Origin of the sequence: Sulfuricurvum sp. (genome assembly GCF_028710345.1) — a bacterium.
GTDB lineage: Bacteria > Campylobacterota > Campylobacteria > Campylobacterales > Sulfurimonadaceae > Sulfuricurvum.
In genome coordinates this window covers 115,344-346,029 of record NZ_JAQTUH010000003.1, presented here as the reverse complement: position 1 = coordinate 346,029, position 230,686 = coordinate 115,344, and the positions used below count along the sequence as shown (strand labels likewise).

General features: G+C 40.7%; 233 protein-coding genes and 3 tRNA genes (2 of these 236 only partly in view). 163 read left to right on the top strand and 73 right to left on the bottom strand.

Annotated elements, in window-relative coordinates:
- The 5 genes in view from PHC76_RS06350 to PHC76_RS06330 are tightly spaced (at most 36 nt apart) and all read left to right on the top strand, a layout consistent with a single transcriptional unit that may run on beyond the window.
- Positions 1–650: the 3' portion of an MBL fold metallo-hydrolase gene (locus PHC76_RS06350; protein WP_299973535.1), read on the top strand. Its footprint begins 118 nt before the window's first position; 650 of the gene's 768 nt are visible here — the last part of the coding sequence; the start codon falls outside the window, past its left edge; the stop codon is at positions 648–650.
- Entirely contained in the window at positions 647–2,197 is a 1,551-nt protein-coding gene (locus PHC76_RS06345) for an HD domain-containing phosphohydrolase (RefSeq protein WP_299973537.1), read from the top strand. The genes PHC76_RS06350 and PHC76_RS06345 overlap by 4 nt, the downstream gene beginning before the upstream one ends.
- The gene (locus tag PHC76_RS06340; RefSeq protein WP_299973540.1) at positions 2,166–4,520 is read left to right on the top strand and encodes a PAS domain S-box protein; all 2,355 of its coding nucleotides are present in this window, start codon (positions 2,166–2,168) and stop codon (positions 4,518–4,520) included. The genes PHC76_RS06345 and PHC76_RS06340 overlap by 32 nt, the downstream gene beginning before the upstream one ends.
- 36 nt (positions 4,521–4,556) lie before the next feature.
- Positions 4,557–4,856, top strand: coding sequence for a c-type cytochrome (locus PHC76_RS06335; protein WP_299973543.1), 300 nt, complete (start codon positions 4,557–4,559; stop codon positions 4,854–4,856).
- A gap of 30 nt (positions 4,857–4,886) precedes the next feature.
- Complete coding sequence (locus tag PHC76_RS06330) at positions 4,887–7,412, top strand: GAF domain-containing protein (RefSeq protein WP_299973546.1); 2,526 nt, start codon at positions 4,887–4,889, stop codon at positions 7,410–7,412.
- Here PHC76_RS06330 and PHC76_RS06325 read toward each other — a convergent pair.
- Both PHC76_RS06325 and PHC76_RS06320 read right to left on the bottom strand, forming a co-directional pair.
- Positions 7,363–9,399, bottom strand: coding sequence for a CHASE domain-containing protein (locus PHC76_RS06325; protein WP_299973548.1), 2,037 nt, complete (start codon positions 9,397–9,399; stop codon positions 7,363–7,365). The two genes, PHC76_RS06330 and PHC76_RS06325, sit on opposite strands and share 50 nt — an antisense overlap.
- A 118-nt stretch (positions 9,400–9,517) precedes the next feature.
- Positions 9,518–11,020 (bottom strand): response regulator, encoded by a 1,503-nt coding sequence (locus PHC76_RS06320; protein WP_299973551.1) that lies wholly within the window; start codon positions 11,018–11,020, stop codon positions 9,518–9,520.
- A gap of 198 nt (positions 11,021–11,218) precedes the next feature.
- Between PHC76_RS06320 and PHC76_RS06315 the strand changes: the two genes are divergently transcribed.
- The 15 genes from PHC76_RS06315 (at position 11,219) to PHC76_RS06245 (ending at position 28,949) form a co-directional block, all read left to right on the top strand.
- A complete protein-coding gene (locus PHC76_RS06315) occupies positions 11,219–11,605 on the top strand; it encodes a response regulator (RefSeq protein ID WP_299973554.1) in 387 nt (128 codons plus the stop codon).
- A 4-nt stretch (positions 11,606–11,609) separates the two neighbouring features.
- A complete protein-coding gene (locus PHC76_RS06310; protein ID WP_299973557.1) occupies positions 11,610–12,107 on the top strand; it encodes a chemotaxis protein CheW in 498 nt (165 codons plus the stop codon).
- Between the two features lies 1 nt (position 12,108).
- Positions 12,109–13,752 (top strand): methyl-accepting chemotaxis protein, encoded by a 1,644-nt coding sequence (locus tag PHC76_RS06305; protein ID WP_299973560.1) that lies wholly within the window; start codon positions 12,109–12,111, stop codon positions 13,750–13,752.
- Complete coding sequence (locus tag PHC76_RS06300) at positions 13,753–14,016, top strand: hypothetical protein (protein WP_299973563.1); 264 nt, start codon at positions 13,753–13,755, stop codon at positions 14,014–14,016. It abuts the gene before it with no gap.
- Entirely contained in the window at positions 14,009–16,114 is a 2,106-nt protein-coding gene (locus PHC76_RS06295; RefSeq protein ID WP_299973565.1) for a chemotaxis protein CheA, read from the top strand. Before PHC76_RS06300 ends, PHC76_RS06295 begins: the two co-directional genes overlap by 8 nt.
- Positions 16,104–16,925, top strand: coding sequence for a protein-glutamate O-methyltransferase CheR (locus tag PHC76_RS06290; protein ID WP_299973567.1), 822 nt, complete (start codon positions 16,104–16,106; stop codon positions 16,923–16,925). Before PHC76_RS06295 ends, PHC76_RS06290 begins: the two co-directional genes overlap by 11 nt.
- A gap of 10 nt (positions 16,926–16,935) precedes the next feature.
- Positions 16,936–18,309, top strand: coding sequence for a PAS domain-containing methyl-accepting chemotaxis protein (locus PHC76_RS06285; RefSeq protein ID WP_300209870.1), 1,374 nt, complete (start codon positions 16,936–16,938; stop codon positions 18,307–18,309).
- Positions 18,310–18,312: 3 nt separating this feature from the next.
- A complete protein-coding gene (locus PHC76_RS06280; protein WP_299973573.1) occupies positions 18,313–19,122 on the top strand; it encodes a HAMP domain-containing sensor histidine kinase in 810 nt (269 codons plus the stop codon).
- Complete coding sequence (locus tag PHC76_RS06275) at positions 19,122–19,607, top strand: chemotaxis protein CheD (protein ID WP_300209868.1); 486 nt, start codon at positions 19,122–19,124, stop codon at positions 19,605–19,607. Before PHC76_RS06280 ends, PHC76_RS06275 begins: the two co-directional genes overlap by 1 nt.
- 1 nt (position 19,608) lies before the next feature.
- The gene (locus tag PHC76_RS06270) at positions 19,609–20,631 is read left to right on the top strand and encodes a chemotaxis response regulator protein-glutamate methylesterase (RefSeq protein ID WP_299973180.1); all 1,023 of its coding nucleotides are present in this window, start codon (positions 19,609–19,611) and stop codon (positions 20,629–20,631) included.
- Between the two features lie 66 nt (positions 20,632–20,697).
- On the top strand, positions 20,698–21,747 hold the full coding sequence (locus PHC76_RS06265; protein ID WP_299973177.1) for a response regulator: 1,050 nt from the start codon (positions 20,698–20,700) through the stop codon (positions 21,745–21,747).
- Between the two features lie 64 nt (positions 21,748–21,811).
- A complete protein-coding gene (locus PHC76_RS06260; RefSeq protein WP_299973174.1) occupies positions 21,812–24,268 on the top strand; it encodes a CHASE domain-containing protein in 2,457 nt (818 codons plus the stop codon).
- On the top strand, positions 24,261–26,831 hold the full coding sequence (locus PHC76_RS06255; RefSeq protein ID WP_299973171.1) for an MASE3 domain-containing protein: 2,571 nt from the start codon (positions 24,261–24,263) through the stop codon (positions 26,829–26,831). Before PHC76_RS06260 ends, PHC76_RS06255 begins: the two co-directional genes overlap by 8 nt.
- Positions 26,828–28,261 (top strand): HD domain-containing phosphohydrolase, encoded by a 1,434-nt coding sequence (locus tag PHC76_RS06250; protein WP_299973168.1) that lies wholly within the window; start codon positions 26,828–26,830, stop codon positions 28,259–28,261. The genes PHC76_RS06255 and PHC76_RS06250 overlap by 4 nt, the downstream gene beginning before the upstream one ends.
- A 7-nt stretch (positions 28,262–28,268) precedes the next feature.
- Complete coding sequence (locus PHC76_RS06245; RefSeq protein ID WP_299973165.1) at positions 28,269–28,949, top strand: response regulator; 681 nt, start codon at positions 28,269–28,271, stop codon at positions 28,947–28,949.
- A gap of 84 nt (positions 28,950–29,033) precedes the next feature.
- Here the strand turns inward: PHC76_RS06245 and PHC76_RS06240 are convergent, their stop codons facing one another.
- A complete protein-coding gene (locus PHC76_RS06240) occupies positions 29,034–29,462 on the bottom strand; it encodes a glycine zipper 2TM domain-containing protein (protein ID WP_299973162.1) in 429 nt (142 codons plus the stop codon).
- A gap of 199 nt (positions 29,463–29,661) precedes the next feature.
- Here PHC76_RS06240 and PHC76_RS06235 point away from each other — a divergent pair, with 199 nt between their 5' ends.
- Together PHC76_RS06235 and PHC76_RS06230 are read left to right on the top strand one after the other, a co-directional pair.
- Positions 29,662–32,979, top strand: a complete 3,318-nt coding sequence (locus tag PHC76_RS06235) for a response regulator (protein ID WP_299973159.1) — start codon at positions 29,662–29,664, stop codon at positions 32,977–32,979.
- Positions 32,972–34,225, top strand: coding sequence for a diguanylate cyclase (locus PHC76_RS06230; protein WP_299973156.1), 1,254 nt, complete (start codon positions 32,972–32,974; stop codon positions 34,223–34,225). Before PHC76_RS06235 ends, PHC76_RS06230 begins: the two co-directional genes overlap by 8 nt.
- A gap of 329 nt (positions 34,226–34,554) precedes the next feature.
- On the opposite strand, the gene PHC76_RS06225 is transcribed toward PHC76_RS06230, so the two are convergent.
- From PHC76_RS06225 to mraY, 4 genes are all read right to left on the bottom strand, one after another.
- Positions 34,555–35,628, bottom strand: a complete 1,074-nt coding sequence (locus PHC76_RS06225) for a Fic family protein (RefSeq protein ID WP_299973153.1) — start codon at positions 35,626–35,628, stop codon at positions 34,555–34,557.
- Positions 35,629–35,767: 139 nt separating this feature from the next.
- A tRNA-Phe gene (locus PHC76_RS06220) sits at positions 35,768–35,843 on the bottom strand.
- A 122-nt stretch (positions 35,844–35,965) separates the two neighbouring features.
- Positions 35,966–37,189, bottom strand: a complete 1,224-nt coding sequence (murD, locus tag PHC76_RS06215) for a UDP-N-acetylmuramoyl-L-alanine--D-glutamate ligase (protein ID WP_299973150.1) — start codon at positions 37,187–37,189, stop codon at positions 35,966–35,968.
- Positions 37,190–38,248: a phospho-N-acetylmuramoyl-pentapeptide-transferase gene (mraY, locus tag PHC76_RS06210; RefSeq protein ID WP_299973147.1), complete on the bottom strand. Its 1,059-nt coding sequence runs from the start codon at positions 38,246–38,248 to the stop codon at positions 37,190–37,192.
- A gap of 85 nt (positions 38,249–38,333) precedes the next feature.
- On the opposite strand from mraY, the gene gpmI reads away from it, so the two are divergent.
- The 5 genes from gpmI to accA all read left to right on the top strand — a co-directional run bounded on the left by gpmI (position 38,334) and on the right by accA (position 43,216).
- Entirely contained in the window at positions 38,334–39,809 is a 1,476-nt protein-coding gene (gene gpmI, locus PHC76_RS06205; RefSeq protein ID WP_299973144.1) for a 2,3-bisphosphoglycerate-independent phosphoglycerate mutase, read from the top strand.
- Positions 39,810–39,910: 101 nt separating this feature from the next.
- On the top strand, positions 39,911–40,654 hold the full coding sequence (gene fabG, locus PHC76_RS06200) for a 3-oxoacyl-ACP reductase FabG (protein WP_299973141.1): 744 nt from the start codon (positions 39,911–39,913) through the stop codon (positions 40,652–40,654).
- Between the two features lie 71 nt (positions 40,655–40,725).
- Positions 40,726–40,956 (top strand): acyl carrier protein, encoded by a 231-nt coding sequence (acpP, locus tag PHC76_RS06195; protein WP_299973138.1) that lies wholly within the window; start codon positions 40,726–40,728, stop codon positions 40,954–40,956.
- A gap of 97 nt (positions 40,957–41,053) precedes the next feature.
- Positions 41,054–42,271, top strand: coding sequence for a beta-ketoacyl-ACP synthase II (locus PHC76_RS06190; RefSeq protein WP_299973135.1), 1,218 nt, complete (start codon positions 41,054–41,056; stop codon positions 42,269–42,271).
- Positions 42,272–42,280: 9 nt separating this feature from the next.
- A complete protein-coding gene (gene accA / locus PHC76_RS06185) occupies positions 42,281–43,216 on the top strand; it encodes an acetyl-CoA carboxylase carboxyl transferase subunit alpha (RefSeq protein ID WP_299973133.1) in 936 nt (311 codons plus the stop codon).
- A gap of 2 nt (positions 43,217–43,218) precedes the next feature.
- On the opposite strand, the gene PHC76_RS06180 is transcribed toward accA, so the two are convergent.
- From PHC76_RS06180 to PHC76_RS06160, 5 genes are read right to left on the bottom strand one after another with little or no spacing between them, the layout of a single operon-like run.
- Positions 43,219–43,992, bottom strand: a complete 774-nt coding sequence (locus PHC76_RS06180; RefSeq protein WP_299973131.1) for a 3'-5' exonuclease — start codon at positions 43,990–43,992, stop codon at positions 43,219–43,221.
- Complete coding sequence (locus PHC76_RS06175) at positions 43,992–44,579, bottom strand: phosphoribosylanthranilate isomerase (RefSeq protein WP_299973128.1); 588 nt, start codon at positions 44,577–44,579, stop codon at positions 43,992–43,994. Before PHC76_RS06175 ends, PHC76_RS06180 begins: the two co-directional genes overlap by 1 nt.
- A gap of 1 nt (position 44,580) precedes the next feature.
- The gene (gene rpe, locus PHC76_RS06170; RefSeq protein ID WP_299973125.1) at positions 44,581–45,222 is read right to left on the bottom strand and encodes a ribulose-phosphate 3-epimerase; all 642 of its coding nucleotides are present in this window, start codon (positions 45,220–45,222) and stop codon (positions 44,581–44,583) included.
- 29 nt (positions 45,223–45,251) lie between these two features.
- Entirely contained in the window at positions 45,252–46,646 is a 1,395-nt protein-coding gene (locus tag PHC76_RS06165; protein WP_299973122.1) for a chemotaxis protein CheX, read from the bottom strand.
- Positions 46,634–47,458, bottom strand: a complete 825-nt coding sequence (locus tag PHC76_RS06160) for a histidine kinase (RefSeq protein ID WP_299973119.1) — start codon at positions 47,456–47,458, stop codon at positions 46,634–46,636. Before PHC76_RS06160 ends, PHC76_RS06165 begins: the two co-directional genes overlap by 13 nt.
- Positions 47,459–47,586: 128 nt before the next feature.
- Between PHC76_RS06160 and rpmB the strand changes: the two genes are divergently transcribed.
- The 3 genes from rpmB (at position 47,587) to PHC76_RS06145 (ending at position 50,230) form a co-directional block, all read left to right on the top strand.
- On the top strand, positions 47,587–47,775 hold the full coding sequence (gene rpmB, locus PHC76_RS06155) for a 50S ribosomal protein L28 (RefSeq protein WP_015652778.1): 189 nt from the start codon (positions 47,587–47,589) through the stop codon (positions 47,773–47,775).
- 112 nt (positions 47,776–47,887) lie between these two features.
- Positions 47,888–49,075 carry a bifunctional glutamate N-acetyltransferase/amino-acid acetyltransferase ArgJ gene (argJ, locus tag PHC76_RS06150; RefSeq protein ID WP_299973115.1) on the top strand — a complete coding sequence of 396 codons (1,188 nt, stop codon included), beginning with the start codon at positions 47,888–47,890 and terminating at the stop codon, positions 49,073–49,075.
- A 225-nt stretch (positions 49,076–49,300) separates the two neighbouring features.
- Positions 49,301–50,230, top strand: a complete 930-nt coding sequence (locus tag PHC76_RS06145) for a ribose-phosphate pyrophosphokinase (protein WP_300209867.1) — start codon at positions 49,301–49,303, stop codon at positions 50,228–50,230.
- Here PHC76_RS06145 and PHC76_RS06140 read toward each other — a convergent pair.
- Positions 50,223–50,456 carry a hypothetical protein gene (locus PHC76_RS06140; RefSeq protein ID WP_300209865.1) on the bottom strand — a complete coding sequence of 78 codons (234 nt, stop codon included), beginning with the start codon at positions 50,454–50,456 and terminating at the stop codon, positions 50,223–50,225. The genes PHC76_RS06145 and PHC76_RS06140 overlap by 8 nt on opposite strands.
- A 226-nt stretch (positions 50,457–50,682) precedes the next feature.
- Here PHC76_RS06140 and PHC76_RS06135 point away from each other — a divergent pair, with 226 nt between their 5' ends.
- The 4 genes from PHC76_RS06135 (at position 50,683) to PHC76_RS06120 (ending at position 55,114) form a co-directional block, all read left to right on the top strand.
- Positions 50,683–51,393, top strand: coding sequence for a DUF1566 domain-containing protein (locus PHC76_RS06135; protein WP_299974761.1), 711 nt, complete (start codon positions 50,683–50,685; stop codon positions 51,391–51,393).
- A gap of 184 nt (positions 51,394–51,577) precedes the next feature.
- Positions 51,578–52,477, top strand: coding sequence for a hypothetical protein (locus PHC76_RS06130; RefSeq protein WP_299974758.1), 900 nt, complete (start codon positions 51,578–51,580; stop codon positions 52,475–52,477).
- Between the two features lie 264 nt (positions 52,478–52,741).
- Entirely contained in the window at positions 52,742–54,532 is a 1,791-nt protein-coding gene (gene lepA, locus PHC76_RS06125) for a translation elongation factor 4 (RefSeq protein WP_299974755.1), read from the top strand.
- Positions 54,533–54,538: 6 nt separating this feature from the next.
- A complete protein-coding gene (locus PHC76_RS06120; protein WP_299974752.1) occupies positions 54,539–55,114 on the top strand; it encodes a ComF family protein in 576 nt (191 codons plus the stop codon).
- Here the strand turns inward: PHC76_RS06120 and PHC76_RS06115 are convergent, their stop codons facing one another.
- The 3 genes from PHC76_RS06115 to PHC76_RS06105 all read right to left on the bottom strand — a co-directional run bounded on the left by PHC76_RS06115 (position 55,115) and on the right by PHC76_RS06105 (position 59,243).
- Positions 55,115–56,500: an ATP-binding protein gene (locus tag PHC76_RS06115; protein ID WP_299974748.1), complete on the bottom strand. Its 1,386-nt coding sequence runs from the start codon at positions 56,498–56,500 to the stop codon at positions 55,115–55,117.
- Between the two features lie 80 nt (positions 56,501–56,580).
- Complete coding sequence (locus PHC76_RS06110) at positions 56,581–57,861, bottom strand: hypothetical protein (protein ID WP_299974745.1); 1,281 nt, start codon at positions 57,859–57,861, stop codon at positions 56,581–56,583.
- Positions 57,840–59,243 (bottom strand): DASS family sodium-coupled anion symporter, encoded by a 1,404-nt coding sequence (locus PHC76_RS06105; RefSeq protein WP_299974743.1) that lies wholly within the window; start codon positions 59,241–59,243, stop codon positions 57,840–57,842. The genes PHC76_RS06110 and PHC76_RS06105 overlap by 22 nt, the downstream gene beginning before the upstream one ends.
- A 161-nt stretch (positions 59,244–59,404) precedes the next feature.
- On the opposite strand from PHC76_RS06105, the gene PHC76_RS06100 reads away from it, so the two are divergent.
- The 15 genes from PHC76_RS06100 (at position 59,405) to PHC76_RS06030 (ending at position 77,540) form a co-directional block, all read left to right on the top strand.
- Positions 59,405–59,944 (top strand): nucleotide exchange factor GrpE, encoded by a 540-nt coding sequence (locus PHC76_RS06100; RefSeq protein ID WP_299974740.1) that lies wholly within the window; start codon positions 59,405–59,407, stop codon positions 59,942–59,944.
- 100 nt (positions 59,945–60,044) lie between these two features.
- On the top strand, positions 60,045–61,922 hold the full coding sequence (gene dnaK, locus PHC76_RS06095) for a molecular chaperone DnaK (protein ID WP_300209862.1): 1,878 nt from the start codon (positions 60,045–60,047) through the stop codon (positions 61,920–61,922).
- A 169-nt stretch (positions 61,923–62,091) separates the two neighbouring features.
- Positions 62,092–62,304 carry a hypothetical protein gene (locus PHC76_RS06090; RefSeq protein ID WP_299974734.1) on the top strand — a complete coding sequence of 71 codons (213 nt, stop codon included), beginning with the start codon at positions 62,092–62,094 and terminating at the stop codon, positions 62,302–62,304.
- Positions 62,305–62,627: 323 nt separating this feature from the next.
- A complete protein-coding gene (locus tag PHC76_RS06085; RefSeq protein ID WP_299974731.1) occupies positions 62,628–63,401 on the top strand; it encodes a DUF3883 domain-containing protein in 774 nt (257 codons plus the stop codon).
- Complete coding sequence (locus tag PHC76_RS06080) at positions 63,395–63,634, top strand: hypothetical protein (RefSeq protein WP_299974729.1); 240 nt, start codon at positions 63,395–63,397, stop codon at positions 63,632–63,634. Before PHC76_RS06085 ends, PHC76_RS06080 begins: the two co-directional genes overlap by 7 nt.
- 157 nt (positions 63,635–63,791) lie before the next feature.
- A complete protein-coding gene (locus PHC76_RS06075) occupies positions 63,792–63,989 on the top strand; it encodes a hypothetical protein (protein WP_299974727.1) in 198 nt (65 codons plus the stop codon).
- A gap of 195 nt (positions 63,990–64,184) precedes the next feature.
- A complete protein-coding gene (locus tag PHC76_RS06070) occupies positions 64,185–65,393 on the top strand; it encodes a response regulator (protein WP_299972379.1) in 1,209 nt (402 codons plus the stop codon).
- Positions 65,394–65,510: 117 nt separating this feature from the next.
- Positions 65,511–66,617: a response regulator gene (locus PHC76_RS06065; protein WP_299972381.1), complete on the top strand. Its 1,107-nt coding sequence runs from the start codon at positions 65,511–65,513 to the stop codon at positions 66,615–66,617.
- A gap of 103 nt (positions 66,618–66,720) precedes the next feature.
- Positions 66,721–68,007, top strand: a complete 1,287-nt coding sequence (locus PHC76_RS06060) for a DNA polymerase IV (RefSeq protein ID WP_299972382.1) — start codon at positions 66,721–66,723, stop codon at positions 68,005–68,007.
- A gap of 65 nt (positions 68,008–68,072) precedes the next feature.
- Entirely contained in the window at positions 68,073–69,299 is a 1,227-nt protein-coding gene (locus tag PHC76_RS06055; protein WP_299972384.1) for an EAL and HDOD domain-containing protein, read from the top strand.
- The gene (locus PHC76_RS06050) at positions 69,296–70,255 is read left to right on the top strand and encodes a hypothetical protein (RefSeq protein WP_299972385.1); all 960 of its coding nucleotides are present in this window, start codon (positions 69,296–69,298) and stop codon (positions 70,253–70,255) included. Before PHC76_RS06055 ends, PHC76_RS06050 begins: the two co-directional genes overlap by 4 nt.
- Positions 70,256–70,268: 13 nt before the next feature.
- On the top strand, positions 70,269–71,501 hold the full coding sequence (locus tag PHC76_RS06045; RefSeq protein ID WP_299972386.1) for a glutamate-5-semialdehyde dehydrogenase: 1,233 nt from the start codon (positions 70,269–70,271) through the stop codon (positions 71,499–71,501).
- Between the two features lie 47 nt (positions 71,502–71,548).
- Positions 71,549–72,067, top strand: a complete 519-nt coding sequence (locus tag PHC76_RS06040; RefSeq protein ID WP_299972465.1) for an ATP-binding cassette domain-containing protein — start codon at positions 71,549–71,551, stop codon at positions 72,065–72,067.
- Between the two features lie 12 nt (positions 72,068–72,079).
- On the top strand, positions 72,080–72,556 hold the full coding sequence (locus PHC76_RS06035) for a hypothetical protein (protein WP_299972388.1): 477 nt from the start codon (positions 72,080–72,082) through the stop codon (positions 72,554–72,556).
- Between the two features lie 133 nt (positions 72,557–72,689).
- A complete protein-coding gene (locus tag PHC76_RS06030; protein ID WP_299972389.1) occupies positions 72,690–77,540 on the top strand; it encodes a metallophosphoesterase in 4,851 nt (1,616 codons plus the stop codon).
- Between the two features lie 29 nt (positions 77,541–77,569).
- On the opposite strand, the gene crcB is transcribed toward PHC76_RS06030, so the two are convergent.
- The 9 genes from crcB to PHC76_RS05985 all read right to left on the bottom strand — a co-directional run bounded on the left by crcB (position 77,570) and on the right by PHC76_RS05985 (position 83,356).
- The gene (gene crcB / locus PHC76_RS06025) at positions 77,570–77,956 is read right to left on the bottom strand and encodes a fluoride efflux transporter CrcB (RefSeq protein ID WP_299972391.1); all 387 of its coding nucleotides are present in this window, start codon (positions 77,954–77,956) and stop codon (positions 77,570–77,572) included.
- Entirely contained in the window at positions 77,925–78,626 is a 702-nt protein-coding gene (locus PHC76_RS06020) for a 1-acyl-sn-glycerol-3-phosphate acyltransferase (RefSeq protein WP_299972393.1), read from the bottom strand. Before PHC76_RS06020 ends, crcB begins: the two co-directional genes overlap by 32 nt.
- On the bottom strand, positions 78,601–79,761 hold the full coding sequence (locus PHC76_RS06015; RefSeq protein WP_299972394.1) for a hypothetical protein: 1,161 nt from the start codon (positions 79,759–79,761) through the stop codon (positions 78,601–78,603). The genes PHC76_RS06020 and PHC76_RS06015 overlap by 26 nt, the downstream gene beginning before the upstream one ends.
- Positions 79,758–80,432: a phosphoribosylformylglycinamidine synthase subunit PurQ gene (purQ, locus tag PHC76_RS06010; RefSeq protein WP_299972467.1), complete on the bottom strand. Its 675-nt coding sequence runs from the start codon at positions 80,430–80,432 to the stop codon at positions 79,758–79,760. Before purQ ends, PHC76_RS06015 begins: the two co-directional genes overlap by 4 nt.
- A gap of 8 nt (positions 80,433–80,440) precedes the next feature.
- Complete coding sequence (gene purS, locus PHC76_RS06005) at positions 80,441–80,683, bottom strand: phosphoribosylformylglycinamidine synthase subunit PurS (RefSeq protein WP_300209860.1); 243 nt, start codon at positions 80,681–80,683, stop codon at positions 80,441–80,443.
- A 4-nt stretch (positions 80,684–80,687) separates the two neighbouring features.
- Entirely contained in the window at positions 80,688–81,398 is a 711-nt protein-coding gene (gene purC, locus PHC76_RS06000) for a phosphoribosylaminoimidazolesuccinocarboxamide synthase (RefSeq protein WP_299972398.1), read from the bottom strand.
- Positions 81,399–81,400: 2 nt separating this feature from the next.
- Entirely contained in the window at positions 81,401–82,726 is a 1,326-nt protein-coding gene (locus PHC76_RS05995) for a S41 family peptidase (RefSeq protein WP_299972400.1), read from the bottom strand.
- Between the two features lie 57 nt (positions 82,727–82,783).
- The gene (locus PHC76_RS05990) at positions 82,784–82,987 is read right to left on the bottom strand and encodes an RNA-binding S4 domain-containing protein (protein ID WP_299972402.1); all 204 of its coding nucleotides are present in this window, start codon (positions 82,985–82,987) and stop codon (positions 82,784–82,786) included.
- Positions 82,988–83,080: 93 nt separating this feature from the next.
- Positions 83,081–83,356: an RNA-binding protein gene (locus PHC76_RS05985; RefSeq protein ID WP_299972404.1), complete on the bottom strand. Its 276-nt coding sequence runs from the start codon at positions 83,354–83,356 to the stop codon at positions 83,081–83,083.
- A gap of 219 nt (positions 83,357–83,575) precedes the next feature.
- Here PHC76_RS05985 and PHC76_RS05980 point away from each other — a divergent pair, with 219 nt between their 5' ends.
- From PHC76_RS05980 to PHC76_RS05910, 15 genes are all read left to right on the top strand, one after another.
- Positions 83,576–85,180 carry an ATP-binding cassette domain-containing protein gene (locus PHC76_RS05980; protein ID WP_299972406.1) on the top strand — a complete coding sequence of 535 codons (1,605 nt, stop codon included), beginning with the start codon at positions 83,576–83,578 and terminating at the stop codon, positions 85,178–85,180.
- Positions 85,181–85,327: 147 nt separating this feature from the next.
- A complete protein-coding gene (locus tag PHC76_RS05975) occupies positions 85,328–86,161 on the top strand; it encodes a DUF5718 family protein (RefSeq protein WP_299972408.1) in 834 nt (277 codons plus the stop codon).
- Complete coding sequence (locus tag PHC76_RS05970) at positions 86,154–86,369, top strand: DUF1653 domain-containing protein (RefSeq protein WP_299972410.1); 216 nt, start codon at positions 86,154–86,156, stop codon at positions 86,367–86,369. Before PHC76_RS05975 ends, PHC76_RS05970 begins: the two co-directional genes overlap by 8 nt.
- Positions 86,356–86,688 carry a translation initiation factor gene (locus PHC76_RS05965; RefSeq protein WP_299972412.1) on the top strand — a complete coding sequence of 111 codons (333 nt, stop codon included), beginning with the start codon at positions 86,356–86,358 and terminating at the stop codon, positions 86,686–86,688. Before PHC76_RS05970 ends, PHC76_RS05965 begins: the two co-directional genes overlap by 14 nt.
- Before the next feature lie 230 nt (positions 86,689–86,918).
- A complete protein-coding gene (locus tag PHC76_RS05960) occupies positions 86,919–88,226 on the top strand; it encodes an IPT/TIG domain-containing protein (RefSeq protein ID WP_299972414.1) in 1,308 nt (435 codons plus the stop codon).
- A gap of 31 nt (positions 88,227–88,257) precedes the next feature.
- Positions 88,258–90,537, top strand: coding sequence for a hypothetical protein (locus tag PHC76_RS05955; RefSeq protein WP_299972416.1), 2,280 nt, complete (start codon positions 88,258–88,260; stop codon positions 90,535–90,537).
- Positions 90,538–90,618: 81 nt separating this feature from the next.
- A complete protein-coding gene (locus tag PHC76_RS05950; protein WP_299972418.1) occupies positions 90,619–91,515 on the top strand; it encodes a tetratricopeptide repeat protein in 897 nt (298 codons plus the stop codon).
- Positions 91,512–93,239 (top strand): hypothetical protein, encoded by a 1,728-nt coding sequence (locus PHC76_RS05945; RefSeq protein WP_299972420.1) that lies wholly within the window; start codon positions 91,512–91,514, stop codon positions 93,237–93,239. Before PHC76_RS05950 ends, PHC76_RS05945 begins: the two co-directional genes overlap by 4 nt.
- Before the next feature lie 9 nt (positions 93,240–93,248).
- Positions 93,249–94,979 (top strand): SEL1-like repeat protein, encoded by a 1,731-nt coding sequence (locus PHC76_RS05940; RefSeq protein WP_299972421.1) that lies wholly within the window; start codon positions 93,249–93,251, stop codon positions 94,977–94,979.
- Between the two features lie 6 nt (positions 94,980–94,985).
- Positions 94,986–95,552 (top strand): DUF5050 domain-containing protein, encoded by a 567-nt coding sequence (locus PHC76_RS05935; RefSeq protein ID WP_299972422.1) that lies wholly within the window; start codon positions 94,986–94,988, stop codon positions 95,550–95,552.
- Between the two features lie 18 nt (positions 95,553–95,570).
- Positions 95,571–96,761 carry an ankyrin repeat domain-containing protein gene (locus PHC76_RS05930; RefSeq protein WP_299972423.1) on the top strand — a complete coding sequence of 397 codons (1,191 nt, stop codon included), beginning with the start codon at positions 95,571–95,573 and terminating at the stop codon, positions 96,759–96,761.
- Between the two features lie 100 nt (positions 96,762–96,861).
- A complete protein-coding gene (locus tag PHC76_RS05925) occupies positions 96,862–97,596 on the top strand; it encodes a leucine-rich repeat domain-containing protein (RefSeq protein WP_300209858.1) in 735 nt (244 codons plus the stop codon).
- 48 nt (positions 97,597–97,644) lie between these two features.
- Positions 97,645–98,145, top strand: a complete 501-nt coding sequence (locus PHC76_RS05920) for a CAP domain-containing protein (protein WP_299972428.1) — start codon at positions 97,645–97,647, stop codon at positions 98,143–98,145.
- Positions 98,146–98,169: 24 nt separating this feature from the next.
- Positions 98,170–99,048 (top strand): tetratricopeptide repeat protein, encoded by an 879-nt coding sequence (locus PHC76_RS05915; protein ID WP_299972430.1) that lies wholly within the window; start codon positions 98,170–98,172, stop codon positions 99,046–99,048.
- Positions 99,049–99,063: 15 nt separating this feature from the next.
- Positions 99,064–99,843, top strand: coding sequence for a hypothetical protein (locus tag PHC76_RS05910; protein WP_299972432.1), 780 nt, complete (start codon positions 99,064–99,066; stop codon positions 99,841–99,843).
- Positions 99,844–99,884: 41 nt separating this feature from the next.
- On the opposite strand, the gene PHC76_RS05905 is transcribed toward PHC76_RS05910, so the two are convergent.
- On the bottom strand, positions 99,885–101,096 hold the full coding sequence (locus PHC76_RS05905; RefSeq protein WP_299972434.1) for a diguanylate cyclase: 1,212 nt from the start codon (positions 101,094–101,096) through the stop codon (positions 99,885–99,887).
- Between the two features lie 97 nt (positions 101,097–101,193).
- On the opposite strand from PHC76_RS05905, the gene PHC76_RS05900 reads away from it, so the two are divergent.
- Positions 101,194–101,508 (top strand): hypothetical protein, encoded by a 315-nt coding sequence (locus PHC76_RS05900; RefSeq protein WP_299972436.1) that lies wholly within the window; start codon positions 101,194–101,196, stop codon positions 101,506–101,508.
- Between the two features lie 38 nt (positions 101,509–101,546).
- On the opposite strand, the gene PHC76_RS05895 is transcribed toward PHC76_RS05900, so the two are convergent.
- Positions 101,547–101,942, bottom strand: a complete 396-nt coding sequence (locus PHC76_RS05895) for a rhodanese-like domain-containing protein (RefSeq protein ID WP_299972438.1) — start codon at positions 101,940–101,942, stop codon at positions 101,547–101,549.
- Between the two features lie 65 nt (positions 101,943–102,007).
- Between PHC76_RS05895 and PHC76_RS05890 the strand changes: the two genes are divergently transcribed.
- Entirely contained in the window at positions 102,008–102,370 is a 363-nt protein-coding gene (locus PHC76_RS05890; protein ID WP_299972440.1) for a hypothetical protein, read from the top strand.
- Here the strand turns inward: PHC76_RS05890 and PHC76_RS05885 are convergent, their stop codons facing one another.
- The 6 genes from PHC76_RS05885 to PHC76_RS05860 form a co-directional block, all read right to left on the bottom strand.
- Positions 102,371–103,120 (bottom strand): polysaccharide deacetylase family protein, encoded by a 750-nt coding sequence (locus PHC76_RS05885; RefSeq protein ID WP_299972442.1) that lies wholly within the window; start codon positions 103,118–103,120, stop codon positions 102,371–102,373.
- Positions 103,117–103,272: a hypothetical protein gene (locus PHC76_RS05880; protein WP_299972444.1), complete on the bottom strand. Its 156-nt coding sequence runs from the start codon at positions 103,270–103,272 to the stop codon at positions 103,117–103,119. The genes PHC76_RS05885 and PHC76_RS05880 overlap by 4 nt, the downstream gene beginning before the upstream one ends.
- A 98-nt stretch (positions 103,273–103,370) precedes the next feature.
- Complete coding sequence (locus tag PHC76_RS05875; protein WP_300209856.1) at positions 103,371–104,018, bottom strand: TrkA family potassium uptake protein; 648 nt, start codon at positions 104,016–104,018, stop codon at positions 103,371–103,373.
- Entirely contained in the window at positions 104,015–105,358 is a 1,344-nt protein-coding gene (locus tag PHC76_RS05870) for a TrkH family potassium uptake protein (protein ID WP_299972469.1), read from the bottom strand. The genes PHC76_RS05875 and PHC76_RS05870 overlap by 4 nt, the downstream gene beginning before the upstream one ends.
- Positions 105,359–105,487: 129 nt before the next feature.
- A tRNA-Glu gene (locus PHC76_RS05865) sits at positions 105,488–105,562 on the bottom strand.
- A 16-nt stretch (positions 105,563–105,578) separates the two neighbouring features.
- Positions 105,579–105,654 (bottom strand) — tRNA-Lys (locus tag PHC76_RS05860).
- A gap of 152 nt (positions 105,655–105,806) precedes the next feature.
- Here PHC76_RS05860 and PHC76_RS05855 point away from each other — a divergent pair.
- The gene (locus PHC76_RS05855; RefSeq protein WP_299972448.1) at positions 105,807–106,196 is read left to right on the top strand and encodes a thioredoxin fold domain-containing protein; all 390 of its coding nucleotides are present in this window, start codon (positions 105,807–105,809) and stop codon (positions 106,194–106,196) included.
- Positions 106,193–106,789: a pentapeptide repeat-containing protein gene (locus PHC76_RS05850; RefSeq protein ID WP_299972450.1), complete on the top strand. Its 597-nt coding sequence runs from the start codon at positions 106,193–106,195 to the stop codon at positions 106,787–106,789. The genes PHC76_RS05855 and PHC76_RS05850 overlap by 4 nt, the downstream gene beginning before the upstream one ends.
- On the opposite strand, the gene PHC76_RS05845 is transcribed toward PHC76_RS05850, so the two are convergent.
- Complete coding sequence (locus PHC76_RS05845) at positions 106,786–108,036, bottom strand: OprD family outer membrane porin (protein ID WP_299972451.1); 1,251 nt, start codon at positions 108,034–108,036, stop codon at positions 106,786–106,788. The genes PHC76_RS05850 and PHC76_RS05845 overlap by 4 nt on opposite strands.
- Before the next feature lie 157 nt (positions 108,037–108,193).
- Between PHC76_RS05845 and PHC76_RS05840 the strand changes: the two genes are divergently transcribed.
- The 13 genes from PHC76_RS05840 to PHC76_RS05780 all read left to right on the top strand — a co-directional run bounded on the left by PHC76_RS05840 (position 108,194) and on the right by PHC76_RS05780 (position 120,249).
- On the top strand, positions 108,194–108,544 hold the full coding sequence (locus PHC76_RS05840; protein WP_299972454.1) for a DUF3147 family protein: 351 nt from the start codon (positions 108,194–108,196) through the stop codon (positions 108,542–108,544).
- 1 nt (position 108,545) lies between these two features.
- Positions 108,546–109,457: a VWA domain-containing protein gene (locus PHC76_RS05835; protein ID WP_299972456.1), complete on the top strand. Its 912-nt coding sequence runs from the start codon at positions 108,546–108,548 to the stop codon at positions 109,455–109,457.
- Positions 109,454–110,980 (top strand): VWA domain-containing protein, encoded by a 1,527-nt coding sequence (locus PHC76_RS05830; RefSeq protein ID WP_299972458.1) that lies wholly within the window; start codon positions 109,454–109,456, stop codon positions 110,978–110,980. Before PHC76_RS05835 ends, PHC76_RS05830 begins: the two co-directional genes overlap by 4 nt.
- Positions 110,961–112,052: a hypothetical protein gene (locus PHC76_RS05825; RefSeq protein WP_299972459.1), complete on the top strand. Its 1,092-nt coding sequence runs from the start codon at positions 110,961–110,963 to the stop codon at positions 112,050–112,052. Before PHC76_RS05830 ends, PHC76_RS05825 begins: the two co-directional genes overlap by 20 nt.
- A gap of 58 nt (positions 112,053–112,110) precedes the next feature.
- Complete coding sequence (locus PHC76_RS05820) at positions 112,111–112,353, top strand: helix-turn-helix transcriptional regulator (protein ID WP_299972461.1); 243 nt, start codon at positions 112,111–112,113, stop codon at positions 112,351–112,353.
- Positions 112,343–113,491, top strand: a complete 1,149-nt coding sequence (locus PHC76_RS05815; protein ID WP_300209853.1) for a type II toxin-antitoxin system HipA family toxin — start codon at positions 112,343–112,345, stop codon at positions 113,489–113,491. The genes PHC76_RS05820 and PHC76_RS05815 overlap by 11 nt, the downstream gene beginning before the upstream one ends.
- 250 nt (positions 113,492–113,741) lie before the next feature.
- Complete coding sequence (locus PHC76_RS05810; RefSeq protein WP_299973438.1) at positions 113,742–114,935, top strand: AAA family ATPase; 1,194 nt, start codon at positions 113,742–113,744, stop codon at positions 114,933–114,935.
- A complete protein-coding gene (locus PHC76_RS05805; protein WP_299973441.1) occupies positions 114,928–116,031 on the top strand; it encodes a hypothetical protein in 1,104 nt (367 codons plus the stop codon). Before PHC76_RS05810 ends, PHC76_RS05805 begins: the two co-directional genes overlap by 8 nt.
- A 124-nt stretch (positions 116,032–116,155) precedes the next feature.
- Positions 116,156–117,103, top strand: a complete 948-nt coding sequence (locus tag PHC76_RS05800; protein ID WP_299973444.1) for a MoxR family ATPase — start codon at positions 116,156–116,158, stop codon at positions 117,101–117,103.
- Positions 117,104–117,235: 132 nt separating this feature from the next.
- Positions 117,236–118,069, top strand: coding sequence for a DUF58 domain-containing protein (locus tag PHC76_RS05795; protein ID WP_299973447.1), 834 nt, complete (start codon positions 117,236–117,238; stop codon positions 118,067–118,069).
- A complete protein-coding gene (locus PHC76_RS05790; RefSeq protein ID WP_299973450.1) occupies positions 118,066–118,464 on the top strand; it encodes a hypothetical protein in 399 nt (132 codons plus the stop codon). Before PHC76_RS05795 ends, PHC76_RS05790 begins: the two co-directional genes overlap by 4 nt.
- On the top strand, positions 118,457–119,185 hold the full coding sequence (locus PHC76_RS05785; protein WP_299973453.1) for a hypothetical protein: 729 nt from the start codon (positions 118,457–118,459) through the stop codon (positions 119,183–119,185). The genes PHC76_RS05790 and PHC76_RS05785 overlap by 8 nt, the downstream gene beginning before the upstream one ends.
- Positions 119,182–120,249 carry a tetratricopeptide repeat protein gene (locus PHC76_RS05780; protein ID WP_299973456.1) on the top strand — a complete coding sequence of 356 codons (1,068 nt, stop codon included), beginning with the start codon at positions 119,182–119,184 and terminating at the stop codon, positions 120,247–120,249. The genes PHC76_RS05785 and PHC76_RS05780 overlap by 4 nt, the downstream gene beginning before the upstream one ends.
- 142 nt (positions 120,250–120,391) lie before the next feature.
- Here the strand turns inward: PHC76_RS05780 and PHC76_RS05775 are convergent, their stop codons facing one another.
- A complete protein-coding gene (locus PHC76_RS05775; RefSeq protein WP_299973459.1) occupies positions 120,392–121,228 on the bottom strand; it encodes a prephenate dehydrogenase in 837 nt (278 codons plus the stop codon).
- A gap of 99 nt (positions 121,229–121,327) precedes the next feature.
- Between PHC76_RS05775 and bamA the strand changes: the two genes are divergently transcribed.
- Positions 121,328–123,583 (top strand): outer membrane protein assembly factor BamA, encoded by a 2,256-nt coding sequence (gene bamA / locus PHC76_RS05770; protein ID WP_299973462.1) that lies wholly within the window; start codon positions 121,328–121,330, stop codon positions 123,581–123,583.
- A gap of 79 nt (positions 123,584–123,662) precedes the next feature.
- Here the strand turns inward: bamA and PHC76_RS05765 are convergent, their stop codons facing one another.
- The 7 genes from PHC76_RS05765 to plsY form a co-directional block, all read right to left on the bottom strand.
- Positions 123,663–125,123: a Ppx/GppA phosphatase family protein gene (locus tag PHC76_RS05765; RefSeq protein ID WP_299973465.1), complete on the bottom strand. Its 1,461-nt coding sequence runs from the start codon at positions 125,121–125,123 to the stop codon at positions 123,663–123,665.
- The gene (locus PHC76_RS05760; RefSeq protein ID WP_299973467.1) at positions 125,124–125,381 is read right to left on the bottom strand and encodes a YfhL family 4Fe-4S dicluster ferredoxin; all 258 of its coding nucleotides are present in this window, start codon (positions 125,379–125,381) and stop codon (positions 125,124–125,126) included.
- A 57-nt stretch (positions 125,382–125,438) separates the two neighbouring features.
- A complete protein-coding gene (locus PHC76_RS05755) occupies positions 125,439–126,740 on the bottom strand; it encodes a HAMP domain-containing sensor histidine kinase (protein WP_299973469.1) in 1,302 nt (433 codons plus the stop codon).
- A 27-nt stretch (positions 126,741–126,767) separates the two neighbouring features.
- On the bottom strand, positions 126,768–127,442 hold the full coding sequence (gene hsrA / locus PHC76_RS05750; protein ID WP_299973471.1) for a homeostatic response regulator transcription factor HsrA: 675 nt from the start codon (positions 127,440–127,442) through the stop codon (positions 126,768–126,770).
- A 156-nt stretch (positions 127,443–127,598) separates the two neighbouring features.
- Complete coding sequence (locus PHC76_RS05745; RefSeq protein ID WP_299973474.1) at positions 127,599–128,231, bottom strand: OmpA family protein; 633 nt, start codon at positions 128,229–128,231, stop codon at positions 127,599–127,601.
- Between the two features lie 25 nt (positions 128,232–128,256).
- Positions 128,257–128,601 carry a dihydroneopterin aldolase gene (locus PHC76_RS05740; RefSeq protein WP_299973477.1) on the bottom strand — a complete coding sequence of 115 codons (345 nt, stop codon included), beginning with the start codon at positions 128,599–128,601 and terminating at the stop codon, positions 128,257–128,259.
- Complete coding sequence (gene plsY / locus PHC76_RS05735) at positions 128,598–129,212, bottom strand: glycerol-3-phosphate 1-O-acyltransferase PlsY (RefSeq protein ID WP_299973480.1); 615 nt, start codon at positions 129,210–129,212, stop codon at positions 128,598–128,600. Before plsY ends, PHC76_RS05740 begins: the two co-directional genes overlap by 4 nt.
- A 109-nt stretch (positions 129,213–129,321) precedes the next feature.
- Between plsY and nadA the strand changes: the two genes are divergently transcribed.
- The 32 genes from nadA to xseA all read left to right on the top strand — a co-directional run bounded on the left by nadA (position 129,322) and on the right by xseA (position 158,912).
- Positions 129,322–130,320, top strand: coding sequence for a quinolinate synthase NadA (gene nadA / locus PHC76_RS05730; RefSeq protein ID WP_299973482.1), 999 nt, complete (start codon positions 129,322–129,324; stop codon positions 130,318–130,320).
- A gap of 104 nt (positions 130,321–130,424) precedes the next feature.
- Positions 130,425–131,021, top strand: coding sequence for a hypothetical protein (locus PHC76_RS05725; protein ID WP_299973485.1), 597 nt, complete (start codon positions 130,425–130,427; stop codon positions 131,019–131,021).
- Positions 131,022–131,071: 50 nt separating this feature from the next.
- On the top strand, positions 131,072–131,332 hold the full coding sequence (locus tag PHC76_RS05720; RefSeq protein WP_294871052.1) for a DUF4160 domain-containing protein: 261 nt from the start codon (positions 131,072–131,074) through the stop codon (positions 131,330–131,332).
- A 10-nt stretch (positions 131,333–131,342) separates the two neighbouring features.
- Positions 131,343–131,588 carry a DUF2442 domain-containing protein gene (locus PHC76_RS05715; RefSeq protein WP_299973488.1) on the top strand — a complete coding sequence of 82 codons (246 nt, stop codon included), beginning with the start codon at positions 131,343–131,345 and terminating at the stop codon, positions 131,586–131,588.
- Positions 131,589–131,598: 10 nt separating this feature from the next.
- The gene (locus PHC76_RS05710; protein ID WP_300209851.1) at positions 131,599–132,813 is read left to right on the top strand and encodes a polynucleotide adenylyltransferase; all 1,215 of its coding nucleotides are present in this window, start codon (positions 131,599–131,601) and stop codon (positions 132,811–132,813) included.
- 107 nt (positions 132,814–132,920) lie between these two features.
- The gene (gene nadC / locus PHC76_RS05705; RefSeq protein WP_299973494.1) at positions 132,921–133,736 is read left to right on the top strand and encodes a carboxylating nicotinate-nucleotide diphosphorylase; all 816 of its coding nucleotides are present in this window, start codon (positions 132,921–132,923) and stop codon (positions 133,734–133,736) included.
- A gap of 3 nt (positions 133,737–133,739) precedes the next feature.
- Positions 133,740–134,807, top strand: coding sequence for a flagellar biosynthesis protein FlhB (flhB, locus tag PHC76_RS05700; protein ID WP_299973497.1), 1,068 nt, complete (start codon positions 133,740–133,742; stop codon positions 134,805–134,807).
- Positions 134,807–135,934 carry a cache domain-containing protein gene (locus PHC76_RS05695; RefSeq protein WP_299973517.1) on the top strand — a complete coding sequence of 376 codons (1,128 nt, stop codon included), beginning with the start codon at positions 134,807–134,809 and terminating at the stop codon, positions 135,932–135,934. The genes flhB and PHC76_RS05695 overlap by 1 nt, the downstream gene beginning before the upstream one ends.
- The gene (locus PHC76_RS05690) at positions 135,931–136,584 is read left to right on the top strand and encodes a response regulator transcription factor (RefSeq protein WP_299973500.1); all 654 of its coding nucleotides are present in this window, start codon (positions 135,931–135,933) and stop codon (positions 136,582–136,584) included. Before PHC76_RS05695 ends, PHC76_RS05690 begins: the two co-directional genes overlap by 4 nt.
- Positions 136,574–137,740 carry a HAMP domain-containing sensor histidine kinase gene (locus tag PHC76_RS05685; protein WP_299973503.1) on the top strand — a complete coding sequence of 389 codons (1,167 nt, stop codon included), beginning with the start codon at positions 136,574–136,576 and terminating at the stop codon, positions 137,738–137,740. Before PHC76_RS05690 ends, PHC76_RS05685 begins: the two co-directional genes overlap by 11 nt.
- A 75-nt stretch (positions 137,741–137,815) precedes the next feature.
- Entirely contained in the window at positions 137,816–138,337 is a 522-nt protein-coding gene (soxX, locus tag PHC76_RS05680; protein WP_299973505.1) for a sulfur oxidation c-type cytochrome SoxX, read from the top strand.
- A gap of 15 nt (positions 138,338–138,352) precedes the next feature.
- The gene (soxY, locus tag PHC76_RS05675) at positions 138,353–138,823 is read left to right on the top strand and encodes a thiosulfate oxidation carrier protein SoxY (RefSeq protein WP_299973508.1); all 471 of its coding nucleotides are present in this window, start codon (positions 138,353–138,355) and stop codon (positions 138,821–138,823) included.
- Positions 138,824–138,870: 47 nt separating this feature from the next.
- Entirely contained in the window at positions 138,871–139,206 is a 336-nt protein-coding gene (gene soxZ, locus PHC76_RS05670) for a thiosulfate oxidation carrier complex protein SoxZ (protein ID WP_299973511.1), read from the top strand.
- A 3-nt stretch (positions 139,207–139,209) separates the two neighbouring features.
- On the top strand, positions 139,210–139,983 hold the full coding sequence (gene soxA / locus PHC76_RS05665) for a sulfur oxidation c-type cytochrome SoxA (protein ID WP_300209849.1): 774 nt from the start codon (positions 139,210–139,212) through the stop codon (positions 139,981–139,983).
- A gap of 10 nt (positions 139,984–139,993) precedes the next feature.
- Entirely contained in the window at positions 139,994–141,760 is a 1,767-nt protein-coding gene (gene soxB / locus PHC76_RS05660) for a thiosulfohydrolase SoxB (RefSeq protein ID WP_299973861.1), read from the top strand.
- 41 nt (positions 141,761–141,801) lie between these two features.
- Positions 141,802–143,316, top strand: coding sequence for an OprD family outer membrane porin (locus PHC76_RS05655; RefSeq protein ID WP_299973856.1), 1,515 nt, complete (start codon positions 141,802–141,804; stop codon positions 143,314–143,316).
- A 10-nt stretch (positions 143,317–143,326) separates the two neighbouring features.
- Complete coding sequence (locus tag PHC76_RS05650; RefSeq protein WP_299973854.1) at positions 143,327–144,238, top strand: MBL fold metallo-hydrolase; 912 nt, start codon at positions 143,327–143,329, stop codon at positions 144,236–144,238.
- Positions 144,238–144,672, top strand: a complete 435-nt coding sequence (locus tag PHC76_RS05645) for a DsrE family protein (protein WP_299973851.1) — start codon at positions 144,238–144,240, stop codon at positions 144,670–144,672. The genes PHC76_RS05650 and PHC76_RS05645 overlap by 1 nt, the downstream gene beginning before the upstream one ends.
- 8 nt (positions 144,673–144,680) lie before the next feature.
- The gene (locus PHC76_RS05640) at positions 144,681–145,589 is read left to right on the top strand and encodes a DUF302 domain-containing protein (RefSeq protein ID WP_299973848.1); all 909 of its coding nucleotides are present in this window, start codon (positions 144,681–144,683) and stop codon (positions 145,587–145,589) included.
- 64 nt (positions 145,590–145,653) lie between these two features.
- Positions 145,654–147,642, top strand: a complete 1,989-nt coding sequence (locus PHC76_RS05635; RefSeq protein WP_299973845.1) for a diguanylate cyclase — start codon at positions 145,654–145,656, stop codon at positions 147,640–147,642.
- 43 nt (positions 147,643–147,685) lie between these two features.
- Positions 147,686–148,630, top strand: a complete 945-nt coding sequence (locus PHC76_RS05630) for a DHH family phosphoesterase (protein WP_299973842.1) — start codon at positions 147,686–147,688, stop codon at positions 148,628–148,630.
- Positions 148,614–149,984, top strand: coding sequence for a M23 family metallopeptidase (locus PHC76_RS05625; RefSeq protein WP_299973839.1), 1,371 nt, complete (start codon positions 148,614–148,616; stop codon positions 149,982–149,984). Before PHC76_RS05630 ends, PHC76_RS05625 begins: the two co-directional genes overlap by 17 nt.
- Positions 149,985–150,029: 45 nt before the next feature.
- Positions 150,030–150,917 carry a UDP-3-O-acyl-N-acetylglucosamine deacetylase gene (lpxC, locus tag PHC76_RS05620; protein ID WP_299973836.1) on the top strand — a complete coding sequence of 296 codons (888 nt, stop codon included), beginning with the start codon at positions 150,030–150,032 and terminating at the stop codon, positions 150,915–150,917.
- The gene (locus PHC76_RS05615; RefSeq protein WP_299973834.1) at positions 150,910–151,362 is read left to right on the top strand and encodes a hypothetical protein; all 453 of its coding nucleotides are present in this window, start codon (positions 150,910–150,912) and stop codon (positions 151,360–151,362) included. Before lpxC ends, PHC76_RS05615 begins: the two co-directional genes overlap by 8 nt.
- Positions 151,363–151,487: 125 nt before the next feature.
- Positions 151,488–152,369 (top strand): homoserine kinase, encoded by an 882-nt coding sequence (gene thrB, locus PHC76_RS05610; RefSeq protein WP_299973832.1) that lies wholly within the window; start codon positions 151,488–151,490, stop codon positions 152,367–152,369.
- A gap of 21 nt (positions 152,370–152,390) precedes the next feature.
- Entirely contained in the window at positions 152,391–152,645 is a 255-nt protein-coding gene (locus PHC76_RS05605; protein WP_366519972.1) for a DUF448 domain-containing protein, read from the top strand.
- Positions 152,635–155,148 carry a translation initiation factor IF-2 gene (gene infB / locus PHC76_RS05600; RefSeq protein WP_299973829.1) on the top strand — a complete coding sequence of 838 codons (2,514 nt, stop codon included), beginning with the start codon at positions 152,635–152,637 and terminating at the stop codon, positions 155,146–155,148. Before PHC76_RS05605 ends, infB begins: the two co-directional genes overlap by 11 nt.
- The gene (gene rbfA, locus PHC76_RS05595) at positions 155,145–155,510 is read left to right on the top strand and encodes a 30S ribosome-binding factor RbfA (RefSeq protein ID WP_299973826.1); all 366 of its coding nucleotides are present in this window, start codon (positions 155,145–155,147) and stop codon (positions 155,508–155,510) included. Before infB ends, rbfA begins: the two co-directional genes overlap by 4 nt.
- Positions 155,500–155,931: a ribosome maturation factor RimP gene (locus PHC76_RS05590; RefSeq protein WP_299973821.1), complete on the top strand. Its 432-nt coding sequence runs from the start codon at positions 155,500–155,502 to the stop codon at positions 155,929–155,931. Before rbfA ends, PHC76_RS05590 begins: the two co-directional genes overlap by 11 nt.
- Positions 155,931–156,935, top strand: coding sequence for a bifunctional diaminohydroxyphosphoribosylaminopyrimidine deaminase/5-amino-6-(5-phosphoribosylamino)uracil reductase RibD (gene ribD, locus PHC76_RS05585; RefSeq protein WP_299973818.1), 1,005 nt, complete (start codon positions 155,931–155,933; stop codon positions 156,933–156,935). Before PHC76_RS05590 ends, ribD begins: the two co-directional genes overlap by 1 nt.
- An 8-nt stretch (positions 156,936–156,943) precedes the next feature.
- Positions 156,944–157,654 (top strand): bifunctional demethylmenaquinone methyltransferase/2-methoxy-6-polyprenyl-1,4-benzoquinol methylase UbiE, encoded by a 711-nt coding sequence (gene ubiE, locus PHC76_RS05580; RefSeq protein ID WP_299973815.1) that lies wholly within the window; start codon positions 156,944–156,946, stop codon positions 157,652–157,654.
- A gap of 4 nt (positions 157,655–157,658) precedes the next feature.
- Positions 157,659–158,912 carry an exodeoxyribonuclease VII large subunit gene (xseA, locus tag PHC76_RS05575; RefSeq protein WP_299973813.1) on the top strand — a complete coding sequence of 418 codons (1,254 nt, stop codon included), beginning with the start codon at positions 157,659–157,661 and terminating at the stop codon, positions 158,910–158,912.
- On the opposite strand, the gene sppA is transcribed toward xseA, so the two are convergent.
- Positions 158,899–159,771: a signal peptide peptidase SppA gene (gene sppA / locus PHC76_RS05570; RefSeq protein WP_299973810.1), complete on the bottom strand. Its 873-nt coding sequence runs from the start codon at positions 159,769–159,771 to the stop codon at positions 158,899–158,901. The two genes, xseA and sppA, sit on opposite strands and share 14 nt — an antisense overlap.
- Complete coding sequence (locus tag PHC76_RS05565) at positions 159,768–161,006, bottom strand: metal-dependent hydrolase (protein WP_299973808.1); 1,239 nt, start codon at positions 161,004–161,006, stop codon at positions 159,768–159,770. The genes sppA and PHC76_RS05565 overlap by 4 nt, the downstream gene beginning before the upstream one ends.
- 69 nt (positions 161,007–161,075) lie before the next feature.
- On the opposite strand from PHC76_RS05565, the gene PHC76_RS05560 reads away from it, so the two are divergent.
- From PHC76_RS05560 to PHC76_RS05550, 3 genes are read left to right on the top strand one after another with little or no spacing between them, the layout of a single operon-like run.
- On the top strand, positions 161,076–161,435 hold the full coding sequence (locus PHC76_RS05560) for a response regulator (RefSeq protein WP_299973805.1): 360 nt from the start codon (positions 161,076–161,078) through the stop codon (positions 161,433–161,435).
- Positions 161,436–161,451: 16 nt separating this feature from the next.
- Positions 161,452–162,072, top strand: coding sequence for a chemotaxis protein CheC (locus PHC76_RS05555; protein ID WP_299973803.1), 621 nt, complete (start codon positions 161,452–161,454; stop codon positions 162,070–162,072).
- Positions 162,065–163,366 carry a diguanylate cyclase gene (locus PHC76_RS05550; protein WP_299973800.1) on the top strand — a complete coding sequence of 434 codons (1,302 nt, stop codon included), beginning with the start codon at positions 162,065–162,067 and terminating at the stop codon, positions 163,364–163,366. The genes PHC76_RS05555 and PHC76_RS05550 overlap by 8 nt, the downstream gene beginning before the upstream one ends.
- A 6-nt stretch (positions 163,367–163,372) precedes the next feature.
- Here the strand turns inward: PHC76_RS05550 and PHC76_RS05545 are convergent, their stop codons facing one another.
- From PHC76_RS05545 to PHC76_RS05535, 3 genes are read right to left on the bottom strand one after another with little or no spacing between them, the layout of a single operon-like run.
- A complete protein-coding gene (locus PHC76_RS05545; RefSeq protein ID WP_300209847.1) occupies positions 163,373–164,041 on the bottom strand; it encodes a response regulator in 669 nt (222 codons plus the stop codon).
- Positions 164,038–165,834 (bottom strand): 7TM diverse intracellular signaling domain-containing protein, encoded by a 1,797-nt coding sequence (locus tag PHC76_RS05540; RefSeq protein WP_299972178.1) that lies wholly within the window; start codon positions 165,832–165,834, stop codon positions 164,038–164,040. The genes PHC76_RS05545 and PHC76_RS05540 overlap by 4 nt, the downstream gene beginning before the upstream one ends.
- A 27-nt stretch (positions 165,835–165,861) precedes the next feature.
- Positions 165,862–166,743, bottom strand: a complete 882-nt coding sequence (locus PHC76_RS05535; RefSeq protein WP_299972176.1) for a transporter — start codon at positions 166,741–166,743, stop codon at positions 165,862–165,864.
- Between the two features lie 89 nt (positions 166,744–166,832).
- On the opposite strand from PHC76_RS05535, the gene PHC76_RS05530 reads away from it, so the two are divergent.
- The 13 genes from PHC76_RS05530 (at position 166,833) to PHC76_RS05470 (ending at position 177,376) form a co-directional block, all read left to right on the top strand.
- On the top strand, positions 166,833–167,177 hold the full coding sequence (locus PHC76_RS05530) for a hypothetical protein (protein ID WP_299972174.1): 345 nt from the start codon (positions 166,833–166,835) through the stop codon (positions 167,175–167,177).
- A gap of 389 nt (positions 167,178–167,566) precedes the next feature.
- Complete coding sequence (locus PHC76_RS05525; RefSeq protein ID WP_299972172.1) at positions 167,567–168,064, top strand: delta-60 repeat domain-containing protein; 498 nt, start codon at positions 167,567–167,569, stop codon at positions 168,062–168,064.
- 99 nt (positions 168,065–168,163) lie between these two features.
- Positions 168,164–168,640 carry a type II 3-dehydroquinate dehydratase gene (gene aroQ, locus PHC76_RS05520; RefSeq protein ID WP_299972170.1) on the top strand — a complete coding sequence of 159 codons (477 nt, stop codon included), beginning with the start codon at positions 168,164–168,166 and terminating at the stop codon, positions 168,638–168,640.
- Between the two features lie 6 nt (positions 168,641–168,646).
- Positions 168,647–169,171: a 2-amino-4-hydroxy-6-hydroxymethyldihydropteridine diphosphokinase gene (gene folK, locus PHC76_RS05515; RefSeq protein WP_299972168.1), complete on the top strand. Its 525-nt coding sequence runs from the start codon at positions 168,647–168,649 to the stop codon at positions 169,169–169,171.
- Positions 169,152–170,414 (top strand): flagellar biosynthesis protein FlhF, encoded by a 1,263-nt coding sequence (gene flhF / locus PHC76_RS05510; RefSeq protein WP_299972166.1) that lies wholly within the window; start codon positions 169,152–169,154, stop codon positions 170,412–170,414. The genes folK and flhF overlap by 20 nt, the downstream gene beginning before the upstream one ends.
- Entirely contained in the window at positions 170,411–171,283 is an 873-nt protein-coding gene (locus tag PHC76_RS05505) for a P-loop NTPase (protein WP_299972164.1), read from the top strand. The genes flhF and PHC76_RS05505 overlap by 4 nt, the downstream gene beginning before the upstream one ends.
- Positions 171,284–171,374: 91 nt before the next feature.
- Positions 171,375–171,698 carry a hypothetical protein gene (locus PHC76_RS05500; RefSeq protein WP_299972162.1) on the top strand — a complete coding sequence of 108 codons (324 nt, stop codon included), beginning with the start codon at positions 171,375–171,377 and terminating at the stop codon, positions 171,696–171,698.
- The gene (locus tag PHC76_RS05495) at positions 171,695–172,384 is read left to right on the top strand and encodes an RNA polymerase sigma factor FliA (protein WP_299972161.1); all 690 of its coding nucleotides are present in this window, start codon (positions 171,695–171,697) and stop codon (positions 172,382–172,384) included. The genes PHC76_RS05500 and PHC76_RS05495 overlap by 4 nt, the downstream gene beginning before the upstream one ends.
- A 3-nt stretch (positions 172,385–172,387) precedes the next feature.
- Entirely contained in the window at positions 172,388–173,482 is a 1,095-nt protein-coding gene (gene fliM / locus PHC76_RS05490) for a flagellar motor switch protein FliM (RefSeq protein WP_299972159.1), read from the top strand.
- Positions 173,479–174,348: a flagellar motor switch protein FliY gene (gene fliY / locus PHC76_RS05485; protein ID WP_299972157.1), complete on the top strand. Its 870-nt coding sequence runs from the start codon at positions 173,479–173,481 to the stop codon at positions 174,346–174,348. Before fliM ends, fliY begins: the two co-directional genes overlap by 4 nt.
- A gap of 3 nt (positions 174,349–174,351) precedes the next feature.
- Positions 174,352–175,137, top strand: coding sequence for a TIGR00730 family Rossman fold protein (locus PHC76_RS05480; protein WP_299972154.1), 786 nt, complete (start codon positions 174,352–174,354; stop codon positions 175,135–175,137).
- Entirely contained in the window at positions 175,134–176,150 is a 1,017-nt protein-coding gene (gene mnmA, locus PHC76_RS05475; protein WP_299972153.1) for a tRNA 2-thiouridine(34) synthase MnmA, read from the top strand. Before PHC76_RS05480 ends, mnmA begins: the two co-directional genes overlap by 4 nt.
- Positions 176,147–177,376, top strand: a complete 1,230-nt coding sequence (locus PHC76_RS05470; RefSeq protein ID WP_299972152.1) for an MFS transporter — start codon at positions 176,147–176,149, stop codon at positions 177,374–177,376. The genes mnmA and PHC76_RS05470 overlap by 4 nt, the downstream gene beginning before the upstream one ends.
- Positions 177,377–177,379: 3 nt before the next feature.
- Here the strand turns inward: PHC76_RS05470 and PHC76_RS05465 are convergent, their stop codons facing one another.
- From PHC76_RS05465 to PHC76_RS05445, 5 genes are all read right to left on the bottom strand, one after another.
- The gene (locus PHC76_RS05465; RefSeq protein WP_299972151.1) at positions 177,380–180,388 is read right to left on the bottom strand and encodes an EAL domain-containing protein; all 3,009 of its coding nucleotides are present in this window, start codon (positions 180,386–180,388) and stop codon (positions 177,380–177,382) included.
- A gap of 134 nt (positions 180,389–180,522) precedes the next feature.
- Entirely contained in the window at positions 180,523–181,392 is an 870-nt protein-coding gene (mtgA, locus tag PHC76_RS05460; RefSeq protein WP_299972150.1) for a monofunctional biosynthetic peptidoglycan transglycosylase, read from the bottom strand.
- Positions 181,389–182,012 carry a trimeric intracellular cation channel family protein gene (locus PHC76_RS05455; RefSeq protein ID WP_299972149.1) on the bottom strand — a complete coding sequence of 208 codons (624 nt, stop codon included), beginning with the start codon at positions 182,010–182,012 and terminating at the stop codon, positions 181,389–181,391. The genes mtgA and PHC76_RS05455 overlap by 4 nt, the downstream gene beginning before the upstream one ends.
- Positions 182,005–182,541: a gamma carbonic anhydrase family protein gene (locus PHC76_RS05450; RefSeq protein ID WP_299972148.1), complete on the bottom strand. Its 537-nt coding sequence runs from the start codon at positions 182,539–182,541 to the stop codon at positions 182,005–182,007. Before PHC76_RS05450 ends, PHC76_RS05455 begins: the two co-directional genes overlap by 8 nt.
- A 13-nt stretch (positions 182,542–182,554) precedes the next feature.
- Entirely contained in the window at positions 182,555–184,675 is a 2,121-nt protein-coding gene (locus PHC76_RS05445; protein ID WP_300209845.1) for an RNA degradosome polyphosphate kinase, read from the bottom strand.
- 47 nt (positions 184,676–184,722) lie between these two features.
- Here PHC76_RS05445 and PHC76_RS05440 point away from each other — a divergent pair, with 47 nt between their 5' ends.
- The 5 genes from PHC76_RS05440 to waaA are packed head-to-tail and all read left to right on the top strand — an operon-like array spanning position 184,723 to position 188,678.
- Positions 184,723–185,319, top strand: a complete 597-nt coding sequence (locus PHC76_RS05440; protein ID WP_299972146.1) for a tetratricopeptide repeat protein — start codon at positions 184,723–184,725, stop codon at positions 185,317–185,319.
- Positions 185,316–186,053, top strand: coding sequence for an NYN domain-containing protein (locus tag PHC76_RS05435; RefSeq protein WP_299972144.1), 738 nt, complete (start codon positions 185,316–185,318; stop codon positions 186,051–186,053). Before PHC76_RS05440 ends, PHC76_RS05435 begins: the two co-directional genes overlap by 4 nt.
- On the top strand, positions 186,050–186,772 hold the full coding sequence (locus PHC76_RS05430) for a Nif3-like dinuclear metal center hexameric protein (RefSeq protein WP_299972142.1): 723 nt from the start codon (positions 186,050–186,052) through the stop codon (positions 186,770–186,772). The genes PHC76_RS05435 and PHC76_RS05430 overlap by 4 nt, the downstream gene beginning before the upstream one ends.
- Positions 186,773–186,798: 26 nt before the next feature.
- Positions 186,799–187,518 carry a zinc ribbon domain-containing protein gene (locus tag PHC76_RS05425; RefSeq protein ID WP_299972140.1) on the top strand — a complete coding sequence of 240 codons (720 nt, stop codon included), beginning with the start codon at positions 186,799–186,801 and terminating at the stop codon, positions 187,516–187,518.
- An 8-nt stretch (positions 187,519–187,526) separates the two neighbouring features.
- Positions 187,527–188,678, top strand: coding sequence for a lipid IV(A) 3-deoxy-D-manno-octulosonic acid transferase (waaA, locus tag PHC76_RS05420; RefSeq protein WP_299972139.1), 1,152 nt, complete (start codon positions 187,527–187,529; stop codon positions 188,676–188,678).
- Here the strand turns inward: waaA and PHC76_RS05415 are convergent.
- From PHC76_RS05415 to PHC76_RS05405, 3 genes are all read right to left on the bottom strand, one after another.
- On the bottom strand, positions 188,653–189,321 hold the full coding sequence (locus PHC76_RS05415; protein WP_299972137.1) for a tRNA-uridine aminocarboxypropyltransferase: 669 nt from the start codon (positions 189,319–189,321) through the stop codon (positions 188,653–188,655). The two genes, waaA and PHC76_RS05415, sit on opposite strands and share 26 nt — an antisense overlap.
- A gap of 3 nt (positions 189,322–189,324) precedes the next feature.
- Positions 189,325–190,569, bottom strand: coding sequence for a DEAD/DEAH box helicase (locus PHC76_RS05410; protein ID WP_299972136.1), 1,245 nt, complete (start codon positions 190,567–190,569; stop codon positions 189,325–189,327).
- A gap of 277 nt (positions 190,570–190,846) precedes the next feature.
- Positions 190,847–191,452, bottom strand: coding sequence for a DUF2238 domain-containing protein (locus tag PHC76_RS05405; protein WP_299972135.1), 606 nt, complete (start codon positions 191,450–191,452; stop codon positions 190,847–190,849).
- A gap of 103 nt (positions 191,453–191,555) precedes the next feature.
- Between PHC76_RS05405 and PHC76_RS05400 the strand changes: the two genes are divergently transcribed.
- The 7 genes from PHC76_RS05400 (at position 191,556) to rplS (ending at position 196,039) form a co-directional block, all read left to right on the top strand.
- Entirely contained in the window at positions 191,556–192,293 is a 738-nt protein-coding gene (locus PHC76_RS05400; protein WP_299972134.1) for an RNA pseudouridine synthase, read from the top strand.
- Between the two features lie 212 nt (positions 192,294–192,505).
- Positions 192,506–193,852 carry a signal recognition particle protein gene (gene ffh, locus PHC76_RS05395; protein WP_299972132.1) on the top strand — a complete coding sequence of 449 codons (1,347 nt, stop codon included), beginning with the start codon at positions 192,506–192,508 and terminating at the stop codon, positions 193,850–193,852.
- A gap of 133 nt (positions 193,853–193,985) precedes the next feature.
- Positions 193,986–194,216, top strand: coding sequence for a 30S ribosomal protein S16 (gene rpsP, locus PHC76_RS05390; RefSeq protein WP_013459360.1), 231 nt, complete (start codon positions 193,986–193,988; stop codon positions 194,214–194,216).
- A gap of 3 nt (positions 194,217–194,219) precedes the next feature.
- Positions 194,220–194,459 (top strand): KH domain-containing protein, encoded by a 240-nt coding sequence (locus tag PHC76_RS05385; RefSeq protein ID WP_299972130.1) that lies wholly within the window; start codon positions 194,220–194,222, stop codon positions 194,457–194,459.
- The gene (rimM, locus tag PHC76_RS05380; protein ID WP_299972128.1) at positions 194,419–194,994 is read left to right on the top strand and encodes a ribosome maturation factor RimM; all 576 of its coding nucleotides are present in this window, start codon (positions 194,419–194,421) and stop codon (positions 194,992–194,994) included. The genes PHC76_RS05385 and rimM overlap by 41 nt, the downstream gene beginning before the upstream one ends.
- A complete protein-coding gene (gene trmD, locus PHC76_RS05375) occupies positions 194,995–195,690 on the top strand; it encodes a tRNA (guanosine(37)-N1)-methyltransferase TrmD (protein ID WP_299972127.1) in 696 nt (231 codons plus the stop codon).
- A complete protein-coding gene (gene rplS / locus PHC76_RS05370; protein ID WP_299972125.1) occupies positions 195,680–196,039 on the top strand; it encodes a 50S ribosomal protein L19 in 360 nt (119 codons plus the stop codon). The genes trmD and rplS overlap by 11 nt, the downstream gene beginning before the upstream one ends.
- 49 nt (positions 196,040–196,088) lie before the next feature.
- On the opposite strand, the gene PHC76_RS05365 is transcribed toward rplS, so the two are convergent.
- Together PHC76_RS05365 and smpB are read right to left on the bottom strand one after the other, a co-directional pair.
- Positions 196,089–196,859 (bottom strand): magnesium transporter CorA family protein, encoded by a 771-nt coding sequence (locus tag PHC76_RS05365; protein WP_299972123.1) that lies wholly within the window; start codon positions 196,857–196,859, stop codon positions 196,089–196,091.
- Between the two features lie 2 nt (positions 196,860–196,861).
- Positions 196,862–197,314 carry an SsrA-binding protein SmpB gene (smpB, locus tag PHC76_RS05360; RefSeq protein ID WP_299972121.1) on the bottom strand — a complete coding sequence of 151 codons (453 nt, stop codon included), beginning with the start codon at positions 197,312–197,314 and terminating at the stop codon, positions 196,862–196,864.
- Positions 197,315–197,486: 172 nt separating this feature from the next.
- Between smpB and PHC76_RS05355 the strand changes: the two genes are divergently transcribed.
- Complete coding sequence (locus tag PHC76_RS05355; protein ID WP_299972119.1) at positions 197,487–198,128, top strand: hypothetical protein; 642 nt, start codon at positions 197,487–197,489, stop codon at positions 198,126–198,128.
- A gap of 35 nt (positions 198,129–198,163) precedes the next feature.
- Here PHC76_RS05355 and PHC76_RS05350 read toward each other — a convergent pair whose 3' ends face one another.
- The 4 genes from PHC76_RS05350 to PHC76_RS05335 are packed head-to-tail and all read right to left on the bottom strand — an operon-like array spanning position 198,164 to position 202,016.
- Positions 198,164–198,925, bottom strand: coding sequence for a 4-(cytidine 5'-diphospho)-2-C-methyl-D-erythritol kinase (locus PHC76_RS05350; protein ID WP_299972117.1), 762 nt, complete (start codon positions 198,923–198,925; stop codon positions 198,164–198,166).
- Positions 198,922–199,152 (bottom strand): carbon storage regulator CsrA, encoded by a 231-nt coding sequence (gene csrA / locus PHC76_RS05345; protein ID WP_299972116.1) that lies wholly within the window; start codon positions 199,150–199,152, stop codon positions 198,922–198,924. Before csrA ends, PHC76_RS05350 begins: the two co-directional genes overlap by 4 nt.
- Positions 199,146–199,967 (bottom strand): tRNA pseudouridine(55) synthase TruB, encoded by an 822-nt coding sequence (truB, locus tag PHC76_RS05340; RefSeq protein WP_299972114.1) that lies wholly within the window; start codon positions 199,965–199,967, stop codon positions 199,146–199,148. The genes csrA and truB overlap by 7 nt, the downstream gene beginning before the upstream one ends.
- A complete protein-coding gene (locus PHC76_RS05335) occupies positions 199,968–202,016 on the bottom strand; it encodes an ATP-dependent helicase (protein ID WP_299972112.1) in 2,049 nt (682 codons plus the stop codon).
- A gap of 136 nt (positions 202,017–202,152) precedes the next feature.
- On the opposite strand from PHC76_RS05335, the gene PHC76_RS05330 reads away from it, so the two are divergent.
- A complete protein-coding gene (locus tag PHC76_RS05330; RefSeq protein ID WP_299972110.1) occupies positions 202,153–203,052 on the top strand; it encodes a LysR family transcriptional regulator in 900 nt (299 codons plus the stop codon).
- Between the two features lie 93 nt (positions 203,053–203,145).
- On the opposite strand, the gene PHC76_RS05325 is transcribed toward PHC76_RS05330, so the two are convergent.
- The 3 genes from PHC76_RS05325 to cysK are packed head-to-tail and all read right to left on the bottom strand — an operon-like array spanning position 203,146 to position 205,121.
- Positions 203,146–203,604, bottom strand: coding sequence for a hypothetical protein (locus PHC76_RS05325; RefSeq protein WP_299972109.1), 459 nt, complete (start codon positions 203,602–203,604; stop codon positions 203,146–203,148).
- Between the two features lie 22 nt (positions 203,605–203,626).
- Positions 203,627–204,208: an aminotransferase class IV family protein gene (locus PHC76_RS05320; protein WP_299972107.1), complete on the bottom strand. Its 582-nt coding sequence runs from the start codon at positions 204,206–204,208 to the stop codon at positions 203,627–203,629.
- Complete coding sequence (cysK, locus tag PHC76_RS05315) at positions 204,198–205,121, bottom strand: cysteine synthase A (protein WP_299972106.1); 924 nt, start codon at positions 205,119–205,121, stop codon at positions 204,198–204,200. The genes PHC76_RS05320 and cysK overlap by 11 nt, the downstream gene beginning before the upstream one ends.
- 164 nt (positions 205,122–205,285) lie before the next feature.
- Between cysK and PHC76_RS05310 the strand changes: the two genes are divergently transcribed.
- From PHC76_RS05310 to PHC76_RS05300, 3 genes are all read left to right on the top strand, one after another.
- A complete protein-coding gene (locus PHC76_RS05310; RefSeq protein ID WP_299972104.1) occupies positions 205,286–206,746 on the top strand; it encodes an acetyl-CoA carboxylase biotin carboxylase subunit in 1,461 nt (486 codons plus the stop codon).
- Positions 206,747–206,942: 196 nt separating this feature from the next.
- Complete coding sequence (locus PHC76_RS05305) at positions 206,943–207,512, top strand: hypothetical protein (protein WP_299972102.1); 570 nt, start codon at positions 206,943–206,945, stop codon at positions 207,510–207,512.
- 39 nt (positions 207,513–207,551) lie between these two features.
- A complete protein-coding gene (locus PHC76_RS05300; RefSeq protein ID WP_299972101.1) occupies positions 207,552–208,319 on the top strand; it encodes an ion transporter in 768 nt (255 codons plus the stop codon).
- A 272-nt stretch (positions 208,320–208,591) separates the two neighbouring features.
- Here the strand turns inward: PHC76_RS05300 and PHC76_RS05295 are convergent, their stop codons facing one another.
- The gene (locus tag PHC76_RS05295; protein ID WP_299972099.1) at positions 208,592–209,809 is read right to left on the bottom strand and encodes an apolipoprotein N-acyltransferase; all 1,218 of its coding nucleotides are present in this window, start codon (positions 209,807–209,809) and stop codon (positions 208,592–208,594) included.
- A gap of 71 nt (positions 209,810–209,880) precedes the next feature.
- On the opposite strand from PHC76_RS05295, the gene yajC reads away from it, so the two are divergent.
- The 10 genes from yajC to rlmC all read left to right on the top strand — a co-directional run bounded on the left by yajC (position 209,881) and on the right by rlmC (position 223,017).
- Complete coding sequence (gene yajC, locus PHC76_RS05290; protein WP_299972097.1) at positions 209,881–210,147, top strand: preprotein translocase subunit YajC; 267 nt, start codon at positions 209,881–209,883, stop codon at positions 210,145–210,147.
- Complete coding sequence (gene secD, locus PHC76_RS05285; protein ID WP_299972096.1) at positions 210,137–211,714, top strand: protein translocase subunit SecD; 1,578 nt, start codon at positions 210,137–210,139, stop codon at positions 211,712–211,714. The genes yajC and secD overlap by 11 nt, the downstream gene beginning before the upstream one ends.
- Before the next feature lie 3 nt (positions 211,715–211,717).
- Entirely contained in the window at positions 211,718–212,689 is a 972-nt protein-coding gene (gene secF, locus PHC76_RS05280; protein WP_299972095.1) for a protein translocase subunit SecF, read from the top strand.
- 13 nt (positions 212,690–212,702) lie between these two features.
- Positions 212,703–215,153 carry a leucine--tRNA ligase gene (gene leuS / locus PHC76_RS05275; RefSeq protein ID WP_299972093.1) on the top strand — a complete coding sequence of 817 codons (2,451 nt, stop codon included), beginning with the start codon at positions 212,703–212,705 and terminating at the stop codon, positions 215,151–215,153.
- Between the two features lie 2 nt (positions 215,154–215,155).
- The gene (lptE, locus tag PHC76_RS05270) at positions 215,156–215,662 is read left to right on the top strand and encodes an LPS assembly lipoprotein LptE (RefSeq protein WP_299972091.1); all 507 of its coding nucleotides are present in this window, start codon (positions 215,156–215,158) and stop codon (positions 215,660–215,662) included.
- Complete coding sequence (locus tag PHC76_RS05265) at positions 215,659–217,194, top strand: GGDEF domain-containing protein (protein WP_299972089.1); 1,536 nt, start codon at positions 215,659–215,661, stop codon at positions 217,192–217,194. Before lptE ends, PHC76_RS05265 begins: the two co-directional genes overlap by 4 nt.
- Positions 217,191–218,354: a bifunctional folylpolyglutamate synthase/dihydrofolate synthase gene (locus tag PHC76_RS05260; RefSeq protein ID WP_300209843.1), complete on the top strand. Its 1,164-nt coding sequence runs from the start codon at positions 217,191–217,193 to the stop codon at positions 218,352–218,354. Before PHC76_RS05265 ends, PHC76_RS05260 begins: the two co-directional genes overlap by 4 nt.
- Positions 218,332–221,319: a DEAD/DEAH box helicase gene (locus PHC76_RS05255; RefSeq protein ID WP_299970309.1), complete on the top strand. Its 2,988-nt coding sequence runs from the start codon at positions 218,332–218,334 to the stop codon at positions 221,317–221,319. The genes PHC76_RS05260 and PHC76_RS05255 overlap by 23 nt, the downstream gene beginning before the upstream one ends.
- 102 nt (positions 221,320–221,421) lie before the next feature.
- A complete protein-coding gene (locus PHC76_RS05250; protein ID WP_299970311.1) occupies positions 221,422–221,889 on the top strand; it encodes a CZB domain-containing protein in 468 nt (155 codons plus the stop codon).
- A 9-nt stretch (positions 221,890–221,898) separates the two neighbouring features.
- Positions 221,899–223,017 (top strand): 23S rRNA (uracil(747)-C(5))-methyltransferase RlmC, encoded by a 1,119-nt coding sequence (gene rlmC, locus PHC76_RS05245; protein ID WP_299970314.1) that lies wholly within the window; start codon positions 221,899–221,901, stop codon positions 223,015–223,017.
- Between the two features lie 11 nt (positions 223,018–223,028).
- Here the strand turns inward: rlmC and PHC76_RS05240 are convergent, their stop codons facing one another.
- The 3 genes from PHC76_RS05240 to PHC76_RS05230 all read right to left on the bottom strand — a co-directional run bounded on the left by PHC76_RS05240 (position 223,029) and on the right by PHC76_RS05230 (position 224,967).
- A complete protein-coding gene (locus tag PHC76_RS05240) occupies positions 223,029–223,853 on the bottom strand; it encodes an FAD:protein FMN transferase (RefSeq protein ID WP_299970316.1) in 825 nt (274 codons plus the stop codon).
- 16 nt (positions 223,854–223,869) lie between these two features.
- Positions 223,870–224,385 (bottom strand): EF-hand domain-containing protein, encoded by a 516-nt coding sequence (locus PHC76_RS05235; RefSeq protein WP_299970319.1) that lies wholly within the window; start codon positions 224,383–224,385, stop codon positions 223,870–223,872.
- Between the two features lie 84 nt (positions 224,386–224,469).
- The gene (locus PHC76_RS05230; RefSeq protein ID WP_299970324.1) at positions 224,470–224,967 is read right to left on the bottom strand and encodes a YgjP-like metallopeptidase domain-containing protein; all 498 of its coding nucleotides are present in this window, start codon (positions 224,965–224,967) and stop codon (positions 224,470–224,472) included.
- 43 nt (positions 224,968–225,010) lie between these two features.
- On the opposite strand from PHC76_RS05230, the gene PHC76_RS05225 reads away from it, so the two are divergent.
- Both PHC76_RS05225 and PHC76_RS05220 read left to right on the top strand, forming a co-directional pair.
- Positions 225,011–225,820, top strand: coding sequence for a TIGR00282 family metallophosphoesterase (locus tag PHC76_RS05225; RefSeq protein ID WP_299970327.1), 810 nt, complete (start codon positions 225,011–225,013; stop codon positions 225,818–225,820).
- 146 nt (positions 225,821–225,966) lie between these two features.
- Positions 225,967–226,617 (top strand): 3-methyladenine DNA glycosylase, encoded by a 651-nt coding sequence (locus PHC76_RS05220; RefSeq protein ID WP_299970330.1) that lies wholly within the window; start codon positions 225,967–225,969, stop codon positions 226,615–226,617.
- Here the strand turns inward: PHC76_RS05220 and PHC76_RS05215 are convergent.
- Positions 226,601–226,813 carry a BrnA antitoxin family protein gene (locus tag PHC76_RS05215; protein WP_299970333.1) on the bottom strand — a complete coding sequence of 71 codons (213 nt, stop codon included), beginning with the start codon at positions 226,811–226,813 and terminating at the stop codon, positions 226,601–226,603. The two genes, PHC76_RS05220 and PHC76_RS05215, sit on opposite strands and share 17 nt — an antisense overlap.
- On the bottom strand, positions 226,810–227,103 hold the full coding sequence (locus PHC76_RS05210) for a BrnT family toxin (RefSeq protein WP_299970335.1): 294 nt from the start codon (positions 227,101–227,103) through the stop codon (positions 226,810–226,812). The genes PHC76_RS05215 and PHC76_RS05210 overlap by 4 nt, the downstream gene beginning before the upstream one ends.
- Before the next feature lie 192 nt (positions 227,104–227,295).
- Between PHC76_RS05210 and PHC76_RS05205 the strand changes: the two genes are divergently transcribed.
- Both PHC76_RS05205 and PHC76_RS05200 read left to right on the top strand, forming a co-directional pair.
- Positions 227,296–227,661, top strand: a complete 366-nt coding sequence (locus tag PHC76_RS05205) for a hypothetical protein (RefSeq protein WP_299970338.1) — start codon at positions 227,296–227,298, stop codon at positions 227,659–227,661.
- Positions 227,639–228,040: a hypothetical protein gene (locus tag PHC76_RS05200; protein WP_299970341.1), complete on the top strand. Its 402-nt coding sequence runs from the start codon at positions 227,639–227,641 to the stop codon at positions 228,038–228,040. The genes PHC76_RS05205 and PHC76_RS05200 overlap by 23 nt, the downstream gene beginning before the upstream one ends.
- A 6-nt stretch (positions 228,041–228,046) precedes the next feature.
- On the opposite strand, the gene PHC76_RS05195 is transcribed toward PHC76_RS05200, so the two are convergent.
- Entirely contained in the window at positions 228,047–228,238 is a 192-nt protein-coding gene (locus PHC76_RS05195; RefSeq protein WP_295012656.1) for a YwbE family protein, read from the bottom strand.
- An 11-nt stretch (positions 228,239–228,249) separates the two neighbouring features.
- Positions 228,250–228,882 carry an HAD family phosphatase gene (locus tag PHC76_RS05190; protein ID WP_299970344.1) on the bottom strand — a complete coding sequence of 211 codons (633 nt, stop codon included), beginning with the start codon at positions 228,880–228,882 and terminating at the stop codon, positions 228,250–228,252.
- 124 nt (positions 228,883–229,006) lie between these two features.
- Between PHC76_RS05190 and PHC76_RS05185 the strand changes: the two genes are divergently transcribed.
- Together PHC76_RS05185 and PHC76_RS05180 are read left to right on the top strand one after the other, a co-directional pair.
- Positions 229,007–229,603: a hypothetical protein gene (locus PHC76_RS05185; RefSeq protein WP_299970347.1), complete on the top strand. Its 597-nt coding sequence runs from the start codon at positions 229,007–229,009 to the stop codon at positions 229,601–229,603.
- A 35-nt stretch (positions 229,604–229,638) separates the two neighbouring features.
- Positions 229,639–229,983 carry a VanZ family protein gene (locus PHC76_RS05180; protein ID WP_300209841.1) on the top strand — a complete coding sequence of 115 codons (345 nt, stop codon included), beginning with the start codon at positions 229,639–229,641 and terminating at the stop codon, positions 229,981–229,983.
- Here PHC76_RS05180 and PHC76_RS05175 read toward each other — a convergent pair.
- Positions 229,972–230,686 carry the 3' portion of a GGDEF domain-containing protein gene (locus tag PHC76_RS05175; protein ID WP_299970353.1) on the bottom strand. Its footprint extends 455 nt past the window's final position, so 715 of the gene's 1,170 nt are visible here — the last part of the coding sequence; its start codon lies off the right edge, out of view; it ends in the stop codon at positions 229,972–229,974. The two genes, PHC76_RS05180 and PHC76_RS05175, sit on opposite strands and share 12 nt — an antisense overlap.

The window sequence follows — 230,686 nt, the reverse complement described above, 5'->3', positions numbered from 1 at the left end:
ACGATGCGGCTATCCTCATCGATCCGGGTAGTGCGGCTATTTTTGGAGAGTTGTATGATGCTATCTCTGCACATATTGACCCATCGCACCTCAAATATATTTTCTTCTCTCACCAAGATCCCGATGTGGCAGGAGCAATCGATCAATGGAGTGTCGCAACATCTGCTTCATTGGTAATATCAAACCTTTGGGTGCGGTTTATGGGTCACTATGGTTTGATGGATATGGGACGGATCATGGGATTGGAAGATCATGGTGCTATGATTAAATTCGGAAACGATTTCCTCCAGTTTATCCCTGCCCATTTTCTCCACTCTCCGGGTAACTTTTCTCTCTATGACAGCCGTTCTAAAATCCTCTTTTCGGGAGATATCGGTGCGGCGGTTGCGTCTCCTCAAAACCTTAACAAGCGGGTTGATGATTTTGAAGAACACCGTCCATATCTCGAAGGATTTCACAGCCGATATATGGCATCAAACATTTTTTGCCGTGCGTGGGTTGAGTGTGTCCGTCGCCATGAGGTAGAGATTATAGCACCGCAACATGGTTCAATCTTTAAGGGTGAAGTTGCCCAAAAATTTTTATCATGGTTTGAAGAGGTAGAAGGTGGAGAAGAACAAGTGGCTACCCTGTACGGATTGAAGCGATGAGTGTTGACTCAACTTCGGAACAGCTCAAATTTTTGCATGCGGAAGCATCAAATATTTCAGTATTGTACGTAGAAGATGACACACTTTTACGTACGGAAGTTGAGCACTATTTAAAAAAGATTTTCCCCAATGTAACACTCTCTTCGGATGGTAAAGAGGGGTTGGCAAACTATCATGCGAGACCATTTGATATTGTTATTACCGATATTCAAATGCCTCATATGAACGGATTGGAGATGTTGCATCGTATCAAAGAAATTAACCCGCTTCAAGAGATGATTATTATCTCTGCTTACACCGAAAGTGAATATTTTATGGAGGCTATTCGGTTGGGTATCGATGCGTATATTCTCAAACCGATTAATCACCCTCAAATCATTCAAGTTCTTTATAAAGTGGTCTCTAAAATTGTTCAACTACGTGAGAATAATGCGTATCGAACTCATCTTGAGGCATTGGTGGATCTTAAAGTCAAAGAGTACAAAGATCTTGAAAGTGAAAAGATAGTGTACTATGAAAAAACCTTAATCGGTCTAATCAAAATGATAGAACGACGCGATAGCTACACCGCAGGGCACTCCCATCGAGTGGCTGATTATTCTCGCCGTATAGCGCAAGAGATGGGGTATGATTCGAGTCAGTGTGATTTGCTCTACCGTGCAGGGATACTCCATGATATCGGGAAAATCGCTACACCCGATACGGTATTGTTAAAACCGGGAAAACTCGATGAAATTGAGCGTGAACTGATAAAAGAGCATGTGACTGTCGGTATTGAGATGCTTGGAGAGATTCCGATATTTGATTCTATGATTCCTATCATTCGTGATCACCATGAGAGCTATGACGGTAGTGGATATCCACGAGGGGTTGGGGGGGATCAAATTGATCCTTTTGCACGTATTATGATTATTGCCGATGCGTTTGATGCGATGACAACCAACCGCATTTATAAACCACGCAAAAGTGTTTTGGAAGCTATACAAGAGGTAGAATCTCTCAGTGGAATCCAGTTTGATCCTACTGTTGTCCCTTTTGCTCTCAGGGCACTGGCTCATATTGAGGTGGCGGAACAGATATCACAGCTTCCCCACTCTTCATTAGAAGAGGAGCGATTTGCCTATTTTTACAAAGATGCAATAACGGGACTGTACAATCATAACTATTTGGATGTTGTCCTTTTAAAGAACAGTTATACCTATACTTATCGTTGTATTCATGTGATTTCATTGCATCGATTTAGTGAATTTAATGATGAGTATGGTTGGGAGAGCGGGAATGCTCTTTTGCACAGTGTTGCAGAGATGTTACACGACCATTTTAACGGATTACTCCTTTTCCGTATTCATGCCAATGATTTTATTATTGTTTCACAAAACCATTTTGAATTTGAAGAAAAATTGTATGCTTCTTCAGAAATTTTACTGAAAAACCATCTAACCTGTACCCATTTTCATCTCGATATCTCTAAAAACCATAAGATCACCTTGGCAGAATTAGAACAAAGGATGCGTGATGAACGATATAAACGACATAATAACTCCTAAAAAAATTGACTCTAATGAAGCCTTTATTGATTGGTTACGTCTCCATGAAGTGTGGCTTATGGAGAAAATACTCGACTATGCTGCTCAACACGGCTACACCAGCTATACCTCAACACTGCTTGAAGCGTGGCGAATTTCGATAGAGGGGTTGACAAATTCGCTTGGGTTGTTGATGCAGGAATATCCGATTCCTCCCGCTTTGGGACCTAGTGAGAATTATAAGGATGATCCCGCTTCAGCATTTGGGCTTCTCGAGGCACAGCGTCATCGTGCACGCGGGGTTAATTTCGCGATGTTTATTTCTCTGTTTAAATACTATCGTCAAACTTACCACGATTTAATCGAACTTCATTCCTCTTTATTTGATGATCCGAAATTTTATTATGAATACGTCAAACAGTTTTTTGACCGCGTTGAGATAGCCTACTCCATCGAATGGCATGGACGGAGTTCAGAGGAGCAGATACATGATCTCTCCGAACACAATCGTACTTTAACCAATGAAAAAAATCTCTACCTTACCATTTTTGATTCCTTCTCTTCGGGGGCCATATTGCTTGATTCTTTTGGGATAATTCTCAACTATAATCAAGCGGCAAGTGAGATTTTATTTGACAAAAAATATCATGGCGGTACGTATTATTATGCACAAAACAAAACCGTTACTACCCCTGAATGGATAGCTGAAGCAATTAGTGATTTGGGAGATACCGATTCTTACCGATTTTTTTATGAGCAAATACGCTCACAAGAGCGCTATATTTACGATGTTTTTATTCGACCTGTCGATGATGTCAGTGGTAAGTTTAATGGATTTATTCTGATTATGAGTGATGTGACCAAACTTAAATCATCACAAGAGCAATTTGAGTTAGCAATGAGTGCAACCAAAGATGGATTATGGGATTGGAATTTGGTTGATAATAGCGTCTATTTCTCTCCACATTGGAAAGCGATGGTGGGATACAGAGACGATGAACTTCCCAATGCACTCCAAACATGGATAGACTTAGTCCATCCCGATGATTTGGCATCCGCCAATGAAGCGATTGAAAATAGTATCCATGATCCAACCATAAAATATGAAAATCTTCATCGTCTTCATCATAAGGACGGTCATTATATATGGAACCTAGATCGAGGCGTGGTTCAATTCAATGAATATGGCATTGCGGTGCGTATGATAGGATTTCATACCGATGTAAGTTATGTTAAATCGATTGAAGATAAGAATTATCATCTTGGGATGATTGTGGAAGAGGCAACGACAGAAATTTATATTTTTGATGCACAAACATTTTATTTTCACTACCTTAATAAAAGTGCCCTCAAAAATACCGGATATACTATGCCTGAGATGACTCGATTAACGCCGTTGGATATCAAACGGATGGATATTGAAGAGTTAAAAAATTACATGGATGAAGTTAAAACTCACGGGTGTGTTTCACTTCATACGTATCATTATCGAAAAGATGGAACAAGCTATCCGGTCAATGTTACGGTACAGTCTACCTACTATGATGATAAGCCTTGTTATGTCGCTATGGCAAGTGATATGAGTGAACATGAAAAGATGTCGAATGAAATTCGTGATACTCAAGATTTGATGATAGCCCAGTCCCGACATGCCGCGATGGGGGAGATGATCGGTATGATTGCCCATCAGTGGCGTCAACCGCTGAGTATTGTCTCGATGATGGTCAATAATATGTTAATCGATTTGGAGTTTGACGGTCTCAATATCGATGAATGCCGTACAAGCGGAGAGGGGATACTCTCTCAGGTGAATTTCCTCTCAAGCACCATCGATGTATTTCGGGACTTTTTTCGACCGGATAAAGAAAAAGAGTTAGTTTCCATCGCTGATATTATGGATGATGCGATATCGATGATCGATGCGAGTCTTCACAGTCATGATATTCTCTTGACACTAACGGATAATTCCCATGCGAAAGTGAGAGTCTATCCTCGCGAGTTATTACAGGTGTTTATTAATCTCTTGAAAAATTCTAAAGAGGCACTGATCAGTGATGGGGTTACTTCTCGTCGCATCACTATCGTGATTGAGGATATCGGTGATGAGGTTGTTACTACGATATGCGACAATGCAGGGGGGATTGACCCTGCTATTATGGGGCGTATCTATGATCCTTATTTTTCGACAAAAGATGAGAAAACGGGGACGGGATTAGGGCTTTATATGTCTAAAACGATTGTGGAAAAACATCTTGGCGGTACGATAAACGCGGAAAACAAAGAGGATGGTGTGTGCTTTAGTATCGCTTTTAATATCAATCAATCGCAAAGTGATGAAAAATAGATTATAATCGAGTTATTATAATCATAGGAGTAAACAATGAAAAAATTCGCGATCAGTGTATTAACGGTACTTTCTATAGCTTCGGTCTCATGTATGGCAGAAGATGGGACAGCTCTTTATAAAAAGTGTGAAGTGTGTCATGGAGCACAAGGGGAAAAAGCGGCTATGGGGAAAAGTAAAATAATCAAAGATATGAGTAAAGCAGAGTTTACTGCTGCACTCAAAGGGTATCAAGACGGCAGTTACGGCGGAGGGCAAAAAGCCCTTATGAAAGCTCAATCCGCTTCTCTCACAGATGGACAAATCAAGGCTATCGCAGATCGTATCGCTAAATAAAACATCAATAGGGTTACGGTAGCAAAGGAAGTGGCTTTACTCAGGAAACGGTCACTATTTCTACGAAATATTTGGCAAACACTCGTCTTAGTGGTTCTGTTTACGATAGTGTTTTTCACGTATGTCTATTCGGAAAAAGAGATTGATCGTGCGCATGAACTGAGGTTACGGTCGTTTCAGCTTGCAGATGAACTTCGTCAGTCATCTGATGATTTGACACGGATGGTGCGAACGTATGCTGTGAGTGGAGACCCTCTCTATAAAGAACATTATCAAGAGATATTGGATATCCGAAACGGAGTCAAGTCTCGACCTGTTGATTACCAAAATATCTATTGGGATTTAGTAGGATCAGATGATAGCCGTCCTCGAGCGCACGCTCCCACCCGTATCGCTTTGATAGAGATGATACGACTCGGTGGGTTTGCACCGGATGAACTTGCCAAACTCTCGGAAGCCAAAAAAAATTCTGATATCCTTACTCAGACCGAGTTTTCAGCGATAAGCCTTTTAGAAACTCCTGCTTCTTCTACAGAAAAAATATTAAATAAACAAGCCGCTATTGAACTCTTACATGATGAAAACTATCGAAATGCCAAAGCTTCTATTATGCGTCCTATTGATGAGTTTTATATGCTTATGGACAAACGAACGGCAAAGGCAGTAGAGAATGCTACCTATAATGCACTGTATCTTCGTATACTATTTATTTTATTAGGTTTCTCCCTTTTGATGAGCTTTTGGAAGCTCTATAAAATGTTAAATCGAATTTTGGGCGGTTCTGTAGATGAGGTGCATCATCATATTATTCGTATCGGACGAGGGGATTTTGCACACACCATCGATTTACAACAGGGGCAACGAAACAGCGTTTTAGGGTGGTTGAGTGAAACACAGGATAGATTAAAATCTTTGATTTACCATAATAAACGGCTTACGCAACTCTATGCTGCTCTTAGTCAATGTAACCAAGCTATTATCCATGCACGTGACGAAGAAGAGCTTTTCCAAATGATCTGCCATGATGCTGTAACTTTTGGCGGGATGAAAATGGTATGGATCGGTATTTTAAATGAAGAGGCAAATGCGATAGTCCCTGTCGCATCCTATGGCGATCAGATAGAATATTTAGCGGGGATATTTATCTCTACTGATTTACAACATCCTACGGGAAAAGGGCCTACTGGAATAGCATTCCATCACAACCGTCCATACTGGTGTCAAGATATAGCTAATGATCCCGTGACTCTACCATGGCGAGAACGTGCACAAGAGTATGGCTTTGCTTCTTCTGCTTCATTGCCGTTAGTATTGGATGATAAGGTAGTCGGTGTCCTGAATATTTACAGTGGCGATAGCAATGCATTTGATAAAGAGGGGCAAAAACTTCTCGAAGAGATGGCAATGGAAATCAGCTTTGCACTAAAAAGATTTGTCAAAGATGCGGAACATAAAGCCAGTGAACAAATGATAGAGATGCTTTCTCACGTGGTGAGCCAAACACCTCTTTCGACTATAATTACTGACAAGAACGGGGTGATTGAATACGCTAATCACTATGCTACACTTTTAAGCGGATATTCCAAAGAGGAGCTCGTAGGCTCTAAGATGAATATGTTTAACTCCGGAAAACATCCTCAATCTTTTTATAAAGATTTATGGGCAACTATTTTACTAGAGGGATCATTTTGGCGTGGAACAGTTATCAATAGGATGAAAAATGAAGAGTTACGTGATATGGCGTCGACGATTTTCCCTATATTTAATGAACACAATGAAATTATAAATTTTGTAACGATTCAAGACGATGTAACAGAACGTAATATTAAAGATAAACTCTTTTTGATGCAAACGAGACAAGCTCAGATGGGTGAAATGCTCAGTATGATTGCTCATCAATGGCGTCAACCTTTGGCGATTATTAGTGCATTGATGAATCGTCAAAAAGTGAGTATTTTGTTAGAACAAGCATCTTTTGATGATATGATGAAAAGTTTTGATGATATGGAGGTGCAGATTCAGCACCTTTCACGAACGATTACCGATTTTAAAGATTTTTTCAAACCCCAAAAACTTGCCAGTATGACAAACAGTTTGGTTATAGTAGACAAAACGCTTGAATTGATTGAGAATACGATTGTGAGCAAATCAATCATGTTAGAGGTGAGTCATAATAATAATGGTGATTATTTAACGTATGAAAATGAGTTGATTCAAGTGATACTCAATCTCATCAAAAATGCTATCGATGTTTTTGATGAAAAAAGAGTTGAAAAGCCTATGATAATGGTTCGATCGGATCAAACTGATAGTGAAGTCATATTGAGCGTTGAAGATAATGGAGGGGGAATTCCGCCAGAGATTATCGATACCATCTTTTTACCGTATGTCTCTACAAAAGGGGAAGAAAATGGGACGGGATTAGGTCTTTATATGACGAAAACAATTATTGAAGAGCATTGCAACGGTAATGTTTCGGTTATCAATACAGAGCATGGAGCACGATTTATTCTGCGATTCCCGATACATCGAGATAATCATCAGTTTGTAAAATAATCTGGAAGCATGCTCCATGATTCGTATTATAGGCATTTAGCTTGCCACCATTGTGGTGTTCAACGATCATTTTTGACATATATAATCCGATGCCTGTCCCCTCTTTTTCAAATTTTGTACTAAAATAAGGGTCAAAAATCTTATCAATGATCTCTGGAGGAATTCCCCCTCCATTGTCTTCAATTTCTAAGCACGGTTTTCCATCTTGATCTAAAACTCGGATCCAGATTTGTGGTATTTTTATTTCATTTTCAATTAAAACATCTTCTGCATTTTTAAGTATATTGAGAATAACTTGTCTTATTTCTCTAGGATACGTCATGAAGGAGCGTTCTCTAGTCTCGGAAATATGAAGCTCGATATTTTGATTTGTTAGGATTGGTTGAATGATCGCCAGACTCCCATTAATTAGTTGTTTCCATGTCGCCAATTCTTTGATTTTATCTTTTTTAGAAAAGTTTCGAAAATCATTGATTGTGTCCGATAAGTCTATTGCCAAATCACTGATTGAATTGAGTTTTTCTATAAAATGGTTTTGATCGTATTGATCGAGCATGGCTTCAACTTGTAAAGTCCCTGCGATAGCTGAAATCGAAGCGAGTGGTTGACGCCATTGATGGGCAATCATATTGATCATTTCTCCCATTGCAGCATGGCGTGATTGCATTATCAGCATATTATCTTTATTTTTAAGTTCAGTGACATCCATGGCAGAAGAGATAATCGTTTTTTGCCCATTAATAGTTCCAAACGGTGCTGAACTAAATTGCCATATGATAAGTGCACCTGATTTATTATAGAATGAAAATTCCCCTTCATCAACCTTTTGAGTAATATTTGAAAGATTTCGTATATATTGTTTTATCTCTTTTTGATGATCTTTGTAGACTTTATCTACCCATGTATCAATAGTCGGTGTTTCCTCATAGGAATAACCGCATATAGTGCTCCATGTTTGGTTCATTTTTAAAATTGTGCCATCTTCTGCATGAACGATGATCGGGTTTGGCGTTATGTTAATCATGTTTTCTAGCTCAGTGTTTAGCATTCTAATTTCGCTAGTCATTGATTGAGCTAGCAATCGAGCTCGCGCGGCAGTTTGGTAAAATGCGAGAAGGGTAAGTAATAATAAAAATGATATTGGTAAACCAGCCAATACAATCAAGTGCGGTTGAGCATTGTCAATTGTCTCTTTGAATGTAGGGAGTGTTTCAAATCTGATACTCCACGTATGTCCATACATTTTTAGAGGGATTGTTTCGACGAAGAGAGGTGAATGATTGCTTACGTGGTCACTCTCATACAATAGGTTTTGGGGTATGATCGTAGTGCCATCATAAATTTTGATAGAAATATGAGGATCTTTTTTTTGTAAAATTTCATCGATGAGGTCATGAGCACGAAAAGGGGCAAATGTAAATCCTTCAAGATGTTGTTCTCTTTGTCCTGATGAGAGTAATGTGCTATGAGTATTATAAAAAGGGACGTACATTAAAAAACCTGGTTGAACATCGTGATTTTGTTCTTGGACTAAGGTCACTTTACCTGAAAGTGTTGTTTCACCTGTATCTCTTGCCCTCGTCATAGCTTTTTGACGTATTGGATTGGTGAACATATCGTAGCCGATAGCTTTTATATTTCTTTGAGTTAATGGTTCTAAATAAATAATTGGGTGATATTCTAGGCGGTTGCCTAATGGATTTATCAAATAGTTTTTAAATCCATCTGCACGCATCTGTTCAATATGTTTAGGTAGTTGATTTTTTTGGATTATTTTTGAATAGCCTATTCCTTGAAATCCAGGATAGTGCTTTTCTATTTGCATACTTGAGACATATACAAACCATTTATGCTGGTTCATGTGCTCAACAGTACTTAATAGTGACATAGAACTTTGCAAAATAGTTTCATAAGCATGCATTCTGATTTCAATTTTATGGATGGTTTCAATGTTATTAGATTTAAAACGATTTTTAGCTTCATCCATGGCATTTTCTCGTGCATTTGACCATAAGAAAAAGGTTATTCCCAATGTGATAAAAAAGCTGAACCATACCAAAATAAAAGATTTAAAAAAGGTACTGATCGTATGAAATGAAAATACTTTAAATAGCTTTGAATTCACGTATAAGCTCCATTTGACGTTTTGCAATATAATCGAGCAATTTATCGTGATAGATAGATGAAAGTTCAAAAAGAAACACGATCTGAAAACTTTTGGAACGGTTGTCTATTCGATATACTTTGCTGGTGACCGATAAATTTAATGGCTGTTTTTCTGTTTCAAACACCATTACGATGTTAACGGTTTCACCGACGCTTAAGCCTGCTGGTAGAGCATCAAGCTCAAGCTTTACGGAACAAATAGATATATCAACAATACGTGTTTTACCAAAATATTTTATCTCATTTAGAAATAAGGTGACACTATGGCGTTCTGTATCGGGTTCAAGCCGAATATTTGCACGTTGGTTCGCGCTTTCATTGACAAATTGCATATCTGAAAAAGTTACGGTTTGCTTATCAAAATCAACAGAGCCAGTTGTATTGCAAAGAACGGTATTAGGAAAAATCTCTGATGTAATGGTAATATTTTTTGCAATTTTGATAGCTTTGAGCTGAGAATAGGATGTTTTAAGGACAACCTGTTGGTCATCCATGGAGATTAAAATGGCATTATTGACAATGGTCAAGCCTCGATAAAAATTATAGAGTTTGACTTCAGAGCCATTCTCTTTAATAACATTCATTAGTTTTCTGACAGCTGTAGAATCATGGTGCTTTTGATCACTTTTGGCGGCATTACCATCAAAGATCATCATTAAATTTAAATCGCTTATATCATCAAAAGACAATATCGAATATCCCTCTTTTTGAGGAATCAGTCTGAGTTTCATAATCAAATGGCAGGTCTTATTATTGTGATTATAGACTTTGGTGTGAAAAAGTTTCCCAGGATTTTTAAGTGCTTTTTCAAACCATCCAGATTCAGGAGTAGAATATAAAAAACCATTATGCTCTAAAAGTAACTCACCGATTTCATTATGCGTATTGGTGAATTCATTCAGAGTTTGTACACCAAAAAAATCAAGAAATTGGCGATTTACAACGATTGGCTCGGTATTCTTGAACATCATAATAAGGTTATTTTGATAGTTAAATATATCGGTTAGCTGATTTTCGAAAATACGATTATTTCGTTCTTTATGTATTGATAAAACGGCTTCATGGAGTGTTGTAATCAATAATGGGACTTTTGTAGGTTTTGATAGATATCGAAATGCTCCTATGTTAATCGCTTCATGTAGATACTCTTTATCATCAAAGGCAGAGAGAAAAATAACGCGTACATTATTATCATCATCTTTGACTTTTTTTGCGAATTCCAATCCACTGATACCAGGCATCTTAATATCGGTCAATACAATATCAGGGCTATATTTACAATAGTATTCGTAACCGCTATCTCCGGTTTCAGCATGGTATATGTTAGGTGAAAACTTTGTCAGAAGATTTAATATACTTTCTCTAAGTCCTTTATTGTCTTCGACATAGAGAATTTTGATATCCTGACCTAATGTTCTTAATTCTTCTATAATGGCAGTCATTGTGTATCACTCATAATTTTTAGATATTGGTATCATATAATTAGAAAATCTTAAAACAATCATAAGTCTAGATCCTTTCCTTTGTAATCTTGATGTAATGCTTCATGCTTATCTGTTAATTTTTTTATCTTGTGATTTTTTTGTGATTCTTTATGATTACTATTTTCCCAAGTAGAACATCATACTTGGAGGAATACCATGGCGAAGAGAGTGATTGTAGTAGATGATTCAAGGGCTGTTGTCGCAACAGCAGAGCTAGCTTTGGATCAAATGATAAGCAGTGGGGTTATCGAGTTTAAATCGTATTTAAATCCGGCAGAGCTTTTAAGTGCTTTGCAAGCAGGGAGTGAAAATTATGATCTTCTGATTAGTGATGTCAATATGCCTCAGATGAATGGTTTGGATTTGGCGAGAGCTCTTAAGGGGGATGATCGTTATAAAACCAAACCGATTATCATACTTACAACCGAGAGTTCTGAAGAGATGAAAATGGTGGGTAAAGAGATCGGAGTAACAGGGTGGATGGTGAAGCCTTTTAGCGATGAAAAGATGGTGAAATCTCTCAAAATGGTATTGGGAGTATAACGTCATGGAATTAAACAGTGCTCAATCACGACGGGAACGGTATCTCACTTTCTTTTTAGGAGAGGAACAATACGGTATCGCCATCGGTAGAATTAAAGAGATTATAGCAATGATGAAGGTAACTAATGTCCCGAAAACACCTGAATATATGCGCGGTGTTATCAATCTGCGTGGATCGATTATCCCAGTAGTCGATACACGGTTGCGTTTTGGAATGGAAGAGCGTGAGAGTGATATGCATACGACGATTATTATCGTCGAGGTAGAAAAAGTGAATATCGGCTTTATCGTTGATCGTGTAGAAGAAGTAGCATCGATTGATGCTGCCCATATGAGTGAACCTCCAAAGTTTGGTAATCAAATTGACACCGATTTTATCTGCTCAATGGCGCAAATGGAAGAGAACGTTGTGATGATTTTGGATGTTTTGAAACTCTTTGAAGCGGATGAACTTTTAACTCTTGAACAGATGCAAACACTTGAAACTCAAAAAGGAGAATAAAATGAATTGGTTGGAAAATATGGTACTACAAAGCAAGTTGGTGCTGCTCACGGCAGTGATGATGATCTCTTTAGCTATTCTCGGGTTTTTGGGATACAGTACAACGCAAAAATGGGAGAGCGGAATTACGGAAGTGGGGAGCGTGAAGCTCCCCTCTGTCGTGGGAATTATGGAGATGCGTATAGGGATTAATCAAGTAGTCATTCAGCAAAACCGAGTTCGTGGTCTTGCAGGAGACAATGGACTGCAAGGGAAACTACAAGATGCTATTGAGAGAATAGACAAAGGGTTTGAACGTTTTGAAAAAGGGGAAAAGATTTATGCTCCTCTGCCTCAAACTCCGGAAGAGGCTATTGAATGGAAAAATTTTGAAGAGAATTTTGGAAAATGGAAAGAGTTGAGTTTACAGTTTAAATCAAATACTCTAATACCGCTCTCACAAAACAGTGATCCTGCGAAAGTGGAGATCTATTTTGGACAAATGAAAGCATTTATCGAAGCGAGCCGTTCTTCTCGTACAATGGCACTAGAGAGTATGGACAAAATCGCCAAAATTAATATTGAGAGTGCTGATGCAACGGTAAAAAAAGCACAAGAAGATTCTATCAGTGCTGTTCGTATGACTATAATCATTGTATTGGTCGCATTTGCTGTTTCGATTGTATTGTCGATACTAATAATCCGTTCGATTACCCGTTCAATCACACAAAGCGTTACGTCGATTCGTGATGGGGCGATGCAGATCACTTCGGCATCGGATCAAGTAGCATCGTCTTCTAGCTCATTGGCACAAGGGGCGAGTGAACAAGCAAGCAGTGTTGAAGAGGTGAGTGCAACACTCGAAGAGTCTACTGCAATCAACACACAAAACACTGATAACGCCCGTCAAGCTGATATCTTGGCTAAAAATGCCAACGATTCTGCCCGTGCAGGGTATGAAAAAGGGGAACAGCTCTCTCACTCGATGCATGCCATTACTGAGTCTGCGGCTAAAATTTCTGGTATTATCAAAACAATTGACCAAATCGCATTTCAAACCAATTTGTTAGCATTAAATGCTGCGGTTGAAGCGGCGCGTGCGGGTGAACATGGTCTAGGATTTGCGGTAGTAGCTGATGAAGTTCGTAATTTGGCTCAACGTGCGGCATCGGCTGCAAAAGAGACCTCGGTAATCATCGAAGAGGTTGTTAGTCAGATTAAAGAGGGGAATCAAATCGCCCTTGCGACCCATACATCGTTTCAAGAGATCGTGGAACAATCAAAAAAAGTATCTGATTTAATCGGTGAAATTTCGATTGCCGGAAAAGAGCAGTCTGAGGGAATGGCACAGATTAATCAAGCGATGGGTCAAGTCGACCAAGTGACGCAGCAAGTTGCGGCAAACTCAGAAGAAGCTGCTGCGGCAGCGGAAGAACTCAATGCACAAGCAACGTCGATGATGGAAACGGTTCGTATTTTGGCAAAAATGGTAGGAATGGAAAGCAATGCACCGGTATCAAGTGCCACTCGGAAAATCAATCTTCATCATTTAGATCCTAATCCTGTGATTGCACATCGTAAGCCAGTTCAGCCTCAACGTAAATCGATTCCGACTAAGGCGGATGAAATTTTCCCGTTGCACGAAGATGATTTGAAAGAGTTTTAAATGCAATTTGATGGCGATGCACTGACGATTGATTTGAATATGTCTATGGAAGAGGTACGCGAATTTGAGCAATTCGTTCGCCCCCGTATTGAATATATCGAGACAATCGAAGTTGATGAGGGAAATAGTCTTAAAAATAGCGCACTATTGGCTCTTTTAGTGAGCCTCAAACGAACTCGTCCGGAATTGAAAATCCCTTTTTTAGAAAGAGGGGTTAACACTACGGGCGTATATGGAACATTGCATTGGATCTGTTATGACTAAACAAGAGCAAGTCAAAGCGATATTTATCGAAGAAGCGGGTGAAATCATCGAAAAACTCGATGTCGATATCCTCCGTTTTGAAGAAAATTCAGCTGATTTTGATTTATTGAACGAAATTTTTCGGGGTGTCCATACACTCAAAGGGAATGCTAATGCGTTTGGCTTTACCCGTTTAGGAGAGTTTGTTCACCATTTTGAAGATGTACTTGACCATTATCGCAGCACAAAAGAAGATGTCGAAGTTCATCATCTAGAGTTGTTTGTAGGAAGTGTCGATGTCATTAAAGAGGTGATGACGTGTGAGCTTGATGCTCTCCCGGATTTACCGACTGATTATGAGGAGTGTTTAGTCAAAATCAAAAATCTGATCTCTTCAAAACGTCATGGAAGCACACAGGTTGTAGAGGTAAAAATTCAAACAACGATGATGATGGACTTGGCATCTGAATTTGGATTTGATTGTAATGATCGTTTTGAATCGGAGATGAGAAACGGTATTCAAATATTTCAAATGTCTCAAGAAAAAGGGCAGAATCTCTATCGGATAGATTTGACCTTAGACAGTGATGCATACATACGCGGGTTTGATCATTTACTGTTTTTAGGGTTATTGAAAGAGAATGCGATAGCGTTAGAAAGTTTTTTTAACATGGAAAACGTTCAACCGCTAGAGTCATTTGTTGTTGATGAAAACAAAATTTCTCACGTGGGTATTCTCCTTTTAACATCGCAAGCTCTTGGAGATGTGAGTGAAAATTTTGAATTTTTATTTGATCATGAGTATGCGGTAAGGTTGATTAATCTCCCTAGTGTAGAGATTGTAGAGACGGATATCGAAGAGAATCATCATAGTGAGATAAAAGCCGAAGAAAGCCGAAAATCTCCAGAGCGTAAAGAAAACAGCAGTGTGACGACATCGAAATCAACGATTCGTATTGATACGTTTAAGCTTGATGAATTGTTTGACTCTGTCGGTGAACTGGTAATCGCTCAGAACTTTATTGCCCAAAACGAAAAAATCAGCGCTATCGAGGATGAATCGATCAGCCGTGCAATCGAAACATTATCAAAGATTACGAAACGGATCCAAGATCGGGTGATGAGTCTGCGAATGGTTGCTATTCGCGATACGTTTGATAAGATGAAAAGGGTTGTGAGAGATACGTCGAAAAAAACAGGAAAAGAGCTTCATTTAAATGTTCAAGGTGAGGAGACGGAGATCGATAAAACGATGATCGATAGCCTTTCTGATCCATTGATTCATATCATCCGTAACGCAATCGACCACGGTCTCGAAGCCGATGGGGCAGAACGTCTCAGTGTCGGTAAAAAAGCTGAAGGGGTTATCACCCTTCGTGCGTTTCATAAAAGTGGCAGTATTGTCATCAGTGTCAGTGATGATGGACGGGGAATCAACAAAGAAAAAGTGTACCGTAAAGCTATCGAGCGGGGGATTATTTCCGGCGATGAGAATCTTACTGATTCTCAGATTTTCGGTCTTATTATGCAACCTGGATTTTCGACCGCTGATACGATCAGTGATCTCTCCGGCCGCGGTGTTGGGCTCGATGTCGTCAAAACGTCGATCGAAAAACTGCGCGGTAAAATCGAGATTGATTCAAAAGAGGGTGAGGGGACGACTTTCTCTATGGTTCTTCCGCTGACGTTGGCAATCATTGACGGTATGTTGGTGCAAGCGGCAGGGGAGATATATATCTTACCAACGTTGAGCGTGGTTGAATCATTTCGTCCTGAACAAGAGATTGTTCATGCGTTAAAAGAGAGAGGAGAGTTTGTATCTCTACGCGGACAGCATCTCCCTATTATCCGTCTTAGTGATGTGTTTGATCTTCCGACTCATAGAATTGAGCCGTGGGAGGGGATACTCGTCTGTGTTGAAACGGAATCAGGTCGTATCGCTATTTTGGTGGATGAACTTGTAGGGCGTCAACAAGTTGTTATTAAGCCATTGGGTAAATCATTGGCTAAAGTGAAAGAGATTTCAGGCGGAGCGATTTTAGGTAGCGGGGATATTGCATTGATTTTGAATGTGGATGAATTACGCCCGCTGATTGAGGTTCAAAGTGGTGGAAATTGAGCTTCGAGCGGAAGAGTTTGCCCTTTTTCGTCGTTATATTTATGAAAAAGTAGGGATATCTCTTTCCGATCAAAAAAGTACTTTGGTCAAGGGTCGGCTGAATAAACGGCTAAACCAACTTGGATTGAAATCGTTTCGAGACTATTATGATTTTTTGATTCAGGATTTGAGTGGTGAAGAACTCTCATTTTTCGTGAGTGCTATATCGACCAACGTTACTTCGTTTTTTCGAGAGGGGGCGCAGTGGAAATGGTTGGAAAACTATTTGCCCGCACTGATAGCATCCAAAAGAGAGAAAAAAATCCGTATCTGGTCAGCTGGGTGTTCGAGCGGAGAAGAACCGTATACGATTTTAATGTTTTTACAACACCATTTGAATGATTTTGATCAATGGGATATCAAGATTTTGGCTACCGATATTTCATCCAAAGTATTGGCCCATGCGATTAGCGGAAGTTATGATGCAAAAAATGTTGAACCTTTGCCTAAAGAAATCGTGATCCGTTCTTTTGAAAAAGTGCAGATGGATGGACTTATCCGTTATCAGGTGAAGCCTCATCTAAAAAACAAAGTGATGTTTCGACTCTATAACCTTGTGACCGATCCGTTTTTTTTCAAAAACAGCTTTGACATGATTTTTTGCCGTAATGTTATGATCTATTTTGATGATATTACCCGTCACAATCTGATTGGGCGTTTTACAACGCTTTTACCGAAAGGGGCTCCTCTTTTCTTGGGGAGCTCAGAATCACTGACCACTCATCGTGAAACCTTAAAACTATTAGGTTCGTCGATTTATCAACGTTTATAAAAGGGTTCCTATGGAAAAAACAGAGCATGCATTGGCTCTGAAAGAGGCTAAGTTTGATAATAATGAGCTCTTTTTCTCGATCACAGACCACGCGAGTACGATTTTATCCGGCAATGAGGTGTTTGTCCGAATCAGTGGTTATTCGAAACAAGAATTGATTGGGCAGTTTCACAACATCATCCGTCATCCAGATATGCCACGTGTTATTTTTAAGACCTTTTGGGATTATTTGCAAGCAGGTAAACCGATAGTCGCATATGTTAAAAACAGAACAAAGGAGGGTGGCTATTATTGGGTACTAGCTGCCGTATATCCTCTCGATAATCGTTATATTTCGATCCGTATAAAACCCAATACTAAACTTTTTGCACTGGCAAAAGTGCTCTATCGTCAGTTGCTTATTGCCGAAGAACGTGGCAGTATGGAAGAGAGCGAAAATATTTTAGCGGAATTCCTAAAGACACACGGGTATGGAAATTATGATCAGTTTATGGATGATGCATTACTGATGGAACTTCGAGAGAGGCAAAGTAATGTTTCCAAACGTGTGATCAAAGAAGATGAAAATGAATCATCGGCATTATTGCAAAAGTTAAAAATGACGTATGGTTATAGTCGGGAGTTGATGAGTCAGTATGATGCATGGTTTGAAAAAATAGATCTATTTACGCAAGTAAAATCGCTATTTGAAGAAAAAGGGGAGAAATTACGTGAACTTGCACGTGATGTTGTTTTTCTTTCATTAAATGCTTCAGTATCCTCGTATAAAGTTCAAAGCGGTGGAGAAACATTTGGTGTATTAGCCAGTGATATCCGCTTTAATGCCAAAGAGAATGAAGCATTGATTACCCATATCGATCACATTGTACAGCATTTATCGGAAGGATTAAACAGTATTGTTTTTTCAGTTTCGAGTATGCGTCTCCAAATAGAGATGGTGACCTATTTTATCCAAGAAGTAACCTCTCAAAAGGGTGAAATTCAATTGAGTGAATTGATTGAAAATATCTCTGATTTGATGACTTTGGTGGCGCAGTATTCGGATAAATCCAAACAAGTCCAAACAGAGCTTGATCAGCAGATACATGAAGTGTTAAAAAATTTGGATCAGCTGGAACAGCAGATGATGTATTTAGGGTATATCCAGATTTATGGCATTATTGAAGCTGCCGCCTCACACGATGAATCGGTACGCTTTGGCGTGATCTTTTCTCAACTCAAAACTTTAGTACAAGAGACGAGTAGTGAACTAGAGAGCATGCAAAAAATGGGTCGGAACTTTTCAAATGAAAACCTTCGTATGATAGAAAAATCGAAAGTGATTGAAGTTCAATTGAATCATTTGCATGATGAGATATGTACGATAAAAAAAGAAGAAGAGTAATCCATGGAAAAAATACACAATGATGAAATCACATTTTTAAGCCGAAAGATTTTAGAGCTTAACAAGCAGCTTATCGAAAGTGAAAGAGCAAAATCACGATTTTTATCGTTGATAGCCAATGAGCTAAATAATCCAATGACGGCACTTTTGGGGATGATTCCCCATCTAGAACCTACCGTAGGTGATCTACGTAAGGAGATTTATGCGTTAGTTATGGAAGAGGCTCTTTTGTTGGACTCTCGTATCCAAAATTTAGTAGCAGCTTCTGAAATAGAGAGTGGAAATATTGACATTACGTCTGCATTGATTAGTCCGAAGAGTTTAGTGGATGAGGCAATCGAAGCGTTTAGATACCGTATACAAAGCAAAAATATCACTCTAAATATTACAGATAAATTGAGAGACAAAGTGGTTACTGATCCAAAAAAACTCTATCTCATCATCAAAAATATTTTGGGAAATGCCTGTGATTACGGTGATGATGATAGTATTGTAGCTGTTACTATTGAAGAGAAAGAGTCGGTACTAACCATTAGGATCAACAACCAAGGCAAAGGGCCGAATGTAGAGTACAAACCACAAGTGTTTACCCGTTTCGCTCAGGGACCTGAGGGGAATCATGGGCTTGGTTTGGGACTGAGTGTTGCGCGAGAGCTAAGTGAGAGACTGAGTGGGGGGATCGATTACAGCATAGATGATACGTCGGTGACTTTTGTCATTACGTTACCACTTCAGAAAAATCTTCCGGATTCTGATGCGTGCGGTTCAAATGAATTTTTATTTGAATCATTTGATGATGCAATTGAACTCTAATGATACAGGGAAGCTCGACGTTCATCCATGTGGGGCAAATACACGTGGACACGGCACCTCATGCTATTTCGACGGTTTTAGGCTCATGTGTTTCCGTCTGTTTATATGATAGTACACTGGGAATAGGGGGAATGAACCATTATCTATTGCCGTTTTGGAATGGAAATGGATTACAATCACCAAAATTTGGGAATATTGCTATCCCTAAATTGATCGAAAATATGATTTCCAAAGGGTCAAGCTCAAAAACATTGCAAGCCAAAATCTTTGGGGGTGCATCGATGAATATGGGGGGCTCGGATACAATGATGATTGGACAAAAAAACATATTAGTTGCCAAAGAAATTCTCAAAGAGTATAAAATCACTATAGTCGCCGAAGATATCGGTGGTCAAAATGGACGAAAAATACAGTTTAATTTAGAACAAGGAAAAGTGCTTTTAAAATATGCACAACGCAGCGACATACTAAGTGGAGGGCAATAAGATGGCAATTCGTGTATTGATTGTTGATGACAGTGCAACCGCTAGGGCAGTTTTAAAAGAGATTTTGGAATCTGATCCGATGATTGAAGTTGTCGCAACGGCATCTGATGCGTATGTAGCACGGGATAAAATCGTTGAACTGCGTCCTGATGTAGTGTGTTTGGATGTCGAGATGCCGAGGATGGATGGGATCACTTTTCTAAAGCGGCTTATGCACTATATGCCGCTGCCTGTTATTATGGTCTCATCCCTGACTCAAAATGGGGCGAAGACAACCCTCGAAGCACTCGAAGCGGGGGCAGTTGATTTTGTGGCCAAACCCCATTCACACATATATGATGGTAAAGATGAGATGCGTGATGAACTTCTCTCTAAAATTAAAATCGCTTCAAAAGTACGGGTACAAAAACGTATTATGAGTAATCCTCAGCAAGCGAATACTACCTCATTAGCTGAGACAACCAATAAAATTTTAGCTATCGGAGCATCGACTGGTGGGACTGAAGCGATCAAAGATGTATTAATGGGATTACCTAGAAATTCTCCGGGAACCGTTATCGTTCAGCATATGCCAGCGAACTTTACGGGTCCGTTTGCCGAGCGATTGAACGGTCTATGTGCGATGGAAGTACGAGAAGCTCGAAATGGGGATTCTATTACACCGGGAGTTGTGTTGATCGCTCCGGGAGATTATCATATGGTCGTGCGTCGCTCAGGTGCCCGGTACTATGTCGAAATCGGAAGCGGTGATAAGATTTCCGGTCATAGACCATCGGTGGATGTGTTATTTAACTCTGTTTCTAAAGTTGTCGGTGCCAATGCGATAGGTGTGATCCTCACCGGTATGGGAGGCGATGGTGCACGGGGACTCCTCTCCATGCGTAATGCAGGAGCAAGAACACTGGGACAAGATGAAGCATCATGTATTGTCTACGGTATGCCTAAAGTGGCGTATGAGCTAGGAGGCGTTGAGAGACAGCTTCCATTAGAGAAAATTTCCCAAGGTATTCTCGATTTGTTATGATTCTTTGTGATTGTTTTATGACTTTATATCGTTATATTTTTAGTATAGATTATACGAGGTATAAAAATGATTAGTGTCAAAGATGTTCAAAAATTTTCTAAAAATTTGAAAGTATTGTATGTTGAAGATAATGATGTGTTGCGAAAAGAGACGGCAGCATTGTTTCAACCTTTTTTTGCCAGTGTTGATTTAGCCTCTAATGGACAAGAGGGGTTGGAAAAATACAATCATGAACGTTACGATATAGTGATTAGCGACATTAATATGCCATTAATGAATGGGATAGAGATGATCGGGCGTATGCAAGAGATTAATCCTGAACAAAAAGTGATTGCTATCTCTGCACACGATGAGTCTGATTTCCTCCTCCAAATCATCCGAAGAGGGGTAAGCAGTTTTATCTTAAAACCGATCAATTTAGATGAGATGTTAAGAGTCCTCTATACGGTTAGTCGTGATGCTGATACTCAAAATATTAACTTAGAACTTTTTGAAACATTACGCCAAGAGAGACTTAAACTCAAAAAGATGGTTCATGCACTCACCTCTCATCACCATACTGTTGCAATAAAAAATGAACAGATAGAACAATTGTATTCTCTTAATCATACTGAAGAAAAATCTGCAATGCTCCAAGAATATTTTTCCAAAGATGTGGACGAAGGGGAAGAAAATGTCTTATTTATACACGATGATAGTGAAGAGTTACTTGAACTCCTGAATGACCTCCCAAATGATCTTTCACAGTATGTTTTTGATAAAGATATAGAACACATTAAAGTTGTTTATGGCTATATGTCAAAGATTTCACAGATTTTATACCGTTATACCCCATTTTTGGATCCGTTGGCACAAAATTTCGAGGCGCTTAGTGCCGTAGTTGCTAAAGATGATAAATTTAGTGTTTTACTTGCCACAAAATCCGATCATATTCTCAAACTATTTGATGCCGTTTGTATCGATTTACAGCTTTATGTCAAACGTTTTTCCAAAGAGAATATGGCAATGAAAAATATTCACCATATTCATCAACCTACAAGCATGAGTATTCAGCAGATCATAACCCTTATCGATCCACAAGAGGATGATGAGTGTGGTGATATAGAATTTTTCTGAGATATGTATGTTGAAAAATAGTAAATTAGTTACTTTGTCTGCATCGGATTTTATACACAGTCGATTGATTACGTTTATGGGGTTTGTCTTATCGGTAGTTGTTGTTATAGCCGTTTGGTATACAACTGATCGATTTTATTATAAGCGTGCGCAAAATCTTTTTGAAAATTATGTCAATGATAGTCTCGATATTACTGACGCGCAAATCCATAAATATGAAAATGCCCTCCGTAGTGGTGTTGGATTTATGCAGGGGAGTGATTATGTCTCGCGGAATGAGTGGCATCAGTTTGTAGAAACGTTGGATATTCAAAAATACTATTTTGGTATGCAGGGGATCGGGTATTCTATAATGCTTGCACCCGATCAGGTTGCTTCGACAGAAAAAAGAATGCGAGATGAGGGATATCCGTCATTTGTACTGAAACCATCAGGGATGCGAGATATTTACAGTTCTATTTTATATTTAGAACCAATGGATAAACGTAATCAGGCTGCAATCGGATACGATATGTACTCTGAGCCTGTCCGTCGCGAAGCGATGCAGAGGGCAATTGATACAGGAAGTGTATCCATTTCGGGTAAAGTCAAATTGGTACAGGAGATAGATCAAGCAGTCCAAGCAGGATATTTGATGTATCTCCCGTTTTATAAAACGGGAGAGGCTATTGATACACTCACAAAGCGTCGTCACGCATTAATTGGATTTGTTTACAGCCCGTTTCGAATGAATGATTTGATGAATACGGTTAAGGACCATCAAGAATCCATTCGTATAGAGATATATGACGGACCGCAGCGTACCAATGAAAATCTTCTTTATAGAGAAGCCTCTATAGGATATCGGTCTGTACATACTTCCCATCGTACTATTGATATTGGTGGACGAACATGGTACTTGTATTATTACAGTACGGAAAAATTTGACCGTTCAACCAATACATTTGTCCCATTATTGATTGCAATGATAGGATTGGGGCTCTATTTCATCCTCTTTTATATTATTTTAGAACTGTTGCGAAGTCGAAGAATGCTCCAGCAAAAGTCGGTTGAACTCGAATCACGTCGCTCTTGGTTTCAAGGAATGTTGGAATCTTCCGTTGATGGTATCCACATTCTCGATCTTGACGGAAAACTGATTGAATGCAGTCCGTCATTTCTCCAGATGCTCGGATATGATAAACATGATGTACCCGAATTAAGTGTATACGATTGGGATGCTAAATCGTCATATGAAGAGATGCAGTTTAGATTGCATAATGTCTCTACTATACCTATAACTTTTGAAACACTCTTTCGACACAGAAACGGTATCGTATTTGATGTTGAGATCACGGTATGCCGTATTGAGTTGGATGGCTTGCGATATGTTTATGCTTCAGCACGGGTAATTGTGGAGCGTAAAATTATCGAGCGGGTACTGAGGGATAGTGAAGAATTTTATCGAACGATGTTTACGTCGATCAACGAAGCAGTTTGTATTTTATCGGATGATATTATCATCGACTGTAACGACCAAGCAGCAGTTCTTTTTGAGACCTCAAAAGAGTATCTGGTAGGGAAAAATATTTTTAATATTGCTACTAATATAGAGTGTCGAGAGAATAGTTTTGCTTTTTATCTTGATGAAGCATATCTACGTAATTCTGCGAATATGGAGTGTTCTATCACTTTGACTTCTGAAAGCAATGAAGTGAAAATTGTTGAGATTATCCTTTCAGGATTTGGACACGATGATCGAAATAAACTAGTCATGCTTGCAAAAGATATTACCGAACGTATTGAAAAAGATAAATTATTCAAAATGCAAACCCGTCAAGCCCAGATGGGTGAGATGATCTCTATGATTGCTCATCAGTGGCGTCAACCTTTGGCGATTATCAATGCAATGACGGCACAAATGAGACTCAGAGGGTTAATGAATGGAGATGAAGGTTCGCCAGAGCAGGAAAATCTCCAAAAGATTGAGCAACAATGTATCCATCTTTCCCAAACCATTACAGATTATCGGGATTTCTTTCGACCGGATAAACCCAATGAGATGTTTAGTTTGAGTACGCTCATAAAACATGCCTTAGATCTGATCGATCATACTCTTAAAAATCAGGGTATTGAAACAGAAGTAATATCCTTACGTGAGCAAAGATTGGTTTCTTATCGAAATGAAGTGTTGCAAGTTTTAATCGCATTGCTCAAAAATTCGATTGATGCATTTGAAGAAAATGGTATTACGCATGGAAAAATAACAGTTACCATAGATCAAGAAGAAAATTACTCTACTGTAGCTATTCGCGATAATGCAGGAGGAATTATTCCTGAAGCGATAAAAAAAATATTTGTCCCTTATTTTACGACCAAAAATAAAGAATACGGTACAGGATTAGGTCTTTATATGAGTAAAGTTATTATTGAAGAGCATTGCAAAGGTTTGCTTCAAGTGATGAGTAAAGGGATGGAAACAACATTTAGTATTAAACTTCCCAACAGTAGTTATCTCAATGAGGATGTGAAAAATGTTTAAAAAACTTGATTTTTTTGAAACCCTCACTCCGTTTATTTTAGTAATGGTTCTATTAGCCATTCGATTGAGTGAGGGGTATCTTCTTTTTCATGTTCTCGTGGAATTATTTGCGGTCATTATCGGGATACTTATATCGCTTATAACCTATTATATGTACAAATTTACCCAAAATAAGTTTTTACGTTTTTTAGGAATCGGTTTTTTCTGGACAGCAATATTGGATTTATTCCATATGCTTAGTTACTATGGGATGAATCTTTATTCGGATCCTATTTCTCAAAATCCTTCGACGACTTTATGGATTTTAGCCCGAATATTTCAGATTATAACACTTCTGGCTGCCCCTTTCGTCCGTTTTAATACAATCTCGCCACGGATGGTATTCGGGCTATTCGCTTTTGCAGCAATCGGTGCTTATACAGGAGCGTTTATGGGATTATTCCCGGCAATGTATATTCCGGAAAAAGGGTTATCGATAACAAAAATCGCTCTCGAATATACCATTATGTTTGCTACGTTGATTGCTATAATGATTTATCGTTCTAAACGAGAAATTTTTCACCCATTTATGTACCAAATGATTTGCTTATCATTGCTGATCGGGATTGTTGCAGAGATGTGTTTTACCCTTTATGTAGATGTATACGGTGTTATGAATTTATTGGGGCATATTTTTAAATTTATTGCTTATTGGATGATTTTTAAGGGGGTAATCGTCACTGCACTCAAAGAGCCTTTTACTCTGATGGCAAAAGCGTCAAGTACGTATGATACGATTCCGGTTCCTGTAGTCGTTACCGATAATGAGGGGACTATACGTCAAATTAACCGTGCGACAACACAATGTGCCAGTTATACTTTCAATGAGTTTATCGGACAAGACAATCATACTCTTCTCCATCCACCAGGAGTTACTAAATCTGAATGCAAAATTTGTCAAGCAATAGATAAAGGGGAATATTGCACGTTAGAATTGGAATTTGAGAATAAATACAAACAATACACAATCAGTCCGATTAAAACAAATGATACAGTTGGTGGAATTCTTCAAATCTGTATTGATATGACGGCACAGCGTCAAGCAGAAAAACAGAGTATTAAAGAGGGGATACTATTAAAAACGATTGTTAATTCTATTCCGATGAGATTGTTTTGGAAAGATAAGGAATCGGTGTATATGGGGTGTAATAATTTATTTGCGCAAGATGCAGGATTTCAAGATGCATCTGAAATTATTGGAAAGCGCGATGATGAATTAGTTTGGCACAATCAAGCTCAATTGTACCGAGATGATGATCAAGAAGTCATTCAAAGCGGTATCGCAAAGGTCAATTTTGAAGAACCACAAGATAGTGGAGAACCGGAAACAAAGTGGTTGAGAACTTCAAAAGTCCCATTGAGAGAAGTAAAAAATGATGCTATTGTGGGTGTGGTTGGTACCTATAGTGATATTACAGAAATTCGTAAAACAGAGCAACAGCTTAAAGAGAATGAAAGATTTTATAAAACTATTTTTTCCTCGGTCAATAAAGCCATTTTTATTATCGAAAATGAAAAAATCATAGATTGTAATGAACGCGCAGGGACTCTTTTGGAGATAGACAAAGAGAGTCTAATAGGGAGTGATTTGAAAAATCACTATTTTGATATCAAGTGTACTAATCAGGAGTTTAAAGACTATTTTGAGAACACAGATTGTGAAACTCATACTAAGCTGATATGTTCATTATCTCTAGCTAATAAACAGCTTCAAAAAGTAGTTGAAATCGCTATTGCCCCTTTAGGAGATATAAACCAGAAGAAATTCATAGTGATTATGGATGATATTACTAAACAAATTGAAAATGATAAAATGGTTCGAATGCACATCAAACAAGCTCAAATGGGAGAGATGATTTCAATGATCGCTCATCAATGGCGTCAGCCTCTAGGAATTATCAATGCTATAACGTCGAATATGAAAGTGAAAATGATTATGGAGGAAACCGGTGATGATACGGTATTTATTAATAATTTAAATACCATAGAGGAACAAAGTATCTATTTGTCCCAAACGATTTCAGAGTACCGTGATTTTTTCAGAGTTGATAAACCGACGGAGCGTTTTCGACCTTCAACCCTTATTCATACAATGTTCCGATTAACTGACCATACTCTCAAAAATCATTCGATTGAAACCGATATCCAAATTATCAATGACCCTCTTTTGGTAACGTATCGAAATGAGATTCTTCAAGTTCTGATTGCTTTGCTCAAAAATTCGTTGGATGCATTTGAAGAAAAACAGACAAAAAATGAGAAGATAACTATCATTGTTGATACGGATGAAACGTACTGTTCTATCTCCATTTCGGATAATGCCGGTGGAATTTCCGATGATATTATAGAAAAAATATTCCTTCCAAATTTTACGACTAAGGAGAAAAATATTGGTACAGGATTGGGGCTTTATATGAGCAAAATGATTATTCAAGAGCATTGCAATGGAGTGATTGAGGCAATAAGCAATGCCCAAATAACAACGTTTACTATTAAACTACCCTACATAAAGGATCAACTATGAATTTGAAAGAAACGGTGAATCTTCTTACTGTTTATTCTGTGGGGATGCGTGTACTTTATGTAGAAGATGAGTCGCTTATCCGTGAAAATACAAAAATCTTACTCCAATCGATATTTAATGACGTAGAGACAGCTACTAATGGTCTTGAAGGATTACGTCTGTATCAAAACAATCGATTTGATATTGTCATTACCGATATTTTGATGCCTGAGATGAATGGTGTTATGATGATTAAAAGTATCAAAGAGATATACGCTGAACAACGTTTTATCGTTACATCCGCATGTGAAGATAGCGGATTCCTTTTAGAGCTTATCAATCTCGGTGTGGCTCAGTTTCTCCTAAAACCCATACAAACCGAGCAGTTTATAAAGATTATGTTTGAGTTGGTCTCTACTATTTATAATGAGCGAAAAGTGATGGAACTGACTGAGCAACTTAAACAAGAGGTGCTTCATCAAACCACTTTATTAGAACAATACAAAGAGATCGTCGATATCTCTACGATTGTGACAAAAACAGATTTAAATGGAAAAATTCTTTATGCAAACGACTCTTTCTGTGACGCTAGCGGTTATTCGTGCGATGAGATCATGTCCAAAGGGCATAATCTTATTCGTCATGAAGAGATGCCACGTGAATTTTATAAAAATCTATGGAATACGATTATGGACAAGCGAACGTGGAAAGGGATCATAAAAAATAGGAAAAAAAATGGGGATTACTATATTACCGATACAACGATTAAACCAATACTGGATGAATATGGAGAGATTATTGATTTTATCAGCACCAGTCACGATATAACTGAATTATCGGATATCAATAATGAGATATGGCAGACACAACATGAGATGCTTTCATTGCTAGGAGAAGTAGGTGAAACTCGGTCTCAAGAGACTGGAAATCATGTACGCCGTGTAGCTAAATATTCTAGATTACTGGGGGAATTGTATGGATTGGATGAGGAAAAAATACGGTTAATGTATTTTGCTGCACCGATGCATGATATCGGTAAAATCGGAATTCCGGATGCAATTTTACTCAAACCCGGTAAGCTGGACTACGACGAGTATGAGATTATGAAAACACACAGTATGCTAGGATATGATATTCTTAAAAATTCTAACCGTCCACTCTTACAAGCTGCTGCCATCATCGCGCATGAGCATCATGAAAAATGGGATGGCAGTGGGTATCCAAATGCCCTTGCGGGAGAAGAAATTCATATTTATGGACGGATAATCGCCCTTGCTGATGTATTTGATGCCCTGAGTTGTGAACGCATTTATAAAAAAGCGTGGCCAATGGAGCAAATCATCGAATTTATAACGCAAGAGAGGGGTAAACATTTTGATCCTAATCTGGTAGATATGTTTCTCGATAATCTTGATCTTTTTACATCAATAGCTGCTGAATTCAAGGACTGAGGATAGTATGGCAAAATACAACGAATTTAAAAACCTTTCTGTACTTTATGCTGAAGACGATCTAATGCTCCGTGAGATTACAGAGAAAACATTGCAGTTGATCGTTGGAAAAGTCTTTGCTGTTTGTGACGGTGCTGAAGCGATTGAGATTTATGAAAAAAATCCTATCGATATTGTCATCCTTGACATCCATATGGGATCTGTCAGTGGTATCGATGTTGCTAAAAGTATCCGCAAAACTAATGAAAAAGTCCCTATTGTTATTGTCTCTGGCTCTCTTGCAACCGATGACTTACTCGAAGCATGCAAGCTAAATCTTGTGGAATACATCCAAAAACCGATAGAGTTTAATGCTTTGATAAAAGTACTTTATTGTGCTGTCGATAGATTGCAGTCGCAAGGATTACTGGTGGCAAAAATAAATGACTCTCTATCGTATGATTTTTTTGCTAAAGCATTTATCTATCCAGATGGGACAAAGACAATATTGACTAAAAATGAGATACATGTCATAGAATTATTGTTGTCCAATCGATCACAAGTGATTAAATATGAGATGTTTTCGTATGATTTAGAGGAGTGTATGTCGGATGGGGCTCTCAAAAATTTAATTCTTCGCCTTAGAAAGAAGATGGGAGATGATAGTAATCTAAAAAATCTTGCCAAAGTAGGTTATTCATTAATCTAAATTTGGAGAGTTAGTTTTTGTATTGGATTGAATCACCACTCTTTACAACATACCTGTTTAAAACAGGTATGTTGTAAGCCATGATTACCGACGATCCCATCGTTCATGTTCATCATGTTCACGACGATCACGGTCCCAGTGATCATGATGTTCACGACGCCGTTCCTCGTAGCGATGATCGTCACGATCATATGAACTATAATAGATAACAGGTCGTGGATTAGCATAAACGATACGTTGTTGGGTATAAATAATCGGTGCAGGTTGCACTGTTGTATAGACTACACGATTTGTATTAGTGTATTCACCATTAGATATGTATCTCTCATTATTGCTACCGATAAGTGTTCCCATGGAAGCACCGATAATTGTTGCTGCAACTTTACCGTCTCCATGACCGAATTGATTACCTATAATCCCTCCGATTACCCCTCCAAAAATCCCACCAACGCTATCTTGTGCGAAAAGTGATGCAGAAGCAGTTAATGCCATTGCGATAAGAAGCTTTTTCATGATATCCACCTCGATTTTAAATTAGCGACAGTATAAATCATGGTTGTGAAGCTATTGTGAAATGCATATAGTCATATATAGGTCATTTTTTTTGTATTAAGATATGACCATTTTTAGACTAAATTCTATGTATAATTGAAACAAGATAAGGTTAAAGAGGTATAATCCAAATCTATAAAAATTATTAACAGAGACTACTATGAAATCGATGACTTCTATCCATTCTAATGCTCCATCCATCGATGAACATCATGCATTTTTGACTATTTTTGATAATATTAATTCCATTGTTGCTTTGATCGATGGAGAGGGACGGATGATACGTCTCAACCATTATGGGCAGAGTTTTGTAGGATATACCCAAGAAGAGGTCGCTTCTGTCCCCTATTTTTGGGAGCGATTTTTGCCTGTATCGATGCATGGCAAAGTAAAATCTATCATTGAAAATGCTCAAAAAGGGATAATCGTAGATCGATTTCAAAACTCTTGGATATCTCGTAGTGGAGAAGAACGGATTTTTGAGTGGTCCAATATGCTGGTTCAAAAAAGTGATGGATCAATGGAATATCTGGCGACCATAGGGATCGATATTACCGAGCAAGAGAAGCAAAAACTCGAAACACAACGGCAAAAAGAGGAGTTTGAAACTATCTTTAATATTTCGCGTGATGGAATAGCCGTTCTCGATCTACAAACCAATTTTTTGGAGTTCAATGACGCCTATTTGGAAATGACAGGATTTTCTCGTGAAGAGTTACGCACAAAATCATGTATTGAACTGAGTATGCCGGAAGATCATGATCGAGCAGTAACGGCATTAAATACAGTACTTGAAAAAGGGTCATTGGACTATTTTGAAAAGCGTTGCCGAGTAAAAGATGACAAAGTGATTACGATTAGTATGTCGTTGGCTTTGCTCCCTGATAAAAAACGGATTCTTATCAGTACAAAAAATATTACTGAACAAAATGCCAAAAATGAGCAAATAAAGTTGGATGCCATCAAGCTTGAAATAGCAGCCAAATCGGCAGAAATGGGTATATGGACGTGGAATTTTGCTTCAGATACCCTTGAATGGAACAAACAAATGTATTCCATTTATGGGATTGAAAGCCAAAGCCAAAATAATCCGTATGAAATGTGGCTAGGAGCCCTACACCCTGATGATCGAGCAAAAGCGCAGTCAGAGGTACAATATGCAGCAGCATTTGATGGAAAATTTGACACGGTATTTAGGATACTGAAACATAGCTCAAACGAAATTGCTTATATCAAAGCATCCGGTATTTGCCAGTTTGATAAACAGGGAAAAAAGATAGCTATGATTGGAACTAATATCGATATTACAGAACAAAAGCTGTACGAAGAAAAGTTAAATACTGCTATAAAAGCCTCTAGAGAAGCTAATAAAGCTAAAAGTGAGTTTCTCGCCAATATGAGTCATGAGATTCGTACACCGCTTAATGGGGTGATTGGATTAAATAATTTGATGCTTAATACGAATCTTACCTCCACTCAAAAAGAGTACATGACAAAAGCACAGCAATCGTCTAAAGCGCTTCTAAGTGTTATTAATGATATTCTCGATTACTCTAAAATTGAAGCGGGAAAACTCAATTTTGAGAATAGGAGTTTTTCGATTGAGGAGGTACTTCGAAGCTCTTCTGATTTGTTTGAATACTCTATTGCGCAAAAATCGTTGGAGTTTCATATCGATATTGATCCTAGCATCCCGCTAACGCTGGAGGGTGATCCCCTCCGTCTGGGGCAAATATTTAATAACCTTATCGGTAATGCGGTTAAGTTTACCGACCAAGGGGATATTATCGTGCGGGTAAAATCGCTCTCTAAAAGTACGAAAGAGATACTCTTGGAGTGTTCGGTATCTGATAGTGGTATCGGCATTAGTGAACAGGAGCAGTTACGATTATTTAGCCCATTTTCACAAAGTGATGCTTCCAATACACGAAAATATGGCGGTACAGGTTTAGGGCTGGCAATCTCCAAACAGCTTTCGGAGTTGATGGGTGGAAAGATTTGGCTTGAGAGCACCCCTGGTATTGGCTCAACGTTTTATTTTACGGTTAAATTGCGGATGCGTTATGGCTCAGAGGGGCGTCCACATCTCTCTTATTTAAACCATCTGCGCTTTTTGGTTGTTGATGATAATGAACTGGAGCGGGAACTAATCGGATCGATGCTTCAATCATGGGGTGCATTGGCGATAGTCTGTGCGAGCGGGAAAGAGGCTATTGAGCGGATGATGAGTGAAACATTTGACTATCTCATTATCGATTGGAAGATGCCGGAACTGGATGGACTTGATGTTATTAAAAAAGTTCAGCAGATGTCCAATGGTAGTTTTGTGAACATTATAATGGTTACTGCCCATGTTAAAGAAGAGTTGCACAAAGCAGCATTAGACAAACAGATTACCCTTGAAAAAGTTTTGTATAAGCCTGTTACCCCCTCGGTGCTTTTGGAATCTATTGGTGATTCGGGGAGATTGAAACCGGTTAAAGAGCCTATTCACCAAAGAGATTTTTTTGTCAAAGGGTCTGTGTTGGTGGTTGAAGATAATGAGATAAATCAACTTGTAATACGTGACTTATTAGAACTTTTTGGTGCAACCGTGGAAATTGCAGAGAATGGGCTTATAGGGATTCAAAAAGTTAAAGAGAATCAGTATGATCTTGTATTGATGGATTTGCAAATGCCGGTATTGGACGGCATTAGTGCTGCTCGAGGTATCCGAGAGTTTAACAAAACGGTTCCGATCATTGCTTTGAGCGCGGCAGTTATGGAACAGGATAAAAAATCGACAATAGAATCGGGAATGAACGGACATCTCTCTAAGCCGATTGATCTCGAAGAGCTAAAAGAGGTTTTGGAATCTTATTTGGTTATTGAAACAAGAGATAATGGCTTAATTGTTCCGGAACTATCCGTAGAAATCATTGCAGGGCTGGATTTAAGCTCTCTCTCCCAAATGCTTCAGCCTAAACAGATGGAACAGTTTTTACGAAAATTTGCAGAAAATTACAAAGATTTTTCGCTTCGCTTAATGGAGTGCGTTCCGGGTGATGAAGCGTTTAAACGCCTCATCCATACCCTTAAAGGGGTGAGTGGTAATATTGGCTCGAAAATGGTTTATGAGATTGCTATTTTAATAGATGAAAGCGATAATGTGGAGTTGCAATCTACGATGTGCGGTCCATTATGTGAGGAAGTGGATAGAGTAATAAGATCGATTGAAAACCATTTCAGCTCACAACAGCCGATATTGATCCAGAATAATGCAAGCATACCAGAGATTGGTTTTGCCATCGAGTCGATGATAAAACGGCTCGAAGAGAAATCTTTTGTGGATGATGATGAGATCGAGGCGTGTTTGTCTTATATGGTCTCTTATAGCTCTACGGAAATATTGGAAAAGATTCGAGAAGCAGTGGGGAAATTTGAGTACGAGAGTGCAGTAGAGCATTTAAAAACGATTTATGGAGAATTACATGGATAGTTTTTCAATCTTGGTAGTGGATGATGAACCCCTTAATCTAAAATTAGCGGCACAAACCTTAAAAGATAATTACACGGTTCTCGTTGCTCGCAGCGGCGAAGAGGCACTTGAGTACCTTAAAACCCATACCGTAGATCTCATCTTGCTTGATATTGTCATGAATGGCTTGTCCGGCTTTGAGGTTGCCGAGGTGTTGCGCTCCACTTCATCGACTTCCTATATTCCAATCATTTATCTTACGTCGGATACCAATCCTGAAACGATTGTCAAAGCATTTAAAACCGGTGCCGTTGACTATATTACCAAACCGTTTCGATCCGAAGAGATGTCAGTGCGTGTTGGCAATCGCGTCCAAACCTATCATCTCCAAAAAGAGTTGCGTAATGCGCTCCAAACCAACAGTATGCTCTTGGGGGTCGTTGATAAATATGTCGCGTATGTAAAAGTTGACCTCAAGGGGATGATACAAAATGTCAGTGAAAGCTTTTGTACCTTTTTACAATGCACAAAGGATGACTTAATTGGGAAAAATATCAATATTCTGAGCTCATCCAATACAGCCGCCGAAGTGTACAAAAACTTATGGGAAACCCTTGAAAGCGGACAAACATATGCAGGCGATATTGAGGATCGTAATTTTGTAGGTGGGACAAATTGGTTTCATGTAACCGCTTCCCCTGATTACGATAACAAGGGAGTGTTAAACGGATATATCGCTTTTTATCAAAATATCGATGTTCAGATGCGCTATAAACATGATGCCAATACCGATAGTTTGACAGCCCTTATGAACCGTGCCAGCTTGGACAAAATATTAGAAGCGGAGATACAGCGTGCACATCGTTACTCTTATCCATTATCCGCTATTTTGATTGATATTGACCATTTTAAAGAGGTTAATGATACTTATGGACACCAAGTCGGTGATGTGATTTTAAAAGAGTTTGCAAAAATTTTATCAACCAATATCCGTGAAGTTGATGTTATCGGTCGATGGGGAGGCGAAGAGTTTCTCATCATTTGCCCCCATACGGATGCTGAGGGGGCAATAGTAATTGCAGAAAATCTCCGTTCTTGTATTGAGGAATATAATTTTAATATCGTTGGGAAAAAAACAGCTAGTTTCGGGATTGCGCAGTACGACTCTGCTACCCTTGCAGAAAATCTGTTTCATCAACTCGATAGAGCACTGTATTGTGCAAAAGACAAAGGGCGTAACCAAGTGGTGCTTTATAAAGAGCAATAATACCGTCAATTCAAGTTTAAAAAATGGAGAAGGGAAGGGGTATAAACGAAAAAAGCCTCTTCAAATCTTCTCTGAGAGAAAGTTTGAAGAGGCAGTGGTAATCTCTCAACCACCTAGTCCCTATTTTGTTATATTTTAAAGGTTTTAAAATATAATAGGTACATTAAAAGGTACATTAGCAACAATGTAACTTGATATTTGTATGATACTGCTCTATGATCTTTTTCTATTTTTAGGATTATCTTTACTTAGATTAAAACTACCATATTTATTTTATATAGTAGAAATAATATAAAAAACTACCATATTTAAATTATATGGTAGTTTGACTACCATATCCCCTCACCCAACAGCGCATAGAGTTTAGGATTGATATAGAGAACAATTCGCGATCTTTTTTGCGAAGTCAGTATTCCAATTTTTTCGAGTTCTTTTAGATACTTAGCTGCTGCATGTCGTTCAACATCCAAAGCAATTTCAACATGAGCCGTTTTTGTATAGACTTCGGTAAAAATGGCATCAATGAGTTCACGTTTATAGATTTTTGGCAATTTAGTTTTGACCTCATTTGACGTTTCATCTACAAGTTCTTTAATTGCCTTAGCTTTCGTTAGTGTTCGAACGGCTGTCTCTTCAATACCTTTGAGCATATACAAAGTCCACTCTTCCCATGCATTGCTGACTCGCACCTCTTGTAATAAGCGGTAGTAATCATTTTTGTTTCGGATAATATAACCGCTCAAATAGAGTATCGGTGCATCTAACAAGCCCTCAAGGCAAAGATAGAGAATATTGAGGATACGCCCAGTTCGACCATTTCCATCGTAAAACGGGTGAATCGATTCAAACTGATAATGCAGTATCGCCATTTTAATCAAAGGGTCTAATTCATCGGGCTCGTTGATTTGTTTTTCTAAGTTAGCAAGCAGTTCATAAATCATCGCCTCATCTTGAGGAGGAGTGTAAACAACCTCACCTGTTTTAGCGTTGCGTAATACTGTGCCGGCTTGTTTTCGGATACCTGCATTATTACCGGAGAGTTCTTGTTGAATGGCAACAATATCGTTTGTCGTTAAAAGTTGGCGGTGTTGTAATTGAGTAAAACCAAAACGCAATGCTTTGCGGTAATTCAAAACCTCTTTGATATTATCAGGAATATGGTGGGATTCACTTGCTAAAGCTTCAAAAAGTTCATCTTGAGTGGTGATAATATTTTCAATCTCTGAACTGTCTTTTGCTTCTTGGAGCGTAAGAGAATTGATGAGTATCTCTTTATTTGGGATTTGATCGGCAAACCCTTTTAATTCGGCTAATGCCTTGTGTGCTTTAGAGAGTTGTTTGAGTATTGCAACCGTGTCAAAATCAAATTTTGGTGGCAAAGGAGGTAGAACAAATTCATCCATTAAAACATTCTCCCTCGCAAATCATGAATATTAAAAAGAATATTTTAGCCGAAATGATCAAAAATAGTGATTAAAGTGACTATTTAAGGGGTTGTTGTTTGTCTTTTTAGATTGTATTAGAGGGGATTATTTTATAAGGTGGTGGCTAATCTCGGAATCGAACCAAGGACACAATGATTTTCAGTCATTTGCTCTACCGACTGAGCTAATTAGCCACGTTTTGTGGAGTGCAATTATAGCGATACAAGCTTAAAAATAAGCTTAATCGTTATTTTGTTTCGAGTCACCCTTAAATTCATACTTTTGCACCGGGCTTCCTGCCGAAGGAAACTCAGCGTTAGCGTAGCGAATTGGGACTTGTTCCAATCGCGTATTCTTTAAATAGATTCCCACGTTCAGCGTATGAGCTAAATTGATCCAAGCTTGCCGCTGCAGGGGAGAGCATAGCGATGGTATGACGGGTATGATTTTTGTCGATTTGCTCTACTGCTTTATCGAGGGTATGACATAGGGTGCAGGGGATTGCGTAGTGCTCACAGAGGGTCTTGAGACGCTCTGCATTGCTTCCGATGGCATAGATGGTGACATCGTAGTTTTTGAGAGGGGTAAATAGCTCTTCGAGTTCCACCCCTTTGTCATCTCCGCCGAGGATGAGGTGGATTTTTTCCTCTTTGTAGGTGCGTAGTGCCGCGAGGGTGGCGTCAATATTGGTTGCTTTGGAATCGTTAATCCAAAGACGTCCTTGAGTGTCACGTAACTCTTCTTGACGGTGAGGGTCGAGAATAAAGGCGTTGATTTTATCATAATCACATCGATCATAGAGAATCTTATCAATCCCCATCGCGATGAGGGCATCCATCAAAAATGCCCCTTTGAACTTGATTTTCGACGTATCAAATCCAAAATACTTGGCGAGGTCATCTTCTGTTTCATAGAGGATTTTAAATCCGTTAGTGGGAACATCGGCGAACATCTTGGGCAAGATTATTGCTTCTCCTTCTCTCATTTGTGTGAGAGGTTTGAGTTTGGCTTTGTAATACTCTTCCATGCTCCCATGCCAGCTCACATGATCGGGGGTGATAGGGAGGAGGGCGTAGATGTTCGGGACGGCAGTACGGTTATAGTGCATACTAAACGAACTGGTCTCTAATATCCAGATAGGGGCTTCGCTCGACATATCGGCAAGCGGTGTACCGATATTGCCGCCGCTGATTGCACCTTTATCGCTGAGGAGATGTTCCACCATTTGAGTAGTGGTCGTTTTGCCGTTGGTTCCACTGATCCAAATACTAAAGGGAGTGGTAGGGGCAAAAAAATCGTATTCGCTGATGAGATGGGTTGCATTTTGGATTAGCGGGTGATAAGGTGGCATACCGGGTGAGGGGATTTCGTGGGTAAATTTTGTGGTGTCGAATTTCGAGACAGGATGGATGGTATTGCCATCCTCATCACTATACGATTCGATAGCTTTGTCATCGAAAAAGGTACACGGTCCGAAACGTTTGGCGATAGCACGGGTCGTTTTGCCGTAGCCGAAACAGGCGATAGTCATCTTTTCCATTTAGCGAATCTTTAGAGTGATGAGGGCGAGGATGTTGGAGAGCAAAGCGATAATCCAAAAACGGACGATGATTTTATTCTCCGCCCACTGCTTCATCTCGAAATGGTGGTGGATCGGTGCCATCAAAAAGACCCTTTTTTTACGGAGTTTGTAGCTTCCCACTTGTAAGATTACCGAAACCGTTTCGATGACGAAGATAAATCCGATGAGGATAAGCAAGATTTCGCTTTTACCGATGATTGCCATGTAGGCGATAAAAGCACCTATGGTGAGTGAACCGCTATCTCCCATAAACACTTGTGCAGGGTGGCAGTTAAACCATAAAAAGCCTACTAATGAGCCGATGAGGGCAGCTGCGATAACAACCACTTCCCCCCCAGGAATTTTTGGCATTAATAAATAGTGGGATAACGCGGCATTTCCGACAATATAAACGATGACGCTCAATGAGATAAGTGCAAAGACAGAGGGGACGGTAGCCAAACCATCGAGTCCATCGGTGAGGTTTACGGCATTTGAGGTGGCAATCATCACTAAAACCCAAAACGCAATACTAAAATATCCCATATCAAAAAGACTTGTTTTAACGAATGGAACGTAAAAGCCAGTTTCAAGTTTAGCAACATAGATGAGAAACAGTCCGATAGCCAATCCAAAAATGATTTGGAGGGTAAGTTTTGCACGAGCACTTAGCCCTGCGAGGTTGTCACCTCCGCGAATTTTTCCCCAGTCATCGGTAAATCCTATATAGGCGTAAAATACAAGAGTCAATAATCCGCCGATGGCAAAAGGGTTGAAGATATTTACGGTTAGGAACGAGGCAATAACGGTAGAGATAATAAAAACGATACCGCCCATGGTAGGTGTTTTGGCTTTCCCTTGGTGGGCACTGACATATTCGTTGATCGGTTGAACTTTCGCACCGCGTTGTGCCCATGCGATAAAACGGGGCATAATAAAAAGGGTAAGTAAAAGACCTATAAAAAAAGCTAATCCAGCTCGCACCGTAATGTATTGAAAAATATTAATACCGAGAGATTTGTGAAACCAATATAACATTATGAAGACTCTTTGAATAACAAAATTGTAAAGCAAGTGACATTTTAATATAATTACTCAAAAGTTTGATTAATCAGGAGGCAAAATGGGCAAAAAAACCGTTTTAGTCATTACCGACGGGATCGGATATTCGCCAAAAGAGAGTTTTAATGCTTTTCATGCGGCAAAAAAACCAACCTATGATGCCTTATTTGCCTCAACCCCTTATTCGTTGATCGATACGTTTGGATTGAGTGTAGGATTGCCCGAGGGGCAAATGGGGAACTCGGAAGTGGGGCACATGAGTATCGGAAGTGGTCGTGTGTTGTATCAAGATTTGGTAAAAATCTCGCTCTCATTAGAAGATGGAAGTTTTGAGCACAACGAAGTATTTAGTAATCTCATCAAAACAAGTAATCGTCTCCATCTGATTGCTCTCTTGAGTGATGGGGGAGTTCATTCTCATATCGATCATATTATCGGTGTCTCTGAGATCGCCGCTGATGCGGGTAAGGAGGTGTGGTTGCATCTTATTACTGATGGGCGTGATGTTTCACCGACATCGGCTATCCATTTTGTTCAAACGATAAAAGCGCATGGTCGCCGTAATATTAAAATTGCCTCTTTGGGTGGGCGATTTTATGGGATGGATCGGGATAACCGTTGGGAACGTGTCCAAAAAGGGTACGATGCTATAGTCAATGCTACCCCAAATACGGATCAAAGTGTTGTTGATTATATAGAAAATTCATACGCCAAAGGGGAAAATGATGAGTTTATCCTCCCCACGGCATTTGAGGGGTATGAGGGATTTAGTGAGGGGGATGCAGTCCTAACGCTTAATTTCCGAAGTGATCGGATGCGTCAGCTCTCATCCGCATTGGGAGATTCCGAATTTAGTGGGTTTGAACGCCGTTTTGTACCTATCCATTTTGCGACTATTACTCAGTACGATCAAAGTTTCCCTTATCCGGTGTTATTTCCTAAAGATGCACCGATAAATACCCTTAGTGAAGTGATTAGCCGTGCAGGATTACGTCAACTTCATACGGCAGAAACCGAAAAATATGCCCATGTAACCTTTTTCTTTAACGGCGGTGTCGAAGAGCCTTATGAAAATGAGACACGGGTATTGATCCCTAGTCCTCAGGTCAAAACCTATGATATGCAACCGCAAATGTCAGCTCCCGAAGTGGGTGATGCGGTTCTCAAAGCGATGGATGAAGGAGTTGATTTTGTCGTTGTTAATTTTGCTAACGGTGATATGGTCGGACATACCGGCAATTTTGAAGCAGCAACAGCTGCGGTTGAGGCGGTTGATGAACAGCTTGGTCGTATTATAGAGACTGCACGTCAACATGACTATGCGATGGTACTTACCTCCGATCATGGAAACTGTGAAGAGATGCGCGATGATGCGGGCAATACTCTGACCAACCATACGGTAGGGAAAGTGTGGTGTTTCGTCATGGCAGAGGGTGTTGATAACGTTCATTCGGGTGCACTGAACAATATCGCACCGACAGTTTTGAAGTTGATGGGGCTTGAAATTCCATCCGAAATGGATACACCATTGATTTGATGCTTTTGGAGGTGGGGTTTTAACCCCGCTTTTTTACCGACACTAAAGTGTCAGTTCCGATAGTGACAGAAAACAAAATTATAATAATAAGGAAATCGCGTATGAAATTCACAGGTAAAAATGTATTGGTAACAGGTTCAAGTAGAGGAATCGGTGCAGAAGTGGCGAAAGTTTTGGCAAGCTATGGTCTAAAAGTATGGATCAACTACCGAAGCGGTGCGGCAGCGGCAGACGCGGTAAAAGCGGAAATTGAGGCGGCTGGCGGAACAGCGGCGGTAATCGGGTTTGATGTGGCGGATGAAACGGCATTTGTCGATGCGATCAAAACCATTGTCGATGCAGATGGTGAACTCTCCTATCTCGTTAACAATGCAGGAATTACGAATGATAAATTAGCACTCCGTATGAAAGCAGAAGAGTTTACAAGTGTACTCGATGCAAATCTTACTTCGGCATTTATCGGATGCCGTGAAGCGATGAAAGCGATGCGTAAACAAAAATTTGGAAGTATCGTAAACATGGCATCCATTGTGGGTGAAACAGGTAATGCAGGGCAAACCAACTATGCGGCATCAAAAGGTGGGATGATTGCTATGACCAAAAGTTTTGCGATCGAAGCGGCAACCAGCGGTATCCGCTATAACTGTATCACTCCAGGTTTTATTGCAACTGATATGACGGATGAACTTAAAGAAGAGGTAAAAGCGGCATTCACTGCAAAAATCCCAATGGCACGCTTTGGTAATGCTGTAGAAGTGGCTGAAGCGACCGCATTTTTACTCAGTGATCACGCTAGTTATATCACTGGAGAAACCCTAAAAGTCAATGGCGGAATGTTTATGTAAAGCAAAAGCTTCCCCTCTTAAGTTAAATGTGTTATAATTCGACGATTTTATTCATATGAACAGGAGCTATTATGGCACTTTTGGAAGACATTAAAGAAGTAGTGGTTGAGCAATTAAGCGTTAACCCAGACGAAGTAAAAGCGGATTCAAAATTCGTAGAAGATCTCGGTGCAGACAGCCTTGACGTTGTTGAATTGGTAATGGCTCTTGAAGAGAAATTCGATATCGAAATTCCTGATGATGAAGCAGAAAAAATCCAAACAGTTCAAGATGTAATTAATTACATCGAAGGTAAAAAATAATCATAAAAATCTCCAAGGGGAATCCCTTGGTGCTTGTGATTTTAACGGTTGGCTTTTCGAAGCCTGCTATTAAGAACACCGATCAGCAGGAGAAAATGTGAAACGAATAGTAGTAACCGGTATGGGAATGATTAACGCAGTTGGTCATGATAAAGAGAGTGCATTTAAAGCAATCTGTGACGGTGAATGTGGTATCGACATCATTACAATTTTCGATGCATCGACTCAAAGTGCCCAAATAGCTGGTGAAGTAAAAGGGTTTAATCCAGAATCGGTTATGGATGCACGTGAAGTGAAAAAAGCGGACCGTTTCATCCATCTTGGAATCAAAGCGGCGCAAGAAGCAATGGCAGATGCCAATTTTCCGGAAGATTTTGATAAAGAGCGTTTTGGTATTAGTGCCGCATCGGGTATCGGCGGGCTCCCTTCAATCGAGAAAAATTCTATTATTTTGGCAGAAAAAGGACCTCGTCGTATCTCTCCATTTTTTATTCCGGGGGCATTGGTTAATATGCTTGGCGGATTCGTAACCATCGATCATGGTTTGCAAGGACCAAATCTTTCGTGTGTTACAGCGTGTGCGGCAGGAACGCATGGTATCAGCGAAGCAGCAAAAACCATTATGACCGGTGGAGCAGATCAAATGCTCGTCGTTGCGGCAGAATCAGCGATTAGCGGTGTGGGTGTCGGCGGGTTTGCCTCAATGAAAGCATTGAGTACCCGTAATGATGATCCAAAACACGCGTCACGCCCGTTTGATGCAGAGCGCGACGGATTTGTTATGGGTGAAGGGGCTGCGGCATTGGTGCTCGAAGAGTATGATGCGGCAGTGGCACGCGGTGCTCATATCTATGCAGAACTTATCGGTTTTGGAGAGAGCGGCGATGCAAATCATATCACTACTCCAAGTCTTGAAGGGCCTCTTCGTGCTATGAAAGCGGCACTTCGTATGGCAGGAAATCCAAAAGTCGATTACGTTAATGCCCATGGAACCAGTACACCTACGAATGATAAAAATGAGACAGCAGCCCTTAAAATTGCATTTGGAGGCAAAGAGAACTGTCCTCCGATCAGCTCGACCAAAGGGCAAACTGGACATTGTCTTGGAGCAGCCGGCGGTATCGAAGCGGTGGTGAGTATTATGGCAATGCGTGATGGTATTATCCCTCCAACCATCAACTTTGAGCATCCGGATGAAAACTGTGATTTGGATATTGTTCCAAATCAAGCGCGTAAAGCGGAGCTTAATATCGTTATGTCTAACTCCTTTGGATTTGGCGGCACCAATGGTGTTGTTATTTTCAAGAAAATCTAAGGGTCTGCTTTGGCTACCTATCTCGATTTTGAACAAAAAATTTGTCAAATCCAAGAGGATATTATTGCAGCAGAGGTTCGTTATGATCACCATGCCGTTAATATTCTCAAGCAAGATTTAGACAAAGAGGTTCTGCAAACCTACAGTAATCTCTCTCCCTATCAAGAGCTTCAGCTAGCACGTCATGCCGATCGCCCATATGCGCTTGATTATATAAATGCCCTGTTTGATACCAAATATGAGCTACATGGAGATCGCCATTTTCGTGATGATCTCTCTATTATCTGTTATCTTGGGATGATTGGTGATGAGCGTGTTATGATTATTGGTGAACAAAAAGGGCGCGGAACCAAAAATAAACTTAAGCGTAATTTTGGTATGCCAAATCCGGAAGGGTACCGTAAGGCATTGCGTATGGCAAAAATGGCTGAAAAGTTTAAAATCCCTCTTCTTATGTTAATCGACACTCCGGGCGCCTATCCTGGACTTGGTGCAGAAGAGCGTAATCAAAGTGAAGCGATTGCCCGTAATTTATTAGAACTCTCAAATCTTAATACCATTAGTATCTCGGTAGTTATTGGTGAGGGTGGAAGTGGTGGAGCATTGGCTATCGGTGTGGCTGATCGTCTAGCAATGATGCGTTACTCGGTGTTTAGTGTTATCTCTCCTGAGGGGTGCTCAGCTATTTTGTGGAATGATCCGGCAAAAGTAGAAGCAGCGACAAAAGCACTTAAGATTACGAGTGAAGATCTAAAATCATTGGACTTGATCGATGATGTTATAGATGAACCGTTAATCGGTGCGCACCGCGATAAAGCAGGTGCTGTTACAGCAGTTAAAGAGTACTTTTTATCCCAAGTGAAAGAGCTTCGTAAGCTTAGTGATGCAGAACGATTAGAAAAACGGTATAACCGTCTTGTCGGTGTTGGACAATTTAGCGAATAAAATTATCCTTTTTCCACCTCTTTTTGGGGTTTTATTCGCCCCATTCTTTTTCCCTCTTTTGAAAACGCAATCAACTCTTCGGTAGTATGAATCGTATCGGGTAGCATCAGTAACACCTGCTCTAAGAGTTTAGTGGTGGTAATCGCATCAGAGAGTGCTCGATGGTGAGTTGCATCGGTGTGAAGATCATAGAGCTCGTTGAGATATTTTAGCCCATAACGCTCCGATTCGAAGGTTCGTTCTGCTAAATCGATGGTGCAGAGTTGACGATTAAGTAATACTCCTAATCCTACCCTCTCCATCATTGCCGAGACAAACTTATAATCAAATTTTGCATCGTGGCCTACAAAAACTGCATCTCCTAAAAAGAGGCGAAACTCTTGCATTACGGTTTTAAGCTCTGGTGCTTCACACGTTTGCTCGACCGTTATCCCTGTAATATCAGAAATTTGTTCAGAGATGGAATCACAACGAACTAAGCTCTCATAAGTATCAAGTATTTCTCCATTTTTAAATTTGACGGCACCGATTTCGATGATTTGATGATGGGCTGTTTTGGAACCGTTGGTTTCGACGTCTACGATACAAAAGAGCGTATCTTTTATCGAGAGGAGGGATGTTTGAAACTTGTAAGCTTTCATATGAAGGATAATATTCATCCCTTGTGCTTTAAGCATCTCTATTGCGAGATCGTCACCAATTTTGGGCTCAAACTCATTTTTTTGGATACCTTGAGGCTTGGTGAGACGGTGAATGAGTTTGGAATCCAACGGCATTAGGAGTTCGCCTGTTTTATAAAATCAATCACTTTTTGAGGATCTTTTTTTCCTTTGGAGGCTTCCACACCGCTGCTGACATCGACCCCATAAAATCCATACGATATGAGAGATGCAACATTTGTAGGATCAAGCCCTCCGGCAAGGATGATTTTGGAACAATCAACCCCCTCAAACCACTCGATATTGAGCCGTTTACCACTTCCACCATACACTTCACAGTAGGCATCAATGAGACGGTATTCATCGGCATATTTCAGTATGTCCTCACGCTTTTGGGCACGCACGACACGCAATGTCGGGAAGTTGACGTGGCTAAAAAAATCATCATCAACATCAAAATGGACTTGGGCTAAAGTACAGCCACTCTCTAAACAGATTGAGCGGATATTTTCCGGTGTTTCATTGACGAAAAGGGCAACTTTTTCGACAAATGGAGGGAGTTTTGCGATGATTTCTTGGGCATTTTTAGGAGAAATATAGCGGGGTGATTCGGGATAAAATACAAATCCAAGGGCATGAGCCCCCGCATTAATAGCTATAAAAGCATCTTCAAGATTTGTGATACCGCAAATTTTAACCCGCATGTTAGATTTTCAAACTTTCAATAGCGGCTTTATAATCACTTTGTCCAAATACATAGCTGCCTGCAACACAAACATCGACACCGGCATTTTTGAGCATCTGGATATTATCGCTTCCGACACCACCGTCAATTTCGATGAGACACGCAGGGTTGATTTGATCACGAAGAGCTTTTAAACGTTCAATTTTTTCAACAACAGTCGGGATAAATTTTTGCCCTCCGAATCCTGGATTAACCGACATGACTAAAACCATATCCACATCACCGAGGAGATACTCGACCGATTCAGCGGGAGTATGAGGATTGAGGACAATCCCCGGTTTAATACCCAGAGAGCGGATATACTGTACGAGGCGGTGAGGGTGTTTCTCCTCTTCAATATGGAACGTGATATATTCAGGTTTGAGTGGGGCGAAAAGATCGACAAAAAAAGTGTTGTTCTCAACCATGAGATGGATATCGAGCGGTTTGGTCGCCGCTGCAGCAATTGCACTGACCACAACAGGCCCGATGGTGAGGTTGGGGACAAAATGCCCATCCATCACATCAACATGGACTAAATCGCATCCCGCATCACAAATGGCACGAACGTCGCGCGCTAAATTACCAAAATCGGCAGAGAGGACACTAGGGGCAACAAGCATGAAAATACCTTTTAAATCTTTTTGACATTTTAGCGTGTCAAAAAGAAGATAAAGCTTTGCCCCTCAAAACTCAAGTCTACTTGAACCCCTTTTTTATTTTGGGCAACTTCGAGGAGGGTATCGATATCGGCATAGGTACGAGGCAAGGTGATATCGAGTCGTTTTTTGTGTTCTGAGAGGAGTACTTTGGCACGTCCACCGATGATATTGACAAATTCTGCGAGAGAGTCTAAGACATCTTCATCGGTGACATCTTCGGTACCTATGAGAAGTTCACACGCTTTTTTAGCAATATTTTTTGGAAATACGAGGATGATAAGACCGTCGATATCACCATAAAATCCGATTGAACTGGCAACTTTATCGGATGCATTATCGATCTCTAATTTTTGAATGTTGACTTTCGTTTTGGTCGCTTCAGCATTGGTCATCATGGCGATTGTGGAAACGGTAGCATCGATAAAATTGGGTAACTCATTCACTAATGATTTGTTGAGGGTACGATGTTGTTTTGCTGTTGCTCCGCCACCGCCACCGAGTTCTTGCAGAAGCTCTTTATTTTTGAGAATATCATCCATGGTTTTGTAAAAGAGCATCCCAGCATCTTCAAGGTCGTTTTTAAAACTTTCCGGCGTTTTTTCAAATGTAAGTCCGACAAAACAAATCGTTGCGTTATATTCAGCTGCGGAAGAGGCAAGTTTGGTGAAAAAATTGAGGGCATGAATGTTCATCGAGATGACTTTATAGGCATCAAATATAAAAAGACGAAAACCGACATTAAGTGAATTGTTATGATAGGCGATATTAAAACTATCGCTGATTTCAGCATCCAAAAAATTTGCAATAGTGTAAATGATAGCATTTCCGGTAACGCGGGTAGCTACTTTTTGACCAAAATAACCTAAATAGGTATCTTCGATAATGGCGTAATAGAGCTCTTTATTCTTTTTTTTCTCTTCAAACTCCCCTTTACTTTGGGCAATAATGGGATTGTGCCCAAAATCAAATAGCTCAATCGCCATAGCAGAGCGTTGAGAAGGATCATCGTTGTAGAGAAGAACGGTGCGTGATTCGGATTTATTGCCGGCAACAAAAAGCTCTGCTATTTTTTCACTTTTAAAGAGGGAAAAGGAGAGCTCATTGCCATAAAAAGTATTGATGGCTTGGAATTTTTTATGATCGTAATCGCAAAACCCTACAGAGATATGCTTTTGAATTCGGATATTGGTGAGGAGACGTACAAAACTGTCAAGTCCGTTTTTATTAAAAAAGATCACTTTTTTGAGCGATACCAGTAGCATATCGACATTAAGCGATTCGGTTGCTTTGATATCATCAATACTGAGGAATGAGGGAGCATTATTTCCATCCAGAAAACCTTGCAGATGAAATATTCCAATACGCCCTTTGACTACTGCTCGCATGAATACCCCATTACCTCTGTAAATTCTTCATAGATATCCTCCACGAAATCGATTTGAAAATCGATAAACTCATTGAGACCCGCCATAACATAGATACTTTGGCTGAGTTCATAAAAAAGGAGAAGATGGATCCATTGAGCAAGTGTTTTGATTTTAGAAGGTATCTCCTCTTTTAAGCCGGAGGAACTCTCAATAAGCAATATGGATAGTTCATCCATCTCCCATAATTTTCCGATAGTTCCTGCAAGACTAAAGAGGTCATAAGTGCTTAATCGGTGAAGAATGGTATTGTAATCGAGTGCTTTAACACTACGAAGTTGGTTTACTTCATTTTTATGGGCAGAAAATAAGGCTTCACAGACAATGATAGTTGCTGGGATAAGGGTTATGGCACTACGAATCTCTTTGTTATCGATTTTAAGATGGGTAAGAATCTTCTCCCATCGTTGGCTCAAAGCGGCTTGTAAATCATAGAATTGGTGGTTGGTGAGGGAAAAAAGAACCCATTTTTTGGGAGTAAGGATACTTAATAGATAGTTATAGAGACATTGTTGTGTTGCTGAAACCCCTAAAATTCCAAAAATTTGAGATACATCACTTACTTCATTTTTAAATCCATAAAGGGGGCGATTGACAAGAATTTTCAAATAATGGCGTAATGCTGGATCTTCTTCTGCAGATTTTGCTGCTTTTATAAGATCACCAGCTCGGGCATACTGGAGCGCTTGGCGCACTACGGTAGGGGCAGAGGGGATGTTTTGGATATAAAGATTGATTTCTTCTGAGGTAATCACGTTATCAGGGGTATCCAATGTTTTTGTTTATTGTAATACTTCTTGGTTAAAGGAAACTTTAGGGGAGGAATAGTTTTCTCCTTAAGGTAAACTTTGGGTTGTTTGAGATAAAATTCGCAACCTAAATTTACGCAAGGAGCCCCAAGATGGCAAGAAAATGTGCTATTAGTGGTAAAGGCCCAATGAGCGGGAACAACGTTTCTCACGCGAAAAACAGAACAAAACGTCGTTTTTTACCAAATCTACGTACTGTTCGTGTAACACTTGAAGACGGTACTACGAAAAAACTTCGTATCGCTGCTTCTGAGCTTCGTACCCTTAAAAAAGATTCGTAATCTCTCGCGTGGTCCCCACGCATACTCGGGAGATTCCTCCCATTCTTCTCTTTCTTTTTTTGTAATCTAAAATTTCTTATAATGTCTCACTTGTTTTTCTAGGAGAATTTTCATGTATACTCTTCACTCAATTGACGGCGGTGTGTGCGCTGCTCATGGTTTTTATGCCGATGGCATCCATATAGGATTAAAAAAAGAGGGCGCTAAAGATTGTGCGTTTATCTACTCAGAAACATCTTGTGAAATAGCTTCTGTCTTTACGACCAATAAAATGACAGCAGCCCCAATCCGCCATTTTCGACAAAAAGGGAAGTTCAAAGGTAATTTTGTCCTGATTAATGCCAAAAATGCCAATGCTATGACGGGAAGTGCCGGTATCAGTGATATTGATGAAGTGCTTAACGCGGTAAATACAAAATTTCCTCAGATAGAGAACCCTGTTATGAGCTCGACGGGAGTTATCGGTGTACGTCTCCCTAAAGCAAAGATTATTGAGGGGGCAATGAATTTTGACCTCTCTCGTCGTGATGGTATTGCCGCATCGGAAGCGATTATGACCACCGATACTTTTGCGAAACGGATTGCTTTTGAAGTGCGTCTTGATGGAGGGAAATCATTTCGCATCGGTGCAATGGCAAAGGGTGCCGGGATGATTAATCCAGCCATGGCAACGATGCTCTGCTTTATCACGACTGATGCAGAGGTAGATCAAGAGACGATGCAAGCTATGGTGAATGAGTGTGTCCACACAACCTTTAATGCCGCGAGTGTGGATGGAGACACTTCAACCAACGATACTGTTTTGATAATGGCTAACGCCCAAAGCGGTGCATTTCATCGAGCCGCTTTTAAAGGGACATTAGAGGCTATTATGCTCTTTTTAGCTAAAGAGATGGTGCGTGATGGCGAGGGGGCTACGAAACTGGTGACCTATAAAGTGACTGGAGCCAAAGACAATAGTGAAGCGGAAGTATGTGCCAAAGCATTGTCAAACTCATTATTGGTAAAAACGGCACTTTTTGGACAAGATCCAAATTGGGGACGTATCGCTTCGACGGTCGGTGCAAGCGGTATTGCATGTGATGAAGCGACTCTCAGTATCTGGTTTGATGAGGTGTGTGTTTACCAAAAAGGGGAGTTGTTGTTTAATGAAGAGCTTGAACCGCTTGCCGCAGCGGTAATGAAAAAAAATACTTTTACTATCCATTGTGATATCGGTGTGGGTGAGGGGTCGTTTACTGCATACGGATGTGATTTAGGACATGAATACGTCAAAATTAATGCGGATTATAGAACCTAAAACCTTTCGTCATTCCGTACTTGATACGGAATCTAAGATCCTGAATCAAGTTCAGGATGACAATGCTGTATTATCTCACCCTAAGTCTCCTCTTGCTATAATCGCGCCTATAAAAACCAAAAAATAAATCACAAGTGATTTGGGCTTCCTGCCGAAGGAAACCTAGTGTTAACGTAGCCAATCGGGACGAGTTCCGATGGCGTATAAAAATAAGTAGGAAAACCCATGCGCGGATATAAAATTTTCAGCGGTTCAGCGTGTACCGAGTTTGCAGCGGAAGTGTGTCGAACCCTTGATGTTCCCCTCTCCAAAGCTTCAGTCAAACGTTTTAGTGACGGAGAGATTAACGTTCAAATCTCTGAAAGTGTTCGCGGACGTGATGTTTTTATCATCCAAAGTACGGGTGCCCCATCGAACGATAACTTGATGGAATTGTTGATTATGACCGATGCCCTTCGTCGCTCATCGGCTAACTCTATTACGGCGGTTGTACCGTATTTCGGATACGCACGACAAGATCGTAAAGCGGCTCCTCGCGTTCCGATTACCGCAAAACTCGTTGCTGATATGTTCGAAACCGCAGGGATTGATCGTGTTGTTACCATCGATTTGCATGCAGGTCAAATTCAAGGTTTCTTTGATATTCCGGTAGATAACCTCTACGGTGCGATTATTTTCGAAGAGTATATCCGCTCTAAAAATCTCGCAAATCCTGTCATCGCTTCTCCAGATATCGGTGGGGTTGCGCGTGCTCGTTATTTTGCTGAAAAACTTGGACTTGAGATGGTTATCGTCGATAAGCGTCGCGAAAAAGCAAACGAGTCTGAAGTAATGAACATCATTGGTGATGTAGCGGGTAAAGATATCATTATCATCGATGATATGGTCGATACGGCAGGGACGATGGTAAAAGCGGCTTCTGCACTGAAAAAACGTGGAGCAACATCGGTTATGGCGTGTGCGACACATGGCGTGCTCAGCGGAAAAGCGTATGACAACCTTAATAACGGTGAGTTGGATGAGTTGGTAATTTCCAACACATTGGTATTGAGCGGTCAAAGTGATAAAATTAAAGTCCTCAGCGTTGCACCGCTTTTTGCCGAAGTTATCCGTCGTGTTTACCACAACGAGAGCGTTAACTCACTTTTTAGTTAATCTCATTTAATAGTGCGAAGTTTATTCGCACTGCCCACATATTAATCACAGCATCTAACACAAACCTTGCATAATCAATCCTTATCTTGTTATAATAATCCAAACAAACAGAGGGGATAGTATGGTTCGACGCATCACGGATACTTCCCCAACTCTGCGCTCTTCGAGAGAGAGAGAGAGAGAGAGAGAGAGAGAGTAAAAGTGGCGATGCAAGCGTGTCGTGCATAGAATCCTATCCTCATTATTTTTCCCATCGTATCTCTAAATCACCATCCCCATTTCTAATCCTCTTTAAAAACACCGCTCCGCCGTGAACTTCTCATTAAGCGTATCCGTCATCCCAGCGAAGGCGAGAATCCAGTCATCCCGTGCCACGACACGGGGTATATCTATTTTTGAGATACTGAATCGAGTTCGGTATGACAGAAAATTAAAACTTAAAAAGGAAAAACATGAAAAAGTGGATAAACGGAATAATAGTAGTTGCTTTGATGAGCAGTATGGCAAATGGAAAAATGTTTAGGGATAGCAACACGGAGATAATAGTTGATACTGATACACATCTAATGTGGCAAGACAATGATGAAGTAAGAAGTAAATATATAGATTGGACAAAAGCGATGGATTATTGTGAAAATCTTTCATTTGCAGGATATGATGACTGGAAATTACCAGATATAAACTCCTTACAAAATTTGCATCAATATAATGCAGTATTGGAGAAACATAAGGAAAATAGCAGTTATTGGAGTTCTACTATAAGAAATGATGGTAAAATATTTGAGTATTACTGTGATTACAACGGTGACTGTTGGAAACCTCGTGTGTCGTCAAAGGAAGATACAAATTATCCTCGTTGTGTTCGTTCTGGAAAGTCCTCTGACCCTTTGGTTAAGAAATATGACAAGTATGTGGCTGACGAAAAAAAAGCTGAACAAGTAAGAGAAGATGCCTATAATGCAAAAATAGCCAAATTCCGTAAAAATCTCCAAGAGGGAGATGATACATCCAGTGGGATTGTTATACAAATCAAAGGCAATCTAGTCAAAATCCAAACCAATGATTCTCAATGTTCACAACGCGATTACAAAGGTAATTGTAATAACTGGATTAATACCCCTGTGGAAAAATGGGTAAAACGAAACGAATTGTATCCGAATTGATACTCTGCTTCCATTATTCTCACTTGCATAGAGTTGTGAGTGAGAAAATGGTGAGCTTACATAAGGGTAGCGTCAAAAAAATTTAACACAGGAGAGGTGGATGGACACCTCGTAATATTCCCACTTTCTTTTACCTCAAATGTTCTCCTACAAAAATCAAAACAAAAAACTAAAGGATACACCAATGTACAGTGAAATAAAAAAAATAGTTCATGATTATTTTGATGACAGCAAGAACTCTGATGAGAATCAGTGTAACGAAGCCAACGTAATTGAACCGAAGGAAGAAAATGCAAGAGTTAAACATCGTCTTGATGTTAGACATAAATCGTTTATTCGAGTATTTCAAAACAATCTTATTGTAAGCATGTTGTGTAATCGGAATAAAAAAATAGAGGATATTAGCCAAAATGACGAAATGGAGAATATTTATCGTCTTTCAGCTATCGATTTATTTGTCGAAAAAGCGATTGTCATTCTTGAAAATGAGGCAAATAGCTATCAATTATGGGGTAAATTAGCAATTCTATTTGGCTTGATTCCTATTGTATTTGGCATTTGGATTGCAGGCAGTAGTCAGTTTAGTCTATCTTTGTCAGGGATTGAACCAAAATATATAGAACATAATAATACTGCTATGTTTGAAACATATACGAAGATAGCTCCGAATATGCTACTTGATAATAATCATTCAGCAAATCAGGTGTTTGTTTTATCCGTAATGGACAAAGAGATCGAAAATTCATGGCGTGAGGAATTGGTTGCATTTGTCAAATCATTTACATTTTACGGATTGTTGGTATTGATGTCAGTGTTGCTGATGCGATTTGGAAAATCGCTTATCGATCAGGCTGAACGGCTTTTTAACCGTCGTCATGCTTTGCGCGAAGGACGACTTTATCTCCATCTTAAAAACGGATACGTTCAAACGGTGGAAGAGTTCGATCAAGTATTTAACTGGAATACCTCGCAGGATAACGCTTTTGCCACTATCCCAACCGATGCTCAGGCACCATGGGGAACCGCACTCAAGGAAGCACTCAATATCATTCCAAAAACGGTTGAGGCGGCGAAAAGTAAATGATTTTAGGGGGGGGCAAGGGGTGAAACCCCTTGGCTATACTCAATTGAGCATAGGAGCAAAAATGCACATAAGAAATAGTGATGTTAGCAATAAAATTATAACGACCTACACTCAACAAGTCAAGAAGCGGGAAAAAGCGTTTAGTAGATGTGATATTGACATCGTATTGCAATATCATTATAATTTCTTCAAAACCTTTTGATACCTCCTAAGCAACGCTCTGCTATAATTCCATTAATTAAACTAAATGAGTAATAGAACCTAATGAATAATATTCGCAATTTCTCTATCATCGCCCATATCGACCATGGGAAAAGTACCTTAGCCGATCGTATCATCCAAGAGTGTGGAGCGGTGAGTGATCGTGAACTCTCAAAACAAATGATGGACACGATGGACATCGAACAAGAGCGCGGGATTACGATTAAAGCGCAAAGTGTCCGTCTCGATTACGTCAAGGATGGTCAACACTATATTCTAAATTTGATTGACACTCCGGGCCACGTCGATTTCAGTTATGAGGTTTCCAAATCGCTCGCGTCAAGTGATGGGGCATTGCTCATCGTCGATGCGGCGCAAGGGGTCGAAGCGCAAACCATCGCGAATGTTTACATGGCGATGGAAAATAACCTCACCCTTATCCCCGTTATCAACAAAATCGACCTTCCCGCCGCAGAACCGGAACGGGTAGCCGAAGAGATTGAAACGACCATCGGGATTGATGCGACTGATGCGATTATGATTTCAGCAAAAACGGGTGTGGGCATTCGTACCCTCATCGATGCCATAGTAGAGCGGATTCCTGCACCTGTAGGGGATCCATCGGCAACGACCAAAGCAATCATTTATGATTCGTGGTTTGACTCGTACCAAGGGGCAATGGCTCTGGTGCGTGTGTTTGACGGTGAGATTAAAGTAGGTCAGATGGTGAAGCTCATGCACAATGATGAGAATCACCAAGTTCTCGAACTTCTCTATCCCCATCCACTGCGTCGTCAAAAAACTGGGGCGATTAAAGCAGGTGAGATCGGTATCGTGATTTTAGGGGTCAAAGAGGTGGGTTCTATCCGTGTCGGCGATACCATCACTGATGCGCGCAATCCAGCTCGTGAGCCTGTGGGCGAATATGCCCCTGCAAAACCGTTCGTTTTTGCGGGGATTTATCCGATCGATACCGATGAGTTTGAATCGGTGCGGGATGCCCTCGATAAACTCAAACTCAATGACAGTAGTCTCAGTTATGAACCGGAAACCTCTATCGCTCTTGGGTTTGGGTTCCGTGTTGGATTTCTAGGGATGCTTCATATGGAGGTGGTTAAAGAGCGGCTAGAACGTGAATTTAATCTCGACCTGATCGCTACCGCTCCATCGGTTGTTTACAAAGTCTATAAAACGGATGGGACGATGATCGAAGTTCAAAATCCGAGCGAACTTCCTGAGCCGCAAACGATTGAGAAAATCGAAGAGCCCTATGTTCGTGCTACGGTGATTGTGCCGACCGATTATTTGGGGAATGTGATTACTCTGCTTACCAATAAGCGGGGAATGCAAGAGAAGATGGAGTATCTCAACGAGACGCGTGTGATGCTCATCTACGTCATGCCGATGAACGAAATCGTCGTCGATTTTTACGATAAACTCAAATCGACTTCCAAGGGATATGCGAGTTTCGATTACGATCCTATCGAATTTCGTGAAGGGGATTTGGTTAAACTCGATGTCCGTGTAGCGGGTGATGTGGTCGATGCCCTCAGCGTTATCGTCCCACGTTGTAGCGCGGAATCACGTGGACGAGGACTCGTTACAAACATGAAAGAGATTGTCCCTCGTCAGCTTTTCGAAGTGGCGATTCAAGCGAGTATCGGTAATCGTGTAATTGCTCGTGAAACGGTCAAATCGATGGGTAAAAATGTTACTGCCAAATGTTACGGCGGGGATATATCCCGTAAACGCAAACTCCTCGATAAACAAAAAGAGGGTAAAAAACGGATGAAAGCGATTGGGAAGGTTCAGCTTCCTCAAGAAGCCTTTATGTCCGTCCTTAAAATGGACTAACGACCTATGCGTTGTATGATGTGTGAGCGATTCAGTCTCTCGCATATCTGCTCCTCGTGTCAAGACTCACTGTTAACTCCCCAGCTCCATAAACGTAAAATATTAGGGAATATTCCCGTCTACTCTTTTTTTCCCTATAGCGATATCGAACCGTTGTTACTCACCAAACATACCGATGTTGGATACTATATATACACGATTTTAGCGAAGCGCTCATTAGGAAGTTTTGCCCGTGAATGGCAGTATGCTAATCGTGTCGCTTCCATCGGTATCGACGATCATGCTACTAGTGGGTATTCTCATACCGCGATATTGAATCGCGCGTTAAAATCACACAACATCACCCCTCGATACGGGATACTTCGTGCGAGTCAACACTATAAATACGCGGGGAAAAGTGTCGAAGAGCGACTTCTCAATCCTAGGGAGTTTCGTTATACCCCTTTTAAAGAAGAGGAGGTGATATTGGTGGATGATATCGTTACAACGGGAACGACGCTCGGTGAAGCGGCTGAAGTGCTTCATTCTAACGGGAAAAAAGTAATCCTCTGTCTCACCCTCAGTGATGCGGAAAACAAATGATCAAGGTTCAATAGGGATAGAGAAATAAAAGCAGCTCCCCTCACCCAGTGTGCTAGTAGCCCAAATTTTTCCGTGATGGGCATGGATCATCTCTTTAACGATGGCGAGACCTAATCCAGTCCCTTTTATCGCAGTTTGTGTCACCCCTTCAATTTGGGTAAATGGATCAAAAATAGTCTCTAAATGTTCAGCTGCAATACCACTTCCTTGATCGCATATTGTAAATAGATGGTTGTCACTGCATTCGTAGTTGATGGTGATTGATGAGTGTTCGGGTGAAAATTTAATAGCATTACTCAAAATATTAATCATGATTTGTTGAATCATTTTACGATCCCCATGCATGGATTTGTCATAAGTAGTGGGGAATTTGAGGCTAATATGACGTTTATTTGCTAGTGGTTCGCCGATAATAGCAACATCTTGAAAAATTTCAGACACCGCAAAGGTAGTTGGATGAAGTTCCATTTTCCCCGCTTTCATTTTCGAAAAATCGAGAATGGTATTAACTAAATCGAGAAGATGTCTCCCCGATATGAGAATTTTTTCGATAAAGGTGGAAAACTCATTGGGGGTATCATTTCGTTTCATCAAGATTTGTGAAAACCCGATAATCGAGTTTAAAGGGGTTCGGAGTTCATGGCTCATGGTGGCAAAAAAAGCGTCTTTCGCAATAGCGGCTTGATTGGCCTCTTCTAAGGCAGTAATAAGTTCCGTTTGGTATTTTTCTTTTTCTACAATTTCTTGGAGGAGATTATCGTTTAGGTGTTGAACATAAAGCTGTTCTTGCTCTAAATGGTCGATTAGCTCTTCTTGTTGTCGTTGTAGTAAAACAACTTCTGTAAAATTAGCATGAAAATTTTTACTTGAAATAATCATCATAGCAGCAAAAAGGACAAGAGCTGTTCCGACCATCCATGAATTATCGTTGCTGTTGTCTAGCATAAAATGGAGCGCATACGGTGTAATGACAAATAAGTTATAAAAAATATAGCTTTCTGGGCGGTAGGAGCTCGAACCAACGCCACCGGCTACCATCCCTCCAATGATAACAATCAGCATCATCATGTGGATAGAGGAGTTAGGGAGAAGATAAAAAATACTTGTTCCCCAAATAACCCCTGAACCAATAATTCCAACCATATAGATTCGATAAGCTAAAGTAACATTTTGAGGGTGAATAAATTCTTTAAAACGGAGAAAACTGGTTAATCGAACCGCAAGGATCAAAAAATTCAAGCCGATCCATAACATAATGGAATCGTGTGGAACTTGATCTTTTAAAATAAAAGCAATGATGATGGAATTAAATAGTGTTGCAACTATGGGTATGGGAAGTGCACGATAGAGAGCTACTACTTCTTTGGTAAAGATTTCATTGTTCATAAAAAAGTCCATTTTTTCCATTATAGAAAAGATATCCTTTAATGCGTATAAGGACGTCAGAGAGGTAATCGTGTAAACGTTTATTGTGTTCTATTATCATTGAGTTGATTCAAGAGTTCTTGAAGCATTTGATTATGAGTAGGGGAATTGTCAAATCGTAAATCTTCTAAATCCGATGTGAACCGTCCGCTCGTATGGGTTGCATTTGGAGTTATGCGCAGAGTGATATCGGTGTTAAAATGGATAAACGGTTGGGTGATATGGTAATGTTTCTTAAGGACATCAGGGTTGGTTTGGGCGTTGTTGAGTGCAATTTTGAACGTCGTGTTGGTAAAGTCGCTATTGAGCGTACCATTGAGTGACCCCTCTATCGGGTGGGGGAGTGAGAGGAGGGAGAAGAGTGCACCTGCATCGATTGCTTTTGCCTCTACGTTTAATTGTTGAGGTCGAAGTTTCAAGAGTGAGAGTTTGGCAGTGAGCTTCCCTTTGGCAGCGGTACCGTCGGCGTTGAGGGAGAGGTGATGTTGCGTCCCATCGATTTGTGCATGAAGAGTTGCGGAAGTACGGAGCGGATACGAGACAAATTGCTCTAGTATTCCCAACTCATCCATCTCCCCTTCGAGATCGGCATGAAGTTTGAACGGTTGTATTTTTCCGTTTTTATCGGCAAGGAGTGACCACAAGTCGATACTCTCATTATCATCTTCTTTTAAAGGGGAGGGGATAAATCGGTGTGTCGTCGTTTTTAATCTTACGGAAGCATTGAGGTCACGTTTATCTATTCCGTTGATAGTGAGTGCTCCGCTAAGTAGGGTATCACTGTTATGCGGGTATTCGAGGAGATCCATGAGGTTTTGGTAATGAATACGGTGAAGGGTAATATCTAAAGAACGTAATGAGGCAAAATACAAATGGGTTGTAAATTTTAAGTCACCTTCGAAGATATGGGCATAGCCTTGGAGAATGAGGTGATAGTATGACCCTTTGATAGAACCGTTCAAATCGACAGCGAGGGGGAGTGCCGGAATGCCCGATAGAGAGTTTAGGGTATAAGTAGCATCGATTTTTGGAGGGAGTAGGAGATATTTTCCCACTGCATGAGCACGATTGTTCTCATTATCACACAACTCTATCTCGAAATTTTCCAATCCTAATCTAAAGGTGGTCAGGGTAATGTTTCTATCCAATGCTTCGGAGAGGTGTTTTTCGATAATAGGGGCTAATTGACGATTACCAAATGGGGTAAATAGGAGAGTATAGAGTAAAAGAGCGAGAGCAATGATGAATAGTATCACCAAGGTCAATACCCGAATTCTGTCTCTGTGTTGAGGTTCTATCTCTATTTTATCAACAGTATCCACGGTGTTCCAACCCCTAAAAAGATGATAAGATTGAGGAGTGTTACTGCCCCTCCGTAAATATAGATTTCACGGGCACTGATGTAGCCTGAGCTGAGATAGATGGCGTTGGACGATGAACCTTGTGGGGTGATGGTAGCGTTAAAATTGGTCGCAAAGAGTAACATCATCGCCATTAACTCCCCCGGAACACCCGCTGAAACACCTACTGAGAGAAAGATTCCAAACAAAGCGAGCAAATGGGCACTTTGTGAGACAAACAGGTAGTGAATCACAACATAGAGGATCACGAGTAAAAGATAGACGCTCATCCACGAAAGACCATTGAGATAGAGAGTAAAATGGTTCGCAACGGCACTCATAAAACCTTGTTCTGCGAGTTGCGTTGAGAGGGCAAAAAGGATTGCAAACCAAATAAGGGTGCTAAGAGCTTCCCCTTGAGATTTAAAATCGTCGATTCCAAATACCCGTGTTGCCATCAGAATCCCAAGCCCTCCGAAGGCAACGGCGGTTTTATCGATGGGAAAAATCCCTGAGAGTGACCAAAGAATCAGCATTCCTAAAAAGACCGCTCCCGTTATCCACTCATTGCGGCTGATTCCACCCATGGTTCTAAGTGCCTCTTTTGCTTTTTGGGGAGCATCGGGGGTATCTCGAAGTTCCGGCGGATAAATTTTGTAGAGAATCCATGGAATCATCAGAAAAGCCACCAGTGTAGGAACAATCGCGTATAAAAGCCATGTTCCGAACGTGATATGAATCCCCATTTTTTCCGCAATCCCTACCCCTATCGGATTCACTGCCATGGCGGTGAGCCAAAGTCCTGAAGAGATAGTGAGCCCCGCCATCGAGGTCATCATCAGATAAGCGCCCGCTTTTTTATGGGTATTGTTTCCCACTTTGGAATCACAATCGTGTGCGAGACCGTAAACGATAGGGTAGAGGACACCTGATCGGGCGGTGTTACTTGGAAATGCAGGGGCAAGGAGAATATCGGTAGCAATAACGCTGTACCCAAGCCCTAATGTAGAGTGACCGAAACGACGGATGATATGAAGTGATAAACGCTTTCCTAGTCCCGATTTATGGACGGCATGAGAGACCAAAAATGCCGCAACGATGAGGAGGATAAAACTCTCCGAAAATCCCGCGTACGCTTTGGAAGGCTCGATAACACCCGATAAAACACTGATAGAGAGGGCAATAATGGATGCTGTGATGATAGGTAGGAGATTAAACAATATCGAGATAATGGTAGAGATAAAGATAGTAAACAAAACCCATGCATTTGGTGTAATCCCCAAAGGGGGTGGCGTGCTATAGAGTAATAGGGCAAATAGGCAAAGTGCCACGAGGCTAAGGGTACGTTTTAGGGGCAAAGTCATCCATTATTCTTTTTCTACTATTATAGCATTAGAAGAGAGGTTTTAAACTTGATACTAATAGACTAAACTATTTTAAGTAAAAAAATTCACATACCCCTTGACAATGAGTGACTCAATTGTTTATAATGTCACTGGATTTCAACAAAGGAGCTAACAAATTTATGTCAACAGAAGTAAATGAAGAGGTTGTCGGCGAAGAAGAGATGACTCAAAACGGGTCAGAATCTACCATCGAAGAGCCTAAAAGCGATCTTGAAATCGCACAAGCAGAACTCGCATCGTTTCAAGATAAATATGCGCGTGTACATGCCGATTTCGACAATATCAAAAAACGCCTTGAGAGAGAAAAATATCAAGCACTTGAATACGCAAACGAAAAATTTGCCAAAGATTTGATCCCCGTAGTCGATTCGCTCTCTATGGCGATAGGAGCTACGGCTATCGATGCAGATGCAAACGTGTTGCTTGAAAAGCTCAAAGAGGGTGTTGAACTCACCATGAAACAGCTTTTAAGCGTTCTCGAAAAACATGGAGTAACCCCTGTTGATGAGAATGAGCCGTTTAATCCGGATATTCATAACGCTGTACAACGTGTGGACAGTGATGCTCATGAGAGCGGAGCAATCGTAAACACTTTTCAAAAAGGGTTTCGATATAAAGAGCGAACATTGCGCGATGCAATGGTCGTTATTGCAAATTAAAGTGTTCTGTCATTCCCGCGAAGGCGGGAATCTAGCTGGATCCCCGCCTTTGCGGGGATGACGAAAAAAAGTAAAAACAAAATAAAAACAGGAGAATATTATGTCAAAAGTAATTGGTATCGATTTAGGAACTACAAACTCATGTGTTGCTGTCTATGAAGGCGGCGAAGCGAAAATTATCCCGAATAAAGAGGGAAAAAATACAACTCCATCGGTTGTAGCGTTTACGGACAAAGGGGAAATCCTCGTAGGTGATCCTGCAAAACGTCAAGCGATTACTAACCCTGATAAAACGATCTACTCGGTCAAACGTATCATGGGTCTTATGATGAACGAAGAGAAAGCGAAAGAAGCACACGATAAAGTTACCTATAAAATCGTTGATAAAAACGGTATGGCTGCGGTTGACGTTGCGGGTAAAGTGTATACCCCTCAAGAAATCTCGGCAAAAATCCTTTCAAAATTGAAAGCGGATGCAGAGTCATACTTGGGTCAATCGGTAACCGATGCGGTTATCACTGTACCAGCATATTTCAATGATGCACAACGTAAAGCGACCAAAGAAGCGGGAACCATCGCAGGATTGAACGTCCTTCGTATCATCAACGAGCCTACTGCTTCTGCATTGGCGTATGGTTTGGATTCAAAAGGGGATGAAAAAGTTCTTGTTTACGATCTAGGGGGCGGAACATTCGACGTTACGGTTTTGGAAATCTCTGAGGGGACTTTCGAAGTTCTATCAACCGATGGAAACGCGTTCCTCGGTGGGGATGACTTCGATAATAAAATCGTAGATTTCCTCGCAACTGAATTCAAATCAGACCACGGAATAGACCTTAAAGCGGACAAAATGGCGCTTCAACGTCTCAAAGACGCGGCAGAAAATGCGAAAAAAGAGCTCTCTTCAGCAGAAGAAACAGAGATTAACCTTCCATTTATCACCGCAGACGCATCAGGTCCTAAACACTTGGTTGTAAAACTTACTCGTGCGAAATTCGAGGGGATGATTGATACGCTTGTAAAAGAGACAATCAGCCACATCAAAACAGCGATGAAAGATGCGGGATTAAGCAAAAACGAAATCAACGAAATCATCATGGTCGGTGGATCAACGCGTCTTCCAATCGCACAAAAAATGGTTTCGGATGAGTTTGGCGGTAAAACGTTGAACAAAGGGGTAAATCCTGATGAAGTAGTAGCAGCGGGTGCCGCAATCCAAGGTGGGGTTTTACGTGGAGATGTTAAAGACGTTCTCTTGCTTGACGTTACACCATTGTCTCTCGGTATCGAAACTCTCGGTGGCGTTATGACAAAAATCATCGAAAAAGGGACGACTATCCCAGTGAAAAAATCACAAATCTTCTCAACAGCAGAAGATAACCAACCAGCCGTTAGCATCTCTGTAGCTCAAGGTGAGCGTGAGTTCGCCCGTGATAATAAATCTCTCGGATTGTTCGAACTTACAGGTATCCCATCGGCACGTCGCGGTGTACCTCAAATCGAGGTAACGTTTGACATCGATGCGAACGGTATCTTGACTGTTAGCTCGACTGACAAAGGGACAGGTAAATCACAATCGATTACCATCTCTGGAAGCTCAGGACTCAGCGAAGAAGAGATCAATAAAATGGTTCAAGATGCTGAAACGCACAAAGCCGAAGATGCAAAACGCAAAGAGATCGTAGACCTCCGCAACCAAGCGGACGCACTTGCAAGCCAAACCGAAAAATCTCTCGAAGAGATGGGTGATAAAATCGACGCAAGCGAAAAAGCAACCATCGAAACCGCTCTCGAAGAACTCAAAGCGGTCTTGAAAAATCAAGATGCTACCAAAGAAGAGATCGAAGCAGCGACGAAAAAACTAGCAGATGCAAGCCATAAAATGGCAGAGCAAATGTACAAACAAAACGAAGGCGGTGAAGCCGCTTCGTCAAACGCGAAAAAAGATGACGACGTCATCGACGCAGAAATCGAGTAATATTTCCGTTCGCCCTGAGCTAGTCGAAGGGTGACTACTTTCTGTCATCCCGTACTTGATACGGGATCCATTTCTCCAAGCATACTTTCTTACTCAACTATAATCTATAATTTTACTTTCACTATTTTTTAATTTATCCAGTTGTATAAATAGACATCAAGGATAAAAAATGAATATTTCTGATACTCAATGTAAACAACAAAATTCTAATATTAATCATCTCGTACTCAATCAAGTCGAGAAAGAAAAAAAGTTACAAGCACTATTTGCACTAGGTTCTTATCCATTGGGAGGTCAATTATATAAGGAGATTAAGCACGCACGTAGCATTCTCAGTCAAGTTCCAAACCGTAAACCGTTATATAAAGAAGATGAGCTTTAATCTCTCCCGTCCGCCCTGAGCGCGTCGAAGGGTAACATCTCCGTCATCCCGTACTTGATACGGGATCCATCCCATAAATTTTCTTAATTCATTCCCTTTTTTTACACGTTATAATGCTGTCATGGCAGATAAAACTCCCGCTTTTTCCACTATTTCCGCGTAGAATGAAAATCCAGTTTCATTAGTTTATTAAATTTAGATAGGGTTGGGATCTCTTATTTTCAAATCCTTCTGTGTTAATTTATAAAGCTGATATAGATATAATTAAGTGAATAGCATTTTCGATGCAAAGAACTACTAAATATATGGAAATACAATACATTATGAAAAAATCTGGACAAAAACATCAAAATTATGAAATTTTAAATCTCATAGGTTATGGGCTTTCAAAATTTAATGATGATTTTATAAAAGAGTTTGGATTTTCAACTAAAACAGCTTTTTATGAGTATTGTGTTCTCCATAACATAGCTGAAACAGTTGGTACTGTTAAAAATAGAATGGATTTATTTGATCATTTTTTTCCTAATAATGGAAGAAAAGGTTGGTGGCAAAAAGGTGATACCTATATTCATAGAAAAATTTTGATAGATAGTTTATTTGGACTTGAAGATGCCAAAGGATTTGCAAATATTGTAAAACTATATATGAAAGAAAATTATGAAGTTGAAGATATTTTGATCAGTGTTAAACCAATAGTTAAATCAAGATTTAAAAAGCTTCAAGAAACGGGATTAGAAGCAGAAATTTACTTTATGAATAATTTTAATGCAATCAGTATATTTAATGATGGAAGTTTAGAGGATGCAAGATTGTTTGGAGATGGGTACGATTTCCAAGTAAATGTAAATACTTCTACGTATTTAGCAGAAATAAAAGGTATTCGTGAGAAGAAAGGGAAATTTAGACTTACTGAAAATGAGTATAAAAAAGCATTGGAATATCAAAATGATTATATTGTAACTTTAGTATTAAATATGAATGATTTACCTACTTTCTTAACCATTGAAAATCCAATAAAAAATTTAAAATTTGAAGAAAGAATTATAAATTCTAAAATCAGCAAAGAATATCATTTGGTGGGTGAAATATGTTAACACTAGAAGAAAAAATTGAGTATTTCAAAAAATATTTATTATTAGAAAGTGATTGTATGAAAGACGAATTACATTTATATTTTTTTGAACTTGAAAATGGTCAATTTAATTTCTTAAATAATCTAAACACTTATGCTGATATTGAAAATAAAACAAAGTTTATCATATCGAAAATGTTTATGCATGAGCATGAAGATGGTCTATTTGATATCATAGAAAATTATTTATTATAAATTATGCAATAGATTTTGCAAAATATTCCTCGCTGAATTCTTAGAACCGATGTAACGAGATGGGATTTATACCGCTCCATGCAGTCCGAAGCCAAAGAGATTGCAATGATTCAGCCTTTTGCATCGTAGTTAATTTTTTCCTAAGTGGAGGTGTACCATGGCAAAAATATGTGTTTATCTCGATAATGAGCTCGAATCCAAAGTTAAACAAAACGTTGCTGTGATGGGAATCTCTCTAAGTCGGTTCGTATCCGATCTGATACGCAAAGAGCTAGACGAAAAGTGGTCTCCCGCTATCCATCAGCTCGCAGGTGCATGGGATGATTTTCCCGATGCAGAATCTTTGCGGGATTAAGGCTGTGTATTAGCGCATCATTACGCTTTAATGACCCGAAACCAAAGAGAGTTCGGAAAAGTAAAAGGATTGAAAGTCGAAAATTGGTATTCATAATTATTTCTCTCGGATAATGTTTGCACACCACAAATACTATAGCCAAAATGAGTATTTTTGAATTAATAGTGTATTATATAAAGAAAAAAAGAGTATCTAATGTTTAATGAATTTCAACAAGGCATTATAGTCACCATAGCCATAGTAGAAGCGATCATAATTTTTTATCTAATGTTAAAAAGATGTTCAATCTCACAAACTCATAGTAATGTGATAGTAAAAAATGATATACCGGAAGTGGTTATCCAAGAGAAAGTAGAAGTAGTTCCAGAGATAGTAGAAGAGCCGGAAGCAGAGCTGTTGCCCGAGGTAAAGGAAGAGTTAAAACCAGAGATACTTCCTGAGGTGCACGAAGAACTCGAAGAAGAAATACTTCCGGTGATACTAGAAGAGCCAAAGATAGAGCCAATTTCAGAGGTTTCCTTACATGGAGAAAAAGAAGAGATTGAATTCATCGCACCAGTTCGCAAAGATATAGAGATAACAAGTAAAAGAAAAAGTGACAAAATAATCCCAAAACGAGCTGTTCCAGCACATGGAAAAATTACCAAACAAAGTTTTTCTGAATTCGCAGGTGAGAGAATATTGGTTGCAGAAGATAATCCTATTAATCAAAAAGTGCTTTTGGGATTATTAGCGGGAAGCGGTATAGAGTTAGTTATAGCCAATGATGGTCAAGAAGTTCTAGATATTCTTAAAAAAGATACAAATTTTTTGATGATTTTGATGGATGCTCATATGCCTAGAGTGGATGGTTTTGAAGCAACACGGATTATTCGAGAAAATACAAAATACGACCACATTTTAGTAGTAGCACTTAGTGGAGATACTGCCTCTGATGACATACATAAAATGAAGAATGCAGGGATGTCTGAACATCTGGAGAAGCCTCTGAGAATGGAATCTCTCTATAAAATTATCTATGCTTATACAAGGAGTGAAGTTCAAAATGAGAAGTCAACAAAAACTATAACAACAAAAAATTTAGATGTGGACAAAGGACTTCAGGCGTGTGGAGAAGATGATGAGTTTTACCGTGAAATATTATCAGAGTTTAGGATGAACTATGCCAATTCTTCGGACAAGTTAGGAGAATTTTTACGCTCTGGAAATATTAAAGCTGCTGACGCATTACTTCTTGATATTATCGGCATAGCTGCAAACATCGGGGCAGATCCCCTGTACGAAATCGCTTCAAGTATGAAACTGGCTCTGAGTGACACACATGAACAGAGCTACTTTATCCTTTTTGATCACTACAATGATGAGCTAGATAGATTAATGGGAGATATTAGAGAATATCTTTGATATTTCTATCTTATCTATTGACTCAAATGAATTTTGAAATATATCGACACTATTTTATTGAAATTTATGTACAAAAGTTAGTTAATATTGTATGATTAAAGAAAAAAAGAGTAGCCAATGTTTAATGAATTTCAACAAGGGATTATAATTATAGTAGCCATAGTGGTTGGGATATTCGTTCTTTACTTGATCGTAAAAAGAAGCTCAACTTCGCAAACTCATAGTGATGAACCAGAAAAGAACGATTTAGCGGAAGTATCTGTATCTGCTCAAGAGACGGTAGAAGAAACTCCAGAGCTACATGAAGAGCCAATAGTAGAGCTCGTTTCAGAAATCCCCTTATATGGAACAGAAGAAGGCGATTTTGGAGTTAGAACAACGACTCTGGAAGAGAGGGTTGAAGAGTCCACGGATAGAAGAAAAAGTGACAAGACAATCCAAAAACGTTCCGTTCCCCCACATGGCAAAATTACAAAACAGAATTTTGCTGAATTTGCCGGTGAGAGAATATTGGTTGCAGAAGATAACGTTATTAACCAAAAAGTTCTTGTAGGTCTTTTAGCGGGAAGCGGTATAGAGTTGGTTTTAGCTAACGATGGTCAAGAAGCTCTTAATATACTTGAAAATGACACCAACTTTTTGATGATTTTGATGGATGCACACATGCCAAGAGTGGATGGTTTTCAAGCAACACGTATTATCCGAGAAAATCCAAAATACGACCACATTTTAGTAGTAGCACTTAGTGGAGATACTGCATCAGACGACATACAAAAAATGAAGGATGCAGGGATGTCTGAGCAGCTAGAAAAGCCTTTGAGAATGGAATCTTTGTATCAAATCATTTATGCGTATACAGGTAAAGAGACTCAGGAAGAAGCTACAATAACAAAAATTTTAGATGCTGATCAAGGGCTTGACACGTGTGGAGGAGATGAAGGTTTCTATCGTGAAATCTTGTCAGAGTTTAGAACTGACTATCTCAATTCTTCGGATAAATTAGGAGAACTTTTGCGCTCAAATAATCTTCAAGATGCTGATGGGTACCTTCTTGATATTATCGGGGTTACTGCAAATATCGGGGCGGACTCACTCTGTGCAATTGCTTCAACCATGAAACTGGCTCTTAGTGATACTCAGGAACGGAGTTATTTTATCCTTTTTGACCAGTATAAAATCCAACTTAACAGTGTAATGGAAGAAATTAAAGAGTATCTTGGATGATGCTCTCTTTGTCCACTTCTGTAAATTGCACCCTGACATATTTTTAACTTCTTCGACTAAATCACACTACACTGCTTTTTAAATTAGTATAAGGCAGTGCATTATGATTATTCATCTCGATCTAGACTGCTATTTTGTCTCCGCCGAACGTACCCGCACCCCCTATCTCAAAGGTAAACCCGTAGTCGTAGTTAAAAGCAGTGATAGAGCTATTTTTTCCACCGAAGATTCTACAAGTGTGATGACCGAACGGGTGGGGGCGTTTAACTCCCTCTTTCAACATGAGCGGGTGTGGAGAGGGTTTGATACCAATGGTTGGAAGAGAGAGTTTATGGATGAGTGGGGGCGGGTGCATGGGATTGTTATTGCTCGAAGTTATGAATGCAAACCCTACGGGATTAAAACGGGAACGACCCTCTCTGATGCGTTGAGTATGTGTCCGAATCTTTTAGTAGTGCAGGGAGATCATCTTTTTTATCAGCTCCTTTCGGGAAAATTACGGGAATTTCTTCAGAGTAAAATTCCCGTTTTAGAGCAATACAGCATCGATGAGTTTTGGGGAGATTTGAGAGGATGGGTAGATGAGGAGGATGTGTATCCTTTTATCGCTGATTTACAAAATGAAATAGTGGAAAAGTTTGATCTTCCGATGTCGATAGGGGCATCTTCGGCGAAGTGGATTGCGAAGCTAGCGACCGATTTTAATAAGCCCTACGGGATTACAATCGTTCCAAAAGAGGAGATCATCAGCTTCGTTTCCCCCATGAGTATCAACACGTTTCCCGGTATCGGCAAGGCTCTCTCTAAGCGGTTAGGGAGTTATGGGATAAAAACTTTAGGGGAGCTTTTGGTATCAGAGGGGATGGTACAATCGTGGGGGAAGATAGGAACTGATTTGATTAGACGACTCAGAGGGACGGATAATGAACCTATTAATCCCCATCATGATCGCCAATCGATAGGGATATCGCGTAATTTTACCGAAACAATGGATCGTCGTGAAATCAAACGACGTGCTATTATCCTCTCTCGGCATCTCTCCCATACGATACTAAAACTGGGGGTAAATCCTACTACCTACAGTTTTAAACTCAAATACAGTGGCGGTGCATCATCGAGTATCTCTACGACGATTGATCGATTTTTTAGCGAAACGCTTATGCGCTCTATTACCGTGGAGATGATAAGTAAAATTGATAATCTTCCCCAATACGCTATTCACAGTATCTCGATTTATGCTTCCAATTTTAGTACTGCATCGAAGCCTAAAACATTTTCATTGCTTGATGCACAGAGGGACGAAGAGTTTCGTAATCTGAGTAATCACATTACCATTTTAAGAGATAAATACGGTGTTGATATTGTACGGTGCGCGATTGAGAAAGGGTAAAAATAAATTTTAGTTAATCCCAGTCAACCTTTGTTATAATCATTTAATATTTTTTTTGGATTATCATGGACAATAAATACATCGGACGTCAGCCTATTATCGATGGGAAAGCGAAAATTGTTGCGTATGATCTCCTTTATCGGGAGGGGACACATAATGATGACAATGGATTTACCGCAGCCGTTATCAGTACCCTATTGTTATCTTCCGATAAAATTTTGGGTAAACATCTTGGATTTATCCGTGTCGGTGCGGAATTTCTCCAATACGATGTGGTTGATTTACTCTCTCATGATAAGGTTGTCTATTCTCTTTTACCCAGTGCTGTAATCGATGACAAATTGGTTGAGAGGGTACAGGTTTTACGGGAGCAGGGGTACTGTTTTGCTCTGAACGATGTGATTTATACGGCTGAGAGTGCAGGGCATTATGCTCTGATTTTACCGTATGTGAGCTATATAAAAATCGATATATCCCAAAGCGATTTAACCCTTATTTCTCATACGATTTCAATGTTCCATGAAGTAGGGATAAAGGTAATCGGAAGCAAAATAGAGACCCATGATCTGTATGAATTATGCCAATCGATGGGATTGGATTATTTTCAGGGTTATTTTATCTCTACCCCTAATATTATCGAAAATGCCTCTTTTTCTCCGGAACAAATAGGGATTATAACGTTGTGGAATCTTTTGCAGCGTGATACTGAAATTCGTGAGCTGGTGGACGCGTTTCAACAAAATCATGCGGTGAGTTTGAAACTTCTCCGATTTATTAACTCAGCAGCCTTTTCACTTAGAAATCCGGTTTCATCGATAGAACAAGTCCTTACACTGATGGGGCGTGACCCGATTTCACGGTGGATTATGCTGTTGATGTTTTCAGAAACGCATAACGGTGTTGAGAAGAGAGTACCGTTATTGTTGATGGTCGTTTATCGTACTGAAATGATGAGTGCATTGATTAAACTTCTCAAGCCGAATGTCACCCATTTAGAGCTTTCAACAGCTTATTTTGTGGGGATGCTCTCGTTGATTCATCTATTATTCCACATGCCTCAGAAAGCGGTTTTGGAAAAACTCAATATTACTGTTGAGATTAAAAATGCGGTTGTTGATGGGGTAGGATTTTATGGGGAGCTGTTGGATTTGACGCGCTCTATAGAGTGTTTTGATACCGAACTGATGGAGAGTTATTTGCATAAAAAAGGGTTAAAATATGCGATAATAGAGCCGATTATCTCCCAAGTGATGGAAAAAGTAAATACGTTTGAAAAGGCGATGGAAGAATGAAAAGTTATGGATTGAAAATTATAGTAACACTGACGATACTTTTGAGTGCATTGTCACTTTATGCAGGAGAACCAAAGGGGTATAAAATCGTTTTGGCCTCGTTTGGGAGTTTTGATGAAGCTAAAGGGGCTTTGAACAAAATCGGAGAAAAGCTGGGAGATGAAGAGAAAGGATTGCAAGCGAAAGAAAAATTTGAAATCGTTGCACGACCATCCGGAAAAGCATATATCCTAGCAATTGAACCGATCGAGAGTGAATCGGGATCAAAAAATGTATTAAAACAGTTTAAAAAGTTCTATTCGGGTGCGTATGTTAATGGCTATTTTGGTCCAACTCCGGGGAGTGTATCGTTAGCATCTGAGAGAAAATCAGACGTTGTTGAAGAGAATACAACACAAGAAACTCCCATTGTTACTCCTGTGATAGAAAATAATATAACCGAGAAAGTTGCAATACCAAAAGCGAGTGAGATTGTTTCGATAACCGAAGAGGAAAAACCAAAAAATTTTAGACCTATAATATATATGATTATTCTTCTTATCGCAATAGGTGGAAGCATCTTTTATCTACGCAAACGTCTTTTTTCGCAAGTAGCTAGTAGCGAGGAAAGTAAATCGTTAGAATCTCTCAAAGAGGTTGATTCTGAACTCATGGTGGAAGAGGACGACAATAGAATCAGTGAGGATAATAGTCTACCTCATGTCGAAGCACTGGGGGGGACGAACAAAGATATTTTTTATACTTTTAAAAAGAATATGTTTTTTATCACGTTGCTCAATGAGTTACAATCAGCCGCTCAGCGTAAAGAGTTAGGCCGTTGCAATGAAATCATGGATGAGATATTACGATATCAAAAGAACTTTCAAAAAAGCGCTATTATGGCTTCGATGAAAGATCTTCTTGACGCTAAAGAGTTGGAAAAACTGGCTGTTTTTATCGGCAGTGAGATAGAGTAAAGAGGGCTAGAAAATGGAACAATTTTTAGAAAAAGCAAAATCGGCGAGTCGTCTCCTTGCAACAATGAGTGGAAGTGAACGTAACCGTGTTTTACGAGAAATGGCACAAAGTTTACGTGCCAATACGATGAATATTATTGAAATCAATGCAATCGATATGCAACGTGCCGAAGAGGAAAATCTCCCTTCTTCACTCAAAGATCGATTGATGCTCGATGAAAAACGGATTGAAGCGATGGCGGTTGCCATCGAAGAGATTGCGGCACTTAAAGATCCTGTAGGACGGGTGATTGAGGGGTGGGTCACCGAAGCGGGACTCAAAATCGAGAAAGTGAGCATCCCTATCGGAATGATAGGAATTATCTATGAATCGCGCCCGAATGTTACCTCCGACACGGCGGCATTGTGTTTTAAAAGCTCTAACGGATGTGTCCTCAAAGGGGGGAAAGAGGCTGAGCAATCCAATAAAATCATTGCCGATATCCTACAGCAGGTTTTGGTTCGAAATAATCTTCCCAAAGAACTGATTTCATTGTTGCCGGATGCCTCACGTGAGGGGGTTGCAAAACTGATTAAAATGGATAAATATGTCGATTTGATTGTCCCTCGTGGAGGCGAAGCATTAATCCAGTTTGTGAGTAAAAATGCGAGTATACCCGTTGTCAAGCACGATAAAGGGCAATGTCATCTCTATGTCGATAAAGATGCTAATATCGACGATGCTCTACGTATTGCGATCAATGCTAAAGTACAACGTCCATCAGCGTGTAATTCGATTGAGACACTATTGGTTGATAGTGCGATTGCCGATACCGTTTTGCCTCTTTTTAAAGAGGTGTTTGATAAAGAGGAGACACTGCTAAAAGGGTGTGACCAAACCCGTGCGGTTATTAGTATCGCAGAGGCTAGTGAGATTGATTATGATACCGAATATGGGGAAAATATCTTGAATATTCGTGTTGTTGATGGTGTTGATGGGGCGATTGAACATATTGTCCGTTTTGGGTCTGCCCACTCTGAGTCAATTATTACCGAAAACATTACAACGGCGGAGATTTTTATGAATAGTATCGATTCTTCTACCTTGTATGTCAATGCCTCTACCCGTTTTACCGATGGTGGGATGTTTGGATTTGGGGCTGAAGTGGGGATTAGTACCAGTAAACTTCACGCCAGAGGACCGATGGGGATTGAAGGACTGACCACTTATAAATATAAAGTCTACGGCAAAGGTCAAATTCGTTGAGAGTTTTAGAGATCAGCAATCTCTCGTTTGGATACACCAAAGAGAAGATGGTTTTCGACGATTTCTCTCTAATCCTTAATAAAGGGGAGATAAAAGCGATAGTCGGACCCAGCGGTGTTGGAAAATCAACCCTCTTTGAACTTATCTTGGGACGATTAAAACCCAATCTCGGAAGTATAACTGCTCTTAATCTTTCTCAAGTTTTTCAAGACCCCTACAGCTCTTTTCACCCCACCTATACGATTCGTGAACAAATAAGGGATGTGGTCTCTATGGAGGGGTATGAGAGATTAATGGATACAATGGGGCTTGAAGAGGGATATCTAGATGTATTACCGCACAAACTCTCCGGTGGACAGCTTCAGCGATGTTCTATTTTACGCTCACTATTAATGAAGCCGAAATTATTATTGCTCGATGAGCCGACTTCGGCATTGGATAATCAAAATCAGCTTGAGATTATGAAATTGATTGTAGAACATTTAGAGGATATGGGGATTTTGATTATTACGCATGATGATTCTTTAGCGCAGTGGTGCGCCGATGAAATTATACAGCTTTCATAAAAAGGAATAAGCATGGAATATAAAGAATTTTTACCTGTCATTGCATTTGTAATTGTATTAATTATAAAAAATTTACTTGATTTACGGATAATGCCATTGTTCGTACAATACTTTTGGTGGTTTTCTGCACGGAATTTTTTACGTATTAAAACTGAAACAATAGCGGGACAGTGGGAACAACATTGGGAGAGTGGAGGCAGTACAACATTTGTTGAATCAACAGGTCGGCATGGACATCCTATAATCAAACAATGGGCACATTATTGTTATACGGAAACGGTTGCAAATCAAAAAGTATATGTTGTATTTGGAAAGATTGTAGGGGAGTTTTTTATTGGCGATTGGTATGATAAGGATGATCTAAGAGGTTATTTTGGTACATTTCAACTGCATATAAAAGATTCCAAAACGATGGAAGGTAAATGGATGGGTCATTCTAAAACAGAGATGACGATACGATGCGATGATTGGGTATGGAAGAAATTATAATTTCTTCCATTTTAGATCATAGAAAAATTTACTTATTTATACTCTCTTATTACTTTTCTGCATAAACCTAAGCTTCAAAATATATAATACATACTAATTCATTTTAACAATTATGTTTAAAAAAGGGATATGTATGACTTTCTGGCACCTACAAATGCATCCAAATGATCCATCTTTTGATAAAGAAATCGAAATAATTGAACAAAAAGGGGTTATAGGTTTAGGTGAGTGGTCGGATGGCAAAAATGTAATACACCAGTTTATCCATCAAATGCAAATTGGTGATATCGTACTTGTTCGTCATGGAAAACAATCTCTAGCACTTGTTGAAATAACTGGTGAGGCTACTTTTAGAGAAAAAAATGATATTCATTTAGATTGGTTTGAACACCGTAGAACTGTTAAGCCTTTACTGTTGTTTAAAGAAGAATATGAAGCTTTTCCAGGTGCTGGGACAGGAACATTAAATAAATTAGTTCGTTCAACAACCAAAACCTATCGATATATCGAACAGCTTTATCAGCGATTTTCGACGAAAAGTGCTAACCCTCTTAATCATGAATATTTGCTTCAAGACTCCTATCTCAATGGACATGCTGGTTTTATCACTGCAATTGTGACTACAGAGCAATATATTATTTCTGCTTCAAATGATGAAACGATACGACTATGGGATAAGGTGACAAAAAAAGAGGTTGCTACACTACAAGGGCATAAAAACTATATTGTTGCATTGGTGATTGTGGATGAAAATACTCTTGCCAGCGCAGATGAAGTCAGAATAAAATTGTGGGATCTCACCACGCATGAATGTATTGCTACTTTGGAAGGGGATTATTTTATCACATCACTAATCCTTGTTAATTCAAATATTCTTGCCAGTGGTTCCTATTCTCCGTTCATTCAATTATGGGATTTGACAACATATCAATGTATTGTTACCCTAAAAGGGCATAGCGATGGGATTCGATCATTAGCTCTTGTAGATGTAAACACTCTTGCCAGTGCATCAGATGATAAAACTATCAAACTTTGGGATTTATCTACCCAAAATTGTATTGTTACACTTGAAGGGAATGCTAGTAATGTTACATCTTTAGTCCTTATGGATAAAAATACTCTTGTAAGTGGTTCGCTTGAAAAAATCAAATTTTGGGACTTAGTCACATACGATTGTACCATGACCCTTAATGGAAATATTAGCTCACCCACAGCATTGGCTGTTGTGGATATAAACACTCTTGCTATAAGTTCAGGTGATACTATTAAGCTTTGGGATATCACTCAACAATCATATATTGCTCTTCAAGGGCATTCTAATTCTGTTACATCATTAGCTCTTATGGGGAAAAATACATTAGTTAGTGGTTCGTATGATAAAAAAATCAAATTTTGGGATCTTACTACTTACAAGTGTATTGCAACTATTAAAGGGAATAACAAAATTATTTCATCATTTACTTTTGTAGATAAGAATACACTTGCCATTGTATTAGATCATACAAGCATCAAACTTTGGGATATAACTAGCCGTATATATAGTGCCACTCTTGAGGGACATACTAAATCAATATCATCATTGGTCCTTGTAGACAAAAACACGCTTGCAAGTAGTTCGTATGATAATACTATTAAACTCTGGAATCTTACTAGTCATAAGTGCAATGTTACACTTGAAGGGCATACCAACGTAGTTTCATCATTAGCTCTTGTAGACAAAAACACACTTGCAAGTAGTTCGTATGATAATACTATTAAACTTTGGGATATTACCACTGGAAAGTGTATTACACTTGAGGGACATACTAGTTCAGTTACATCATTAGTCCTTGTTGATACAAATACTCTTGTAAGTAGTTCACATGATAAAACAATCAAATTTTGGGATATTTCTACTCATGAGTGCATTGCTACGATTGAAAGTCAGAACAGCTTTCTTGTTTCATTAACCCTTATCGATTCAAATACGCTTGCCAGTAGTAGTCCAAGTGATCAAACAATCAAACTATGGGATATTCGCGATAAGAACAATATTGAAGCTTTGGGAGAAATAAAACGAAAAAATAGAAATATATCGTATCACGATAACTTGTTATGGGTTGATGATGGTAACGGTACCATCAGTGCGCTAGATATAAGTGATAAAACAACTCCGAAGAATCGTGAAGTCTACAATGTCTCTTCAACTGTGAGTGCTCTACTGTATATGAATAATTTATTGGTATTTGCAACACAAGCAGGAGACTTTTATGTAGAGAAGATAGAACAAAATCGTTTTCAATCAACAAAACCAAATGTAGAAAATCGGTTTTATATTAAAACATTGTTGCTTGGGGACAGTGGAGTAGGGAAAACGTCATTAGGGCATTGGTGTGAGTATAAAACACATGACGATATGATCCATTCTACGCATGGGATGCGTTTTTTTGAATCAGATCTAAATGATAGAATTCCTATCACAATTCAGGGGAAAGAGGAAAAGCATCTATTTAGCTTCAATTTATGGGATTTCGGGGGACAACCGGAATATCAAATTGCGCATAAACAAAATTTTGATAAAACCCGTCTAATTTTTTTAGTAGTTGATCTTAGTCGTACGGATCATGATGATAATTCGATTTTGTTTTGGGTTAATAGTATCAAAGAACACTATGACAAAATGAACAAAGATCAGCTTGGTATTTTTGTTATAGGTACTAAAGGATCGGATAAACAAAAGCTTAAGACTATTACAGAACAGATTGAGGGTATGAGCAAAATATCCTATGTTAAACATTTTTTATGCGATGTGACACAAGAAAAGTTTGAAGACTCTGAACTTTATACAGAGATGCAAACTTATATAACTAACCAATTCAAACTAAAACATGATGCACTATTAGATAGTGATGGATTATTGGTTGTGCAGGAAGTCAAAAAATTACGAAAGCAAAAGTTCTATTTAGAAAACGCAGAGGAACTAAAACGTTCTTTGAAAGAAAATGATTCGCGCGAGAATAATAGTGTTGATGATGCTTTGGGAGTTATGGCAGATGATGGAATGATTGAAAAGTTGGATCATTATATTGTCCTTAGACCATACTGGAAAAATATTTTTGCAACTGCAATTTTACGTCATGCAGAGGAGAATCCAAAAGTTCATGCGAGTATTAGTAAACAGGCACTTTTTGAATATGCTTTTAAAGTTGAATTTGACAAATTACTTGATAGTGAGAAAAAGTCCTTAAAAGAGTATAAAAATTCTTTCCGATCCGATGCAGATATACACAAAGAAACGTTTGGCAATCGTTCTCATAATAACCTCAAAAAGCTCTTTATGAAAGAGTTAGTTAGAATATTTCTGGAAGACAAAATTTGCTACTTTAAAAATGGGATGTTTGTTTTTCCTTCCCGTTTTCATTATAAAAAATGGCAAGTTGATTCTAAAAAGTATTTTAAAGTTGGAAGTGTTGATTTAGTATCAACTAAAAATGTCGAGGTGACGATTAGCACAGTTGTTTGTTCACTTAATTACTGTGGTGAATATCAGATAGTTAAACACCTGAATAAAGGGGTTAAACTAAAAGATGCACATAATAATGAATATTTGGTTGAGTTTTCCCGTGAAGATATTATTGCAGATAAGAAAAACCAAGCATCGACTTCAATAATTGTATACGCAAAAAATAATGTTGAAGAAAGTAATCAGCATTTGTTAGCAAATATCAAAAGTATTTTGAAACACAGTTTAGAATCTATGTATGAATATCAAACTTTTGATTTGTATAAAAAGGATAATATACATATTGGCAGTGTCTCATTAACGACCAAGGGAACAATTACTTCGGAAGACATAATTCAAACAACGGAAGAGTATGTATTAACAAAAAGATCATCCTCAAATGGTGCTACCGATATTAGATTTATTCAAAAAATTCAAGAAGAGATTGAAAAAACGATCAAAGGTTTTGATGAAAAAATAGAGAAGTTTTTTGAAAGTAAAAATAATAAAACTAAGCTCAATATTCTACATTTAAGTGATCTGCATTTTGATGAAAAATGTATTATTGAAAATGAAATTACTTATTTGATAGAGGATGCTAAACGTCTTAATAGTTTTGAAAATGAAAAAAGCTTACAAGAGTTCGACTATATTATTTTGAGTGGGGATTTATCTGCTTCGGGAAGCGCTAATGAGTTTAGTAAAGTTGCACAGTTTGTATCACGTTTGATTGACCTTTGCGATATAGATGCCGAAAGAGTTTTGATCGTTCCTGGTAATCATGATTACAGTCGAGAGATAACACATGGAGCTTATCAGATTAGAAATTTTGATGCTTTAAAGTTTCGCGAAAAGAAAGATTTTAAAATAAATGATCGAATTTATTTAGAGCGTGACGATGAAAAATGGAAAAATAAATTTAAGTACTTTAGTGAAAGGCTTTATGAAACAATTTATCATGAACCGTTTAATACAGATTCGACAAAACAAATAAAAGTGATGCAAGATGATAAGCTAGCTTTTGTTTTGATGAATACATCTACACATATTGACCATTTTACACCTCTGCAAGTGAGTTTTGAAGTAGATTCTTTTATTAATGTGCAAAAGCAAATTGATAAAGGAAAATCTAAAATTGTGATTGGGCATCATCCGTTATCATTTGAACACAATTATGATTTTATTAATAACCTTCACCAATTTGATTATAAAGCATATATTCATGGGCATGTCCATCGTAATAATCTTATATCATTTCAAGATGTAATAGCAAGTACACAAAGAGTATTGCAGATTGGATCAGGTATCTTCTATGCAACCAATCCTAAGAGTATGATTCCAGGGGTTCCGTTACGTTATAACGTAATTATCATTGATATAGAAACAAAAAATATTTCTGTGGAAACAAGAGAACGAGAAAAACATACAATACATTGGAGGCCTGCTTGTTTGTATCCTCAAGAGGATGGGTCAATGAGCTGTATGTATGAGAATAAGCAATAATCTCTTTGGAGGGTGTGTCGATGAGATTATTAGTTTAGCCACGATTTAAAGAAATAATATCCAGAAGCTGCCATCAATACTGTACCGAATGTATTGAGTGCCATATTAAGTGCTGCCATCATGATATGACCTCCACTGAGCAACAAAAAAGTCTCCATGGCAAAAGTAGAATAGGTGGTTAACCCCCCTAGAAATCCTGTTGTGAGAAACGATTTCATATGGACACTAAAGAGCGTAGTATAGGTAAAATAGGCGAGAAGTGCACCGATAATAAAACTACCGAGCAGATTGACCGACATAGTCCCAAAGGGGAGGGTATGGGGGAGATGGTGATTAACTACACCATTTAAATAGGCGCGTAGCACTGCTCCTAAAAAAGCACCGCTACCGATTGCGAGGATGGTTTGCAAACTCATCATCATACACCTTTTGCATTTTTAGTTGCGTATTAGTGAGCCAATCGGGATCACTTTTATCGGCAACAAACGATTCTAAAAAAATAGCAGTAACGGTGCCCGGTGAGAAGTTCATTTGTTTGTTGCTAAAATAGGATGCTGTTGCGATGAAAACGATTGGCTGAACTCTGAGGGCATATTTATCGGCCACCATTTTAGCACCCGCTTTGAATGGTTTCATAGTACCGCTTTCACTGCGTGTACCTTCTGGAAAGATTGTGATAACACGATTCTCATCAAGTCGATCTTTGCAATCTTTCATCATTTTAATAAGGGCAGTTTTACTTTCACGCTCGACCGCTATATCATTTGGGAGGCGTAGAACCAATCCGAAAAATGGGACATGAAAAAGTTCTTGTTTGGCAACCCACGCTAAATCATGAGAAGTGATAGTCTCCATAACACCGATATCAATATCACTTTGATGGTTAATAAGGAACATTTGAGTTCCTTCATCGCACTCACCTTTGACCTTGATCGGAGAAAAGATAAAGAGGCGTATAAACCATGATGAGAGCTTAACGGCGTAAGGTTTAGGGAGAAGATAAAAGGTGACGATCATAATCGTCATCCCCGTAAAAATAATGATTACGGCATAGAGCCATTTAATGCGAGCAAAGATCGTTTTCATGAACCCACCCTAAAGTATTATCATCAAGATGAACTTTTTTGAACTCTCCCACGGTATTTTCAACTTCAAAACTCTCTTCTTGGGTGGTCGTTTTAAATACGGTTCCATTTTTGATCGGCAAAAGATGGACGGGGGCATTTTTCTTAACACAGATGTTATTGTTTGGTAGTAATGCAAATACAAAATAAAAAAGAGGCAATACCGAGGCGATAAGATACCATTTTTGTCGTTTCCAATAATAAAGGGCAATCATTAGCACACCGGCAATAGCAGAGGCACCTATTTTAATCTCTGTATGGCGTGAATCTGTCGGTGAGAGGTCACTTTGAGTTGATACGGTATCATCATCAACGACAATAGGGATACTAATCGATTCATAACGGTTCTTTTGAAGATTGAATATGGAAAATTCTAACGTTTGATCACTATTAGGGATAACTGCATAATAGGTCATTGTTGATTCATCAACATTGGGTGTTTTAGATTCAAAGCCTTGTTTTATAGCATTAACAAGCGAAAAAGTAGCGATATTACATCGTGTTGCTTTTACGGTAAAAACAACAATATTACTCTCTTGATTGTATGCGGTTGTTTTGTAGGCTATGACCTTAAAGGAGTTTGCTAAAACATTAGCGTATGTTGATGGGGGATTAAGGCCGGATGCATTAAGTGAGGTACCGATTAATGGCTCGGACACGGCACCGCTAGCCGAAACGGTTGCGGTAATATCAGGGAGCCTAATAGTGCTATCTTGAACGAGAAAATAAAAGGTATCGTAGACTCCATCGTTTTTTACAACACGTTGTGGCGTCTGACTAAAAATACGGATACCTGCTTCATTTTGAAGGGTATACTCAATATTTCCCGAAGCTACATCAGTAGGGGTGAGCTTGATCGTTAAGGGAAAAATTTCACCGATATAAAGTTCGGAAGGGGGCGGTGTTGTAGTGAGTATAACAGCGCTATTTTGCGGTGCAGCTTTAGAAAAGAGCTGATTAATACTCGCTTTTTCATCCGCAGTAGGATCTCTACCCTCTTCCGATTGAGGTGAGGCGGATTCTATCGGGGTGAGTACCGATGGCTCTGCAAATGCAATATGGGAGACGAGTAAAAGGAGGAGGGCTAACTGTTTCAAGCGGATAAAAAGCCCTCTAGCATCCGACGACCGTCATCACTTCCGAGTAATGTTTCCATTGCCCGTTCTGGATGTGGCATTAAACCAAATACATTCTTAGAACGGTTACAGATACCGGCAATGGAATCAACCGATCCATTTGGATTACTAACATACCCTTTTTCATCACAGTACTGCAACAAAACTTGTTGATTGGCGTAAAGCTCTTTAAGCCCTTCTTCATTAATATAGTAGTTACCGTCATGGTGTGCGATAGGGACATTTACAACATCACCCATTTCGCAATGGCGCAAGAAAGTATTCTCGTTGGAGATCACTTTAAGATGGTGATGGCGAGAGATAAAATGGAGCCCTTCGTTACGTTTAAGTGCACCGGGAAGAAGCCCAGTTTCGGTCAATACTTGAAAGCCGTTGCAGATACCGAGAACTTTCCCACCGTTATCTGCGAATACTTTGAGCGCTTTCATGATTGGAGACATTTTGGCAATAGCACCGCTACGGAGATAATCACCATAACTAAATCCACCGGCTACGACAACCAAATCGGTCCCCTCAGGGATAATATCTTCTTTGTGCCAAAGGATTTGTGTTTCACATCCTAATGCAGCAAATGCGTGTTGGGTATCGTACTCGCAGTTAGTCCCCGGAAACTGAACGATGCCGACTTTCACTTTTGTACTCATGCTTGAATCTCGATCTCATAATCTTCGATAACGGTGTTCGCTAAAAGTTCTTCACACATGTGAGCTACTTTTTCTTTAGCCGTTGCTATATCTGACTCATCCATTTCAATAATGATTTGTTTTCCGACGCGAACATCGCGAACACTTTCAAAACCGTGACCGCTGAGTGCGTGTTGTACTGCTTTACCTTGAGAATCCAAAACGCCGTTTTTCAAAAATACATTAACTATTGCTTTCATCTGATTACCCCATTATTCTTTTTAAAACTTCTTCATAGGCTACTTTGAGCCCCCCGAGTCCTTGACGGAAGCGGTCTTTATCCATTTTTTCTCCGGTTTCTAGATCCCAAAAACGGCAATTATCGGGACTAATCTCATCGGCGAGGATGATTTTACCATTTTCATCACGTCCGAATTCGAGTTTGAAATCAACAAGATTAAGCCCTTTTTCGGCAAAAAATGGACGGAGAATATCATTTACTTGACGAGCCATAGCGCGTAATTGATCGAGTTCCGCTTCATTTTTGACGAGTTCTAAAATCAAACAATGTTGATCGTTGAGTTTCGGATCACCGAGTGCGTCATTTTTGTAGTCAAATTCGACGAGGGTAAAGGGAAGAATAGTTCCGTCTTTAATACCAAGATTTTTACTAAGACTTCCGGTAGCGATATTACGGACGATTACTTCAATCATAATGATGTCCACTTTTTTACAAAGCATATTGGTATCATCAAGCATCTCAACAAAGTGAGACTCTACCCCGTTTTGTGCCAACATCTTAAAAAGTTCGGTTGAAATTTTATTATTCAATGCCCCCTTGCCGGCTTCGGAGTCTTTTTTTGCTCCGTTAAACGCAGTTAAATCATCCTTGAATTCAGCAATAACAAGATTGGCATCATCGGTGTTAAAAAGACGTTTCGCTTTCCCTTCGTAAATGAGTTCCCGTTTTTCCATGACTATTTTCCTTTTGTAATGATAAGTGCTTTGAGGATACCGACACCCTCTTTGAGTTGAATATCTTTAGTAAGTTGATCTTTGGTAATGGTGGTTTTGTTGCTTGCATTGCTCTCGGTAACATCCACCATCCCCTCTGTTTTTTCAAGCTCACTCTCAAGATGTTTTTTCAAGTCAGCCTCTTTGATATTGAAACCGTTTTCATGCTTTTTGATCTCTCCGGCATCTACTTCGACATCAGGGATGACACCAACAGCTTGTATAGTACGTCCGCTTGGGAGGTAGTATCGTGCAATGGTAAGTTTGATCGCTTCGGTATCGGTAATCGGCATGACCACTTGGACAGAACCTTTACCAAACGTTTTGGTTCCGACAATTACACCCCGTTTTAAATCTTGGATCGCCCCGCTGACGATTTCAGAGGCGCTCGCAGAACCTTCATTAACAAGTACAACTAACGGTACGTTGGTAACAGTTGCTTTTTTAGTTGCACTGTAGCTAATATCATCCGCTTTATTACGCCCTTTTTGGGAAACGATTACCCCTTCATCGACAAAAAGATCGGTCAGTTCAACCGCTTGATCGAGTAGTCCTCCCGGATTATTGCGGAGATCTAAAATAATCCCTTTTGTTTTTGCTGTATGTTTTTTGAGTGCGGCTCTAACATCGTTAGCAACTTTTTTATCAAAACTGGTAACTCGTATGTAGAGAATATTGTCATCGATAGTGCGTGCATAGACCGATTCGACGGTAATAATATCGCGAATAATGTGAAATTTGAGCGGTTCACCTGAACCTTTACGGACGATAGTAAGATCAATCGGTGTTTTTGGGGTTCCACGCATGATGGAAACAGCATCATCGATGTTCATGCTGAGAGTTGATTTATCATTGATTTTGAGGATAATATCACCCGCTTTAATCCCCGCTTTATCTGCCGGAGTCCCCTCAATAGGGGAGATAACGGTGAGGGCGTTATCACGCATTCCTACGGTTATCCCTAATCCGCCGAACTCACCATCGGTTTGACTTCTGAGAGAATCAAAACTTTTTTTATCCAAGAACGTGGAGTGAGCATCAAGATTAGAAAGTAACCCTTGAAGGGATTTATCGATAAGTTGATCCACTCCGAGCCCATCAACATTGTATTGCTCGACAATGCTAAGAACTTTGGTAAACTTGGCAAGAGATTGAAGCCGTGAAGCTTCGGCAGAGGCTTCAGATGGTAGCGGTTGAGTGTCACTTTTTGCAATGAGCGAAGTAGAAAGAGCAAACGAGAGCGTTATTGCACTCAAAAACCCAAATACCATCATTTTTTTATTTTTCATTTGTTATTTGCTTTCACATAAATAGTTGTGCAATTATAGTTAAAAGTTGATTAATAATCAATTGACGTGAATGGTTACATCCCCGATACGGATCACTTCACCTCTGGTGATTTTTGCACGTTTACGTGTTTCGAGTTCCCCGTTACGGTAAACATGCTCTTGCTCTATGAGCATTTTTGCTTGACCGCCGGAATCGACGAGGTCTAACACTTTTAATAATTTGTAGAGTTCGATGGTTTCATCGGTAAGGGTAAAGGTCATAATGTATCCAAAATAGTAAAATGAAAAACGATAAAAAGGGGTGTGTAGAGATGATTAAGAGACAAAGCCCAAAGAGGGGCCTTGAGCTTTAAATTACCAGCGAGGTTCGCGTGGAGGACGTGGAGCACGAGGACGTGCTTCATTTACACGGAGAGTACGTCCACCGAAATCGTTACCTTCAAGAGCAGTAATTGCTTTGTTTGCTTCATCAGAATTAACCATTTCAACAAAACCGAAACCACGGAAACGTCCTGTTTCTTTGTCGTTTACGAATTTTACTGAACTAACTTCACCGTATTGTCCGAAAAGATCTTTAAGATCGTTTTCATTTTTGCCGTAGGGAATATTCCCGACATAAATTTGTGTCACATTGTGCTCCGTGAGAAAAATCGAACTATAGCCTGCATAATCCTTAGACTTATTTTATCGCCTCCAATCTTAGGCTAATGTTAAAAAAGGTGAAAAAATCGTAAAATCACAAAGAATAATAGAAGGATAGTGTAATAAAAGATATTTTAAAAGGCGTTTCTTATTTCTCCTCAGTTATAATCGCGACTAAATAACCTCAATAAGAGAGTAGAGTCTTTCATGGTACAAGTTACAAAATTAACAATGCGCTTCGGCAGCCGAATTTTATTTGAGGGGATTAACCTCAAACTTGACCGTAACAAACGTTACGGGCTTATCGGTGCCAACGGTGCGGGAAAAACAACATTTTTAAAAATTCTTAGTGGTGAGATCAAAGAGTATGAGGGAGATATCTCCATTGAACCGGGTCTTAAAGTGGGAATTTTAGGACAAAATCAGTTTGCATTTGAAGATTTTACTATCGCTGATGCTGTATTATGGGGGAATAAACGTCTTTTTGATGCGATCAAAGAGAAAGAATATCTATACGCCAATGGTGATTTTGAGGACGATAAAACTAATGATCGTCTTGCTGAGCTGGAGATGATTTCGGTTGAAGAAGATCCAACTTATGAATACGATGTTCAAATCGCGAAAATTTTGGAGAATGTCGGGATTGCGGCTGAAAATCATCAAGATTTGATGTCGAGCCTCCCATCATCAGAAAAATTCAAAGTTTTGTTGGCGCAAGTCCTTTATCCGAAACCGGATGTTTTATTCCTCGATGAGCCTACCAATAACCTCGATATCGATACTATCGGATGGTTGGAACGTGAGCTTCAGCGCCACGAGGGGACATTGGTTATCATCTCGCATGACCGTCACTTTATCAATGCGGTTGTTACCAATATCCTCGACGTCGATTTTCAAAAAATCCGTGAATTTACTGGAACCTATGATGACTGGTATCTTGCATCGACGGTAATGGCGAATCAAGCACAGCTAGATCGGGATAAAAAAGTAAAAGAGAAAGAGCAACTCGAAGCGTTCGTTCGCCGTTTCTCCGCGAATGCATCAAAAGCGAAACAAGCAACCTCTCGTCAAAAACAGCTTGACAAATTAACCATCGAAGATATTAAGCCATCAAGCAGACGTGACCCGAGCATCGTTTTTAAAGCGAAACGCCAAATGGGGGATGAAGCTTTGCGTGTTGCGAATGTTTCTCATAGCTATGGTGATCTAGAAGTTTTACGTGATTTTGATATTTTGGTTGCTCCGGGGGAAAAAATTGCGGTTATCGGTGCCAATGGTGCTGGTAAATCAACTCTGTGCAAAATTCTCATGGAAGAGATGAAACCTACAGCCGGAAGTGTTACGTGGGGTGCAACGATTGAATACAGTTATTTCCCACAAGATACGACTGATAAAATCAAAGGCGATGGTACATTATACGATTGGCTTCGCGGGTTTGATCCAAAACGTGAAATCTCTGAGATTCGCAACTGTCTTGGACGTATGCTTTTCAATGGTGAACAGCAAGAGAAAAGTGTTGAGAAGATTTCAGGGGGAGAAAAACATCGTATGATGCTCTCTAAAATGATGCTAGAGGGGGGAAATTTTCTCGTTCTGGATGAGCCTACCAATCACCTCGACCTTGAAGCGATTATCGCGCTCGGTGAAGCGTTACTCGATTTTGAAGGGAATGTTATTTGTGTGAGCCATGACCGTGAGTTGCTCGATGCGTTTGCGGATCGTATTATTGAACTGCATCTCGATGGAACCTATATCGATTTCAAAGGTTCGTATGAAGAGTTTGCTGAAGCGAAAGCGAACGGAAGTTTATAATTTTATGTACTTTTCTTTTTAAAAAATAAAAGTACCAAAAGAAAAGCGCCCTCTCAACAAAATGCTGACGGTACGCGTTTGCGGTTAGACGCATGCGACCTTGCTCTAGGTGTGTTTCGAGGGCAATATGAAATTTAGGAATTTTGTATGAACGACTACACAAATTTTATCGGACTCGGCGTTGCGGGCAATTTTGCCCTTCATCTTGAACAAGCAGGTGAGAGTGCCGACTTTAAAGAGGTTGTCACCGATGACCCGAATGGTCCCAAAGGGATGTTCCCTTTTTATATCCCTAATCGGAACGATTTTTTAGGGATTTATCCTCTGAGTCATGACACTATCATTCTCCCACAAAAAACATGCAATGTCCAAATTGAGCCGGAAGTAGCATTGATTTGTGATTTGAGCTACGATATGCTTGGCAATGTGATCGAAATAACCCCACAATTTTTTGGTGCCTATAATGATTGTTCACTCCGCATCGAGGGTGCTCCTAAAATCAGTCACAAAAAAAACTGGGGCGCATCATCAAAAGGGCTTTCCTCTACGTTGATACCGATTGATCGGTTCGGGCGTGGCGGTATTATGGATCGTTATCGAATCGCCTCATTTTTACGACGAGACGGCATGACCATGCGCTACGGTGAAGATGTTGAGTTAAGTGGCTACAGCTATTTTTACAGTAAACTGATTGAGTGGATGACCCATCAGATCAATACCCAAGGCTCTACCGGACCGCTTGAGCCGATCAGTGAATATCTACGAGAAGCAGGACTTCCGACGCAGGCGATTATCAGTATTGGAGCGACCCGTTATACCCATTTCGGTGAAACTAATTTTCTCCAAGAGGGGGATGAGATTGTTGTTGTGGTGTATGATAACAATCTATACTGTATGAATCCACTGATGATGATGGTCAATCGAGGAGATTTGAATCAAGAGGGTGTGAGTGCATTGGTTCAGAAGGTAGTACGTGGTTAAAGAGGGGATCTATCGCCACTACAAAGGGAATTTGTATGAGGTGATGGGAATCGCTCAACACTCTGAAACCGAGGAAGAGTTGGTAGTATACCGTGCTCTTTATGGAGAGTATGAATTATGGGTTCGACCGTTAGAAATGTTTGATGGTTTCACTGATGATGGAGAAAAACGATTTACCTATAATGGAGCATCTGATGGCGAAGGGTGAAAAAATTTCTTTGGAGTTTGGCTCTTCATGGGGTGATGGGTGGAGTATGGAAGAGGAAAAAACCTCGAAAGTCCTGACAATCCTCGAACCCTCCGCGCATCGTTTGGTATTTCAAAAAGAGAAGCGTAAAGGGAAAGTTGTCACTCTCGTAGGGGTGTTTAACCTAAGTGAAGAGGATGCTCAAAAACTCCTCTCAACCCTTAAAAAGTCACTCGCGTGCGGTGGTGCGTACAAAGAGGGTTGGATGGAGTTTCAGGGTGATATTGCTCCAAAAGTGCGTGAACAGCTCGAAAAAATGGAGTTTAGATTTAAGAAGTGATTTTTAGATTCATGCGCACCATAATATATAGGATAAAAATCCACTAACTCTTGATAAACTTGCTTAAATAAAATTTTCATTACTGCATAATTTACAATCATCAATCCTGTATAAAAAAGTAACTAATCTAATTGTGACGTTAAAATAAAACATAAAATACTACAGCTTAAGTGCATTTTTATATGAATAGAATATTATTATATTATATTATATTATAAGAGGTTCTTAAGATGAAAAAACGTTATCTAACTGGATTGTCGATAGTTGCAATGGTTGCTTTAGTGGGATGTGGCGGCGGAAGCGATAGCACATCAACAGGTGGAACACAATCAAACGTGTTAAACGGAAATATCGTCGATGGAAATGTCAGCGGGGTGAGTTTTGAGTGCAAATCATCTGCGGGAGCGGTAGATACCAATGGTACGAGTGATGCCAACGGAGCCTTTACCTATAAAGCGGGAGATAAGTGTACTTTTAAAATCGGAGATATGATAATAGGGACAGTATCACCAACCGGTGCTAATGCCATTATCACCCCAAAAGAGCTGATGGGAGCGAGTAACTATACCGATGCGAACGTCACCAACCTCGCAATATTACTTCAATCGCTTGACAGTGATGGAAACGCATCCAACGGAATCGATTTGACCTCGGCGGTTCCACAGTTCAGAGGAACTACCCCTCCTGTATTTGATTTTAAAACAGCGGATGAAAACACAACCGTTGCTTTTGCTAAAAATCTCTTCCCAAGCGCGAAAACAATTACGGCAGTGGACGCAAAAGCGCATATGCTCTCAACATTGAACGGTATGGGGATTAATACAGGTACAGTAGATAATAATACCTCAACGGGCGGAGGCAGTACACCAACACCAACGGTAAGCGGATTTACTCCAGCTACGGGTGCTGTGGGGACGAGCGTTACTATCAGTGGTACCAATTTGGGTAACTTTACACCTGCACCAGTGGTCAAATTCGGCACGACAGTTGCTACGGTCTCAAGTGCAACGGCAACATCAATTACAGTAACGGTTCCAACTGGATTGTCGGTAGGTAATTCGACTATCACCCTTGCTAATTTCAACGGTACAGGTGTGGTAACAGCAGGGTCGTTTAATGTGAGTACTTCGAGCGGGGGGGGAGCAGTAGCTAAAATCCCGACAGTTGATACATCTATATGTGATTCGAATGCTTCATTGGGGACATTAGGAACACGTTATGATCAATGTCATGCTAGTGCTGTCACTAATTTTGCAACAACCGTTACTGATTCTGGAAGAAATGCAACATGTACCATGAGCTATACTGATGGAACAATGATTGTTTCAGATGGTACTACAACTGTCAATGTTTATTTAAACGGCGATGTAGATGATCGCATTAAAACTGGAAGTGACCCTATGTATATCATGGCTTCTGAAGCTGGAACTGAAAGAAAATGGGCACAAATCAATGTTTGGGGAACTACCGGATATGTGACAATAACCGGAAATTTAAATAATAGCACTCAGTTTACTTGTTATGGATTAGCACAGTAACGAAGGTTGAATATTAAAACAAAGGATCACGATGAAATCAGCCCATTACGTATTGAGTGCACTACTTCTAACATCTTTAAGTAATGTAGCGTTTGCTGAAGACAGTTCGCGGGAAAAAGTGATACGCAACAATACCCTCGGGTACAGCTCACAAGAAAACGCTATTGCGCAAGATCGTCAAAATCGTTTGGACAATCAGAATTTTAATTCCAATCAATTCGGTTCGGCATTAGACTTTGTAAATCGGATGGAACAGCGTTCTCGTGCAGGATCGACGAAAGAAGGATTGTTTGAATGTATGTTTTGTACCAAAGACGAAGAGGATAACTACCGATCGTTCGAAAGCAAAGGTGACGATTTTGAAATGCAGCAAAAAATAGGCAATGATGAACCTATTGGCAATATGCCCAACTATGCCGAAAGAGCGTATTACACCATTGAGTATAATTTGCGTTATTCGCGAGAGCGAGAGAATAGTGATCATGATCGGATTTATCGTCTTGATCAACGACGGGGTCTTGAAATCGCCAAAGCCAGTTTTTTATTAGGTTTGCGTGAACCAGGGATATATAAACCTGATCCGAAACGGGCTCTAACAATACTCAATCGACTTCTCATAGAGGATGGAGAGCTCTATAATGCAGGTAAATATACTGATGCTCCACGTATTAGATTTCTACTAGGGATGATCTATCTAAACGGTGCCGGGGTGACGGCCGATCCTCAAAAAGCATTGGATTACTTCAAGCAAGCATCCGAGTGGAAAAATGCTATGATCGACGATTGTCATGGTAAAAACAAAAGGTTGGATTTTTGGGCAGATAAATATGTGATTTTTTCGTATTATGCCCAGATATATATGGCGCGAAATGGGATAGGGATGGAGAAATCGGAAGAGAAAGCAAGATTTCTTGCACAAGAAACACTGGGGCTGATTAATAATGGACTAAATGGCAGCTTACTAGAAGCAGAAGCAGACGCTCACGTTTATCTTGGTAAAGATGCAAAATTTATTATGTGGAATGATGTCGGTGATATAATGGAACAAGAAAACAAGCTTACGTACGGTCAGCTGTATGCGAGTTTGATTGTGCATCCTGAGACGGAATATTTCAAGCCTTATAAGCCATCTATTCCGAAACCTCCCGTCAAACTCACTCCTCATGAGCAAGCGGCTAATTTGGTTCAAAGCGGAATTGCAAAAAATGGTGCAAAAGATTATAAAGGAGCCATTGCTGACTTCACCAATGCGATAGTGTTAGATCCAAAATACGCCGAAGCATATCGACGAAGAGGCGGCTCACGAGGGTGGCTTGACGATAATCAAGGATGGCTAGATGATCTAAATAAAGCGATTAGCTTAGACCCTAAGGATGTCGTTTCCTATGCTAATAGGGCGGTAGCAAAAGAGTATTTAAAAGATTGGGCAGGGCGTGTTTCGGATTATGAAAAAGCGATTGCACTCGATCCGAATAATCAGGATTATAAGAATAAGTTGAATAGTGCGAAAAGTACCCTGCAATGGGATACTATGATGGCTGCAGAAGAAAAATCACATCCAAAGGCGTATGCACTCTATCAAAACGGCATGACAAAATTTAGAACCAAAGATTATCAAGGTGCTATAACAGATTATACTGGCGCGATCAAATTTGATCCGAAATTTGCAGAAGCGTATAAAGCTAGAGGAAATAGCAAAGGCTGGCTTGATGATAATCAAGGGTGGTTGGAGGATCTAAACAAGGCGATTAGTTTGGAGGCAAAAAATCCTGCTTATTATGCTGACCGTGCAGTAGCAAAAGAGTATTTAAAAGATTGGGCAGGGCGTGTTTCGGATTATGAAAAAGCGGTTCTCCTCGATCCGAATAATCAAGAGTACAAAAATAAGCTTAATACCGCAAAGAGCAGTCTTCGATGGGATATAGTTGTGGGTGTGGAAGAAAAATTAAATCTTCAGGCGTATACACTTTTCCAAAGCGGGATCAAGAAACATAATGCTAAAGATTATCAAGGCGCAATTGTTGATTTTACCAGCGCAATAGAAGCTGATCCTAAATTTTCACCTGCTTATAAGCGAAGAGGAATTTCAAAAGGGTGGTTGGATGATAATCAAGGTTGGTTGGCTGATATGGACATTGCGATCAGCTTGGAATCGAATATTGCATACTACTATTCGGACAGAGCTATCGTAAAGTCCTATTTAAAAGATTATGTAGGGAGTATCGCGGATTGGGAAAAAGCAGTTCAGCTAGATCCGAATGATCAGGGCTATAAAGACAAACTCAATGCAGCGAAGAGTGCCCAGCATTAAATAGAATGGAAATAATCATCATATAAGTTGGGAACATTTATGCTCCTTGGTCAATACATATTTTACAGAGGAGTTATAAAGATGAAACATTTAGTATTGGCTATGAGCCTACTAATGGCTACTGTTCCCACTTTTGCCGGAATCAAAGAGGCAAAAGCGGCGATGCAAAAGGAAGATTTTGCAACTGCAATTAAGGAGTGGACTGCACTCGCCAACAAGGGTAATGCCGAAGCGCAGTTCAATCTTGGTGTGATATATGGTGCTGGCTTAGGGACAGAGTCTAATATGGATAAGGCGATCGGTTGGTACAATAAAGCCGCTACTCAAAACCATCCTGAAGCGGCATATATTATGAGTATCGCATATGCTAAGGGGCAAGGGATCAAGGAGGATAAGACAGCCTCAATGCAATGGCTGAAAAAAGCGGCAGAATTGGGCTCTGCCCGTGCACAAAATTCTCTGGGTGATGATTATTTTGACGGTATCGATGTTGCCCAAAACCGCTCAACCGCATTTTATTTGTATAAAAAAGCGGCGGAACAGGGAAATGCCGATGCTCAGCGTAATATGGGTTACGTGTATAGTAATGGTCAAGGAGCTGAGCAAAATGACCAAGAAGCGATTAAATGGTACACTCTGGCAGCTAAGCAGGAACTGGTGATTGCGTACGGTGAATTGGGCGGTATTTATATGAAGCTCAAAGATTATAAGCAAGGGATGTATTGGCTCCAAAAAGGCTCTGAAAGCGGCGATAATAATGCTCAGCGACAATATGGTGTAGGCTATTTTTTGGGTGATGGCGTTCCAGAAAATAAAGCAGAAGGTTTTAAGTGGGTATTTCTCGCTGTAGAAACCGGGCATGATGAGAATGCCTACGATTTGGAAGCTAAATTGGTAAAGATGATGACTCCCGAACAGGTCGAAGAGGGGAAACGTCTCGCTATGAAATGGCTCAATGATCACGGGTATATCAAATGAAAACAGCACAATTAAATGAAAAAGTATCAAAAAAAGATATGAAACGTGTAGTGATACATTCAATGCTTGTCATGAGTCTGATCACTTTTTCCTCCTGCTCGACCATGACCTCTTATGAATACTCTCAAGAAGCGAACGCAAAGATTGCGCGAGGTGAATTATCAAGTGCCCTTGAAAGTTATGCCGGCGCCATTTCGAAAGCCCCGCCGGAGGATGTAGCGTATTACGTCAAAAAACGTGCTGCACTTCAAGAGCAGATCAATCCGAAAGAGGCACTTAAAGAGTATGACAGCCTTATCGCAAACACCAAAGCCCAGAGTGATAAAATGATCTATTTGATGCTGCGAGGAGAACTCAAAACACGTTTAAAAGATAATACCGGAGCTTTGAGTGATTTTACAATGGCGTTAGATATGAGCGAGAAAGTAACTCCCACGTACGATCAAAAATTGCAATATGCGAAGACACTCATCGCACGGGCAAAAGTTTATCAATCGTTAGATAAATCGATGGAAGAGATGGCTGATTATGCGGCGGCGGCTTTGCTGATAAAGCCCGATAATACCTCAGAGAATATTGGTAAACACGCTCGTGAGCGACTCGCCGATGCATTATCACGTTTTGATAGAAAAAATACTGAGAGTGAAAAAGCATTGCACCCTGAAGCCTATCAGGCATATGAAAATGGTGTCCATATGTTCAGAGAAAAAGATTATTTTGGTGCTATCGGAGTGCTAAGCGATGCAATCAAGGCAAATTCAAATTTTGCCCCTTATTATAATTATCATGCACTTTCCGCAATCAGCATCAAGGATTATAAACTGGGGCTGTCTGATGCGGATAAAGCTCTACAACTCTCTCCATATCGTTCAGATTATTTGTATACACGCAGTATTGCCAAAGATTGGTTGGGGGAGTATAACGGTGCATTAGAAGACATCAACAAATCAATCATGCTGAGTGTGATGAACTCTGATTATTCTACCTATCAAGAGCATCGAGAAAATGTATTAGAACGGATTGAAAAGCGTGATCATCCTGATGCCTATGCCTTGTATTTGAGCGGTATCCAAAAACAGACGGATAAAAACTATGCCGGAGCGATAGCCGATTACACGGCGGCGATCAAGCTAAATCCGAAATACCCTGACTACTATTGGCGTCGAGCTATCAGCGAGAGTTGGAATGAGGGGAATGGATATATTGATCGATGGATGAATGATTGTTCTACGGCTTATAATTTAGACAATAGAGCGCGCTATTGGATTACGCGTGCGGAAGGTGCCATAGCCAAGGCAAATAGCTATGAGTATCTTAGTTTAGATATGGCTTATACCTATGGAGATGCCCGTTATGCTTATAAAAATGCCGCAGAACTTGATCCTGCCAATGCTGAGGATCTGATGGCAAAAAGCCGTGATGCAGAATATCGATCTAAAGACACTGAAAACAGAGTCCGTTATCCATCGTACTACAATGCACAAAGCTCTGCAACCTCGGCACCGACTACGACTACATTTAATCTGTTGCGTGACAAAAGCCGATCATCGTTTTTACACGATTACATCGTGATTTTCGAATGTCCATCGACCAAAGATAAGCGTCGCTATGAAGTGAGCGCAAACGATCAGAGCGAAGCAGCCAACCTCGCCCGTGATGATATGCACAGAAGCCAGTGGTGCAGTTACAACGAATCGTTCGTGAGTGCACAGCAGGCTCAATAAGGAAATATGATGAAACCCCATCAATTAGTAACAATGCTCATGTTATCACAATCGGTAACATGGGGTTCTCCGACGGATCTTTATTCGAATAATTATTTGAAACGTGAGATTGAATACAATCGACAGAGTCAAGCTCGTCATGTTTTTAGTCAAGATTATGGCAAGATTATATCAGGTCAAATGAGTGACCCATTTGATGCGCTGAATAAGTCTTTGCAAGCAAAAGAAAATGTGAAAAGAGAGCAGATACCGCAAAAAAGTGTACTCGAACAGATCATGGAAAAAGCCAATGCAGGTGATGCTGGCTCTATGAGAGCACTGGCAGGAGGATATGCAACGGGTACCAAAGTCGAAAAAGATATGAATAAAGCGATGCAATGGTTTGCCAAAGCTGCCGATGCCGGGGATCCATTTTCACAATCATACTATGGCTGGAGCTTGATAAATGGGATGAACGTAGGCAAAGATCAAGCACGCGGTTTGAACTATCTAAATCGTGCTGTGTCGCAGGGACAATCGGATGCAATGGCGTATTTAGGTATCGCTAAATCATTGGGATTGGGTACACAAACCAACCAAACCGAAGCAGAAACTTTGTTTAAACGTTCTGCTGAAGCGGGTAGTCCTGTAGGGGCATTTGCGTATGCTGCTACATTGAAAAATAATAAAAATGACCTAATCGCATCAGCACACTGGATGGAAAAAGCGGCAGTTTCCGGTGACCCTCAAGGGATGGCAGCATGGGGTGAGTATTTGATGAATGGGATAGGGACACCTAAAAATCCGCAAAAAGGGTTACAGTTTGTAAAACAAGCGGTCTCTGCGGGCGATCCTACTGGATTAGAAACATTGGGTAATTTTTATTATCAAGGTTCTGGTGTCAATAAAAATATAGCAGAGGCTATACGACTTTGGGAACAAGCAGTACAAGCAGGGGGAGGTTCCCCTTATAACCTCTATGCAGAATACGGCAGTGGTGTGAATGTACCGAAAGATTTAGTAAAAGCTCGTCGCTATGCATTGCTTGGAGCACAGCAGGGCGATCCGGTCATGGAAGGGACTGTCGGCAGTATGTATTTGTTTGGTGAGGGGGGCGAGAAAGATAGCGCGCAAGCCTTTCACTGGCTGAGTTTGGGTGCCGCACATGGTGATTCACAGGCTCAATACAATCTTGCGAAAATGTATGCGTCTGGAGATGGGGTACAATCCGATATCAAAATTGCAGCTCAGTGGCTGCGCAAATCGGCAGAGCAAGGTCGTTCTTCAGCGCAAGGGCTATTGGGTGCATATTACTTGAACGGTTGGGGAGGTTTACCAAACGATCATGCTCAAGCAGCGCAATGGTTTCAAAAAGGTGCCGAAAATGGTGATACTGACGCTCAAGTGCAGATTGGCTTGATGTACTACACTGGTGACGGAATAGCAAAGAATTTTTCATTATCAGCAAGATTTTGGAAATCTGCGGCACAATCGGGAAATAATTTTGCTCAAAATGCTTGGGGGTATCTCAATCATAAAGGTGAAGGAGTACCTGTCAACTATACCGAAGCCATGCACTGGTATCGACTCGCTGCTGCGAAAAATAATCTAAATTCGATTAACGGTATTGCAGAACTCTATGAGGGAGGATTAGGGGTTACGAGAGATATGAATGAAGCGATACGTTGGTGGAAAGTGGCCGCTTCCCTCGGTAGTCCTGACGCGAAAAAGAGACTCGATGAACTACGTGTGCAGTATTAATTTCGTATGAAAAAACACTATCTTGCATTGCTTGTCTTATTGATATCGGCTTCTACATTATTTGCAGCTGACGTATTTGTACACAATGGTGATATATTCTATCGTGATGCTACACAAGTCCGTCAACTCACCACCGATGCGAATAATTCAGAAGCAATTCTATCGCATGATGGCAAGAAGGTAGCGTATGTGCATACGGTAGGAGAAGAGTCTGAAATCTGGATGGTTGATATTAATGGACATGCATCTCATTGTTTAGTCCGCAGTCATACAGACAACGGTCCGAAGAAAAATTTGACGAATATGAATACCTTGATGTTTAGTTATGACGACGGGGTAATTTATTTTTTGAGTGAGGCGTGGGCAACGTCGAATGCGGTATATAAGTATGATTTGCACACCCATAAACAAAGCTATATTACAGACGGAAACGATATACGCGTCCTATCGAAAGGCAAATACGCAGGCTATCTCGTGGTAAATAAACACGAATATGTACAAGGCGGCGGTTCGGTGGATCGTGATTGGCTGATGTCACCATCGGGTCGTAAGATCCGACGGTGGAACCATTAAAATTTAGGAGTGAACACTATGGTTAAAATTATATTCTCAGGGCTGATGATTCTTTTGGGATTGGGTGGGTGTGCGACACCTACCCTAGAGGAGCAATTTACTAAAGCAATCAGAAACGGAGATATTTCTAGTGTTGATAAAATGGTGAAAGAGGGAGTTAAAACTACACATCCATTTCCCCCTGAATACTATTTGGAACACGCAATATTTTTTGACAAAAAAGAGGTTCTTGAATTATTACTGAACTCAGGGTATGCTGCAGATTCAAAAGATACATCAGGGTTAACAGCGTTGCATAAAGCTTCACAGCTTGGAAAACTTGAAATGGTAAAATTATTACTTAGTCGAAATGCTAATCCAAATATCATGGACAATTGCGGACAGTTGCCGTTAGGATGGGCAGATATCGGGGCAACGTCTACCGATGACAAAGAAAAAAAATATTTTGGTATTTCGGGTAAAAAAGAGGACTATTTAGAGATATCAAAGCTCCTAAAAGCGAATGGTGCGTCGTACTCTGTAAAAGAAGCGTGCGGTGTTACTCCATTATTGAAAATGGCTCAGCAAACTAGTTGCAATCTTTATTATAATCAAATACTGAACTATTACCAATATGATATTAATGCCGTTGACTGTGGAGGAAATACAGCATACCATTATGCGACACTTACAGGTTTACAAAGTTTATTGGAATCAAAAGGGGCTAATCCGAATATCAAGAATAAGCAAGGTTATACTCCATCAGAGAATTGGAAAGCTTATTGGGATAATGTGCGAGCTACTGAAGAACTTTCTGCCAAACAGCGAGCTGAGTCACATCCTAAGCCAGTCGAAGAACATGCTAACTTTACATCATCTAAGATCAACTTATTACGAGATAAAAGTCGCTCATCGTTTTTACACGATTATATCGTGATATTTGAATGTTTATCGACTAAGGATAAACGTCGCTATGAAGTGACTGCTGATGATCAAAGTGAAGCGACCAATCTCGCTCGCGATGATATTCATAAAAGTCAATGGTGCGGCTACAATGAAACATTTGTGAGTGTTAATCAGGCAACGCAAATGCAAGAAGTTCAAAGTCGTGAACCTAGTTATTGGCAAATGAACGTTGATGCGGCTAAAAGGGATTTAGAAAATATGCAAAATGCGGATTCAAAACGTAGAAATGCTGAATATAAAAATAGCGAATTTCTTAGAAAATGACCAATTTGAAATTTACCCTCCTGCAATATCGTCAACACGTTGCAGGTAATCACCATTATCTTCATAATTGTCTCATTCGTTAATAGAGAATGTGATGACTATGAACAATATTATTATCGCTCTTATCGAAAAAAAGTATCACGTAGATTGGAACGATAAAGACTCTCTCCAAAAGCTCACTACAGTGGATTTATCCTATACGATAGTGGGTGATATTTCACCCCTTTCAGAGCTTACGCAGCTGAATGAACTCTATTTGGATGACACTCAAATCACCGATATTTCCACACTCTCAAAACTCACACAGCTCCATAGTCTCTCGTTAGAAGATAATTCTATTACTGATCTTTCAGCGCTCTCAGCACTTAAAGAGCTTCGAGTATTGAATCTCAAGGAAAACCATATTGCCGATATTTCGCCTTTATTCGATCTGACACAGCTTACTATGCTTTCATTAGGTCACAACCAAATCACTGATCTCTCCCCACTCTCCGCTCTTAGACAGCTCTCTCAACTCTATTTGTTTAACAATGAACTGTGTGATATTGCACCTTTATCAAACCTCATTAATCTCACAGAGTTGGAGCTGTATTGGAATCATATCACCGATATTGCCCCTCTCTCAGCACTTAAAAAGCTCACGACATTGGATTTAGAGGGAAATAGCATTACCCATATTCCAAAAGAAATGATGGATTTGTCTCTGGAGATAAAACTGTATGATGATGACAACGGGGGAATTATTATCGAGGATAACCCTATCCAATCTCCCCCTTTAGAGATTATTGCACAGGGTAAAGAGGCAATAAAACGCTACTTTTCAGAAGCAATTTAGATGAATCGACTAAAATTATTAAAAGTTATTTTACAGTGAGGAGAAAAAGTGAAAAAAAGTTTTAGTATTTGGTTGACACTTATGCTTTCTATCTCAGCATGGTGCGGTGATGTGAACCCTGCTGAGATCGTCGCTACCCATAATAGTGTTCGTGCAGAAGTTGGTGTCCCGTCCATCACCTATTCCGCAGAAGTTGCCGCCTCGGCGCAAAGTTGGGCAGATCATCTCAAATCGACTAATAATTGTAAAATGACCCATTCTAACGGTTCAAACGGTGAAAATCTCTTTTGGGCAGGTGGTTGGTCAAACGGTCCTGCTCAGGATATTCGTTCGGCTGATCCTGTGAGCGCATGGGCAAATGAAAAGAGAGATTACGATCATGGCAAAAACGAGTGTGCTGTGGGAAAAGTGTGTGGTCACTACACACAATTGGTGTGGAAAAACAGTACTCAAGTGGGATGTGGTATGGCAATGTGTCCCAACAACGATCAAGTATGGGTGTGTCAATATGCACCAGCAGGTAACTGGGTGGGGCAAAAGCCTTACTAAAAATAACCACAGAGGAGTATAACAATGTCACGTTTCTTTTCAAAAATAGTTCTGCTAATATCATTAGCAATAATACCGAGCATATACGCGGATGCTTCCATAGATGAATCTGTAACAAAAGCAGAGAAAAGCTATCCCGAAGCCTATCGTTTTGAGCAGAGCGGAGTTAAAAAATATAATGCTAAAGATTATGATGGGGCGATAGCTGACTTTACCCGTGCGATTGAATTGTGGCCTGAATTCGCGCAAGCTTATTATTTAAGAGCAAATTCAAAAAGTTGGATAAATTTTTATAAAGATAAAGATGAGAGAAGGGCTGATCTAGACATGGCGATCAAACTAAATCCTAATAACGCGGATTATTATGTTGCAAGAGGGAACCTTAGGGTGTGCATGACGGATTGGTTATTTAGAATAGATAATCGAGGGGCAATAGAGGACTATAACCGCGCGATCGAATTGAATCCAAAATATGATGAAGCATACAGACAACGTGCAGATGCTAGATACAACTTGGATGATTATAGAGAGCAATATGATGATTTAACTAAGGCGATTGATATAAATCCAAATGTAGCAGCCTATTATGCTGCGCGCTCAAAAAATATGTATAACTCATATAGTGTTAAGGATGCTGAAAAAGCAGTTGCACTCGAACCAAATAATCAGAGTTATCTTGAAAATCGGAACTATGTTCGTGCTAAGTACAGAGAAGATGCAGAAAGATACGACAAATATTTAGAACAGCAGAGAGCAAATGACTCTCAACCCAGCTTTTGGGATCGTAACGCAGAAACTTTGGGGAATAATTTGAAAGCGATGCAAGAGGGCGATGCTGCTCGAAGAAATGCAGATTATCGTCTTCAAAATAATTGTTCAGGTGCTAATTGTGTTAATCGATAGTAAAAAGGTCAGTATTTGCAACTGATTTTGATTGCTTGTGCCCTCTTTTACACAGTAACATGGGCAACATCGGAGTTTGATTTCGGACCTCGATTTGAGTCAAAAGATATACAGGTATTGACCCCGACACCTTGCACTCTAAAGGCTGAAACCGCTTTTGTGCTAAATACTGATGAAGTCATTAGAGCACACTGTGGCAAAGATGAACTCACTATCACCGGAATAGAGCGGAGAGATAAAAGTGCTGATGAGAAAACAACCACTCATGTACGAATTCAATTAATACGCGCACAACAGCAGACGCTATCGACAATGATCCGTGAACCCGAGTTTCCTGCCGATTTTGTCGATTGTGTGAGTATGTTGGATTTAAACGGAGATGGGAAGAGTGATTACATTATCGATCTTAGTTCTCACGGTAACGGTTTGGCAGCAAACATGGGAGGTGTTTTACTCTTGTTATCACAAAAAAACGGGTATCGATACGTGAGTATGGAACATCTCATCAATATGCCTAATCGTTTTCTCCGATTTAACGAGGCTAAAACGGTAGTTATGGTATTACAGCGATTATACCCATATCGTTTACACAACTATTTTGTTTTTGATCTCATACGGTTTCCACTTGATTCATCTCATGGGGCACGTTCTGCCAATGGGCTTGATAATCGATTCCCTTTTTGGGCACTCTATACTGACAAACAAGCTCACACGCAAACAAATCATCTAAGTCCGACTGCCAAACGCACATTGTGGCGTGATCCGATTTCACGGATACGCTTTGGTATATTTTAACAGATATGAAACTTTTATGATATGTTAAAAATCTGAAATAACTACTGTAAGGTAGAAGTAAATATTACTTTATTTCGACCCCGCTCTTTTGCCGCGTAGAGATTGGTGTCGGCACTGTGCAGGAGTGCTTCATTGTTCATGCTTTCTGTCGGTATAGCACATATTGCTCCGATAGAGATAGTGACGGTGGCGGTGAGTTTATTCGCTTTGTGTTCCATCCCTAATGATTCCACGTTAAATCGAATCCTCTCTGCCATTTGCCGAGCATTAGGGCAGTCGGTATCGGTGATGAGTATCCCAAACTCTTCTCCTCCTAAGCGAAAGACAAAATCTCCCGGTCGCAGTAGTGATGTTTTGAGAACATGGGCAACATTTTTGAGAGCAATATCTCCTTGGAGATGACCGTAGGTGTCATTGTATTGTTTGAAAAAATCGATATCCACCATCATAAAAGTGATTGATTTACCACCTCGAACGGCACGTTTGAACTCTCTTTCATAGACGAGATTAAAATAGCGGCGATTAAAAATTCCGGTAAGTGAATCGGTGTAAGAGGCCTGTTCAAGTTTTATATTGACATGTTTGAGCGCGTTGGTGGATTCGACAAGTTGTTGTTGCTGTATTTCGATTTGGGTAAAAATACGCCATGCAAATCCCAAAACACCCGTTAAAATAATTCCTAGAATAACAGCTAATTGTTTTAAAGAGTTTTCATGATGGGTAAGTAGAATAGAACGTTCATATTTGGCGGAAGAGATCTCGTACGAGATGAGTCTTGAGATTGTTGTATGGATTGAGGTGGTATTATCGGAAAGCCTGACAATCGAGATAGCAGATTTACTGGTATGTTCACCGACAAGAGAACGTATCTCTTCAAAATAACGCCCCATTATTTCCATTTGATTTTCAGTGTAACGGAGATAGGGGAGCTCTTCGGGGCGTTTATGATGGGAGAGATAGCTTCCCCACATTTGATCGACGTGCTGTAGTCCGAGTGTGATGTTCGTTGCAAGGGTATTATCATCAATAAGCCCCTCTTTCCAGCGGTAGACACTCGATTCAAGTTCATGATGATATGCGGTATTGATGGAACTGAGTTCGGTCAGCGGAAGGAGAGAACCAAAATAGAGAGTATCCACATTTTTTTTCATTATTAAGAGGTTAAAATAGCCTACTAAGCCAATCACTACGAGACCGATTGCTACGCTGATGAGGAGATAGAGCAATTTGGTTTTAAGCTGTAGGGATTTCATAAGCTCAGATATACCTTTGCGGTAGTAGATGGTTATTCTAAGCAACTCCTATACCAAAAGGGACTAAAATAGTGGATAAAAAATCGGGGAGGCAAAGATGTCCAAACGGGTCATTAAGGGTGAACGGATAAAGACAATCATTCACAATATTGCAGAAGATTTTCGTTTTTCCGGAGAGATGGGAGATTATCCCCTTTTATTTTATAAAGCGGATACTGAAGGGGTAATTCGCGGGGGTGAAATCGATCAAATGATCGAGTATTTGAGTACAGGACTCAAAGAGTTGCAAGACAATATCCAATGGCGAAGAGAATTTTTGAGTGAAAATCCCGGTATCGATGAGATGAGGATGTTGGAGAGTTTGAGTGTGATTGAAAAAGAGTATATTGAGCTATTAGAATTTTTAGGTTAATAGCCAATATAACCCACAGAAATCGACCTATTAAGATTTTATGGTCGATACGGTTCTATTGGAATTTTTTTACTGATAGCGTATTGAATCCCCCCTTGTAAATCGAGGACGCTATACCCCATTTTATTCCCTAGATGCTCCCCTAGTGTTCGAGAACGGTTTCCGCTGTTACAGATAAGGGCGAAGTGTTCCCCTTTTTTGATCGTTTTGTTGAGTTGGGTAATAAAAGCATTTAAATCATAATTCCCTTTTTCATCAAAAAACATGATGGGAATAGAGCCTTTGACTAAACCGGTTGTTTTCCACTCTCCCGGGGTGCGGATATCGATGATTTTGATTTTTGAATCGAGTATTTTTTGATCAATCGGTTGTGCGGTATACTCTGCCATCAATGAGGAAGTTAGTAATGTCAAAAGAAGTAGCCATTGTTTCATGAAAAAACCTTTACCTATAAAATATATAGATATAATTGTATCTGATAATGTTTAACTGAGGATATATGGGATCATCAAAAGAGGAAAATTCAAAGCGGCTTAGGTATATTCGGCTATTAGGACGCTTTATTAGTGGGATTATTGCATGGCTAGGAAAAGCTGAAAACCCTACTAAAGAGCAGTATGACCAAAAAGTGGACATGAACTTCCGTTTTTTAGAGAAAAATGAAGCGGTGAAGCTGTATAAAGATGAATATATGGAACTCGAAGCATTAGGACAAAAAATTCTCGATCTTCGTGCTAGTGATACCGATATTGAAACGATTAAAGAAGAGCTTTTTTACACACAAAATCAGCTTGAAAAACGGGTCAATGCCCGTCGCTACAAAAAATCCAAACACGATAATCATGCTAGTGATGGATGGTGATTAAGGGAGACGGTTGAGGTGCTCTTTGACATCGCTGAGACGGACAAAACTGTACCCTTGCGCTTTGAGTTTGGCAATCCCTTCCATTATCCCCTCGCGTGTTCCGCTCTCAGGGTGGTTCATATGAAAAATAACAATATCACCGCTGTGCGCACTCTCTAACTGCTGAGCGACTTTCGGGGCGCTAAACGTTGCCCCCGCATCCCCAAGTACACTGAATCCTGCTATTTCAACGCCGTTATAATGTGCAAGTGCAACGGCTAGCTCGTCATAATAGGCGGTACCGGAGCGGAAAAAACGGGGACGTTTGCCGGTAAGTTTTTCAATCAAATCACCATTACCGTTGATTTCTTGGGAAACCTCTTCGGGTGACGTTGTGCCTGCTATGTTGTAGACACTTTTGCCATTCACTGAGAGAGGACGGTGTGCCGTACCGTGGTTGGCAATTTCGAACAATGGGTTAGAGGCTAATCGGATAAATATTTCAGGATTGCTGTGTATCCAACGGGAGTTGATAAAGAGGGTGGCAGGAATATGATTGTCGTTTAAGTAGTCGATCAGTCCCGCATCATATCCAGAACTGCGAAAACTCCCTCCGCACGCATCGAAGGTGAGGGCTATCTCTTTTTTAGAGGTATGAAACGTGGTGACGACACCGGTAACATTTTCACCCCATTGAGTAGGGAGAATGGAGGAGGTATCACTCCATAGGACACATGCGCTAAAGAGTAAAATGCTAAAGAATTTCACTTTGTTTTTTCTTGGACGTAAGTAGCACTCTCATTAACCTGTTTTTTTGTCCAATCGCTTAGTGAATGGGTATCTTCTTTAATTCCGCTCCATGTTGCCGAGCAACCAGAAAGGATAAGGAGTGTTAGGGATAAAAATAGGGAAGCTTTCACAGGATAATCCTTTCTACAATAACAAATATTTTTGTGTCCGTTATTGTAGCAAAAGATGTGAAATGAATATTAACCGCTAGTAATAGCAGAAAAGATTTTTATACTTTTTTACTGAGGGCTTCGATATTGTTGCTGTTTCCGAGTACAACGAGAATATCCCCTTTTTCGAGAATATCATCTTTTTCAAATGAGGTGTGCCACTCCCCTTGGTGCTTGTAAGCGACTGGTTTTACCTCATAATCGACTTCAAACGTTGGGGAGAGGATGGAAGTCCCGATCCAAAATTCGGGTAAAGTCATTTTAGCAAGTTTCATGGTGATTGAGAGGTCGATGGTTTCGTAATGCATATTTTTAACCAGTTTTTTGACCAATTTTTTGGCCGATTCCATCTCAGGATAGATCACTTTGGCCGCTCCCAGTTTGGAGAGGATCTGCCCGTGTACTTGGGTAATGGCTTTAGCGACAACGGTCTCTATCCCCAGCTCTTTGAGTGCCATAACGGTGAGGATACTTGCCTCAATATTTTCACCGATACTCACGATAGCGACATCAGCATCGGAGATTCCCGCTTCTTGAAGTGCTCGTAAATCGGTTGAATCGAGGGTAATGGCGTCTTGAACCATATCGCTGACATCACGAACTTTCTCTTCGCTATGGTCAATGGCGATTACTGCCTCTCCTTGTTGTGCTAACCCTTTGGCTACATTGTGTCCAAATTTACCTAATCCAATGACGACGTATGTCATATAATTACCCTTCCTTCTGCGTATTTAATACGGGTTTGAGCCGCTTTTCCAACGATGACGATAGTGAACGCAAAGACACCGACACGCCCCATCAACATCAAAAAGATGATATTGAGTTTACCCACATCACTAAAAAGGGCACTGTAGCTAAGCACCCCTCCGTTACCGGTAGAAACCCCTACCGTACCGAAAGCTGAACAGGTCTCAAAGAGAGTCCGAACAAAATGGAGATGTTCACTTTCGTTCAAAATAACGGTCGAGAGTAAAATATAAAATGATGCAACAAAAATAACGGCGTAAGCTTTGTTGATTTGATACGGTACTAGACTACGGTGAAAAATATGGGGATTGTTTTGACCGCGTAGGGTAAACCATACTCCGATGATCGAGAGGGCTAAAACGGTAGTTTTAATCCCTCCGGCTGTCCCACCCGGGCTACCTCCGGTAATCATAAAGACGGTTCCAAAAAAGAGATCGGAATCGTTAAATGTCGAAAAATCGATGGTGTTGAATCCAGCTGTTCGGTAGTTGACCGATGCGAACCATGCCGCTGTTATTTTATGCATTATATCCATGTTACCAAAGGATGTAGGATTATTCCACTCTAGAGAAAGGATGATTGCCATACCCGCGATTATCATGATCCCTGATGCCCACAAAACGATTTTGGTATGGGTGGAGAGGCGGGTAATCGATTTGCGTCGAAAATTATAGAGTTCTAAAAGGACTAAATATCCTAACCCCCCTAAAATAACCAATACGGGAATGGTTAGATTAATAATAAAATCCCCTTGATAGCGCATCAGATTATCGCTAAAGAGAGAAAATCCGGCATTGTTAAAAGCAGAAACAGAGTGGAAAAATCCAAACCAAAGGGCATGAGTAAACGGCATATCAGCCCAAAATCGGAGGGTTAAAATGAGTGCACCGATCACTTCGATAATGATGATACTGGCAAAAACGATTTTTAAAAAGCGGTAAATTCCTGCCATACCCGGATGGTTTAAAGACTCTTTGAGAATCAAACGATCTCGGTAAGTGAGTCGTTTACGACGCATAATGGCTAAGAAGGTGACCGCCGTCATATATCCTAACCCTCCGATTTGGATGAGGGAGAGGATAATCACATGACCGAAGGTAGTGAAATCGACGGGGGTATCTTTGACAATCAGTCCTGTAACGCAGACCGCTGAGGTGGAGGTGAAGAGTGCATCAATGATGGTAAGTTCACCTCGATGGGCAAATGGAAGCATCAGCATCATTGCCCCCACTCCAATGAGGATAACAAAGCTCATAAAAACAATTTTGACGTCTTGTGTTTGCGTGGGAAATCCTTGCAGTTATTTTATTAAGTAGCGAAATAATAGAGCGGTTTGGATAAAAAAGATATTAAATGAAATGCGGAAAATCAGTGGGTCGGTGAAAAATGTTTGAAGCGTTTAAAAGTGTGTGTTTTAAGGGGTTTGAGTTGGTGACTCCAAGGGGATTTGAACCCCTATGACCAGAATGAAAATCTGAGATCCTAACCATTAGATGATGGAGCCACGCGTAAAAAAAATATGGTGTCCCGTGATGGACTCGAACCATCGACCCCTTCATTAAAAGTGAAATGCTCTACCGACTGAGCTAACGGGACACACAAAACACTAAACTGTCTCAGTACAATTTGTGGACGGGAATTATAGCGGTTATCTGCTTTTATGTCAATGCTTTACACGTGAAATTACCAAGATCGCAGTGGAAATGGTATAATTTGTCCAGTATGCAATCAAGGATAGGGGATAGTAAATGAAATATATGGTTTTAATGTGGATGTTTGTCTGGAGTTTATGGGGTGGAACGATTCACAATGATGAGCAGTTTAAGGGTGCGCTTGGTGAGATGGGAAAAGAGAATAAGATTGTGTTGATGATTTACAGTACGGATGATTGTCCTGAATGTGCCTATATGAAGAAAAAAGTGTTTCATGATACAACAGTGGAAACGTATTTGAGTCAAAATTTTGTCGTGATTGAGAAAAATATACACAAAAGCAAGCTTCCTGATGGATTTGATTATTTTGGGATTCCGACGATGTTTTTTATCGACAAAGCGGGGAATAAAAAAGAGACGATTGTCGGGAGTAAACGACCACAACTCTTTTTGAGTGAGCTAAAGCGTATTCGAGGGATGAAATGAGAGCACTATTGTTAGCTCTGTTGATGGGAGCCTCTGTGGGTGCTTACGATGCGGCGCATCTGAAACAAGCGTTGGAAACAAAAGAGTGTATCGGATGTGATTTGAGGGGTGCTAATTTATCAAAAATGGATTTTAGCGGTGGAGACTTTCACGGTAGTAATCTCAGTGGTGCCGACCTGCGCGGTAGTGTGTTTGAGATGGGGGATTTCAATGAAGCTAATCTCAGCAGAGCACGTGCTGAGGGGACGGTGTTTTGGAAATCAACGATGGAGCGTGCTGATTTGCGAAAGATAAGTGCCAAGGGGGCAAATTTCAAAGGGACCCATCTCAAAGGGAGTGATTTGAGTTTTGCCGATATACGCAATGCAAAAGTTTGGAAAGCCGATTTTACCGATGCCATTTTGAATAAAACCGATCTGCGCGGTTCAGAGATCGGAGGATCGAAATTCATCCATAATGATTTGCGCTCTGTGAAGATGAAAAATACACTTTTGTGGGAAACGACATTTGCCAATGTTGTAATGAGTAAAGTTCAATGCGCTCACGCCCAAAAAGAAGAGGCTATTTTTGACGCAAACGTGACGTGCCGTTAAAACAAATAATCGGCGATAATCCTCACATTGGTCTCATCATACGCTTTGTTTTTGTAAAGAGAAGTGCTTCCGCTCTCATAATCGATGGTGGCTAAACGGGTTCTCAACCGAAATTCTTTGTAAGGCTGATACGTTGCATCAATGTTGACTTCGTCGGAATCGGGGCGAGGATTTTGGGTGAGCGATGAGGGGTTGGATTGGCGTGCATCATTTTGATCGATATGAACGTACTTGGCAGAAATCTCAAAAGTGGATGACGGACGATAGGTGAGGGTTCCGCCGTAGGCTTCCGCACCGGCGTTTTCACTCTCTCCGTCGATTTGCAGATCGGTATAGGTGATAAACGCTCCCCAACCCATCTTCTCGTATCGTCCCCCCGTACCTAGTAAGCTTTGAGCGCCGATACGGGTGTATAGAGCGCTCAGACTCCACTCACCCTTCGTTAGAGTCCCTCGTAGCCCTAAAAGAGAGGTATCGACTTCTCCTGCGGCACTATCTCCGACACTCTCTTCGTTCAGATATTGCAATGCTCCTGAAAAGGTCGTCCCCTCAGAAGATTTCCAAATAGCATTGTCAATGATTTGCAGATAGGGGGCATTCATCACATCGCGCACATAGGTGTCGTAGAGTTCGATTTTCCATGCAGCAGCAGGAGAATAGATTGCCCCGAGGACGGCGATGTCACGATTGATCCCGAGCGAGTATGTGGGTGAGACGAAGGTATCGGAACCTTTGTATTTCCACCCCGTGATATAAGCACCTTTGAGGGTGACATGGTCGATGGAACGATTCTCACAACTGAGCGCTTCGAAACTGTTGGGGAGCATTCGGTTGTAGTAGTCGTTTGAGAGGGGCAGATCAAGACGCTGTCGTCCGTATTTCACAACGGTATCATATCCGCTGTATTGGAGGTACGCTTCGCCGAGGGTGTTGATGGAGCTACCGTCAAGATTGAGGTTATGGGTTTGTCCCGATTCGGGCATTTTAGTAAGCGATGTGATCCCATTGCTCGAAAAGAGCGAAACGCCGCCGCTGAATCCCTCGTAGGGGGCTGTTTTATAACTCAAAATTCCCCCTACGGTGAGGGCGGTACGGTCAATACGAAGTTCACGGTCGCCGTCGTACCAAAAAACGCGGAGATTACCGCTCACTTTTCCTTCGGTGAAAATATCTTCAAGATTTTGAGCAGAGCTATGAGTAGTGATGATGAAGCTCAAAAGTGTGAACATTAAAGGGCGTTGAAGCATGAATAATTATGAATCCAATCTTTTTGAATAGAGTGTATCTAATTTTTTTCAAGTTCCCAAATGATTATTTAAAAACATTCATATAAAAACAACGGCAAAGAGACGAAAAGGTATAATCGGGTTATATATTAATAGTTATTTATTTTGAGGCAGAACTATGACATGGCTAATCATAAAATATTTACTGACCGCAGGGGTTGTGGTACTCGTCTCCGAGATGGCAAAACGGAGTGATAAGCTTGGAGGACTGGTAGCAGCATTGCCGATCGTGACCTTTTTAGCGTTGATATGGCTCTATCTTGAAAATCAGAGTACGGAAAAGATCGCTAATCATGCGTGGTATACGTTTTGGTACGTTGTTCCGACATTGCCGATGTTCTTGGCATTTCCGATACTGTTGGAGAAAATCGGATTTTGGTGGGCGATGGGGACATCGGTGATGATTACAGTGGTATGTTTTATCGCTTTTTCGCTTGTTGTTCGTCAGTTTGGAATAGAGTTGTGGTGATATGACGTTTTGGTCATTTGATTTTGTATGGGCTTTTTTGGCTCTTCCGCCGATTCTGTATTGTCTCTATCGTTGTAAAATAATCCCTCAAAAGCGTTATTTCCCCCATTTAAAGTTCTTCGCTAATCCTCAAAAATGGCGCAGTCTCGAATGGATTCTCACCGTAGTGACACTCCTTTTGATGATAGGTGCGTTGGCAACTCCTGTGGTGGTCGATTTTTCCGATCCGCGAAATCGTAACGGGATTGATATCGTTTTGAGTTTGGATGGGAGCGGGTCGATGAATGCGTCGGGATTTTCAGTCGATGATAGCCGATCTACCCGTTTTGAGATTGTTCAAAAAATCGCACAAGATTTTGTGATGAAACGGCGAGAAGATAACGTCGGGGTGGTGTTATTCGGAGATTTCGCTTTTATCGCGACCCCTGTGACCTATGAAAAAGAGATTATAGCCGAGATGATAGGGTATCTCAATTTTGGGATGGCAGGGCAAAATACCGCTATCGGCGAAGGGGTGGCTCAGGGGGTTCGTGCATTACAAGATTCAAAAGCAAAAAGTAAAATCATTATCCTCCTCACCGACGGGGAGCACAACAGTGGGGCTATTTCTCCCAAAGAGGCTGTTGAGATGGTTCGTAAAGCGGGGATAAAACTCTACACCATAGGGATAGGGACAAAAGGGGAGTTTGATAGTAAGCTTTTAGAACAAATGGCGCATGAGGGCGGGGGGGAGTATTTTAGTGCTCTCAACGAAAAAGAGCTCAAAGAGGTCTATAATCAAATTGATACATTGGAGAAATCGCGTATCAAGAGTGCTGAACATACCTTCTTTGAACACTATTTTCAGTATCCACTTGCAGGGGCATTATTGATGATAGTGTGGTTAATGTGGCGACGAAGGGGTCATGCATGAGTTTCCTCTCACCGCTTTGGCTTTTTGCCCTTTGGTTCATACCCCTTTATCTTTTGGGTGTACGTCGGTATAAATGGCATTTTCAAGGGTGGCTCTTACTCTCTTTGGCGTGTTTAATCCTCTCGCTTGGACGTCCGGTAGTGAATGAAAAACCGATTAGTGTCGAAGAGGCGGGGAGTGATGTTATTTTAGCGCTCGATATGTCGTATTCGATGAGGGCTACGGATATAACTCCGAGCCGTTTGGGGGCGGCAAAGAGGGTTTTGAGAGAGGTGGTAGAGTCTGATAGCCGTGATCGCTTTGGGGTACTTGCCCATACGACGAGCGCTATCGTTCTCTCTCCTCTCACCAAAGATAGTGAGCTTCTCAAACACCTCTTTAGCTCGCTCGATGAATCGCAGATTATTACCAAAGGGACAGAGGTGATGGGCGCATTAGAGCTTTCACGCAAAATGTCCCATGCGCAGCATCCCCTTGTCGTTTTGTTCACCGATGGAGGGGATGAACTGAGTTATGAAAAAGAGTCGGCATACGCGCAAGAGCATGGACTGAAGGTGTGTGTCGTGATGTTAGCTTCAGCTCAGGGGAGCACACTCCAAAGCGATGAGGGATTGCTCAAAGATGAGGGTGGGCATATCGTAGTGAGTTCTCGAAATGAGGCGATTAACCAAATTTCCTCGATGAGCGGAGGAAAAGTAATCGAAGGGGCAGATAGTAAAAGTGTTTTAGAGTGGATTGAGCGGGAGAGGGGCGAAGATTTTGCCGGATCAACGACCGTGACCCGCTATAAAGAGCTTTTTTACATTCCACTGATTTTGGGGATGATTGCTTTTGTGTTGGCATACACGACATTAGGGGAGAGGGTGGTTAAAAAAATAATACCCCTCCTAACCCTCATCGGAATCAGCCTCCACGCAGGGGTTCTCGATTACCCTTATCAGATTGCGGGAGAGATGGCATATTCTCAGGGGAAATACGAACACTCTGCCAAATGGTTCGGGTATTTGGACTCAGCAGAGGGGAAATTTAACCGTGCAGCTTCTCTGTATAAAGGGGGAAAATATCCTGAAGCATTAGCAGTGTATCGCTCAATCCGCTCCGATAATCCGATGTTTAAATCCTATGTTTATTACAATATGGGTAACTGCTATATCCGATTAAATGAGTTTGAAAACGCTCGTAATGCTCTGCTCAAATCGCTCACTCTGCATTATAGCCATCAAGCCGACCAGAATCTAAAAGCGATTGCCATAGAGCAAGAGCAAAAATCGCTCAATGTCCGTAAAGAGAAAAAAGATAAATTCTCATCAGACGAGAACAAACCCGCGGGTGAGGGGAAAAAAACCAAAGAGGGGGGCGGATCGAATATGCAAAGTGATATTGCCTCCTCGGGTGCGGGAGATGCGGGAAAAAAAGTTCAAGCAGACCCACGTTTCTCCCTCTCACAGGGGAAAGCCGCCCTGAGTTCGCATCAATACGAACTCATCAATCAAAGGAGTGTCCATGAAACGAAGCCTTGGTAGGATTATTGGTGCGATTTTAATCCTCAACACTATGGCATGGGGGATGAAGTACCAATGGCGTGTAGTAGAATCCCCGCAAACGCTTCGGGTCGGGCAAAGCGGTGTGATACGGTATGTGTGTACGTTTGATAGCAGTGCAGCGGAGTATTCGGCGAAATTGAAATTGGCGGATAACCCCTCGTATACCACCTCTATTCTCTCTGAAAAAAGCCAAGTACTACAAGGGAAGCGGAGCGATACAATCGATTTACTCGTGACTCCGACAAATACGGGAACAGTGAGTGTCGCGCTAAAAGCATTGGTTCGCTATACCCCATCAGGAGCAGTTGAAAACACTGTTTTGGGACGTGATAATCTCAGCAAAGAGGATATTTTGGAAGAGGAGGCTCTTTTGCCCGACGTGAGTATTCGCGTAGGGGAGAACAGAGCGACGTTGATTGGGGATATTTCATTGGAAGTGAGTGTCGATAAGCGCAGTGTCATAGCGCACGAACCGCTACATCTGAGCCTTTATCTACGGGGGACGGGGAATCTTGAGCGCTACATCCCTTATGAGCTTAATATCAGCGGTGTCCATGTATTTGCGGAAGCTCCCCAAAAAAATATTACTCCCGATGTCAACGGTTATAGGGGGGAGATACGTCAGGAATTCGCCCTCGTGAGTGAACAAAGTTTTGTGATTCCGAAAATCTCTATCGAGGTGTTCGATACCCAAAGTCAAAAGATTAAACGCTTAGAGAGTGAGGCGGTAGCAATCGAAGTGGCACAAGGGTTTGAGCGCTCCAACCTCCTCGATCCTCCCGCTTTACGTGATTGGAGCGGCTGGATGCGCTATACCCTTTATGGGGGATTAGTGGTGTTGGGAATTGTATTGGGTGAAGCTGGGAAACGATTATGGAAAATACGTCCGAGACGCCGAAAAAAAGAGTTTTGGGATGGAACTAAAAATACAAAAGAGCTGATAATGCTCCTCGCTCTCTCAGGAGAGAAACGCTTTGATGAGGTTATAGCCGAACTCGAAGCGGGAACACTGGATTTACGTGAAGCGAAGAAGAGATTAAGAGAAGTATAATTCCTATTTAAGCTTTAAAAGCCTATTATGAGAAATATATTTCTTATTAGGAGTGATTTTGACTTTAGAAGAACTTGGTAAAGAGATACAACGTTTACGCAAACAAAAGAAGTGGTCACAAAGTGATTTAGAAGCGTATTCAGGTATCACAAAACGGACTCTTTCTAAAATCGAAAATGGTTTTATCGATGAAGTGGGGATTAAAAAAGTAGAAATACTTTTGACCTTGTTGGGTGTTGAGTTTGCCCTCCGTCCAAAAGATCGCCCAAGAACATTAGAAGAGTTACAAGATGGCAGATAAACTCAAAGTCTATACCAACAAAACACTCAGCGGTGAACTTTCAAAAGAAGATGGCAACTATATTTTTAATTATTTGAGCGATTCACAAGAGTTAGTCAGTCTCACTATGCCGATTCGAGCTGAGAGTTGGGTGAGTAAATCGCTTCATCCCATTTTTCAGATGAATATGCCCGAGGGTGCCCTCAAAGATGTGATAAAAAATCACTTTGCAAAAATAGTGACCATGGATGAGATAAACCTCCTGAAACTTATCGGTCCTTATATGTTGGGTCGTGTAAAATTTGAAAAAATCATCAGTGACACGGATGTTTTAGAACTCGAAGAGATCGTTCACTCCTCTAAACAAAACCTTTTTAATGAGCTGATGGAGAAGTTTGCTATTCGTTCTGGTGTCTCAGGGGTACAACCTAAATTGCTCCTAGGCGCACACAACAAAACAACCATGAAGTTCGAGCATTACATCGTGAAATCATGGGAAAAAGAGTATCCAAATCTCGCGCTTAATGAATATTTTTGCATGAGAGCGATTCAAAATGCACATCTGCCAACGCCAGAGTTTTATCTCAGTGACGATTACTCGATGTTTATCATGAAACGATTTGATGTCAAAGAAGAGGGAACCTATCTTGGATTCGAGGATATGTGTGTACTCAGTGGCAGAGGAACGGAGCAAAAATACGAGGGAAGTTACGAAGAGTGTGCCCGAATCATCAAAGATGTTATAGCTCCCCAAAAGTTGAAAGAGTCACTAAGGGTATTTTTTAAAGCACTGGTTATGAATCACTTTCTTCAAAATGGGGATGGTCATTTAAAAAATTATGGAATATTGTATGAAAACGACTTTACCGATAGTTTTCTAGCCCCTATTTATGATGTCATTACTACAACCGTTTACATCCAAAACGATATACCTGCTCTAAAAATGAGTGATGCAAAACTGTGGTGGAAAGAAAAAACATATAAAAATTTTGCAAAACTCAGTTGCGGTTTGTCCAACAAAGAGTATGAAACTATTTTGCTAGAGTGTGCAGAAGCACTCAGAAAAACCAAAGATGAGATGGATGCATTTGAAACCAATGACGCTAGTGTTTTGCAATTTTTAGATAAACTGAGAGGATGTTGGAGGGAGAGCTTTTGATATGAAAATTTTTTTAAATGATGCCGTCCGAAATATAGCGTATTTCACGAGAGCAAATCTTGTTTTAACGCTTCCCTAGAGGTGCAAAATAGAATTTCGATGAATTAAGGGCATAAAAGATACCATTAAAACACATATAAATTTTGTCGTTCGCCCTGAGCTAGTCGAAGGGTAAAACGGACGGTTTGTCATCCTCGGGCTTGACCCGGGGATCCATCCCAAAAAAAGAAAAACAAAATTAGGAATTTGGATGGAATTAGTCTATTTATGGGTTGAAAAGTATAAAAATATAGATAAGCAAGGGTTTAATTTTAGTCCTCGGTTTGAGTGTACATTTCATGACAAATATAATGATGATTGTACTTTAGAAAATGATTGCGTATTAGATATTAAACCAAAAGAACATATTGAAAACTTTTTTGGTAAAAATATCAATATCACAGCGATTGTGGGAGAAAATGGAAGTGGGAAAAGTAGTATATTTGAATTTTTAATAAATGAACTTTCAAAAAAAGAAATAAATTATGTATGTGTATTTCAGAATAAAACAAATAATAAAATAATATATACTTCAACTAAACAAATTGAGTGTGCTTTGGAATCGATTAATATAGATGATAAGTTATTTGGATATATTAATATCTCAGCACATGAAAATACAATTAATATAAAGATTAATCACTACTTTGGCTTGATGGGAGATGACGGCTTCACAGCAACAAATTTTGATAACTATATTGGTAAAGCAAAAACAGAACTTAATAATACAGATCCATTATATCAACAAGTTAAAAAAGAAATCGAAAAACTACCATTCCTTCAAAATCAATCCTCTAATAAAATCAATAGTAGTGGTGAAAAAGCTATGATTTATTATCTTAGTTGTATCTATTTACTTTTAGAAAAAGTACAAAATCAAAGCTTAATAGTGTGTATTGATGAAATAGAACTTTTTATGCATCCAAATTGGCAAAAAAAAGTTATTCAAATTTTTATTCAATCATTGGTAAATAAATTAGATAAAAATTTACATATCATTTTTGCTTCTCATTCCCCCTTTATCCTCTCCGACATCCCCAAAGAAAATGTAATATTTTTAGAAAATGGTATACAAAAACATCCATTTAAAGATAATGAACAAACTTTTGGAGCCAACATCCACACCCTTCTTTCTCACGGATTTTTTATGGAAGATGGTTTGATGGGAGAGTTTGCGAAAGATAGGCTCAGTAAAATTTTAAAATATTTGATAGTAGATTTACCTACTATTGATTTAACACAAGAAGAAATAAAGTTTACAATTGATGCCGTAGGAGAAGAACTATTGCAAAATAAATTAGAAAATTTATATAATAAATTTTATCAGATTGAAACAAAAGAAGATAAATATTTAAAGAGAATATCTGAGCTTGAAGCATTGTTGAAAGAAAAAAGTAATGCTTAAAATTCTTATTGATTCAAAAAATAAAGTATTAAGAGACTTGCATTTTTCAAAAATTAAAACAGGTTTGGATAACTTAGTACTCACAAAACGAAATTCATTTCATAACCATACATCTATTGAATATCAAATACTTGATTGGATTTATAACAATTTAGATGATCTATTAGTTGGAGAGATTCATAGATTAAAAGAATTGATTATTGAGTTTCATGCTCTTCTTAAAACTTTTCCACTTTTAAAAACAGAAGATTATGATTATAAAAAATTATATGTTAGAATATTAAAAAAAACTTGTAAGGACAATAATTTAGCGTGTAACGTATCTAAAAAGAAAGATATACAAAAATTTATTCTGAAACATAAAAGTAGTATTGTTAATGTAGATGAAATTTTAATTCAACAATATAGAGAATATTCTTTTGACCATTTAAATGAAATATTTATAAATTTTTACGAAAAAGAATGGGACAAGATTACAGACTATACAAGATATGCTTTTGTAAAAGAACATGGCATAAAAACGTGCCCATATTGCAATAGAAATTATATTTTTGTAGTCGATAGTGACAAAAAAAAATTAAGACCAGAAATAGATCACTTTTATCCTAAGTCTATCTATCCATTTTTGGCTATGAGTTTTTACAATTTAATCCCAAGTTGCCAAATTTGTAATCATACAAAAAAAGACAAAGATGCCTTTCAAGATAATTTGAAAAGTCCTTATGAAATTACATTGATAGACTTTGGGTTCAAATATATACCAAAAAATATAAATTATTATCAATTAAAAAGACAAAAAATTAAAGAGAACGATATTGAAATACAATTGAAAACTGGAAATGGAGTTGATAAAAATAATGAATATTTCAAATTAGATAAGCTGTATGAACAACATACGGATATAGTGATTGACTTACTTGTTAAAAAAACTATTTATACTAAATCATATATTAGAGAATTAAAAGAAAATTTTAAATTTACAGACGATGAAATATATCGATACTTACTGTGCAATTATCAAAAAGATGAAGACCTCCATAAACGCCCACTAAGCAAACTCATCAAAGACATTAGCGAAGAGCTGGGATTGGTATAGAAGAATGATATTAAATGCCGAAGATGGATCCCGTATCTAGTACGGGATGACGGTGCAGATTGCTATGGAAAGAGAAACCTAAAAAGAAACAAGGTAAACTCACAACAGATAAAAAGGTGACACTATGATAAATGTAATTAACCAAATACGCTCCGAAGTAGCCAAAGTCGTCGTCGGGCAGGAAAAAATGATCGACGGGTTGTTGATCGGGTTGCTGTGTGATGGGCATATCCTGATAGAGGGGGTTCCGGGATTAGCGAAAACAACGACCGTTAATGCCCTCTCTGCGGCATTGGGACTGGGATTTAAACGGGTGCAGTTTACCCCTGATTTGCTCCCGAGTGACATTTTGGGTGCTGAGGTCTATGATCCGCAAAACAATGGATTCAAAATCAAAAAAGGGCCGATTTTTACCAATCTCCTTCTCGCCGATGAGATCAACCGCGCCCCGGCCAAAGTGCAATCGGCACTGCTGGAAGTGATGGCGGAGCGACAGGTGACACTGGGGGATGAGAGTTTTAAACTCTCCCCTCCGTTTCTCGTTATGGCGACCCAAAATCCCATCGAGAACGAAGGTGTTTATCCACTCCCTGAAGCACAACTTGATCGTTTTATGCTCAAAATCAATGTCGGCTACAACACTCCCGAAGAAGAACTCTCCATCGCACGGCGTGTCGGATCGGGTCTAGGAGAGGCAATCAAGCCCATCATCGATACGGCGACGTTAAATGCACTCAAAGAGAGAGTCAAAGCAATCCACATCGATGAAGAGGTGGAGAGATACATGATTAGTCTTGTCACCGCAACCCGTGAACCCGAAGCGTATGGACTCGGTGAGATAAAAGGGTATTTGCAATTTGGAGCATCACCGCGTGTGAGTATCGATATGTTTAAAGCAACTCGTGCGGTGGCGTTTTTACGTGGGAAAGAGTTTGTAAGTCCGAGTGATATTGCGCAGGTTATCAAAGAGCTGATGCGTCACCGTCTGGTTCTCTCCTATGAAGCGGAAGCAGAGGGGATAAACGTGGACGAGTTGATTGAGAAGATCGTTAAAGCGGTACCGATACCGTAATGAGAAATCTATATTCGTCATTCCCGCGAAGGCGGGAATCCAGCTTTGCTTTTTGGGATGGATCCCCGGGTCGAGCCCGAGGACCTCTCAGAGGTTCTTGTGCCCTTCGGGTATGACGGGGAGTGTAAAATAATGCAGAACTCTCGTCAGATTTTAATAAAAGCCCGTCGCCAGATTATCGGAGATCGTATCGGTAACAACCCTTCGATGTTTCGAGGGGAGGGGTTTGACTTCATCGAATTGCGTGAATATATGAGCGGTGATGATACCCGTCATATCGACTGGAACGTTACGGCAAAAATGGGAAAACCTTACGTCAAAGTGTTTCGCGAAGAGCGCGAGCTTAATGTCCTCACGGTGGCACTGCTCGGTGGGGGGCTTCATTTTGGTTCCGAGAAGTTTAAAATCGAGTCTGTTGCCGAAGCGGTAGCGTTGATAGGTTATTCGGCAGTAGCAAACGGGGATGTTTTCGCTCATGCCAATTATTCGGAAACATTGCGAAACGAGATTCGTCCCGCCAAAAAACGTTTTTCGGTTCAGCAGGCGACGCAAAGCGTTCTGGATGCTGAGATACTGCATCACCGTGTCGATTTGAACCATACGGTAAAAGAGCTTTATCGTCGAACTGCTCGCCGTTCTTTGATTGTGTTAATCGGCGATTTTTTCGAGATACCCGATTTGCGTCTTTTGGCACGTAAACATGAGGTGGTTGCACTCGTCGTCCGTGATTTGGTCGAAGAGAATCCGAGCCCGATGGGCTACACCACACTTATCGATCCTGAGAGCGGTGCGGTATTGGAGGGGGATTTTAACGGACACAGTGTCAAGCGGTATCGGGAGCGGGTAAGAGGGCATGATATCGAACTCTTTGAGTCGTTTCGCAAAGCAGGGGTGAGAGCGACGAAACTCTATACCAACGGCAATGCTATCGTCACTTTGAGACGACTGTTTGAGGGGCGTGTATGAGTCAGATGGTTAATATCCCTGTGAATGATATCGCACCATTGGCGGAGATACACGATTATTCGTTCTATTATTTTATTGCACTTATTTTGGTCGTTATTGTCGTGATTATTACCGCCCTCATTGTGGGGTTAAAGTATCTTCGGCATCGTCAAAAATCGGTTCGGCGTCTTGCATATGAGCAACTCTCTACGATTGATTTGGGTGAACCGAAACGGGCGGCGTATGCGATGAGTGAGCTTGGGAGAGTATTTGCACATGATAATGAGCGAACCGAAAAAGCATTTCATAATCTCTTTGAGCGGTTAGAGCCCTATAAATATGCTCCAAAAGTAGAGATGATTGATGAGGAGACGTTAGGATATTACCATCTCTATTTAGGTATTGTTGATGTTTGAGGGGATTTATTTCGAATTTCCGAAACTGAGTTTTTTGCTGTTTGTTTTTTTTGCGTGTGATAATCTTTGCCCTTTGCGCGCTTCGGCCCTCTATTTTCCCCATCTGGAGCGTTTTCAAAACGTAGGGGTGAAAAAACCTGCGTGGATGTGGATATCCAAATGGGTGATGATTGCATCGTTGGTTGTTGCTGGTATGTCACCGATCAAGGATATTGAACAACCAATCAAGTTCGAGGGGTATTCGACACTGATAGTGTGTGATTCTTTAACGCCGCAAAAAATTGAGCAATTAGAGCAATGGTGTGCCCTTCGTCCGTATGATAAAATCGCGTTCTATCTTCCACCCGCTATCAAACTTCCTCTGAGTTACGATCATGAGGCAATGTTATCGATGATACGACAAATCCCCTACACCACACAAAGCACCTCTATCACTTATACGATTCAATCTTTTTTTCCTACCAATGAGCGGAACTGGATTGTGGTTTTTTCCGATAACCCCAAATATGTTATCCACTCTCTCCCCCATGACATTGAAAACTCTATGGTACCGCAAGATAATTGGCGAGAATGGATGAAACAAGAAAGCGCTATTCACAAACCGCTTTTGATTGAACCCTCCCATCCCATGTCACAACATTTTTATGCATATCCTCTCTTTTTAGGGTTGATGGCGATGATTGTTTACCTCTATGGACGAAATCAAAAAGGGTTGCTATGAGTTTTGAACATAGCGAATTTTTCTTTTGGATGGGGATTCCTATCTCGATTTTATTTTATTTATGGATGTCTCAAAAACCGCTTCATGAACACGATTTTAGTGATAATATCCTCGATAAATTGCGGGTTAACGATAACACATGGAGTTTAAAAGAGAGAAATATCCTTTTTTTTATTGCGGCATGGTTGATGATTTTAGCACTCAGTGACCCAATTGCCCAAGGAGAAAAGGTAAAACAGAGTGCAGAAGAGAAAAAAATTGTCTTAAATATTGCTCAACAACCCAATACAGAGTTTGAAGCGATGAAAAAAAACGCTCTTATAGAGATTGATAGCGCTGAGGGGAATATCGAACTTTTAGCGTATGATGAGCATCTCTATCGGATAGCTCCCAGTAGCGATGATAAGGGGCTTTTAAAAGAGTTTGTGCACCATTTGAGAGATACTCAATCTTTGATAAGTGATGAAGAATTATTAACGCGTTTAGAGGGGGAAACTGTCATTTTGAAAGGGGCTGAGAAGAGGGTTAAGAATGGTCAAAAAAAGGGAGAAATGTATGAAAAAATCCCCCTTTTTTATTATCCACTGGCACTTGCGATGATGGTAATAGTATTCGCCCTGTCGTCGATGAGCAAACGGCAGAGTGTTTCGATAGCGATTGGATTGATGATATGTCTATCCCCTCGAAATGTGGATGCGGGGGTACTCGATTTTAGATTATTAGACGGTGCTTACAGCGCGTATGCAAAAGGGGATTATCGTACGAGCGAGGTATTATTTGCCCGCTATCAAGAGATGCATGATAGTCCGCAAATACGGTATAACCGAGCCAATGCTCTCTTTAAGATGCACCGCTATGAGAGGGCACGTTATTGGTATGAGCGTGTGTATACGACTAATCCGCAACTACGCTCTTGGGTACAATACAATCTTGAACGTTTGCCGAAAACAACGATTGAGTCGGAGATGTCCGTTAAACAAGAGGCTAAAAGAGTTGAAAGTAAAAAAATAGAAGAGAACAAAGTGGTAATAGGGGAAGGAAAAACCCCTCTTTTTAGGTATTAACTGATGTTACGTATTTTATTAAAAGAAGCTCTTGAGAGGTCTATTTTGCTTCCGTCATTCCCGCGAAGGCGGGAATCCAGCTTTGTTTGATGGGGATGGATCCCCGGGTCAAGCCCGAGGATGACGGGAAATAAATCTACCGCTAACTAAAAATCTCATAGAGCTTATTTGCCCCTTTCATCTCTTTGTGAAGTGTTGTGTAATCTTTCTCTTGGAGTGCCTCTTTGAGGGTTTTTAGCTCCTCTTCAAAAAGTTCAACCGCTTCGAGGACATTTTGACGGTTTTGACGAAAAATATCTTCCCACATAGTGGGTGAGCTTTTTGCCAAACGGCTCATCGAACGAAATCCCCCTGCGGCGAGGGCGAGGATGTTCTCTTTCTCCTCTTGTGCCAGTACAGTGTTGGCGAGAGCGTAGGAGATGACGTGGGGCATATGGCTGATAAACGCGGCATGACGGTCGTGTTGCGCGGCTCCCATAGTATGAATCTGCATCCCGATAGAGCGGAACAGTTTGAGGGCAATATCACGTTGAATCGAACCACTGTGTTCCAAATCGCACAATACGACAACTTTATCGGTATAAAGCCCCTCAAATGCCGCTTTTGGACCGAACTGTTCTGTCCCTGTCATCGGATGAGCTGCGACGACATTTTGACGAATTTCAGGGGGGATGGCATCGATGATAAGGGCTTTCGTACTTCCTAAATCGATGAGTGTTTTATCGCTTCCGGCTAAATCGACCGACTGATTGAGTAGGGCAATAACCCCATCGACAGGGACGGCGAAGAAAATGACATCGCACCGTTGTTTGAGCTCTTCAAAAGGGAGAATTGCATGGACAAGACCCAATTCCAAAGCAGTGTGTTGATGCTCAAGATTGTGATCGCTTCCAACGACGGAGGTGACGAAGGGGAGTTTCTTAAGTGAAAGTGCTAACGATCCTCCCATAAGTCCCAATCCTACAATTCCAATCTCCATCCGATAACCCTTCAATATATTCTTGTTTGTGCGTATTCTAGCAGATTTACGGAATATTAACCAATAGGGTGGTAAAATAAATTTAAATATACACCTAAAATGGATTTACATTTGAAAAAAATCACCCTCTCAATGCTACTTTGTTCAGTTCTTCTCCACGCATCGACACAAAAAGTTGAAGCGATTAAATACGATGGGATGATTCATATCTCAGATTCTGTTGCCAAGCGGTTTAACAGTGTCAAAATAGGGGAACCGTTAGACCCGATAGAGGTAGATAAAACGGTCAAAGCTTTTTTTGATCAGGGATATTTTGAAGATATTTGGGCTGATGAAGAGAATGGGACGGTAACGTTTCATTTTAAAGAGAAGCCGGTTATCTCCAAAATAGAACTCAAAGGGTATAAAGATAACGACGAAGAGGCAAAAAAAACACTTTTGCAAATTGAAAAAGGGTCATTGTATGATGTTCGACGTATCGAAAATACCCGTAAGCGTATTATTGAGGCACTAAACCAAGACGGTAAGATTGATTCTATGGTGGAAGTAGAGACAAAAAAGCTTGATAATGGGAGTATGCAAGTTACTTTTTTAGCCAATGAGGGTGAAGAAATCATCATTAAAGAGCTTAAGTATTATGGTGTAAATGAGTTAGATCCTCATGATTTCGAAAAAATGACTGCCAATAAAGAGAAACAATTTATGGGGTGGATGTGGGGACGTAATGACGGTAAAATGAAACTTGCCGAGTTGCAGTATGATCCGATGCGTATTCGTGATTACTATATGCAAAACGGTTATTTGGATGCCAAAGTGGATCAACCGTTTGTCTCTGTCGATTTTAATCATTATGAAGCCAAAATGGATTACAACGTGTTTGAAGGGGATATTTATCGGGTGAGCGACATTTTGGTTTTTCAAGATGAATCGGTCATTGATGATGCAGAATTGTTGAAGATCATCAAACTGGAGAAAAATAAACCGTTTAATATCAAAACGTTTCGTGATGATGCAGAGCGTATTAAAACGAAGATTGCCGATTTGGGATATGCGTTTGTTCAAGTTCAACCCGATCTAAAAAAAGATAAAGAGGGAAAATCGGTAGACGTTGTCTATCGTATTGTCCCGGGTAAAAAAGTACACATTAATAATGTGATTGTTGCCGGAAATAATCGTACACTTGATCGGATAGTGCGTCGTGAACTTTTCCTTGCACCGGGAGATTTGTACAGTCTTACCAATCTTAAAGACTCTCGTAATACATTGGGACGTACGGGGTATTTTGAGAGCAGTACCATCGAAGAGAAGCGCATTGATGATGAGACGATGGATTTGATCGTCCAAGTCAAAGAGGCTCCTACGGGGAATATTCAGCTCGGCGGCGGATACGGTAGCTATGGGGGAATCTTACTTAGTGTCGCGATAAGTGATCGCAATATTTTTGGTTCAGGTATCACTATGGGGTTAAATTTAGAAAAATCTCAACGTACCCGTAACTATTCATTTAATATCACCAATCCACGTCTCAACGATAGTGATTTTAGCGGTAATTTCTCTGTATCCAAAACATCGACCGAATACGATAGTTATACCATTAAATCTGATGGGATCAGTGTCGGGGCAGGGCATAAATTTAACCGTTATACCAATGGGTACATCGGATATAACTACTCTCAAAATCGATACAGCGATATGAATACTTCGATGGTCAATTCCTATCTTTATCAAAGCTACGCCAAAAGCTCGATAAGCCTCTCTGCTACCTACGATAATACTGATGATTATTATACTCCGCGTGAGGGGATAGCACTTTCCCAAGGTTTTGAAGTTGCCGGGTTGGGGGGAGATACCAGTTTTTGGAAAAGCCAAACCAGCTTTAATGTCTATCAAGGGCTCCAAAAATGGACCGATTTTGATTTGATTCTCCGTTATAAATCCCGTTATAAATATGCCAAATGCTTGGATTCTGAGGGGATGAAGCTGGGTGAAAAGTTTTATATGGGGGGGATCGGCTCGGTACGCGGTTACCAATCGTATTCTTTATCACCGAACAGTGGAGCGGATTCGGATAATAATGGCAAATTGGATCTAATAGGGGGAACTCAAACCTTCTCTAACAGCTTTGAGTTAAGTGTCCCTCTCGTTCCGGAAGCCAAAATGCGGGCAACGGCATTTGTCGATTATGGGATGATCGGTGAAAGTAGTTTAAATGAGATTAAACGGGGGGGCTATGGGATATCATTAGAGTGGTTTAGCCCTGTAGGACCGTTACAACTGGTTTTTGCCAATGCTATCGGCAGTAAGCCGGGTGATGATATAAACCACTTCGAATTTACGATTGGACAGAGATTCTAATTGATGTTATGCACTAAAACGGATATATCCGTTTTAGAGTTGCAGAGACAAATTACTCCACAACTCTCTAATTCCTAATTTAAGCAACTACCACCGTTAGATTTTTTGGGAGAACAATATTTTTGAGTTGTTCTTGTGCGAGATAGAGATGGGGTGCTTGTATTGTAAGGAGAGAGTTTTCTAAGGACAACTCAAAACTCTGAGCACTGTATCGACCCGCTAATAAAATATGGGAAAGCCATAGCAATGCATGAAGCGAATTAAGAGTTTTATCATCAGGGAGAAGTGATTCGTAACTGTTTTTAGGGATGAGATCGGCAGATTCCACCCCTTTTTTAAAGAGAAGCAGATGTGATATTAGGGCTATGTCTGTGTGCCAAAATCCATAGTCGAGTGCACTGAGGGCTAAGAAATGGCTATGTTTTTGATAGGCATAGTAGCGAATCCCTATCCCTATAGGGAGAAGTTTTGCCGCTATCACGAGGGTACTTCTCCATTTAGGGTCTAAACCGAGATAATCGTATGTGATATCAAAGAGTCGTTTAACCAATGTTGAACACTCCACTCCATGATGGGAGTGCGTTGCGTAGGTATCGAGCAGATAACGGACGCTTGGATTGTAATTGGCAGGGAACTTATGGGAAGAGTGGCGTAAAAGATCGCTTAAAAAGACCCCTTCACGAATCCCAGCACCGCTACATAATAGTGTTTTTGCATTGAGCCGTTTAAGAATACGTGCAAAAATTAATGCCCCTGATTTGATTGTATCAAACCGTTCAGCTTTGATGTTAAGGGCTTTAAGCTTTTTAGGCGTTGCATCGAGGATGGCGTTACAGAGATTTTCAAAGGATTTATCATTAACAGAGTAACCATGCATTTTTTTGAGGGGATAATCCTCTTTTTTCATTAGGGCATGCGTCATGGCACGAAATGTTCCGCCGATGCCGATCAGTGTCTCACATACCTCAAATGGAAGCTCATTTAGTGCTTGATCGATGTAAGAAATCGCTCCGGCAAAATCTTCTTGATCCATAAAAAGCTCTTTGAGTCGAACCGTACCAATATTTAATGAGATGGTTTGAGTTACTTTCCCCTCATGGAGTAGGGCAAACTCACTGGAACCTCCCCCAACATCCACCGCAATAGCATTAATCTTTGGGAGGAGATTTGCACAGGCGATCCCTCCGAAATATGCCTCTTTATCTCCATCAATTACTTTGATCGATAGGGAGTGTTCATTTTGAATACGTCGGATAAAATCAGCTTTATTGGGGGCATCACGAAGTGCAGAGGTGGCAACGCATAAAATTTTACGTGCTTTAAACGAGTGGGCTATGAGTAAAAATTCACCCAGCGCATTCGATGCTCTATCCATCGCCTCTTGTTGTAGAAAACCGCCGTTATTATAGGCATGCTCTGCTAAACGGACAGAACTTTTAACTTCATGAATAATATGAAACGCGAAACGGCTGGTTTTTTGAAATACCGCCATACGCATTGAGTTTGACCCAATGTCAATGACGGCGGTACATTGTGCCATCTATTCTGTATCTTCTTCAGTGAGTTGTTTATGTTTATACAAGAGCTCTTGCATAGTCTCTACGTTGTCTTTATCGGGAATAATACAATCAACAGGACATACTGCAATACATGCAGGCTCATCATACGTTCCTACGCACTCTGTACAACGATCCGGATCAATCACATAAATCGGATCGCCCTCTTCGATCGCATCCATAGGACACTCTTCACGGCATGCATCACATGCGATACATTCATCGACGATAATTAATGGCATATAGTAAACCTTAGTGTAAAGTATAGTGCGCGATTTATAACAAAAGGTAGCTTAACTCTATCTTGTAGGAAGCAAACAATAGAGTTTTGATGGGAGGATAAGCTTGGCAATGGTTCCCTCAAAGCCGTCATTACGATTAGTAAGGGTAATTTGTGCTCCGATTGCTTCTGCCGCACTTTTAGCCAAAAACAGTCCCAATCCAACCCCCGATTTGCTCCCCTGACGCATAAAAGGGGCAAAAAGATCAACAGTGTCATCGATTCCGCACCCCTCGTCAATCACTTCGATAATAATATTGTTACCATCAAGGGAACTTTGGAAGATGATAGTTCTCCCCTCAGGGGTAAATTTAAGGGCATTTTGTAAAAAGTTTTGGAGTATTTGATTCAGTAGCGTCACTTGCAATACGGCACTAAAACTCTCCGGTTCAAAATGGGTTTGGAGATGTTTATTTTCACTGTTTGCTAAAAGGGTAAAATCCCCCTCCCACTTTTTGAGTACTTTGATAATATCGGCTTCGGAAGGCATTTCCAGTTGAGCCCCCTCTTGGCGACCGATGTTGAGGATATTGGCGACAATCTTATTCATCTCATCGACACTTTGGTTGGTGATTCTTATCGCTTCGATGTACTCTTCAGGAGAGCGTTTTTTGATGAGTGTTACTTGATTTTTGAGTTTGATAACGGCAAGAGGGGTTTTAAGCTCATGGGCAGCTCCGATAAAAAGCTCCTTTTGATATTTGACAAAATTCTGAATCCGTCCCATCAGGCGGTTAAGTGTTTCCCCCAACGGTTCAAACTCCTCTGGGAGGTGTTCTACGGCAATAGGACGCAGTAAGTGCTCATTCATGTTGGCAAGACGGCGGCTGAGGGCACTGACAGGGGCAATAAGCATTTTAGAAAAAGCGATAGCGTAGAGGATAATAACGATAAACCCAAAAGCATTAATCAAAAAAATAGAGCGGAGAATTTTTTTGAGTAATAGTTTGGTTGAGGTAATATCGCGACTCACTTTGAGGTAGGTTGAGTGTTCAAAATCAAAAGGATAGACAAGGGTAAGATCGGTTCTTTTATTCTCTTTTGGTGTTTCATAAAACTCGAGTAAGTTCTCCTCTTTATGGAGAGTTATAAGCTCTACGTTAAGTCCTAATAAAAGTTCAGGATTGTTTTGTTGTGAAGAGATAAGCGATTTTGAGGTACAAATATTTTGCGCGGTACGAACCAAATCAGCTTGTTTTTCGTCATAAATGGATTGTTTGATAAAGAGATAGAGTGATGAAGAAAAAAGTAAAACCAGTGCCGCAGATGCGACAATGAGTTGAAGTAAAAAACGACGTCTTATGCTCCGTTTTGAAAACATAATCCGTCCCTTTTATGATAGCAAAAGTTAATTTACTTCTTTAGGGAAGCAAAAACGGTATCCGCGACGACGAACGGTTTCAATCGTAGTAATACCGAGTGGTTTATCCATTTTTTGACGGATTTGGTTGATAGCAACCTCAATAACGTTTGGTGTAACCAATTCAGGTTCTTCCCAGATAGCATCAAGAAGTTGTTCTTTAGAGACGATTTGATCACGGTGACGAGCAAGGTGGGTCAATACTTCGAAAGGTTTCCCTTTAAGTTCAATCTCTTTTTCTTTATAGATGATTTTTTCCTCTTCAGGATTAATCGTCAAATCATCAATTTCGATGATATTACTACCACCAAAACGTAAACGTGCTTCGATACGGGCGATCAATACGTCAAAATCGAACGGTTTACGGATATAATCATCCGCACCGGCACGGAGTGCTTCGATCTCACTTTCATTATCATCACGTGCAGAAAGTACAACAACGACTGTTTTAGGAGTGTTGTGTTTGATATCAGGGATGATATCGACGCTGTTACCATCAGGAAGCATCCAATCCATTAAAATTAGGTCATAGTTACGGATATCGAGATAATACTCACCGTCTTTTAGTGTCTCAACGACATCGCTTTGGTAGCCGAACTCTTTTAGCCCTTCTGCTAGGGTTTTATTGAGGGTTACTTCATCTTCAATGATCAGAATACGCATTCACATTCCTCTAGGTGAAATTTTCCCGAAATCATACCATAGTTTTAGAAATTTTTAAACTATTTTTAAATAATTTTTAAAAAATGAAATGATTTTGAACAGAGTTGGTGTATTTTTTGGGGTTTTTACACCCCATTTTAAGGGAGGTAAAAACTCTTATGCAGGATTTGGAACGATTTTAATTTCAACACGTCGGTTAGATTCACGACCTGCTGGTGTATCGTTAGACGCTTTTGGCATACTCTCACCATATCCGACCGATTTAATACGGGAAGAGTCTACGCCGTGTGAGGTGAGGTAGGTAGCAACACTTTGTGCACGTAATTGAGAGAGAGTAAGGTTGTTTGTATCACTTCCTACATTATCGGTATGCCCTTGAACTTCAATCTTAGTTTCCGGATATTTGCTCATGATATTAGCAATATCATCTAAAACCGATGTGAAGTTAGGTTTGATATTTGCTTGTGCCGTATCAAATGTAATTCCACCAGGCATATTGAGATTAATGTTATTTCCTTGACGGTCTACTTGGACACCACTCCCTTTAAGCTCTTGATTTAAATCAGCTTGTTGTTTGTCCATATAGGCACCAATGCCGTATCCAGCAAGTGCACCGACTGCTCCACCGATAACGGCGCGCTTATTGCTATGGTTGCTAGTACTTTTACCTGCTACAGCACCTGCTAAGCCTCCAATGAGGGCACCTGTTTGCGCTTTGGTAAGACCGCTTTCAGCGCATCCGATGAATAAAAAGCCTGCCATGAGGAGAGATATTGAAGTTCGTTTCATAGTGAAAATCCTTGTTTTTTTGAAATTATAATGGATTATTGTGAATAAATTGTTTACTATAGGAAACGCCTACCGTGCAATTTGGAAGAATATTGGGTTTACGAATGGTTAATTCGAGTGTATGAATACGGGGAAAAGCATCTTTGAGGATTTTGGAGAGAGATTCCAATGCCTCTTCGATCAACTCAAATTTTTCTTTATCCATAGTGGTTTGAATGAGGTGTACAACATCGGCATAGTTGATAAAGTAGTTCAAAGAGTAATGGTAATCGATTGTACAATCAACCTGTACGGTTTGAGGGGTTGTACGTTCATGATCAAGAATCCCGATAATTGACTCAAAGGTGAGATTCTCGATTAAAATTTTCATGCTACCCGTTTCTCTTCCCCTTTAAATAAGCGGACGAAATTGGGAATGTGTTTGTAAAAGATAATAAAAGAGATAAAAAGAACTGGAGCGTGAAACAGTTCAGGTTGCATTACGAATGAGGCGATGATAAGTGCAAGAAGACCGAGCATCGACGACAATGATGAAATGCGGATAGTTTTTGCCGCAATTGCCCATACAACCAAGGCGATTGCTGTCTGGATGGGGAGCATAACCGCCATAACGCCCATACCTGTTGCCACCCCTTTACCCCCTTCAAACCACATATAAGGGCTAAAGCAGTGACCTAAAACGGCGAGAACCGCAACGAGCCATTGGACACTCTCATCGAATCCAAAATATTTAGCGGCGAGAACTACCAAAATTCCTTTGAGAGCATCGAGTGCTAAGGTTGCGGCTCCCAATTTTTTGGCGAGAGAGGGGTTAGTCTCTTTGACAACACGTAAAACATTGGTTGCTCCGATACTCCCTGAACCCGATTCTTTGATATTGACACCTGCAAACATTTTTGCCAACAGAAGACCAAAGGGGATTCCCCCTAAAAGATACGCTACGAGATACATTTGTACGTTGTGGTTGAAGAATAAATCCATAAGTCATGACTCTTTAATATATAAATTTGTTCGGCAATTATAATTGAATAATCGTAACAGATAGCTAAAAAAGCTATAATATCGTTTTAACGAATATGAAGGAACGGTTTTGAAAACTACCGCAGAAGAATATAAACAAAAAATTATGGATTTAAAAAATCGTCTCAGTGTCACTGTAGTGGCGCACTTTTATCAACGTGATGAAGTGTTTGAGATGGGGGATATTACGGGTGATTCGTTAGAACTGGCGAAACGGACGATGGCGGATGATAAAGAGTTTGTCGTGTTTTGCGGTGTCGGATTTATGGGACAAAGTGTCAAAATCCTCAGCCCCCACAAACGGGTTGTAATGCCGAAAATCGCCTGTTGCGCGATGGCAAAAATGATTGATGGATTGTATTATGACCAATCGATTCAAAAACTCGAAGATGCAGGGATCAAAGCGGAAAACATCCTCCCGATCACCTATATCAACTCTGATGCGGCGGTAAAAGCTCGCGTCGGAAAAATGGGTGGAATGGTGTGCACCAGCTCCAATGCCAAAACGATTATTACCAATGCACTCGCAGAAGGTAAAAAAATCCTTTTCGTCCCTGATCGCTGTTTAGGACAAAATATCGCCAATATGATGGGACTCAAATCGTGCGTACTCGGTGATGGAACCGATCCCAAAGAAGCCGATATCATTTGCTACGACGGATTTTGCTCCGTCCATCAGCTCTTTAGCGTCGATGACATCGAGTTTTACCGCAACAAATATCCCGGAATTTTGATCGCTGTCCACCCTGAATGTGATCCTGCTATTTGTGACCGTGCCGATTTCGTCGGATCGACTTCGCAACTTATCAAATACATCACCGAACTCCCCGCAGAGCAAAAAGTGGCGGTAGGGACGGAGTTTAACATGGTCAACCGCCTCCGCCCATCCAATACGTATATCCTCTCCTCGACCAAGCCCGAATGTCCGACGATGAACGAGACGACATTGGAAGATTTGTACAATACGCTCAAAGCGATTGAGGACGGTGAACCGATTAATGAGATTTTTGTCGATGAAGATACGGCATATTGGGCGAAAATCGCATTAGAGAGAATGATGGCGTTATAGTAAATTTCCGTTCGCCCTGAGCTAGTCGAACCATGAACTTTTCTCACCCTTCGACAGGCTCAGGGCGAACGGGAATCTAGTTATAAAAAAGAAGATGACTTACTATGAATAAAAACCCCTTATCTGCCCAAGAAATAATTAAAAAGATCAGTACTTTAATAGCAGATAAAATTGAAGAAGATAATATTAAAGGTGCTTGTAACCGGATACCATTCATACTAAAATATTATTTGCATCGATATTATCATATTGATATAGATATTCATTTTGGTCTTATCGAACATAATAATATATATGCTCCACATAATTGGAATAGTTATGAAGGTCAAAAAATAGATATAACTATTCACAATCAACTTATAAAAGATCTTAACTCAGATTGTGTAATATTGAATGAGATATATATCCAAAAGAGTGGTAATGTGGTCTATTATTCTCACGATGACTTACCTAAGGATTATTTGGATCTGATAGCGCAAGCAATAGATGAAGAACGTTGGTTAAAAAGTATTTCTAATCGAACTGTAGAGGATGAACACAATCTTCAAAAATTGACAGAAATGTTAGATGACGACAGTCGTATGATTGCGCTAGAAAAACGGAAAATGAGAGAGATAAAAAGTATTAAAACTTTTATAAAAAATTATTATAAAGATGATTGGAATAATATTTTGCAATATCTAAAGACAAAAAAAATATAAAACTATCAGTTTTGGGATATAATTTATCCAATTACGAAGGGGAGGGATAGATGCCAGAAGTGAGCCGTTTTTTAGGGATCATCATCTCATTTTACTATGATGAACACAACCCTCCTCATTTTCATGTAAAATACAATGAATATCGAGCAAGTTTCCTCATCCATGAGTTAAAAATTCAAGAAGGAAATTTACCCAAAAAAGTTGTTTCTTTGGTTCTTGAATGGGCTTATGATCATCGTGATGAATTGCTTGCGGATTGGGAACTTGCCCGAGCAGGTAAAGAACCACAAAAAATAGAACCTTTGGTATAGGAGGTAGGTAATGATTTGGTTAGTTGATGCCGTATATCGTGGTGATTATCGAGTATTCGTCCGTTTTAATGACGGTAAAGAATCAGAAATTGATTTAGAAAATTATATCAAATCAAAAAACGACGAGACCGTTTTTGCTCCATTAAAAGAGTTAGACGTTTTTCAAACGGTTCATTTTGATAGTGATTTAGACACGATTGTGTGGGTAAATGGTGCTGATATTGCACCTGAACGACTGTATGAGATGGCTGGGTGACTGGCAAGGTATGAAAAAACAAATTTATCTTGTCGGTGGGGCGGTTCGTGATGCTTTGCTTGGGCGGGAGATAAAAGACAAAGACTATGTTGCGGTCGGTTATGGTGTGGATGAGTTTTCGCATCTCAGACAAGTGGGGAAAGATTTTCCTGTTTTTCTCAGAGAGGATGGCTCAGAATTGGCACTGGCAAGGGTTGAGCGTAAAATAGGGGTGGGGTACAACGGTTTTGAAACCGATACTGCCGATGTAACCTTGCACGAAGATTTGATGCGACGGGATTTGAGCATCAATGCGATAGCCTATGATGAAGAGAATGGGTGCTATATCGACCCTTTTAATGGGAGAGATGATATAGAAAAAAAGATGTTACGCCACACTTCCGATGCTTTTGTCGAAGACCCTCTGCGGGTGCTCCGTTTGGCGAGATTTCGGGCGACGTTTGGCTATGAATGGAGTATCCACCCCTCTACGAAAGTGTTAGTGTACCGTATGCGAGAGGAGCTAAAACACCTACAAGGTGATCGGGTTTGGAAGGAGATCGAAAAGGTACTGATGCTGGAAGATTCCCATCTTTTTTTTGAGACGTTGTTTGAACTGGGGGTTTTGGGGTATGTATTCCCCTCTATTTATAACCTAACAACGCTCAAAGAGGGGACGAAGCATCACCACGAATCATCTCTTTTTGTCCATGCGATGATGGTGCTTCGGGAGTTACGAAATGAGTCACCTCTCTTAAAACTGTGTGCGATTTATCATGATATCGCAAAACCGCAGTGCTACCGCGAATACGGTAACGGTTCAGGTCATGAGGATAAAAATCGGGTGGAGCCGTTAATCGATATTCAGATTCCGGTCAAAATCAAGAGTCGTATGCTCTTTATCATCGATAATCATGGGAAAGTTTCGAAACTTCAGCAGATGCGGGCGAGTAAAATAGCGACGTTTTTTGAGCAATTTAAAAAAGATAGAGTGTTATTGCTGGAGTTGCTTTGCTTTAACGAGGGGGATAATCTGGGTCGTATCACGGATAATCCCAAAGTGCCGCTCGATAAGGAAATGATTTTAAAGATTTTCGATGGTATCGCCTCATATAGTCCGAAAAACTGGATGAGTGAGCAAGAAGAGAATCCCAAAGGGAGCACGATTGCCCAACATGTCCATAAATATAATATTGGTGTTGTAACCGAAATGATGAATAAACATATCTTGGTGAAGTCACTATAAAGCTATGAATCATCAATCCTTGGCACCTAACAAACCGCCAATATGTTACAATAAGAGTAATAATTAGTCATATTTAGTATTTTGATAATAGTTAAAAAGGTAATCGCATGATTGAGCAATTTATCCGTGAAGTGTTAGCCGAAGATGTGGGGCGTGGGGATTTGTATGCGCGGGTATCCGAAGCAGTTCCTGCGAGTGCAAAGATTATCGCGAAAAGTGATGGTGTTTTCGCGGGGGAAGAGTACTTGCGCGTGTTGGCGCAGATGGAGCGGTTTGAGATTTTTTGGCACAAACGTGATGGTGAACGGTTTCTCAAAGGGGAGGTGCTTTTAGGGCTTAGCGGGGATTCTCATACATTGTTACGTATCGAGAGAACGTTGCTCAATATGTTGCTCCATGCGAGTTCTATCGCGACATTGACCTCTCAATACGTCGATCTCGTCGCACCGTATGGGACAAAACTCCTCGATACTCGAAAGACCCGTCCGTTGTTACGAAATTTCGAGAAATACGCTACCCGTATCGGTGGAGCGACGAACCATCGGATGGGGTTGGATGATGCATTGATGCTCAAAGATACTCATCTCAAAACAATCACCAATCTCGAACTTTTTATGGAAGAGGCGCGTGCGAAAATACCGTTTACGTCGAAAATAGAGATAGAGGCTGAAACCATCGAGATGGCGAAAAAAGCGATGGAAGTGGGGGCGGATATCGTAATGTGCGACAATATGAGTGTGGAGCAGTTGCGAGAGGTGGTGGAGTACAAATGGGAACACCACAGCGGTGTGTTGCTTGAAGCGAGTGGAAACATAACATTAGAGACGATTGAGAGCTACGCACAAACAGGGGTGGACGCGATTAGTACGGGTTCGATGGTTCATCAAGCCAATTGGATTGATATTTCTATGAAAATGGACTAATAAGTGGCTGACGATCAAGAAAAGACCGAGGAACCCACCGCCAAGAAGCTCGAAGACGCCAGAGAGGAGGGGAATGTCCCTCGGAGTCAAGATACGGCGGGGGTTATTGTCCTTTTTGTGGCGATTTTAGCACTCTTAATGCTTCTCCCTTTTATTTCTGAGCACCTTTTAGCGTTGGTTCGATACTATTTTTCGTTGATGAATAAGCCTTTGGAAGAGGTCAATTTGGTCGATATCGCGTTTGTGACATTCAAAGAGTTTTTAATTATGGTGTTACCGATAACGATTATCATCGCGGTTGCTGGGGTTGCGGGGACGGTTGCTCAGATAGGGTTTAATTTTACTACCAAGCCCCTCTCTCCCAATTTCTCGAAACTCGATCCGATTGCGGGATTAAAAAATATGCTCAGTATGCAAAAAGTGCTCGAAGCCCTCAAAATCACTTTTAAATCGTTTGCCGCAATGGGGGTCGGATTTTTATTTTTTTGGGCGTACATGAAAGAGCTTCCGACGGTTGCATTGTTCGGGCTGTGGGATCAGATGGCATGGTTTAAAGAGAAGGCGATTGTTTTGGCATCGGTGATGTTAATCGTCCTTTTTTTATTTGCGATGATAGATCTCTTTCTGACCCGAAAACACTATTTTGACAAACTCAAAATGTCGTTACAAGAGATTAAAGATGAGATGAAAAACATGGAAGGGGATCCGCACGTTAAGGCTAAAATCCGTCAAATACAGATGCAAGCGGCACGAAAGCGGATGATGTCGGCTATTCCCACTGCCGATGTGGTTATTACCAATCCGACCCACTATGCGGTTGCCATCAAATACGATGAGACGAAACATTTTGCTCCCGTGGTGGTAGCCAAAGGGGTTGATAACATTGCGATACAGATTAAAAAGATTGCACGTGAAAACGGTGTTCATGTCGTTCAAAATCCTCCACTCGCACGTTCACTCTATAAAGAGGTGGAGATTGACCATCCGATTCCTGAGTTAATGTTTGCTGCAGTGGCGGAAGTGTTGGCGTATGTTTATAAAATGGGTAAAAAGAAAAAGGAAAATGTGTGATGAATCATTGGTACCGCTTTTTAGCCGATAAAAAGACGATTGCTGGGTTTTTTCTCTTTATTGCGTTGATTTTAGGAGGGGTGTTGCTCTATTTGGAGCAAAAAGTCACCTCTCAAACACTGGAGCGTTTAAGCGATCAGCTCTCATTAGCCCTGAACAATCAGCTCGAAAAAGAGCGCTCTACCGCATTGCGTTATGCATTGATCCTTTCGCAAAATACGGCACTGAGTGATGCATTGGAGCAAGAAGATGAGGATAAAGGGTTTAAAATTCTCTCAGAAGTGATGGAGTCGATTAAACTTCATACCGATATCTTGATTCGGTCTCAAATTATCACGTCGGACTATGTCATTTTTGCTCGTAGCTGGGATAACTCGTATGCAGGGATGCCGCTCGATTATCATCGCCCCGATTTGCTCTATTTTCAAACCCATAAAAACCCCCGTTCCGCTATCGAAGTGGGACGAAAACTGGGGGTAAAAGCGACGGTTCCGGTGTATCAAGAGAAAAATATGCTCGGTTTTGTCGAAGTGGTCTCTTTTTTTGAAACGACGCAAGAGTATTTTGACCGTTTAGGGATAAAGATGTATGTTCTGATGGACTCACGGTTTTATGAAACAGCCGTTTTTATGCAAGAAAATCCTGCTATCGGGAAAGAGTATATTCTAGCAAATCCCAAATATACCCAAAGCGATTTAAAACTTTTAAACGGAGTTAATTTTAAAACACTAAAAGCCTCCCGTGTTATTTTCAGCGGAGGGCAATATCTCTTTTATGAGCCGATGAAAAACGGTGAAGGGGAGACGATAGGGGCGTTTATTTTTTCCCTTTCGCCGAAACAGATCAGTACCTATGCCCACTCTGATGAAGAGGATATTTCGTTTTTAATCCATCTCTCCCGTAATGAACTGTATGATGTTATGGCAAAAAAAACGTCAGGTAAAGGGCAGTTTCAAAGTATCTACGATAAAGATCTTCTTTATCTCAAAGATACGGTTGCTTCTGAAGATCGGGAGATATATCTCCAAGAAGCGCATGATCGGCTCAACGCGTATTCTAAAGAAGAACTGATTGGGATACTGTTGGATTATAAAGTGACCAAAGAGATAAAAGGGGAAATCCGATGAAAGTGCTGTTGCTCGAAGATGAATACATGCTCCGTGTAAGCATCACTGAATTTTTAGAAGAGTTAGGGTTGGAAGTTATCGGATTTTCAAACGGTGAGAAGGCATTTGATGCCATTTATGAGACCCATTTTGATTTGTTTCTCCTCGATGTCAACGTTCCAGGGATGAATGGATTTGAGTTATTACGTACCTTACGAAAAGAGGGGAATAAAACTCCCGCTATATTTCTCACGTCGATGGTCAATGTATCCGATTTGCAAGAGGGGTATAAATCGGGGTGTTGTGATTATATCCGCAAACCGTTCGATCTCACTGAGTTACAGATACGGATTATGCATGCATTGAAAAGTTTTTATCATGATGGGGAAAATAAAATCGATTTTGGTTCAAATTTGATCTATGACACGGAACATTTTACATTGACTCATGAGGGGGAGAGTATTGCTCTCTCTAAAACTGAAAAAGAGATTTTTACAGTGTTACTTAAACATACGAACCAAGTAGTATCAGTAGAGATGTTCCAAGATGAGATTTGGGGCGAATACGTCGATCCTGCTAATATCCGTGTTCAGATCAATAATCTGCGTAAAAAACTCCCCATTGAGATCATCCAAAATCGACGCGGGTTAGGATACATCATTGAACGATAATTTTTACGCCCTTAAAAATGCGTTTATCTATACGATGTTGGTTGCAGCATTACTGCTCGTCCCCACCTATCTCTATGTCACCTATATGAAATATGTTACCGAGATACAATACGAATTTAAGCTCAAACGGCAATCGCATCTCATAATCCGTTCAATGGAAGAGTTTGATCCTAAAGAGAAGCAAAATTTTGAGTACCCAAGATTTCGTTCTTTTCAATCGGGATTGTATGACATCCATTTTAACCCGATTTTTACGTTGATAAAAGCTCCATTGGAGGAGCAAAAAGTGGGATATCATATTCAAAACGGATATGCCTATCAAGTGATTGCACTTCCTGATGGGCGTTATTTTGATGCGTCGTATCTGGTGGTCGGCGGAGAAATCTCGTATGCTCGTATATATCAAGATGTGGTGATGATTTTGTTGGCTACGGCCGCTTTATTTTTTGTGTTGTCACTCTTTTTTCTCGATCGCTTTGCTCTACCGTTTCAGCGTCTTAATAAACGGTTGGATCAGTTTATCAAAGACTCGATGCATGAGATTAATACGCCACTTTCCATTATAAACGTCAATATCGATCTCTATCACCGCTCTAATCCGGTGAATAAATATCTCCAACGGATTAAAGCGGCGACCAAAACCCTCTCGACTCTTTATAACGATATGGATTATCTCATCAAAAACGAGCGCCTCTCTTTTGAATATGAAACAATCGATTTGAGCCGATTTCTGAGAGAACGGTGTGACTATTTTCACGAAGTGGCGGCGTTGAAAAACATTGTGATTGATCCGAGTATCGAGGAGAAGATTGAGATTGTATTTAATCCGACGCAGTTACAGCGTATTATCGATAATAACCTCTCCAATGCGATTAAGTATTCGAATGAAGAGGGAAAAATCGAAGTGATATTGGAACGCAATCTTGAGGGGTGTGTGTTACGATTCCGAGATGACGGTGTCGGGATCGAAGACGTCAATCGAATCTTTGAACGCTATTATCGTGAAAATCAGGATAAGGGGGGGTTCGGTATCGGGTTGAATATCGTCAAATCGATTATCGATAAAGCGGGGATTGAGCTTCAAATCGACTCCGTATACGGCGAGGGGAGTACCTTTTCGTATACGTTTACTCCGCCGATTTATATTTCTGCATAAAACTTTTTCTTTTTTACATTAATTTTACACTCCTGTTCTACAATACTCCTCGAAATAAGAATTCAAGGAGAGCCAATGCGAAAAGTGATTATGCTCGGTCTCGCTACTTTTTTAAGTGCAGCCGATTTATCGCAGGTGATTGAGAGTCCGGATGCGACGGCAATTTTGAAAAAAGATGCCCTTCCTCTAGCAAAAATGTATACTATGCCTGAGGGGTGTGTTAGCGATGACAAAGCGGCCATTGCTCGCGGTCAGTACCTTTTTCATAATCTCAATGGAAAAGATGCCAAAGAGAATCCGCCGGAGGGTATCAGCCGTAAATTAGCGGATGGGAAAGACAAACAGTTCGGAAACTGTGTTGCTTGTCATAATATCGAAGGGGCAAAAGGGTACGGTAATATCGGACCCGATTTGAGTAAATACAAAGAACTTTTTATGGATAGCGGCGCTCGCAATCCTCAGTTCATGTATCAAAAAATTGCCGATCCACGTGTGGACAACGCACAAACTCATATGACGGTTAATTTGGCAAACGGTTTGTTTAGTGAACGCGAAGTGTGCGATTTAGTATCCTATATCGCAGCGGTTAAAAAGTAATTCAAGGAGAATATTATGGAAAGAAGATCATTTTTAAAAGGTTTTGGTGCAGCAGCGGCATGTGCAATGGCATTGCCACAAATCGCAAGTGCGGCGGAAGAAAAAAAGTCGGGTGGTCCGAATGAGATGAATTATGAGACAGCTGTATCGGCGATTACCGGTGGTAAAGCGTTGGTTCCATCACCAAAAGTAAAAATGGAAGCTCCTGAAATCGCTGAAAACGGTGCAGTTGTTCCGGTAAAAATCACAGTTGATAGCCCGATGAGCGCAAAAGATTACGTCAAAGCAATCCATGTATTGGCCTCTAAAAATGGAAACGTCCGTTGTGCAAATATCTATTTGAGCCCTTCAAACGGTGAAGCGTATTTTGGCACTCGTGTCAAACTCGGAGGAACTCAAGATGTTGTGGCGATTGCTGAAATGAGTGATGGAACATTCCTCACTGCAAAACAAAACGTAAAAGTAACCATCGGTGGATGTGGTTGATAATAATCAACTATCTCAATTAAAAAAATATAACCAAAGGATTTATTATGGCAGAGATGAAAACATTGATTAAAATCAAACCGAAAGATTATAAAGCGGGCGATATTGTAAAAATCGACTTTATGGCGATGCATCCGATGGAAACCGGTATGCGTAAAAACAAAGATACGGGAGAGATTATTCCGGCAAATTATATCGATGAGGTGAAATTTTCTTTCAACGATACATTGATTACCAAAATGGTGATTTGGGAGTCACTTTCGGTTAATCCGTTGATGTCTATCAGTTTTAAAGTACCGGGTGCCGGAACGCTCAAAGTTGTTGCAAAAGACAACAAAGGGCAAAGCGTAGAGAGTACGACGCAAATTACCCCTAAAGGATAAGTGATGCGAACTTTATCAATCAGTGCGGCATTGGTGTGTTTGGCACTTTTGAGTTCACTCAATGCGGAAGATAAACTCAGCATGAGTGAAGCCGATAAAGCAATGTATGCGGAGCTTCTCGAAAATAATCCGGCTGAGATGGAAGTGAGTGAGGGTGAACAACTGTTTAATTCCCTTATCGGCTCATCTGCCTATGCCAAAATGTTAGGTGTTAAAGAGAAAGATTTGCCAAAAACGATCGCGGGATTCCCTCGTGTTGTTAAAGCGGCTGGTAAAGTAGTTACTTTGTCTCAATCGCTTCAAATGGCGTTGGCGGATCAAGGTAAAGAGGTTTCCAAATTGGAAAGTCCTGAAATCGTTAAAATGAGCGCGTATGTCAAATCATTGGCAAACGGACAAAAAACCAATATCGATGTCAAAGCGAATCCGCAAATGAAAGAGATGATGGCTCTTGGGCAACAAGTGTTTGAAGAGCGTCGCGGTGGTCGTGGACTTTCGTGCAACAACTGTCACAGTGCCGACATCGTCGGACAACGTCTTCGTATGCAGGCTCTTCCTGATTTGGGTGCTGCTGTAACAGCTGCTGCGGGAACATGGCCGGCGTATCGTATGACACAGGGGCAAATGGTAACGTTGGACAAACGTATGCAACAATGTATGGAAAATGCCCTTTTGGCAAAAATTCCACTCGGATCACGTGAAATCGTTGCATTGGAAGTGTATGTCACGAACAAAACCAAAGGCAATGCGATACAAATCCCCGGTTTGAAACGCTAAGGGGGAGAGAATGGATTTATCACGAAGAGATTTTTTTCATATCGCAGCAGCTTTAGGTATCGGGTTGCCTTCATTGGCAACTGCTGGAAGCAGTGCAAAGCGTGTCGATGAAGTGGGATTGAAAGATATTTACGGCTTCAATGCTCGCGGAAATGTGACATTGTTACATATCTGTGACATGCATGCCCACCTCAAACCGCTCTACTGGCGTGAACCATCGACGTTGATTTCGGCTCCGAATTTGACGGGAACACCGGGATTTTTGTGCGGAGAGTCATTTTTGAAACATTACGGAATGCAAGGTAAAACCTTGGATGCCTATTTTGATACCTTTATGAACTTTGATGCATTGGCGCATAAATTTGGTAAAATGGGGGGGATTTCACACATGAAAACCCTCATCAACCATGTCAAAAAAGAGCGTGGTGCTGACAATGTTCTCCTTCTCGATTCTGGGGATACATGGCAAGGGACGGGCGTTGCCCTCAAAACGGGTGGTGAAGCGATCGTCAAAGCGCAAAACTATCTCGGTGTGGACGTTATGGTCGGACACTGGGAGTTTACTTACGGTAAAAAACGGGTTAAAGAGCTGATCGAGATGCTCAATGCGAAATTCATTTCTCAAAATATCGTTGGTGATGATTCGTTTGCCGATGATTTTGAAGAGTTGATTTTTGAACCGTATACGATTATGGAACGGGGTGGTGCGAAAATCGGTATTATCGGTCAATCGTTTCCGTTTACCTCGACGGCAAATCCGAAAGAGTTTACGCAGGGGTGGAGTTTCGGTTTACGTTTAGATACACTCCAAACGTATGTTGATAAACTCCGTAAAGAGGAAAAAGTGGACTGTGTCGTCGTGTTGTCTCATGATGGTTTCAGTGTTGACCAAGAGGTTGCCCGTCAAGTCAAAGGGATCGATTTCATCCTCAGCGGTCACACCCATGATCCATCACCACAACCGACAGTTATCAACGGTACGGTGATTATCATTGCCGGAAGTCACGGTAAATACGTAGGACGTTTGGATATCGATATCCAAAACCATAAGGTTAAAGGGTACGAGTACAAACTCATTCCGGTGGCATCAAATCTGATTCCGGCTGATCCTGAGGGTGAAAAATTGGTAAAAGAGTTGTACTCACCGTACGATTCAGAACTCTCCGAAGTGTTGGGGATTACGAAAAATACGTTGTTCAAACGCGATACGTTTCACTCAACATTCGATCAATTGATCAATGATTCTATTATCGATGCGATGGATTCGGATATTTCGTTTACTCCTGGGTATCGTTGGGGAACGACGGTGTTAGAGGGTGATTCGATTACGATGGATCACGTCTATGATATGACGGCGATAACCTATCCGAATGTTTATACGTTTGAGTTAACCGGATTGCATATTCGTACATTGTTGGAAGATATTGCTGATAATGTCTTTAATGCGAATCCTCTCTATCAACAAGGGGGCGATATGAGCCGTCTTGGCGGAGTGACCTATGAGATTCGTATTGGTGCGCCTAGCGGTAAACGTATTACCAACATCATGATCGGGGGTAAACCTCTGAGTGATTCAAAAGTGTACAAAGTCTCCTCATGGGGTGGAAATTTACAAAATGCGGGTAGCAATCTAAAAGAACAGCTCACTCGTCCGGTATATGATGTTACATCGGCGTATATTCGCCGTCAGAAAAATGTGAACATCAGCGGCAATAGTAATGTCCGTATTATGGATTATGACTGCGGATGTCCGAAAAAAGGTTCAAGAGGGTGCTAGTCCCCACCTCTTGTTAGTTAATAAAGCTTAAGGAGTTAGAAATGAAATTAGTCAATCTCAGTATCGTAGCAGCCGCTACATGTTTGTTAGCAACGTCGGCGTATGCCCTTAAAACAGAAGATCGTAACCTTAAAGGTAACTATCAAGTAGAGTACATAAAAGCACCGGGTGCTGTAAACTCAGTGACTGAAATGTTTACAGAAGGTGAACTCTATGGGCGTTTACGTTCTAATATGTTCTGGAATGTATGGGACAATGAACAAGGCGCGACTAATGCTACAGCCAAAACACGTGATAATAATATGTGGGGGCTTGGGGGAAGTTTAATCTATAAAACAGGATTCTTGTACGGTTTCGGTGCGACAGCAGGGTTCTATGGAACTGTTCCAATGCACGATGAAAATACTGTTCCTGGAAATACTGCAAACTTTGGTAAAATGGGTAAAGATACTTACCATACCCGTGCTGATGGTACTGAGGGGGGAATGGCTAATCTTGCGGAAGGTTATTTGGAATACAAGATTGGAAAAACTGATGCAAAAGTGGGGCGTCAAGGTATCGACAGCATTATGTTGGCGACCAATGACACTAAAATGATCCCTAATACATTTACAGCAGCACTAGTTGAAAATAAAGACATCAAAGATACGACGTTACGCGCAGGTTATGTAATGTCTCAAAAACTTCGAGATCACCAATCATTTCACAGTATTTTGGCATACGACTCGACATCTAAAGTAAATGAAAATGATGATTCGGGAGCACACAAAGGGTTGAGTGTTGCAAAAATTAATGCAGCTGGTGAAGATGTCAATCCTGAAATGATTTTGGTTACTGCTTCGAATAAATCGGTGTCAAATCTAAAGCTTGATGGTGAATATGTAGGTATAAGTGGGTTTTTTAGTACCGCTATCGCGGAAGCAAACTATCAAATCAAATTAGGCGATTCATGGACATTAACTCCAGGTGTTCGCTATTTGAAACAAATGGATGACGGTGCAGGTAAAATAGGGGGAGCAGCATTGAATGGAAACGTTACCGCTGCTTCAGCAAAAGGATACAGTAACCCGACAAGTGTTGACGGTAGTATTATTATGGGACGTTTAGTAGCGGCAAGTGGTCCATTGGAACTATCTGCCGGATATTCTAAAGTTGCCGATAAAGCGGATATTATAGCTCCATGGCGTGGTTTCCCGACAGGTGGTTATACCCGTTCAATGGCACAAGTCGATTGGGTAGCTAATACTAAAAACTGGGCTGTAAAAGCGGTATATGATTTTGGAAAAGCGGGTCTTGTACCGGGATTGCTTGTCGCAGCGGATTATGAAAACATGAACTTCGATGATGCTAAAATGTTAGCGGGTTCTAGTGTATTTTCAGATCGTACTATTTTCCACGTAGATGCATGGCAAACATTTAAAGCTATACCGAATACAGAGTTTAAATTCCGTTTTGCAACGGTGAATGCTGATCCTGTAACAACAACAGCTACGCCTGTTACAACAGATTATGCTTCATATAATGAATACCGTTTTGAAATTAACTACCTTTTCTAAAGGCTAAATGATGCGCCGATTATTGGGAACACTATTCTTTATCGTCACAAGTTTGAGTGCGTATGATTACGCACTCAAACCGGTACGTATTACCTCGGATGTGACCTGTTTTATAGGTCTACCGGAGGTGATGAATACAACCAACAACGGCAACATCACCAACAACTGTTATATCGATGCAGGCGATGGATATGTGGTAGTCGATACCGGCCCCTCATACGCCTATGCCGCATCGGCGTACAAAGCGATGCAACGTATTAAACCTCTACCAGTAAAACTTGTGATCAATACCCATATCCATGATGATCATTGGCTTGGTAATAATTTTTATACGCAAATGGGAGTTAGAGTTTTGGGTTCGGATGATTTCAAAGTGAGTGCCGATATGAGCACCCCTGCCCGAATGCAAACCTATATCTCTCCTAATGCATACGCACAGAGCGTTCCGACGATGCCAACAGATTTTATTTCTACCGATACCAATCTGAGCATTGGAAATCAAACGTTGCATCTCATCTTTGCAAAACAAAAAGCCCATACACTGAAAGATATGGTCGTTTATGTGCCAAAATCAAAAGTACTAATCGCTGCCGATTTGGTGTTTAACGATCGCCTCCCCTCCGTTCGGGGAGGTGACATCAACGGTTGGCTCTCTACTTTGGATGATTTGGATAAACTGGGAGCCGAACATGTTGTCGGTGGGCACGGATACAGAACCGATAAGAATGCCGCGCAGATGACGAGAGAGTATTTTATGCAGATGAGAGCGGAAATACGCGCAGCGATTGCCGATGGGCTAGGGATCGATGAGACGGTTAAAAAGGTGAGTATGGATACGTATAAAAAGTATAAGCTGTATGAGGGGACGCATCGCCAAAATGTTGAAACCTCTTATCGTACACTAGAATGGGAGCAACAATAATGAAACGGTTCATAATTTTATCGTCACTCTTCTCAACACTTGCTTTCGGGGATATTCGCCTTGCCAATCCCATTCCGACGATGGAAAAACCGCGCGAAGTGGTGATGGGGATCAGTCACGGGGATGATGAAGCGATCCATCACGGGCTGAGTACCGCGAATAATGTTCTCAAATTTTACGGACCTGAAAAGGTTCATTTACGGATCGTCGCTTATTACCACGGAATCCGTACGCTCCTTAAAAGCGAAAAAGAGATTGCGGTGCGGGTACGTGCGTTGCAACAGTACGGTGTCGAATTCGTAGCATGCGGCAATACGATGGAGACCAAAAAGATTTCTCCCGATCAGCTCGATGATGATGTCGAAATTGTCAGTGCGGGGATTGCCGAAGTGATCGAACGTGCCACTGAAGGCGCATTTTACATTCAACCATAGGAGTCAACATGAAAAAAATTGTTCTAATACTACTGGTGGGAGTTCTCTCCCTTTTTGGCGGAGATTTGCATCTCATTAGTGTCCCAAATGCGGATGGTAAGCTTAACGCGTCGGTGATTGAAAAAGCGTTAGAGGCTAACGGTTTTGTAATCGCGGCAGACAGCGAAATGAACGGTCCGTTTACAAAACAGTTCGGTCAAAGCGATTTTGCTCAGTTTAACCTTTTGACCGCGTATCATAAAAAATTAGCGGATTCACTGGTTAGATCTCATCCGGATGCCGGAATATTTGTTCCGATGGGATTTGGGATTTATCAACGTAACGGAGATAAAAATCTCCATGTCTCTATTCTCACTGCCGAAGCTATGGCAAAAATAGCAGGATTTAAAGCAAAAGAGTTTGGTCTAATCGAAAAAGAGGCACTCTCAACACTTAAAAAAGCGTTACCGAATGCGAAAATCACTATGAGCGAAACCTCCCTCCCTGCCGAGGGTACATTACTCAGCCGTTATGTTAAAGCAAGTAGTAGTGATAGTTGGAAAAGTGACAAAGATAGTACAGAGATGATGATTGAAGAGGGATTAAAACCTGCCGGATTTGTTTTGTCCAACTTTACCGATTATAACTTTGCCCTCAATGAGAGCAGTGTAGCGAGCCCGTTTGATTTTTACGATACCTATTCGATTTGCAAACTCAAAGTTATCTATACGGTAGCCAAAACACGTCCCGAAGCAGCTGCTTTTGCACCGTGTACATTGATGGTATATAAAAAGAAAGATGCTAATGAAATCGTGATGGGCTTTCCGGGGGTTTATAACTGGATGAGCAGTGCTCGCGTGAGTGACAGTGAAGCAAAAGCTGTTTTAGTACAGGCACAAAAAGATTTTGAAGCGGTTTTACAAAATACTGTTGAATAAAAAGTACTTCTTAATTATAAATTAAGCTTTTCGTTTTATACTTGATTCTAATTAAAGGTATAAAATGAGAATCAAGTTTTTAAGTACATCTATTATTTTACTATTTTTTTCGGTTTCTTTATGGGCTGATTCTGCACTAATCACTCAGAAGAAAGAGGCAGTAATCGGTGTTTTGGCATTTCGTTCTAAAGCCGAAACACTTCAAGAATGGGGACCTTTAGCTATCTATTTATCTAATAAAATACCCACACACCATTTTTCTATCCGTCCACTGACCTACGCGGAATTCAATAAAGCTGCCGCATTAAATGAGCTTGACTTTATGTTTACCAATCCAGAACACTATATTTTTCTCTCCTCTAAATACGAAGCAAGTCGTATGGCAACGTTAATTCGAGCTAATGTCGGTGAAAAAGAGCTGACTCAGTTCGGTGGGGTGATTATTGCCCGTTCTAATCGTCACGATATTCAAACCCTAAACGATTTGCGTGATAAGCATATTGCTGCCGTTGATAAATTTTCATTGGGAGGCTATTTGGCTCAAAGGGTATTGCTCCAAGAGAACGGTATCTATATCTCAAAAAATTCGGATATTCAATTTACCGATATGCCCCATGATAAAGTTGTGAATCTTGTCAAAAACGGTTCAGCCGATGTGGGATTTATCCGTACTGGTGTGTTGGAAAAAATGGTCAAACAGGGGAAAATAGATCGAAACGATTTCAAAATTATCCACCCAATGGGAAATTTTCCGCAAGCTCTTTCAACAGTTCTGTACCCCGAATGGCCATTCGCTTCATCTAAAAAAACGGATCGTTATTTGGCAAATAAAGTTGCCGTCGCACTCTTAAACTTGCCCTATGGCTCTGAGATAACCAAAACAGCGGGGTATTATGGGTGGAGTATCCCATTGTCATACGAAGGAATTCGGATGATGATGCAAAACTTACGGGTCCCCCCTTTTGATGAAGCTCCTAATTTTACTTTAAATGACATTATCCAAAAATATGCTTTTATGATTATTCTTAGTATGAGTTTGACCGTCCTCCTTCTAACTTTTTTTGTATTCAAAATGGGTAATATGACGCGAAAACTCAAACGTGAATCGGATGAGTTGGAAGAACAAATTCGTATTCGGAAAGAGGGTGAAAAATATCTTAAACGGGCAGCTAATGTTTTTCATAACTCAGGTGAGGGGATTGTTATTACCGATGCGCATAAAGTGATTATAGATGTTAATGAATCTTTTTCCTTTTTAACTGGCTACAGTAGCGAAGAGGTGTTAGGAAAAACGCCTAAAATTCTCCGTTCTGGGAGGCATGAGCAGTTCTTTTATCTTCAAATGGATGAAGCCCTTAATCAGGGAAAATCATGGCGTGGTGAGATTTGGAATAAGAAAAAAAGTGGTGAAGAGTATGCTGAATATTTACGTATTGACACTATCCGTAACCCTCAAGGGGCGATTGAAAATTATATCGGAATTTTCAGCGATATAACGGAACAAAAAAAACAAGAAGATTTGTTGCACCACATGGCAAATTATGATCCGCTAACTAACCTCCCAAATCGTCATTTATATATGACATTAGCGCAACAAATGCTCGGTACTGCAAAACGTCAAGGGTCAAAAGCTGTGGTAGTCTTTTTGGATTTAGATGGTTTTAAACCGGTCAATGATACCTACGGACACGAAATGGGAGATTACGTTTTAAAAAAAGTGGCACTTAGACTAAAAGAGCAATTGCGACAAAGTGATGCAGTTGCCCGTGTAGGAGGGGATGAATTTGTTATATTATTAAGTGATGCTTATAATAAAGGGGATGTTCACCCATTTTTGGAACGAATATTAAAATCACTCAAAGAGCCATTTGTTGTGAATAATATCACTATTACTATAGGCGCAAGTATCGGTGCGGCATTCTATCCTGATGATGGTGAAGATGTTGATATGCTTATCCGTTATGCAGATATGGCAATGTACCGTTCAAAACAAAATGGGCGGAATCAGGTAACGTACTTCGATCAAGAAAAAATGGGAAAAGAAGTGTTATAATTTTAGTATTTCAGCCTCTGGATAGGCTATTTTTAGAGTATTAATGCCTTTAACCCTTATCGATTCTGCTCATCACATCGTCCTCGTTGCCCATGAACATCCTGATGCTGATTCGTTGGGATCGGCATGTGCTTTTTATTCTCACGTTCTCCGATACCAAAAAAAAGTAACCCTCTATTGTTCCACAACGGTTGGCGATCATAATCTTTTATTTTTGCCATGGTCTGATAAAATTCGCCATAATTTTCCCGATGATGCCGATTTGGTCATCAGTTTTGATTGCGGTCATTTTAAACGGTTGGGGATTGAATACAGTGGTGAGCTGATTAACTTTGATCACCATATCAGTAACGAACAGTATGGAACGTATAACTGTATTGATGCAACCGCATTAAGTACAACGCAGATTCTTTATGGGTGGTTTGTTGCCAACGGTATCAAAATCAATGGTAAAATGGCAAATGCGCTTTATGCAGGCTTATTAGACGATACCGATTGTTTTAGTGATCCGCTTTGTACTAGTGTGGTTTTTGAGATGGCTCAGGCTTTGATTGGGCTGGGCGCTGATCATGAGCAATGTGTAAAATGGCTTTTTAACAGCCATTCTTTGGCCTCTATGAGACTCAGAGGGGTAATGCTTTCAAAAATGAAAATAGTTCATGATGGAGAAGTTGCACTTTTTGAGGTGGATCGATCCATGCTGGATTCTACCGGTGCACTCTTGCGTGATTGTAAAACTACTCTGGATGAGGCATTAAGCATTAAAACAGTTCGTGTTGCTTTGTTGGTCGTAGAATTAAAACAAGGCGGCGTCAAAATCTCATTGCGCAGCGATGGAAGCGTTAATACCGCACATATTCTTGAGGAATATGGCGGTGGGGGACATTATAGCCGCTCAGGGGCTCGGATAGCCGGTATCGAAATGGTCGAAGCGGTTAAAAAATTATTAATCAGTATTACAAGGGAGTTAGATGAGACGCAATCGTAACGGTGCAGGAATAGTAGGATGGGTTTTGGGTGCAGCAGCGATAGGGATGATTGGTTTTATGGCATTTTCACCCCGTTTTGAGCGAGAAGATCCTGTTGTGACGTTAAGTCATGATGCTTATTGGAATTTTAAAGAGCCGATTAAAGTTGATGTGAGTGACATAAGCGGTCTAAAATCTTTTAGTGCAACGATTGAAGGGACTCATGATGAGTGGGTTGTTGTCGATGAGACTACCCCATCCAAAGAGACTAAACGCCATTTTGAAATTCTCCCACCAAAGGGAAAGCGTACCAGTGAAGCAGAATCGGTTGTCCTTAAAATTAAAGCGACCGACAACAGCTTATGGGGACTTTTTATGGGGAATACAATCAAAAAAGAGGTAACTCTGGTAATCGATCAGCACCGTCCTACCCTCTCGATTATTGCTAACTCGTATAAGATCCAAAAAGGGGGATCGGCTATCGTTGTTTTCAAAGCAGATGATGCCCATATGGAGAGTTTGAATATCGAGACCTCTTTTGGTAAAAAGTTTATTGCTCAACCGTTTTATAAAAAAGGGTATTACGCCTCACTCCTTGCATGGCCGGTACAAAACGATACTTTCAGTGCTACCGTTGTCGCACGTGATAAAGCAGGAAATGAAACCCGAAGTTCTGTCCCTTTGCGATTGAAAGACCATGCGTATAAAGTCTCTAAGCTGGAACTGAGCGATGCCTTTTTAGATGGAAAAATCGCGGAATTAGCCAGTGTCTATAAGCAAACAGAGGGGATTGACGATCGCTTAGAGCAGTTTAAAGTTATTAACGAAAACGTCCGTGCCGATAATGAAAAAATCATCCATACCATCACCTCAAAAGTCTCAAAAGGTATGGTAAGTGATTTTAGACCAGCCCCTTTTTATCCATTGGTAAACGGACAAAAGGTAGCTGATTTTGGTGACCACCGTATTTACAGTTTCAAAGGAAAAACGGATCTTTCCAATGCTTACCATATGGGGCTTGACCTTGCTAGTATCCATATGGGGGCGATTACGTCATCTAACAGTGGAAAAGTGGTCTTTGCAGAATCCAACGGTATCTATGGAAATCTTCCGATTATTGATCACGGATTAGGGTTATATACCCTTTATGGACACTGTTCAGAGCTTGAGGTCAAAGAGGGCGATAGTGTTACGGCAAATCAACAAATCGCTAAAACCGGTTTGAGCGGATATGCGATGGGTGATCATCTCCATTTTGGTATTTTAGTCCAAGGGATCGAAGTGCGTCCGGAAGAGTGGATGGATCGTAAATGGATTAGTGATAATATTACCAGTGTTATTGATACGGCGAAAATGTTTATTGATCAGAAGTAAAACGGCTATAATAAGAACAACTATTCCCGAAGAGGATAAAAGGCAATGAAAAAACAAACCACAATCGGTAAAAGTGTTGAACTCGTAGGGATCGGTTTACACAAAGGGGTGCCGGTTCATTTACGACTTGAACCGCTTGATAGTAACAGCGGAATTGTTTTTTTTCGAAGCGATGCCGGTGTTTCTATCCCACTGCTTCCTGGGAATGTCGTTGATACTAAAATGGCTACCGTTATCGGAAAAGACGGGGTTTTTATCTCCACGATAGAACACATGCTTTCAGCGATTTATGCTTATGGGATTGATAATCTCCGTGTTATTGTCGATGCAGATGAAGTTCCGGTAATGGACGGTTCCTCGATGAGTTTTTGCATGTTATTAGATGAAGCGGGTGTTGTTGAGTTGGATGCTCCGAAAAAAATAATGCGGATTAAAAAAGAGGTTATTGTTCAAGAGGGGGACAAATATGTCAAATTAATCCCTTCCAATGATATGAATTACGATTTTACGATTAAATTTTCCCATCCCGTAATCGATAAACAAAGCTATGTTCTGAAATTTAATAAAGAAAACTATAAAAAAGAGATTGCCCGCGCACGGACGTTCGGCTTTGTACATGAAGTACAATATCTCCGTTCAAAAGGGCTTGCCCTTGGCGGAAGTTTGGAAAACGCGGTAGTATTGGACGATAAAAAAGTGCTCAATCCGGAAGGGTTACGATTCGGCGATGAATTTGTTCGCCATAAAATCCTCGATGCCATCGGTGATATGTCCTTGATAGGGATGAATTTTATTGGTAATTATGAAGCGTTTGCGGGAAGTCATGATCTTAACCACAAACTCACATTGGAACTTCTCAAAGATCCCGCAAATTATGAAATTTTAGAACTCTCTAGCGAAGAGTCCAAAGAGTTGGCAAAAGCGTATGCATGATGCAGTGGTGATTGCTCTGGGCTCACCATTGTGTGTCGGTGTGTATGATCAAAACGGTGATATTGTCGAAGAGATTATCTCTTTGGAAATGGGTTCCGATGCCCTTCCTAAAATTTTTGAAGATTTACTGAATCGTTACACTTTCGCCCATCTTATTTATGCGAATGGTCCGGGGAGTTTTATGGGGATAAAAGTGACCTATCTCTTTTTGCAAACACTCAGCATCGTCAAAAAAATCCCATTATTGGCGATAGATGGATTCTTTTTTAACCAAAATCACCCCATCAAAGCAGTTGGAAAGCTCTATTTCGTTAAAAATAGCAATACGATTTCGTTGCAACCGTTGGAAGAGGCTGTTTTGAGTGGCTTTGAACTTCCACGGAGGATATGTACGGAAAATTTTAATACCGAGAATGCCCCTTCTTATGGAATTGATGCACTTTAGGGATGTGTCCATTTCTCCCATATCCGAAAGATATGGGAAGCTTTAGGGGGTTGTAGGGACGTTAGTCCCTGCTACTTTGCGCGCTTTGCTTGTAAAGTGTTTAACATAGTTATGAAGGAAATAGAGTGTTTGTAAGCGTACCCGCAACCAGTGCCAACTTAGGACCAGGATTTGATTCACTGGGACTTGCTGTCGATTTACGTAATCGTGTAGAGCTTGTTCCGTCCCGTTTTTTTGCCGTTTCGATCAAAGGGGAGGGTGAAAATAACCCTCGTCTCAAAGGGAACAACCTTTTTGTCTCTATTTTTAACGAACATTACCGTCGTCTTACCCAAAAGCGTCAAAATTTTAAATTTACGTTTTATAATCAAATCCCTATGTCTCGCGGGCTTGGAAGTTCATCAGCCGTAATCGTGAGCGCTATCAGTTGTGCTCATGAAGCAGCAGGGGTAAAAGTCTCTAAACGCCGTATCCTCAATTATGCATTAGTCTATGAGACCCATCCGGATAATATCACTCCTGCGGTTATGGGGGGATTTAACTCAAGTATGGTAGAGAAGCAAAAAGTTTTTTCTCAGCAAAAACATATGCCTGATTACCTCCGAGCGGTGGTGGTGATCCCTAATAAACCGATTTCGACTGCAAAATCACGCACAACACTCCCAAAGTCATACAGTAAAGAGAATGCTGTTTTTAATCTCTCTCACACAGCAGTGACGGTTGGGGCGTTTTATAACGAAGATTGGGAGATGCTTCGTCTTGCTACCCAAGATCGTTTCCATCAACGGTTACGGATGAAAATGCTTCCGGAACTCTTTGATATTCAACGGATTGCGTATGAAAATGGTGCCTTGATGTCAACCCTCTCAGGTAGTGGTTCAACCTTCTTTAATATGGTCTATGACCAAGATGCTGCGATGATGGCCGATAAATTTGTGAGTGCATTTCCAGATTTTGATGTCAAAATCTTAAACTTTGACAACGATGGACTCGTTGTCGAACGATAACTAAAGAAAGATTTAGGTATAATGGCGCGAAATATAAATCAGCCTGTACGTATGTGCATTGTTTGTAGGGAGAGATTTACACAATCGTCTCTCGTGCGACTTCAATGCAAAGAAGGACATTTAGAACCCTACATGGGAATGGGGCGAAGTTTTTATCTGTGCAACACGTGTACCGATCATAAAAAAACTTCGGGGCAGCTAGCCCGCTACTGTAAGAGCAACACCCCAGCAGCGCTGATGAATCGTTTAAAGGAGATCGTCGTTAATGATGGATAAAGTAAGAGTTCATGAAATCGCCAAGGAACTTGGAATCAATTCTAAAGAGGTGGTGGATAAAGCAGCCGCTATGGGGTTGAATGTTAAAACTGCTTCAAGTACTGTATCAATGGAAGAAGCTGAAAAAATCATGAACTACATCATGAGCGGAGCAGCACATGAGTCAAGTGCTCCTAAAGCAGCTGTTAAAGAGGTTGTAGAGGAAGCTCCGGTTGTTGCTGTAGAAGAGCCAAAAGCGGTTGAGCCTGTTAGCGTTGTTGAGACAACTCCTGTTATTGAGGTAGTGGAAGAAGAAGCTCCAAAACGTTCTGGGCTTAAAATTGTCAAAAAAGCACGCCCTGTTGAAGTTGTCACTGCACCGGTAAAAAATGAGAGTGTAAATATTTCTCAATATGGTAAGGTAAGTGCAGAAGTACAGCGTGAGCTTGAAGCCAAAAAAGCGAAGAAAAATCAAAGTAATGCCCCTGTCAGCAAAAAAGAGCAAGGGGTACGTCTTGATATTTTTGGCGGTGATATTTCTGATGTCTCTATGGATTATGAAGATGAACAAGTAGTACTTCTTGATTTCAGTGATCTCCATACCAATATCCCTCCGGAAGAAGAGCAAAAACCAAAAGAGAAAAAACCACTCGGACGAAATTCAGGTAAAAAACAGGGTGCAAATCGTGGTAAACCGCGTCAAGTTTCTCGTGAAGCACGTAAAAAATATTCTAAAGATATTAAAGAAGATGAAGTTATTACTCACGTAGAAATCGCTGAAGATGTTCGTGTTTATGAATTTGCCGAAAAAGTAGGACAAACTATCTCTGCGGTTATCAAAGTCCTTTTTGATTTAGGGATGATGGTAACTAAAAATGACTTCCTCGGAAAAGATGAAATCGAAATTTTGGCAAGTGAGTTTGGGGTTGAAGTAACGACTATCGATCCAAAAGATGCCTTTAATCTCGAAACAGCTTACGATGAAGAGCACGAAGACAGTGAAGGTTCAGTTGAGCGTCCTCCTGTTATTACGATTATGGGGCACGTTGACCACGGTAAAACATCACTTTTGGATGCAATCCGTAATGCAAAAGTTGCACACGGCGAAGCGGGTGGCATTACTCAACATATCGGTGCATACTCAGTAGAGCAAAAAGGTAAATTGATTACATTCCTCGATACTCCGGGGCATGAAGCGTTTAGTGCTATGCGTTCACGCGGGGCTCAGCTTACCGATATTATCGTTATCGTCGTAGCGGCGGATGATGGAGTTAAGCCACAAACACGCGAATCGGTAAAACATGCACAAGATGCAAAAGTTCCGGTTATCGTTGCAGTCAATAAAATGGATAAACCGGGTGCAAATCCAGATATGGTAAAAGCCCAAATGGCAGAACTTGGACTTAATCCTACAGAGTGGGGCGGAGATGTAGAGTTCGTTGGTGTCTCTGCAAAAGCAATGACAGGAATCGATGAACTATTAGAAGCTATCTTACTTCAATCTGAAGTGATGGAGCTTACAGCAAACCCTGATGTCATGGCAAAAGCGGTCGTTGTTGAGTCTACATTGGAAAAAGGGCGTGGACCGGTTGCTACCGTCATCGTTCAAAACGGAACGCTTCATGTCGGTGATAACATCGTTTGTGGTGGTGCATACGGGCGTGTTCGTGCACTTATTAATGATCGTAAAGTGCAACTCAAAGAGATCGGACCGAGTCAAACAGCTGTTGTCGTCGGTTTGAGCGATGTACCGCCATCAGGTGAAGTTATGATGGTTATGGAAAGTGATCGTGAAGCACGTGAAGTAGCGCAAAAACGTGCTGATTATGATCGTCACCGCGAACTCTCATTGAGTACTAAAGCATCGTTTGATGACTTGACGTCGTTGATTGCCGAAGGTCGTATTAAAGCTCTTAAAGTAGTTCTTAAAACCGATGTTCACGGTTCTTTGGAAGCGATTAAATCAGCACTTGCTGATTTACGTAATGAAGAGGTTAAAGTTGAAGTTATCTCCAGCGGTGTCGGTGGAATTACCGAAAACGATGTTGCCTTGGTCAATAACAGTGAGAACTGCGCCCTTCTTGGATTTAATGTCCGTCCTACCGGTAATGTTAACGCGATGGCAAAACAGATGGGTGTAGAGATCAAAACTTACTCTATCATTTACCAATTGATTGACGATGTTAAATTGTTGCTCGGTGGTATGATGGCACCGCAATTTAGAGAAGAGAACACCGGACAAGCGGAAGTTCGTGATACCTTCCCAATGCCTAAAGGCTCAGGAACCATTGCAGGATGTGTGGTTGTTGATGGTAAATTGGTTCGTGGTGGAATGGTTCGTGTTATCCGTGAGGGTGTCGTTATCCATGAGGGTGATCTTACTTCTCTCCGCCGTTTCAAAGACGATGTCAAAGAGGTTACCAAAGGGTTCGATTGTGGTGTTGTCCTCAACGGATACACCGATGTTAAAGTGGGTGACGTAATCGAAACCTTCAAAAAAATCGAGACTAAAGTAACCCTGTGACACCGGCACAAATAAAAATCAAACGTACGGAGTCAATGCTCAAAGAGCTGATTCCTGAAGCGATTTCAGCTCTTGCTGATGCACGTATACGCGAAGTAGATGTTGTGGATGTTAAATGTTCACGCGGTCGTAGTGATGCAAAAGTCTATCTTGATCCCCATGATTACACTGCGCAAGAGCAAGCCGCATTTATAAAACTGCTGGAAAAAGTTCGTCCTATTATCGAAGAGCATTGTATGAAAGATCAAGGGTGGTTTCGTTCTCCCCGTCTAACATTTGTCTTTGATGATACGTTAGAGCGTAGCCGAAATATTGAAGCATTGTTTGCCAAAATTGCCAAGGAGAAGAAAGATGAGTCTTGAACGTGATATCCAAAAAATGGCAGAGTCCATCGGTCTTGCTTTGTATGACACGCAACTTCTGCACGAAAATGAGAATACCATCTATCGTGTCAGTGTAACAGCTCCGGGCGGTGTAACATTGAATCAATGTGCAGAACTCACCCATCTTATCAATCCCCTTTTAGACGTTACCTCTCCCGTAGGTGGTGAGTATCGTCTCGAAGTGAGTAGTCCAGGGATTGAGAGACGTTTGAAAACGTTGGATCATTTTGTTCAATCTGTCGGTGAAAAAGTAGCTTTGAGCACCATCGCAAAAGAGAAATTTGAGGGAGAAATGATGGGTGTCGAAAACGATGAAATCATTTTAATGACCAAAGAAAACGGGGAGCAAAGAATCCCTTTTCGCTCCATTAGCAAGGCTAAAACCTACTTCGAGTGGTAATGAAAACCACCGCTCATGCTATGAAACTCGCGCTCGATCTAGCGTGGGACTATCAACTCCTTACCTTTCCTAATCCTGCCGTCGGTGCAGTATGTATCTCAGCAGATGGAGCTATCCTCTCAGTCGGGGCGCATAAAGTTGCGGGTGGACCTCACGCCGAAGTCTACGCATTGCGGGATGCTTACTCACTCCTCAGCGGGGATAACACTTTAGCCGAGTGTTATGATGCACACACCATACACGATTATCTCCGAACCCATCACAACAACATTTTTAACTCTGTGTCGATGGCGGTGACGTTGGAGCCGTGTTCTCACAGCGGTAAAACCCCCTCTTGTGCTTTGCTAATACGTGACTTAGGGATAAAAGAGCTTTTTATAGCGTGTAAAGATCCGAACCCCCAAGCGGCAAATGGGGGAAAAATCCTCGAAGATGCGGGGATTAAATGTACTTTTGAAGTGATGGAGTCTGAGGGTCAGAAATTGTTAGAACCATTTATAAAATGGCAAAATTCCCCTTTTGTGTTTTTTAAATGGGCTCAACGCCTTGATGGAACGATAGATAACGGTATTATCAGCTCTGAAATGTCTCGTAAGCATGTCCATGCTCTTCGTGAACAATGCGACTTAATCGTGATTGGGGGAAATACCGTTCGACATGATCGTCCGAGCCTCGATGCACGACTGGTCAACGGAAAAGCTCCCGATGTACTGATTTACTCACAGAAAAGCGATTTTGATATCACAATCCCCCTTTTTAGTATCCCGAACCGCCAAGTATTTATCGCTTCTGATTTTGAACGGATAAAAGAGTATCGTCTTGTGATGATTGAGGGGGGAGTAGGGATGTTTGAAGCGAGTCGTGAGGTGTGTGATTGGTATCTCAGTTACATTGCACCCAAAATCGGAGGCGGTTTGCAAACTCTTGGAATCATTACAGAGGATTTTGAGGTACTGCACGCTAAAATCACCGATAATATTATCCTTTGGATGAAAAAGAAGTAGGAATTTTTATGACCAAACAAGAAAAAATCGTCTCGATGTTCAACGATATCGCCCCAACATATGACCGTGCTAATCGGGTACTTAGTATGGGTGTCGATACTTTTTGGCGTCGTAAGGCATGTGATTTAGCGTTTGGCTACTGTGCTACGAAAAATATCGATTCGATTGTCGATGTCGCGTGCGGTACGGGTGATATGATGGGATACTGGAAGCGTCGTGCAGACAAAGCGGGTATTACTGTAAGTGAGATTGTCGGTGTTGATCCTAGTGAGGGGATGGTGGGTGTAGGACGTGAAAAATTTCCGAAAATGACGTTTCATATCGCCCCTGCAACAGCACTTCCAGAATCTGACACCACTGCTGACATCATCAGTATCTCGTATGGTATTCGTAATGTCGTTGAACGTCAAGCAGGATTACGCGAATTTAACCGTGTCCTCAAAAGTGGAGGACTGGTCGTAATCCTCGAATTTATGAAAAATGAAAATCCTTCATTGCTTGGTAAAGTGCGCGATTGGTACATGAACAACGTCCTTCCCCGCATCGGTGGATTAATCTCCAATAACTACGAAGCGTATCGCTATCTCCCTGACTCTATCGAGGGTTTTTTGACCGTGGCTAAAATGAGAGCTGAACTCGAAGAAGCAGGTTTTGAGATGCTCTATACTAAAAGCTTCTCTATGGATATTTCGACCTTGATGATTGCCCGTAAAAAGTAACCTTATGGCTTCTGTGCTCAGTGTTTCGGGGATTAATGAACAGATTAAAACTCTCATCGAAACAACGTTTGAATTTGTCAGTGTCGAGGGGGAACTCTCCCGCGTCACTAAACACGGTAGCGGACACATCTACTTCACACTCAAAGATGCCAACTCTTCGATAAAATGTGTTATGTTTCGCGGTAATGCGGTGCGGTTAAAATTCTCTCTCGAAGAGGGTGCTCATGTGGTTATTCACGGTGCATTATCACTCTATACTCCTCGCGGTGAATATCAGATTAACTGTGTCAGTGCCGAACCCTATGGTGCAGGGGCATTGGCGGTTGCGTTCGAGCAACTCAAACAAAAGTTAGAATCAAAAGAGTACTTCGACCCGACACGTAAAAAAAGCTTTCCTAAATTCCCCCAAACAATCATTTTAGTCACCTCCGCGACAGGGGCAGCATTACAGGATATGCAGCGCGTCGCATCGCATCGATGGCCGTTGGTCAAACTCATCGTTTTGGATGTATTGGTACAAGGTTCAAGTGCGGCGGGACAAATAGCCGATGCACTGCGTTATGCTGATACGTTAAACGCGGATGTGGTCGTTGTGGGACGGGGTGGTGGAAGTATCGAGGATTTATGGGCGTTTAACGAGGAGATTGTTGCCGATGCCATCTTTGCCATGAACACTCCCGTAATGTCGGCGGTGGGACATGAAATCGACTGGGTTATCAGCGATTATGTCGCCGATATGCGCGCTCCGACACCGAGCACGGCGATGCAGATGCTTCTCCCCGATCAAAACGAGCTATACCAAAGTATCGATGAGATTCGTACCCGTGCGTTTGGGATGATTACACAACGACTAGAGCGTAAGCGTGAACAGCTCACCTCGATGCAAGAGGCATTTAAACGTCACGGGGTAGAACATCGTTTAGAGGTTCAACGCGAGCTGGTCAAAGAACTACGAGAGCGGTTAAATCGACAGATGACACAACGCTTAGAGCAAAGCAGACGGGAGATTATCCCGTTGATGGAGCGGTTAACGCAGAGTATCGAATCGACACTCCGTCAAAAGCAGTTTATGATTACACAGTTAGAGCAAGGATTCAATGCCAATCATCCCAAAAATAAAAACAAAAGCGGATTTGCACAGATCGCCCGTGAGGGGAAAGTGATCGATTTGGATGTTCTCAGTGTCGGGGATCAGTTTGAGGCTATGAATGATAAGCGGGTTGTGAGAGCTGAAGTGGTAGAAATTACTTCAGCGTAACGGGTGGAAAGTACATGTGAGCCAAACTGGCTCCCTCTGCTGCGAACCGTTTGAAAAATTTATCCATAGGATCTTCTTTGTTCCATTCGGGGTCTTGGACTTTTGTTAACACCTCTACCCGTTTTTTGGCATCGAATTCTACTCCGATACTGTCGATAAGCCCCACTTTTTTAGCTTGTTCAGCGGTAAAGATATGGGCATCGGCGTACTCACTGCTACGATTAATGTCGAGTTTACGGGCCCGGGCTACGTCTCCGACGAAGAGATTATAAGTCCCGCCGATTACTTTGTCGAGTTCGGCACGCTCCACTGCGCTCCATGGGCGATCAAACGTCCCCACTTGTTTGTAAGTTCCGGCATGAACCACTTGGGTTTTTACCCCCACTTTTTCCATAAGTCCTGAGATGTCGGCACCCTCCATAATGACACCGATAGAGCCGATCATACTACCGGGATTGGCGATAATCTCTTTCCCCCAAATCCCTGAATAATACCCTCCGCTCGCCATAATCCCTGCCGCGTAAACAACGGTCGGTTTGGTATCAGAGAGCCGTTTGAGGGCATAAGCAATTTCGACTGATGGAGCAACCGCGCCGCCGGGAGAGTCGATACTAAAAAGTACCCCTTTAACCTCTTTGTTTTCACGTGCTTCATCAAGCTGTTCAACGATAGAGGTAGCATCCATAATAGGACCCGTAAGGGCTATTTTTTGGAGATTATGGGATTTTAACCCCTCTTCACTTGATGGGAGGATAAGCCATAGGACTAATACAACTAAAACCGTTGCTTTGAAATGAGCTTGGATGAATTTGAGCCCTGTTGCTAAACATGAGCCGATTTTTTTGATGATTTCCATCATTGTATTTTTTCCCCTTGGATATAAATCGATTCAATACTATGCGGTTGCGTGATAAGATGAATCGGTAATTGATCGTTGATCGGATAATCGATTCGCATCACAAGAATATCGGCATCGAAAGTTGGTGCGATTTTACCACAATTGAGTTGCAATGCTTCTGCTGCGTTGGTGGTGACACTTTTCCAGAGTTGGTGAGCGAGAGGGAGAAGCTCGCGAGAATGGTGCAAAAATAGAGCAACTTTCATCTCTTCAAACAAATCAAGGGAGTAGTTAGAACTAAGACCATCGGTTCCACAAACCCATCGAATCGACTCTTCTTCTAGTCTATTTAAATCAAGTTTCCCGTTTCCAAGAAGTCGGTTGGAAATAGGGCAATGGATAATGGTGTGATTCCCATCAGCAATGGTTGAAAGCTCTTTGTCTGAGGCTTGAACGGCGTGGGTAAAGAGGGTGGGAACATCACGAAAATAGCTTAAAAATTCTTCAGCGGTATTAGCGGCTTGGGTCTGTTTGAGAAAATTTTGGAAAAACGGTGCAAATGCTCCGCTGTTACTCTCCAACCATTCGCGCTCAGCAGGACTTTCCATGAAATGAGCAGTCACACGAAGATGTTTTTCACGGGCGTATTTGAGCGCTTTTTGGATCAAGATACGGTGAACCGAGTAGGGGGAGTGGATGGCGATAGAGGGGTGAAATCCTTCGCGTTTTAACGCTTGTGCGGCAAACAATCGCTCTTGAAAATTGGCATAAAGGGCATCCGCCATTTGGGGATCAGAGCCGATAAGTTCGTTAAAAAAGACTACTTTTTGAGGTGCTTGAAAGCAGGGGTTTAAGTCAAATCCATACGAGCTAACTGCTCCGAATGCGGTGATTCCGTTGGAGAGCATGGTTTTGATAGCGCGTGTTGTGCACTCATCATCGCATCCGTTAATAAGTTCATCACGAGAGGCAATAACACTGGAGAGCCACGGCATAAATTCACCGTAGGTGAGGGTGGAGCGGTTAGCGGAAAACTCCAGATGGACATGGGAATTGATAAGCCCTGGAAGTAAAACGGAACCTCCCCCAAGTTCAATACATTGTTCACCGTAACGGGAACGCAATTCGTCGTTCGAGGTGACTTCCAAAATAGTTTTATCAAACACAATACCGTAATTTTTGAGAATGACTCCGTTGGTAAACAGTGTGTCGGCAAGAAGTATTTGCAAGGTAGACTCTTTTGAATTTTTTTTCATAGTATAGCAGAACCCTTTAGCGATAATTGGGTACAATTTAATCAAATTGCAAGAGTTTTAGGGGTATAAATGAAAATATTAGTTGTAGATGATTCAAAATTAGCTCGATTATCGTTGATTAAAACGCTCAAAGAGTTTGAACCTTCAGCTGAATTTTTCGAAGCTGAAAACGGTTTAATAGCGCTTGAGCAGTATGCTGAATCCTCCCATTCTATCGTTTTTTTAGATTTGACAATGCCGGTGATGGATGGGTATGAAGCCTTGGCAAAGATTATTGCTATCAATCCAAAAGCACAGGTTATTGTCGTGACAGCGGATATCCAGACTCAAGCACAAGCGCAAGTGATTGCATTAGGGGCAAAAGCGGTGATTCCAAAACCGATTAGCAGTGAAAAAATGCAAAATATTTTACAACAACTTGTATTCTAAGATCAGAGGGGAATGTATGGTACAAAAGGTAGAATTTAGCGGAGACCATCTCGATATGCTAAAAGAACTTATGAATATTGCCGTGGGTAATGCAACAGCGAGTATTGCTGATCTGCTTCAAACTTTTGGGAAAATGCATATCCCTCAAATCACCATTAGCGATATGGAGGGATTAGATGCCCATATTAAAGAATCGATTCCGGAATCTCAACGATGTTACGTCACTAAGCAACTCTTCGGAGGGTTGTTTGGTGGGGAGTTTTTATTTGTCATTTCTGAGGAATCGGCCCTAAACCTTGGTAACTATCTTTATGCTGAAAGCAAACCTTCAGAAGGGGATATTTACGATGCAGTGATTGAATTGACCAATATTCTTAGTGCAACAATCATCAGCCGTTTGACTGAAGAGCTGCATACGAAAGTACAATTTTTTGTCCCCTCTACAGAGGTGGTTGAGGGAAATTGTTTGATTAATCAAGAGGATTTACTCAATTACCATCGTATTATCATTATTAGTACCTATATGGAGTTTCAAACCCAAAATATCGAGGGAAAAGTTTTTATATTAACCAAAGATGAGATGATTGAGCGACTTAAAGGGTTGATTGATCATAAACTAGAAGAGCTGTATGCCTGATATGATAATGATACCTTTCCCAAATATTTTACTCGATGCCCTAGAGATTGGGGTTATTATTATGGATGACGCTTTTAGAGTCTCTTATTGGAATAAATGGTTGGAGATTAATACCGGTATTAAATCATCCGAAATTATTGGCAAAAGCTTTCAAGAATTTTATCCTGATGTCGATTATCCTGTTCTTGCACGTAAAATTAGAACGACACTGCGTATCTCTTCCCCTACATTTTATGATGCGTCACAACAAAACCGTTTTATCGAGATACCCCGTACGAAAATCACCACTTCATTATTGACCTCGATGCAGTTGCAAGTAATTATCTCCCCTTATGTTCCTAACGACTCATTGGTCATGGTCTCTATCTATAATATTAGCGATCAGCATGAGTTGAAACTTGCATTGCAAGCTCAGATGAAAGAGATTGCCCATCTGAATGGTGAACTACAGCGGGATAAGCAGATTATCGACGATAACCTATTGAGTATTAAAACCGATGCAATGTGCCAAATTATCGAAGTTTCTAATGCCTTTTTTACTTTTTTTGGGTACACAAAAGAAGAACTTCTCTATAGACCACTGCCTGATATCTATACCGATAAGATGTTGGCAACCGACTATCAAGCGATGAAAGAGTGTTTATTGCGAATAGAACGGTGGAGTGGCGAGATAGAAATCCGTGGCAAAGACGGCGAACTTCGCTGGGTTGATGCCGTTATGACACCGTGGATTGATGAAGAGGGATTGGTGACCAACTATACAGCAATCTATCACGATATTTCCGATAAAAAACGGATTGAACTTCTAGCGATCACTGATCCATTAACGAAGCTGTTTAATCGAAATAAGTTTAATGATGTATTTCATCATATGTTATTGCGAGAACATTGGACATCAGGAAACAGTTTCGCTTTATTGATAGCAGATATCGACTACTTTAAACGGGTGAATGATACCTATGGTCATCAAATCGGCGATAAGGTTTTAACAAAAGTAGCTCAGTTGTTTCAAGATGGAGTACGTGATGGGGATATGATGGCACGATGGGGAGGTGAAGAATTTGTCTTTTTGCTCCCTAATGTGAATCTTGAAAAAGCGATGAAAGTAGCCCATAAGTTACGGCATGCAATAGAAAAATATCCATTTGATGAGGTTGGAGGGGTAACGGTCTCTTTCGGTGTTAGTATATTTACTACAAATGATACCTCTCACTCGATGATACAGCGTGCTGATAGTGCTTTGTACCGTGCCAAAGAAAAAGGGCGGAATCAGGTAGAGTCTGAGCCAATATAAGTATAGTTAATGAGCAAAATTTACTATATATCCCACATCTTTGATGTTTGTTATTGTAAGATCTGGACACTTTTTACGAAGCTTAACGATAATATTACGTAACGTTGCTTCATTTATTGTGTCTAAGGTTCCGTCATCATCATAGGAAAAAAATAGTTCATACTTTACAGGGTACCCTAAATTTTTAAGAAGTAGTCCTAATACTCTACGTTCACCTTTTGGTAGATTGAATAGTACTTTGTTTTTGTAAATTATACCATTCTCATCTATCGTGTATTGGTATTCGTAATTGTTTGTTGGAGGAGTTTTTTGAGCAAGTTTTTGGATTGATAATAAAAAGGTTGCCATTAAATTTTCAGGAGTGATAGGCTTTATAAGATAAGAAAGTGGTGAAAGTTTTGTAGCCTCTTTTATGATTTCCAAATCTTTATAGGCTGTTAAAAATAAAAAAGGGATCTCTTTTTCTTTGAGTCGTCTAGCAACTTCTATTCCATCGACTGATCCATTAATGTTGATATCTAGAATGACAAAATCGGGTATTTGCTCAACAAGCAATTCTGTAGCTTCATTCCAACTCGTTGCAATTCCGGTAACATCAATATCAAGTGATAGTGCCACTTCGTCGATTACATGCGCCATCATCCAGTTGTCTTCAATAATTAGGAGCTTTTTCATACAGTTTTGTCCGTATAAAATTGTATTTTAAAAAGATTACCTTCTGATAAAATTTGGGCTTTTAGTTGATGTATAAGTTCTGTAATCATGGACCAACCAATACTTTTATTTTTACGTGAAGCCTTTAAAAAATCATTGTTTTGAAATTGTGTTTGACCATCACTATAGGATAGTTTTGCCAGATTGTTGTGTATTTCAAAATCGATAGATATTGTTCCTGATTTTGTTGAGTATACGTGTTTAACGGTGTTTGATACCATTTCACTGACAACTAGTCCTAGTGAGATAGTATCATCGAGGGATAATAGCCCCTCTTCGCCAAAAGTGCAGGAAAAAGTGATATTTGGATAGAGCTCTTGAAGAGCATCAATGATGGTTTTAAGGTAATGATTACCATTGACAGTGGATATATTTGGTTGTTCACAAAGCGTTTCATGTACTGTTGCTATTGCCTGAATCTGTGATTGGAGAGATAATAAAATTGCTTTCGTTTCATCGCTAGCTTTCACACGCTTGGTCCACAAAAGTCCTATGATGAATTGAAGGTTATTTTTTACACGATGACTGAGTTCTCGCATTAAAAGCTCACGTTGCGAGAGTAAATCTTTGAGCTCACCGGTTCGTTTGGAAATAATGTATTCTAGCTCATTTTCATGCTTTTGGATAGTATGAAATGCATTAGCGTAGCGTTGCAATAAAATTTGAGCTTGTGCGAAGAGGTAAACAATAAATCCAATCGGTCCCCAATCATCTGTTGAATCAATTACTTTAGAAAACATTAGTACATCATGGATAATTGTTCCAGCGAAAATGACAAAAGTAATAAAAGCAAAGGTTGAATTTGGCTCTTTAGCTTTGAATGCGTGATAGAGTACCCATGATACAAAAATTACACTCTCGATGATAATTATTTCAGTAATTGGCATGCTTGATGTAAAAAACAGGGTTGATGTAAATAGCCCAAATAGGACAAAAACTATTCCTACTATAATATTAATAAGTTGAATAATCTTATTGCTTTGCTTTGGGTATAAAGAACTTATGTACATAATAAAAAGAGGAAGGGTTAAATATCCACTGATATATTCGATACGTGTCAGCATTTCCCATGTTATTGAGGGGTATATTAACGTGATGATTTTTTCACTTGTTGTTGCTATTCGTAAAGTAAAAACAAGTAAAAAAAGTCCAAACCATAACGGTGCTTGGTCTCTTCTCCATACTAGAAAAAGTCCAAGATGATAAAATCCGGTAGCCACTAAAATACTGATTAAAGCAAAGTTTACATATGTCATTGATGAATGGTAAGATTCAAGAATTCCATACGGTGCAATTTGTGGAGAAATACCTAATCCAAAATGACGATGTTGCGAGTTAGCAATCCAAAGTGTAATACGAGTTTTATGTCGAGTAGGTGTGAAGTTTGCAATTTGACGTTTAGCAGAGGCTAAATAAATTTTATTTTTGGAATCTATGATTCCTGATTCATATACAAGGTTATTATCAATAAACAGTTTCCATGGGTTTACAAGAGGATTGAAATCAAGGCTAAGTGGCTTATTAGGCGTAGTATAAAGATCAATAACGAAGGTAGCAACACCTTTCGGTCCATGCCGACTTTCTAAATATTGAGGAAGATAAAGTGTTTTGGTAATGGTGTTCGTTTGTTGTGGTAAAAGTACTTTATCTTCAGCAAATCCCCACTCACCATTGAGTTTTACGGGTAAATTTATATGGCTGATGTCTTGTATTGGAATCTGAGCAAAGAGGATATTCCCCCATAAAAAAATCAACCAAAATAGTGTAGTTCGGAACATTGGTTATTTAAACCACCATTGGAATCTTAAAAGAAAATCATCGGAAATCTTCATACCGCTTTGAGTATGAAACTCCTTAGCATAACGGAGAAAAATTTGTGTGCCGGCAAGTGTATAATAATACCCTCCCAAAGTTGCTTTTTGCATTCTGGTATCATCATTTTGTGCCACACCTTCTACTATAGTTCCCCCGCCATAATTTTGCTGAAATCCGCCAAAAAGGGTAAGTTGAGGAGTTTGATTGTAACGTATCATTGTGGTGAGTGCATAGCTTGGATTTTGTTCTATTCTTCGCCCAAGAGAATTATCGTTTTTTCCATACAAAGCAAGCTCAGGGGAAAGCTCGATGAAAAAATCGTCACTTAGTTTCTGTACGTATCCGATATTGAGTGTTGATTTGTATCTATTTTCCCCGATGTTGAGTAGTTGCTTAGGATTGTATTCTCCCGTTGGTGCAAATAACAGCAGTGTTGCTGCAAGATATTGATTTTTTGCTTTATCATTGACGAGCCATCCGGTTGCCCCTACTAACACATCCGAAAAACCGACCGACTCATGACCCAGTATAGCAGACATGGTATCGCCATTACTTTTGGTTACCGAATACGGCAATGCAATCATAGGACAAACCGTATAACCTCCCACATCGAGTGTTGTTGTAAATTTAACGGCGGAAATGAGGGACGTTACTGTCTCATCTGTGAGTTTATGTCCATCAACATATGGTCCAGCCATTTTTCTCTCAGCGAGATAAAGAGTTGTTAAGTTTATACCAACGGCTGGTGCCTCGTAATCTCCCGGAATCACTTCGTTAACAGCAGCATCAAGTTGACTAAAGCATACGCAAAGAAAGAGAGGTAAAATGATTTTTTTTCTGTAGAACATGGTCTCATTTCGTGATGAAAATAATTTTATAAATTTGTAAAATGAATTTTTACTATAGAACAAATTTACTAAATATAACCTAGATTTATTTGAATAATATTATCGATCTTGGAAGCTACGGCAAACTCATCGCTCCCGTTCATGTCAACGGAAATTGGTACTATTTTTGGGATAGAAGCAGTGATAGAACGAGTGCCGACACAGGAAGCCTCAATGGTGGAATTGATTACACCTCCCACGATGTTCTTGATTCTCTTTTTAACCACGACATCAATGGCGTTACGAATACTATGGTAGCTGTCGATGGACTCTTCGGCACAACAAACGATTACCGCTTTGCCACCCTCAACGGCGTGAATGTCGCCCTTCCAACTACAGAGGCAGGGTTCCTGACGAGCGGAATGCCAACTGGGTGGCAGGATGTCTATTCCTAGTCACGGGCACGCCAGTGTCGGTACCGACGGTTATGTCTACAAAACGAGTACGACTACAACTCTACTTATGTCGCGTTGCAGGTGTTGTAGCCCACGAGAGAGACCCCGTGACACTCGAAGAGGTAGGGTATACGGGGTCAGTTAGATTTTAGATTTTCCTCTTATGAGTTTTAAGAAAAATACTGTAGTAAATCATATATTTGAGTGATACACAGATGATACTAGGAGTGTAAAATTTCACTTGGAATTTCAACTTATATCAGCGTTAATGAGATATGCATAAAAAAGTATCTATGATGACAAAGTGGTGATACTTAGACTATACAATAACAAAATTGATTTAATTAAAAGTGTCATTAGTTTAACAAAATATTATTGAAAGAATTTAGATGAAAAAAAATACTTTACAAGATCAGATGACTGTGAATGAAATAATTAATATACAAAAAAGTGAAAAATGGAATAATAGCGAGATATACAGTATTATCGTTCAAAATGACGGTAAAAAATTATTTGCAAAGTTTATATGGAACGGTCTATTTAAAGATTTTGTTTTAATTCGATATAACACTGATGAAACGCTTGATACTGCTTTTGGTAGTGAAGGAAAAGTAATTACACCTTTTGGAAGTAACGAGGACGAATCGTATAGAGTTACGATTCAAAATGACGGAAAGATCATAGTAGCGAGTTATTTATGGAACAGTTCATTTAAAGATTTTTCTCTGGTTCGTTACAATAGTGACGGAAGTATTGATAAATCGTTTGAAACATTACCTTCCCCTATGAGCAAAGTAGTATACACAAATGATGGGATGGTTATGGTATCAAACAGTGATATCACGATTACCGATATGGATTTAATATCTATTGGTTATCATGTGTGATTGTCCATCAATTCTTTTGGAATAAAGAAGGGTATTTAGTTCCTTATAATCTATCAAGGCGTATAATCTACACTTAAATTGAAATGTTAAGGTAGAGTGATGAAAATTGTTGTTATTCAAGGTCCAAATCTCAATATGCTCGGTGTTCGCGAGCAACAAGTGTACGGACCGATGCGTTTGGAACAAATCCACGCACAAATGAAAGAGTTTGCCGCTCAAAATGGAGTAGAGATCGATTTTTATCAAAGCAATTTAGAGGGTGAAATCGTCGATAAAATCCAAGAGTGCTACGGTGATGCAGATGGGATTATTATTAATCCGGCTGCCTATACCCATACCTCTATCGCTATTCGTGATGCTATCAGTGCGGTCAGTATCCCAACCATCGAAGTGCATATCAGCAATATTTATCGTCGTGAAGAGTTTCGTCAAAAAAGTATGACGGCACCTGTGTGCACCTCTTCAATTATCGGATTTGGACCATTCGGCTACCATTTGGCAATGGTAGGGATGATGCAAATTTTGAGTGAAATTCAACTGTTACGCAATGCTCAACAAGGTGAGATTCAAGAGTAAATCACCATGTTTTTGAGACGTATTTTGGATGAACGCCATACGATTTACGTCAATAACACATTTCCGACACGAAGAGATAGCTGTCATCGCCCCTCACACCGTGCTGTTTTGGGTGTCGGAGGAAATATCGGAGATGTGAAACGACGATTTCACCATCTGATAATCCATTTGAATCGATTATCTCAGCTGAGTGTGATTCAAACAGGGGTGATTCTAAAAAATCCCCCTTTTGGATACAATAAACAAGATGATTTTTACAATACTGTAATCGAGATTTCCACTACTCTCTCTCCCAGAGCATTATTGAGGCTATTATGGAGAATTGAGAAGCGTTTTGGGAGAGTTCGTAGTTTTGCGAATGCTCCTAGAACGCTTGATTTGGATATGATTTTTTATGATAATAGGGTATTGAATTATCCAGAATTGATTATTCCGCATCCTCACTGGGATGAGCGTTTAAGTGTACGTATACCTTTGCGGAGCATGACTCGAAAAACATTTCGGAGAGACTATGAAAATCTTAACATTTAGCGGTTCTACTCCGGCGGAAGCTCTGAAAAAAGCGCAGCTTGAAGTGGGTGAAGATGCAATGCTTATCGAGACCCGTGAGATTCAAAAAAAATCACTCGGGAAAAATGCCCTATATGAGATCGTTGTGGGTATTGAAGAAGATAGTGCTCCAAAGCCAAAGAAAACACCTGTAGAGCCGTTGAGCCGTCAACGCCCGCTAGCGCAACAAAGTAATGATGTACTCTACAACATCTCTGAAGCCGCCAAACAGATATCAAAGATTGCTGAAGTAACCGAAGAGGAACGCCCCTCTAAATCGGTTGCACCCGCTCCGAGTGAAGATCTTAAAAAAATCAAAGATGAGATAGAAAAGCTTGGTGATAAGGTCAAGCTGATTCAAAATATGTTTTGGAATGAAAAATCTCCTAAAAACAGTACACCGATTCCCCCTGAATTTGCAGAAATATATCGTCTCGCACAACAAAGCGGGATGAATCAAGAGCATCTTGATGAGATTATGCAACTCACGCTAGAGCATATGCCCTCAAGGATGAGGGAAAGCTCGGAGACGGTGAAACGCTATTTTCAGGTACTACTCCGTAAAATGATCCCTGTACGACTCGAAAGTGCTCCTAAAATAGGGTCCAAAAAAGTGATAATGCTCGTAGGCCCTACCGGAGTAGGAAAAACGACCTCGATAGCCAAGCTTGCTGCACGATACTCCTATTTTTTAGATAAAAAATACAAAGTGGGACTTGTGGTGCTCGATACTTACCGTATCGGTGCGGTGGAGCAGCTGATGCAGTATGCGCGGATGATGAAATTGGGGATAGAGACGGTAGTTGATCCACCGGAGTTTTCGAGTGCGCTTCATTCACTTCAATACAGCGATTATATTTTGATCGATACCATGGGGAGTTCTCCTTATGATAAAGGGAAAATAGAGAAGATTTATGAGTGTTTACGCTCAAACGATACAAATTACAGCGTTGATGTGGTGTTGGTAATGCCCAGTTCAATCAAGTACGAAGATTTGAAATCCACCTATGAAAACTTTGCCCCTTTGGGCATCGATACGTTGATGTTTACGAAACTCGATGAGACGAGAGGATTTGGTAATATTTTTTCGTTAGTATATGAGACAAAAGTTCCTATCAGCTACTTTTCCATAGGTCAAGAAGTACCGGAAGATTTAGTGGTCTCCAATAGTGATTTCTTGGTTGATTGTTTGCTGCATGGATTTAAAAAAGGTGAGAACCTATGAGTCATCAAGCCGCAAAACTTGAAGCATTGGTAAAGCAAAAAGGGAATAATACCGCTAAAAAGACCCGTTTTATTGCGATAACAAGTGGTAAAGGTGGAGTTGGAAAAAGTACTATTAGTTCCAATATGGCACATATTATGGCTAAAAATGGGCTAAAAGTGGGTATCTTTGACGCGGATATCGGATTGGCAAATCTTGATGTGATGTTCAATGTTAAGATTACCAAAAATATTTTGCATGTTCTTCGTGGTGAAGCGAGCGTGGAAGATATTTTAGTCCCTATCGAGAAAAACTTAGTCCTTATCCCAGGAGAGAGTGGAGAAGAGATTTTCAAATACGCCTCATCGGGGTTGTTTGAACGATTTATGGATGAAGCGCATATTCTCGATGATTTAGACGTTATGATTATCGATACAGGGGCTGGAATAGGGGAACATATACAGCTATTTTTACGAGCGTGTGATGATGTCGTAGTTGTGACTGTCCCTGATCCTGCCGCGATTACCGATGCGTATGCGACGATAAAAGTAACTTCTCGATTACGCAATGAAATTAGCGTTATAATGAATCAAGTTCGAAATGAAAAAGAGGCACTAGGGCTGTTTGAAAAGATCCAAAAAGTTGCGTTAGCCAATATCGGCAATCAGCTTCGCCTTAACTATTTGGGGCAAATCAGCTCTGATCCGAAAGTGGTTATGAGTGTCAAAAAACGGGCACTTTTCACGAGAGAATTTCCTACTTCTCTCCCCGCAAGTGAATTAGAGGTGATTGTTAAGCGGTTGGCAAAAAAAATGGAACGAAATGTGCTCGTATCTCCACAGGAGAGTGGATTAGGGGGCTTTTTTAAGCGCCTAATGGAACATTTTTGAGATAAGTGTTACAAGTGATTGGCTATTTGGCTAGTAATACACCCTTCAAGCAGTAGAATATAGATTCAAACGTCATGGAAAAAGGTAGGTAATGCGGGCTCAAAATTTTGTCTCTTTCTTGACTGTCCAAGGGTTCCTTTTAGGGATTGTCTTTGGAGTTTTACAATCAAGCAGTGCCGAGAATTTTCTAGGGCTTGTGATTTTAATCAGTGCATTTTTCTATCTTTTTGCTCATGTATGTGTAGGATTTTATTTTCAAACGCTTGGGGTTAAAACACAAAATTTTCCTAAGCAAGCACATGAACGAAGTTTGGATAATTATGTTCGAGAGATTAATCGTCGAGAACAATTTATCGATGCCTACTATGTTCATAAATCAGAGTTATTAAGTGATAACGAGAAAGGGAAAGCATGAGTGGCGCCGGTGTCTATTCACAAGAGCTAAAGCACCAAGAAGATCAGCTTGCCCTCCAATATTTGCCTGCGGTTAAAGCGATGTCGTTTCGTCTCAAAGAGCGACTACCTAGTTCGATTGATTACCTTGATTTGTGTGCTATCGGTACGGAAGAGTTGGTGAAGCTCGCGCGTCGATATGATGAAGTGCAAAATGATTCGTTTTGGGGATATGCAAAAACCAGAGTTTACGGTGCAATGTTGGATTATTTGCGTTCACTCGATTTGGTTAGCCGTTCAAGCCGACGTTTGATAAAAGAGATTGATATTCAGATTGAACACTATATGGCAGAATACGATGAAGAGCCTAGTAATGCGAAATTGTCTGAAATAATGGGGATAGAAGAGGAAAAAATCAATGAAGCGCGATTGGCATCGGATATTTATACCATTTTACCGCTCGATGATCAGTTGGGAAATGAATTCGCAGCGGGGACGCTCGATCAGATGGAACAAGATGAGTTAGTTGATATTATCAAAGATGTTTTAATAGGGTTTGATGAGCGCGAACAGATGATTATTCAGCTTTATTATTTTGAAGAGTTAACCCTTAAAGAGATCAGTGAGATTGTTAATATTACCGAATCACGTATTTCGCAGATTCATAAATCGGTAATTCGACGTATTAAAGCAGCGGTGGAGGGGTAAACAATGGCTGATATATTATCCCAAGAAGAGATTGACGCCCTTCTCGACGTTGTTGATGATGAGGGTGAAGTATCGCTGGATGGAGAAGAAGAGAACCTTTTTCCAAATCGTCAGATAACGTTATACGATTTTAAGCGTCCTAACCGTGTCTCAAAAGAGCAACTCCGTGCATTTCGAGGGATTCACGATAAGATGGCACGTTCTATTTCATCACAAATATCGTCAATTATGCGCTCCATTGTAGAGATTCAGCTCCATTCGGTTGATCAGATGACCTATGGGGAATTTTTGATGTCACTTCCCAATCCGACCAGTTTTAACGTCTTTTCGATGAAGCCGTTGGAAGGGAATGGTGTTTTGGAGATCAACCCCTCTATTGCTTTTCCGATGCTAGATCGAATCTTGGGGGGAAAAGGGGAACCTTTCGAAGCCAATCGTGAGTTTTCCGATATTGAGCTATCATTGTTTGAGACAATTTTACGGGTTATGATGGGGACACTCCGTGAAGCATGGGGACCGGTAACGGATCTGTACCCGCAAGTAGAATCTAAAGAATCGAGTCCAAACGTCGTCCAAATCGTTGCTCAAAATGAGATAGTCGTTATGGTAGTGATGGAGATTATCATCGGTCACAGTTCGGGAATGATGAATATTTGTTATCCTGTTATAGCGTTAGAACCGATTTTGCCGAAATTGGCAAGTCGTGATTTGATGCTCAATGAAACGAGTTCGAAAAAAAGCCGGAATCAGGAACTTCAAGTTCTTTTAGGTGGTGCTCACGTTAATATAGAAGTCAATTTGGGATATGCTGAACTGAGTCTGTATGAGCTGTTGGAGATCGAAGTAGGAGATATTTTACGCCTAAATCTCCCGGCAGATGATGTAGTAAGTGTCAGTGTCGATGGGAAAGAGCGTTTTGTCGCACAAATGGGGCTACGACGTTTCCGAAAATCGGTTCAAATTACGAAGATGATCGATACCGAAAAAGATGCGGTCAAACGTGCTCTCAAAGAGTTTGAAAGTAAAAGAAAAGAGCGTATTATCGGCGCTAAAGAGATTATGAAAAGCGTCGATCAGTATGATGAGGATAACGAATGAATAATTTTACAGGGCTATTCGCCACAGAAGCAACCGCAACTATAGAAGGATTAACGGGTCAAGCACCCAGTGTCAGTTTTAAAGAGGCTGAATCCATCTCTATTGTCAGCAATGTCATCCCGCCAATAGCGTGTGTTCAGCTCACTTTTAGCGGTGCGGCCAGTGGTAAAGGGATGGTTATGGTTCCTCCTGCTCTTGCGACAGCATTGGCAGATATGATGCTTGGTGGTGATGGTGAGGGAAAAAATGAGATGAACGATGATGATCTCGATGCCCTTAAAGAGATTGTTTCCAATATCACTGCTTCGATGAGTACAACACTTGGGTCTCAAAAAGAGCTTCCAAAATTTGCGATAAAAACAGAAAATGCGCTCTTTATCCCTGAACATCAAGAGATCAATCTCGATCCATATGCAAAAATGTATGTCTATACTTTTGTGTTAGGGGAGATTAATTCACTGATGATGTTTGCAGTAGATTCCACTATTTTGCAGGCTATTGAGGGAACAAGTAGCAGTGTTGAATCCTCAAATGACAATGATGTTGTGATGGGAAACAGTAGTGAATCTCAACATCGTGGACGAAAACTTGATGAGAGTGAGATGAAAAATATCGGTCTCATCATGGATGTAAAGCTTCCGGTACGTGTTCGTATCGGTAAGAAAAAAATGTTGCTCAAAGATGTTCTCAGCATGGATATCGGATCGGTTATCGAGTTGAATCAATTAGCCAATGATCCGTTGGATATTTTGGTGGATGATCATGTTATCGCACAGGGCGAAGTGGTGATTGTAGATGGTAACTTTGGGGTTCAAATCACCTCTATCGGGTCGAAGCGTGATCGTTTGACAAAACTCAAAGGCTAAAATATGGCAAAACGTATTCATGCCAAAAGAAATGAATCCCATCGCCGTTATCTTAAAGATATAAAAACTGGTGATGTGTGGAGTGTCTTTAAAATCATTGCCGATTTTGTACAAGGCTTTGATGAACTTGGAGATTTGGGACCTTCGGTAACGATATTCGGTAGTGCTCGTGTGGATGAGAATCATCCTTTTTATCTTCAAGCTATGAAGCTCTCGGATATGTTAGGTGAGCGTGGTTTTAATGTTATCACCGGTGGTGGACCGGGTATTATGGAAGCGGCTAACCGCGGGGCATTTAATCATGATGATGTTGAATCGATCGGTCTTAATATTGAACTCTCCTCTGAACAGCAACCTAACCCTTATATTACCAAAGGGCGTTCATTCGATTACTTTTTTTCTCGTAAAGTGATGCTAGTCAAATACTCTATGGCGTATGTTATTTTTCCGGGAGGTTTCGGAACGCTTGATGAGATGTTTGAAGCACTAACGTTAATCCAAACTAAAAAAGTGACAGGTGTACGGCTCTTTCTTATCGGAACGGAGTTTTATACCCCCCTTATTACGTTTATACGGAACAAATTATTAGGGGAGGGGATGATCGAAGAAGAGGATCTTAATTTGATTATCCTGAGTGATGATTTGGATTTTGTGGTAAATGAGATTGAGAAATCGTTGATGACGCAGATTGACGCACTTGAGAAAGAGGGGCTACACGATACGAAATATTATCATTCACTCTCTTCGTATGTTAATGAGAAATGTACTACCGATGGGGGAAGTGAGTGAAAAAAGTGTTGATTGGGATGAGTGGCGGGGTTGACTCGACCGTTTCGACACTCCTTCTCAAGGAACAAGGGTATGAAGTCGAGGGTGTCTATATGAAACTTCACTCCAAACCGGGTTATCATGAAATCCATCAGGCTCGTGCACAAAGGGCGGCAGACTTTGCCGGTGTAAAACTCCATATCCTCGATCTCCAAGAACAGTTCAATGAAAAGGTTTTTAGACCGTTTATCGAGACGTATAAAGCAGGAAAAACACCTAATCCGTGTGCATTGTGCAATCGCAATATAAAATTTGGGGCAATGGTCGAGTTTGCAGACTCTATCGGTGCCGATTTTGTTGCGACGGGGCATTATATCCGACATGACGGTCACTACCTCCTCCAAGCGCACGATGATACGAAAGATCAGAGCTATTTTCTTTTTTATATCGATCCCTCTTTGGTATCACGATTAATATTCCCTTTGGGGGAACGTCATAAAAGCGATATTAAAGCGTTTGCTTCTGGTATAGAGGGGTTGGAGTCATTTGCATCGCAAAGCGAATCAACTGAAATCTGTTTTGTTGAAACAACTTATATGGATGTTTTAAAGCCCTATGTTCCAGTAGACCAAGAGGGTGAAGTACTCAATACGGAAGGTAAAGTAGTGGGTAAACACAAAGGGTACATGCACTACACCATCGGCAAACGTAAAGGATTTAATGTCCACGGTGCGCATGATCCCCATTTTGTTGTGGAAATCAAGCCCGAAACCAATCAAATCGTTGTAGGCACTCGTGAAGATTTAGAGTGTCATCGTGTCGAATTGGAGCGGGTCAATATGTTTGATTCACGAAGTGAATTTGAGTGTGATGTGAAACTTCGCTATCGTACTACGGCGGTACGCTGTTCCGTCAAAATCGAGGGTGAATATGCAACTGTCGAATTGCATGAAGCGGTACTCGGTGTTGCTTCGGGTCAAGCGGGAGTTTTTTATGATGGAGAAAAATTGCTTGGTGGCGGGTGGATTGTTTGATCCGCACCAAAAAACGTATTATCGCAGCCGGAATTATCGGCAACGTCATCGAGTATTACGATTTTGCACTCATCGGTTTTTTAGCAGTGATGATGGGAAACCTATTTTTTCCCTCTACTGATCCATTTCTCTCCCTTTTAGGCTCCTTCGGTGCTTTCGCCGCCGGTATGATTATGCGCCCTGTTGGGGCGATGATCTTCGGTCATATCGGTGATCGTGTTGGACGGCGGTTTGCTCTCATGACTTCGTTGCTATTAATGGCATTACCCACCTTTTTAATCGGTTTATTGCCCACCTACACCCAAATCGGGATATTGGCACCGATACTTTTAGTTGTCTTACGGATGATTCAGGGATTATCGGTTGGGGGTGAATACGCCAGTTCCATCGTCTATTTGGTCGAACAATCGAGTCCCAACCGCCAAAATCTTTACGGCTCTTTTGTCTCCGTCGGAGCGAAAATCGGGATGGCATTGGGATCGGGATTATGTGGAGTATTGTTATGGTATTTGGGTGAAGATGTGATGGGAGATTGGGGGTGGAGGATACCGTTTTTACTCAGTATTGTTATCGCCGCCGCAGGGTTGTACTTACGCCGTAATCTTACCGACAATTATCAACCGCATGAGGATAAAACTATCCCCTTAGTGGCTATTTTTAGAGATCATAAAAAACTGTTCATCCAATTTTTGATTGTAGCATCGGTTATATGGATGCTCTATTACACATTATTTATCTATTTGCCTCATTGGCTTGAGGATAGTGCAGGGCTTTTAAAAGTGGATGCCGGTAAGATTAACACCATTTCGATTGTGTTGGGGGTAATTTTTATCCCGATAATGGCGATGATAGCGGATAGACTCGGATCGATTCAGGTTATGAGGGTTTCTGCTATTGCGACGGCAATAACCATTGTCCCTATAATGTATGTGATGGTGCACGGTGGATTTTACGGTGCTCTTATATCTACCGCGTTGATGACACTGTTGCTATGTGCCTTTCAAGCCCCTATCTTCTCCACCGTTGTCCATGGATTAAAACATCATGGTCATCGAGCATCGTTTACGGCACTTATTTTAGGGAGTGCTGCTGGAATCGTCGGTGGGGTTACACCTGTATTGATGACATCGTTGGTAGAGTTTAGCGGCAATATTTATGCACCTGCTTATTTAATCGGTGTTTTATCGGTAGTTGCATGGGGTGTTTTGATGGGAATCAAACGTTAGTTTTTAGTTCAATCCAAAGAATTTCTCTTCAAACTCTTTGGGTGGAATAGGGCGAGAGATTAAATATCCTTGCATATAATCACATTCTATGGAGTGGAGGTACTTGCGTTGTTCTACTGTCTCAACACCTTCTGCGATCACTTTTATCCCCATTTTATGGGACATCGCGACAATTGCTTCGCATAAAACCTGATCGTTGTGATCGGTGACTACGTTTCGGACAAACGATTGATCGATTTTGAGATAGTCAATATCGAATTTTTTGAGATAGGAGAGGGAAGAGAATCCTGTACCAAAATCATCTAACGAGACGGCAACTCCTTTGGACTCGAACTCGTGAAGTTTTTCTTGGACTAAGGTAGTTTTTTCCATCAATATCCCCTCTGTAATCTCAACAACGATAGCGTCAAATGAGAGGTTGTTTTTTTCCATTAAGTTAATTAATTTGGAGTGATCTCCATCATGAAGAAATTGTACGGGTGATTTGTTGACGGAGATTTGAAAATTAGGGCAAAACAGATTTCTCCACGTTTGAACTTGCCGAATCGCTTCTTCAAATATCCAGTCTCCGATTTGGACGATACAGCCTGTCTCTTCAGTAATAGGGATAAAATCTGCGGGGTTTATCATGGTTCCATCAGGTTTGATCCACCGTATGAGAGCTTCAGCTTTATGAACTTTACCGGAGTGCAAATCAAGAATTGGCTGATAATAGAGGACAAATTGCTGTTGCACAATTGCTTCTCGAAGATCATGAACTATCGTCATCCGTTTTTGAATTATCTCTTGCATATCTGAGGTATAAAATTTGAATCGATTACGCCCCTCTTTTTTGGCTGCATACATTGCCTGATCGGCATTCATCAAAAGAGTTTCAGATTTAAGACTATCTTCCGGTGCTATCGTAATACCGATACTCGCTGAGATATAGAATGGTTCACCATCCAATTCAAATTCATGTGAGAGCTCTATAAGAAGTTCCGACGCTATGGTTTCAATCATAAGGATGGACTCAATGTTTAAAAGAATAATAGTGAATTCATCTCCGCCAAAGCGACCGATAATATCATTTTTACGAAGACAATGGGTAATTCTGTTTGCTACTTCTTTGAGCAGGATATCCCCTTTATCGTGACCGAGGGTATCATTAATATCTTTGAAATGGTCAATATCTAAAAAGAGTAGGGCTATTGATCTATTACGTCGTTGTATTTCTTCTAACTCTTTGTCTAGACGGTATTGGAACATTTGTCGATTTAATAACCCTGTCAATGAATCAAAATTGGCTTGATACCATAGTTTGTGCTTCGCCTCTTTTTGATCGGTGATTTCACTAAAGATGGCGATTCTACGATACGGATTCCCACTGTAGTCAAATATGGTACGAATGGAGAGCCATTTTGAAAAAAGTTCATCATTTTTGTTTTTATCGACAATTTCGCCTTCCCATTTACCGGTAATAGTAAGTGCGTTCCACATTTGATGATAAAATCCTAATTGATGGTGATCAGATTTTAACAAAGTGGTTATTTTTCCTTCGATCTCTTTTAAATGATATCCTGAGAGGGTTTCAAATGCGGGGTTTACACTGATAATATGATTATAGGCATCACTGATCAAAATAGCATCCGAGCTGTTCTCATACACGAGAGCTGCTAATTCGATTTGGGTTTGATGGTAAAGCCGTTCGGTGATATCGCGAGCAGAACAGTAAATCCAAATATTGTTACCGACTTTGATTTTATTGACACTTATTTCAGCATCATAAATACTTCCGTCTTTACGTCGATGTTTAGTTTGAACAATCTCACCTTCGGGTGGGAGTTTTTTTGATAAAGATTGGACTCTTTTTAGTGAAAAAATAGCTTCCCAATGACTGATATTCATCCCCATCATTTCATCGTGTGTGTAGCCGAGCATTTCGCAAAACCGATCATTCACTAAAATAATGTTTCCTGATAAATCTAGGATGTGGACACCATCGGCGGAAAATTGTAAAAATGCTTTGTTTTTTTGGCTCTCAATGAAAAGTTGTTTTCGAAGAAGGATTTCGATAAATATACCGATAAAGATGATGACACTAAGGGTAGTTAGAAGCCAAATAAAAATTTTATATTGATTATAGACATCACGAATGTTAAATCGTTCCGGTGTATCATAGGGCGGTAGCCGAAGGGTTTGAAACATCTCGTGAATATCACGGTATTCCAAAGGGGCAGTCCAACCAATCTCTCCATTATGAAGTTCAGTTCGTTTCAATAAAGCAACGACTACTTTATTCGAAAGAATCTTATCGGTATGGCGCATTTGTGCAATCGGCCATTCAGGGTAGAGGGTGGTTGATAGGTGATAAGGAAACCCTTTTTGGTATAGCGGATGGATAATTTTTAGTTTGTGCAAATCGAGCTTACCGGCATGTGCCATATCTTCGAGTACATTTGTCCGGACAAATCCAACATCCATTTTACCCGATAGGACACTCTCTACGACATTGGTATGAGGCATACCGGTAAAATGAAGCTTTAACTCATTTTTAGTTATATGATTACGAAAGAGTTCGTATAGTTGGGCTGCATATCCGCCGAGAGATTCTTGATCGACAGCAGCTATTTTTTTATCTTTTAAATCTTGGAGCGTATTGATATCAGTGCGATCCGAACGGGTAAAAATAACCCCCCCAAAGCGATCAACCCATTGAGTATTTTGATACCGCATCATGGTAGCAATACGGGAGATGTGATACTGTTTTTCCAAAATAATATAATGACCTGAATTGGTAATAATAAAATCTAATGTTCTGTTTTTAACGGCATTATTGATTTCGGGGTAATTTAACGGGAGAATACGAAAAGTGTAGTTTGGTTCTGATTGTTGTAGATAGGATACAACTGGTTCCCACTCTTTGAGCGTATCCGCTTTTGAATGAAAAGCCAATACTCCAATGTTGACTTGTTGAGAGGAGAACAAGAAAGTGACTGAAATCGTTAAAAGAAGAAGTATTTTAACACCCATTCCTGAACCTTGGACTATAAATAAATATTATTCTATATGACCATTTTATGACTATTTAATTGAATGCATCCTGAATGTCTAAAGCAAAAAGCAAAGTATCAATGTTTTGATAAAGAGGTCATAACAGTATAAAACTATTGTGTACTATTTTGATCATTGTGACCAAATATTAAAGGATCAACACTGTTTTCTTCGGTGTTTTTTACCGAAGGATCATCCGAAGAGGTGTTAAAAAGTGCTTCGGTAGAATCATTGCTTTCGGATAAGTTTAGAGATGATGCGTCCTCTTTAGCAGGGGTCATTACCTCTTTATATGATTGTATGACACCTCGTCGTTTCATCGTTTTTAGGATAATGCGAGAGCGATTAATAACATACTTTTGATTTCCGGTAGGGTTGTATTTGATCGGATTAGGTAAAACGGCGGCGAGATGTGCCGCTTCATCGCCACTCAGATTTTTGGCACTTTTGTGGTAATAATGTCGAGCCGCTGCCTCGATTCCGAATATCCCATCACCCCATTCGGCAACGTTGAGATAAATCTCTAGAATACGCCGTTTAGAGAGGGTTTTTTCAATCCGCCACGTGATGATTGCCTCTTTGATTTTTCGCACCGGATTTTTGCTAGGGGAGAGGTAGAGATTTTTGGAGAGTTGTTGGCTGATGGTGCTACCACCTGCTAATGTTTTTTTCTGGATACTTCGCTCGATAGCATTTTCCATCCCTTTGACATCAAATCCGTCATGGTGATAAAACCCATCATCTTCCCCGATTAATACCGCTTTGATAATATTGGGAGAGATTTGGTTCATGCTGACCCATTTTTGGGTGATTTGCATATCTCGGTTCTCACTAGCCCACTGCTCTTGACGATACTCCATAAAAGCCGTTGGAATAGGATTTTCATTTTTGAGAGTTGAAACATTGGGGTAAACGACGTAACGAACGATATCAAGCGTTACAAGAGCTAATAGGATAAGGAGTATTTTCCAAAATTTATTCATTTTATTTCCAGTTTCGGCAAATGCCATTGTTTAGTATAGGCTAAAAGACGCAGTGTAATCGCGAGGGTAGCGATGATGGCGACACTCGCGGTATTGAGATTCCATAGAGCATTAGAGAGGATAAGTAATATGGCGACGATAAGGGCGATAGAGCCGTAAAAATCGCTGATAAGAACCGAGGGGACTTGGTTGATCATTGTATCGCGTAATACTCCTCCGCCGACAGCGGTAAGGAAGCTCAGTATAATCACTCCGAAAAAATTAAAATGGGCATCAATAGCGAGCAATGCCCCCGTGATGCTAAAAGCGACCAGTCCGATGGTATCGCTGATGACAAAAAGCCATTGACGCTCTATTTCATGGCGTAGTTTATGTCGTAATAAAAAAGCTATCAAAATGGTGGTAAAAACGGTAAGAGCAGGGTAATATTCATTAAACGCAAAGGGTGTACGATCCAAAATCACGTCACGCACAATCCCACCGCCAAGTGCGGTGATGGAAGCTGAGATAAGTAGCCCAAGGAGGTCGAGTTTGTGACGTACACCGACAAGAAATCCGCTGAGAGCAAATGCGATGATACCGAGGATATCAGCGGCAACAACAAGGTTAAATTCAGACATTCGATACGCGATAGTTCTCTTTAAAACTCACATACCGTTGCGCAGAGGCGTAAAGTTCGGCAACCTCTTCATCGCTGAGTTCACGGATCACTTTTGCAGGGCTTCCCATAATGAGGGAACGGGGTGGGAATACTTTGTTTTTGGTAACCAATGCACCCGCACCGACGATGGATTCTTTACCGATTACCGCTCCATCGAGGATAGTGGCAGACATTCCGATGAGACACGCATCTTCGATGGTGCAACCGTGGAGCATGACCTGATGACCTACTGTGACGTCGTTTCCGATAATGGTGGGATAGCCATCACTCATATCGTCACGTTTGTGATGGGTGATGTGAACCATGCTCAAATCTTGGATACTGGTACGATCTCCGATTTTAATAAAGTGTACGTCACCCCGTACAACCGTGCCGAACCAAATGCTTACGTCTTCACCTAACTCAACGCGACCGATAACGTCTGCTGAGGGGGCAACCCATGTCCGCTCCCCGATAGTAGGGGTGTAGTGGAGGTAGTTGTATAGCATAGTGATATCCTTATTAACTCTCTTTAAACAAGCGTGTCGTGAGCTGCTGCATGTAGTTTGGAGATTGTTTTTTGGCAGAATTATATACTTTATTGGTTGTTGTTTCAACAATCAGATGAGAGTTGATAATACTGGTGCTCTCATGAGAGACTTTTGTATAGCTTCCGTCGTTTTGCAGTTCATGTGCTAAGACATTATCGGATGCCTGCAATTGGAGGATTTGCAGTAGTTTTTTAGAAGATTCTTCTCCCGCAATCGGAGTGAGAAGCTCGATACGGCGTAAGAGATTACGCGGCATCCAGTCAGCACTGGAGATATAGGTTTGCGGAGTAGAGTGTTTAAAATAAAAAATACGGGCATGTTCGAGGTATTTCCCGATAATCGAGATAACACGGATGTTATCACTTACCCCCGGAACTCCCGGACGGAGGCAACATACGCCACGGATGATAAGCTGGATTTTAACCCCTGCTTGGGACGCTTTATAGAGCGCTTTAATAATATCATCATCGACGAGCGCGTTCATTTTCGCGATAATGACCCCTTCGCTTCCCATACGAGTTTCATTATGGATGAGAGAGAGGATTTTTGGTTTGATTTGCGTCGGTGCCATATAGAGTGCATTGAGTTTCCCTTTTTTGCTAAATCCTGTCAGAAAGTGGAAAAAGCGGGTCATATCATAGGTGATGGCATCGTTAGAGGTCATATAGCTGATATCGGTATAAATAGTTGCCGTTGATGGGTTGTAGTTTCCGGTTCCGATATGGGCGTATTGTTTGAGTTTTCCGTTGACACGGCGGGTGATAAGTGCTGCTTTGGCATGTACTTTAAATCCGGCAATACCGTAAATAACGTGTGCTCCGGCACTCTCTAACGCTTTTGCCCATTGGAGATTGTTTTCTTCATCAAAACGTGCGCGTAGCTCCACCATAACGGTCACTTGTTTACCCGATTCTGCTGCTGCAATCAAAGACTGAACGATGACCGATTTCGAACCTGAACGGTAGAGTGTCATACGGATAGAGACGACATCAGGATCTTTTGCCGCTGTTTGGATGAGACGGACAACCGGCTCAAAACTCTCAAACGGGTGGTAGATGATGAGGTCTTCTTTATCAAGAATCGTGTAAAGACTCTCATCACTATCGAGCGGTGGAAGATTACGCGGTTTGAAGCTTGGGCTTGTTAGATGGGCGAAATCTTTGTTGCCGACTACTTGCCATAGGGCTCCGAGATTGAGATAGGTTTGGAATCTATAAATATCATCTTTGAAAACATTTGCATGACGATTGAAAAAATTGAGAAGATCATCATCGGCATGGTTGCTAAGCTCCAAACGAACTATTTCCCCTTTTTTACGAAGTTTTAGCCCCTCTTCGAGCATCTCCATAAAATCATCCGCCTCTTCCTCTTCGATAGCGATATCGGCATTTCGGGTAACGCGGAATGCGGAGAATTTAATCAACTCGTAGCCGGGGAAAAGATCGTCGATGTGTTCGGCAACGATACTCCCGATAGGGATGTAAATACGATTGTCAATATCAACAAAACGGGGTAATACACGGGGAATACGGATGATTCCGTAACGCTCGATTGTTACATCGTCTTTATCCCGTAGTTTGACGATTTGACCGAAACTGAGATTGTTGAGGTGCGGGAAAGGGTGTGTTGCATCGACGGCAATCGGAACGATAACCGGATAGATGTTTTCATGAAAATATTTGCTTAGAATTTTACGTTGTTCGTCAGTAACCTCTTTATACGATCGAAAAAAGATCCCCTCTTTTTCGAGAGAGTGCATAATCTCTTGTAAACACTCCTCAACAACTTGTTGTTCTGTATGCAAAAATGTACGTATTTCTCGAAGCTGATGAAGCGGTGTGAAACGATCGGCTCCTGAAACGTTGACTCCGGCACTAAAAAGTTTTTTGAGACCTGCGACGCGGATCATATAAAATTCATCGAGGTTGGTTCCATAAATAGCGAGAAATTTCAACCGTTCCAAAAGAGGGAGAGATTTGTCTTGAGCCTGCCCCAAGACACGTGTGTTAAATTGTAGCCATGAAAGCTCGCGATTGATATAGAGTGCAGGGTCTTTGAGATTGTTATGCATAATGATGATATCCGTTTTCATTGTATTACCGTGATTATAGTATACTTTGATTACCATAAAGGAACACTATGAGCACATTTTCAATTATTATGTTTGCACTTACTGCATTTTTTGCCTATCAGATATATCGTCACATCCAAACACTCGAAGATAAGATTGAGCCAAAGAATAGTGTTGATACCGTGCCAAAGCCTCCCCATGAGTTGAATCGAGCCGATGCGTTGATTGAAGAAGCGGATGAGGCTTACAGTGAGGGGGATTTAGAACGGGCACAGGATAAACTAAATCGAGCCAATACACAATTCCCCAACAATACCGAAATCCTCAATAAACTGGGATTTATTAACGGTAAACTGGGAAATTTTGATAAAGCTATTGATTTATATAAACGCTCCATCGAGCTCGATGCTACCGATGATTTGACCCATCTTGCTCTAGGTTCGATATACAAAAGTCAAGGTGATTTTGATAAAGCGCAAGAACATTACGAAAAAGCACTGGCGATTGATACGCAATACGCAATAACCTATTACAACTACGGTAACCTTTTTAACGATAAAGGTGAGCTTGCAAAAGCCGAAGAGATGTATTCAAAAGCACTTGCCTTGCAAGACGATTTTATCGAAGCACGCGAAGCATTAGCAGAGTTAAAGGAATCCAAGTGAACCAAAACCAAGCCCGTTTGGCGGTACTGATCGATGCAGACAATTCACAACCCTCTATTATCGCAGGATTACTCGATGAGATAGCCTCTCACGGTATCGCGAGTGTCAAACGGATTTATGGGGATTGGACCGATACAAAACTCAAAAGCTGGAAAAATGAGTTGCTCGAACACGGACTTCATCCGATGCAGCAGTTTGCTTACACTACGGGGAAAAATGCAACCGACAGTGCCATGATTATCGATGCTATGGATTTACTCTATACGAAAAACTTTGACGGTTTTTGCATCGTCTCCAGTGATAGTGATTTTACACGACTTGCAAGCCGTATTCGTGAATCGGGGGTAAAAGTGTATGGTTTTGGGGAACAAAAAACACCCAAATCGTTTATCGGAGCGTGTGATAAATTTATCTACACCGAAAACCTGCGACGCTCCAACAGCACTATTGTTATTGCTCCTAAACTAAAACACGATGAAAAAGCACTGTTAGCACTTGTCAAAAATGCCGTGGAGGATACGACAAATGAAGCGGGATGGTCTTATCTGGGAGCAATCGGTCAAAATCTGATTAACAAATCGCCGGAGTTTGACCCGCGCAGTTTCGGATACAAAAAGTTAGTGGATTTGATCGAGGGATTGGGTGTCTTTGAATTTAAATATTCAGATCCCCTCTCAGGTTCTCAATCCATACATGTTCGGCTGAAACGGCATAAAAGGAGTTACGAAAAATGACGGTACGTGAAATTTATACCTTTTTAGATGAACTTTCCCCTTTTGCACTCCAAGAAGGGTGGGATAATTCAGGGTTATTGGTCGGGGATTTTTCACAAGAGATTACGACGGTAGTCCTCTCCATAGATATTGATGAAGCGTTGATTGAAAGTATCCCCGATAATGCCCTCCTTATTACCCACCATCCGATTATCTTCGGAGGACTCAAACAGTTACAGTTTAACCAATACCCGGCGAAACTTCTCGCCCCTATGATCCGTAAAAATATCTCCAACATCGCCATGCATACCAACTTCGATCAAACTCATCTGAATGAGTATGTAGCGAGTACAGTGCTAGGGTATGAGGTGATTGCCAAAGAGGGATTTATTGCCTATTTGGGAGTGGATGAACCGTTTGATACCTTTGCTTTAAAAATCAAGAGGGCATTAGGGCTGAGTCATATCCGCAGTGTTCAATGCCATGAGGATATCCGAACGTGTGCATTGGTGACCGGTTCTGGTGCATCACTTATGCGTAATATCGAAGCCGAATGTTTTTTGACAGGGGATATAAAATATCACGATGCGATGGAGGCAAAAGCGCTCGGATTATCGATGATTGACATCGGACATTATGAAAGTGAGTGCTATTTTGGAGAGATATTAGCGGGGCACTTGGAAAAATTAGGTTTGAGTGTTATAATTTCACCATCAAAAAACCCCTTCACTTACCATTGAGATGAAGCAACCCCAAAAGGCACACCATGAACAAACATTTAGAGCAGTTAATCGACCTATCGTTAATTGACAAAGAGATCGATGCGTTTGAACCCCAAATTGAAGAGGCAAACCTTCAGTACGATGCGCTTTTGGCAACTAAAAATGCTGTTGTCAACGAGATAGCAACCCTCTCTAACGAGATTAAAGATGAGCAAATCAAAAAGCAAAAAAATGAGCTTCATTTGGCAGAACTCTCTGCAAAGCTTGAAGACAACAGCAGAAAAAGTGCTGAAATCAAAACAGAACGTGAGATGAAATCACTTCAACTCGAAGAAGAGATTGCAAAAGAGCAAGTGAGTTTTGCGAACGAAGAGATTGCTCGTTTGGAAAAATTGATCGATCATAAAAAAGGAAAAATCGAAGAGCTCGAAGCAAAAGCGGGTGAAATCGAAACAAACCTAACAGGTGTAAAAGCAGATGTTGATCAAAAATTGGCACACATCGATGAAGCACGCAAAATCGTTTTCGCTAAAAAAGAGATTCTTGTAGGGGCGATGAACCAAAAAGGTCTCTCATTCTACCAAAAAATTCGTCGTTGGGCGAAAAATACGACAGCCGTTCCGGTTCGTAACCAAGCATGTATGGGTTGTTATATGGCAATCAGCGATAAAGTATACAGCGAAGTAATCAAAGGTGAAGAGATCGTAACCTGCCCACATTGCGGACGTTTATTGTATCTTGAGCCGAGTGATATGAGCGCGTAAACACAACCGTGTTTACCCTCTTTTATACACTTCTCTCTGCTACCCTTTTTACGGTGGCACTCCCTTTTATACTGATTCTCTCTTTCAAAAAAAAGTACCGTTCCTCCATCCCATCCCGTTTTTTTCTTTGGAATAATCATTGTTTTGACCCTAGTGATATTTGGTTTCATGTCTGCTCATTGGGAGAAGCCAAAGCGATAGCACCGATAGTAGAGCGATTATCGGGATTTAAAATCGCGATTAGTGTCATTACCCATACGGGATATGAAGCAGCATCCAAATATAGCGCGCAAGTGCGCTATCTCCCCTATGAGCCGTGGTTATGGTTTTGGATGGGTCGACCTAAAACCGTAGTGATATTAGAGGCTGAATTTTGGTATCTGTTATTTCGGATTGCCCATGCGCGAGGTGCACGAGTTATTGCCCTAAATGCCCGTATCAGTGATCGAAGTTTTCCGAAATATTACAAGATGCGATGGTTTTATCAACGTCTTTTTCGTTATTGTGATTTGATTTTGTGTCAAAGCAGTGAAGATATGGCGAGATTTATCGCATTGGGTGCACACAACGTCGAAGTGGTTGGAAATATTAAACTTGCCCAAAAAATCGAAGCAACCAAAACCTATTCTAAACCCGATGGTGTTGTGATTATCGCGGGGAGTACCCATGAGGGGGAAGAGGAGGGGATACTTCGTGGATTTATGGAGTATCAAAGAGAAAATCCCAACACGAGACTGATTATAGTCCCCCGCCATCCTGAACGATTCACAAAAGTTGCAACATTGATTACCCAAACAGCACCGCAGATGAGCTTCGCACGGTGGAGTGAAACCCAATCACTGATGAGTAACATCATCCTCATTGATGCGATGGGAGAGCTAAATAACCTCTATGCTATCAGTGACATTGCGATTTTGGGGGGAGCGTTTGCACCTATCGGCGGGCATAATCCCCTTGAGCCCGCGAGATTTGGATGCAAAATTATCAGCGGTAAAAATATGTTTTTACAACGTGAACTTTTTAAATACGTTTCGCACGTTCAGTTTGTCGAATTGGATGAGGTTGCAGAAGCTCTTAAGATTGCCGAAACATTACCCCCCTCAGAGGTCAATGCAACGATTGATTTAGAGCGAGTCATGGAGTGTCTACGACCCCTATAGTTGGATATGTTCGAAAGCGTACACTCTCTTGGGTGCTGATGCAGTGGAGTTGATAATCCACCATGGATAAAAATGGGTTTAAAAAAGATTCGAGTTGTTCTTTTTCTAAACTCTCTATCCCTTGAACACTTAACAATTCTAAAATCGTAAGGGTCGATTCGATAGTGGAGAGACAAAAATCTGAGGGTTGCTCTTTGATTTGAAATTGTGATATTTTGGAATGGGTGAAACTAAGTTTCGGCAAGTTTTGCAAATTGTGACTGAGTTTGAGCATTTTAACCGAACACGGCCACGTCGAATCGATGATGAAGATGACGAGTTGCTTCCCCGTTGACTCTATTTTTTTGGTATTGAGATTAACACTGTTTTTACTGGGATATAGGACATAGCAGAGATTGTTTTCATCATTTAATAAAGCATTGATTGCAGTATGCTCACTAAAATCGACATCGATGTATAGCTCTGAGTTAGGAAGAGAAAGATAGGTAAGTCTCCCCGTACCGTTCTTAGTCTTTTTAAACTCTTTAGGATGCATGAGGATGATAAATTTAGTGGTCGTTTCGATAGGTCTGACACTAGAGCACAAACATAAAGAGAGAGGGCGATAGCAGGTATAGCATGTTCCTCGCGCACTGTGACTCATATGTTAGTTCTTCTTGCCGTTCGCGGCAGCTTGTTCGCGTAGTTTGTCTTTTTTACTTTTGCCACTCCCTTTGATTGGTTGCGGTCCTTTCGTTTTTAGAGGGGGAGTTCCCGTGAGTGCAAACCCCTCGATTTGTTCTCTGGGTAGTTTGATGTTTGAGCGTTTTTCAATCAATCTAAAGTGATCGTAGTCTTCATGGTCGATAAAAGAGATGGCAGTACCTGATTTACCTGCTCTGGCGGTACGTCCAATACGGTGGATATAATCAGCAGGAGAGCGGGGAAGATCGAAGTTGACGACGCAACTAATGTTCTCAATATCGAGTCCCCGTGCAGCGATATCGGTAGCAAAAAGAATACGGATTTTTTTATTTTTAAACTGCTGGAGGGTAAAAACACGCTCCTCTTGAGTGAGGTCACCGTGGAAAGAATCAGCTAAAAACCCGTATTTTTTAAATTTCATAGCGATATTATCCGCAGCCCTTTTGTTTGCCATAAACACTAGCACCGACTCCCACGCCTCATCTTCGAGTAGACGACGTAGCAAAGGGCCACGATTCTCACGATTGACTTCGATACAGCGTTGCGTGATGCTCTCAACGGTTGGTTCTTCGGATTCACTAAATATTTGAAGGGGATTTTGGGTGATTTTGGAGGCAATAGAGAGTATTTTGGGGGGATAGGTTGCTGAAAAGAGGAGATTTTGACGCTTTAGTGGAATCTCTTTTAAGAGAAGCTCAAGCTCTTGTTCAAAACCAAAATCGAGCATCTTGTCCGCTTCATCCAAAACAAAAAACTCTAAATGAGAGAGATTCATCTGTTTTTTGGTGACAACTTCCAATAATCGTCCTGAGGTTGCTACCAAAATATCACACCCTTGCTGAATAGCATAGAGTTGATCGCCGATGCTTTCTCCTCCGATAACACTTACCACTTTGGGTCGTTTCGCTAAATGCTTACCAAACGTACCAAAAGCTTCAGCCACTTGCAATGTGAGTTCTCTAGTAGGTGTGAGTATGAGGGCTTTTATTTTTGGTTTCCCCTCACTTTTGTGTGCAGACCAAAGTTCTAAAATAGGCAAGATAAAACTAGCACTCTTACCGCTTCCCGTTTGAGCTCTTGCCATAATGTCATGGTGCTCAAGAACATGTGGAATCACTTTTTCTTGGATAGGGGTTGGTTGTAAAAAACCACTCTCTCTAAGGGAATCTACGAGTTTTGGTGAGAGTCCGAGGTGAGAAAATGGCATGATAGATGTCCTGATAGTATTTAAACGCTATTTTAGAGTATCTGGGCTGTTAAAGTGCTCAAGGTTATTTTAGTGAATATTTGAAATAATATAGATGTTAATCAATTAAAAGCAAAGTACGCTTTTGAATAGTATCGAATATACCACTTTTTTACCACTACGCACCACAAAATCAACTTGTTAAAATTCTGTACATTGTTTATGGAAATATTCAATATCAAAAACTGTTTACCTAATCCTTCCGTCATTCTTGCGAATCCAAGATTAATTTTATAAATTACAATCTTCTTATTGCTTTGTCATGAATTTTTCTAAAAACACTCAATGCAATTATTGCTCCAATCAGCGCAAAAAACATATCAGACTGGGTATCCCACATATACCCTTGCGTCCCTAAAAACTCGTCTGCTCCTTGTCCCATCCATAATGCTGCACCCCATTCAATCAGCTCATATGTGGCACTAATTGCCAAAACGATAGATACAACGATAAAGAGCAACATTTTCTTTCCATTAATATAATTTCCACGAATTAGAACTTCATACGAGATGAGTGCAGGAGAAAATCCTTGCATAAAATGACCGATTTTATCGTATGGATTTCGATCCATTTCTAACCATTGGGCAATCTCAAAACCAAGGGGCACACGAGCATAAGTATACATCCCTCCAAAAATCAAGACAATCATGTGAAGAAAAATGACACTATAAAGTAGGGTTGTTAGTGGGAAAGATTTATAGGTTTTTATTAAAACTGGTAATACGATGATAATAGGAAAAATTTCCATAAGCCATGTTACTCGATCATAAGCATAGATTCCAGAATAGAGTAAGAGCAAGATGATTATGATAAATCCCGTCATTAAAATATGTTTTTTATCCATGAGATGATTATAGCAAAACATTACGCATCTTATCTGAAGCACATCACTGCTATAATTGCTTTTATGATTACGGATTGAAATAAACCAACCTGAGGACGATAAAATGGAAAAACCAAAAGCGTATAAGCTCTTAGCACAACAAGAGGGAATCTCAAACTCTGAGGCAAAATCACTGATAGACCGTGGATTGGTCTATGTAGGAAACTCAAAAGTGATGATAGCACGAGGAGAGATTAGTCCCAAAACGACTTTTATCGTCCAAAAAGTGGAGAAAGCGCATCCGATATATGAAGATGACAATATGATTGTTATCGATAAGCCGGCGTTTGTAAATTCCGATGAGATCGAGCGTCAGTTCAAAGGCTCACAGCTCCTTCACCGACTGGATCGTGAAACGAGCGGTGTACTGATGCTCGTCAAAAATGAAGAGTTTCGTTTAAAAGCGATTGGTGAGTTTAAAAAAGATAATGTTTATAAAGAGTACGTCGCATGGGTTGATGGGATTGTGAGTGAGCCGTTTGTGGTCGATCAGCCTCTTATCACTGAGAAAAAAGGGAACAAAGCGGTGACAAAAGTTGCCAAAGGGGGAAAACCGGCGATAACTGAAGTGACCCCTCTTGAGGTATCAGGGAAAAAAACCAAAGTTCAACTCATCATCCATCACGGACGAACTCACCAAATCCGCGCCCATCTAAAATACGCACAATGCCCGATTGTCGGAGATGAAAGCTACGGTGGACGCCCATCGAAACGGGTTATGTTACACGCTAAAAAAGTAACTATTTTAGGATTGACATTTATAGCTCCGGAACCAAAAGTATTTGGACATTTCGGGAGCTAATGCGATCTATTTTTGTCATTGCGAGCGAAAGCGTGGCAATCTATTTCATAGAAGTTTCGTCATCCTCGGGCTTGACCCTGGGATCCATCCCCAATTTGAAAGAGCTGGATTCCCGCCTGCGCGGGAATGACGGCAAAGCATAATTAAAGAAAAAATTAAGTATAATGCGAAACTTTTTATGCCTAGGTGCATAGACAATTTTAGGAGTTCTTGTGTTTGATACACTCACCGAATCATTTACATCTGCCATACGCAAAATTCGTTTTCATGACGATGAAAAAGCCCTCACCAAAGCATTAGGCGAGCTTAAAAAAGCGTTACTTAAAGCAGATGTTCATCACAAAGTGGTGAAAGATCTTATCGATTCGGTTGAAGTTCAAGTAAAGCAAAACGGTATTGGTAAAGATCAATTTTTAGATGCTCTGCGTCATTCGTTGTATGAGCTTTTAAAGGTCAAAGGGAACAGCGGGTTCGTCTACGCACCACAATCCCCAACCGTTATTTTGATGAGTGGTTTGCAAGGTTCAGGGAAAACAACCACGACCGGAAAATTGGCTAATTGGCTCAAAATTCGTCAAAAGAAAAAAGTGTTGGTAGTTGCAGCGGACTTACAACGTCTTGCAGCGGTAGAACAGCTTCGTCAAGTGTGTGCTTCAATCGATGTAGAACTCTATAGCGATGAAGTGAGCAAAAACCCTGTCGAAGTTGTTAAAGGTGCATTAGAGCACGCGAAAAAACTTCTCGTTGATGTGGTATTGATCGATACGGCAGGGCGTTTAGCGATTGATGATGAGTTGATGAATGAACTCGCTGAGGTCAAACGTGCGGCGAATCCGCATGAGATTTTCTACGTTGCCGATTCATTAGCAGGACAAGATGCGGTTCGTACGGCTGACACATTTAACCAAAAAATCGGAATCGATGGTGTCATTCTTACCAAATACGATGGAGATTCTCGCGGCGGTGTAGCACTCGGTATCGCTTCACAGATTCAAGTTCCATTGCGCTTTATCGGTGCGGGTGAGAAAATGGAAGATTTGGAAATATTCCTCCCTGATCGTATCGTCAACCGTCTTATGGGGCTTGGAGATATCGAAGGGCTTGCGGAGAGAACAGCATCGATTATCGATGAGAAAAAAGCGAAAGAACTCAACAAAAAAATCAAAAAAGGTGAGTTTAATTTCAATGACTTCCTAGAGCAGATGGAGAGCCTCAAAAAAATGGGGAGTATGAAATCGCTCATGGGGATGATCCCTGGGATGGGTGGAATGGCATCGGCTCTCAAAGATTTTGATTTGGAAAATTCGGGTGAATTGAAAAAAATTAAAGCGTTGGTTTCATCCATGACGATGAAAGAGCGTGAAGATCCGGAATTATTGAACAATAGCCGAAAAGCACGTTTGGCAAAAGGGTGCGGATTGGATATTGTCGATGTCAATCGTATTTTAAAGCAGTTTAAAAATGCCTCTAAAATGGCAAAAAAATTCTCTGGTAAACAGGGGATGAAAGATTTACAAAGTATGATGGGGCAGATGCAGGGGCAACGTTTTCCACGCTAAATGTTAAGCAGGAGATTTATTGAAATCTCCGACTTAGCGTTCTAGCGATTTTGCGGTTTTTCTTTTGCTTTTGAGGGCAAAACACTCTGCAAAGTTACTTTAATGCGAACTAAATAAACACAAGGAATCTAAAATGGCAACAGTCATTCGCTTAACCCGTATGGGACGTAAAAAACAACCTTTCTACCGTATCGCGGTAACCGATAGTCGTAAACGCCGTGATGGTGGTTGGATTGAATTGATCGGGTACTACAACCCAATGACAGACCCTATCACTACTAAAGTTGATGAAGAGCGCTTGAACTATTGGTTGAGTGTTGGTGCTCAAATGTCTGACCGCGTTAAAAAAATTACAGGTAAATAAGTCATGGTTGCCGACTTCGTCGCTGAGTATGCTCGTCTTATCGCTACCTATCCGGAGGATATCCAAGTTGAATCTATCGAGGGTAGCGAAGTAACCGAGATCATATTGCATGCTAATCAAGCCGACGTCGGTAAGCTAATTGGCAAAGAGGGGAAGATGATCGGTGCGATTAAAACCCTTATCTCCGGTTGCAAAGCCAAAGATGGTCAAAGTTATCGTATCAATGTCGAACCGCTTTCGTAATTCTCCTAATCCCGACCTCCTGCATGTTGCTACCATAGGGCGTGCAGTAGGATTAAAAGGGGATTTAAACTTTAATCTCCATACCGATTTTCCAGAACAATTCACCAAAGGTGCTACATTTGAACTTGAAAATGGTGTAATTATTACCCTATCTTCTTATAATAGTGATCGTTCATTGGTTCATATCGTAGGATATGATTCACCTGAATCGGCTAAAACACTGACCAATGCAAAGCTTTTTACGACGAAAGAGGCAACTCGTGAGCGTTGTAAGCTGGGTAAGGGTGAGTTTTTTTGGTTTGATTTACCAGGGCTTTTTATCTATGAAGATGAGAAGTTATTAGGGAATGTATTGGAAATTGAGCGGATTGGTGTACAGGATTATTTATCCATTAAAACGGATTCCTTATTAGTAAATCAAGGTGCAGCTGAAACTTTTTTAATCCCTTATATCGACCACTTTGTTAAAAATGTAGATGTTGCGATGAAGAAAATAACGGTAATCGGCGGAATCGATCTCCTAGAGGCATCGTAAATGCGTTTTACGTATGTCACCCTTTTTTCCAATCTAATTGATGGTTATTTTCAAGACTCTATTTTAAAACGGGCAATTGATGCGGGTGCATTTGAGGTAGCGTATCTTAATCCTAGAGATTATAGTGCTTCAAAGCACCATAAAGTTGATGATACCGCAGTCGGTGGCGGTGCTGGGATGGTGATGACACCACAGCCGTTATTTGATGCATTATCGACATTGGAAGAAGATACCTATATCATTTTTGTTGCACCCGTCGGGAAACAATTTACCCAAAACGATGCAAAGAGATTAGCCAAAAAAAAGCATATCGCTTTTGTGAGTGGACGATACGAGGGGATTGATGAACGTGTAGTGGAAAAATTTGCCGATGAAGTCTTTAGCATCGGTGATTATGTCCTTACCGGAGGGGAATTGCCATCATTAGTGATGAGCGATGCAATTGTTCGAAATATCGAAGGGGTGCTTGGAAATAGTGAGTCGCTTGAGATGGAAAGTTTTGAAACGCCACTTTTAGAAGCACCTTCTTTTGGAAAACCACCGATTTATGAAACTTTAGGAGTTCCATCAGAATACCTAAAGGGAAATCACAGTAAAATTCTAGCACTAAAATTAGCTCTGTCTGAATGCAAAACAAAATATTTCAGACCTGAACAGCTATTAAAGCACTCAAGAAGGACTTCTTATGAAAAATAAATACATCGCTAGCTTTGAGCAAGCGCAAATCGCAGGCAAAAATGTTCCTGAGTTCCGTGCAGGTGACACTCTTCGTCTTGCTGTTAGCATTACTGAAGGTGAAAAAACACGTGTTCAAAATTATGAGGGCGTATGTATCTCTATCCGTGGTGAAGGTACAGGCCGTACTATCACTGTTCGTAAAATTGGTGCAAACGGTATCGGTATCGAGCGTGTTTTCCCAATCTACAGCGATAGCTTAGAAAAAATCGAAGTTCTTCGCCGTGGTCGTGTTCGTCGTGCGAAATTGTTCTACCTTCGTGACCTTGCTGGTAAAAAAGCACGTATCAAAGAAATTCGTCGCAAATAATTCCTCATTGCTGCATTTGGTGCAGCAATTACTTTTTTACTCCCTACATTCACTCTCTCTTTATTTTCCATAAAACACCTAGCGTCAGTAATACGGCAAAGACAATCATAGAGACAAACGCATCCCATGTCCCCATTGCATGTTGAAACGGTAATCCTCCGGTATTCATTCCAAAAAATCCAACCACTAAATTAAGTGGGAGAAAAATAACAGAGATGATTGTGAGGATGTAGATACTTCGGTTCATTCGATCAGTAGAGCGTAGACTATAGTATCTATAGAGGTTGTCGAGTTGGTCGTTTACAGCTACATTGGAGCGTAAAGTTCGCTCTAGGTGCTCATAAAGGTCATCGAATTCGTTAATAGGAAGCGTTTTAGTCGATTTTGATTTAGAAATGAACAATTTTAAAACGTCAACGGCTTTGAAAATAACCCGCTCTGAACGTGAAAGCTCTTTTTTAAGATCATGCCAGTGATCCATAAATGTAGATGTAAATTTTTTATATAGGCTTGATTCAAGTGCTGCAATTTTTTCTTGAACGGTTTCGATATCAACCATTAAGCTATTTATCTTATCATCCAAAAAGTGATACAGATGGGTTATCCCCTCTGTAAAACGGATAAAATCTGCTTTGTTTTTATCGTAATAAAAGAGATCCTCATTGGTGAGAATAAAGCCATACGAATGTATTTTAGTTTTTTTTCCTAGTTGGTCTGGGAGGCGAAGTATAAGAAGTCGATAATCATTATACTCTTCAAAAACAGAGGGGTGAAAGGGATTTTGAAGATCTTTTAGATGAAGCTCATGTATGTTTACCATGACTATTCCCCTTTGAGTGCCCGTTCGATATCGCGTTTGATACTTTTTTCTTTTAAATCATCCCGCTTGTCATAGAGCTTTTTCCCTTTGACAATTGCTACTTGCATTTTTACAAGATTTCGATCATTAAAATATATACTTAACGGTACAAGGGTAAATCCCTCTTTTTCTACTGCTTTGTGCATTTTTTCAATTTGCTTTTTATGCAATAGTAGTTTTCGACTTCCCCGTTCCTCATGAGTATAATAGTGGTGTGTGGTATCAAGCACACCGATATGAATGCCAAAAACGAATGCTTCTCCTCGGACGATTTTGATAAATCCATCTTTGAGGTTAATCCTCCCCGCCCGAAGGGCTTTGACTTCACTTCCTTTAAGTACGAGTCCTGCTTCAAATTTTTCTTCGATGTAGTAGTCAAAAAAAGCTTTTTTATTGGTGGCTATGTTTTCACCCACGCATATATCCTTGAAAATAATTAGGGAATGATATCAAATGTTCACCTTATTCTTATAATGAATAATGAAGTGGAATATAAATTTAATTTTTTAATACAAAATATAATTATGTATGCTTTTTTTAAGAAATTATACAATATAATTAAACATATATTAATAAAAGGGTTTACGTATGTTTAAAAAATCATTCGCCATTTCTATCTTGTTGGCTTGTTCATTGAATGCAAGCATGTTTGGTGATCTTGCCGGATCATTAATGGGGTCATCAGATGGTACAAAAACAGAAATGCAAGCTATTTTTGATAAGATGGATCAATCTACTAACACGTTAGTGGCATCTGTAGAGCTGATCAATGGATCTCTTGGAGATAAAAAACAGCTAACTAAATGGGATGACCAAAATAAAACCATTGGAAACCTTACTGATGATGAAAAAGTACCTGCTATTGCAAAATTGAATCAAGAAAAAATTGAATATGCTACGGCATTGGGACTCAATAAAGATGCTGTTACGAAAGCAAAAAAATTGCCAAATGACCAAAAAAGTAAAATTGGTACAGCAATCAGTGACATATTATTAGTATCAAAACAAGAGAAAGAAACAGCAAACAAAGCTAAAGATCTTGTAAAATCAATTGTTGCTAACCCAAAATCAGCACTCTTGTATGCTGGTGATCTTCCAAAACTAAAAGATGTAGTAAGTAATACACCTGCTATGTTGAGTGCACAAGCTGCTTTGAGTAAAAATTTGGTAATTTTAGCAAACAGCGCAAATATTACTATTCAGCAACCAGTAGCAACTGCTGAAAAATAAGCTAATAATCTTTTTCGCCATTTAGTGGCGAAAAACTATTTGACTTTAAAAAAACTACTTCCACTTCCTGAATAAAACCACCCTACTTTTTCTTCCAGTTCGTTATAACATCCCAAAGCAGAAGGGTAAAGATCGTTTGCACTTTTAGGATTCATAGAGGCGAGAAGATCACGTGAAGGGGTTGATTCGAGTTTAGCAGCCTCTTCAGGGGTAATCGGTGCATAGAGATGCTCACGATAGTAGCGGTAGACTGCTGGGGTACTGATTTTGATGTCGGGGGTAACAATCTCAAAATCGATTAACGGTTCATTGTACCGTTCGACAATCTCGCCGATACCGCTGACATTTGCTGAGTCATACCCATAGATGAAAAAAGGGACATCTGCACCAACGTTTGAACCGATTTCGGCAAGTTCATCGATGCTAAGGTCTAATTCTAGCTCATTATTACACATGTGTAAAAAGGTTGCGGCATCGGAACTTCCTCCCCCAAGACCTGCAAAAGAGGGGATTTTTTTATCGACACAGACGGCATGATGTTCAAAAAACTCAGAAAGGTTGTGAGAACGGGTAGCAGTTTGGAGATGTTTATAGGCTTTGTAAATCGTGTTAGAATGGACTTCACAATCAAAATTACCCCGAATCTCAAATTCAGGGGTAAACTTTTTTTCAAACCAAATGGTATCACAAAGAGTTTTAACCTTCATAAAACGAGATGTAATAGTATGATAGTCACCACGCTTACCGGTGATTTTAAGGAAAATATTGACTTTGGCGTAAGCGGGATGACGAATCATAGTTTAAATTTTTGGGCAAGTTGGCGTAAGAGGGAATCATCTTGAGGTGCTGATGCTTCTTTATTGGAATCTTCGACGGCACGTATTAATTCACTGCGAAGTACGCGTATATCATGGGGAGCCTCGATACCGAGTTTAACAACCCCTTTGTCGATAGCAACGATTTTTACGGTGATAGAATCTCCTATTAGAATCGATTCATCAAGTTTACGTGAGAGTATTAGCATGCCTCAACCTTATTGAGAATATAGTGTATCTTATCATCGGCTATCTCGATGATAGAGATGGTGGAACCGTTATCGAGCCAATAAGTACCATTTAGTTGTTCCTCAAATTGTTCACGATACAGTGGTTGACCTAGTAAAATCGTTTCTGTATCGCCATTATAGCGATTTTTAGGGAGAGAGAGGGCGGTTTTGATATCGATTTCTTTCTCATTATCATAGAAAAATTGCCCTTCATTAAGTCGTTCTAAGGCAGTGAGTGATCCTTCACATCCTAATTTATCGGCAATCATCTCTCCTAAAGAGCGAATATAACTCCCCTCAGAGACATTTGCCTCAAAAGTAACAAAGGGGTGGCAATAGTGGAGCAGTTTAATCTCATGGATTGTTGAGGTGATTGTTTTAAGCTCTACATCGATACCTGCACGTGCCAGTTCATAAGCCCGCTTGCCGTTAATTCTTTTTGCACTGTATTTTGGGGGAAGATAGGTAATCTCGCCATGAAGTGAGTCGATAGCAGAGGTGATGAGAGATAGCTCAAAAGGTTCTAGCTCATCAATCGTTTCGATTTTTTCGATATCTAATGTTGGGGAATAGGCACCGAGCCAGAGGGTTGCACGATACTGTTTAGGTGTTTTATTTAAAAAGCGGAATAATCGTCCGTGATTACCGAAAGCGATAATTAAAACCCCTTTGGCAAAGGGGTCAAGCGTCCCCGAATAGCCCGCTTTTTTAATACCGTAACGACGTTTAAGACGGCTTAGTAGTTGATTGGAACTCATTCCAGTGGGTTTATAGGCAACAAAAAGACGGTTCAATCAGAGTTTCTCCACAAAAGATGCGAGAATATCCCGTTTGTTTCCGCCGAAATTGATAAGCAATTTAAATTCTCGTCCCGATTTACTGACACCTTCAACCCGTCCGGCACCGAAGATTTTATGGCGTACCAAATCCCCTTTTTTATAGGCGGTATTTTTTTCGAGTTTGAGTGAGCCTTCACACAACCCCGCTTCATTGATAAAACGGCTTTTTTGGAGTTCCGTACGGCGTCCTTTATAAAAACGGCTGTTGACACTACTGAGGGTAAGATTGCTTTTTGCTCTCGTAAAGGCGACGTAACCTAGCCGTCGTTCCTCTTCGAGATCGCTTCCATCACCGATAAGAGGTAAAAATCCCTCTTCCAATCCTATTACAAAGAGATGCTCGAACTCTAGCCCTTTGGAGGCGTGAATGCTCATGATGTAGATGCTTTCACCTTCTACTTGGTCTTGGTCGCTTTGCAACGTGATATCGTTAAGAAATTCGGGTAGAGAGGCATCAGGATTTTGTTTGACAAAATCACGAAAGAGTCCATAAAATTCATCGACATTGGCGATTTTTTCAGCTTCATCGGGGAGCCCTTTGAGTGTCTCTTTGATTTTAAAACGCTCTTCGAGTTGGTCAATAAAACGGTAGATTGCCTCATCCGCTACAGCACGCAGTTCAACGATATCACGGATAAAGCTACGAAGCTCCCCGACACTTTTTTTACGTGCTAATCCTTCGAGTTCGCTATCACTGAGGGTATCGATAAACTCAAACATCGATTTTCCAGCTTCCATTGCAGAGAGCTCAAGCTTTTCGATGGTTGCTTTTCCCAGACCTCGCTTGGGTTTGTTGATGATTCGTTTGAGCGAAAAATTATCGTGGACATTGGTAATGACCCGTAGATAGCTGATGAGGTCTTTGACCTCGGCGCGATCATAGAAGCGAAGCCCGCCGACGAGTTTGTAGGCAACTCCTGCGCGGTTTAATCCCTCTTCGAGAGAGCGGCTGAGGGCATTAATCCGATACAATACAGCGATTTCATTGGCGCGAACCCCTTTATCAATTAGAGCCCGTATCTCTTGAGCTACCTTTTTGGACTCTTCACTCTCGTCGTGAGCATTAAGAACTTTGACTGCTTCTCCGCCACTTTTGGTCGCTATAAGGGTTTTTCCTAATCGTGAACGGTTATGTTCGATGAGGGCATTGGCGACGGTGAGAATGGATTGGGTGGAGCGGTAATTGTGTTCGAGTTTGACAACCGTTGTCCCTTCAAAATCTTGGTCAAACTCTAAAATATTACGGACATGTGCCCCTCGCCATCCATAAATACTTTGGTCATCATCACCGACCACACAGAGATTATTATGGGTAGAGCATAACTTTTGAAGCAATCGTAATTGCAGTTCATTGGTGTCTTGATACTCATCAATCATGATATATTTATATTTGTCGGATGTTTGAGTGCATAACTCATGGTTCTCTTCTAATAGTTTATACGTAAGACAGAGAAGGTCATCAAAATCGACGAGATTATTACTTTGCAGGTAATCTTGATACTCTTCATAGATTTTAGCGATATGTTTGTAGTTGGTGAGTTCCGCTTGGGCATATGCCTCTTTTGGGTCAATCAAAGAATTTTTGTAGCGTGATATCTCACTGGCGATGAGTGCAGTGGGTAAATCGGCATTAATTTTTTTGAGAATCTTCTTTTTATCATCACTGTCGATGACGACAAAGGTATTACTTCGTCCGAGGAGATGAATATGAAATTTTAAAAAAAGTAATCCAAATTTATGAAAGGTACACAAAAGAGGAGGGTAGCTGTTTTGGGTAATCAGTCCCATTGCCCGCTCCCGCATCTCTTTAGCTGCTTTATTGGTAAAGGTGAGGGTGAGGGTTTGAGAAGAGGGGATTCCGATAGTGTCAAGCATATAGGCTAATCGTGAAGTGATGGTCTTTGTTTTACCGCTTCCTGCCCCTGCTAATATGAGTAGCGGTCCGTCGATTTGCTCTACTGCGGAGCGTTGCGCATCGTTGAGACCATCAAAAATTTTATCCATACGTATCTGTACCTTACTCTTTTAAGATATTTTATTATAGCTCATTTTTATGCGATATGCGAAAAAGTGGTATCTCTTGCAATGAACATAATTCTAGGTTATAATACCAGCATAGATTTTACTTATAGGAATTATTATGTTAAAAGATTTTGCAAAACTCTTGACCTTCTTAACGGTAGTAAAAGAAAAAAGTTTTTCAAAAGCATCCGCAAAGCTTGGGATTTCACAACCTGCTGTTACACAACAAATCAAATTTATCGAAGACTATCTCGATACTCGAATCGTAGAACGTAAAAAAAATGGGATCAAACTTACCAAAGAGGGTGAAGATCTTTATCGTATCGCTATAAAACTTGAAAAAGCGATTTTAACGAGTGAAAAAGATTTATTAAAAATCATCAATAAAGAGTTTACCTTTGTTGTTGGGGCTTCGTATGCAATCGGTAACTATGTATTACCAAACTATTTACAACAGCTTAAAGATAAGATCAACAATGAAGTACACATTCGTGTTGCTTTCTCAGAAGAGATTATTGACCAATTGTTGGATAAGAAAATCGATATTGCGTTGATTGAATCGCCGATATTTAAAGACGGATTGATTTATCGTGAGTGGGAAGAGGATGAGTTGGTGATTTTCTCTAATCAACCTATTCCAAAACAGCTTCGCAAAGAAGATCTTTATAAATTTGACTGGATTTGCCGTGATGAAAACTCACATACGCGTAAATTGACGGCAGAAGTGTTTGAAGAGATCGGTGTAGAGTGTTCCAGCTTTAGTGTTATCGGGGTAGTTGCAAGTTCTACCGCAATCAAAGAGACTATTTTACGTTCACCTAAAAATGGAGAGCGTCCGGTAGTATCGGTTATTTCGCGCCACGTTGTCCAAGATGAAGTGGAAGAGGGAAAACTGTTCGAAGCGAGAATCAAAAACTTTAAAATTAAACGTAAGTTCTATATTACCTACAGCAAAGAGCGCAAACATGATGCGTTTATCGATAATGTCGTAACATTTTTGTTAGGGTTGAAATTATAATCATCTACTCGTCATTCCGTGCTTCGACACGGAATCTCACCAACTCTTCAATCGAAGTATAGATACCGTATCTAGTACGGTATAACAAAAGAGTTATTTTTTCAAAAACTTCTGATTCTCTGGATTTGAGAGAAACGTACTCATGGAGTTTTGAATCCCCTCATTTTTTTCAATGTTGACTGGCTGTAACCGTTCGTGCGGTAAAGCAAGATTGACAAATGCAGGTGTATCATCAATAATAATTTGAACAATAGAGAGTAATGGAACGCTGACAAAGCTACCGATATTCTCTTGACCGAATCCCGCTTCAAAAATCAAGATATCATCATCGATACGAGCACTCTCAAAGGTATAGCCCGCAAGGAAAAAGAGTGTCATGGAGCGAAATTCATCGGCGATATGTTTAGGGAGTTCCGGATCAAACGTTACCGCTTCAATCTTGCATAAAATTCCGAAATTTTGGTCATTTTCGAAAAGGAAAATCAGCATATCGCGAACATGGTTTTCCATGAGTCTGCCGAATGAAGGATTTTTGATGATATCGTATAACATGGTTGAACCTAACGTAATAAAATTACCGTATTATAACATTTTCCATCTCAAAGAACCCTATCATGGCATTGAGTAATGCAATACGCGGTGCGTTTAGTGCATCTGAAATGGTAATAGGCGCTACGAATATTTTCCCTTCATTTACTAGACGTGAACGGGTTGTCCCCTCTAGTAAAGGGGTGTCGGGGGTGAGCCATTGATGGTTGATATAGAAGGCAATATTGGCAATGGTTGTATCGGTAATATTGCCATTTTTAGCGATTACCACATCATTACATATCCCACGTTGTTCAAAAAGAGCATTAAGTTCAGTGCGGTCGGCGTATTTAAGCGGATAGTCAATATCATTGTTGTGAACGATGCGTAAAGAGCTAATAGGTTTTGGGGTATAAGGGAGATACTCAATAGTATACCCCTTATTATCATACAAAAATCGACAACGATAGAGTCTCTCATCCGGTGGCGAAATAAGTTCAGAGAGGAGGTAGGCGGTAGAATATTCAAGTTTTTGGAGCGTTGAATCAAGACGCTGTTGATGGTAGGAGAGGTGATGCGCTACCCCATCCTCACAGCGGATAGTTTCTAATAGTGTTTTAGGCTTCAAAGAGGGCGGTGCTGAGATAGCGTTCAGCGGTATCGCAAAGAATAGTAACTACCGTTTTGCCTTGATTTTCCGGGCGTGAAGCAACTTGCATTGCTGCATAAACATTGGCACCGGCAGAAATTCCCACTAAAATTCCTTCTGTTTTTGCGAGCTCTTTGGAGGTTTTGATTGCATCTTCGTTACTTACACTAATCACTTCATTATAGAGCGTGGTATTGAGGACATCCGGGATAAATCCTGCCCCGATTCCTTGGATTTTATGGGGACCGGGATTGCCGCCGGAGAGGACACATGAATCCCTCGGCTCTACAGCGATGATTTGTATATTAGGTAATACAGCTCTGAGTGCTTCACCGGTTCCGGTGAGTGTCCCTCCTGTCCCTACAGCAGCGACAAATATATCGACATTACTGTCGGTATCGCGTAAAATCTCTTGGGCAGTTGTTTTGCGATGGATTTCAGGGTTTGCTGGATTGGAAAATTGTTGTAACACAATAGCATTGGAGTTGGAAGTGACGAGTGCATTGGCTTCATCAATCGCCCCCTTCATACCCAAAGATGCAGGAGTGAGGACGAGATTTGCCCCTAATGCTTTGAGGAGATTGCGACGCTCCATAGACATTGATTCAGGCATCGTTAGGGTGAGTTTGAGACCTAATGCCGCGCAGATAGAGGCGAGGGCGATTCCGGTATTTCCGCTCGTTGGTTCAATAATCAAAGTATCTTGAGTAATTTTCCCCTCATCCATTGCCGTTTTAATCATATTAAAACCAATACGGTCTTTGACGGAGCTTGTAGGGTTCATAAATTCACATTTACCTAAAATCGTTGCACCGGCAGTTTGAGTGGGGACGTTAAGACGGACAAGTGGTGTATTACCGATAAGTTCAGTGATGTTGGCAGCAATATTCATACTACGGGTTCCCCTTTTTGAAAATTTTATCATACCATAAATGGTTAAAACCAATACCTAATTGCAACTATTGTGCTTATATATAAAATTATTATGTTGCTATTTTATTGCTATGCATGTTAGGTATACTTTAGCCCATATACTAAACTAAAATGGTGAGGCAGATGATAGAGCATAAAAAAATCAATAAGATATTGATTGCAAATCGTGGCGAGATCGCATTGCGTATTATACGGGCTTGTAAAGAGCTTGATATCAAAAGTGTTGTTGTTTTTTCTGAAGTTGACGTAAACGGAGTTTGGGTTCGCAAAGCGGATGAATGTTATCCGATTATGGGAGATCCGATTCAAGCGTATCTTGATTATGATCGTATTATCTCTTTGGCGAAAAAAGCAGATTGTGATGCAATCCATCCGGGTTACGGGTTTCTCTCTGAAAATGCCGATTTTGCTCAAGCATGTGCTGATAACGGAATTATTTTCATCGGACCAAAACCGGAACATATTGCCCTTTTCGGGGATAAAATGGCATCGAAAGTCGCTATGCGTGCTGTAGGTGTTCCGATGCTTCCGGGTACGGATGAGCCAATTGATAATGTTGAAGATGCAGAAAAAATTGCTATCGGAATCGGATTTCCGGTTATCATCAAAGCAGCATTCGGCGGTGGCGGACGCGGTATGCGTATCGTCGAGCGTGCGGAAGATTTTAAAGAGATGTACGAATCAGCGACCCAAGAGGCATTACGTTTCTTTAGCCGTGGTGAAACATTTATCGAAAAATACTTGAAAAACCCTCGTCACATCGAGATTCAAATTGTTGCCGATAAATATGGGAACGTTGTCCACCTCGGAGATCGTGACTGCTCTATCCAACGTCGTCACCAAAAAGTGATCGAAATCGCACCTTCACCTCTTTTAAATGAAGATACCCGCCGTGAACTGTATCGTATTTCGACCAAAGCGATGTTCAAGCTTGGTTATGAGAGTGTCGGGACTATCGAATATCTCGTAGACCAAGACGATAATATTTATTTCATCGAAATGAATACCCGTGTTCAGGTTGAACATCCGGTTACTGAAGTTATTTCAGGGATCGATTTGATTCAACGGATGATCCAAATAGCTGAGGGTGACCAACTCAAATTTTTACAAGAAGAGATTAAACTTCGTGGATACGCCATCGAGTTCCGTCTCAATGCCGAAAATCCAAAAATGGGGTTTGTCCCATCTCCTGGTTTGATCACCAACTACCTTGCGCCAGGTGGTCCGGGAGTTCGTTTGGATAGTATGGCGTATACCAACTATCTAATCCCATCAAACTACGATTCGATGATCGGAAAATTGATTGTCTCTGCATTGACATGGGAAGATGTGGTGCGTAAAGCACGCCGTGCATTGGATGAATTTATCATCGAGGGTGTACCGACTAATATTCCTCTTCACCGTCAAATCGTTTGCGATCAAGATTTTATCGACGGTACAATTGATACTGGGTATCTTGATACAAAATTACAACATTTTAATCTTGATGCGATCACTAATATGAATTATGAAGAGGCTAAAATGAAACACATTACCTCTGTTATCGAAGCTATCAAGAGAAATAATCTCAACGTTCGTCACTAAGAACAATTTCTTCCCGTCATTCCCGCGTAGGCGGGAATCCAGCTTTTTTAATCACTTCTCTTGCAAACTTTTCCATTTCAGTGTAAAATCTTTAAAATAGGTCATTTCGTTTAATTTTAATAAATAGGCTTTTTATTTTATTCGTTTCTTGTTGATAATTAGACTAAACTCAAATATAATTTTTAAAAGGCTTAAAATGTTTAGATTCTTAAAATCACTTTTTGCTCCTTCAATTCAGCCTATAGTTATATATGAGAATCGTGACGACAATGAGAATGATATAAGAAAATATTTTCTACAAGAAATAGAGAAGTCACCTTTTTTGAAAAAAGAAAGTCATAACCAAGTGTTAAAGCATCTTTTGCGAGAAATTAATATTTTAAAAACAGAAAACAAATTAACAGTTGAAGAAAAAAAAGCGTTAGGGATAAATTCTCGATTATCAATAACAAAAGAGTTGGTAAATGTTCTTAATGAAGATGGACTAAAAATTGAATACCCAAAAAGTATCATTACGGATATGTGGAATAGAGCATCAAATACTAAGCTTAGTTATGACAGCTATATTAGAGCTAAAAAATCAGGAGTCACAAAGTTTAAACTCATATCATCGGGTGGAGGAATGGGTGATTGTGACTGGTGTACTCAGAAGCAAAAGTTAGACTTTCTTTCCGATACTGATATATCTTTTTTTCTTCATAATAAATGTGATTGTGAACCATATTCATATTCTTATTTAGAACCTGAAATTAATTTTAACGATTGAATAGAGCACAAACAAATTCAAAATAATTGGAATAGCCGGATGAAGTCAATAGTCGAAAACCTTTATGAATGTTTAGAAACCCCAAAAAAGTTAAGATGGGGTACGACTATACAGTTCATAATATTTTTGATGATTATTTTAAATATTATTGGGATGTCTTTAGATACTGTTCAAGAGTTGCATAACTCCTACTATGCATGGTTCGATTTCATAGAAATAATTACAGTAAGCTTTTTTATGTTTGAATTAATACTCAGATATATATCAATAGGGTATAAACAAGAATATAAAGGCTGGAAGGGAAGAATAAAATTTACTTTTACACCTTTTATCTTAATTGATATTATTTCAATTTTACCAACATTTCTTACATTCTTTGGATTTAATTCATCATTTTTACGAATTTTGCGACTTTTTAGAGTCTTTAAATTATTACGTGTGAGTAAAGTGTCAAGCTTTGAACGAGCATTAAAACGGGTTTTTGTAACCGACCGTGAAAATTTACTCATGACATTTGCATCAATTGGTATTATTTTAATTATTCTTACAATTATTGTATATTTTGTTGAAAACAATGCTCAACCAAAAATATTTTCCAGTATCCCACAAACACTATGGTGGGCTGTAGTAACATTAAGTACTGTCGGGTATGGAGATATGTATCCAATAACAGTGTTTGGTAGAATTATTACAGCAATAATTACAATGATTGGGATTGCTTTTTATGCAATACCTGGAAGTTTATTTACTGTGGCACTAATCGAAGAAATTAAAATGGAAAATGCAAAGAAACATGAACTGTCATAGTAATCCGAAGGGGTGATTAATCCCTCCGTATTTGATTAGTGCAGAGTGGGCGCGAACGCCATCAATACTAAAAATATCACGATGTAAATTGATATAACAAAGGTTTCCCTTTGAGTGAGTTCCCACTCACCCAAACCTTGTTTTTTAGACAAAAAAAAAGGGCGATAACCCGAAAGTCATCACCCAACTCACCTATCCGTTAATCAGACGGAAAGAATCTCTTTGTATCAATTACAAAGAAAGTATATCATAAATTCTGAAGAAGAATGTCTCTAATACACTATCCCGCTTCCTCCGCTATTTGCCGAATGAAAGACAACCGAATGATTTTTTCGTGCATAAAATCGTATCAAAAGATTTTGTAATGTCGGCTCAATAGAGGGGGTAAACCATCCGTTATTACTCATAGCAATGAGGTATGTAATCTCAGGTGTATAAAGCTCTTCTCGTGTTGCTTCGTAGCAAATAGCATTTCGGAATTTGATGCCATGTATCGTAAAATCGGTCGGTTTATCGGCGGTAACGAAATCGGAAGCTCCTCCAAAGATTACTCTATCAACCCACTCTTTTATAAAACTTGGAAGGGGAATATACTCTCCAAACGGTACTAAAATCGTTTTTTTAGCGACGGTGATGGTTCCGTTTTGAAACAGATAGGAGACGTTATAATTTAAACCGTTCTCTTCATAGAGAGTACCCGTTAAAATCGGGATTTGGTAAGAGAGTTTTTGAAGGTAGGCGCTTAGGTACTTATGGTGATTCATAAAAAGGGCAAATGAGGCTTCCGGTAGGACAACTAAATCGTATTTTTGCTCAATTGCCTCTTGGATAGCGTCAATATTTTCACTGTTTAAACGATCTTGTTCCGACTCTGCCCATTTAATATCTTGGGGGATATCGGTGGTGACGAGTTTGATTTTTAGATTGGGGATAGGTGGCGGTGTATACGAAGTGTGAACGGCTCCTAAAAGAAGTAGCAACGGGAAAATTTTTGTGAAACCGCTAAAATATTTGCTCAGTGTGAGGGAAAAAAGGATTAGGATAAACTCCCATTTAGAAAGCCCAAAATAGCTCTCAACAAAGATAAGTTCCGGTTGCATCCAGTTGAAATCCATCGGCCAGATAAAGGTCAATCCAAACAATAATACGATTCGTAAAAAGGGGTTAGAGGTTAGCCCCAATACCCCGAAATAAAGAGCATATACGACTCCAAAACCGATAGCGATAACCCCTTGTGCCCACGCTAAATCGTAGTATTGAAAACTGTACCCTATCCAATAAAACCACAATAGCCCAATCCAAAAACCAGCAATAGGCAACATGATACGCGGTGCGTGAAGTAAGCCGTAAAGTGCACCGAGTGCTGTTAGGGTATTGAGTAATTTATTCGTAAAATGGAAATACTCTGCATAGATAAAAAGACTAAAACCTAATGCAATAAATAGGGGGACAATAAAAAGATTATAAGGACGTGTAGTGAGCAATTTCATAGGCGAATTATAGCGATTTAATCTCTTTTGAGTATAATGCAAGAACTTTTTATACCTCACAAGGATTCCTTATGGAAATTTTGACTCAATTAGCCCCTTTTGTCTTTTTGATCGCGATTATGTACTTCGTTATCATTCGTCCTCAACAACAACAAGCGAAGAAACACGCTGAAATGCTTAATGCCCTCACTAAAGGGGATAGAGTAGTTACAAGCGGTGGTTTGATCGTGGAAATCAAAAAAGTGGAAGAGAAATTCTTCGTAGTAAAATTTAACAACGACGTAGATGGGCGCTTAGTAAAAGAAGCCGTTGCGCGAAAGTACGAGGATGAAGCTTAATTTCCGTCTCGTTTTACTGATCGCCGCTACAATTTTCGGGATAGTGTTTTCACTCCCTTCATTAACCCAAAGTGAACGCGGAGCAAAAGTAACCCTTGGTCTTGATTTGCAAGGCGGGTTACATATGTTGCTTGGGGTTAAGACTGAAGAAGCGGTCGCTTCACAACTCAAATCAGTTGCTTCAGGAATCAATAGATTTGCCGAACGCAATGATATTGTGATTGATAGCTTGAGTGCGACCTCTGATATGGTGACGTTTGAACTGTTAGATAATGATGATGCAGTTGCATTGGATGGATATCTAAAAAAAGTAGAGGGAACCGTTGTCAAGGCAACTGGTGGAAGTTATCAGGTGACAATAGCACCTGCTGAGGTTGAAAAATTAAAAGTTCGTGCCGTGGATCAAGCGATTGAGACAATTCGTAACCGCCTCGACCAATTCGGTCTTGCTGAGCCTACGGTTGCCAAGCAGGGTGTAGATAAGATTTTAGTAGAGCTTCCCGGTATCAAAACAATCGAAGAGGAACAGCGTGCTCGTGAGCTTATCTCACGTGCCGCTAAGCTTGAATTGATGGCGATTGATGAAGATCGTGCTATGCGTGTCAATGATATGGATGAAGCAGAAGCGACGGGGTTTGGAGATAAGATTCTCCCCGATGCATTGCAACCCAATGGGAAACATTTGGTTCGTGAAATCCCTATTTTGGACGGGACGATGCTTACCAATGCTCAAGTGGGGTATGATCAAAATAATAACCCTACAATCAATTTTACCCTCAATTCAGATGGGGCTCAAATATTTGGTGATTTTACCGCTAAAAGTGTCGGTAAGCGTCTTGCTATCGTATTGGATGGGAAAGTCTACTCCGCTCCGGTCATCAATGAGCGTATTGGTGGAGGAAGCGGGCAAATTAGTGGAAACTATACGACTGCTGAAGCGAACGATTTGGCTATCGCACTCCGCTCAGGAGCGTTGCTTGCACCTATCTATATGATGGAAAAACGCTCTGTCGGACCGAGCTTGGGTGCTGATAGTATCAGGGCATCACTTCTTGCTCTTGTGAGCGGTTTTGGACTGGTCGTACTTTTTATGATGTTCTATTACGGTCTAGCAGGTGTTATTGCGAATCTTGCGGTTGTTATCAACCTCTTTATTATTTTAGCATTGATGTCGCTGATGGGGGCAACGCTGACGTTACCGGGTATGGCAGGTATTGTTTTGCATATCGGGCTTGCGGTGGATGCGAACATCATCATTAATGAACGTATTCGTGAAGGGTTCCGTGCAGGTATTCCTACACGTAGAGCGATTGCAGAGGGATATCAAAAAGCAATGCGTGCTATTTTGGATTCTAACGTAACTCAATTGCTGGCATGTACTATCCTCTACGTCTACGGTACGGGGGCGATTAAAGGGTTTGCAGTAACACTCAGTATGGGACTTTTAGCTTCCATGTTGACTGCTATCGTCGGTTCATACGGGATTTATCAGCTCTTTATGCACCGTATTGAGAAAAGTAAAAACTACACCTTGTGGTTTGGAATGTCACGAAGAAAGGGGGCGTAACCAATGGAGTTGTTTAAAGAAGATAAAGTCTATAACTTTTTAGGGAAGGGGAAAATATTCTTTTTCGCCTCATTTGTCCTTTTTTTCTTGGCCATTACGATTGTCGCTACGAAAGGATTCTCTTTTGGGATTGATTTCACGGGTGGAACGGTTGTCCAAGTAAAATATACGCAAACAGCACCGATTGATAAAATTCGTGAAAGTCTTCAAAAAAGTAAACTCTTTGAACACGCTACCGTCACTGAGTTCGGCTCACCCCAAGAGGTGGTTATAAAAACCCCTTCATCGACGGTGGGGCTGAATAACGATATCGGGGATACGACCAAAGAGATTTTAAAAGGGACGGGTGATTTTGAAATCCGTCGCGTTGATATGGTCGGGCCAAAAGTTGGAGACGAATTACGAGTTAAAGGGCTAACAGCGTTTTTACTCACATTAATGGCGATTATGGCGACAGTGACGTTTCGATATGAGTGGCGTTTTGCGTTAGCGGCGATTATCGCTATCGTCCATGATATCGTTATTACGTTTGGGTTTGTCTCTTATTTTGAGGTTGATTTTAATATCGAAAGTGTTGCGGCGTTGCTTATGATTTTAGGATATTCTATTCATGATACCATCATCGTTTATGACCGCGTTCGTGAGCACATCGAGGAATCCAAAGAGACTAATTTTGTTCAAATCATCAATGAAGCGGTTTCTCGTACTCAATCACGTACGACATTGACATCATTAACCGTCTTTTTCGTAGTATTGACCCTCTTTATTTTCGGCGGCGATATTATGATGGGCTTTAGTTTCCCGATGTTAATCGGGGTTATTGTCGGAACGTACAGCTCGATTTTCGTTGCGGCTCAGCTTGTTGTCTGGACAGGATTTAGTGTTGCTGATTATCGTCAAAAAATGGCTGAAAAAGTCAAAATGCGTGCCGAAAAAGAGAAAATGCGTGCTCAATTCGAGCAGGGCATAGTGTAAATAGGAGTTTTTTTTGAATTACGTTCCCTCTGATATTGAATCTAAATGGCAAAAATTTTGGGCGGAGCATAAAAGCTTCGAGCCTAGCGAAGATTTTACCAAACCGAAAAAATATATTCTCAGTATGTTCCCTTTCCCAAGCGGACGGCTCCACATGGGGCATGTCCGTAACTACACCCTCAGCGATACGTTCGCCCGCTATTACCGTCAACAAGGTTTTAATGTTCTTCACCCGATAGGGTTTGACAGTTTTGGTATGCCTGCGGAAAATGCGGCGATTAAAAACGGTTCTCACCCGAAAACGTGGACATACGACAATATCGATTATATGAAAAAAGAGTTTGCTTCATTAGGTTTTTCGTTTTCTAAAGATCGTGAGCTTGCCACTAGTGATGAGTTGTATACCAAATTCGAGCAGGGCTTTATCATTGATATGTACGAACGTGGGCTTTTGTATCGTAAAAAAGGGATGCTCAACTGGTGTCCTCATGATTTGACCGTTTTGGCGAATGAGCAAGTGGTGGATGGGTGTTGTTGGAGATGCGATACCCCTATCGTCAAAAAAGATATGAACCAATACTATTTCAAAATCACCCAGTATGGTGATGAGCTTTTGGACGATTTGAAAAAGCTTGAGGGGGGATGGCCGAAACAAGTCCTCACCATGCAGGAGAACTGGATCGGAAAATCGAACGGGTTGGCATTTGATCTCTTCTTTGATGCAGAGAGTAAAACAAAATTGGGAGGTCAGTTTGAGGGCTTTGATGTCTTTACCACCCGTCCTGATACGATTTATGGGGTTTCTTATACCGCTCTTGCTCCTGAGCACCCTATCGTCACCTCTATGATTGAGAAAGCTCTTTTGAGCGATGAGGTGATTGAACAAATCAAAGCGATGAAAAACAGCTCCTCTATCGACCGTCAAAAAGAGAAATCGGGAGTTTCTTTAGGGCTTAATGTCACCCATCCACTCACGCACAAAACGGTTCCGGTGTGGGTTGCGAATTTTGTCCTCATGGATTACGGTAGCGGTGCGGTTATGGCGGTTCCTGCTCATGATGATCGTGATTTTGATTTTGCCCAAAAATACGATTTGCCGATTCATGGGGTGATTAAACCGCTAGAGGGTGAATTAGATTTAACCAAAGCATATACCGACACTGGGGTTATGTTTAACTCAGAGCAGTTTGATGGGATGAACTCCAAAGAGGCACAAGGAGCAGTAATCGAGCACTTTGAGTCACTAAAAATCGGACAAAAAACGACCAATTATAAACTCAAAGATTGGGGAGTCTCTCGCCAACGCTATTGGGGTGCACCGATTCCGTTTGTCCATTGTGACGATTGTGGTTTGGTGATGGAGAAAAAAGAGAATCTACCGATTGCCTTACCGCACGACATCGAAATCACGGGGGAGGGAAACCCACTAGAGAAACACCCGACGTGGAAACATTGTAAATGTCCGAAATGTGGAAAAGAGGCGATTCGTGAGACCGATACGATGGATACGTTCGTCGAATCAAGTTGGTATTTCCTCCGTTTTTGTGCTTCCCCTGCTAACTGGGAGAGTGAAGCGTTTTCAGCGGAGCAAATAGAGTACTGGATGGGGGTCGACCACTATATCGGTGGAATCGAACACGCTATTTTGCATTTGTTGTACGCCCGATTTTTTACCAAAGTGTTCCGCGATTTAGGGTATGTGAGTTTTGATGAGCCGTTTGATCGATTATTGACACAGGGGATGGTGCTCAAAGATGGGGCAAAAATGTCCAAATCCAAAGGAAATACCGTCGATCCTGATGCCATCATCGAAAAATACGGTGCCGATACGGCGCGTCTTTTTATCCTTTTCGCTGCCCCTCCGACCCAAGAGTTGGAGTGGAATGACAGTGCGGTTGAGGGGGCATTTCGTTTCCTAAAACGGTTTGCGGATCGAAGTAATAATGTCAACAAATGTACTAAAATTCCTACTATTAACCATGCATCACTCTCTAAAGAGGAAAAAAACGCGCGTAAAAAAGTGTATGAAGCACTTAAACGTTCACAAGAGGTGTTTGTTGAGCGCTATACCTTTAATACAATGATTGCTGGGGTTATGGAGGCGATGAATGCGCTCAATGAACAATCCAATCGTGACGTATGGAGCGAAGGATACTGGATTTTGACCTCTATTATGGAGCCGATTATCCCTCATCTATGTTGGGAACTCTCCACCGAGCTTTTCAACCGACACAATCTTAAAGAACAAGTTGTTTTAGAGGAAGTGTTTGAAGTAGACGCACTGGTTTTGGGTGTTTCGGTCAATGGAAAAAATCGTGCTACTATCGAAGTAGGCGTTAATGAGAGTGACGAGGCAATCATAGAGGTTGCTAAAAACGCTGTTGAAAAGTGGATTGAAGGGAAAGAGATGGTAAAATCGATTGTTGTCCCTGGGAAGCTCGTTAACTTGGTTATCAAAGGATAGAGATGAAGTTGGTACTTGCACTTGCATTGGCATTGATGATAAGCGGATGCGGTTATGCTCCGGCGAGTCATTATGCTAAAAATGTAGTCGGTGAAAGTGTTAGTACTGAGGTTGTTATCTCTATGGAAGATCCTCAAAATACAGTAATTATAAAAGATGCGGTAGATATTGCCGTCATAACAAAATTTCGCACGGCTTTAGTGGGAAAAGAGAGTTCTAAAACACACCTCAAATTTTCCATCACTTCGGTTGGATTTTCACCACTCCGTTATGATACGAACGGTTATGTTATTACTTACCGTACAACCGTTTCGATGGGGGTTGGTCGAACATCTCTAAACACAAACGAAAACTATCATGTCTCAGGAATGTATGATTTTGATATCAAACCCAATGCTATTATCTCTGATCAAGCCCGTTTTGAAGCGATACGTCAAGCATCACAAAAAGGGATTGATAATTTTATCGCACAAGTAGCGGCACAAGGTTCAAGAGGGGAATCAAAATGACGATTAATCAGATTGTACGTAATACAGTTGAGCGCTTAAAAATAGAGGGCAAAGTATGGACTCCCGATGTATACAGTGAGACTTTTTGCAGTGAAGCTAAAAAAGCGGGATTTGCAGTTGAGGATTGTAGCGGGATTGACCGTTTTATCCCTCTGATGGATAAAAAGACCCAAGAGGAAGTGAAGCAGTATCGGGTCAAAACAGCGCAAGAGTTAATCCGATTTTTGATTTCAAAAATGAGTCGTATGAATCCCAGTGAAGCATCGGTTTTGGTCGAAACATTGAGCTCTTTAACGCAGGTTATGGCAAAAAGTACCGATTTGCTACACAACCCTGATGCGTCGGCTTTGGCTAAAAAAACCATTACGATTTTGGAGACCCAAGGGGGAAAAACCCAAATAGAACTTTTGCGACAAGCATGGGAAAATTTTGTTACCGTCTATGATGATGCGTTTTTAACAAAACTTGCACAGTTTGGGGATGTTGACAAGCGTAATCTCAAAAAAACGGTAGAGGGATTAAGCGGTGATGCACAGATAAACGGAGGGGCAAATTATAAAGAAGTAGCATCGTTGATTATTTTGGGTCTTTCCCCCTCAATCGCCCCAAAAATGTCAGATGATCTCTCAAAACTTGCTCAAAAAGTTCATGAAGAGCCTGATTATATCTCCCATGCCACGTTTGATAATGAGATAAAAACAGCGATTGCGATGCGGATTGCATTGGATAAAAAAAGTGTCAATGAATTGATTCGTTCTTTGGATGAACTACTCGGAAAACTCTCCGCACAGCTCATTGATTTGATTGAACGAAGCGATATTTCCAGTGTAGAGATCAAATCGATTAAAAAAGATTTAGAGGGATTAACTGCTGATAAAACAGGTGATTTTAAAACAGCTCACAAACGGCTTTACAGTATCGCAAGTGCCTTAGAAGAGAAAGTGGAAGTGTTGAGTAAAGATTTGAAATCACACAACGAGCAAGTGGTTCATATGGGGACTCGTATTGCAACACTCGAAGCAGAATTAGCAGAAGCAAATCAAGCATCCCGTGAGGACTTTTTGACTAAACTGTATAACAAACGGGCAATAGATGAGTTTTTACTTCTAAAAGAGGCTGATTACGAACGTCACGGAAGACATTACTGTATTGCGATGTTTGATTTGGACCATTTTAAAGCGGTTAATGATACCTACGGGCATGATGCCGGTGATATGGTTCTCAAAGCTTTTTCACGTATTTTAAAAGAAGAGGGACGTACCAATGATATCATCGGACGTTTCGGAGGTGAAGAGTTTTTGGCAATTTTAGGAGATACGAATCTTGAAGGGGCGAAAAATTTTGCGAATAAAGTACGCCTTCATGTCGAAGAAGCACGTTTTATGTATCAAGAGAAACGAATCAACCTCACGGTGAGTGTCGGAATTGCTGAACGTAGTAGCTATGCATCGTTGAATAATACCCTTTTGGGAGCGGATGAACAGTTATATGCGGCAAAGAAAAAAGGGCGTAACCGCGTCGAGCCTGCATGAATTTAGACTCTTTTCTCTGCGCGAAACCTCTTTTTTACGAAGAGATCGACGTCCGACGTTTTCCCCGAATTTATGCATCGATAAAAGAACAATTGCCTCTCCCTCAAATCATCCATCTCGTCGGTACTAACGGCAAAGGCTCTACTGGGCGTTTTTTAGCAACCGCACTGCACCGTGCAGGTAAAAAAATAGGGCATTATACCTCTCCCCATATTCTTGCGTTTAATGAGCGGTTATGGATTGATGGCGGTGAAATCAGTGATGAGGCACTAGAGTCTGCTCATCAAAAACTCTATGGGATATTAGATAGCCAAAGCCGTGATGCGTTGAGCTATTTTGAATACACCACATTGCTCTCTTTGATTGCTTTTGATGGATGCGATTACATCGTATGTGAAGCGGGGCTAGGTGGTGAGTTTGATGCTACCAACGCTTTTGAAAAAGTATTGAGTGTTTTTACCCCTATCGATTTTGACCATGCCGCATTTTTAGGAACCACCATCGAATCGATTGCTGGGACAAAATTGCGTAGCATGAGTGCCAAAGCGTTATTAGCCAAGCAACCCCATACTCAAACCAAGAGTATTGCCCTCCGTATCGCCGATGAAAAAGGGTCTCTATTGATGTGTATCGATGAGATGTGCCGTGATGAGATAGTGGAGATGGCATTGCAAATTGCCATAAAAAACAGTCTCAGCGATTATTTGCGCGATAATTTGGAACTCTCAATGGTAGCGTTTGAGATTTTAGGATACCGTGTTGAATCGCAATTTTTTGACCAAAATGCCCTTTTCGGGAGATTGAGCCGTATTGCGCCCAATATTACATTGGACGTAGGGCATAACGCACTCGCGGCAGAGGCAATAGCACGTTCTTATGAGGGGAGAAAAGTAACCCTCATCTATAACACCTACGGTGATAAAGATTACCGCGAGATTTTGAGTATCTTAAAACCAATTATCGAATCGGTCGAGATTATCGAAGTAAGTGAGGGGCGGATTGTGGAGCGTCATTTGCTCGAATCGGTATTGGATGAATTGTATCTTCCGTATCGGTCATTTGAAGAAATTAACAGTAATAAAGAATATTTAGTTTTCGGTTCGTTCAGCGTTGCCGAGACGTTTTTAAAGAGGGTGAATGTCACAAGCACGATGGTATGAGTACCTAAAAAACAATCCGAAACAACGACCTGATATCCTTCTGTGCGAGGATACAAAAGAGTCAGATCAACTCGCGGATGTTTGCCGTTTTTTAGGGGTTAACGCGGTTGTTTTTCCCGATTTTCGCCCCTCGTATATGGATGATTTACGCCCTTTTAGCGAAGAGTTATTTGCTCTGTTTTCGGCATTGCGTACTTATTATAGTGCGTCCAAAAAACCGTTAATTATCTCTCCCCTAAAGACACTCCTTTACCCGTTGCCGAGAGAATCGTTACTACAAAGTTTGACGATAGAGTTTGCCTCACGAATCGATTTAAAAGCTCTAAAAGATACTCTCCACCGATGGGGATACAGTTTTGTCGATATGGTAGAGATGGAGGGTGAGGTGTCGTATCGAGGTGATATTCTCGATATTTTTATCCCCAATACCCCGAATCCTTACCGTATTAGCCTCTTTGATGATGAGGTAGAGGAGATTAAAGCGTTTGATGTGGAGACGCAACGAACCGATAAAGAGGAGCTTGCCTCTATCACTGTAACCAGTGCTTTCTTCAGCCTCGATGAAGAGCAAATCGGACGTTTTGAAAAAGCGATAGCGCACGCTCAAAGTGATAGTTTTGTTAAAGATATCGCCTCTCTTGGGTTTTGGGTGTTGGGGGATGAGGGGGCTGATTTTACCCTCTCTAAATCGGTGATGCGGATTCGTGAGATGAAATCGGTGATCGATGAATCATACGGTCTTGATTTCCCCTGTATCCCACGCTCCCATCTCGAAACAGAAATTATCCCTGAAGCGCAACACTATGCTCCGCTTATTGCTCCGAATCTTGAGATTTTACGCAGTGCCCACAAAAATAAAAAATTTACCATTATAGCCGCGAGCGAAGCGCAACTCAAAGGTTCAGGGGTATTTGAGACCCAAGGGTTAAAGATTCACACTGCGGGGATTGTCCTCAATCTTATCGGTTCAGATGAGGTGATAATCTCTCTAAACTCTCGTGAAAAGAAACGTCGCCGTCGTAAAACCTCTATTCTTCTCGATGATTTAAAAGTAGGCGATTATGTCGTCCACGAAGAGTACGGGGTAGGGATATTTGTCGGGATTGAGCAAGCGGAGATTCTCGGCGGTATCAAAGACCTCGTCGTCATCAAATACATGGGGGATGATAAACTTCTCCTCCCTGTCGAAAACCTCGATACGATTGATCGCTATATTGCTTCAGGCTCTCTCCCTGTACTTGATCGTTTGGGCAAAGGGAGCTTTGGTAAACTCAAAGAGTCGGTTAAAGCAAGGTTGTTCGAAATCGCTTCGGAGATTGTGGGGATTGCGGCGAGTCGTGCACTCATTAAAGCACCGATTCTTCGTGTCGATGAGGGGGAATTGCGCCGTTTCCAAAGTGGTGCAGGGTTTGACTATACCCTCGATCAATCCAACGCGATAAAATCGATTGTCAGCGATATCGGTTCTGGTCAGATTATGGATCGACTCCTTAGCGGGGATGTCGGTTTCGGGAAAACTGAGGTGGCGATGAACGCTATTTTTGCCGCCGCACGCGGAGGGTATCAATCGCTTCTCGTAGTACCTACGACATTGCTCTCTTCTCAACATTTTAAATCACTCCAAGAGCGGTTGGGGGTATTTGGATTACGTGTAGCGAAATTGGATCGATTCGTCACCACCAAAGAGAAAACGGCTACCCTAAAAGGGCTTGCCAGCGGTGAGATTGATTGTGTTGTCGGAACGCACGCTCTTTTCGGAGTTACTTGCTCGAAGCTGGGACTCGTTATCATCGATGAAGAGCACAAATTTGGGGTAAAACAAAAAGAGAAACTCAAAAATCTCTATGAAAATGTCCACCTCCTCTCTATGAGTGCGACACCGATTCCGCGTAGTTTGAATCAGGCAATGAGTTCGATTAAAACAATGTCCGAACTTCTTACACCTCCAAGTGAGCGTTTAGGGGTACGGACGTTTGTCAAAAATTACGATGAAAAACTGATTAAAGAGGTGATTTTGAGGGAGCTTCGCCGTGGCGGTCAAGTGTTCTATGTACACAACTCGATTGACTCGATGATTATCAAATCAGGAGAGTTGAAGGCGATTTTGCCGGAGTTGCGCATCCTCATCCTCCACTCCCAAATCAGTGCAACCCAAACCGAAGAAGAACTCGCCAAATTCGCGGGTCGCGAATACGATGTATTGCTAGCCACCTCAATTATCGAATCGGGTATCCACATGCCGACGGTCAACACGATGATTATCGACGGGGCAGATCGGTTCGGGATGGCGGATTTGCATCAACTTCGCGGTCGTGTCGGACGGGGGCATATCGAGGGGTATGCCTACTTTATTGTCGATGATAAAGACCACCTCACCGAGGAGGCGAAAAAACGGCTCGTAGCATTAGAATCGAACTCCTTTTTGGGAAGCGGATCGATGCTCGCCTATCACGACCTCGAAATTCGTGGAGGGGGAAATCTCGTTGGCGATGCCCAAAGCGGTCATATCAAAAACATCGGATATTCACTTTATCTACGAATGCTCGAAGATGCTATCAAAATCCTCACCAATCAAACCACTGCGGTAAAAGCCAAAGTCGATATCAAACTCACCATCAGTGCCTTTATCAGTGATGAGGTAGTGGGTGAAGATAGGTTGCGTTTGGAACTCTATCGACGGCTCAGTCATTGTGAATCGCCGAGTGAGATTTACGAGATTCTCGAAGAGGTAGAAGACCGCTTCGGCAAAGCCGATACTCCGACCAAACAGTTTTTTGAGGTGATGGTGATTAAAGTACTCTGTATCGAGAAAAAAATCAAAACAGTGAGCAACTATAACCAAAACATTGCCATCGAGTACACAAACGGGGTCAAAGAGACGTTGCAAAGTAAAAGTAAAGATGACGACGATATTATTGCGAGCGTATTGCACTATGTTCGTAACGCAAAACCGAAGGTATTATGAGCGAATGCAAAATATGTGGCTAAAAATTAAACATTTAACCATTATATCTTTGTAACGTTAATTCTGTATAATTCGTTATTAATAACGAAATGAGGGTTAAATATGGACAAGGCTGTTACACTGCAACTTTTGGGTGATGCAAAAACAGCCCATCTGCGATGGGTTCAGAGAGCTAAATTATTGATCGAGGGATTACCGATTGACGAGGGGGCAATCCCTTTGAGTGGTACTGATTGTAATTTCGGTCAGTGGTTCTACAGCGAAGGGCAAAAACTCAATGCATTGGGTAATATGGATTGTTTGGGAGAGATTGAAAAGGCCCATTTCGCCTTGCACGATGAGTATATGAAAATCTTTAAAATCTATTTTGCCGATAATGACCGTTCGTTCTTTTCAAAATTATTTAGTTCTAAAAAAAAGTTAAGTGATCATGAGAAAGAGCTTGCAAAAGAGTATTTTATTAAACTTCAAGCTGCTTCAGATGAGGTGCTCTCCCACATAGGACGACTTGAGAGACGGCTATACGCGATCCCTCAAAGCTCTTTTGACGCAAGTACAACCGGAATATAAAAGGTTGAAATGAGTTTTTGCAGTTTTTACGACACGGATGCGTGCAGATCATGCAGTATGATCGACCTTTTTTACGGTGAGCAGCTCAATGAAAAAGGTGCATTACTCCATAAACTTTTACACCCTTTTGAGCCAAAGCAGTGGCTTAAACCCTCCCCGAGTCAGCTAAAAGGGTTTCGTAATAAAGCCAAAATGGTGGCTATCCCAAGTCGTGATGGGATAGTGCTAGGGCTCTCAGAAGAATCAAGCCTAATCCAATGCCCTTTGTACGACGTGAGCATGCAACATGCGCTAGGGCAGATACAAACATGGCTGCGTGAACTAAAAATACAAGCCTATGATGTACGTGTTAAAAAAGGGGAGCTTAAATACGTCCTCCTTACCCGAAGTGCTCATAACGGCACGATGATGCTCCGTTTCGTCCTCCGCTCTCACGGTATCATCGGACGACTCAAAAATGGTCTCGATGATTTAGTGGCACGTGTTCCTAAACTCACTGTTATTACCGTCAATATTCAACCGATACACATGGCGATTTTAGAGGGTGAGGAGGAGATTTTTCTCACCGACCAAACCCGACTCGAAGAGAATCTAAACTCCATCCCCCTCTTTATCCGTCCTAAAAGTTTTTTTCAGACCAATACAGACATTGCTACAAAGCTCTATAAAACAGCATCAGAGTGGGCAGGTGAATCGAAGCCGAAAATAATCTGGGATCTCTTTTGCGGGGTAGGGGGATTTGCTCTGCATTGTGCCACACCTGAGCGCCATATTGTGGGAATCGAGATAGAGGCTGAAGCAATAGCGTGTGCTCAAGAATCCGCTAAACGGATTGGATTTGAGAATCTGACATTCAAAGCATTGGATGCAGCGAGTTTCGGTGCCGAATCAGGGGAACGTGCCGACGTGATTATCGTCAATCCTCCAAGGCGCGGATTGGGTGAGCAGTTGTGCAAATGGTTGGAACGTGTCGGAAGTGAGCGAATCCTCTATTCGAGCTGTAACGCGCAGAGTTTGGCAAAAGATCTTGAAAATCTCAGTGGATACCGTGTAAATCGGGTTCAACTGTTTGATATGTTTCCCCATACGGCTCATTTTGAGACATTGGTAGAGTTGGTAAAAAACTAACGCTATTGTTTCTAGAGTGCATGAACAAGTTGAACATGCGAGGGTAGTGCGAGTTGAGGATTGACAAGTAATGCCGTACTCCAAATACCTGCATCGATGGTTGTCGGTGCCATAATACTTACTTGTGTATATTTTTCCTCTACCGCGTTTGAGCGTATGATATGGCTAACCTTTTGTGCCTCAATCTCACTAAAACGTTTGGAATGACCCGATGTGCATAAGGAAGCATTGTGAAGTTCTATTTCACGTAGATTTTCATGAGACGCATCAGGATTTTGGATACCGACTCTCCATGGGAGGTTATGACACTCTCCGAAAGCGGCTAAATCTCCCCCGAAATTCACCAAAGCAGACGTTACCCCCATCGATTGAAGATACAAAACGGCTTGATCTACGGCATACTCTTTTACCAACCCACCTAAATCAATCTTCGTCACACTGTTGGAAAAGGTGAGGGTATTGCCATCGAGTTCGAGATGGTGTGAAGAGGCATATGGGGCTAATTCCTGTTTACGTAGCTGATAATCCCCCCATGTAGGTGCTTTGGAAATCTCTTTAAGGGTTCCCGCCAAAGCAATGTCAAAAGCACCTTGAGTCATCGTGGTATAAAAGAGAGATATTTGTATAAATTGAGCAAGTTCATCACTGATGTTGTGGGTATTGTAAGTGCGATGATTGAGGAGATAGAGTTCAGAATCTTCTCGAAAATAGCTAAAGCGAAACTCTAACTCTTTCGTCTTATGGATAATGTTTTGGGCAATCTCATCTGCAATTGACTGATTTTGAGCGTCAATATGCAGCTCACAAGGCGTTGTAAATGCGTTAAAAGTATACAAATACAACGCACACTCTTTATGCTGTGAGATTGGTCGTCGAACCGGAAACAGTTGGTGTACTGCTATAGGCTGCCATTATTTTGTTAAATAAAACTTTTTGCATATCATTGGTGGAAGCAGAGGTTGCTGATTCGTTAGATGAAGTTGCTGGAGAAGTTGTATTTGTGGTACTTGCTTGGTGATGATGTTTCTTTTGTGTTTCGTTGAGTGTTTGTTTGAGAGCATTCATCAATTCATCAGCGCTGATACTGCTATCACCATTTTTATCGAGTTTTCCAAAAGCACTATCTACGTTGTTAGTGTTGGCAGTAGAATTTTGAGCTAATGCTTGCGCTGCTTGAGAAAATTCTGTTTTATCGATTGTTCCGTTTTTGTTAGTATCTAAAGTCGACATAAGTTGTTGAGCAATTGCATCGAAACTTAAAGTCGCATCCGTACCTTGTGACGCATAACCGCTAGCACCGCTTTGGGCTTGAACATTTCTGTTGGCATACATTTGGGATGCCATCATAGAGTTGCTATTGATTGTCATTTGTACCTCCTGTGAACATGTGTGTTTTTAGCACAAAAACAATAAGCAAAAATCATACCTAAATAAGGGTTCATTATAATTCTGTTAATAAATATCCCCGTGAGAATCGAGCTGTGTCAAATACAACCGCACATCAAACTCCAGTTGATGATAGGCGGGGAGGATATGGGTGCAGAGTTTATAAAACGCTTTGTTGTGCTCTTTCTCTTTGAGATGGGCGAGTTCATGGGTGACGATCATCCGCAAAAAAGGTTCGGGGGCATTTTTAAAAAGGTTTGAAATCCGAATCTCATTTTTCGCTTTGAGTTTTCCCCCTTGTACCCGCGAGACGAAGGTGTGCGTCCCAAGAGCCGATTGCAAATCCCGTATTTTGGTATCATAGAGCACTTTGGAGATAGGCGATGCGTTGCGTAGATGGGTATTTTTTATCTCCATCACATACTCATAGAGACTTTTATCGGTGGTATAGGTGTGGGTGTCGGGGTATTTGTTGAGTAAATACTCCCCCAGCTTGTTTTGATGGATGAGTGCTTCTATTTGCGCTTTGATGGTGGGATTATAACCGTTGATGTACTTTAACATATCTAATGATACACTTTCAGGAATTAAACAATAGGGTTCGAGCGTGAAAATAGCATTTATAGGGGACGTTGTCGGTCGTCCGGGTCGGAGTATGATAAAAGAGCATTTGAAAAAGCTTCGGAGCCAATATTCTCTTGATTTTGTAATCGCGAACTACGAAAACGCCTCTCACGGTTTTGGAATCACCCTCAAAAATGCCCAAGAGTTATTAAGCGCGGGGATCGATGTGATGAGTGGCGGAAACCATACGTGGGATAAAAAAGATGTCCTCCCACTCCTCGAATCGCTCCCGATGCTCCGTCCTCACAATTACCCTGCGGGGGTAAAAGGGACGGGGTGTCGAGTGTTTGAGGTCGCGGGAGAGAAGCTTGCCATCCTCAATATCATGGGGCATTACGGTATGCCCTACGTCGATAACGCCTTCAGGTGCGCCCGCGACACTGTGGCGAGTCTCAAAAATGAGGGAATAGAGCATATCTTTATCGATTTTCACGCTGAGGCTTCGAGTGAAAAACGGGCGATGCTGATGATGTTACAATCCCAAGTGAGCGGCATCATCGGAACCCATACCCATGTGGGGAGCGATGATTTCCAGATCGCGCGCGGTACGGCATACATGACTGATATCGGACTGACGGGTTGCCGTGACAACGTTATCGGAATGGAAGCATCCGTTCCGATGGAGCGATTTTTGACGGGAGTATCGGGACGGTTCGAAGTCCCTGAGAAGTGCCGTAAAATCCTCCAAATCGCTATCATGACACTCGAAGAGGGAAAATGCACCGAAGCATTTAAACTCAAAATCTTCGATGACGGGCGTGTATTTCGAACCGATGCGTGGGTGGAAGAATAACCATCGTCATTCCCGACTTGATCGGGAATCCAGTTGTTCAATAGGGGATGGATCCCCGGGTCAAGCCCGAGGATGACGAATCCCGTCATTCCCGCGAAGGCAGGCATTGTGCCCCCTGTGGGTAAATCCAGCTACAAAGGATACATGTGCATTTAACCGACTCCTATGAACTCTACACCGCCCTAGAGCGCCTCAACCTCCTCGAAAACACACAACCTCTTTGGTGGCCGAAACACGGCACTTTTGAAGTGGTCGTGGGTGCGATATTGACCCAAAACACCCAATGGAGCAGAGTCGTTACCTCGTTAGAGAACCTCTCACACTCAGGATACCTTAGCTTAGAAGCACTGTGCCACATAGACCCCGAAACGCTGATGGAGCTAATTCGCCCCAGCGGACTGATAAAAGCAAAAGCCAAAAATATCATTTTACTCTGTAACGCCATTACGGAAAGTTTCGGTTCGTTTGAAGCGTTCGCTTTAGAGGTTGATCGAGAATGGTTATTGGCGCAAAAGGGGATCGGTCCAGAGAGTGCCGATGCGATACTGTGTTATGCGTGCTTGCGAGATGCGATGGTAGTAGACAGTTACACCGCACGACTGCTGCGAGCATTCGGGTATGAGTTCGAGGGGTATGATGAGCTTCAGGAATGGTGTGAAGCGGGGATTCGTGAGCACTTCGATGCATCAACCCTGCAACAGACATTTGCGCGGTTTCATGGGATGATTGTGGAGTATGTGAAGGGGAATAGTAAGGGGAAAGTGGTGAATGTCGAGAGGATTAACTCGACCATTTAACCTGCGGTTCGACGTGTCGGATGGCACAGTCGGTGAGATACGAATTCATCAGCGTTTGATACGGCAATCCCGTTTTGAGGGCGAGTTGTTTGAAATATTCTATTGTGTCCACTTCTACATTGAGTGAAATCTGTTTTTTTGCCGTTTTGGCATAGGGATTTTGGACGGATTGTGAAAAATCGTATTCTTCTCTCATGGTAATAGCTCCTTGTATTGGCGTTCTTCGTTTTTGGTGGATCGTCGGGCGGAGATGATCCGAATTATCCCCTCTTGATCTTTGTAACAATGGACTACCGCTAAAATTTTCAGCGTATAGCTCATCCCCAACAGGATAAATCGTTCTTCTTGTTCCGAGTGATCGGGATCGGGAATCATACGGGCAAAATCATCATCAAATACCGTTTTGGCTTCTTCAAACGATACGCCGTGTTTGGTGATATTTGACGATGCTTTTGTATCGTCCCATTCAAATTTTAACGATTTCATATAGATACTATAATGATAATATCATGATTTGTCAAGATGTCTCGGTTTCTCGTAGTGTTTGCACGGTTTCATGGGATGATTGTGGAGTATGTGAAGGGGAATAGTAAGGGAAAAGTGGTGGATATTATTGCTTTATCTATATGATAATCAAAAAATGATATTATTTAATAAATAATATTTTAGGTTTTGATTTTGAAGTTTGGCTATATAGTTTTGATTTTTTTTATTTCTATATTGAATCATTTTATGATTATTGGATATCAAGGAATAGAACGGTTTGACCCTGATATTTGGTTTGTAAAAGTATCGAATGAAATGGATTCTACCTGTTATAGAGGTGCATTAGCAAATGATCTGAGTAATCGTTTGATTACTCAAGATATGACGAAACAAGAAGTAATCAATCTATTAGGTGAGCCTGATGGAATCAGTCAAAATGATATGAAATATGAGATGGATTATTCTTTGGGTTTTTGCAGTATGGCTGATTATAATAGTATTATAATTCATTTGGACAGTTCAGAAAGAGTTGAAAATGTACATACAAGACAGCATTAATTCGATAGGATTACCCAAAAAAATCGTTTTGTGGGCATTAGTTTACTCTTTTTTATTTCCTGTGACATATTTATTTGGTGGTATGATTGCCACAATCGGAAATTTTGTTACTTTTCCATTTTTACCGGGTGCTTGGATTGTAAGCAAGGGCTTTGTTTATTTATTTGGGAGTGGAAATATTTATCTTTTTGGATTATCGTTTGGAATATTTTTTCAGATTTATATTATTGCGATGCTATCTCAAAAATGTTTTATTCTTAAAACACGAGAAAAATGTATTAACTGTGTCTTACTAAGAATGACGATATTTGTATTTTTTGTTTTTTGTTCGACATTATTATTCTATGCAGTAATGTTTTATATTTATTCACATAGATAGATATATTCAAAACACCTCTTTAACTCGTCCCACTTCCCCGCTCATCAACCGTACTTTTATCCCATGCGGATGGCTCGGTGATTTGGTGAGGATGTCACGAACAACCCCCTCGGTCAATCTCCCCGTACTTTGATCTTCTTTGAGGACGATGCTCACCCGTTTGCCTGACATGATATTTTTTCGTTCTTTGCCGTCCATTTGTATCCCTTTTATGTGAGTAGTGTTAGTAATTCATCGAGTGTTTTAATCCGATAAGTTGCTTTGGTGAAATCGTGATTTTCGGTAAAGCGGTTGTGGACGATGACACACTCTATCCCTGAGGCAACTGCCGAGCGTAGACCACGTTCTGAATCCTCGATGATGATTGTCTCGTGTTTCTCGCCTCCCAGTCGCTCTAATCCCATTAGGTATGGATCGGGGTAGGGTTTGGCACGAGGATATTCCCCGCTACAAAGGACGAAATCCATATAATCAACAATCCCCCGTGAGGCGTGGATGAGTTCGAAATCGCATCGTAGAGCTGAGGTGACGATACCCATACGATAGCGGTGTGAGAGGTGTTCTAATACCTCTTTGACACCGTGAATCGCTATGTCTTCGGTACGGAGGTAGTGTTGGTAGAGTTCGTTTCGCTGTGCGCGCCATTTATCGGTTTCTATCATGGGGATTCCCATCTCTTCGGCGATTAAAAAGGCACTCTCCCCTGCAATCATAATATCGCGGTATCTCTCCTCGCTTAGATAAAATCCTTGGGAATGGAGTATCTCAGCGCTGGCGGTATAGTACCAGTGTTCAGTATCGACGAGGACACCGTCATTGTCAAAAAGTATCTGTGTTTTCATAAGTGCAATTGTACCTAGATAAAGATTTCTACACTATATCTATTATACAAAGATAGGCACAGTTAAGACATTAATATAGAACTACAGTTGCATACCAAAAATAATATTATGCAAAAGGGGAATCATGACGATCGATGTCAATCTATACCGTGCAGATAAGGAGTTTATCGATAATATCGATGAGATTATCGAGGATACTATGGTGCAGATGTTTATTCTTCACCCCTCATCGGTTTTGGAAATCAATGAGATTAAAGAGCTTGCGGATGAGTACGAGAGCATCTTTTACTCTGTGCCGTTACATTTACGGAGTGAAGCAGATAGCCATTGTGTTGCTTATTCGATAAAAGATGAGAAGGAGATAGTGTTGCTGATGGGTGATAAACCCATCATGATTGACGAATCGATGTTGACCGAGAGTCTTATCGCCTCATTGGGCGAATATCGAGGGATTATCCTCAATGCGACACAAGAATATCCCTCATTGCCAAACTTTTTACTCGCAATAGGTATGGGTAATGTCGGGATGTTTGATATCGAATCTCTCAATAAAATGAGTATGGATCGAATCGTATTACAAAGCACCTATCCTAAGTATGGATTTGAAGGGATTACGAGTGCAGTAAAAGTGATTTCGGATGCAATGCTCAGACCTGAGCAAAGTATCATCGCACGAGCGACCAAAAGTTCGTTAGAACTGTTTGGATTTCGTAAGAGTTGATATTTTGATTTCTAGGGTGTGTTATAATCCACCCGATGAAAACTACTTTTTTTAAAACCTCTTTTTTTATTACTTTTGGAGTTATTGAATATCTGGCATTAACCCCTCAGCATATTGAAGTGCTTGATGGTTTGTGGGATAAACAAAATCATTTTGCTGCTTTTTTTGTACTGTATATTTTACTCAGTGTTGCGTATAAACATTTTTCACTACAGAAAAGAATCGCAATTTTATTATTGATCGGTGTACAGATTGAACTGACGCAAGCTTTTATTCCGGGGAGATTTGCCTCAACGCTGGATGTTGTGGCTGATAGTATCGGGATTGCAATAGGGTATGTAATCCATCGATATGTTTTAAAAAAATTATTAGACCTCTAACGAAGAGGTTTGCACCACTTGATTTCTACCGCTATTTTTGGCTTCATACAGCGCTTTATCGGCAGATGTAAGTAACCATTCACTGTTGTTTGGATTTTGCGGGATGATGGTGGAGACACCGATACTCATCGTAACATACTCAGAAACCAAAGAAGTGGAATGCTCAATAGATGAATCATGTAAATGAGTAATCATTCTTTGTGCTATTTCAAAGGCTTTTGCTTCATCTGTTTCCGGAAATATAACGGCGAACTCTTCTCCACCATATCGTGCTGTAATATCGCTAGCACGCTTGGCATTGCATTTGAGAATACGTGATATTTCTATTAAGCAGTTATCTCCCGCTTCATGTCCATAGGTGTCATTGTACTGTTTGAAGTAGTCTATATCAATAAAGAGGAAAGATATAGGTTTTTGATTTCGATAGTGTCGATTCCATTCAGCATTTAAGAATCTATCGAGTGAACGACGATTATAGATTTGGGTCAATCCGTCTATGTCGGCGAGATGGACTAGTTTTTCGTTAGATTCGGCTAATTCTTGAACTAATTTTTCGTTGTCAAAACGGAGTTGAAGGGTATAGGTGAGCTGATTGTAAAATTTGAGAGAGGAGATATACATAAGCGCAATGTAGATCATAAAGAGTAAGGCAAGTGCATTAAATGCTTCGTCTTTCATTTGTAACATAACAATCATTAGTGCT

Excerpts from the sequence above, each read along its gene's own strand:
- PHC76_RS06345 (WP_299973537.1), top strand. The coding sequence starts at position 647 with ATGAGTGTTGACTCAACTTCGGAACAGCTCAAATTTTTGCATGCGGAA.
- PHC76_RS06340 (WP_299973540.1), top strand. The coding sequence starts at position 2,166 with ATGAACGATATAAACGACATAATAACTCCTAAAAAAATTGACTCTAAT.
- PHC76_RS06335 (WP_299973543.1), top strand. The coding sequence starts at position 4,557 with ATGAAAAAATTCGCGATCAGTGTATTAACGGTACTTTCTATAGCTTCG.
- PHC76_RS06325 (WP_299973548.1), bottom strand. The coding sequence starts at position 9,399 with ATGGATGAAGCTAAAAATCGTTTTAAATCTAATAACATTGAAACCATC.
- PHC76_RS06320 (WP_299973551.1), bottom strand. The coding sequence starts at position 11,020 with ATGACTGCCATTATAGAAGAATTAAGAACATTAGGTCAGGATATCAAA.
- PHC76_RS06315 (WP_299973554.1), top strand. The coding sequence starts at position 11,219 with ATGGCGAAGAGAGTGATTGTAGTAGATGATTCAAGGGCTGTTGTCGCA.
- PHC76_RS06310 (WP_299973557.1), top strand. The coding sequence starts at position 11,610 with ATGGAATTAAACAGTGCTCAATCACGACGGGAACGGTATCTCACTTTC.
- PHC76_RS06305 (WP_299973560.1), top strand. The coding sequence starts at position 12,109 with ATGAATTGGTTGGAAAATATGGTACTACAAAGCAAGTTGGTGCTGCTC.
- PHC76_RS06300 (WP_299973563.1), top strand. The coding sequence starts at position 13,753 with ATGCAATTTGATGGCGATGCACTGACGATTGATTTGAATATGTCTATG.
- PHC76_RS06295 (WP_299973565.1), top strand. The coding sequence starts at position 14,009 with ATGACTAAACAAGAGCAAGTCAAAGCGATATTTATCGAAGAAGCGGGT.
- PHC76_RS06285 (WP_300209870.1), top strand. The coding sequence starts at position 16,936 with ATGGAAAAAACAGAGCATGCATTGGCTCTGAAAGAGGCTAAGTTTGAT.
- PHC76_RS06280 (WP_299973573.1), top strand. The coding sequence starts at position 18,313 with ATGGAAAAAATACACAATGATGAAATCACATTTTTAAGCCGAAAGATT.
- PHC76_RS06275 (WP_300209868.1), top strand. The coding sequence starts at position 19,122 with ATGATACAGGGAAGCTCGACGTTCATCCATGTGGGGCAAATACACGTG.
- PHC76_RS06270 (WP_299973180.1), top strand. The coding sequence starts at position 19,609 with ATGGCAATTCGTGTATTGATTGTTGATGACAGTGCAACCGCTAGGGCA.
- PHC76_RS06265 (WP_299973177.1), top strand. The coding sequence starts at position 20,698 with ATGATTAGTGTCAAAGATGTTCAAAAATTTTCTAAAAATTTGAAAGTA.
- PHC76_RS06255 (WP_299973171.1), top strand. The coding sequence starts at position 24,261 with ATGTTTAAAAAACTTGATTTTTTTGAAACCCTCACTCCGTTTATTTTA.
- PHC76_RS06250 (WP_299973168.1), top strand. The coding sequence starts at position 26,828 with ATGAATTTGAAAGAAACGGTGAATCTTCTTACTGTTTATTCTGTGGGG.
- PHC76_RS06245 (WP_299973165.1), top strand. The coding sequence starts at position 28,269 with ATGGCAAAATACAACGAATTTAAAAACCTTTCTGTACTTTATGCTGAA.
- PHC76_RS06240 (WP_299973162.1), bottom strand. The coding sequence starts at position 29,462 with ATGAAAAAGCTTCTTATCGCAATGGCATTAACTGCTTCTGCATCACTT.
- PHC76_RS06235 (WP_299973159.1), top strand. The coding sequence starts at position 29,662 with ATGAAATCGATGACTTCTATCCATTCTAATGCTCCATCCATCGATGAA.
- PHC76_RS06230 (WP_299973156.1), top strand. The coding sequence starts at position 32,972 with ATGGATAGTTTTTCAATCTTGGTAGTGGATGATGAACCCCTTAATCTA.
- PHC76_RS06225 (WP_299973153.1), bottom strand. The coding sequence starts at position 35,628 with ATGGATGAATTTGTTCTACCTCCTTTGCCACCAAAATTTGATTTTGAC.
- murD (WP_299973150.1), bottom strand. The coding sequence starts at position 37,189 with ATGGAAAAGATGACTATCGCCTGTTTCGGCTACGGCAAAACGACCCGT.
- mraY (WP_299973147.1), bottom strand. The coding sequence starts at position 38,248 with ATGTTATATTGGTTTCACAAATCTCTCGGTATTAATATTTTTCAATAC.
- gpmI (WP_299973144.1), top strand. The coding sequence starts at position 38,334 with ATGGGCAAAAAAACCGTTTTAGTCATTACCGACGGGATCGGATATTCG.
- fabG (WP_299973141.1), top strand. The coding sequence starts at position 39,911 with ATGAAATTCACAGGTAAAAATGTATTGGTAACAGGTTCAAGTAGAGGA.
- acpP (WP_299973138.1), top strand. The coding sequence starts at position 40,726 with ATGGCACTTTTGGAAGACATTAAAGAAGTAGTGGTTGAGCAATTAAGC.
- PHC76_RS06180 (WP_299973131.1), bottom strand. The coding sequence starts at position 43,992 with ATGCCGTTGGATTCCAAACTCATTCACCGTCTCACCAAGCCTCAAGGT.
- PHC76_RS06175 (WP_299973128.1), bottom strand. The coding sequence starts at position 44,579 with ATGCGGGTTAAAATTTGCGGTATCACAAATCTTGAAGATGCTTTTATA.
- rpe (WP_299973125.1), bottom strand. The coding sequence starts at position 45,222 with ATGCTTGTTGCCCCTAGTGTCCTCTCTGCCGATTTTGGTAATTTAGCG.
- PHC76_RS06165 (WP_299973122.1), bottom strand. The coding sequence starts at position 46,646 with ATGCGAGCAGTAGTCAAAGGGCGTATTGGAATATTTCATCTGCAAGGT.
- rpmB (WP_015652778.1), top strand. The coding sequence starts at position 47,587 with ATGGCAAGAAAATGTGCTATTAGTGGTAAAGGCCCAATGAGCGGGAAC.
- argJ (WP_299973115.1), top strand. The coding sequence starts at position 47,888 with ATGTATACTCTTCACTCAATTGACGGCGGTGTGTGCGCTGCTCATGGT.
- PHC76_RS06145 (WP_300209867.1), top strand. The coding sequence starts at position 49,301 with ATGCGCGGATATAAAATTTTCAGCGGTTCAGCGTGTACCGAGTTTGCA.
- PHC76_RS06140 (WP_300209865.1), bottom strand. The coding sequence starts at position 50,456 with ATGCACGACACGCTTGCATCGCCACTTTTACTCTCTCTCTCTCTCTCT.
- PHC76_RS06135 (WP_299974761.1), top strand. The coding sequence starts at position 50,683 with ATGAAAAAGTGGATAAACGGAATAATAGTAGTTGCTTTGATGAGCAGT.
- PHC76_RS06130 (WP_299974758.1), top strand. The coding sequence starts at position 51,578 with ATGTACAGTGAAATAAAAAAAATAGTTCATGATTATTTTGATGACAGC.
- lepA (WP_299974755.1), top strand. The coding sequence starts at position 52,742 with ATGAATAATATTCGCAATTTCTCTATCATCGCCCATATCGACCATGGG.
- PHC76_RS06120 (WP_299974752.1), top strand. The coding sequence starts at position 54,539 with ATGCGTTGTATGATGTGTGAGCGATTCAGTCTCTCGCATATCTGCTCC.
- PHC76_RS06115 (WP_299974748.1), bottom strand. The coding sequence starts at position 56,500 with ATGAACAATGAAATCTTTACCAAAGAAGTAGTAGCTCTCTATCGTGCA.
- PHC76_RS06105 (WP_299974743.1), bottom strand. The coding sequence starts at position 59,243 with ATGACTTTGCCCCTAAAACGTACCCTTAGCCTCGTGGCACTTTGCCTA.
- PHC76_RS06100 (WP_299974740.1), top strand. The coding sequence starts at position 59,405 with ATGTCAACAGAAGTAAATGAAGAGGTTGTCGGCGAAGAAGAGATGACT.
- dnaK (WP_300209862.1), top strand. The coding sequence starts at position 60,045 with ATGTCAAAAGTAATTGGTATCGATTTAGGAACTACAAACTCATGTGTT.
- PHC76_RS06090 (WP_299974734.1), top strand. The coding sequence starts at position 62,092 with ATGAATATTTCTGATACTCAATGTAAACAACAAAATTCTAATATTAAT.
- PHC76_RS06085 (WP_299974731.1), top strand. The coding sequence starts at position 62,628 with ATGAAAAAATCTGGACAAAAACATCAAAATTATGAAATTTTAAATCTC.
- PHC76_RS06080 (WP_299974729.1), top strand. The coding sequence starts at position 63,395 with ATGTTAACACTAGAAGAAAAAATTGAGTATTTCAAAAAATATTTATTA.
- PHC76_RS06075 (WP_299974727.1), top strand. The coding sequence starts at position 63,792 with ATGGCAAAAATATGTGTTTATCTCGATAATGAGCTCGAATCCAAAGTT.
- PHC76_RS06070 (WP_299972379.1), top strand. The coding sequence starts at position 64,185 with ATGTTTAATGAATTTCAACAAGGCATTATAGTCACCATAGCCATAGTA.
- PHC76_RS06065 (WP_299972381.1), top strand. The coding sequence starts at position 65,511 with ATGTTTAATGAATTTCAACAAGGGATTATAATTATAGTAGCCATAGTG.
- PHC76_RS06060 (WP_299972382.1), top strand. The coding sequence starts at position 66,721 with ATGATTATTCATCTCGATCTAGACTGCTATTTTGTCTCCGCCGAACGT.
- PHC76_RS06055 (WP_299972384.1), top strand. The coding sequence starts at position 68,073 with ATGGACAATAAATACATCGGACGTCAGCCTATTATCGATGGGAAAGCG.
- PHC76_RS06050 (WP_299972385.1), top strand. The coding sequence starts at position 69,296 with ATGAAAAGTTATGGATTGAAAATTATAGTAACACTGACGATACTTTTG.
- PHC76_RS06045 (WP_299972386.1), top strand. The coding sequence starts at position 70,269 with ATGGAACAATTTTTAGAAAAAGCAAAATCGGCGAGTCGTCTCCTTGCA.
- PHC76_RS06040 (WP_299972465.1), top strand. The coding sequence starts at position 71,549 with ATGGTTTTCGACGATTTCTCTCTAATCCTTAATAAAGGGGAGATAAAA.
- PHC76_RS06035 (WP_299972388.1), top strand. The coding sequence starts at position 72,080 with ATGGAATATAAAGAATTTTTACCTGTCATTGCATTTGTAATTGTATTA.
- PHC76_RS06030 (WP_299972389.1), top strand. The coding sequence starts at position 72,690 with ATGACTTTCTGGCACCTACAAATGCATCCAAATGATCCATCTTTTGAT.
- crcB (WP_299972391.1), bottom strand. The coding sequence starts at position 77,956 with ATGAGTTTGCAAACCATCCTCGCAATCGGTAGCGGTGCTTTTTTAGGA.
- PHC76_RS06020 (WP_299972393.1), bottom strand. The coding sequence starts at position 78,626 with ATGAAAACGATCTTTGCTCGCATTAAATGGCTCTATGCCGTAATCATT.
- purS (WP_300209860.1), bottom strand. The coding sequence starts at position 80,683 with ATGAAAGCAATAGTTAATGTATTTTTGAAAAACGGCGTTTTGGATTCT.
- purC (WP_299972398.1), bottom strand. The coding sequence starts at position 81,398 with ATGGAAAAACGGGAACTCATTTACGAAGGGAAAGCGAAACGTCTTTTT.
- PHC76_RS05995 (WP_299972400.1), bottom strand. The coding sequence starts at position 82,726 with ATGAAAAATAAAAAAATGATGGTATTTGGGTTTTTGAGTGCAATAACG.
- PHC76_RS05990 (WP_299972402.1), bottom strand. The coding sequence starts at position 82,987 with ATGACCTTTACCCTTACCGATGAAACCATCGAACTCTACAAATTATTA.
- PHC76_RS05980 (WP_299972406.1), top strand. The coding sequence starts at position 83,576 with ATGGTACAAGTTACAAAATTAACAATGCGCTTCGGCAGCCGAATTTTA.
- PHC76_RS05975 (WP_299972408.1), top strand. The coding sequence starts at position 85,328 with ATGAACGACTACACAAATTTTATCGGACTCGGCGTTGCGGGCAATTTT.
- PHC76_RS05965 (WP_299972412.1), top strand. The coding sequence starts at position 86,356 with ATGGCGAAGGGTGAAAAAATTTCTTTGGAGTTTGGCTCTTCATGGGGT.
- PHC76_RS05960 (WP_299972414.1), top strand. The coding sequence starts at position 86,919 with ATGAAAAAACGTTATCTAACTGGATTGTCGATAGTTGCAATGGTTGCT.
- PHC76_RS05955 (WP_299972416.1), top strand. The coding sequence starts at position 88,258 with ATGAAATCAGCCCATTACGTATTGAGTGCACTACTTCTAACATCTTTA.
- PHC76_RS05950 (WP_299972418.1), top strand. The coding sequence starts at position 90,619 with ATGAAACATTTAGTATTGGCTATGAGCCTACTAATGGCTACTGTTCCC.
- PHC76_RS05945 (WP_299972420.1), top strand. The coding sequence starts at position 91,512 with ATGAAAACAGCACAATTAAATGAAAAAGTATCAAAAAAAGATATGAAA.
- PHC76_RS05940 (WP_299972421.1), top strand. The coding sequence starts at position 93,249 with ATGAAACCCCATCAATTAGTAACAATGCTCATGTTATCACAATCGGTA.
- PHC76_RS05935 (WP_299972422.1), top strand. The coding sequence starts at position 94,986 with ATGAAAAAACACTATCTTGCATTGCTTGTCTTATTGATATCGGCTTCT.
- PHC76_RS05930 (WP_299972423.1), top strand. The coding sequence starts at position 95,571 with ATGGTTAAAATTATATTCTCAGGGCTGATGATTCTTTTGGGATTGGGT.
- PHC76_RS05925 (WP_300209858.1), top strand. The coding sequence starts at position 96,862 with ATGAACAATATTATTATCGCTCTTATCGAAAAAAAGTATCACGTAGAT.
- PHC76_RS05915 (WP_299972430.1), top strand. The coding sequence starts at position 98,170 with ATGTCACGTTTCTTTTCAAAAATAGTTCTGCTAATATCATTAGCAATA.
- PHC76_RS05905 (WP_299972434.1), bottom strand. The coding sequence starts at position 101,096 with ATGAAATCCCTACAGCTTAAAACCAAATTGCTCTATCTCCTCATCAGC.
- PHC76_RS05900 (WP_299972436.1), top strand. The coding sequence starts at position 101,194 with ATGTCCAAACGGGTCATTAAGGGTGAACGGATAAAGACAATCATTCAC.
- PHC76_RS05895 (WP_299972438.1), bottom strand. The coding sequence starts at position 101,942 with ATGAAACAATGGCTACTTCTTTTGACATTACTAACTTCCTCATTGATG.
- PHC76_RS05890 (WP_299972440.1), top strand. The coding sequence starts at position 102,008 with ATGGGATCATCAAAAGAGGAAAATTCAAAGCGGCTTAGGTATATTCGG.
- PHC76_RS05875 (WP_300209856.1), bottom strand. The coding sequence starts at position 104,018 with ATGACATACGTCGTCATTGGATTAGGTAAATTTGGACACAATGTAGCC.
- PHC76_RS05855 (WP_299972448.1), top strand. The coding sequence starts at position 105,807 with ATGAAATATATGGTTTTAATGTGGATGTTTGTCTGGAGTTTATGGGGT.
- PHC76_RS05850 (WP_299972450.1), top strand. The coding sequence starts at position 106,193 with ATGAGAGCACTATTGTTAGCTCTGTTGATGGGAGCCTCTGTGGGTGCT.
- PHC76_RS05845 (WP_299972451.1), bottom strand. The coding sequence starts at position 108,036 with ATGCTTCAACGCCCTTTAATGTTCACACTTTTGAGCTTCATCATCACT.
- PHC76_RS05840 (WP_299972454.1), top strand. The coding sequence starts at position 108,194 with ATGACATGGCTAATCATAAAATATTTACTGACCGCAGGGGTTGTGGTA.
- PHC76_RS05835 (WP_299972456.1), top strand. The coding sequence starts at position 108,546 with ATGACGTTTTGGTCATTTGATTTTGTATGGGCTTTTTTGGCTCTTCCG.
- PHC76_RS05830 (WP_299972458.1), top strand. The coding sequence starts at position 109,454 with ATGAGTTTCCTCTCACCGCTTTGGCTTTTTGCCCTTTGGTTCATACCC.
- PHC76_RS05825 (WP_299972459.1), top strand. The coding sequence starts at position 110,961 with ATGAAACGAAGCCTTGGTAGGATTATTGGTGCGATTTTAATCCTCAAC.
- PHC76_RS05815 (WP_300209853.1), top strand. The coding sequence starts at position 112,343 with ATGGCAGATAAACTCAAAGTCTATACCAACAAAACACTCAGCGGTGAA.
- PHC76_RS05810 (WP_299973438.1), top strand. The coding sequence starts at position 113,742 with ATGGAATTAGTCTATTTATGGGTTGAAAAGTATAAAAATATAGATAAG.
- PHC76_RS05805 (WP_299973441.1), top strand. The coding sequence starts at position 114,928 with ATGCTTAAAATTCTTATTGATTCAAAAAATAAAGTATTAAGAGACTTG.
- PHC76_RS05800 (WP_299973444.1), top strand. The coding sequence starts at position 116,156 with ATGATAAATGTAATTAACCAAATACGCTCCGAAGTAGCCAAAGTCGTC.
- PHC76_RS05795 (WP_299973447.1), top strand. The coding sequence starts at position 117,236 with ATGCAGAACTCTCGTCAGATTTTAATAAAAGCCCGTCGCCAGATTATC.
- PHC76_RS05790 (WP_299973450.1), top strand. The coding sequence starts at position 118,066 with ATGAGTCAGATGGTTAATATCCCTGTGAATGATATCGCACCATTGGCG.
- PHC76_RS05785 (WP_299973453.1), top strand. The coding sequence starts at position 118,457 with ATGTTTGAGGGGATTTATTTCGAATTTCCGAAACTGAGTTTTTTGCTG.
- PHC76_RS05780 (WP_299973456.1), top strand. The coding sequence starts at position 119,182 with ATGAGTTTTGAACATAGCGAATTTTTCTTTTGGATGGGGATTCCTATC.
- PHC76_RS05775 (WP_299973459.1), bottom strand. The coding sequence starts at position 121,228 with ATGGAGATTGGAATTGTAGGATTGGGACTTATGGGAGGATCGTTAGCA.
- bamA (WP_299973462.1), top strand. The coding sequence starts at position 121,328 with ATGGATTTACATTTGAAAAAAATCACCCTCTCAATGCTACTTTGTTCA.
- PHC76_RS05765 (WP_299973465.1), bottom strand. The coding sequence starts at position 125,123 with ATGGCACAATGTACCGCCGTCATTGACATTGGGTCAAACTCAATGCGT.
- PHC76_RS05760 (WP_299973467.1), bottom strand. The coding sequence starts at position 125,381 with ATGCCATTAATTATCGTCGATGAATGTATCGCATGTGATGCATGCCGT.
- PHC76_RS05755 (WP_299973469.1), bottom strand. The coding sequence starts at position 126,740 with ATGTTTTCAAAACGGAGCATAAGACGTCGTTTTTTACTTCAACTCATT.
- hsrA (WP_299973471.1), bottom strand. The coding sequence starts at position 127,442 with ATGCGTATTCTGATCATTGAAGATGAAGTAACCCTCAATAAAACCCTA.
- PHC76_RS05745 (WP_299973474.1), bottom strand. The coding sequence starts at position 128,231 with ATGAAACGAACTTCAATATCTCTCCTCATGGCAGGCTTTTTATTCATC.
- PHC76_RS05740 (WP_299973477.1), bottom strand. The coding sequence starts at position 128,601 with ATGAAAATTTTAATCGAGAATCTCACCTTTGAGTCAATTATCGGGATT.
- plsY (WP_299973480.1), bottom strand. The coding sequence starts at position 129,212 with ATGGATTTATTCTTCAACCACAACGTACAAATGTATCTCGTAGCGTAT.
- PHC76_RS05725 (WP_299973485.1), top strand. The coding sequence starts at position 130,425 with ATGAATAAAAACCCCTTATCTGCCCAAGAAATAATTAAAAAGATCAGT.
- PHC76_RS05720 (WP_294871052.1), top strand. The coding sequence starts at position 131,072 with ATGCCAGAAGTGAGCCGTTTTTTAGGGATCATCATCTCATTTTACTAT.
- PHC76_RS05715 (WP_299973488.1), top strand. The coding sequence starts at position 131,343 with ATGATTTGGTTAGTTGATGCCGTATATCGTGGTGATTATCGAGTATTC.
- PHC76_RS05710 (WP_300209851.1), top strand. The coding sequence starts at position 131,599 with ATGAAAAAACAAATTTATCTTGTCGGTGGGGCGGTTCGTGATGCTTTG.
- nadC (WP_299973494.1), top strand. The coding sequence starts at position 132,921 with ATGATTGAGCAATTTATCCGTGAAGTGTTAGCCGAAGATGTGGGGCGT.
- PHC76_RS05695 (WP_299973517.1), top strand. The coding sequence starts at position 134,807 with ATGAATCATTGGTACCGCTTTTTAGCCGATAAAAAGACGATTGCTGGG.
- PHC76_RS05690 (WP_299973500.1), top strand. The coding sequence starts at position 135,931 with ATGAAAGTGCTGTTGCTCGAAGATGAATACATGCTCCGTGTAAGCATC.
- soxX (WP_299973505.1), top strand. The coding sequence starts at position 137,816 with ATGCGAAAAGTGATTATGCTCGGTCTCGCTACTTTTTTAAGTGCAGCC.
- soxY (WP_299973508.1), top strand. The coding sequence starts at position 138,353 with ATGGAAAGAAGATCATTTTTAAAAGGTTTTGGTGCAGCAGCGGCATGT.
- soxZ (WP_299973511.1), top strand. The coding sequence starts at position 138,871 with ATGGCAGAGATGAAAACATTGATTAAAATCAAACCGAAAGATTATAAA.
- soxA (WP_300209849.1), top strand. The coding sequence starts at position 139,210 with ATGCGAACTTTATCAATCAGTGCGGCATTGGTGTGTTTGGCACTTTTG.
- soxB (WP_299973861.1), top strand. The coding sequence starts at position 139,994 with ATGGATTTATCACGAAGAGATTTTTTTCATATCGCAGCAGCTTTAGGT.
- PHC76_RS05655 (WP_299973856.1), top strand. The coding sequence starts at position 141,802 with ATGAAATTAGTCAATCTCAGTATCGTAGCAGCCGCTACATGTTTGTTA.
- PHC76_RS05650 (WP_299973854.1), top strand. The coding sequence starts at position 143,327 with ATGCGCCGATTATTGGGAACACTATTCTTTATCGTCACAAGTTTGAGT.
- PHC76_RS05645 (WP_299973851.1), top strand. The coding sequence starts at position 144,238 with ATGAAACGGTTCATAATTTTATCGTCACTCTTCTCAACACTTGCTTTC.
- PHC76_RS05640 (WP_299973848.1), top strand. The coding sequence starts at position 144,681 with ATGAAAAAAATTGTTCTAATACTACTGGTGGGAGTTCTCTCCCTTTTT.
- PHC76_RS05635 (WP_299973845.1), top strand. The coding sequence starts at position 145,654 with ATGAGAATCAAGTTTTTAAGTACATCTATTATTTTACTATTTTTTTCG.
- PHC76_RS05630 (WP_299973842.1), top strand. The coding sequence starts at position 147,686 with ATGCCTTTAACCCTTATCGATTCTGCTCATCACATCGTCCTCGTTGCC.
- PHC76_RS05625 (WP_299973839.1), top strand. The coding sequence starts at position 148,614 with ATGAGACGCAATCGTAACGGTGCAGGAATAGTAGGATGGGTTTTGGGT.
- lpxC (WP_299973836.1), top strand. The coding sequence starts at position 150,030 with ATGAAAAAACAAACCACAATCGGTAAAAGTGTTGAACTCGTAGGGATC.
- PHC76_RS05615 (WP_299973834.1), top strand. The coding sequence starts at position 150,910 with ATGCATGATGCAGTGGTGATTGCTCTGGGCTCACCATTGTGTGTCGGT.
- PHC76_RS05605 (WP_366519972.1), top strand. The coding sequence starts at position 152,391 with ATGGCGCGAAATATAAATCAGCCTGTACGTATGTGCATTGTTTGTAGG.
- infB (WP_299973829.1), top strand. The coding sequence starts at position 152,635 with ATGATGGATAAAGTAAGAGTTCATGAAATCGCCAAGGAACTTGGAATC.
- PHC76_RS05590 (WP_299973821.1), top strand. The coding sequence starts at position 155,500 with ATGAGTCTTGAACGTGATATCCAAAAAATGGCAGAGTCCATCGGTCTT.
- ribD (WP_299973818.1), top strand. The coding sequence starts at position 155,931 with ATGAAAACCACCGCTCATGCTATGAAACTCGCGCTCGATCTAGCGTGG.
- ubiE (WP_299973815.1), top strand. The coding sequence starts at position 156,944 with ATGACCAAACAAGAAAAAATCGTCTCGATGTTCAACGATATCGCCCCA.
- xseA (WP_299973813.1), top strand. The coding sequence starts at position 157,659 with ATGGCTTCTGTGCTCAGTGTTTCGGGGATTAATGAACAGATTAAAACT.
- sppA (WP_299973810.1), bottom strand. The coding sequence starts at position 159,771 with ATGATGGAAATCATCAAAAAAATCGGCTCATGTTTAGCAACAGGGCTC.
- PHC76_RS05565 (WP_299973808.1), bottom strand. The coding sequence starts at position 161,006 with ATGAAAAAAAATTCAAAAGAGTCTACCTTGCAAATACTTCTTGCCGAC.
- PHC76_RS05560 (WP_299973805.1), top strand. The coding sequence starts at position 161,076 with ATGAAAATATTAGTTGTAGATGATTCAAAATTAGCTCGATTATCGTTG.
- PHC76_RS05555 (WP_299973803.1), top strand. The coding sequence starts at position 161,452 with ATGGTACAAAAGGTAGAATTTAGCGGAGACCATCTCGATATGCTAAAA.
- PHC76_RS05550 (WP_299973800.1), top strand. The coding sequence starts at position 162,065 with ATGCCTGATATGATAATGATACCTTTCCCAAATATTTTACTCGATGCC.
- PHC76_RS05545 (WP_300209847.1), bottom strand. The coding sequence starts at position 164,041 with ATGAAAAAGCTCCTAATTATTGAAGACAACTGGATGATGGCGCATGTA.
- PHC76_RS05535 (WP_299972176.1), bottom strand. The coding sequence starts at position 166,743 with ATGTTCTACAGAAAAAAAATCATTTTACCTCTCTTTCTTTGCGTATGC.
- PHC76_RS05525 (WP_299972172.1), top strand. The coding sequence starts at position 167,567 with ATGAAAAAAAATACTTTACAAGATCAGATGACTGTGAATGAAATAATT.
- aroQ (WP_299972170.1), top strand. The coding sequence starts at position 168,164 with ATGAAAATTGTTGTTATTCAAGGTCCAAATCTCAATATGCTCGGTGTT.
- folK (WP_299972168.1), top strand. The coding sequence starts at position 168,647 with ATGTTTTTGAGACGTATTTTGGATGAACGCCATACGATTTACGTCAAT.
- flhF (WP_299972166.1), top strand. The coding sequence starts at position 169,152 with ATGAAAATCTTAACATTTAGCGGTTCTACTCCGGCGGAAGCTCTGAAA.
- PHC76_RS05505 (WP_299972164.1), top strand. The coding sequence starts at position 170,411 with ATGAGTCATCAAGCCGCAAAACTTGAAGCATTGGTAAAGCAAAAAGGG.
- PHC76_RS05500 (WP_299972162.1), top strand. The coding sequence starts at position 171,375 with ATGCGGGCTCAAAATTTTGTCTCTTTCTTGACTGTCCAAGGGTTCCTT.
- PHC76_RS05495 (WP_299972161.1), top strand. The coding sequence starts at position 171,695 with ATGAGTGGCGCCGGTGTCTATTCACAAGAGCTAAAGCACCAAGAAGAT.
- fliM (WP_299972159.1), top strand. The coding sequence starts at position 172,388 with ATGGCTGATATATTATCCCAAGAAGAGATTGACGCCCTTCTCGACGTT.
- fliY (WP_299972157.1), top strand. The coding sequence starts at position 173,479 with ATGAATAATTTTACAGGGCTATTCGCCACAGAAGCAACCGCAACTATA.
- PHC76_RS05480 (WP_299972154.1), top strand. The coding sequence starts at position 174,352 with ATGGCAAAACGTATTCATGCCAAAAGAAATGAATCCCATCGCCGTTAT.
- PHC76_RS05465 (WP_299972151.1), bottom strand. The coding sequence starts at position 180,388 with ATGGGTGTTAAAATACTTCTTCTTTTAACGATTTCAGTCACTTTCTTG.
- mtgA (WP_299972150.1), bottom strand. The coding sequence starts at position 181,392 with ATGAATAAATTTTGGAAAATACTCCTTATCCTATTAGCTCTTGTAACG.
- PHC76_RS05455 (WP_299972149.1), bottom strand. The coding sequence starts at position 182,012 with ATGTCTGAATTTAACCTTGTTGTTGCCGCTGATATCCTCGGTATCATC.
- PHC76_RS05450 (WP_299972148.1), bottom strand. The coding sequence starts at position 182,541 with ATGCTATACAACTACCTCCACTACACCCCTACTATCGGGGAGCGGACA.
- PHC76_RS05445 (WP_300209845.1), bottom strand. The coding sequence starts at position 184,675 with ATGAAAACGGATATCATCATTATGCATAACAATCTCAAAGACCCTGCA.
- PHC76_RS05440 (WP_299972146.1), top strand. The coding sequence starts at position 184,723 with ATGAGCACATTTTCAATTATTATGTTTGCACTTACTGCATTTTTTGCC.
- PHC76_RS05430 (WP_299972142.1), top strand. The coding sequence starts at position 186,050 with ATGACGGTACGTGAAATTTATACCTTTTTAGATGAACTTTCCCCTTTT.
- PHC76_RS05425 (WP_299972140.1), top strand. The coding sequence starts at position 186,799 with ATGAACAAACATTTAGAGCAGTTAATCGACCTATCGTTAATTGACAAA.
- PHC76_RS05415 (WP_299972137.1), bottom strand. The coding sequence starts at position 189,321 with ATGAGTCACAGTGCGCGAGGAACATGCTATACCTGCTATCGCCCTCTC.
- PHC76_RS05410 (WP_299972136.1), bottom strand. The coding sequence starts at position 190,569 with ATGCCATTTTCTCACCTCGGACTCTCACCAAAACTCGTAGATTCCCTT.
- PHC76_RS05405 (WP_299972135.1), bottom strand. The coding sequence starts at position 191,452 with ATGGATAAAAAACATATTTTAATGACGGGATTTATCATAATCATCTTG.
- PHC76_RS05400 (WP_299972134.1), top strand. The coding sequence starts at position 191,556 with ATGGAAAAACCAAAAGCGTATAAGCTCTTAGCACAACAAGAGGGAATC.
- rpsP (WP_013459360.1), top strand. The coding sequence starts at position 193,986 with ATGGCAACAGTCATTCGCTTAACCCGTATGGGACGTAAAAAACAACCT.
- PHC76_RS05385 (WP_299972130.1), top strand. The coding sequence starts at position 194,220 with ATGGTTGCCGACTTCGTCGCTGAGTATGCTCGTCTTATCGCTACCTAT.
- rimM (WP_299972128.1), top strand. The coding sequence starts at position 194,419 with ATGGTCAAAGTTATCGTATCAATGTCGAACCGCTTTCGTAATTCTCCT.
- trmD (WP_299972127.1), top strand. The coding sequence starts at position 194,995 with ATGCGTTTTACGTATGTCACCCTTTTTTCCAATCTAATTGATGGTTAT.
- rplS (WP_299972125.1), top strand. The coding sequence starts at position 195,680 with ATGAAAAATAAATACATCGCTAGCTTTGAGCAAGCGCAAATCGCAGGC.
- PHC76_RS05365 (WP_299972123.1), bottom strand. The coding sequence starts at position 196,859 with ATGGTAAACATACATGAGCTTCATCTAAAAGATCTTCAAAATCCCTTT.
- PHC76_RS05355 (WP_299972119.1), top strand. The coding sequence starts at position 197,487 with ATGTTTAAAAAATCATTCGCCATTTCTATCTTGTTGGCTTGTTCATTG.
- PHC76_RS05350 (WP_299972117.1), bottom strand. The coding sequence starts at position 198,925 with ATGATTCGTCATCCCGCTTACGCCAAAGTCAATATTTTCCTTAAAATC.
- csrA (WP_299972116.1), bottom strand. The coding sequence starts at position 199,152 with ATGCTAATACTCTCACGTAAACTTGATGAATCGATTCTAATAGGAGAT.
- PHC76_RS05335 (WP_299972112.1), bottom strand. The coding sequence starts at position 202,016 with ATGGATAAAATTTTTGATGGTCTCAACGATGCGCAACGCTCCGCAGTA.
- PHC76_RS05330 (WP_299972110.1), top strand. The coding sequence starts at position 202,153 with ATGTTAAAAGATTTTGCAAAACTCTTGACCTTCTTAACGGTAGTAAAA.
- PHC76_RS05325 (WP_299972109.1), bottom strand. The coding sequence starts at position 203,604 with ATGTTATACGATATCATCAAAAATCCTTCATTCGGCAGACTCATGGAA.
- cysK (WP_299972106.1), bottom strand. The coding sequence starts at position 205,121 with ATGAATATTGCTGCCAACATCACTGAACTTATCGGTAATACACCACTT.
- PHC76_RS05310 (WP_299972104.1), top strand. The coding sequence starts at position 205,286 with ATGATAGAGCATAAAAAAATCAATAAGATATTGATTGCAAATCGTGGC.
- PHC76_RS05305 (WP_299972102.1), top strand. The coding sequence starts at position 206,943 with ATGTTTAGATTCTTAAAATCACTTTTTGCTCCTTCAATTCAGCCTATA.
- PHC76_RS05300 (WP_299972101.1), top strand. The coding sequence starts at position 207,552 with ATGAAGTCAATAGTCGAAAACCTTTATGAATGTTTAGAAACCCCAAAA.
- PHC76_RS05295 (WP_299972099.1), bottom strand. The coding sequence starts at position 209,809 with ATGAAATTGCTCACTACACGTCCTTATAATCTTTTTATTGTCCCCCTA.
- yajC (WP_299972097.1), top strand. The coding sequence starts at position 209,881 with ATGGAAATTTTGACTCAATTAGCCCCTTTTGTCTTTTTGATCGCGATT.
- secD (WP_299972096.1), top strand. The coding sequence starts at position 210,137 with ATGAAGCTTAATTTCCGTCTCGTTTTACTGATCGCCGCTACAATTTTC.
- secF (WP_299972095.1), top strand. The coding sequence starts at position 211,718 with ATGGAGTTGTTTAAAGAAGATAAAGTCTATAACTTTTTAGGGAAGGGG.
- lptE (WP_299972091.1), top strand. The coding sequence starts at position 215,156 with ATGAAGTTGGTACTTGCACTTGCATTGGCATTGATGATAAGCGGATGC.
- PHC76_RS05265 (WP_299972089.1), top strand. The coding sequence starts at position 215,659 with ATGACGATTAATCAGATTGTACGTAATACAGTTGAGCGCTTAAAAATA.
- PHC76_RS05260 (WP_300209843.1), top strand. The coding sequence starts at position 217,191 with ATGAATTTAGACTCTTTTCTCTGCGCGAAACCTCTTTTTTACGAAGAG.
- PHC76_RS05255 (WP_299970309.1), top strand. The coding sequence starts at position 218,332 with ATGTCACAAGCACGATGGTATGAGTACCTAAAAAACAATCCGAAACAA.
- PHC76_RS05250 (WP_299970311.1), top strand. The coding sequence starts at position 221,422 with ATGGACAAGGCTGTTACACTGCAACTTTTGGGTGATGCAAAAACAGCC.
- rlmC (WP_299970314.1), top strand. The coding sequence starts at position 221,899 with ATGAGTTTTTGCAGTTTTTACGACACGGATGCGTGCAGATCATGCAGT.
- PHC76_RS05235 (WP_299970319.1), bottom strand. The coding sequence starts at position 224,385 with ATGACAATCAATAGCAACTCTATGATGGCATCCCAAATGTATGCCAAC.
- PHC76_RS05230 (WP_299970324.1), bottom strand. The coding sequence starts at position 224,967 with ATGTTAAAGTACATCAACGGTTATAATCCCACCATCAAAGCGCAAATA.
- PHC76_RS05215 (WP_299970333.1), bottom strand. The coding sequence starts at position 226,813 with ATGAGAGAAGAATACGATTTTTCACAATCCGTCCAAAATCCCTATGCC.
- PHC76_RS05210 (WP_299970335.1), bottom strand. The coding sequence starts at position 227,103 with ATGAAATCGTTAAAATTTGAATGGGACGATACAAAAGCATCGTCAAAT.
- PHC76_RS05200 (WP_299970341.1), top strand. The coding sequence starts at position 227,639 with ATGTACATACAAGACAGCATTAATTCGATAGGATTACCCAAAAAAATC.
- PHC76_RS05195 (WP_295012656.1), bottom strand. The coding sequence starts at position 228,238 with ATGGACGGCAAAGAACGAAAAAATATCATGTCAGGCAAACGGGTGAGC.
- PHC76_RS05190 (WP_299970344.1), bottom strand. The coding sequence starts at position 228,882 with ATGAAAACACAGATACTTTTTGACAATGACGGTGTCCTCGTCGATACT.
- PHC76_RS05185 (WP_299970347.1), top strand. The coding sequence starts at position 229,007 with ATGACGATCGATGTCAATCTATACCGTGCAGATAAGGAGTTTATCGAT.
- PHC76_RS05180 (WP_300209841.1), top strand. The coding sequence starts at position 229,639 with ATGAAAACTACTTTTTTTAAAACCTCTTTTTTTATTACTTTTGGAGTT.